156 protein-coding genes, 1 other RNA gene, 4 pseudogenes and 1 riboswitch (1 of these 162 cut by a window edge) are annotated in these 172684 nt (G+C 63.0%); of the genes and pseudogenes, 82 read left to right on the plus strand and 79 right to left on the minus strand.

Going from position 1 to position 172684, the window contains the following annotated elements; genetic code table 11:
* Both metH and metF read right to left on the minus strand, forming a co-directional pair.
* Positions 1-2238, minus strand: the 5' portion of a protein-coding gene (metH, locus tag F758_RS0109395) for a methionine synthase (protein WP_024507628.1). The gene continues 1632 nt to the left of window position 1, outside the view; the window shows 2238 of its 3870 coding nt (coding positions 1-2238); the start codon lies at positions 2236-2238; the stop codon falls past the left edge of the window.
* Complete coding sequence (metF, locus tag F758_RS0109400) at positions 2238-3164, minus strand: methylenetetrahydrofolate reductase [NAD(P)H] (protein ID WP_024507629.1); 927 nt, start codon at positions 3162-3164, stop codon at positions 2238-2240. Before metF ends, metH begins: the two co-directional genes overlap by 1 nt.
* Positions 3165-3528: 364 nt before the next feature.
* Between metF and F758_RS0109405 the strand changes: the two genes are divergently transcribed.
* A complete protein-coding gene (locus tag F758_RS0109405) occupies positions 3529-4557 on the plus strand; it encodes an LLM class flavin-dependent oxidoreductase (protein ID WP_024507630.1) in 1029 nt (342 codons plus the stop codon).
* Between the two features lie 128 nt (positions 4558-4685).
* On the opposite strand, the gene F758_RS0109410 is transcribed toward F758_RS0109405, so the two are convergent.
* Together F758_RS0109410 and F758_RS0109415 are read right to left on the minus strand one after the other, a co-directional pair.
* A complete protein-coding gene (locus F758_RS0109410; RefSeq protein ID WP_024507631.1) occupies positions 4686-5549 on the minus strand; it encodes a prephenate dehydratase in 864 nt (287 codons plus the stop codon).
* 116 nt (positions 5550-5665) lie between these two features.
* Positions 5666-6406, minus strand: coding sequence for a 3-deoxy-manno-octulosonate cytidylyltransferase (locus F758_RS0109415; protein WP_024507632.1), 741 nt, complete (start codon positions 6404-6406; stop codon positions 5666-5668).
* 205 nt (positions 6407-6611) lie between these two features.
* On the opposite strand from F758_RS0109415, the gene F758_RS0109420 reads away from it, so the two are divergent.
* The 6 genes from F758_RS0109420 (at position 6612) to F758_RS0109445 (ending at position 15229) form a co-directional block, all read left to right on the plus strand.
* Positions 6612-7160 (plus strand): c-type cytochrome, encoded by a 549-nt coding sequence (locus F758_RS0109420; RefSeq protein ID WP_024507633.1) that lies wholly within the window; start codon positions 6612-6614, stop codon positions 7158-7160.
* 351 nt (positions 7161-7511) lie between these two features.
* On the plus strand, positions 7512-9407 hold the full coding sequence (locus F758_RS0109425) for an extracellular solute-binding protein (protein ID WP_024507634.1): 1896 nt from the start codon (positions 7512-7514) through the stop codon (positions 9405-9407).
* Positions 9359-11290 carry an extracellular solute-binding protein gene (locus F758_RS0109430; RefSeq protein ID WP_084305195.1) on the plus strand — a complete coding sequence of 644 codons (1932 nt, stop codon included), beginning with the start codon at positions 9359-9361 and terminating at the stop codon, positions 11288-11290. The genes F758_RS0109425 and F758_RS0109430 overlap by 49 nt, the downstream gene beginning before the upstream one ends.
* Before the next feature lie 3 nt (positions 11291-11293).
* Positions 11294-12406, plus strand: a complete 1113-nt coding sequence (locus F758_RS0109435) for a microcin C ABC transporter permease YejB (RefSeq protein WP_024507636.1) — start codon at positions 11294-11296, stop codon at positions 12404-12406.
* The gene (locus F758_RS0109440; protein WP_024507637.1) at positions 12406-13584 is read left to right on the plus strand and encodes an ABC transporter permease; all 1179 of its coding nucleotides are present in this window, start codon (positions 12406-12408) and stop codon (positions 13582-13584) included. Before F758_RS0109435 ends, F758_RS0109440 begins: the two co-directional genes overlap by 1 nt.
* Before the next feature lie 7 nt (positions 13585-13591).
* Positions 13592-15229: an ABC transporter ATP-binding protein gene (locus F758_RS0109445; protein WP_024507638.1), complete on the plus strand. Its 1638-nt coding sequence runs from the start codon at positions 13592-13594 to the stop codon at positions 15227-15229.
* Here F758_RS0109445 and F758_RS0109450 read toward each other — a convergent pair.
* Together F758_RS0109450 and F758_RS0109455 are read right to left on the minus strand one after the other, a co-directional pair.
* Complete coding sequence (locus tag F758_RS0109450) at positions 15226-16068, minus strand: C40 family peptidase (protein WP_024507639.1); 843 nt, start codon at positions 16066-16068, stop codon at positions 15226-15228. The genes F758_RS0109445 and F758_RS0109450 overlap by 4 nt on opposite strands.
* A complete protein-coding gene (locus F758_RS0109455) occupies positions 16061-17446 on the minus strand; it encodes a leucyl aminopeptidase family protein (RefSeq protein ID WP_024507640.1) in 1386 nt (461 codons plus the stop codon). Before F758_RS0109455 ends, F758_RS0109450 begins: the two co-directional genes overlap by 8 nt.
* Positions 17447-17684: 238 nt before the next feature.
* On the opposite strand from F758_RS0109455, the gene F758_RS0109460 reads away from it, so the two are divergent.
* The 4 genes from F758_RS0109460 to F758_RS0109475 all read left to right on the plus strand — a co-directional run bounded on the left by F758_RS0109460 (position 17685) and on the right by F758_RS0109475 (position 22699).
* Complete coding sequence (locus F758_RS0109460) at positions 17685-17888, plus strand: hypothetical protein (RefSeq protein ID WP_024507641.1); 204 nt, start codon at positions 17685-17687, stop codon at positions 17886-17888.
* Between the two features lie 163 nt (positions 17889-18051).
* A complete protein-coding gene (locus F758_RS0109465) occupies positions 18052-18864 on the plus strand; it encodes a tetratricopeptide repeat protein (protein ID WP_024507642.1) in 813 nt (270 codons plus the stop codon).
* A 489-nt stretch (positions 18865-19353) separates the two neighbouring features.
* Entirely contained in the window at positions 19354-22047 is a 2694-nt protein-coding gene (locus F758_RS0109470; RefSeq protein ID WP_024507643.1) for a flavin-containing monooxygenase, read from the plus strand.
* Between the two features lie 166 nt (positions 22048-22213).
* Entirely contained in the window at positions 22214-22699 is a 486-nt protein-coding gene (locus F758_RS0109475; protein ID WP_024507644.1) for an ester cyclase, read from the plus strand.
* Positions 22700-22773: 74 nt separating this feature from the next.
* On the opposite strand, the gene F758_RS0109480 is transcribed toward F758_RS0109475, so the two are convergent.
* Positions 22774-23712, minus strand: a complete 939-nt coding sequence (locus tag F758_RS0109480; protein ID WP_024507645.1) for a hydrogen peroxide-inducible genes activator — start codon at positions 23710-23712, stop codon at positions 22774-22776.
* Positions 23713-23816: 104 nt separating this feature from the next.
* Here F758_RS0109480 and katG point away from each other — a divergent pair, with 104 nt between their 5' ends.
* Complete coding sequence (katG, locus tag F758_RS0109485) at positions 23817-25985, plus strand: catalase/peroxidase HPI (RefSeq protein ID WP_024507646.1); 2169 nt, start codon at positions 23817-23819, stop codon at positions 25983-25985.
* A 234-nt stretch (positions 25986-26219) separates the two neighbouring features.
* On the opposite strand, the gene F758_RS0109490 is transcribed toward katG, so the two are convergent.
* The gene (locus F758_RS0109490) at positions 26220-27125 is read right to left on the minus strand and encodes a LysR family transcriptional regulator (RefSeq protein WP_024507647.1); all 906 of its coding nucleotides are present in this window, start codon (positions 27123-27125) and stop codon (positions 26220-26222) included.
* Positions 27126-27276: 151 nt separating this feature from the next.
* On the opposite strand from F758_RS0109490, the gene F758_RS0109495 reads away from it, so the two are divergent.
* On the plus strand, positions 27277-28527 hold the full coding sequence (locus F758_RS0109495) for an MFS transporter (RefSeq protein ID WP_063614889.1): 1251 nt from the start codon (positions 27277-27279) through the stop codon (positions 28525-28527).
* Between the two features lie 48 nt (positions 28528-28575).
* Positions 28576-29811 carry an FAD-dependent monooxygenase gene (locus F758_RS0109500; protein WP_245286446.1) on the plus strand — a complete coding sequence of 412 codons (1236 nt, stop codon included), beginning with the start codon at positions 28576-28578 and terminating at the stop codon, positions 29809-29811.
* Here the strand turns inward: F758_RS0109500 and F758_RS0109505 are convergent.
* From F758_RS0109505 to F758_RS47075, 9 genes are all read right to left on the minus strand, one after another.
* Complete coding sequence (locus F758_RS0109505; protein WP_024507650.1) at positions 29783-30763, minus strand: type II secretion system F family protein; 981 nt, start codon at positions 30761-30763, stop codon at positions 29783-29785. The genes F758_RS0109500 and F758_RS0109505 overlap by 29 nt on opposite strands.
* A gap of 99 nt (positions 30764-30862) precedes the next feature.
* Complete coding sequence (locus F758_RS0109510) at positions 30863-31843, minus strand: type II secretion system F family protein (protein WP_024507651.1); 981 nt, start codon at positions 31841-31843, stop codon at positions 30863-30865.
* Positions 31840-33312, minus strand: coding sequence for a TadA family conjugal transfer-associated ATPase (locus F758_RS0109515; RefSeq protein WP_024507652.1), 1473 nt, complete (start codon positions 33310-33312; stop codon positions 31840-31842). Before F758_RS0109515 ends, F758_RS0109510 begins: the two co-directional genes overlap by 4 nt.
* A 21-nt stretch (positions 33313-33333) precedes the next feature.
* Positions 33334-34602, minus strand: coding sequence for an AAA family ATPase (locus F758_RS0109520; protein ID WP_024507653.1), 1269 nt, complete (start codon positions 34600-34602; stop codon positions 33334-33336).
* A complete protein-coding gene (locus F758_RS0109525; RefSeq protein WP_024507654.1) occupies positions 34599-35339 on the minus strand; it encodes a CpaD family pilus assembly protein in 741 nt (246 codons plus the stop codon). Before F758_RS0109525 ends, F758_RS0109520 begins: the two co-directional genes overlap by 4 nt.
* 20 nt (positions 35340-35359) lie before the next feature.
* Positions 35360-36835 carry a type II and III secretion system protein family protein gene (locus F758_RS0109530; protein ID WP_035721535.1) on the minus strand — a complete coding sequence of 492 codons (1476 nt, stop codon included), beginning with the start codon at positions 36833-36835 and terminating at the stop codon, positions 35360-35362.
* 17 nt (positions 36836-36852) lie between these two features.
* Positions 36853-37653, minus strand: a complete 801-nt coding sequence (gene cpaB, locus F758_RS0109535) for a Flp pilus assembly protein CpaB (RefSeq protein WP_024507656.1) — start codon at positions 37651-37653, stop codon at positions 36853-36855.
* A 128-nt stretch (positions 37654-37781) separates the two neighbouring features.
* On the minus strand, positions 37782-38306 hold the full coding sequence (locus F758_RS0109540; protein ID WP_024507657.1) for an A24 family peptidase: 525 nt from the start codon (positions 38304-38306) through the stop codon (positions 37782-37784).
* Between the two features lie 219 nt (positions 38307-38525).
* Positions 38526-38690 carry a Flp family type IVb pilin gene (locus F758_RS47075; RefSeq protein WP_063614891.1) on the minus strand — a complete coding sequence of 55 codons (165 nt, stop codon included), beginning with the start codon at positions 38688-38690 and terminating at the stop codon, positions 38526-38528.
* 319 nt (positions 38691-39009) lie between these two features.
* On the opposite strand from F758_RS47075, the gene F758_RS0109550 reads away from it, so the two are divergent.
* Positions 39010-39837: a sterol desaturase family protein gene (locus F758_RS0109550; RefSeq protein WP_024507658.1), complete on the plus strand. Its 828-nt coding sequence runs from the start codon at positions 39010-39012 to the stop codon at positions 39835-39837.
* Between the two features lie 108 nt (positions 39838-39945).
* Positions 39946-40458, plus strand: a complete 513-nt coding sequence (locus F758_RS0109555; RefSeq protein WP_024507659.1) for a pilus assembly protein N-terminal domain-containing protein — start codon at positions 39946-39948, stop codon at positions 40456-40458.
* A gap of 159 nt (positions 40459-40617) precedes the next feature.
* Here the strand turns inward: F758_RS0109555 and F758_RS0109560 are convergent, their stop codons facing one another.
* The 3 genes from F758_RS0109560 to F758_RS0109570 all read right to left on the minus strand — a co-directional run bounded on the left by F758_RS0109560 (position 40618) and on the right by F758_RS0109570 (position 42853).
* Positions 40618-40830 (minus strand): cold-shock protein, encoded by a 213-nt coding sequence (locus tag F758_RS0109560; protein ID WP_024507660.1) that lies wholly within the window; start codon positions 40828-40830, stop codon positions 40618-40620.
* 280 nt (positions 40831-41110) lie between these two features.
* Positions 41111-41401 (minus strand): translation initiation factor IF-1, encoded by a 291-nt coding sequence (gene infA, locus F758_RS0109565; RefSeq protein ID WP_024507661.1) that lies wholly within the window; start codon positions 41399-41401, stop codon positions 41111-41113.
* Positions 41402-41425: 24 nt separating this feature from the next.
* Complete coding sequence (locus F758_RS0109570; protein ID WP_035721538.1) at positions 41426-42853, minus strand: DEAD/DEAH box helicase; 1428 nt, start codon at positions 42851-42853, stop codon at positions 41426-41428.
* A 543-nt stretch (positions 42854-43396) separates the two neighbouring features.
* Here F758_RS0109570 and urtA point away from each other — a divergent pair.
* From urtA to F758_RS0109645, 15 genes are all read left to right on the plus strand, one after another.
* Positions 43397-44713 carry an urea ABC transporter substrate-binding protein gene (urtA, locus tag F758_RS0109575; RefSeq protein WP_024507663.1) on the plus strand — a complete coding sequence of 439 codons (1317 nt, stop codon included), beginning with the start codon at positions 43397-43399 and terminating at the stop codon, positions 44711-44713.
* A gap of 123 nt (positions 44714-44836) precedes the next feature.
* Complete coding sequence (gene urtB / locus F758_RS0109580) at positions 44837-46405, plus strand: urea ABC transporter permease subunit UrtB (protein WP_198026451.1); 1569 nt, start codon at positions 44837-44839, stop codon at positions 46403-46405.
* Positions 46402-47574 (plus strand): urea ABC transporter permease subunit UrtC, encoded by a 1173-nt coding sequence (gene urtC / locus F758_RS0109585; RefSeq protein WP_024507665.1) that lies wholly within the window; start codon positions 46402-46404, stop codon positions 47572-47574. The genes urtB and urtC overlap by 4 nt, the downstream gene beginning before the upstream one ends.
* A gap of 3 nt (positions 47575-47577) precedes the next feature.
* Positions 47578-48339, plus strand: coding sequence for an urea ABC transporter ATP-binding protein UrtD (gene urtD / locus F758_RS0109590; protein WP_024507666.1), 762 nt, complete (start codon positions 47578-47580; stop codon positions 48337-48339).
* Positions 48340-48343: 4 nt separating this feature from the next.
* On the plus strand, positions 48344-49039 hold the full coding sequence (urtE, locus tag F758_RS0109595) for an urea ABC transporter ATP-binding subunit UrtE (RefSeq protein WP_024507667.1): 696 nt from the start codon (positions 48344-48346) through the stop codon (positions 49037-49039).
* A gap of 80 nt (positions 49040-49119) precedes the next feature.
* Entirely contained in the window at positions 49120-49956 is an 837-nt protein-coding gene (locus tag F758_RS0109600) for an urease accessory protein UreD (RefSeq protein ID WP_024507668.1), read from the plus strand.
* Between the two features lie 83 nt (positions 49957-50039).
* Positions 50040-50342 (plus strand): urease subunit gamma, encoded by a 303-nt coding sequence (locus tag F758_RS0109605; RefSeq protein ID WP_024507669.1) that lies wholly within the window; start codon positions 50040-50042, stop codon positions 50340-50342.
* Between the two features lie 116 nt (positions 50343-50458).
* Positions 50459-50764 carry an urease subunit beta gene (locus F758_RS0109610; RefSeq protein WP_024507670.1) on the plus strand — a complete coding sequence of 102 codons (306 nt, stop codon included), beginning with the start codon at positions 50459-50461 and terminating at the stop codon, positions 50762-50764.
* Positions 50765-50887: 123 nt separating this feature from the next.
* Positions 50888-51427: an HD domain-containing protein gene (locus F758_RS0109615; RefSeq protein WP_024507671.1), complete on the plus strand. Its 540-nt coding sequence runs from the start codon at positions 50888-50890 to the stop codon at positions 51425-51427.
* Between the two features lie 51 nt (positions 51428-51478).
* Positions 51479-53194: an urease subunit alpha gene (gene ureC, locus F758_RS0109620; protein ID WP_024507672.1), complete on the plus strand. Its 1716-nt coding sequence runs from the start codon at positions 51479-51481 to the stop codon at positions 53192-53194.
* A 38-nt stretch (positions 53195-53232) separates the two neighbouring features.
* Positions 53233-53529 (plus strand): putative quinol monooxygenase, encoded by a 297-nt coding sequence (locus tag F758_RS0109625; RefSeq protein ID WP_024507673.1) that lies wholly within the window; start codon positions 53233-53235, stop codon positions 53527-53529.
* A gap of 13 nt (positions 53530-53542) precedes the next feature.
* Positions 53543-54121, plus strand: a complete 579-nt coding sequence (locus F758_RS0109630; RefSeq protein ID WP_024507674.1) for an urease accessory protein UreE — start codon at positions 53543-53545, stop codon at positions 54119-54121.
* The gene (locus F758_RS0109635) at positions 54102-54836 is read left to right on the plus strand and encodes an urease accessory protein UreF (RefSeq protein WP_024507675.1); all 735 of its coding nucleotides are present in this window, start codon (positions 54102-54104) and stop codon (positions 54834-54836) included. The genes F758_RS0109630 and F758_RS0109635 overlap by 20 nt, the downstream gene beginning before the upstream one ends.
* A 186-nt stretch (positions 54837-55022) precedes the next feature.
* Positions 55023-55661 carry an urease accessory protein UreG gene (gene ureG, locus F758_RS0109640; protein ID WP_024507676.1) on the plus strand — a complete coding sequence of 213 codons (639 nt, stop codon included), beginning with the start codon at positions 55023-55025 and terminating at the stop codon, positions 55659-55661.
* Between the two features lie 335 nt (positions 55662-55996).
* Positions 55997-57649, plus strand: a complete 1653-nt coding sequence (locus tag F758_RS0109645; protein WP_024507677.1) for a CHASE domain-containing protein — start codon at positions 55997-55999, stop codon at positions 57647-57649.
* Positions 57650-57816: 167 nt separating this feature from the next.
* On the opposite strand, the gene F758_RS0109650 is transcribed toward F758_RS0109645, so the two are convergent.
* Together F758_RS0109650 and F758_RS0109655 are read right to left on the minus strand one after the other, a co-directional pair.
* On the minus strand, positions 57817-58362 hold the full coding sequence (locus F758_RS0109650; protein ID WP_024507678.1) for a sigma-70 family RNA polymerase sigma factor: 546 nt from the start codon (positions 58360-58362) through the stop codon (positions 57817-57819).
* A complete protein-coding gene (locus F758_RS0109655) occupies positions 58362-58610 on the minus strand; it encodes a NepR family anti-sigma factor (RefSeq protein ID WP_024507679.1) in 249 nt (82 codons plus the stop codon). The genes F758_RS0109650 and F758_RS0109655 overlap by 1 nt, the downstream gene beginning before the upstream one ends.
* Before the next feature lie 211 nt (positions 58611-58821).
* Between F758_RS0109655 and F758_RS0109660 the strand changes: the two genes are divergently transcribed.
* Both F758_RS0109660 and F758_RS0109665 read left to right on the plus strand, forming a co-directional pair.
* Entirely contained in the window at positions 58822-59628 is an 807-nt protein-coding gene (locus F758_RS0109660) for a response regulator (protein ID WP_024507680.1), read from the plus strand.
* A 458-nt stretch (positions 59629-60086) separates the two neighbouring features.
* Positions 60087-60482: a hypothetical protein gene (locus F758_RS0109665; protein WP_024507681.1), complete on the plus strand. Its 396-nt coding sequence runs from the start codon at positions 60087-60089 to the stop codon at positions 60480-60482.
* Between the two features lie 166 nt (positions 60483-60648).
* Here F758_RS0109665 and F758_RS0109670 read toward each other — a convergent pair whose 3' ends face one another.
* From F758_RS0109670 to F758_RS0109685, 3 genes are all read right to left on the minus strand, one after another.
* The gene (locus F758_RS0109670; RefSeq protein ID WP_024507682.1) at positions 60649-61101 is read right to left on the minus strand and encodes a hypothetical protein; all 453 of its coding nucleotides are present in this window, start codon (positions 61099-61101) and stop codon (positions 60649-60651) included.
* A 255-nt stretch (positions 61102-61356) separates the two neighbouring features.
* Complete coding sequence (locus tag F758_RS0109680) at positions 61357-61722, minus strand: ElaB/YgaM/YqjD family protein (RefSeq protein WP_024507683.1); 366 nt, start codon at positions 61720-61722, stop codon at positions 61357-61359.
* A gap of 75 nt (positions 61723-61797) precedes the next feature.
* Complete coding sequence (locus F758_RS0109685) at positions 61798-62910, minus strand: AI-2E family transporter (RefSeq protein ID WP_024507684.1); 1113 nt, start codon at positions 62908-62910, stop codon at positions 61798-61800.
* 238 nt (positions 62911-63148) lie between these two features.
* Here F758_RS0109685 and F758_RS0109690 point away from each other — a divergent pair, with 238 nt between their 5' ends.
* Positions 63149-63928 (plus strand): L,D-transpeptidase, encoded by a 780-nt coding sequence (locus F758_RS0109690; RefSeq protein WP_024507685.1) that lies wholly within the window; start codon positions 63149-63151, stop codon positions 63926-63928.
* A 7-nt stretch (positions 63929-63935) separates the two neighbouring features.
* On the plus strand, positions 63936-64592 hold the full coding sequence (locus tag F758_RS0109695) for a DUF2865 domain-containing protein (protein WP_024507686.1): 657 nt from the start codon (positions 63936-63938) through the stop codon (positions 64590-64592).
* 182 nt (positions 64593-64774) lie between these two features.
* Here F758_RS0109695 and F758_RS0109700 read toward each other — a convergent pair whose 3' ends face one another.
* The gene (locus F758_RS0109700) at positions 64775-66868 is read right to left on the minus strand and encodes a methyl-accepting chemotaxis protein (RefSeq protein ID WP_024507687.1); all 2094 of its coding nucleotides are present in this window, start codon (positions 66866-66868) and stop codon (positions 64775-64777) included.
* Between the two features lie 219 nt (positions 66869-67087).
* Entirely contained in the window at positions 67088-69181 is a 2094-nt protein-coding gene (locus F758_RS0109705; protein ID WP_024507688.1) for a methyl-accepting chemotaxis protein, read from the minus strand.
* Positions 69182-69396: 215 nt separating this feature from the next.
* Here F758_RS0109705 and F758_RS49380 point away from each other — a divergent pair, with 215 nt between their 5' ends.
* Positions 69397-69552: a Thivi_2564 family membrane protein gene (locus F758_RS49380; RefSeq protein WP_157449927.1), complete on the plus strand. Its 156-nt coding sequence runs from the start codon at positions 69397-69399 to the stop codon at positions 69550-69552.
* Positions 69553-69825: 273 nt separating this feature from the next.
* Here the strand turns inward: F758_RS49380 and F758_RS0109715 are convergent, their stop codons facing one another.
* Entirely contained in the window at positions 69826-71988 is a 2163-nt protein-coding gene (locus F758_RS0109715) for a malate synthase G (protein ID WP_024507689.1), read from the minus strand.
* Positions 71989-72224: 236 nt separating this feature from the next.
* Here F758_RS0109715 and F758_RS49385 point away from each other — a divergent pair, with 236 nt between their 5' ends.
* The 13 genes and pseudogenes from F758_RS49385 to F758_RS0109785 all read left to right on the plus strand — a co-directional run bounded on the left by F758_RS49385 (position 72225) and on the right by F758_RS0109785 (position 83464).
* The gene (locus F758_RS49385) at positions 72225-72410 is read left to right on the plus strand and encodes a hypothetical protein (RefSeq protein WP_157449928.1); all 186 of its coding nucleotides are present in this window, start codon (positions 72225-72227) and stop codon (positions 72408-72410) included.
* A gap of 46 nt (positions 72411-72456) precedes the next feature.
* Positions 72457-73482: pseudogene (locus F758_RS0109730) on the plus strand (SAM-dependent methyltransferase); the annotation flags it as partial.
* Positions 73483-73570: 88 nt separating this feature from the next.
* The gene (locus F758_RS0109735; protein ID WP_024507691.1) at positions 73571-73888 is read left to right on the plus strand and encodes a DUF2849 domain-containing protein; all 318 of its coding nucleotides are present in this window, start codon (positions 73571-73573) and stop codon (positions 73886-73888) included.
* Between the two features lie 10 nt (positions 73889-73898).
* Positions 73899-75554: a nitrite/sulfite reductase gene (locus F758_RS0109740; RefSeq protein WP_024507692.1), complete on the plus strand. Its 1656-nt coding sequence runs from the start codon at positions 73899-73901 to the stop codon at positions 75552-75554.
* A complete protein-coding gene (locus F758_RS0109745) occupies positions 75541-76056 on the plus strand; it encodes a DUF934 domain-containing protein (protein ID WP_024507693.1) in 516 nt (171 codons plus the stop codon). The genes F758_RS0109740 and F758_RS0109745 overlap by 14 nt, the downstream gene beginning before the upstream one ends.
* On the plus strand, positions 76053-76787 hold the full coding sequence (locus tag F758_RS0109750; RefSeq protein ID WP_024507694.1) for a phosphoadenylyl-sulfate reductase: 735 nt from the start codon (positions 76053-76055) through the stop codon (positions 76785-76787). Before F758_RS0109745 ends, F758_RS0109750 begins: the two co-directional genes overlap by 4 nt.
* A 122-nt stretch (positions 76788-76909) precedes the next feature.
* Positions 76910-77899, plus strand: a complete 990-nt coding sequence (locus F758_RS0109755) for a sulfate ABC transporter substrate-binding protein (RefSeq protein ID WP_024507695.1) — start codon at positions 76910-76912, stop codon at positions 77897-77899.
* 51 nt (positions 77900-77950) lie between these two features.
* Positions 77951-78754: a sulfate ABC transporter permease subunit CysT gene (gene cysT / locus F758_RS0109760; protein WP_084305205.1), complete on the plus strand. Its 804-nt coding sequence runs from the start codon at positions 77951-77953 to the stop codon at positions 78752-78754.
* An 8-nt stretch (positions 78755-78762) separates the two neighbouring features.
* Positions 78763-79680: a sulfate ABC transporter permease subunit CysW gene (gene cysW / locus F758_RS0109765; RefSeq protein ID WP_024507697.1), complete on the plus strand. Its 918-nt coding sequence runs from the start codon at positions 78763-78765 to the stop codon at positions 79678-79680.
* Positions 79677-80714 carry a sulfate/molybdate ABC transporter ATP-binding protein gene (locus tag F758_RS0109770; RefSeq protein WP_024507698.1) on the plus strand — a complete coding sequence of 346 codons (1038 nt, stop codon included), beginning with the start codon at positions 79677-79679 and terminating at the stop codon, positions 80712-80714. The genes cysW and F758_RS0109770 overlap by 4 nt, the downstream gene beginning before the upstream one ends.
* A 183-nt stretch (positions 80715-80897) precedes the next feature.
* The gene (locus F758_RS0109775) at positions 80898-81398 is read left to right on the plus strand and encodes a CAP domain-containing protein (protein ID WP_024507699.1); all 501 of its coding nucleotides are present in this window, start codon (positions 80898-80900) and stop codon (positions 81396-81398) included.
* Between the two features lie 96 nt (positions 81399-81494).
* Positions 81495-82670, plus strand: a complete 1176-nt coding sequence (locus tag F758_RS0109780; RefSeq protein ID WP_024507700.1) for a DUF3734 domain-containing protein — start codon at positions 81495-81497, stop codon at positions 82668-82670.
* Between the two features lie 5 nt (positions 82671-82675).
* Positions 82676-83464 carry a 3-hydroxybutyrate dehydrogenase gene (locus F758_RS0109785; protein ID WP_024507701.1) on the plus strand — a complete coding sequence of 263 codons (789 nt, stop codon included), beginning with the start codon at positions 82676-82678 and terminating at the stop codon, positions 83462-83464.
* A gap of 129 nt (positions 83465-83593) precedes the next feature.
* Here the strand turns inward: F758_RS0109785 and F758_RS0109790 are convergent, their stop codons facing one another.
* A complete protein-coding gene (locus F758_RS0109790) occupies positions 83594-84961 on the minus strand; it encodes a lipopolysaccharide biosynthesis protein (protein WP_024507702.1) in 1368 nt (455 codons plus the stop codon).
* Positions 84962-85128: 167 nt separating this feature from the next.
* Entirely contained in the window at positions 85129-85968 is an 840-nt protein-coding gene (locus F758_RS0109795; protein WP_024507703.1) for a protein-disulfide reductase DsbD domain-containing protein, read from the minus strand.
* Positions 85969-86158: 190 nt separating this feature from the next.
* Here F758_RS0109795 and F758_RS0109800 point away from each other — a divergent pair, with 190 nt between their 5' ends.
* Positions 86159-86809 carry a YqgE/AlgH family protein gene (locus tag F758_RS0109800; RefSeq protein ID WP_024507704.1) on the plus strand — a complete coding sequence of 217 codons (651 nt, stop codon included), beginning with the start codon at positions 86159-86161 and terminating at the stop codon, positions 86807-86809.
* Positions 86810-87002: 193 nt separating this feature from the next.
* Here the strand turns inward: F758_RS0109800 and F758_RS0109805 are convergent, their stop codons facing one another.
* The gene (locus F758_RS0109805; protein WP_024507705.1) at positions 87003-87896 is read right to left on the minus strand and encodes a TauD/TfdA dioxygenase family protein; all 894 of its coding nucleotides are present in this window, start codon (positions 87894-87896) and stop codon (positions 87003-87005) included.
* Positions 87897-88086: 190 nt separating this feature from the next.
* On the opposite strand from F758_RS0109805, the gene F758_RS0109810 reads away from it, so the two are divergent.
* Complete coding sequence (locus tag F758_RS0109810; RefSeq protein ID WP_024507706.1) at positions 88087-88821, plus strand: SDR family NAD(P)-dependent oxidoreductase; 735 nt, start codon at positions 88087-88089, stop codon at positions 88819-88821.
* Positions 88822-88908: 87 nt separating this feature from the next.
* On the opposite strand, the gene F758_RS0109815 is transcribed toward F758_RS0109810, so the two are convergent.
* Positions 88909-90645, minus strand: coding sequence for a DUF459 domain-containing protein (locus F758_RS0109815; RefSeq protein WP_024507707.1), 1737 nt, complete (start codon positions 90643-90645; stop codon positions 88909-88911).
* A gap of 166 nt (positions 90646-90811) precedes the next feature.
* Positions 90812-92191, minus strand: coding sequence for a lytic murein transglycosylase (locus F758_RS0109820; RefSeq protein WP_024507708.1), 1380 nt, complete (start codon positions 92189-92191; stop codon positions 90812-90814).
* Between the two features lie 181 nt (positions 92192-92372).
* On the opposite strand from F758_RS0109820, the gene galU reads away from it, so the two are divergent.
* Positions 92373-93248: a UTP--glucose-1-phosphate uridylyltransferase GalU gene (galU, locus tag F758_RS0109825; protein ID WP_024507709.1), complete on the plus strand. Its 876-nt coding sequence runs from the start codon at positions 92373-92375 to the stop codon at positions 93246-93248.
* A 106-nt stretch (positions 93249-93354) separates the two neighbouring features.
* Here the strand turns inward: galU and F758_RS0109830 are convergent, their stop codons facing one another.
* Positions 93355-94827, minus strand: a complete 1473-nt coding sequence (locus F758_RS0109830) for a sensor domain-containing diguanylate cyclase (RefSeq protein ID WP_024507710.1) — start codon at positions 94825-94827, stop codon at positions 93355-93357.
* 173 nt (positions 94828-95000) lie between these two features.
* On the opposite strand from F758_RS0109830, the gene F758_RS0109835 reads away from it, so the two are divergent.
* Positions 95001-95255: a DUF7662 domain-containing protein gene (locus tag F758_RS0109835; RefSeq protein WP_024507711.1), complete on the plus strand. Its 255-nt coding sequence runs from the start codon at positions 95001-95003 to the stop codon at positions 95253-95255.
* Between the two features lie 304 nt (positions 95256-95559).
* Here the strand turns inward: F758_RS0109835 and F758_RS0109840 are convergent, their stop codons facing one another.
* Positions 95560-96870, minus strand: coding sequence for an MFS transporter (locus tag F758_RS0109840; RefSeq protein WP_024507712.1), 1311 nt, complete (start codon positions 96868-96870; stop codon positions 95560-95562).
* A 35-nt stretch (positions 96871-96905) separates the two neighbouring features.
* Positions 96906-98585 carry an FAD-dependent oxidoreductase gene (locus tag F758_RS0109845; RefSeq protein ID WP_024507713.1) on the minus strand — a complete coding sequence of 560 codons (1680 nt, stop codon included), beginning with the start codon at positions 98583-98585 and terminating at the stop codon, positions 96906-96908.
* A gap of 101 nt (positions 98586-98686) precedes the next feature.
* Here F758_RS0109845 and F758_RS0109850 point away from each other — a divergent pair, with 101 nt between their 5' ends.
* The 3 genes from F758_RS0109850 to F758_RS0109860 all read left to right on the plus strand — a co-directional run bounded on the left by F758_RS0109850 (position 98687) and on the right by F758_RS0109860 (position 101262).
* A complete protein-coding gene (locus F758_RS0109850) occupies positions 98687-99655 on the plus strand; it encodes a LysR family transcriptional regulator (RefSeq protein ID WP_051386777.1) in 969 nt (322 codons plus the stop codon).
* Between the two features lie 101 nt (positions 99656-99756).
* The gene (locus F758_RS0109855) at positions 99757-100845 is read left to right on the plus strand and encodes a mandelate racemase/muconate lactonizing enzyme family protein (RefSeq protein ID WP_024507715.1); all 1089 of its coding nucleotides are present in this window, start codon (positions 99757-99759) and stop codon (positions 100843-100845) included.
* A 258-nt stretch (positions 100846-101103) separates the two neighbouring features.
* A complete protein-coding gene (locus F758_RS0109860) occupies positions 101104-101262 on the plus strand; it encodes a hypothetical protein (RefSeq protein ID WP_245286447.1) in 159 nt (52 codons plus the stop codon).
* A gap of 100 nt (positions 101263-101362) precedes the next feature.
* Here F758_RS0109860 and F758_RS0109865 read toward each other — a convergent pair whose 3' ends face one another.
* The 8 genes from F758_RS0109865 to F758_RS0109900 form a co-directional block, all read right to left on the minus strand.
* Complete coding sequence (locus F758_RS0109865; protein WP_024507717.1) at positions 101363-101686, minus strand: hypothetical protein; 324 nt, start codon at positions 101684-101686, stop codon at positions 101363-101365.
* 32 nt (positions 101687-101718) lie between these two features.
* Complete coding sequence (locus F758_RS0109870) at positions 101719-102960, minus strand: DUF1501 domain-containing protein (protein WP_024507718.1); 1242 nt, start codon at positions 102958-102960, stop codon at positions 101719-101721.
* A gap of 2 nt (positions 102961-102962) precedes the next feature.
* Positions 102963-104408: a DUF1800 domain-containing protein gene (locus F758_RS0109875; protein ID WP_024507719.1), complete on the minus strand. Its 1446-nt coding sequence runs from the start codon at positions 104406-104408 to the stop codon at positions 102963-102965.
* 182 nt (positions 104409-104590) lie between these two features.
* Positions 104591-107128, minus strand: coding sequence for a M56 family metallopeptidase (locus F758_RS0109880; protein WP_024507720.1), 2538 nt, complete (start codon positions 107126-107128; stop codon positions 104591-104593).
* The gene (locus F758_RS0109885) at positions 107128-107514 is read right to left on the minus strand and encodes a BlaI/MecI/CopY family transcriptional regulator (RefSeq protein WP_024507721.1); all 387 of its coding nucleotides are present in this window, start codon (positions 107512-107514) and stop codon (positions 107128-107130) included. The genes F758_RS0109880 and F758_RS0109885 overlap by 1 nt, the downstream gene beginning before the upstream one ends.
* 210 nt (positions 107515-107724) lie before the next feature.
* Positions 107725-108654 (minus strand): AEC family transporter, encoded by a 930-nt coding sequence (locus tag F758_RS0109890; RefSeq protein ID WP_024507722.1) that lies wholly within the window; start codon positions 108652-108654, stop codon positions 107725-107727.
* Positions 108651-109229: a DUF1097 domain-containing protein gene (locus F758_RS0109895; protein WP_198026448.1), complete on the minus strand. Its 579-nt coding sequence runs from the start codon at positions 109227-109229 to the stop codon at positions 108651-108653. Before F758_RS0109895 ends, F758_RS0109890 begins: the two co-directional genes overlap by 4 nt.
* Positions 109230-109322: 93 nt before the next feature.
* Positions 109323-110495: an alpha/beta hydrolase family protein gene (locus tag F758_RS0109900; protein ID WP_024507724.1), complete on the minus strand. Its 1173-nt coding sequence runs from the start codon at positions 110493-110495 to the stop codon at positions 109323-109325.
* Between the two features lie 150 nt (positions 110496-110645).
* Between F758_RS0109900 and F758_RS0109905 the strand changes: the two genes are divergently transcribed.
* Together F758_RS0109905 and F758_RS0109910 are read left to right on the plus strand one after the other, a co-directional pair.
* Complete coding sequence (locus tag F758_RS0109905; protein ID WP_035721503.1) at positions 110646-111545, plus strand: LysR family transcriptional regulator; 900 nt, start codon at positions 110646-110648, stop codon at positions 111543-111545.
* A 98-nt stretch (positions 111546-111643) separates the two neighbouring features.
* Positions 111644-112618 (plus strand): tripartite tricarboxylate transporter substrate binding protein, encoded by a 975-nt coding sequence (locus F758_RS0109910; protein WP_024507726.1) that lies wholly within the window; start codon positions 111644-111646, stop codon positions 112616-112618.
* A gap of 231 nt (positions 112619-112849) precedes the next feature.
* On the opposite strand, the gene F758_RS0109920 is transcribed toward F758_RS0109910, so the two are convergent.
* The 3 genes from F758_RS0109920 to F758_RS0109930 form a co-directional block, all read right to left on the minus strand.
* Positions 112850-113047, minus strand: coding sequence for a hypothetical protein (locus tag F758_RS0109920; RefSeq protein ID WP_024507727.1), 198 nt, complete (start codon positions 113045-113047; stop codon positions 112850-112852).
* A 461-nt stretch (positions 113048-113508) separates the two neighbouring features.
* Entirely contained in the window at positions 113509-116385 is a 2877-nt protein-coding gene (locus F758_RS0109925) for an EAL domain-containing protein (RefSeq protein ID WP_024507728.1), read from the minus strand.
* Between the two features lie 156 nt (positions 116386-116541).
* Positions 116542-117540, minus strand: coding sequence for an NAD(P)H-quinone oxidoreductase (locus F758_RS0109930; protein WP_024507729.1), 999 nt, complete (start codon positions 117538-117540; stop codon positions 116542-116544).
* 110 nt (positions 117541-117650) lie between these two features.
* Here F758_RS0109930 and F758_RS0109935 point away from each other — a divergent pair, with 110 nt between their 5' ends.
* Positions 117651-117842 (plus strand): DUF1192 domain-containing protein, encoded by a 192-nt coding sequence (locus F758_RS0109935; protein WP_024507730.1) that lies wholly within the window; start codon positions 117651-117653, stop codon positions 117840-117842.
* A gap of 425 nt (positions 117843-118267) precedes the next feature.
* The gene (rcdA, locus tag F758_RS0109940) at positions 118268-118780 is read left to right on the plus strand and encodes a protease adaptor protein RcdA (protein ID WP_024507731.1); all 513 of its coding nucleotides are present in this window, start codon (positions 118268-118270) and stop codon (positions 118778-118780) included.
* Positions 118781-118977: 197 nt separating this feature from the next.
* On the opposite strand, the gene rpmE is transcribed toward rcdA, so the two are convergent.
* The gene (gene rpmE, locus F758_RS0109945; protein ID WP_024507732.1) at positions 118978-119205 is read right to left on the minus strand and encodes a 50S ribosomal protein L31; all 228 of its coding nucleotides are present in this window, start codon (positions 119203-119205) and stop codon (positions 118978-118980) included.
* 178 nt (positions 119206-119383) lie between these two features.
* Between rpmE and F758_RS0109950 the strand changes: the two genes are divergently transcribed.
* Entirely contained in the window at positions 119384-121231 is a 1848-nt protein-coding gene (locus F758_RS0109950) for an ABC transporter ATP-binding protein/permease (RefSeq protein WP_024507733.1), read from the plus strand.
* Positions 121232-121370: 139 nt separating this feature from the next.
* Here F758_RS0109950 and F758_RS0109955 read toward each other — a convergent pair whose 3' ends face one another.
* The 3 genes from F758_RS0109955 to F758_RS0109965 all read right to left on the minus strand — a co-directional run bounded on the left by F758_RS0109955 (position 121371) and on the right by F758_RS0109965 (position 123927).
* The gene (locus F758_RS0109955) at positions 121371-121820 is read right to left on the minus strand and encodes a GNAT family N-acetyltransferase (protein ID WP_024507734.1); all 450 of its coding nucleotides are present in this window, start codon (positions 121818-121820) and stop codon (positions 121371-121373) included.
* The gene (locus tag F758_RS0109960; protein WP_024507735.1) at positions 121817-122842 is read right to left on the minus strand and encodes a peptidoglycan -binding protein; all 1026 of its coding nucleotides are present in this window, start codon (positions 122840-122842) and stop codon (positions 121817-121819) included. The genes F758_RS0109955 and F758_RS0109960 overlap by 4 nt, the downstream gene beginning before the upstream one ends.
* An 86-nt stretch (positions 122843-122928) precedes the next feature.
* A complete protein-coding gene (locus F758_RS0109965; protein WP_024507736.1) occupies positions 122929-123927 on the minus strand; it encodes a hypothetical protein in 999 nt (332 codons plus the stop codon).
* Positions 123928-124474: 547 nt separating this feature from the next.
* Here F758_RS0109965 and F758_RS0109975 point away from each other — a divergent pair.
* Positions 124475-125671: an efflux RND transporter periplasmic adaptor subunit gene (locus F758_RS0109975; protein ID WP_024507738.1), complete on the plus strand. Its 1197-nt coding sequence runs from the start codon at positions 124475-124477 to the stop codon at positions 125669-125671.
* 6 nt (positions 125672-125677) lie between these two features.
* Positions 125678-128839, plus strand: a complete 3162-nt coding sequence (locus F758_RS0109980) for a multidrug efflux RND transporter permease subunit (RefSeq protein ID WP_024507739.1) — start codon at positions 125678-125680, stop codon at positions 128837-128839.
* 489 nt (positions 128840-129328) lie between these two features.
* On the opposite strand, the gene F758_RS0109990 is transcribed toward F758_RS0109980, so the two are convergent.
* From F758_RS0109990 to tkt, 8 genes are all read right to left on the minus strand, one after another.
* Entirely contained in the window at positions 129329-130123 is a 795-nt protein-coding gene (locus tag F758_RS0109990; RefSeq protein WP_024507740.1) for an inositol monophosphatase family protein, read from the minus strand.
* 92 nt (positions 130124-130215) lie between these two features.
* Positions 130216-131286, minus strand: a complete 1071-nt coding sequence (locus F758_RS0109995; protein WP_024507741.1) for a tetratricopeptide repeat protein — start codon at positions 131284-131286, stop codon at positions 130216-130218.
* A gap of 13 nt (positions 131287-131299) precedes the next feature.
* A complete protein-coding gene (locus F758_RS0110000) occupies positions 131300-131977 on the minus strand; it encodes a thiamine phosphate synthase (protein ID WP_035721507.1) in 678 nt (225 codons plus the stop codon).
* A gap of 2 nt (positions 131978-131979) precedes the next feature.
* On the minus strand, positions 131980-133008 hold the full coding sequence (locus tag F758_RS0110005; protein WP_024507743.1) for a class I fructose-bisphosphate aldolase: 1029 nt from the start codon (positions 133006-133008) through the stop codon (positions 131980-131982).
* Positions 133009-133275: 267 nt separating this feature from the next.
* Positions 133276-134343, minus strand: a complete 1068-nt coding sequence (fba, locus tag F758_RS0110010) for a class II fructose-bisphosphate aldolase (protein WP_024507744.1) — start codon at positions 134341-134343, stop codon at positions 133276-133278.
* Between the two features lie 51 nt (positions 134344-134394).
* Positions 134395-135588 carry a phosphoglycerate kinase gene (locus F758_RS0110015; RefSeq protein WP_024507745.1) on the minus strand — a complete coding sequence of 398 codons (1194 nt, stop codon included), beginning with the start codon at positions 135586-135588 and terminating at the stop codon, positions 134395-134397.
* Positions 135589-135782: 194 nt separating this feature from the next.
* The gene (gene gap, locus F758_RS0110020; RefSeq protein WP_024507746.1) at positions 135783-136790 is read right to left on the minus strand and encodes a type I glyceraldehyde-3-phosphate dehydrogenase; all 1008 of its coding nucleotides are present in this window, start codon (positions 136788-136790) and stop codon (positions 135783-135785) included.
* A gap of 314 nt (positions 136791-137104) precedes the next feature.
* Entirely contained in the window at positions 137105-139087 is a 1983-nt protein-coding gene (gene tkt / locus F758_RS0110030; protein WP_024507747.1) for a transketolase, read from the minus strand.
* Between the two features lie 253 nt (positions 139088-139340).
* Between tkt and F758_RS0110035 the strand changes: the two genes are divergently transcribed.
* From F758_RS0110035 to F758_RS0110050, 5 genes are all read left to right on the plus strand, one after another.
* A complete protein-coding gene (locus F758_RS0110035; protein WP_024507748.1) occupies positions 139341-139703 on the plus strand; it encodes a DUF4164 domain-containing protein in 363 nt (120 codons plus the stop codon).
* Positions 139700-140083 carry a cell division protein ZapA gene (locus F758_RS0110040; RefSeq protein ID WP_024507749.1) on the plus strand — a complete coding sequence of 128 codons (384 nt, stop codon included), beginning with the start codon at positions 139700-139702 and terminating at the stop codon, positions 140081-140083. Before F758_RS0110035 ends, F758_RS0110040 begins: the two co-directional genes overlap by 4 nt.
* 69 nt (positions 140084-140152) lie before the next feature.
* Positions 140153-140314: non-coding RNA, 6S RNA (gene ssrS / locus F758_RS47080), on the plus strand.
* Positions 140315-140462: 148 nt separating this feature from the next.
* Complete coding sequence (locus F758_RS0110045) at positions 140463-141050, plus strand: 5-formyltetrahydrofolate cyclo-ligase (protein ID WP_035721510.1); 588 nt, start codon at positions 140463-140465, stop codon at positions 141048-141050.
* Between the two features lies 1 nt (position 141051).
* On the plus strand, positions 141052-141876 hold the full coding sequence (locus F758_RS0110050; RefSeq protein ID WP_024507751.1) for a TIGR00282 family metallophosphoesterase: 825 nt from the start codon (positions 141052-141054) through the stop codon (positions 141874-141876).
* 177 nt (positions 141877-142053) lie between these two features.
* Here the strand turns inward: F758_RS0110050 and F758_RS0110055 are convergent, their stop codons facing one another.
* From F758_RS0110055 to F758_RS0110085, 6 genes are all read right to left on the minus strand, one after another.
* The gene (locus tag F758_RS0110055; RefSeq protein ID WP_024507752.1) at positions 142054-142284 is read right to left on the minus strand and encodes a hypothetical protein; all 231 of its coding nucleotides are present in this window, start codon (positions 142282-142284) and stop codon (positions 142054-142056) included.
* A 68-nt stretch (positions 142285-142352) separates the two neighbouring features.
* Entirely contained in the window at positions 142353-143699 is a 1347-nt protein-coding gene (locus tag F758_RS0110060; protein WP_024507753.1) for a c-type cytochrome, read from the minus strand.
* Complete coding sequence (locus F758_RS0110065; RefSeq protein WP_035721513.1) at positions 143696-145867, minus strand: xanthine dehydrogenase family protein molybdopterin-binding subunit; 2172 nt, start codon at positions 145865-145867, stop codon at positions 143696-143698. Before F758_RS0110065 ends, F758_RS0110060 begins: the two co-directional genes overlap by 4 nt.
* 10 nt (positions 145868-145877) lie before the next feature.
* Positions 145878-146342 carry a (2Fe-2S)-binding protein gene (locus F758_RS0110070; RefSeq protein WP_024507755.1) on the minus strand — a complete coding sequence of 155 codons (465 nt, stop codon included), beginning with the start codon at positions 146340-146342 and terminating at the stop codon, positions 145878-145880.
* A 268-nt stretch (positions 146343-146610) separates the two neighbouring features.
* Complete coding sequence (locus F758_RS0110080; protein ID WP_024507756.1) at positions 146611-148038, minus strand: methyl-accepting chemotaxis protein; 1428 nt, start codon at positions 148036-148038, stop codon at positions 146611-146613.
* A 71-nt stretch (positions 148039-148109) separates the two neighbouring features.
* Positions 148110-149864 carry a methyl-accepting chemotaxis protein gene (locus F758_RS0110085; protein WP_024507757.1) on the minus strand — a complete coding sequence of 585 codons (1755 nt, stop codon included), beginning with the start codon at positions 149862-149864 and terminating at the stop codon, positions 148110-148112.
* A gap of 220 nt (positions 149865-150084) precedes the next feature.
* Between F758_RS0110085 and F758_RS0110090 the strand changes: the two genes are divergently transcribed.
* From F758_RS0110090 to F758_RS0110110, 5 genes are all read left to right on the plus strand, one after another.
* Entirely contained in the window at positions 150085-150831 is a 747-nt protein-coding gene (locus F758_RS0110090) for a YebC/PmpR family DNA-binding transcriptional regulator (protein ID WP_024507758.1), read from the plus strand.
* A gap of 121 nt (positions 150832-150952) precedes the next feature.
* Entirely contained in the window at positions 150953-151480 is a 528-nt protein-coding gene (ruvC, locus tag F758_RS0110095; RefSeq protein ID WP_024507759.1) for a crossover junction endodeoxyribonuclease RuvC, read from the plus strand.
* On the plus strand, positions 151477-152094 hold the full coding sequence (ruvA, locus tag F758_RS0110100) for a Holliday junction branch migration protein RuvA (protein ID WP_024507760.1): 618 nt from the start codon (positions 151477-151479) through the stop codon (positions 152092-152094). Before ruvC ends, ruvA begins: the two co-directional genes overlap by 4 nt.
* A 219-nt stretch (positions 152095-152313) precedes the next feature.
* Positions 152314-153357 (plus strand): Holliday junction branch migration DNA helicase RuvB, encoded by a 1044-nt coding sequence (gene ruvB, locus F758_RS0110105; protein WP_024507761.1) that lies wholly within the window; start codon positions 152314-152316, stop codon positions 153355-153357.
* 222 nt (positions 153358-153579) lie between these two features.
* A complete protein-coding gene (locus F758_RS0110110) occupies positions 153580-154497 on the plus strand; it encodes a metallophosphoesterase (RefSeq protein ID WP_024507762.1) in 918 nt (305 codons plus the stop codon).
* 94 nt (positions 154498-154591) lie between these two features.
* Here the strand turns inward: F758_RS0110110 and F758_RS0110115 are convergent, their stop codons facing one another.
* The 8 genes and pseudogenes from F758_RS0110115 to F758_RS0110150 all read right to left on the minus strand — a co-directional run.
* Positions 154592-156037 carry an MATE family efflux transporter gene (locus F758_RS0110115; RefSeq protein WP_051386778.1) on the minus strand — a complete coding sequence of 482 codons (1446 nt, stop codon included), beginning with the start codon at positions 156035-156037 and terminating at the stop codon, positions 154592-154594.
* 10 nt (positions 156038-156047) lie between these two features.
* Entirely contained in the window at positions 156048-157064 is a 1017-nt protein-coding gene (locus tag F758_RS0110120) for a PLP-dependent cysteine synthase family protein (RefSeq protein WP_035721519.1), read from the minus strand.
* 52 nt (positions 157065-157116) lie between these two features.
* Positions 157117-158451: an alanine racemase gene (locus F758_RS0110125; protein ID WP_024507765.1), complete on the minus strand. Its 1335-nt coding sequence runs from the start codon at positions 158449-158451 to the stop codon at positions 157117-157119.
* Entirely contained in the window at positions 158442-159437 is a 996-nt protein-coding gene (locus tag F758_RS0110130) for an ornithine cyclodeaminase (RefSeq protein ID WP_198026449.1), read from the minus strand. The genes F758_RS0110125 and F758_RS0110130 overlap by 10 nt, the downstream gene beginning before the upstream one ends.
* Positions 159438-159687: 250 nt before the next feature.
* Positions 159688-161691, minus strand: coding sequence for a TonB-dependent receptor (locus tag F758_RS0110135; protein ID WP_024507767.1), 2004 nt, complete (start codon positions 161689-161691; stop codon positions 159688-159690).
* Positions 161692-162304: 613 nt separating this feature from the next.
* Positions 162305-162553, minus strand: a complete 249-nt coding sequence (locus F758_RS0110140) for a hypothetical protein (RefSeq protein ID WP_024507768.1) — start codon at positions 162551-162553, stop codon at positions 162305-162307.
* Between the two features lie 149 nt (positions 162554-162702).
* Complete coding sequence (locus F758_RS0110145; RefSeq protein WP_024507769.1) at positions 162703-163095, minus strand: VOC family protein; 393 nt, start codon at positions 163093-163095, stop codon at positions 162703-162705.
* Positions 163096-163436: 341 nt separating this feature from the next.
* A pseudogene (locus F758_RS0110150) lies at positions 163437-163823 on the minus strand (TonB-dependent receptor); the annotation flags it as partial.
* 111 nt (positions 163824-163934) lie between these two features.
* Here F758_RS0110150 and F758_RS51650 point away from each other — a divergent pair.
* The gene (locus tag F758_RS51650; RefSeq protein ID WP_349542516.1) at positions 163935-164210 is read left to right on the plus strand and encodes a hypothetical protein; all 276 of its coding nucleotides are present in this window, start codon (positions 163935-163937) and stop codon (positions 164208-164210) included.
* Positions 164211-164224: 14 nt separating this feature from the next.
* Here F758_RS51650 and F758_RS53185 read toward each other — a convergent pair.
* Together F758_RS53185 and F758_RS0110160 are read right to left on the minus strand one after the other, a co-directional pair.
* Positions 164225-164383, minus strand: a pseudogene (locus F758_RS53185) (hypothetical protein); the annotation flags it as partial.
* Between the two features lie 21 nt (positions 164384-164404).
* Positions 164405-165130, minus strand: a complete 726-nt coding sequence (locus F758_RS0110160; RefSeq protein ID WP_024507772.1) for a helix-turn-helix transcriptional regulator — start codon at positions 165128-165130, stop codon at positions 164405-164407.
* A gap of 395 nt (positions 165131-165525) precedes the next feature.
* Here F758_RS0110160 and F758_RS0110165 point away from each other — a divergent pair, with 395 nt between their 5' ends.
* Complete coding sequence (locus F758_RS0110165; RefSeq protein ID WP_024507773.1) at positions 165526-166914, plus strand: amidase; 1389 nt, start codon at positions 165526-165528, stop codon at positions 166912-166914.
* A gap of 196 nt (positions 166915-167110) precedes the next feature.
* Here the strand turns inward: F758_RS0110165 and F758_RS0110170 are convergent, their stop codons facing one another.
* Together F758_RS0110170 and F758_RS0110175 are read right to left on the minus strand one after the other, a co-directional pair.
* On the minus strand, positions 167111-167437 hold the full coding sequence (locus F758_RS0110170) for a hypothetical protein (protein ID WP_157449932.1): 327 nt from the start codon (positions 167435-167437) through the stop codon (positions 167111-167113).
* A 26-nt stretch (positions 167438-167463) separates the two neighbouring features.
* Positions 167464-168225, minus strand: a complete 762-nt coding sequence (locus F758_RS0110175; protein ID WP_024507775.1) for a sulfite exporter TauE/SafE family protein — start codon at positions 168223-168225, stop codon at positions 167464-167466.
* 188 nt (positions 168226-168413) lie between these two features.
* Between F758_RS0110175 and F758_RS0110180 the strand changes: the two genes are divergently transcribed.
* On the plus strand, positions 168414-168770 hold the full coding sequence (locus tag F758_RS0110180) for a citrate/2-methylcitrate synthase (RefSeq protein WP_157449933.1): 357 nt from the start codon (positions 168414-168416) through the stop codon (positions 168768-168770).
* Between the two features lie 5 nt (positions 168771-168775).
* On the opposite strand, the gene F758_RS43520 is transcribed toward F758_RS0110180, so the two are convergent.
* Complete coding sequence (locus tag F758_RS43520) at positions 168776-169681, minus strand: LysR substrate-binding domain-containing protein (protein WP_024507777.1); 906 nt, start codon at positions 169679-169681, stop codon at positions 168776-168778.
* A gap of 47 nt (positions 169682-169728) precedes the next feature.
* Positions 169729-169965: a hypothetical protein gene (locus F758_RS49400; RefSeq protein ID WP_157449934.1), complete on the minus strand. Its 237-nt coding sequence runs from the start codon at positions 169963-169965 to the stop codon at positions 169729-169731.
* 115 nt (positions 169966-170080) lie between these two features.
* On the opposite strand from F758_RS49400, the gene F758_RS49405 reads away from it, so the two are divergent.
* The 6 genes and pseudogenes from F758_RS49405 to F758_RS51410 all read left to right on the plus strand — a co-directional run.
* Complete coding sequence (locus F758_RS49405) at positions 170081-170251, plus strand: hypothetical protein (RefSeq protein ID WP_157449935.1); 171 nt, start codon at positions 170081-170083, stop codon at positions 170249-170251.
* A 61-nt stretch (positions 170252-170312) separates the two neighbouring features.
* Positions 170313-170401: riboswitch (glycine riboswitch) on the plus strand.
* 109 nt (positions 170402-170510) lie between these two features.
* A pseudogene (locus tag F758_RS47445) lies at positions 170511-170660 on the plus strand (serine dehydratase beta chain); the annotation flags it as partial.
* 259 nt (positions 170661-170919) lie between these two features.
* Positions 170920-171363 carry a tol-pal system-associated acyl-CoA thioesterase gene (gene ybgC, locus F758_RS0110200; protein ID WP_024507779.1) on the plus strand — a complete coding sequence of 148 codons (444 nt, stop codon included), beginning with the start codon at positions 170920-170922 and terminating at the stop codon, positions 171361-171363.
* Between the two features lie 21 nt (positions 171364-171384).
* The gene (locus F758_RS0110205) at positions 171385-171660 is read left to right on the plus strand and encodes a hotdog domain-containing protein (protein ID WP_024507780.1); all 276 of its coding nucleotides are present in this window, start codon (positions 171385-171387) and stop codon (positions 171658-171660) included.
* An 84-nt stretch (positions 171661-171744) separates the two neighbouring features.
* Positions 171745-172212 carry a nuclear transport factor 2 family protein gene (locus tag F758_RS0110210; protein WP_024507781.1) on the plus strand — a complete coding sequence of 156 codons (468 nt, stop codon included), beginning with the start codon at positions 171745-171747 and terminating at the stop codon, positions 172210-172212.
* A gap of 262 nt (positions 172213-172474) precedes the next feature.
* On the plus strand, positions 172475-172684 hold a 210-nt coding region (locus F758_RS51410), incomplete at its 3' end, for a DUF4372 domain-containing protein (RefSeq protein WP_024507782.1).

Here is a 172684-nt window from a genome sequence, read left to right on the forward strand (position 1 = left end):
GGCGAGGTTCTTCGCCTTCTCCGCCTCCATGAAGGGCATCAGATAGGCGACTGCCTGCTTCATCACGCGTGCGGACTTCACCACCTGCGGCAGGAACATCTTGCCGTCGCCGAAGAGGTCGCCGACCACGTTCATGCCGGCCATCAACGGTCCCTCGATCACGTCGAGAGGCTTCGCCGCGGCCTGGCGCGCTTCTTCAGTGTCCTGCTCGATGAACTGGGTGATCCCATGCACCAGCGCGTGCGAGAGGCGCTTATCGACCGGCCATTCGCGCCAGCCGAGATCGGCTTCTTTCGCCTGCTTCTCCTTGCCGCGGAATTTTTCCGCGAGCGCCAGCAGCCGCTCGGCTGCACCCGCATCGCGGTTGAGGACAACGTCCTCGCAAGTTTGCCGCAGCTCCGGATCAATATCGTCATAGACGATCATCTGCCCGGCATTGACGATGCCCATGTCCATGCCGGCCTTGATGGCATGATACAGGAACACCGAATGCATCGCTTCGCGCACCGGTTCGTTGCCGCGGAACGAGAAGGAGAGATTGGAGACGCCGCCCGAGACATGCGCGCCGGGCAGGTTCTGACGGATCCAGCGCGCGGCCTCGATGAAATCGACGCCGTAATTGTTGTGCTCCTCGATGCCGGTCGCAATGGCGAAGATGTTGGGATCGAAGATGATGTCTTCCGGCGGCAAGCCGACGCGGTTCACCAGGATGTCGTAGGCGCGTTTGCAGATATCGGTCTTCCGCGCAAAGGTGTCGGCCTGGCCCTTCTCGTCGAAGGCCATCACGACGACAGCCGCACCATGGCGCCGCGCGATCTTGGCCTCGTGGATGAACTTCTCTTCGCCTTCCTTCAGCGAAATCGAGTTCACGATCGACTTGCCCTGCACGCATTTCAGGCCGGCCTCGATCACATGAAATTTCGAGGAGTCGATCATGACCGGAACGCGGGCGATGTCGGGCTCGGCGGCGATGAGGTTGAGGAAGGTCCGCATCGCGGCTTCCGAATCGAGGAGCCCCTCGTCCATGTTGACGTCGATCACCTGCGCGCCGTTCGCGACCTGATCGCGCGCCACCTGCAGCGCAGCGGTGTAGTCGCCTGCCGTGATCAACTTGCGGAAGCGAGCCGAGCCCGTGACGTTGGTGCGCTCGCCGACATTGACGAAGGGGATCGCGGGCGTGAGCTCGAACGGCTCCAGGCCAGAGAGCCGCAGCCGCTGCTCGATCGTCGGCACCGCACGCGGCTTATACGGCGCAACGGCGGCGGCGATTGCCTTGATGTGATCGGGCGTGGTGCCGCAGCAGCCGCCGACGATGTTGACGAGCCCGTCACGCGCGAACTCGCCGATCAGGCGGGCCATATATTCGGGGGTCTCGTCGTACTGCCCGAATTCGTTCGGCAGGCCGGCGTTGGGGTAGGCGCAGACTAGCGTATCGGCGATGCGGCTGATATCGGCGATATGGGCGCGCAAATCCTCCGCGCCCAGCGCGCAGTTGAAGCCGATGGTGATCGGGCGCGCGTGCCGCACCGAATTCCAGAACGCTTCCGGCATCTGGCCTGAGAGCAGGCGGCCGGATTTGTCGGTAATGGTGCCCGAGATCATCACGGGCACGTCGATGCCGCGCTCCTCGCAGATCTCGGCGATCGCATACAGCGCCGCCTTGGCGTTGAGCGTGTCGAAGATGGTCTCGACCAGCAACAGATCCACGCCGCCATCGAGCAGACCCCGGACCTGCTCACCATAGGCCTTGCGCAGGTCGTCGAAGGTCACCGCGCGATAACCGGGATTGGCGACGTCGGGCGAGATAGAGGCGGTGCGATTGGTCGGGCCGATGGCGCCGGCAACGAAACGCGGCCTGCCGTCCTCGGCGGAAACGCGCGCGGCGGCGGCGCGCGCAAGCTTCGCGCCCTCGCAGTTCATCTCATAGACGATATCGGTCAGCTCGTAGTCGGCTTGCGCGATGGAAGTCGAGGAGAAGGTATTGGTGGCGACGATGTCGGCGCCGGCGCGCAAGTAAGCGGCATGGATGTCCTCGATCGCTTTGGGCTGCGTGAGGATCAGAAGATCATTGTTGCCGCGGAGGTCGCGGTGAAAGTCGGCAAAGCGCTCGCCGCGGAAGGCGGCCTCGTCGAATTGCAGGCCCTGGATCATGGTGCCCATGGCGCCGTCGAGCACCAGGATGCGCTCGCGCGCGGCGGCAAGCAGGGCAACACGCTTGGGGGAGACGGTTACGGACATCAGGCAGCCTCTTGCGCGCCGTTCTTCGTGCCCTTGGGGCGAATGCCGAGCAGATGGCTGATGGCAAATACGAGATCGGCGCGGTTCATAGTGTAGAAATGGAAGGTCTCGACGCCATGCTTGGCCAGCTTCTGCACCTGGCCGGCGGCAACAGCGGCGGCGACGAGCTTGCGCGTTTCAGGGTCATCGTCGAGGCCCTCGAATTTCTGCGCAAGCCAGGCGGGCACGCTGGCGCCGGCGCGTCTGGCGAAATTGGCGGCCTGCTTGAAATTCTGCACCGGCAGGATGCCCGGTACGATGGGAATGTTGATGCCGCGGGAGCGCACGCGGTCGAGATAGCGGAAATAGAGATCGTTATCGAAGAAGAACTGCGTGATCGCCCGCGTGGCACCCGCATCGACCTTGGCCTTGAGCATATCGATGTCGGCATCGAAGCTTGCGCTTTCCGGGTGCTTTTCCGGATAGGCCGAGACCGTCACCTCGATGTCGCCATGGCGATGCTTGATCGAGGCCACGAGATCGGCAGAGCTACGATAACCGTCAGGATGCGGCGTGTAGGCCGCGCCGATTCCGCCGGCCGGATCGCCGCGCAGGGCCACGATATGGCGGACGCCGACTTCGTAGTAGCGGGCCACCACGTCGTCTACATCGGCGCAGCGCGCGTCCACGCAGGTGAGGTGGGCGGCGGGGACGAGCGCGGTTTCGGAAAGGATCCGGGCGATGGTGGCATGCGTCCGCTCCCGCGTGGAGCCGCCCGCGCCATAGGTGACCGAGACGAAATTGGGCGCAAGCGGCGCCAGCCGCTTGATGGTCTCCCACAGGCTCTTCTCCATCTCCTCGGTCTTCGGTGGGAAGAACTCGAACGAGATCGCAGGTGCTGGCAGTGCTCGGGCCCCATTGGAGGCGGGGGGCGTCGGCTCGGTCATGGGACCATAAACTCCAGTGGTTCGCAGCTCGGGCTTGCGAGGGGCTAAGATAGGCCAAATGGGAGGTCTCAAACAGCCCATCAGAGATGGGAAATTGCCCAATATGCTCTAATGTTTGCATACAAATTTACCCGAGCGGGCCGTGCAGTGGGCAAGAAAAGGGAGGAAATTCTGGTCATTTGACACCATTTCAGGCGATCTTCTCGGAATGGTCAGGTGGGCGATTCAGGCTGAATTCTCAAGCCTCGCTCAAGTGTCCCACTCTGTGCTGCGCCGCCGACGAGTGAGATCCCGCAAGTCCGCGGGAGGGGGCTTCCTGGAACGCTCATTGCCCGGTTGCCGCCATGCACTAGGTTAGTACGGCATGATCCCGCTCTCTGTCCTCGATCTGTCCGTCGTCACCACGGAAACCCGCCCGGCGGCGGCGCTGCGCAACAGCATCGACCTCGCCCGCCACGTCGATGGGCTCGGCTATGTCCGCTACTGGCTCGCCGAGCACCACAATCTGGCGTCCGTCGCCAGCCCCGCCCCCGACGTGATGATCGGGCAGATCGCGGCGGCGACGCGCCACCTCCGCGTCGGCTCCGGCGGGGTGATGCTGCCCAATCACGCGCCGTTGGTGGTGGCCGAGCGCTTCAAGATGCTGGAAGCGCTGTTTCCTGGCCGAATCGACCTGGGCTTGGGCCGTGCGCCCGGCACGGATGGCGCCACGGCCTACGCGCTGCGCAGCCGCCTCGATCGCCGCGAGGGCGACGATTTCCTGGAACGACTGCATGAGCTGATTCTGTGGGAGACGCGCGATTTCCCACCGGGGCATCCCTACAACAATGTCGTGGCGATGCCCGACGACACGCCACTGCCGCCGATCTGGCTGCTCGGCTCCAGCGACTACAGTTCGGAACTTGCCGCGCAAGTCGGAATGGGTTTCGCCTTCGCGCATCACTTCGCGTCCCATGACGCGGTCGCGGCGCTGACGACCTACCGCGCCCATTTCAAGCCGTCCGGCTGGCGCGCGACGCCACATGCGATCCTGGCGGTGGCGGTGGTCGCGGCGGAAACGGATGCGGAAGCCGAACGACTGGCTTCGTCAATGGATCTCAATCGATTGCTGCGCGACCGCGGCAAGTATTCACCGCTGCCGAGCCCGGAAGAGGCTCTGGCCTATCCCTACACCGAGGCCGACCGCGCCTCGATCGCGCGCAACCGCTCGCGCCTGTTCGTCGGCAGCCCAGCCACCGTCATGCAGAAGCTCCAGCCGTTGATCACGGCGTGCCAGGCGGATGAACTGATGGTCATCACCGCCGTCTACGACCATGAGGCGCGGAAGAAGTCCTATAACCTGCTCGCCGAGACATTTGGGCTGACCAAGAGGAACGCGGCTTGGACTAAATGACCGTCTGCACCGGCCAAATAGGCCGTGATTTCCGGGGCAGCCCGCAGGGCTGAACTCCGAATCCGGAGGTTATGTGCGGCTCAAGATTCCGGGTTCGCGCTCCGCGGGCCATGGAATGACGGCATAAATCACTCCTCGTTCTCCCGAAACGTCGCGCGGAAGGGGTGGCCGGGATAGACGCCGACGATGCGGAACTCGCGGGAGAAGAATTTCAGTTCCTCGATCGCGAAGGCTAGCCCGCGGTCGTGTGGATGGCCTTCGACGTCGGCGTAGAACTGGGTGGCGAAGAAATTGCCGTCGACCATGTAGCTCTCGAGCTTGGTCATGTTGACGCCGTTGGTGGCAAAGCCGCCGAGCGCCTTGTAGAGCGCTGCCGGCAGGTTGCGCACCCGGAACACGAACGTCGTGATGATTAGCGGCGCCGAGTCTGGCTCGGCCCACTTCTCCTCGCGCGCCAGCACCACGAAACGCGTGGTGTTGTGGGCCTCGTCCTCAATATCCTGCGCCAGAATGTCCAGGCCGTAGATCTCGGCCGCAAGGCGCGAGGCAATGGCCGCGACGCTTCTGTTGCCGCGCTCGGCGATGTCGCGCGCGCTACCGGCGGTATCAGCGGCGACGATCGGCTTGATGCCGAGCTTGCGGATGATGCGGCGGCACTGGCCGAGCGCATGGACGTGGCTCTCGACCGTCTTGATGTCGGCGAGCTTGGCTCCGCGAGGGGCCATCAATTGATGGCGAACCGGCAGGAACCATTCGCGGACGATGTAGAGGCCCGAGGTCGGCAGAAGATGGTGGATGTCGGCGACGCGCCCCGCAACCGAGTTCTCGATCGGGATCATGCCGAGATCGGCTTCTCCGGAAGCGATCGCGGACAGCGCGTCCTCGAAGGTCGCGCAGGGCAAGGGCTCGGCGTCGGGATAGGCTTCGACGATGGCGATGTGGGAGTTGGCGCCCGGCTCGCCCTGGAAAGCGATTTTCAGCTTTTTGGTCATGGCGGCCTTCTACAGCATGATCCGGAGAAATGGATAGCCGTTTTCCGAAAAGATCATGCTCAAACAAAAGGATAGAGCGGGATCACGCTTCGGGGAAACGGCATCCCCGCTCGCGCTCAGGATTTCGCCAGGATGCGGCGGGCGGTTTCGAGGTCGGCGGGGGTATCGACCCCGCGCGGCACGGTGTCGACGATGGTGATGTCGATGCGCATGCCCGCTTCCAGCGCGCGGAGCTGCTCGAGCTTCTCCTGCTGTTCCAGCGGCGAGGGTGGCAGGCGGACAAAACGTTCCAGCGCGGCACGGCGATAGGCGTAGAGGCCGATATGATGGTAACGCGGCCCTTCGCCGTGCGGGGCGGTCGCGCGGGTGAAGTAGAGCGCCCGCAGGCGTCCTCCACCGAGCGGACTGCCGACCGCCTTCACGACATTCGGATTGGTGCTCTCTTCCCCGGTGTGGATCTCGGCCGCAAGGGTCGCGATATCGACCGCCGGGTCGCGGAGCGGGGCCAGCACGTCGCGAATATTGCCGGGCGCAATGGTTGGAAAATCGCCCTGCACATTGATCACGATCTCGGCCTCCCCCCTGGGATCGAGCGTGCCGAGTGCCTCGAACACCCGGTCCGAGCCGGAAGCGTGGTCGGCACGAGTCATGACCGCCTCGCCGCCATGGGCGCGCACTGCTTGCGCGATCTCGATCGTGTCGGTCGCAACCGCCACGCGTCCTATCGCCGCCGCTTCCGCGCGGCGAAATACATGGACGATCATGGGCAGTCCCGCGATGTCGAGCAGCGGCTTGCCGGGCAAGCGGGTCGACGCCATGCGCGCGGGAATCACCACTAAAGTGCGTTTGTCCGACATCCGGGCTGGGTCTCGCTTCAAGGCTTGCGAATGGTGGGGATGGGGCGAAGGCCGGCGCGTTTATACGGGTTGCCAGAGCACGGGCAAACCGATATCTGATCGCTGTTCCCGGGGGAGGATGCGAAAGCGCGATTCCGGGGTTCAATTCCGCGGGCCGGCCCAACCGGCCCCATCATAGACGTTTCGGCTTGGGGCCTGATTCGACATGGACTCCTTCGAACTGAATAAGATCCTCGGTGCGGTTCTCGCCACCTGCCTGGTCCTCTTGATCACCAATTTCACCGCCAACGCGCTGTTTGCGCCGAAGATGCCGGAGAAGCCGGGCTTCGAGATCGCCGTGAAGGAAGAGGCGGCCGGCGGCGCCAAGGAAGCCGCCCCGGCCAAGGAAGAGCCGATCGAGAAGCTGCTGCAGACCGCTTCGGTGCAGAAGGGCGAGGCCGCCGCCAAGAAGTGCCAGGCCTGCCATACCTTCGCAAAGGGTGAGCCCAACCGCGTCGGTCCGAATCTCTGGGGCGTCGTCGGCGACAAGAAGGGCGAAGGGCGCGGGTTCAACTTCTCGGCCGCCATGAAGGCCAAGGGCGGCACCTGGACCGACGACGATCTGAACCAGTTCCTGACCAATCCGAAGGCATTTGTTCCCGGCACCGCGATGGGGTTCGCCGGTATTCCGAAGGAAAGCGAGCGCGCGGACGTCATCGCCTATCTGCATACGCTTGCCGATGCGCCGGTTCCGCTGCCGACTGCCTCGAAATAGCCAGCCAGCCAACGCCAACTGTTCCCGATAGCGGCCAGGCCTAGCCTGGCCGCTATTGCTTTGAGTGCTCGCGTTGTTGTTATAGGGACGTTTCGCCGCACGAAGCCGTGCTATCATGAGGAAAAAGCAACGTTAACCAGTCGAATCCTTGCCTTATATTGCCCCCGAATTGGAGCGTAACCCGGCCCGAAAGGCAGCCTTGAAGGCAGGCTCGAAGGGCAGGCACGGAAGGCAGTCTTGGCGAAGGCGGGGGATTCCCGGAGAGATTTCGCTCGAGCAAGAGAGCGCGCCGACGAACCAAACGGCGCTCAACTCGCTTCAAGTTATGCGATAGCGAAAGGACGTGTTGATTTGGCTATTAACCGACGACAGCTTCTGCAAAGTGGCGCCATCGCGGCGCTCGCCCCGGCCTTCGGCAATGTTGCTGGCTTCTCTGCGATCCAGCCGGCAGGCGCACAAACAGCACCTGACCTGCCCTGGCGCCACGCGCTCTCGCTCTTCGGCGACATCAAATATCCCGCCGACTTCAAGCGTTTCGACTACGTCAATCCGGATGCGCCGAAAACCGGCGTGGTGCGGCTGATTTCGATCGGCACTTACGACAACTTCAACATTGCCGTGATGGGCGTGAAGGGCAACATCGCGCCGGCTGCCACCATGATCTATCAGACGCTGATGGAGCGGTCTCAGGACGAAGTGGCCACCGAGTACGGGCTGCTCGCCGAAGCGGTCGCGCATCCCGATGACTTCGCGTGGGTTGTCTATCGTCTTCGAAAAGAGGCACGCTGGCACGACGGCAATCCGGTCACGCCCGACGACGTGATCTTCTCGATCGAGACGCTGAAGAAGCAAAGTCCGTTCTATGCATCCTACTACCGTCACGTCGTCAAGGCCGAGAAGTCGGGGGAGCGTGACATACGCTTTACCTTCGAACGTCCGGGAAACCGTGAATTGCCGAGCATCGTGGGCGAGTTGCCGGTATTGCCGAAACACTGGTGGGAGGGTACGGACAGCGAGGGACGCAAACGGGACATCTCGGCGACCACACTGGAGAAGCCGCTGGGTTCCGGTCCCTACCGCATCAAGGAGTTCGTCGCCGGCCGTTCGATCGGCCTGGAGCGTGTGAAGGACTATTGGGGCGCCAATCTCCCGGTCCATGTCGGCCAGAATAATTTCGACGAACTGCGCTTCGAGTTCTTCCGCGACAACCTGGTCGCGCTGGAGGCCTTCAAGGCCGATCAGGTGGATTGGATCAGCGAGAACTCCGCCAAGCAATGGGCGACGGCTTACGATTTTCCCGCAGTCGCGGAAAAGCGGGTCATCAAGGAAGAGTTTCCGATCAACGATTCCGGCCGCATGCAGGCGTTTGCATTCAATCTGCGCCGCGATCAGTTCAAGGACGCCCGGCTACGCCGCGCCTTCAACTACGCCTTTGATTTCGAGGAGATGAACAAGCAGCTCTTCTACGGGCAATATAAGCGCATCGACAGTTACTTTTTTGGAACCGAACTGGCCAGCTCCGGGATCCCGCAGGGCCGCGAACTGGAGATTCTCGAAGCCGTGCGCGACAAGGTTCCGGCCGAGGTGTTTACGACTCCTTACGTCAATCCGGTCGGCGGCAACCCCGAAGCTGTACGAGCCAATCTGCGCGAAAGCATGAAGCTGTTGAAGGAGGCAGGGTTCGAGATACGTAACCAGAAACTGGTGGATGCAGCGGGGAAGGCGGTTTCGGTCGAGATCCTGGTTCAGGATCCCGCGGCTGAGCGGATCGCGTTGTTCTACAAGCCTTCGCTCGAACGGATCGGCGTTACCACGTCCATCCGCGTTGTTGACGATGCCCAGTATCAGAACCGGCTGCGCAGCTTCGATTTCGACATGATCATCGATCAATGGGTCGAGTCGCTGTCGCCCGGCAATGAACAGCGCGAATTTTGGGGGTCGCAGGCCGCCGACCTGCCCGGTTCGAGGAATACGATCGGGATCAAGAACCCGGCGGTCGACACGTTGATCGACAAGATCATTTACGCCAAGGATCGCGCGGACCTCGTCGCCGCGACCCATGCGCTCGACCGCGTGCTGCTATGGAATTTCTACGTCGTGCCGCAGTTCAGCTATCCCTATTCACGCTATGCTCGCTGGGATCGCTTTAGCCATGCTGAGCCGTTGCCCAAATACGGTCGATCAGGTCTGCCTTCGCTATGGTGGTACGATGCGGAGAAAGCAGCCAAGATAGGCAAACGCGCTTGAACAAATTGATCCGTCTACCCGCTTTGTCGCGCCGACATGTGCTCGGCCTCGGCATCGCTACGCTCGCTGCGCCGTGGCTGCGCGTCGCGCAGGCCGAAGACGGCGGCCCGCAGATGCACGGCATGTCCGTCTTCGGCGATCTCAAATACCCGGCCGACTTTGCGCATTTCGACTATGTCAATCCGGCGGCGCCGAAGGGCGGCCTGTTTTCGCTGATCCCTTCGGTGAGGGCCTACAACCAGTCCTACTTCACCTTCAATTCGCTGAACGCCTACATTCTCAAGGGCGAGGGCGCGCAAGGCATGGACATGACCTTTGCCTCGCTGATGGTGCGCGCCAACGACGAGCCTGATGCGATGTACGGGCTGGTGGCCAAATCGGTGCAGATTTCGTCCGACAAGCTGACTTACCGCTTTACGCTGCGCCCCGAGGCGCGCTTTCACGATGGCACCAAGCTTACCGCGCAGGACGCCGCCTTCTCGCTCAATGTGCTCAAGCAGAAGGGCCATCCGCTGATCCTGGTCCAGATGCGTGATTTCCTGAAGGCGGAAGCGCTGGACGATGCGACGCTGGTCGTCACCTTCGCCGAAAAGCGCGCCCGGGACGTTCCGCTCTTTGTCGCGGGCCTGCCAATTTTCTCAAAAGCCTATTACTCCAAGCAGCCGTTCGAGGAATCCACACTCGACACTCCCCTGGGCTGCGGGCCGTATAAGGTGGGTAAGTTCGAGGTCAATCGCTTCATCGAGTTCGAGCGCGTCAAGGACTGGTGGGCTGCCGATCTTCCCGTCAACCGCGGCAGCTACAATTTTGATACCGTGCGCTACGAATTCTATCGCGACCGCGACGTCGCCTTCGAGGGCTTCACCGGAAAGAGCTATCTGTATCGCGAGGAATTCACCGCGCGCATCTGGGCGACACGATACGATTTTGCCGCCGTCAAGGACGGTCGCGTCAAGCTGGAAACCTTGCCCGATGAAACGCCATCGGGTGGACAGGGCTGGTTCATCAACACCCGGCGCGAGAAGTTCAGGGATCCGCGCGTGCGCGAGGCGTTGAACTACGCCTTCGATTTCGAATGGACCAATAAGACCATCATGTACGGCGCCTATGCGCGCACGCGTTCGCCTTTCCAGAACTCGGACATGGTGGCGGAGGGGTCTCCCTCGCCGGAAGAGCTGAAACTGCTGGAACCGTTCCGCGGCCAAGTCCCGGATGAGGTGTTCGGGCAGCCCTTTGTCCCGCCCGTCTCGGACGGATCGGGTCAGGATCGGGCCTTGTTGCGCAAGGCGCAGCAACTGCTCAACGACGCGGGGCTCACCGTCAAGGACGGCAAGCGCTACTTGCCGGGCGGCGAGCTTTTCACCGTCGAGTTCCTGATCGACGAGCCCTCGTTCCAGCCGCATCACGCTCCGTTCATCAAAAACCTCAACACGCTCGGCGTCGAGGCAAGCTTGCGTCTGGTCGATGCCGTACAATATCGTGCGCGCGTGGAGGATTTCGATTTCGACATCACCATCGAGCGCTTGAGCATGTCGGCAACGCCGGGCGACAGCCTGCGGCCGTACTTCTCCTCGCAAGCCGCCAAGACCAAAGGATCGTACAATCTCGCCGGCATCGCCAGTCCCGCGATCGACGCGCTGATCGAGAGGGCGATCGGCGCGGAGACGCGCGCCGATCTGACTTTTGCGTGCCGGGCGCTCGATCGCGTGTTTCGGGCCGGACGCTATTGGGTTCCGCAATGGTATCGCAGCACGCACCCCATCGCCTATTGGGACGAGTTCAGCCATCCGCCCAAGCCGCCGCGCTACGCACAAGGCGTCGGCGCGCCGGAGAACTGGTGGTATGACGCGGTCAACGCCGCCAAGATCGAGCAGGCGAAGTAGCTCATGAGCGCCTATATCGCCCGCCGCATATTCTTGATGGTCCCGACGCTGCTCGGGATCTTGTTCGTCTCCTTCGTTGTGGTGCAGTTCGCGCCGGGTGGCCCGATCGAGCGCGTCATCGCTCAGCTCCAGGGCGCCGATACAGGCGGCACGTCACGCATCTCCGGAGGCGGCGGCGATTTCGGCGCGCGCGGTCCGGGCCAGGTCGGCGCCGCCGCGGATGCCGTAAATTCCAAATATCGCGGCGCGCAGGGGCTTGATCCCGCTTTCATCAAGAGCCTGGAAAAGCAGTTCGGCTTCGACAAGCCGGCGCCGGAGCGTTTTGCGCTCATGGTGTGGAATTTCGCACGCTTCGATTTCGGCAAGAGCTATTTCCGCGACATCAGCGTGCTGCAGCTGATCAAGGAAAAGCTGCCGGTCTCGATATCGCTCGGGATCTGGATGACGCTGCTGACCTACCTGATCTCGATCCCGCTCGGGATCCGCAAGGCGGTCAGGGATGGCTCGAAGTTCGACACCTGGACCTCCGCCGTCATCATCGTCGGCTTCGCCATCCCGGGATTCCTGTTCGCCATCCTCTTGATCGTCCTGTTTGCCGGCGGCTCCTTCTTCAACATCTTCCCGCTGCGGGGACTGACGTCCGACGGCTGGTCGCAGTTTCCCTGGTATTGGAAGATCATCGACTATTTCTGGCACTTGACGCTGCCGCTGATCTCGATGGCGCTGAGCGCGTTTGCGACCATGACGCTCTTGACCAAGAACTCGTTTCTTGACGAGATCCGCAAGCAGTACGTGATGACTGCCCGCGCCAAGGGCTGCAGCGAAAGACAGGTGCTCTACGGTCACGTCTTCCGCAACGCGATGCTGATCGTGATCGCCGGCTTTCCCGGCGCCTTCATTCACGCCTTCTTTTCCGGCTCGCTTCTCATCGAGACCATCTTCTCGCTCGACGGATTGGGGCTGCTCTCTTTCGAAAGCGTGCTCAACCGCGACTACCCGGTCGTGTTCGGGACGCTTTACATCTTTTCGCTGGTCGGCCTGGTCGTGAACCTGATCTCCGACCTCACCTATATGTGGATCGATCCGCGGATCGATTTCGAGGCGAGGGAGGTCTGATGACGATCACCGCGCCGCCTCCTGTCGAGACCACCACGCGTTCGCCGCTGGGCGAGGCCGTGCCGGTTACACGGCATGCGTTCCAGCCGTCGCCGCTCAACCGCCGCCGCTGGCAGAATTTCAAGGCGAACAAGCGCGGTTTCTGGTCGTTCTGGATCTTCTCCGTTCTGTTCGTCGTCTCGCTGTTCGCCGAACTGATCGCCAATGACCGGCCGTTTATGATCAAGTTCGATGGCCATTTGTACTGGCCGGCCTTCGTCACCTATTCGGAAACCACCTTCGGCGGCGATTTCGAAACCGCGGCCGACTATCGCGATCCATATTTGCAGAAGCTGATCAAGGACAAGGGCGGCTTCATCGTCTGGCCACTGATCCGCTATTCCTATGACACGCACAATCTGGATCTGCCGACGCCTGCGCCATCGCCGCCGACCTGGATGCTGACGGAGGCGCAATGCAAGCCGGTGGTGGAGCGGAAGGGCCTGAAGAGCTGCCGCGACCTTGAGTATAACTGGCTCGGCACCGACGATCAGGGACGCGACGTGCTGGCCCGGCTGATTTACGGTTTCCGCATCTCGGTGCTGTTCGGCTTGAGCCTCACCGTCATCTCTTCCATCATCGGTGTCGCCGCCGGCGCCGTGCAGGGGTATTTCGGCGGATGGATCGATCTCGGCTTCCAGCGCTTCATCGAAATCTGGAACGCCATCCCCTCACTCTATTTGCTCCTGATCATATCGGCGGTGATGCCGCCTGGCTTTTTCGTCCTGCTCGGCATCATGTGCCTGTTTTCATGGGTTTCGCTCGTTGGCCTGGTCCGCGCCGAATTCCTGCGCGGGCGGAATTTCGAATATGTTCAGGCGGCGCGCGCGCTCGGCGTTTCCAACCCGGTGATCATGTTCCGCCACCTGCTGCCGAACGCGATGGTCGCGACCATGACCTTCCTGCCCTTCATCGTCTCCTCTTCCGTGATGACGCTGACGGCGCTGGATTTCCTTGGGTTCGGCCTGCCGCCGGGCTCGCCATCGCTCGGCGAATTGCTGTCGCAGGCGAAGGCCAACGTGCAGGCGCCGTGGCTCGGCTTCACCGGCTTCTTCTCGGTAGCGATCATGCTCTCGCTGCTGATCTTCATCGGCGAAGCCGTGCGCGACGCCTTCGATCCGCGCAAGACGTTCAGGTGAGATGCGCATGGACGCCACCAGCCAACCGCTGCTCTCGATCCGTGATCTCTCGGTGGCCTTCCACCAGCAGGGCGGTACCACTCTAGCGGTCGACAAGATCTCTTACGACATCAAGCGCGGCGAGTGCGTGGCGCTGGTCGGCGAATCCGGCTCCGGTAAGTCGGTCAGCGCGCTGTCGATTCTGAAGCTGCTGCCCTATCCGAACGTCTCACATCCTTCGGGCAGCATCCGTTTCAAGGGGCGCGAGCTGCTCGGCCTCTCGGAGAACAATATTCGCGAGATCCGCGGCAACGACATCTCGATCATCTTTCAGGAGCCGATGACCTCGCTCAACCCGCTCCATACGATCGAGTCGCAGATCGGCGAGACGCTTCACCTGCACAAGAACATCAGCTCGGCGATGGTGCGCGCGCGCACGCTGGAACTGCTGCGACAGGTCGGCATTCCCGACCCGGAAACGCGGCTCGGCAGCTATCCGCATCAATTGTCGGGCGGTCAGCGCCAGCGCGTCATGATCGCGATGGCGCTCGCCAACGAGCCTGACCTCTTGATTGCGGATGAGCCGACCACCGCGCTCGACGTCACCGTGCAGGCGCAGATTTTGGCGCTGCTCGCGGATATTCGGGCCCGTCTTGGCATGAGCCTTCTGTTCATCACTCACGATCTCGGCATCGTTCGCCGCATCGCCGATCGCGTCTGCGTCATGAACGGCGGCAAGATCGTCGAGCAGGGCCCGGTCGAACAGGTCTTTACCGCGCCCAAGCATCCCTACACCCGCGCGTTGCTCGCCGCCGAACCGAAGCCGGACCCGGCACCGCCGCGACCGCATTCGCCGGTGGTGATTTCCGCTGATGATTTGAAGGTGTGGTTTCCGATCAAGCGCGGCCTGTTGCGCTCCACCGTCGGCCATATCAAGGCCGTGGATGGCGTCAGCGTTGCCGTTCGCAAGGGCGAGACGCTCGGCGTCGTCGGCGAATCCGGCTCGGGCAAGACGACGCTCGGCCTCGCGCTCTTGCGCCTGATCTCCTCCAATGGGCCGATCGTATTTCTCGGGCGGAACATCCAGGGCCTGCGCTTCAAGGCGATGCGGCCGTTCCGCCGCGACATGCAGATCGTCTTTCAGGATCCGTTCGGTTCCTTGAGCCCGCGCATGTCGGTCGGCGATATCGTCGCCGAAGGTTTGACTGTGCATCAACCCTCGCTGTCCAGGGCCGAGCGCGAGGAGCGCGTGATCCAGGCGCTGGAGGACGTCGGGCTCGATCCGGAGACACGCTACCGCTATCCGCATGAATTCTCGGGCGGGCAGCGCCAGCGTATCTCGATCGCGCGCGCGGTGGTGCTGGAGCCGAATTTCATCGTGCTGGACGAGCCGACCAGCGCGCTCGACATGCTGTTCCAGGCGCAGATGGTCGATCTGTTGCGCGAGCTGCAGCGCAGGCACGATCTCACCTACATGTTCATCTCGCATGACCTGCGCGTGGTCGCCTCGCTGGCCAGCCATTTGATCGTGATGCGCCAGGGCAAGGTGGTGGAGGAGGGGCCGGCGACTACATTGTTCAAGAGCCCGAAGACCGATTACACCCGCGCTCTGTTCGCCGCCGCCTTCCGTCACGAAGCCGCCGCGAACGGAGCGGTCGCGAGCTAAAGCCGCTTGATCGTCACGATGTCGCTGCCGGCCGCCTTGATGCGGGCGATCGCTTGCCGCGTGTTCTCGATCGCAGTCGCCATGTGAAATGCATTGGCGTGCACGATCGTCTCCCCATCGCGGACGATCGCGACATGGCCCGTCCAGAAGATCAGGTCACCACGCTGCAATTGCTTAGCTGCTGCGGCATCGAGTGCGCGGCCGATGGTGGCCTGCTGCATGTCGCTATCGCGCGGGCATTCGAGGCCCACGGCTTGAAGCGATAGCTGCACGAGGCCTGAGCAATCGATGCCGAGACTGCTCTTGCCGCCCCACAAATAGGGGGTGCCGACAAAGCGTTCGGCGACCGCAACGAAGTCGGGCGCATGGCTGTCGAGGCCTGCAAGATGCGATTTCGGCAGGTACCAGCCATCGCGCGTGATCGCGAAGACGCCGTCTTCGCGCGTGATCGCCAGGCGCGTGCCCATCACCAGCGTCTCCGTCGGCGGCAGCTTGATCGACGGGCCGGGAAAGGCGAAGGTCCGCAGCGCGATGACCTTGTGCGTCGGCGCGACGACCGGTGTTGCGAGCGCGGCGTCCGGAAGCCAGCCGACATAGCCATCGGTTTCGAGCTGACCCCAGGCCCAGCCCTCGCCGTTGCGATCGTAGATCGTGACACGCTCGCCCTTGAGCGCCTGCGTCGACAGCATGGCCTCAGAGGAAGGCGCCTCGCGCAGCGGCGCGAGCGCGTCGCAGATCTCGAAGGTCTCACCTTCGACAAAACGCTCCGCCGTCACCTTGCCTTCGAGAAATTTGGCAGCGATGTCGCCGCGAGCGGGCGTCAGGCGCGGGTCAAGCATAGCGTTCCCCGAGCAGCCGGAAGACTGCGCGCGCCGCCTGACACTCGCCGCCCTCGGGCCGGGCAGGCTTCGCCTGTGGCGTCCAGGCGAAGATGTCGAAATGCAGCCAATGCTTGGCGTGCTCGACAAAGCGCTGCAGGAACAGCGCGCAGGTGATCGAGCCGGCAAAGCTGCCCGATGGCGCATTGGTGATGTCGGCGACCTTCGCATCGAGCCAGCTATCGTACGGCCCCCACAGCGGCATGCGCCAGAGCGGATCGTTCTCCTCGCGCGCCCAGCGCGCCACGTCCTCGGCGAGCGCGTCGTCCTGGGTATAGAACGGCGGCAGATCCGGCCCCAGCGCCACCCGGGCGGCGCCGGTGAGTGTGCCCATGTCGATCAGGAGATCCGGCTTCTCCTCGTCCGCATAGGCCAGGGCGTCGGCGAGGATCAGCCGGCCCTCGGCATCGGTATTGCCGATTTCGACCGACAGCCCCTTGCGCGAGCGGAAGATATCGAGCGGCCGGAAGGCATTGCCGGCCACCGCGTTCTCGACCGCCGGGATCAGCACGCGCAGCCGGACCTTCAGCTTCGCATCCATCACCATCTGCGCCAGCGCCAGCACGTTGGCGGCGCCACCCATGTCCTTCTTCATCAGCAGCATGCCCGAGGAGGGTTTCAGGTCGAGTCCGCCGGTATCGAAGCAGACGCCCTTGCCGACCAGCGTCACCTTCGGGTACGCGGGATCGCCCCAGGAAAATTCGATCAGTCGCGGCGCGCGTATCGAGGCTTGGCCGACCGCATGAATGAGCGGAAAGCCTTGTTTGAGTTCATCGCCGGTGATGCAGCTGAAGTGCGCACCAAAGCGCGCGGCGACCTCGCTCGCGGCAACGGCCAGTTCCTCCGGTCCCATCTCGTTGGAGGGCGTATTGATGAGGTCGCGGGCGAGCATCGCCGCCTCGGCAATCCCGGTGATCTCGGCGACATCGATGCCGTCAGGCGGCACCAGTTTGACCGCTGGCGCCTCCGCCTTGCGATACCGGCTGAAGCGGTAGCCGCCGAGAGCAAAGGCAAGCGTTGCCAGACGCGCATCATGCGGCGCGTTCGCGAAACGATAGGTGCCTGCCGGCAACAGGCCCGGCAGCGCCCCAGACCTGAACGGATCGCGCGACTTGGCGGTTGCATCCTCCAATCCGAACACGACCTGCGCGATTCCGCCGTCGGCGTCCGGCAGCGTCAGGCAGGCGCCGGGCTTGGCCGCAAAGCCGTTCGCCGCAGCAAATTGCTGCGCGGAAGAGGACAGCGTGGCGCGGGTCGCCTCCCATGTGGATTTGCTGACGAAGATGACGGGAACCGCCGAAGCGGCAGCAGTTGGCGCGGTTTCGAACGGAATCGGCATGCATGGCTCGTCTACAAAGGCGCTTCTTCTTTAAGGAGCGGATCAAGGCCCGCTTTCCGGATGAGGAAGACTTCGCAAAGTTTTGTCGCGCCCGCAATCGCTGAGATCTCACGGCTGTCAGCGGCAGCACGCCGATGTGCTATGTTCCGGTCCCAATCGGTTCAGCGGAATGGTCGCGCCTCGGTACAGATGTTCAGGACCGCGCGACCATTGTCGCAGAGATATCGGGGGAAATGCGATGGATGCTGTGCTGGGTGTGCTCTCCTTCATCGGTCACGCGATCGAGGCGGTGCTGAACTATGTCGAAAGCCATCATTGGGTTTTCGGGCTGCTGGCACTCGGCTACGTCTTCTACCTGCACGACCGCGCCCTGCATGCGCGTTTCGATGAGCTGGACAAGCGGCTCGACGAGGTCAGGAAGCGGCTCGCGCTCGAATATTGAGCGGTGCGTCCGAGCCTCGAGACGCTGATCCTCGAGATCTCTCCGCGGCTTCGGCGCGAACTGTTAGCCGTAACTCGCGGAGCGTCATTAACCGGGCGTTAGGGTTAACGGTTTATTGCTGGCGCATTCGGATCGATCCCTTGCCGCGAAGAATCACCTGTCCATGCGTCAGCAGTTTAGTCCCGCCCGGCTTCTCGCATCCGCGGCCCTGACGGCGGTGTTGGCCGCTGGCCTTGGCGGCTGTCAGACCATGTCCGACATCACGGGATCGATCACCGCCAAGTCGGAGCCGCCGCCTGCAGCCGATCCGCAGCGCGCGATGGAAGCCTATGGCGACCGCTACCGCGCAAATCCCCGGGATGCCGATGCAGCGTTGGCCTATGGCCAGACGTTGCGCGCCAATGGGCAGCGCGCGCAGGCCGCGGCCGTGCTCGAACAGGCGACCATCGCCAATCCCGGCAACAAGCAACTGCTTGCCGCTTGGGGGCGCGCGCTCGCCGACAACGGCAATTTCCAACAGGCCTTCGACGTGCTCTCGCGCGCCCACACGCCTGACAATCCCGATTGGCGCATCCTGTCGGTGCAGGGCACCACGCTCGACCAGATGGGGCGGCACGAGGAGGCGCGGCGCTATTACGAGAGCGCGCTCAAGATCGTGCCGGGCGAGCCGTCGGTGCTGTCCAATCTCGGCCTGTCCTACATGCTTTCGAAGGATCTGCCCAAAGCGGAGCAGATGCTGCGCCAGGCCTATGCCAGTCCGAAAGCCGACGCGCGGGTGCGGCAGAATCTCGGCCTCGTCGTTGGCCTGCAGGGACGCTTCGCCGAGGCCGAAAGCATCGTCAAGAGCGACCTGCCGCCGGACGAGGCGGCTGCGAACGTCGCTTACTTGCGCGAAATGCTGAAGGGCAAGGACAACACCCGCGCGGCGGCTGCCCGCAACACCGCGCCGCTCGCGGATCTCAACCGTCCGGACTAGCTCGCAGGCACAGCCCGCGCCGCGGCCGACGAAGCATTGGATTCGGCGTTGCTCCACCGTCGTCCTGGCGAAAGCCAGGATCCAAAACCACAGGCCGGTGTTGTGTAAGGCAACCGCGGCGCGCAGCCTATTGAGAGATTCCGCGGTACCGCAATGAGCGCAAATGCTCAGGCGAAGGTCCCGGCTTTCGCAGGACGACGGCGCTGAGGCATCCCGATCCAATTGTCAAACAGCCACTCACTCCGCTCTCGTTGTCCGGCTTGACCGGACGATCCAGTATTCCAGAGACGGCAGGGCCTTAACTGAGAAGCCGCGGCGTACTGGATGCCCCGCATGCGCGGGGCATGACGAGGGAGAGGACGAGCGTCCATACTGGATCGCCGCGTTCGCGGGCGGTCCGTAGGAAATCGCGTATCGAATAGTCCGCGTGACAAAGCGCGCGCGGGGCGATAGCCTGCGACAAAACAAAATTTGCACGGGAGGAATGGCATGCCAGATGCAATGGTTGCTGCACGTGCTTCAGAGGCCGAAAGCGGCAGTGCGACGCAACAGGTCGACGTCGCGGTGGTGGGTGCCGGCTTTGCCGGCCTGTATCTTCTGCATCGCCTGCGCAAGGCCGGCTTCACGACGACAGCGTTGGAGGAAGCAGATGAGGTCGGCGGCACCTGGTACTGGAACCGATATCCCGGTGCACGCTGTGACATTCAGACCATCGACTACAGCTACACCTTCGATCCCGAACTCGAGCGCGCGTGGACATGGTCGGAGAAATACGCGACCCAGCCCGAAATTCTGCGCTATCTCGGCTTCGTCGCCGATCGTTATGATCTGCGGCGCGACATCCGCTTCAAGACCAAAGTCACGGCAGCAACGTGGGATGAGGCGAGGCAACGATGGCTGCTGACGACCGATGAGGGCGCTTCCGTCTCCTGCCGCCACTACATCATGGCTACGGGGTGTCTTTCCGCGCCCAAGCCCCCGGAGATCGATGGCGTCAAGGACTTCAGAGGCGAGGTCTATTTCACCGGCCGCTGGCCGCATGAAGAGGTTAAGCTGACCGGCAAGCGCGTCGCGGTGATCGGGACAGGATCCTCAGGCATCCAGTCGATCCCGATGATCGCCGAGCAGGCGGCGCAGCTCACGGTTTTCCAGCGCACGCCTAACTTTGCCATGCCGGCACACAACGGTCCTGTGCCGACGGATCGCCTTGCTCTATTGGAAAGCAATCGCGCCGGCTATCGTGAGCAGGCGCGCTGGTCACTGACGGGCGTTCCTTACCCGCAGCAAACAGCTGTGAGCTGGCAACTCAGCGAGGCCGAGCGCCGCGAACGCTTCGAGAAGGCGTGGGCCACCGGCGATCTCGTCTATATCCTGACTCAGCTTTGGGCCGACCAGGGCGTCGATACCGAGGGCAACGCGGTGGTCGCGGAGCTGATCCGCGAGAAGATCCGCGAGATCGTGAAGGATCCCGAGACGGCCGAAGCGCTGACCCCGCACGATCATCCGTTCGGGGCCAAGCGTCCTTGTCTCGATACGAATTACTACGCCACCTACAACCGGCCTAACGTCACGCTCGTGAACCTGCGGCAGGAGCCGATCGAGAAGATCACGACCGGAGGCATCAAGACCGACAAGCGCATGTTCGATGTGGACGTCATCGTGTTCGCGACCGGCTTCGATGCCATGACCGGAGCGATTACGGCCATTCACCCGATCACTGGCCGCGGCGGACGATCGCTATCCGAGGTCTGGGCGCATGGACCGCAAACCTATCTCGGGCTTACGGTATCAGGTTTCCCCAATCTATTCATGATCACCGGGCCAGGCAGTCCGTCGGTGCTGTCGAACATGGCGGTGTCGATCGAGCAGCACGTCGACTGGGTCGTTGATCGCCTGACTGCGATGCGCGATGCCGGTTTCACCACGATTGAGGCGACTGATACGGCGCAGGCGGGTTGGGCACGGCATATGGCCGATTGTTCGATGCTGACGCTGCATCGGCTGGCCAACACCTGGTACACGGGCGCGAACGTGCCGGGAAAGCCGCAGGGCGTGATGCCTTATACCGGCGGTGTCGGTCCCTATCGCAGTATCTGCAACGAGATTGTCAGCCGCGGCATGTTGGGCTTCAGACTGACCGGCCCCGACGTCGCGGAGCAATGCAATGATGGCGAAATCGTTCGCCTGCAGCCGGATGTCCGGCTGGTTCTGAACATGCTGGCAGAGATGAAACTGCCGCCCTTGGAATCATTCGGAGCGCAAGGCTTGCGCGACTTCGTCGCTCAATTCAATGCCGCGCGTCCCGCCGGCCGGCCGGTCGGCGAGGTCGTCGATGGCACGCTGCCGAGCGCCGATGGCCCGTTGCGCTATCGGTTGTATCGGCCGGCAACGCCTGGGCCGCATCCGATCGTGGTTTATTTCCATGGCGGCGGCTGGGTGTTGGGTGACGAACAATCCGACGATCCGTTCTGCCGCGATATGTGCCGGCGCAGCGGCATGATCTTTGTCAGCGTCGGCTATCGCCATGCGCCCGAGCATCGCTTTCCGGCTGCGGCGGAGGACGGCTATGCAGCGACGCGCTGGATCGCCGAGCACGCGGCGGACCTCGGCGGTACACCGGGGCCCGTGCTGGTGGCGGGCTGGAGCGCCGGCGGCAACATCGCTGCCGTCTCCTGTCAGCTCGCGCGCGATCGCGGTGGGCCGGCGATATCGGGACAGCTTCTGGTCTGCCCGGTCACTGATTGCACGTTCGATCGTCCATCCTATAACGAAAACGCGGCGGGCTATTTTCTCACGCGCTCGTTGATGTACTGGTTCTGGGACCTGTACTGCTCGCCGGCCGATCGCACCGATCCGCGCGTCTCGCCGCTGCGCGGCGACTTGGGAGGCCTGCCGCCGGCCTATGTGGTGACCTGCGAGTTCGATCCGTTGCGGGACGAGGGGATCGCCTACGCGGAGGCTCTGGCTGCCGCTGGTGTCCCGGTCGAGCAATTCAAGGCGCGCGGGCATTTCCATTCCTCCTTCACCATGGTCGACGTGGTCATTACCGGCGTCAGCGGCCGCGTGCAGATGGCGGAAGCCTTGCGCCGCTTCGCCGGACTGCCGCTCGAGGCGAGACGAGAGGACGAAAGCATGCGAGACCGGGCTGTCCCGCTGCACAAGATCGCCGCGGCCGCATCATAGCGCGGAGTGTCAGGCGAATTTGAACTGCTGGGTGGCGCGGACAAATCGGTCCCGTCTCAGTCCCGTCCGCGCCTGGCTCGCGTGCGATCGCCATGGCCGCTCGCGCGCGTGACTTCGAGCGGCAGAAACGCTAGCTGTCCGGCGTTTTCCGAAAAGGGAGAAGACGATGGATCGCAGAACCATCTTGGCAGTGCTCGGCGCGGCGACATTGGTCCCCAGCCTCGCGCGAGCCGAGACGACCACGCCACGCCAGGTCGCGGACGCCTTTGCCGCGACATTGTCGGCCCACGACATGGACGCTTTTGCCGCGCTGTTCGCCGACGACTATGTCAACCATCAAGTCAGCGCCGCGGCACCGCCCCCGCCGCCGGGAATGTCCGCCAAGCAGGCGAGCGTCGGCTTCTTCGCGGCGCGGCTGAAAGGCCTTCCGGATCTCAAGGTCTCGATCGAGGCGATGGTGGCGGCGGACGACAAGGTCGCCGCGAGTTTTGTTTACGAGGGCACGCATCAGGGTGTGCTGCTCGGCGTCGCGCCGACCGGCAAGCGCCTGCGCTTCACGTCCTGCGACATCTTCCGGACCGCCAGCGGCAAGATTGCCGAGCATTGGGGCATGGGCGACATCGCCGGCCAGCTTGCCCAGATGAAGAGCTGACCCCGCGGCCAGCTCAGTTTGTGCTGGTCGTTGCGGCGGCTCGTGAGAGAGCCCTCCACCAGGAGGGCGGTTAGCTAGGTTCGTCGATTGCCCTTTGCCGATCTCGTACCGTACTGCTCACGCAAGGCGTCGGCCGACAAGGACACCACCTCGGAAATTTGCAGGAGCTGTCGCGCCAGCGGACTTGTCTTGCGCCAGACCATGCCAACGGTTCGCGAAGGCTGCGGGTCGTCGAAGCGGGCGACAGACACGGGTGCCGAGCGCGTCTCCACCGCCACGGCCATTTCCGGGATCAAGGTGACGCCGAGGCCCGCGCTCACCATCTGAACAAGCGTGGACAAGGAGCTCGCGTCCAGCACCTCCCGCGGCGTGGACGACTGCATCTTGCAGAACGACAGGGCCTGATCGCGGAAGCAGTGTCCCTCTTCGAGCAGGAGCAGCCGCATCTCGCGCAGTGCTTCGGCGCTGAGCACCGGCGCCGCCTCATCTTCACGCGGGCGGACCAGCAGGAAATTCTCCGAGAACAAGGCGACCTCGGTCAGCGAGGGTTCGGACACCGGCAGCGCAACGATCGCCGCGTCAAGCCGACCCTCGCTGAGTTCCTGGATCAGCTTCGGCGTCACCGTCTCGCGAACGTGAACGTCAAGTTCCGGGTGCATGCGCGTGAGATTAGCGATGACCTTGGGCAGCAGGTAGGGCGCAACGGTCGGGATCATGCCGACCCGCAGCCGGCCCACGAGCTGGTCACGCGAGGCTCGCGCGAAATCTCCGAGTTCATCGATCGATCGCAGGATCTCGCGGACGCGCTCGGCGAGTTCTTGGCCGAACTTCGTCAGCACGACCTGGCGCGCATTTCGCTCGAGCAGCACGCCGCCCAAGGCTTCTTCGAGTTCCTTGATCTGCATCGACATCGCCGGTTGCGTGATTGCACACGCTTCAGCCGCGCGTCCGAAATGGCCGTGACGTGCCAGGGCATCGAAATAACGAAGCTGCCGGAGGGTAAATTGGATCATCAGGAAAGCTTATCGTAACAATCACGAAAGTCAATTTCCCCTGATGGAATGCGAGGCCTAGATTGGACACACGCGGTGCAGAGAACTACCACAGGAGGCGATTTATGGATGATACAACCAAGTGCCCGTTTTCGGGCACAACGCGCGCGCGCACCAACCGCGATTGGTGGCCGAAGCAGCTCAATCTTCAGGTTCTCCACCAGCACTCCAGCCTCTCCGATCCGATGGGCGAGGCATTCGACTATGCCAAGGAGTTTAGGAGCCTCGACCTGAATGCCGTGATCAAGGACCTGCATGCCCTGATGACGGACTCGCAGGAGTGGTGGCCGGCCGACTTCGGCCACTATGGCGGACTCATGATCCGCATGGCCTGGCACAGCGCGGGCACCTACCGCATCACCGACGGCCGCGGCGGCGCCGGTGCCGGCCAGCAGCGTTTCGCGCCGCTCAACAGTTGGCCCGATAACGCGAACCTCGACAAGGCGCGCCGGCTCTTGTGGCCGATCAAGCAGAAATACGGCCGCAAGATCTCCTGGGCCGACCTGATGGTGCTGGCCGGCAACGTCGCGCTGGAGTCGATGGGCTTCAAGACGTTCGGTTTTGCCGGCGGCCGCGCCGATGTGTGGGAGCCGGAAGAACTGTACTGGGGTCCCGAGGGCACCTGGCTGGGCGATGAACGCTACAGCGGCGAGCGTCAGCTTGCCGAGCCGCTCGGCGCGGTGCAGATGGGGCTGATCTACGTCAATCCGGAAGGGCCGAACGGCAAGCCGGACCCGATCGCGGCGGCCAAGGACATTCGCGAGACGTTCTTCCGCATGGCGATGAACGATGAGGAGACCGTCGCCCTGATTGCCGGCGGCCACACCTTCGGCAAAACCCATGGCGCCGGCGATCCGTCGCTGATCGGCCCGGAGCCGGAAGGCGGCGCCATCGAGGACCAGGGCCTCGGGTGGAAGAGCAAGTTCGGCACGGGCGTCGGCGCTGACGCGATCACCGGTGGTCCGGAAGTGATCTGGTCGCAGACGCCGACCAAGTGGAGCAACTACTTCTTCGACAACCTGTTCAAGTACGAGTGGGAGCTGACCAAGAGCCCCGCTGGTGCGTGGCAGTGGCAAGCGAAGGGAGTCGAGCCGTCCATTCCGGACCCGTTCGACAAGTCGAAGAAGCGCGTGCCGACCATGCTGACGACCGATCTCTCGCTGCGCATGGACCCGGCCTACGAGAAGATCTCGCGGCGCTTCTACGAGCATCCCGACCAGTTCGCGGACGCGTTTGCCCGCGCCTGGTTCAAGCTCACCCACCGCGACATGGGGCCGATCGCGCGTTACCTCGGGCCGCTGGTGCCGAAGGAGACGCTGATCTGGCAGGATCCGATTCCGGCCGTCGATCATCCGCTGGTCGACGAGAAGGACGTCGAAGCGCTGAAGGCGAAGATCCTCGCGTCAGGCCTCACCGTGTCTCAGCTTGTTGCAACGGCCTGGGCATCGGCATCGACCTTCCGCGGCTCGGACAAACGCGGCGGAGCGAACGGCGCACGCATTCGCCTTGCCCCTCAGAAGGACTGGGAAGTCAACGAGCCGGCGCAGCTCCAGACCGTGCTGCAAAAGCTCGAAGCGATCCAGAAGGAGTTCAATGCCTCCGCAACCGGTGGCAAGAAGATCTCGCTCGCCGATCTGATCGTTCTCGCCGGCTGCGCCGGCGTCGAGAAGGCGGCGAAGGACGGCGGCACCGCCGTGAAGGTCCCCTTCACGCCGGGGCGCATGGATGCCTCGCAGGAGCAGACCGACGCGCCTTCTTTCGCGCCGCTCGAACCGCGGGCCGACGGCTTCCGCAACTATATCGGCAACAGGCACCAGTACATGATGCCTGAGGAAGCCCTGGTCGATCGGGCACAACTCCTGACGCTGACCGCGCCCGAGCTGACGGCGCTCGTCGGCGGCCTGCGTGTGCTCGGTGCCAACGTCGGCAAGTCCAAGCACGGCGTCTTTACCAATAAGCCCGAGACGCTGACGAACGACTTCTTCGTCAACCTGCTCGACATGCGCACGCAGTGGGCGCCCGCCGGGGCCGACGGCGTGTACGAGGGCCGCGACCGCAAGACGAACGAGCTCAAGTGGACCGGCACCCGCGTCGACCTGATCTTCGGCTCGCACTCGCAATTGCGGGCGTTCGCCGAGGTCTATGCCTGCACGGATTCGAAGGAGAAGTTCGTGAACGACTTCGTGGCGGCCTGGAACAAGGTGATGAACCTCGACCGCTTCGAGCTCGCCTGATTTCAGGCGCCGGCGAAGGCTATCAAGGACACAGGGCGGCGTTTCAAGGCAACTTGGAACGCCGCCCTAGGCGTCATTGCGAGCGGAAGCAAAGCAATCCAGACTTTCTCTGCGGATGCAATCTGGATTGCTGCGTCGCTTTCGCTCCTCGCAATGACGGTGGTTGAAGGCGCTCGTTCGGCGGATGCGCTGGCTCCAGCTTCGATTCCTGCGCGGCTCGCGCGCCGCCGATCATCATCTCGGCGATTGCAGCTCGGTCGCGTTGAGCCGTAACAGCCGCACGAAATCGAGGGCGGCGGGCGATAGCGAGCGGTCTTCGCGATGGGCGACGTCGATCTCGCGCGTGACCATGGGGTCGATCAGTTCGCGCGCGACGAGGGATTTTGTCGGTAGAGCCGAGAGGGCATAGAGCGGCAACACCGTGATGCCGAAGCCGGCCTCGACCATCGCGAGGATCGTGGTGAGTTGATCGAGCTCGAAGGCCGGCTCCGCGTTCAGACCGGCCGCGGCGTAGCCCTGCTCGATCTGTTCACGGATGCCGTTGCCGCGACGAAGCGCAATCAGCGGCACGCCGGCAAGATCACGCCAGCGCGGGCGCGCGATGGCCGCGAGCCGATGGTCGGCACGGCAGAGCAGCGCGATCAGGTACGGCACCAGCGGGATGCGCGCGATGCCGTCCTCGTTGCGGCGGAAAGTCCCGACCGCAAGATCGATATCGCCGGACGTCAGAAGCTCGTGGACTGCCGCCAGCGAGCGGTCCACAACGCTGACCGCCACGCCGGGCGATGATTGCGCAAACTCTCGGATCGCCTTCGGCAGCAGTGCCGCGGCGAGCAGCGGCGGCGCGCCGACCTTGATGTGGCCGCGCCGGCGCGCGCCGACGTCGCGGGCGCGGCGCAGCGCGCCGTCCATGTCGCTCGTGAGGCGCCGCGCGTCGTTCAAGAATTCAACCGCGGCGGCGGTGAGCTGCACCCTCCTTGTGGTGCGGTCAAACAGGCGAAAGCCAAGCTCGGCTTCAAGTTCCCGGATGAGGCTAGATACCATCGGCTGCGCCATACGCAACCGCTCCGCGGCGCGGGTGAAATTGTGGGTCTCGGCAACCGCGATGAACGCCTCGAGCTGGCGAAAGGTAACGGCCATTGCTTGGCTGCGAAGCCTCCTCATTTATATGGATTTCGTATTACTCTATAATTGAACAGCGTGTTGTAAAATAATTCCTATCTCCCTACGGTCCGGCTAAGCGCTGCACGCCGAAACAGCCGCGAAATGGCAGCAGACCCGGGGAGGATGAATGGGAGAGCCCGCGTTTCCAGGAGAACTCGCAGTGCCGCTCGGCGGCGAGAGGATCTCCACCGGCTGGCTTGTGGTGTTCGGCTCGACGCTGGCGCTGATCGTCGGCAATGGTCCCATCATCCTCTTCACCTTCGGCGTGCTGCTGCAGCCGATCAGCGCCGAGTTCGGCTGGCAGCGCAGCGTGCTTGCCTCTGCTGTCGTGACCGCCCACGTCACCGGCGCGCTGGCGATGCCGTTCGTCGGCACCGTCGTGGATCGCGTCGGCGTCCGCGGCATCGCGCTGCCCGCGATCGTGATCTTCGCGCTCGCCACCGCCTCGGGCGGCTTGCTCGGCGCAAGCCCGATCGCGTTCATCCTGCTCTACGGCTTTCTCGGCATCGTCGGCGCCGGCCATTCCACGCTGACTTACGGACGCGTGGTCTCGACCTGGTTCGACGGGCGGCGCGGGATCGCGCTCGGCGTCACGCTTGCGGGCATCGGCATCGGGGCCGCCCTGATGCCGAAATACACGCACTATTTCGTCGCCGCATATGATTGGCGCCACGCCTATTTCGCGCTGGGCGCGCTTCTGCTTCTGGTCGCCTTTCCTTCCGTCGCGCTGTTCGTCCGCGAGCGGCCGCAACAGGACCGTTTGGAAATAGTGATCGCCGAGGGGCTGACGCTTGGGCAGGCGCTGCGCGGTTATCGTTTCTGGTTCGCGGCCGCGGCGATGATGTTCGCCGCCGCGGCGATCAACGGCACCATCGCCCACATCGTGCCGATCCTCGTCGACCGCGGCATCGCCGCGGGCACCGCCACCACGGCGGTGGCGGCCGCCGGGCTGTCCTTGATCGTCGGGCGCATCCTGTCCGGGCTCGCGCTCGATCGCTTCTACGGTCCCTATGTCGCTGCGTTCTTCTTTCTTGTCCCCCTCGTCGGCATGATGATGCTCGGCATCGGGGCTACCGGACCGGTCGCAGTCGTCGCGGCCGTGTTGCTCGGGCTGGGCATCGGCGCCGAGGGCGACATCATGGCCTATCTCACCAGCCGTTATTTCGGCATGGCCCATTATGGCGTCGTCTATGGCTGCATCCTGGCCTTTTTCACGCTCGGGTCCGGCCTCGGTCCATGGATCATGGCGCATGCCTTCGATGCCAATCGCAGCTATGCGACAGGGCTGATCGGCCTCGGTCTCACACTGCTCGCGGCCGTGATGCTGGTCATCTCGCTTGGTGCCTATCGTTATCCGCCACGAGAGCGATCGCGCTGATCCGCGCGGTAGCACTAGCCATCAACAGCCTGCAAGAGATCGGAACACATGACCATGATGACATCGACCAGACGCCTTCGCGCCGCGGTTGTCGGCGGTGGCATCGGCGGCCTCTCCGCGGCCAATGCCCTGCACCGGCGCGGCATCGAGGTCACGGTCTACGAGCAGGCGAAGGCGCTCGGTGAGGTCGGCGCCGGCGTCTTCATCTATCCCAACAGCCTGCGCCAGCTCGAGCGGATGGGATTTGCCGACGCGCTCGCCGCAGTCGGCGCCAAGGTCGGCTCGGGGTCGGAATATTGCCGGATGGACGGCACGGTGGTCGGGCCGATCCTGACCACGGATTCAACCGGCTGGAACGGCCTCTACGGCATGCATCGCGCCGATCTGCTCGACGTGCTCGCCCGCGGGCTGCCGGCAGGCGTGGTGCGTGCGGATCATCGCTGTACCGGCTTTGCGCAGGACGGCGCGGTCGCGCGGCTCAGCTTCGCCAATGGCGAGCGCGCGGAGGCCGACGTGGTCATCGCGGCCGACGGCATCCACTCGGTGCTGCAACGTTATGTCGTCGCGCCCCAGCCGCCAGAATATTCAGGGGTGCGCGCCTATCGCGGCCTGATCGCACGCGAGAAACTGCCGGGCTGGCGCAAGGAGGCGCACCAGGTGTGGATGGGTGATGGCAAGCACTTCATGGTGTTTCCGGTGCGCAGCGGCGCCTTGCTCAATTATGTCGGCTTCGTCCCGACCTCGACCGAGACGATCGAGTCCTGGTCCGCAGCGGGCGATCGCGACGAACTGGCGGCTTCGTTCCAGGGCTGGGACCCCTGCGTCACCGACCTGCTTCAGAAAGTCGAAACTTGCTTCTGGTGGGGCCTCTACGATCGCCGGCCGCTGGCGTCCTGGACCAACGGCCGCCTCGCGCTATTGGGAGATGCGGCGCACGCGATGCTCCCGCATCTCGGTCAAGGCGCCAATCAGGCGATCGAGGACGCAGTCGCGCTGGCGGTGCTGCTCGAAGGACGCGAGGCCGCCGATGTCCCCGCCATCCTGACGCGCTACGAGCGGCTGCGCCGGGCGCGCACCGACGTAGTCCAGGCCGAAGCACGGCAGAACGGCCTGCGCTACGATTCGAAATATGCGAGCCTCGAGCAGCGCGATCGCGAGATAGCCAACGCCGCCGAATTTCGCAAATGGCTGTATGACTACGATGTCGAGAAGGCCGCCATCGCCGCGCGCGATCACGGCGAAGCCTTGCGGGGCGTCACTGCAGATTCATGGCGACGACCTTGATGTAGGTCGGCCCCAGAATGACGATGAACAGCACCGGCAGGAAGAACAGGATCATCGGCACGGTCAGCTTGGGCGGCAGTGACGCGGCCTTCTTCTCCGCTTCGTTCATGCGCATATCGCGGTTCTCTTGCGCCATCACGCGCAGGGATTGGCCGAGCGGCGTACCGTAGCGCTCCGCCTGCTGCAGTGCCAAGCAGACTGATTTGACGCCCTCGAGCCCCGTGCGCCTGGCGAGGTTTTCATAGGCGACCTTGCGGTCCTGCAGATAGGACAGCTCGGCCGTGGTAAGGGTGAATTCTTCCGACAGCGCGATCGACTGGGTGACGATCTCGCTGGCGACCTTGCGAAAGGCGGCCTCGATCGACATGCCGGACTCGATGCAGATCAAGAGCAGGTCGAGCGCGTCGGGAAAGGCGCGCTTGATCTGGAGCTGACGCTTGCTGATCGCGTTCTTCAGGAACAGCATCGGCGCCTGCAGGCCGAGATAGGCCGCGCCGACGCAGATGCCGATCTTGATCGGCAACGGCTTCTCAAGATGCGCGAGCAGGAACACGTAGATGATAGACAGCACCAGCAACACGATGGGCGCCACCATGCGCGCGAACAGGAAGGTGACATAAGGCGCCTGGCCGCGATAGCCGGCCTGAATCAGCTTTTCGCGCGCGGACTCCTGCGCCAGCCATTTGGTGAGGTTGAAATCGTCGACCACCTTCGACACGAGCTGCCGCGGTGTCTGTCGCAGCGTGACCTTCTCGCCCTTGTTGAGCCGCTCGCGCTCGCGCTGGCGGATGCGTTCGCGCTCGTTGGCCACCGCCTTCATGCGCTTGGCCAGGCCTTCGCCCGCAAACAGCGGCATGATCAGCGTATAGGCGGTCAAGCTCGCCGCGATCGCGGCGAGCAGCATGGTCATGAAGCGGACGTCGTGGAGTTTTTCGGCCAGTAACTGGAACATGCGGTATCCTCTGGAGCATGATCCGGAAAAGTGTGCAGCAGTCTTCCGAAAGGATCATGCTTAAACAAAATCTAGAGTGCGATCTGATCTCATCGCGCTCTAGAAGTCGAAATTGATCATCTTCTTCATCACAAAGACGCCGATGGACATCCAGAGCAGGCACCCGACCAGCATCACCTGGCCGGTCGGCGTGGTCCACAGCAGCGAGATGTAGTCGGGGGTCGTCAGGTAGACGAGCACCATTTCGATCGGCGGCAGCGAGCCGATGATCGACGCGGACGCCTTGGCTTCCATCGACATCGCCTGAATCTTCTCGGCCATCTTCTTGCGGTCGCGCAGCACCTTGGAAAGGTTGCCGAGCGCCTCCGACAAATTGCCGCCAGACTTCTGCTGGATCGAGACCACGATGCCGAAGAAGTTCGCCTCCGGGACCGGCATACGGTCATAGAGCCGCGCGCAAGCCTCTCCCAGCGGCATGCCGATGGTCTGGGTTTCGATGATTGCCCTGAACTCGCTCCTCAGCGGCTCCGGCGCGTCGGCGGCAACGACCTTGATCGATTCGAACAGGGGCAGGCCGGCCTTGATGCCGCGCACGATAACGTCGACCGCATCGGGCAGCGCCGCCAGGAACTTCTTCAGGCGACGCTTCTTAAGGAAGCTCAAGCCCCAACGCGGCAGGCCGAAACCGGCCGCGAATGCCAGTCCGCAAGCCCCGAGCAGGCCGCCGCCGCCGACCAAGGTCGCCAGGAAAGCCACAGCGGCCAAAGCCGCCGACACCACCATGAACTTCTGGGTCGACCAATCCTCGAGCCCCGCCTGCTGGAGGCGAACGCTGAGCGAGACCTTGCTTTCCTTCTGATGGCGCGCCTCGAGATCCTTTAATGTGCTCTCGACCTGTTCGCGACGCGAGCGCTGGGTTTTGTCGGCCTGGCGCTTGGCGGCCGGCTCGGGCTTGGCAATCGAGGCGCGGCGGTTTTCCGCCTGCTTCTCGCCCGACAGCACCGGATAGACGAAGACCCAGGCGATGCCGCCGATCGCGGTCGCCGCGAGAAAGCCGAGGGCTAGAGTTTGCGTGTTCATGGCGTGCTCCGGCTGCGGTCTTCCGCGGCGTCGAGGGCCGCGGCCAGCCGCTTCTCCTCGCCGTAATAGCGCGCACGTTCCCAAAAGCGCGGCCGGCCGATGCCGGTCGAGCGATGCCGACCGATGATCTTGCCGTTGGCGTCCTCGCCGATCAGGTCGAAGACGAAGATGTCCTGGGTGATAATGGTGTCGCCCTCCATCCCCATCACCTCCGTGACGTGAGTGATCCGGCGCGAGCCGTCGCGCAGGCGGGCGGCCTGGATGATGACGTCGATCGAGGCGCAGATCATTTCGCGAATGGTGCGTGATGGCAGCGAGAAGCCGCCCATCGTGATCATCGATTCGCAGCGCGACAGCGCCTCGCGCGGATTGTTGGCGTGCAGCGTGCCCATCGATCCGTCGTGGCCGGTGTTCATGGCCTGCAACAGGTCGAAGGCCTCCGGTCCGCGGACCTCGCCGACGATGATGCGCTCGGGCCGCATGCGCAGGCAGTTTCGCACCAACTCGCGCATCGTGACCTGGCCCTCGCCCTCGATGTTGGGCGGACGGGTTTCCAGGCGCACCACATGCGGCTGTTGGAGCTGGAGCTCGGCGGCGTCCTCGCAGGTGATGATGCGTTCGTCGTGTTCGATATAGTTGGTGAGGCAGTTGAGCAGCGTGGTCTTGCCGGAGCCCGTGCCGCCGGAGATCAGCACGTTGCAGCGGGAGCGGCCGATGATCTGCAGGATCTCCGCGCCCTCGGGCGTGATCGCGCCGAACTTGACGAGCTGGTCGAGCGTCAGCTTGTCCTTCTTGAATTTGCGGATGGTGAGCGCCGGGCCGTCGATCGCCAGCGGCGGAACGATGGCGTTGACGCGCGAGCCGTCGGCGAGGCGTGCGTCGCAGATCGGCGAGGCTTCGTCGACGCGCCGGCCGACCTGGCTCACGATGCGCTGGCAGATGTTGAGGAGTTGCTGGTTGTCGCGGAAGCGGATGCCGGTGCGCTGAATCTTGCCACCGACCTCGATGTAGACCGTATTGGCGCCGTTGACCATGATGTCGGCGATGTCGTCGCGCGACAGCAGCGGCTCGAGCGGGCCGTAGCCGAGCACGTCGTTGCAGATATCGTCGAGCAGTTCCTCCTGCTCGGCGATCGACATCACGATGTTCTTGATCGCGATGATCTCGTTGACGATGTCGCGGATTTCCTCGCGCGCGGATTCGCCGTCGAGCTTGGCGAGCTGGGCGAGATCGATCGCCTCGATCAGCGCGCCGAAGATCGTCGCCTTGACCTGGTAGTAATTGTCGGAGCGTCGGGTCTCGACCACGGGCGGAGGAGCCGGCGGTTTGGTCGGCGCGAGCGGCGGCGACGCCACGGCAGGGGGAGCGGAGGGGCGCGGCGCGACCGGCGCGGCCGCAGGCTCCGGCGCGCTCACCGCCGGCCGCAGGCTCCGGCTCTCGGTGTCTGTTCCGCTACGCTTACCAAACACGATACGACTCCACGCGCTTGACTACTTCTTCAGGAGCTTGTCGATCAGGGGCGACAGGAAAGAACTCTTCGGCTTCTTACTCTCGCTGCGGCCGGTGAGCCGCTGCGCGATCTGCAGGAACATCTCGGTGGCACGATGATTTGCCGAAATCTCCGCGATCATCTGGCCGTTATTGGCAGCCGCGCCGAACATCTGCGGATCGAACGGAATGGAGGCAATCGGCTCGCTCTCGATCGCCTTGGCGAATTCGGCTGCGTTGATCTCGGGGCGCTTGGGCACGCCGACTTGGTTCAGGCAGTAAAGCGGGGGCCGGTCGTTCGGGCGGGCGGCCTTCAACAAGTCGAAGATGTTCTTGCTGTTGCGCAAATTGGCAAGGTCGGGTGCCGCGACGATCAGGATGTCGTCGGCGCCGACCAGCGCCCGTTTGCTCCATCCCGACCATTGATGCGGAACGTCCAGCACGATGCATGGCATGGTGGTGCGCAGCGTGTCGAATATGGCATCGAACGCTTCGGTGCCGAAGTCGTAGACGCGGTCCAGCGTCGCGGGCGCCGCGAGCAGGCTGAGGTGGTCGGTGCATTTCGACAGCAGGCGGTCGATGAAGGCGGTATCGACGCGGTCCGGCGAGAACACCGCATCGGCGATGCCTTGCGGCGGGTCCTGGTTATAGTCGAGCCCGGCGGTGCCGAAGGCAAGGTCGAGGTCGGCGATGACCGAATCCATCGCGAGGTCGCGGGCAATGGCCCAGGCCACATTGTGAGCAATGGTGGACGCACCGACGCCGCCCTTCGCTCCTACCACAGCAATGATGCGGCCGACCGCCTTCGCTTCTGGCGCCGAGAACAGATTGCAGATCGAGCGGACCACGTCGATCGCGGTCACCGGCGCGATCAGATAGTCGCTGACGCCGCGGCGGACCAGTTCGCGGTACAGGGCGACGTCGTTGATGCGTCCGATCACGATCACCCTCGTGCCGGCGTCGCAGACCGTCGCGAGCTGGTCGAGGCCGGCGAGAATGTCGGAGCGCGCGTCGGTCTCCAGCACGATCACGTTGGGCGTCGGCGCCGAGCGATAGGCTTCGATGGCCGCGGCCATGCCGCCCATCTGAATCTTCAGGTGCGCCTTGCCGAGCCGGCGGTCTTCGCCGGCGGCCTGCACGGCAGCAGCAGTTTCCACCGTCTCGCAAAACGCCTGCACCGACACCCGCGGCGCGGGTGCGATATGCTCTTCCACAGGCGGCGCGGCGGCTTGAGGCTGTTGCTCGGAAGTCTGGCGGGCGTAACTGATCATTTGCCGGTGTCGCTGAGTTTGGCCCTATCGGCCTCAGGATAGGTGGTCGCCGTGGTCGTACCCTTGCGGTATTTCTCGAAGCCTTCGCTCCGGCGAGTGGTGTAGGGCGGCGTCTCGGATCGTGGCTGTTCGAGATCGGCGGGGTTCGCGACCATGGCCGCCATGTTGCGCTGATAGGCGCAGCCGAAATTGTAGTAGGACCTGTTCTCGTAATAGCTCTTGTTCTTGATCGACGGGCCGAGATCCTCGGGCCAAAGGCCGCAAGGCCCGGCCACCGCCTTTAGCTTCGGATAGGTCAGACGGATCGGGGGCATGAATTTGGGATCGTCGGGGCGATAGTGGTGCACCGTCAGCCCCTGTGGCGGTACGCCGGCCGCAGCGAGCAGCGATTGAATTTCGTGAAGCGAATCCGCGGCGGCGCGCGCGTTCGGCGTGTCGACCGGGACGTCGGCGGTGATTGCGCCGGTGCCCTCGTGCAGCCAGCTTTGCGCCAGTCCCGTCACATCGGCGCGCTGCTCGGCTGAAAGCCCGCCGCGGCCGCGGCCGACCAGGACGACCATCGATTGGCTGCCTTCCTCGATCGCGATCGGATGGCGAGCGCGATAATCGTCCGGAATGCTGGCAGTGACCGCGGCGTCGTCGGCATGGGTGCAGGCACCGAGCGCGACGGTCAGGCCGGCCAGCGCGCCGACTACTCGCAGGATGCGGGTGCGACCGAGGAATGTTTGCCTTGTCATCGTTTTGATCCTCGTTCGCCTCAATCGGTGATGAAGCCGTATTGGCCGCGATAATTCCGCGTCGGCTCGATGCGACCGGGCACGCCATAGATGCGATTGATCGAGCCCAACAGGTCGGCCTGCGGGTCCGAGACCACCGCAAATCCGTCGTCAGGACGCGACAGGTCCTTCTGCGCCACCGCGCGGACCACATAGGGCGTGACCAGCACCATGAGTTCGGTCTGATTGTTGACGTAGTCGCGGCTGCGGAACAGCGAGCCGAGAACCGGGAGCTGCATCAGGCCGGGCATGCCGTTGATGGCCTGCTTGGTCTGGTCCTGGATCAGGCCGGCCATGGCCATGGCGCCGCCGGAGGGAATTTCCAGCGTGGTTTCGGCGCGGCGCGTCTTGATGGATGGAATGGTGATCGAGTTGACCGTCGAGGACGTCACCGCCTGCGACAGCGTGACAGAGTTTTCATTGGACAGCTCCGACACTTCCGTCATCACGTGCAGGCTGATCCGTCCCTCGGTCAGCACCACCGGCGTGAAGTTCAGGGAGACACCGAATTTCTTATAGGAGATCTGCGTGGTGCAGACATGAGTGGTGGGATCGCAGGAATAGCCGGCCGGAATCGGAAATTCACCGCCGGCCACGAAGGTCGCAGACTCGCCCGAGATCGCCGTCAGGTTCGGTTCGGCCAGCGTTCGGATCACGCCGGCACTCTCCATCGCCCGCAGCGTCGCCGTGACCGACGGCGTGGCGCCGAAGGAGGTCGTCACCGAGTTGCCGCTGACCAGCGGACCGCCACGGGCGGTGAACGGGTTGGAATTGGAGAAATTCACGACCGCGGTGCCGTAGTTGAGGCTGGCGTTGAGGTCGATGCCGAGCTGCTTGATTACTGAGCGGGCGACTTCGGCCACCGTGACCTTGAGCATCACCTGGTCGCGGCCGCGCACCACGATCGAGTTGACGACCTTGTCGGTGCCGCCCGCAAGGCGGCCCGCGAGATCGGCGGCCTGCTGCGCCTCGATCGGCGTGGCGGCGGTGCCGGTCAGCATGACGCCGTCGCCGACACCCTCGATCTGGATATCGGCGTTCGGCAGAAGCTGCTTGAGCGCAGCGCGCACGCCGTTGAGGTCTCGCTTGACCGCGATGTCATAGGCGGCAATCTGCTGGCCCGCGGAATCGAAAAAAACGATGTTGGTCTGACCGACCGCGGCACCAATGATGTAGGCACGCTGTGCGGAGCGTATCACGGCGTTGGCGATCTTTGGATCGGCGACCAGCACGTCCTTGATGTCGCGCGGCAGGTCGATCACCACCGATTTGCCGACGCCGAGCGAGAGGAAGCGCGCATTCATCTGGCCGTCGGCCGCAATGGGAGGCGGGAGCCGATAGTCGCTCGCCACAACCGGTGCCAGCACTGGGTTGAGCGCGAGCGCAGCGACCGCCGAAAACGACAGGGCGCGGACCATCGCGGTCCGCATCTTCGTGAAGCTCGCCCCGGATTGCATCTCGTTCGTCCTCATCGTCACTGCTGCGTCGGTGCTGTCGTCGTCGTGCTGGGGATACCGAAGCGGACAACGTTGATGTTCTGGGTGACCTTCTCTTCCTTGATGACGTTCTCGACGGCATTGGCATCGGCAATGCTGCGCAATGCGAGCGACAGCGAGCCGGCTTGCCGCGCGGCGGCGAGCGTGACGGTCTGCTCGGGCTTCAATTCCAGCGTAACGGTCTTGCCGATCACCGCATTCTGGCCGTCCTTTTCCTTGGGCGCCTGGTCGATCGCGAGCACGCGGACATTGGACAGGACGACTTCGGACTTCACCACGTCCTGCTCGTCGCCCTTGGCATCGGGATTCTTGAGATGCCTGGTGAGGAGAACGTCGACACGATCATTGGGCAGGATGAAGCCGCCGGCCCCGGTCTCCGGGGCGATTTCGGTCGATACCGCGCGCATGCCGGTCGGCAGGATGGCCGCCATGAAACCGGAGTCGCTTTTCACCAGCTTCTGCTCGCGGATCGGCTCGCCCGCGATGAAGGGACCGCGCGCGATCGAGCCGGCGAGCTGGGTGGTGGCGTCGGGCCGCTCATTGCGGCGGATAAAGCTGTTGCTGGCGGATGCCGCCGGCCAGGTCTGCCACTGGAGGTCTTCCGCCTTGACGGTCTGGCCAAGGCCGATGTCCGATTTGGCGATCAGCACGTCGACGGTCGGGAGTTGCGCCACCGGCGCGGGGGGAGGCGGCTTGTTGTCGAATCCGCTCGCAAGATAAGCAGCAACGCCGCCGGCGCCGAGGGCGATGGCCAGAACTACGATGCGTGCGGTATTCATACGCCTCAACTTTCCACATAACGCCGCGACGCGTCGGTCGCCGTGATGGGAGTTGACCAGCTATTCGTCAAAGCATGGTTAATGAGGCGTATCTAAATCGCCTTAACGCCGAGTTTACCGGCTAGGCGTCAGCGCAATGCGATATGCGCGAGGTCGATCGCCTTCACCCAATCGGTGTCGGGGTAGATCATGAGCGCTCCGATCGCGAGCGCGATGCCGTAGGGAATGCCGCTTTCCTTGGCGTGCAGCCTCAAGAGCCAGGTCTGGGTGGTCAGCGGATAAGGCAGCGGCCATTGCCGAAGCTGCAGCAGCGCGATGGTCAGGACACCGCCGAACACGGACGCGTAAAGCAGATAATTGAGCAGATGCGCGAAACCGAACCACAGGGCTGTCGCCGCAGCGAGCTTGGCATCGCCGCCGCCAACCCAGCCGCGCGCAAAACAGGCGAACGCGAAGACGAGCACGAGCGCGCCGGCGCCGAAATGGAGCAGAATGTCGTTGATTCCCATGCCGGTGAGCGGGGCGAGCACCAAGAAGCACGCGACGAGCGCCAGCGAGACCCGGTTCGAGATCGTCATGGTGAAGAGGTCGCTCGCCGCGGCGAACGCCATCAGCGCGGGAAATGCGGAAAGCCGTGCGAGGTCAAGCATCATCGGGGCACACTACACGGCATCGTATGGGTTGGACCGGCGAAGGTTAGGGGAGAGAGATGAACAATCGGCAAACGCAAATCCGCGGCTGCCGGACGCCGGAATGCGCGAGAGTGGGTTGATAGGCGCAGGCATCAGCTTGCACATCGATCGCGCCGGCGCTCACGAAAAAGACAAGGGCCCCGATTGCCGGGGCCCCTGCTGTTCGACGGCGAGAATTGCTTACTTCAGCGAGTTGTTGATCGAGCTGAAGGCGCCGTTCAGCTTGGAGCCGATGCCGTTGACGACGGCGATGATGGCGAGAGAGATGCCGGCGGCAATCAGGCCGTACTCGATCGCGGTGGCGCCGGACTCGTCCTTCACGAAGCGCGCAATCAGGTTCTTCATTCGTCTAAACTCCATGTACACGTGGCTGATCGAAACTGTGGATCTGGTCGCGCCGGCGTTCTCAGCACCGTGACCATGGGCCGCACCCTAAGGTCCGACAAATTGCGGCGCAGTTAATTCGATCGCGTAAACATGCTTCCAATTGGCTGTTCTTTGCCAGAGTAAACGGCCCATTAAGTGATTCACTCTGATTCGATTTTCGCGCGAGCCGCCGATTGGCACGCACATAACGGAGTCTCGCCCAGAAGAGCGACTCAACTTCACGCCTCCTTAAGCCCGGCGGGAGTACGTCTGCAGCATCCCATTTTGCGAGGCGACGATGTCGAACCCGACCATGGAAGCGATGATGATGCTCGGCCAGACCATTGAGAAGGTGGTGCCGATCACGATCGTCCTGGCACTGGTGTTTACGGTGCTCAGCCATTACTGGGCCTGCAATCCCGGCAAGTCGTGGTGGCAAAGGCGCGAGCTCGTCACCGACGTCGTCTACTGGTTCTTCGTGCCGGTGTTTGCGCGCGTGGTGCGCATCGGCCTGCTCGTGGTCGGCGCCGCCGTGGTCTTCAACATTCACGATGCCGATGCGCTGATCGCCTTCTACGACAACGGCCATGGGCCGTTGTCGTATCTGCCGCTATGGGTGCAGGGACTTTTGTTCCTGGTGGCGTCCGATTTCATGCTGTATTGGCTGCATCGGCTGTTTCATCGCGGCGAGTTCTGGAAGTACCACGCCGTGCATCATTCCTCCGAAGAGCTTGATTGGATTTCGGCCGCGCGCTTTCATCCCGTCAATCTCGTGATCGGCACCATCTCGGTCGATGTCATTTTGCTGATGGCCGGCATCTCGCCGAACGTCATGCTCTGGGTCGGCCCGTTCACCACCTTCCATTCGGCCTTCGTGCACGCGAATTTGAGCTGGACCCTTGGGCCGCTCAAATATGTGCTGGCGACGCCGGTCTTTCATCGCTGGCATCACACGCCGCTGGAAGAGGGCGGCGACACCAACTTTGCGGGCACCTTTCCGATCTGGGACATTCTGTTCGGCACATTCCGCATGCCGGAGGGACGGCTGCCCGAGAACTACGGCAAGGACGAAGCCGATATGCCCGCCGAGATCGTCGGGCAGCTCGCCTTCCCGTTCCGGCGCTAAAGCGCGATTTGCCGTTCGTTCATCAATTCTTGGCAGACTTCTCTTGTCGGGCGCCGGCGCGGCTCCCTTATCGCCTTTCGCCGGCTCGTCGACGTCCCGGGGTACAGTATGTCGTCTGAGTTGCTATGTAACCTTGCCCGCCCGCTTGCTCGCTCATTGCTGGCGATAGCCGTCGGTCTGCTGCTGCGGCCCGGCGCCGCGCTCGCCGAGTCCCCCGCCGATACCATCTCGGTCAATGTCGATCAGGCCAAGCTCCTCAAGCTGCCCTCGCGCGTTGCGACCATCGTGGTCGGAAACCCGCTGATTGCCGACGTGACGCTGCAGAACGGCGGCATTCTCGTGGTGACCGGCAAAGGTTATGGCGCGACGAATTTCATTGCCATGGACCGCAACGGCGAGATCCTGGTCGACCGGATGATCCAGGTCGAGGGGCCGAGCGATCAGTTGGTCACGGTCTATCGCGGGGTCGAACGCCAGACGTATAGCTGCATGCCGATCTGTCAGCGCCGGGCCACGCTCGGCGACGACGAGAAGTATTTCAGCTCGGTGCTGCAGCAGTCGAGTTCATTGACCAACCAGGCCAGCAGCAGCGCGTCGGCGACGACCGGCAAGGCCAATTGAGCGCTGTCCATGCCTCGGAGTAGCTCCGCGCCGCCTGTGGGCGCGTGCAAAACAACATTCAGAACATGAAAAGGGCCGCGCTTGGACGCGGCCCTTTTCGTTAATCTGGGCAGCTATCCGATAGGATGCTTCGAAAGGGCTTAACCCCTCCGAAGACGATTAGTTCGCGGCGCGGAGATTATCGGCCGAAGACTTGCCCGAACGGCGATCCGCCACGATCTCGTAGGAGATCTTCTGGCCTTCACGCAGCGTGCCGAGCCCGGCGCGCTCGACGGCGCTGATGTGCACGAACACATCCTTGCCGCCGTCATCCGGTTGGATGAAGCCATAGCCTTTGGTGGCGTTAAACCATTTCACGGTTCCCATGCTCACGGGGTGTAGTCCCTTCTCAGAGTAACAAAGTCAGAAACCCACTTATGGTGGGCTGGTGAGATCGAATTTTTGGAAGGGTCGTCAGCGTCTGAACCGGCTGTACCGGTATTAGCTAATGTCGTCCGGCCGAAAATCGATAACTGCATCTTATGAGAAGCAGCGCGTCAAAACAATCCTGACGTGCACGAATTTTTAATGTACGGGCCAGCCGTTCCGCGACCATGACATCATCCTGTCATGTGCGGCCGGCTCAAGACCATCCTGAACGCATTTCCGACGCTTATCGGCGACGAAACTGGCCACCCCGCTGCGGGCCCCCCCTCGGCGCGCCACCGGGCGCGCTCGGACGTTCGTCCTTGTGGCGGAAAATCAGCCGGCCCTTTTCCAGGTCATAGGGCGACATTTCGACCGTCACGCGGTCGCCCGCAAGCGTCTTGATGCGATTCTTTTTCATCTTGCCTGCCGTATAGGCAACGATCTCGTGCCCGGTGTCGAGCTGCACGCGGTAACGTGCATCCGGAAGGATTTCGGTGACCAGTCCTTCGAACTGGATCAACTCTTCTTTGGCCATGCTTAGCTCCAGATCGATCGATGGTTAACGGGTCCGCTGGTCGCGGCTGCGTTGGTCGCGGGGACGGCTTTCGCGATGCAAAAAGGCAATAGCATTCCCATCCGTGTTGCCGCCATGCTGCGCACGGTGCGGTGCATGCTGCGCTGCATGATGCGGTTCTTGGCGATTGATTTGCAGGGCGCCACTCTTACCACCGCGACGGCGTCGGCGGCGAGGGCCTTTTGAGGGTTGGGCAGCGTCATTTGCTCTTGTCCCATGTGGGTGTGGGGCTGCACGGCTTCCGCGATGTTGCAGGCTTGACGGGGCGGGATCGCGCTGGCCCGCCGTGCGACGGTCCTCGCGCGGCAACGCTATCCGGATCAACCGTTCGATGTCGCGCAAATAGGCCATTTCCTCGCCGCCGGCGACTAGAGAGATGGCCGTACCCTCGCGGCCCGCGCGGGCGGTGCGGCCGATGCGATGCACGTAAGTCTCCGGCACGTTGGGCAGGTCGAAATTCACGACATGGCTGATGCCGTCGACGTCGATGCCGCGGGCGGCGATATCGGTGGCGACCAGCGTGCGGACCTCGCCGGAACGGAACGCCGAAAGCACGCGTTCCCGATGATTCTGCGACTTGTTGCCATGGATCGCGTGGGCGGCAATCCCGCACTTGGCCAGGCTCTTCACCACCTTGTCGGCGCCGTGCTTGGTTCGGGTGAAAACCAGCGCGCGATCGATCGGTTCCTGGGTCAGAAGCTGCGCGAGCATGTCACCCTTGGCCGTATGGTCGACCTGGATGATACGCTGGCTGATGCGCTCGGCCGTCGAGGAGACGGGTGTCACCGCGACACGCGCTGGATCCCGCAGCATCGCCTCCGCAAGCTCGGCGATGGCCTTCGGCATCGTCGCCGAGAAGAACAGCGTCTGTCGCTGCTGCGGCAGCTTGGCGACGATTTTCCTGATGTCGTTGATGAAGCCCATGTCCAGCATGCGGTCCGCTTCGTCAAGGACCAGAAACTCGACGCCGTTCAGCCGCAAGGCATTGCCGTGCACGAGATCGAGCAGGCGGCCCGGCGTCGCCACCAGGATATCCACGCCGCCCATCAGGGCGCGCACCTGGCGGCCCATCGGCACGCCGCCGATCGCGAGCGCCGAACTCAGTCGCATGTGACGGCCATAGGCGTTGAAGCTGTCGAGAATCTGGCCCGACAGTTCGCGGGTCGGGCTCAGCACCAGGGCGCGGCAGCTCTTCGGCTGCGGCTTACTGCGCTGCGCGAGAATGCGATGCAGGATGGGAAGCGCGAAGGACGCGGTCTTGCCGGTACCGGTTTGCGCGATACCGATGACGTCGCGGCCTTCGAGCGCAAGCGGGATGGTCTGAGCCTGGATGGGAGTGGGCGTGACGTAATTCTCTTCCTTGAGCGCACGCGAGATGGGATCGGCGAGGCCGAAATCCGAAAAGGAGGTCAAAAGCTTTGTTCTTTCCACATGAACCACAGGCACGCCGGCAAAGCGCCGCGCGCGTGCGGACGATCTTCAAGACACCCGCGTGTTGGCGGCGTCGATTCTGTTAGGCTGAAAGGCAAGCCAAAAGCCCGTTGCGGAGGGCTTAAGAACACGCGGCTTGCGATGCCCCGATGATTCTCTGGGGTCCTGTACCCGATATGGAACGGGAACGCGGCACTTTCAAGGATGAAGTCGCACCAGGAGCGTGGAGCGTGGCGAAATATGCGGAGGTCTGCGCGTCCTGATCGCAATCGCATGCCGGAAAATTAGACATTTACCAAGAGCTGCTCGCAAATTAAGCGGATTGCCGAGAAGGCAGCCATCTTGGACGGCTAAAAGATAGGCAGAAAATCGCGGTATTTTTGTGCGTTCTTCGAATTTCATTTGGTCAATCATTGGCTTAGGCCTGCCGCAGGCCATGGCACAGTTCTTGCGATTCTCCCTACGCGCGGCCGGTCTGGCCGTCGCAGCGTTTTTTCACGCCTGCGTCAGGGAGAGGATATCTCAATGCTTAGAAAACTTACTCAGGACATCGCGACGATGACTCGGCGTCGCTGGCTGGCGGCGACCGCCGGCCTGGCGCTCGGTTTCGCGCTGTCGCCGGCATTCGCCGCGGACGATACGATTAAGGTTGGCATTCTTCATTCGTTGTCCGGCACCATGGCGATCAGTGAGACGACGCTGAAGGACGTGATGCTGATGCTCATCGACGAGCAGAACAAGAAGGGCGGCGTGCTCGGCAAGAAGCTGGAAGCGGTCGTCGTCGATCCCGCCTCGAATTGGCCGCTGTTCGCCGAAAAGGCCCGTGAGCTGATCACCAAGGACAAGGTCGCGGTCGTGTTCGGCTGCTGGACCTCGGTGTCGCGCAAATCCGTGTTGCCGGTGTTCAAGGAGCTGAACAACATCCTGTTCTATCCGGTGCAGTACGAGGGCGAGGAAAGCGAGCGCAACGTCTTCTATACCGGGGCAGCGCCAAATCAGCAGGCGATCCCGGCCGTCGACTACCTGATGAAGGAAGAGAAGGTGAAGCGCTGGGTGCTTGAGGGCACCGACTATGTCTATCCGCGCACCACGAACAAGATCCTCGAGGCTTACCTCAAGTCGAAGGGTGTCGCCGCCGACGACATCATGATCAACTACACGCCGTTCGGCTTCTCCGACTGGCAGACCGAGGTCTCCAAGATCAAGGCCTTCGGTTCGGCCGGCAAGAAGACCGCCGTGGTCTCCACCATCAACGGCGACGCCAACGTGCCCTTCTACAAGGAGCTCGGCAACCAGGGCATCAAGGCGACCGACATTCCGGTGGTCGCGTTCTCGGTGGGTGAGGAAGAACTCGCCGGCATCGACACCAAGCCGCTGGTCGGCCATCTCGCCGCCTGGAATTACTTCGAGTCGATCAAGACGCCGGCAAACGAGAAGTTCATCAAGGAATGGCATGCGTTCACCAAGAACGACAAGCGCACCACCAACGACCCGATGGAAGCGCACTACATCGGCTTCAATATGTGGGTGAAGGCGGTCGAGAAGGTGAAGTCGACCGATCCGGACAAAGTGATCGATGCGCTGCCCGGCATCGAGGTGCCGAACCTGACCGGCGGCACCGCCAAGATGCTGCCCAACCATCACATCACCAAGCCCGTGTTCATCGGCGAGATCAAGGCCAACGGCCAGTTCGACGTGGTGTTCAAGACCAAGGACCTCGTCCCAGGCGATGCCTGGTCGAAGGAGCTCGAAGGCTCCAAGGATCTGATCGGCGACTGGGTCGGCAAGAAGTGCGGCAACTACAACGTCAAGACCAACAAGTGCCTGGGTTCGGGCACCTGATCCGCACCTGATCTGACTTCACGACGCGGGGAAGGCGGCGACGTCGTCGCCTTCCCCTTACCTCTTGCCGGGGTTTTGCCAGTGCTTGCCAAGTTCGCCGCTCTGCTTCGCACGCTTGCGTTGATGCTTCTGCTGATCGCCGTCGCGGGCCCTGCCTTCGCCGGTCCGTTCGAGGATGCGGTCGCCAAATTCACCACCGACGATTTCTCTGATACCGAAGAGGCGGTCGCGGCGATCGCCGCATCGGGAAATCCGCTGGCTTATCCGATCATCAGCGCGTTGCAGGACGAGCGGCTGATGTTTGATGCCGATACCAAGAAGGTCTACATCAAGCAGACCGACGGCAAGGCGATGGATGCCGCGACCGGGGCTCCCGTCGATGCCATTCCCGACAGCGCCAGCGAAGTCCGCCTCAACAACAAGCTGCGCCGTCACGTTCAGGCCGCGCTGGGGGGATTGACGCTGTTGTCTCCGAAGCTTGAAACGCGCATTTCGGCTGCCCGGTCCGTCTTCAAGTCCCATGAGGAGCAGGCGCTGCCCGCTGTCGAAAGCGCATTGGCAAAAGAGACGGACGGCACCGCGAAAGCCGCGCTGCAGCAGGCGCGCGCCGCGATCCTGCTGTTCAAGGCGGACGTATCGGAAAAAGAGAAGCTCGATGCGATCGCGATCATCCGGTCGCGTGGCGACCAGGAAGCGCTCGCGATGCTCAACGACATCGGCGCCGACCAGCCGCCCAGCGTCGCCAAGGCCGCGGCGAGCGCGATCTCGTCGATCCAGAGCTCGCTTGCGATGTGGTCCGGCGTGCAGAATGCGTGGTACGGCCTCTCGCTCGGCTCGGTGCTGCTGCTCGCGGCGATCGGGCTTGCCATTACCTTCGGCGTGATGGGCGTCATCAACATGGCCCATGGCGAAATGGTGATGCTCGGGGCCTACACCACGTTCGTGGTGCAAGAGCTGATCCGCACCCGCTATCCCGCTCTGTTCGACTATTCGCTTCTGATCGCGGTGCCGCTGGCCTTTCTGGTTTCAGGCGCGATCGGCGTCGTGATCGAGCGCAGCATCATCCGCTTCCTTTACGGCCGGCCGCTGGAGACCTTGCTCGCGACCTGGGGCCTGTCACTGGTGTTGCAACAGGCCGTGCGCACCGCCTTCGGCCCGACCAACCGCGAGGTCGGCAATCCCTCATGGATGAGCGGCGCATTCGAGCTCGGCCAGATCACCATCACCTATAACCGGCTGTGGATCCTCTGCTTCACGCTTGCCGTATTCGCGATCCTGCTGGCGATGCTGCGCTTCACGTCGCTCGGCTTGCAGATGCGCGCGGTGACGCAGAACCGCCGCATGGCGGCCTCGATGGGGATTGCCACCTCGCGCGTCGATGCGCTGACCTTCGGCCTGGGCTCGGGGATCGCGGGCATCGCAGGCGTGGCGCTGTCGCAGATCGACAATGTTAGCCCCAATCTCGGCCAGGGCTACATCATCGACTCCTTCATGGTGGTGGTGTTCGGCGGCGTCGGCAATCTCTGGGGCACGCTGGTCGGCGCCTTCACCCTCGGCATCGCCAACAAGTTCCTGGAGCCGGTAGCCGGTGCGGTGCTCGGCAAGATCGCCATTCTCGTGCTGATCATCCTGTTCATTCAGAAACGGCCGCGCGGCCTGTTCGCGCTCAAGGGGCGGGCGGTGGAAGCATGATGAGCCATATGCTGACGCGTTCGCTGGATCGGGCCGCGACCACCTTCATCCTGGTGGTCGCCGCCTGCGGCATCCTGATCCCGCTTTCCAACCTGCTGCTGCCGTCAGGCTCGTTCTTGCAGGTGCCGACCTATCTGGTGGCGCTGTGGGGCAAATATGTCTGCTACGCCATCCTGGCGCTCGCGATCGACCTGATCTGGGGCTATTGCGGCATTCTCTCGCTCGGCCATGGCGCATTCTTCGCGCTGGGCGGCTACGCCATGGGCATGTATCTGATGCGCCAGATCGGCACCCGCGGCGTCTACGGCAACCCGATCCTGCCCGACTTCATGGTGTTCCTGAACTGGCAGAAGCTGCCCTGGTACTGGTATGGCTTCGACATGTTCCCCTTTGCCGCGCTGATGGTGATCCTGGTCCCCGGCCTGCTCGCCTTCTGCTTCGGCTGGTTCGCCTTCCGCTCCCGCGTCACCGGCGTTTATCTCTCCATCATCACGCAGGCGATGACCTATGCGCTCTTGCTCGGCTTTTTCCGAAATGATTTCGGCTTCGGCGGCAACAACGGCCTGACCGACTTCAAGGACGTTCTCGGCTTCAACGTCCAGGCCGAGGGCACCCGCGCCGCGCTGTTTGCACTGAGCTGCCTGTTCCTGATCATTGCTTTCCTGATCTGCCGCGCGATCGTGACCTCCAAGCTCGGCAAGGTGTTGATCGCGATCCGCGACGCGGAATCGCGCACGCGTTTCATCGGCTACCGCGTCGAATCCTACAAGCTGTTCGTCTTCACGCTCTCGGCCTGCATGGCGGGCGTTGCCGGCGCGCTATACGTGCCGCAGGTGGGCATCATCAATCCGTCCGAATTCGCGCCGGGCAATTCCATCGAGGCGGTGATCTGGGTTGCCGTCGGCGGGCGCGGCACGCTGGTCGGAGCGGCTTTGGGGGCCATCGTCGTCAACTACGCCAAGACGTTTTTCACCTCCGGTGCGCTCGCCCCATACTGGCTGTTCATGCTGGGCGCGCTGTTCATTCTGGTGACGCTGCTGTTGCCGAAGGGCATCGTCGGCACCATCAATAGCTGGTGGCTGCCCTGGAAGGAGCGGCGGCTTGCGGCGGAGGCCGCCACCAGTGCCGCACGCGAAAACGGCGTCAGCGAACCCAAGATGGCGGAGTGAGGCATGAACACGGTCGACGGTCGCACCACATCCGCGCTGCTCTATCTCGACGGCGTGCACGTCTCCTTCGATGGCTTCAAGGCCATCAACAATTTGTCGCTGACGCTCGCGCCGGGCGAGATGCGCGCCATCATCGGTCCGAACGGTGCCGGCAAGACCACCATGATGGACATCATCACCGGCAAGACCAGGCCGGACGAGGGCATCGTGCTGTTCGACGGCACCACCGATCTGACCCGGTTAGATGAGACGCATATCGCCGAGCTCGGCATCGGGCGCAAGTTCCAGAAGCCGACCGTGTTCGAGAGTCAGACGGTCGAGGACAATCTCCTGCTCGCGCTCAATGTCGATCACAGCGTCAGGGGCACGCTGTTCTGGCGCCAGAACAGATCAGACACTGAGCGCATCGATCGCGTGCTCGAGACCATCCGCCTGACGGACGCGCGCAAGCGGCTCGCGGGCAGTCTCTCGCACGGCCAGAAGCAATGGCTGGAGATCGGCATGCTGCTGGCGCAGGACCCGAAGCTGCTCCTGGTCGACGAGCCCGTGGCCGGCATGACCGACGTCGAGACGCAGCAGACCGCCGAGCTGCTCAAGCAGATCAATCGCGATCACACCGTGATGGTGGTCGAGCACGACATGAGCTTTGTGCGCGAGCTTGGCGTCAAGGTCACGTGCCTGCATGAAGGCACGGTGCTGGCCGAGGGTACGATCGACCAGGTCTCGTCGAACGAGCGGGTCATTGAAGTCTACCTGGGGCGCTGAGGCGATGCTCGAAGTCAAGGATATCAACCTCTATTATGGCGCGGCGCAGGCGTTGCGCGGGGTGTCGATCAACGCGCAGCCGGGCAAGGTGACCTGCGTGCTCGGGCGCAACGGCGTCGGCAAGACCTCGCTCTTGCGCGCCCTCGTCGGCCAATATCCGATCGCCTCCGGCTCCATCACTTTCGAAGGCGCCGACATCACCACCCTGAGGCCTTACGAGCGGGCGCGCCGCGGCATCGGATTCGTGCCGCAGGGGCGCGAGATATTTCCACTGCTGACCGTGGAAGAAAATCTGCGCACCGGCTTTGCGCCGCTCAAGCGCGATGACCGCAACATTCCCGACGACGTATTCTCGCTGTTTCCCGTGCTGCAATCCATGCTCGGGCGGCGTGGCGGCGACCTCTCCGGCGGCCAGCAGCAGCAACTCGCCATCGGGCGTGCGCTGGTGATGCGGCCCAAGCTGCTTCTGCTCGACGAGCCCACGGAGGGCATCCAGCCCTCGATCATCAAGGATATCGGCCGGGCGATCTCCTATCTTCGCAATCTCGGCAATATCGCCATCGTGCTGGTCGAACAATATCTCGACTTCGCCTGCGAGCTCGGCGACTATTTTGCCGTGATGGACCGCGGCGCAGTGAAGTTTTCCTGCGATCGCTCCAACCTCGACGCGACCGAGATCAGCCGCCAGATGGCGCTTTGAGCGGCGGAACGGGTCGAGCCGTTGCGGCCGGCGAAGGTGCACCTCGCCCGGAAGGAGAGGTGGATCGAATGAGGGGGCGGATGCGGACTGAGACACCCAGCACGTCGTCGGCGGTGTTCGCCGCCAACCGCGCCCGCGGCGCGGTTGCGTTTGACGTGCACGTGCGCGATGGCGTCACCAGGCGCGGCTCTCTGCATGAGTCCGGTTCTTTGCGCGTCCGCTTTCCGTCGCCGGAGGGCGAGGGGCTCTCGGCGGTGTTTGTCAACACTGCGGGAGGCGTGGCCGGCGGCGACCGCTTTGAGGTTCGGATCACGGCAGGCGAAGAGGCGCGCCTGACGCTGACCACGGCGGCCGCGGAAAAGGTCTACCGCGCCACGGACGAGCCGGCCGAGCTTGCGATCTCCTTGAGCGTCGGCGCAGGCGCGCAGCTCGCCTGGCTGCCACAGGAAACTATTCTGTTCGATCGTGCCAAAGTCTCGCGCCGGATCGACATTGACCTGGCCGAGGGCGCCTCGCTGCTCCTTTGCGAGATCGTGGTGTTCGGCCGCGCCGCGATGGGGGAGCGGATGCAAAGTGGCAGCTTCGTCGATCGCTGGCGGCTACGGTACGGCGGCAAGCTCGTTTTCGCCGAGACCGTACGGCTTGACGGCGATATCGGCGGAAAGCTCGCGCGACCTGCGATCAGCAAGGGTGCGGCGGCAATCGCAACCGCGCTTGTCGTGCCAGGCGATCAGGCACTGGTGGAGCGGATCGGGCAGGCTGCGGACAGCTTTGGCGGCGAGGTCGGCATCTCCGCCTGGAATGGGTTTGCAATGGCGCGCTTCTGTGCCCAAGATGCGGCGCGGCTTCGCGCCGACATGATCGCGGTACTGCGTCGCGCAAGCGACCTTCCGCTGCCGCGGCTCTGGATCAACTAGGGCATGATCGGGAAAGTGGATGCCGGTTTTCGACGCGCTCATGCGCAAGCCGTAGGTTTGTTCAAAATCGTTAGAGATCACGCATGAATCTGTCTCCCCGCGAAAAAGATAAGCTTCTGATTTCGATGGCGGCCATGGTGGCACGTCGAAGGCTGGAGCGCGGCGTCAAGCTCAACCACCCAGAGGCTGTCGCCATCATCTCGGACTTCATCGTCGAGGGCGCACGCGACGGCCGCACCGTGGCCGAACTGATGCGGGCCGGTGCGCAGGTCTTGACCCGCGAGCAGGTGATGCCCGGCATCCCCGAGATGATCCACGACATCCAGGTCGAAGCGACCTTCCCCGACGGCACCAAGCTCGTCACCGTGCACGAACCAATCCGCTGACCCGGAATTGTCAATCTGGGCGGCGCAACGCGCCGAACCCGGAATCCAGAAGTTTTTCTTGAGATTCCGGGTTCGATGCTTCGCATCGCCCCGGAATGACGAAGGAGAATAGAGAGATGATCCCCGGCGAACTCTTCATCAAGGACGGCGAGATCGAGCTCAATGCCGGCCGCAAGACGGTGACGCTCACGGTCTCCAACACCGGCGACCGCCCGATCCAGGTCGGCTCGCATTACCACTTCTTCGAGACCAACCCCGCCTTGAAGTTCGATCGCAAAAAGGCGCGCGGCATGCGGCTCGACATCGCCGCCGGCACCGCGGTCCGCTTCGAGCCAGGCCAGACCCGCGACGTTCAACTCGTCGCGCTCGCGGGCAAGCGTACGATCTACGGTTTTCGTGGCGATGTGATGGGCAAGCTGTGAAAGTATAGGACCGTGATCTTCCGTGAAGTGAGTACAATTGACCGGCTCCGTCCCTCCCCACTTGCGGGGGGAGGGAGCACTGAGAGCGGCGTCCGGGGCAAGTTACAAGAGGAACTGTAGGCCATGCTCACCGGAATCCGCCTCATCTCCGAAGCCGCCGAGCTTGCGGCGCGGCGCCATACGGGGCAGCAGCGAAAAGCACGCGCCGACGAGCCTTACATCAATCATCTCGCCGAAGTCGCGAGCCTGCTGTCGGCTGCGAGCAATGGCGAGGATGCCGAATTGGTCGCTGCGGGGTGGCTGCATGACACGCTTGAAGACACCGAGACGACGCACGACGAGCTTGCGCAGCGCTTCGGCCTGCGTGTCGCCGGGCTCGTGGAGGAGTGCACTGACGACATGAGCCTGTCGAAAAGCGAGCGCCGGCAGAAGCAGGTGGAAGACGCGTCGAAGAAATCGCCGGGCGCGAAACTGATCAAGATCGCCGACAAGATCAGCAATGTGCGGGCCCGGATTTTTCCGAATCCAACTCAGGCGCAGCGCGATGAGCTGGCCGATTACGTCGACTGGGCGGAGAAAGTCGTCGCGGGTTGCCGTGGCGCGAACGCCACGCTCGATGACTTGTTCGATGAAGCCGTCGCCAATGCCAGGAGCGCGATGTGACGCGACCATCCGCTTGCCGGCGTCATTAATTCTTCAGTTGGGGGGCATCTGATGTCTGTGAAAATCAAGCGTTCGGTCTATGCCGATATGTTCGGCCCGACCACCGGCGACAAGGTGCGGCTTGCCGACACCGATCTCATCATCGAGGTGGAGAAGGACTTCACCACCTATGGCGAAGAGGTGAAGTTCGGTGGCGGCAAGGTGATCCGTGACGGCATGGGCCAGTCGCAGATCACGAACCGGCAGGGCGCGGCCGACACTGTGATCACCAATGCGCTGATCGTGGATCACTGGGGCATCGTCAAAGCAGACGTCGCGATCAAAGACGGCTTGATCAGCGCCATCGGCAAGGCCGGCAATCCGGACATCCAGGGCGGCGTCACCATCGTGATCGGCCCGGGCACCGACGTGATCGCGGGCGAAGGCAAGATCCTCACCGCCGGCGGCTTTGACAGCCACATCCATTTCATCTGCCCGCAGCAGATCGAACATGCGCTGATGAGCGGCGTCACCTCGATGCTGGGCGGCGGCACCGGACCCTCGCACGGCACGTTTGCGACGACCTGCACGCCAGGGCCGTGGCACATGGCGCGGATGATCCGGTCGTTCGATGCTTTCCCGGTCAATCTCGGCATTTCCGGCAAGGGCAATGCGTCGCGCCCGGGTGCACTGGAGGAAATGATCAAGGCAGGCGCCTGCGCGCTGAAACTGCACGAGGATTGGGGGACGACGCCGGCGGCGATCGACAACTGCCTGTCGGTCGCGGACGACTACGACATCCAGGTGATGATCCATACCGACACGCTGAACGAGTCGGGCTTTGTCGAGGATACCGTGAAGGCCTTCAAGGGCCGCACCATCCATGCCTTCCACACCGAAGGTGCCGGCGGCGGCCATGCGCCCGACATCATCAAGGTCGCGGGGCTGAAGAACGTGCTGCCGTCCTCGACCAACCCAACCCGTCCCTTCACCCGCAACACCATCGACGAGCATCTGGACATGCTGATGGTGTGCCACCACCTCGATCCCTCGATCGCGGAGGACCTGGCCTTTGCCGAAAGCCGCATCCGCAAGGAGACGATCGCGGCGGAGGATATTCTGCACGACCTGGGGGCGCTCTCGATGATGTCGTCAGACTCCCAGGCGATGGGCCGGTTGGGGGAAGTCATCATCCGCACCTGGCAGACCGCGGACAAGATGAAGAAGCAGCGCGGCGCGCTGCCGCAGGACAAGGGCAACGACAACGATAATTTCCGCGTCAAGCGCTACATCGCCAAATACACCATCAATCCGGCGATCGCGCACGGCGTCTCGAAGCTGATCGGCTCGGTGGAAGAACGAAAGCTCGCCGACCTTGTGCTGTGGTCGCCGGCGTTCTTTGGCGTCAAGCCGGATTGCATCATCAAGGGCGGCTCGATCGTGGCGGCGCCCATGGGCGATCCCAATGCCTCGATCCCGACCCCGCAGCCGGTGCATTACCAGCCGATGTTTGCCGCTTTCGGCAAGTCGCTCACCGCCTCTTCGGTGGTGTTCACCTCGAAAGCCGCGGTCGCGGGAGGACTGGCGCGCAAGCTTGGGATCGACAAGAAGCTTTATGCGGTGCAGAACACCCGCGGCAAGATCTCGAAGAAGAGTATGATCCACAACGACGCCACGCCCAAGATCGAGGTCGATCCGGAGACCTATGAGGTGCGCGCAGACGGCGATCTCCTGACCTGCGAACCTGCGGAGGTGCTGCCCTTGGCGCAACGCTACTTCATGTTCTAAGGTCGGCGCCGCATCTCAAGGAAACCGGGAGGAATTTTGTGATCTACGTCATCGCCACCACGCAAATGAAGCCGGAAGGCCGTGATGCCTTCATCGCGGGCCACAAGGAATGCATCGCCGAGACGCGGAAGGAAAAAGGATGTCTGTCCTATGAAGGCCATATCAGCATCCATGACCCGAATGTCTACGTGGTGGTCGAGCGCTGGGAGACCCGCGATGACCTCAACGCCCATGCGCGGGCCCCGCACATGAAGAAATGGCGCGACTATTCTACGCCGCTGAAGAACTCGACGGTGATCGAGATCATCAGTGACGGCAAGGTTGAGAAGTTCTAGGAGGCGTTTGGAGATGATCCGCGCGACGCAGGTCAAGCCGCAGCATCGCTGGACGGAGGCGCCTGCCGATGCGGTCGTGCTCGATTTCGACGACCGCCACCGGCGGCGCATGGCGATGCAAGGGACGCGCGGACTGGCGTTTCTGCTTGATCTGGAAAACGCGGTGGCGCTGCGCGGCGGCGATGCGCTGGTGCTAGAGGACGGCCGGCTGGTCGAAGTGGTCGCTGCGCCCGAGCCGCTGCTCGAGATCAAGGGGGCCGATCCCTATCATCTGATCCGCCTCGCCTGGCATCTCGGTAATCGCCATTTGCCGACGCAGATCATGCCCAAGGGCTTGCGCATCCGGCGCGACCATGTGATCGAGGCGATGGTCAGGGGCTTGGGCGCGCGCGTGATTGAGATCGAGGCGCCGTTCGATCCCGAGGGAGGCGCCTATGCCGGAGCCACCCACGGCCATGCGCACGAGCCGGTCGCGCATTACGATCATGCGCATGATCACGGCCATGGCCGCGATCACGAGCACCATCATCACGATGGGCATGGCCATCATGGGCACCACCACGGTCACTCCCATGCTCATGACCACGACTAGCCGCGAGGTGCCGGAGCCGGGGGCGCTCATGGGCGGCGATGCGGCCGCGCTATACCGGCTCCTGACCTGGCTGTCGCCGGCCTTTCCGGTCGGCGGGTTTTCCTACTCCAGCGGCATCGAATGGGCGGTGGAGGCGGGCGACATTCATGATGCGCAAACGCTGCGTGATTGGCTCGCGGCGATGCTCGCCGACGGATCCGGCTTCTGCGACGGCGTGTTTCTTTTGCATGCCCATCGCGCCGTGGAGGCGGGCGATCACGCCGCGTTGCGCGAGGTTGCCGAGCTCGCGGCTGCCTTCGTGCCCTCCCGCGAGCGACAACTCGAGACCGTGAGTCAGGGGCGTGCCTTCGTCGAAACCGCGCGCGCGGCGTGGAACTGTCCCGGCCTGGAGCAGGCGCTCGCGCGTTGCGAGAGCCCTATCGTCTATCCGGTCGCGGTCGGAATCGTAAGCGCGGCGCACGCGATTCCGCTTGATCCGACGCTGCACGCCTTTCTGCATGCGCTGGTCTCGAACTGGATTTCAGCCGGCAGCCGGCTGATCCCGCTCGGGCAGACCGACAGCCAGCATGTGCTGTCATCGCTCGAGGGCGTGGTCGCGGCCACGGCGGAGCGGGCCCGGCTCGCCTCGCTCGACGACATCGGCAGCGCGACGTTTCGCGCCGATCTCGCCAGCCTGCGCCACGAGACGCAGTATACGCGCCTGTTCAGGTCATGATGGTCAAAACTCTTCACCCGCCGTCCCGGCGAACGCCGGGACCCGTAACCACAGGCCTTCGTTGTTGCGAAGAGCATCTGTCACCGTGCCCTGCTGATGCGCCGCGCGGTATCGCGACGAGCGCGAGCGCTCACGCCGGGGGTCCCGGCTTTCGCCGGGACGACGAGAACCAAAGGACTACTTGCCATGCCTAGCTCTCACGGTCCGCTTCGTATCGGTGTCGGAGGTCCGGTCGGATCGGGCAAGACGGCGCTGATGGACCTGTTATGCAAATCGATGCGCGAGCGCTATGACATCGCCGCCATCACCAACGACATCTACACCAAATGGGACGCCGAATTCCTGGTGCGATCGGGTTCGCTCACGCCCGATCGCATCGCCGGCGTCGAGACCGGCGGCTGCCCGCACACCGCGATTCGCGAGGATGCCTCGATGAATCTCGCGGCGGTTGCCGATATGCGCGCGAAATTTCCCAATCTCGATTTGGTGCTGATCGAGTCCGGCGGCGACAATCTCGCGGCGACCTTCTCCCCGGAGCTCGCGGATCTCACCATCTATGTCATTGATGTCGCAGCCGGGGACAAGATTCCCTCCAAGGGCGGTCCCGGGATCACCCGTTCCGACCTTCTTGTCATCAACAAGATCGATCTTGCGCCTTACGTCGGGGCCTCGCTGGAGAAAATGCAGACCGACGCGAAGAGAATGCGGGGCGAACGGCCTTTCGTCATGACCAATCTGAAGAAAAGCGAAGGGCTCGACCGCATCATCGGCTTCATCGAGGCCAAAGGCGGGCTGAGCGTCGCCTCGCAGCCCAGGCGGCCCTGACGTCGCCTAGGGCGGCCGCTCATACGTTAATATTGTTAAGGTTTGTGACGGGGCGCTGCCGCGAAACTTGGGCCGGCAATGGAAATTCAGCGCGCTGGCGGGAACCAAATTCGCACGTCACAGTTATCATAATTCGGGTTCTGCGGGGCAGCCATCAGCCGTCTCTCAAGAAGCGCGAGCGTTAAGCTTCACAGCCGAGCGCAGTTGCGTAGCGATCATGACTGCATCATCATATCAGCCGGTTGGCCCCTGTCCTCCTCCGCGTCGTTGCCGCGCCGGCGAATTCCCGATGAACGTCATGTCTGTCCGCCAACCGCGCATTGTCGAGTAGGCGAGTGGTTCGGCTGGGTTTCATCATCGGCTTTATCGCGCTGATCGGGGTCCTGCTCTCCGGCCTCGCGGCCTATCGCGTGCACCAGCAGGAACTGACCATCGACGGCATTGCGTTGGCGCGCGCCATCGATGTGCATGCCAGTCTGGTCCAGGATCGTCTGACCGAGCGCGAGCTGCTTGCCCGGGTCGCGTCCGGCCTGTTCCGCCTGCCCTCGGGAATCAAGGCCAACATGCTGGAGCCGCTGCGCTCGTCCATCTACGCCTTCAAGACCGATTTCGTCGTGGCGGGCTGGGTTGCGCGGCTCAAGCCGAGCGAGTTGGATGCCGCCCGCAACGAATTGGCGCGCGCCGGATTTCCCGATCCGACCATCCGCAGTCTCGACGGCAAGCCTTTGGACACGCGTTCGCTGCAACAGCCCGTTGATGTCCTGATGGATGTCGAGCCGCGCAATGCCCAGACCGCCCCGTTCGTCGGGCGCGCGCTGAACGACAATGCCGTCCTCAGCGTCACACTCTCCCTCGCGATGGGTGAGGGCAAGCCCTATGCGTCCGATCCATTGCCCCTTCTGGGTCCGAATGGGCCGGTCGGCGTGGTGCTCGCCGCGCCGGTGGTACAGCCCGACGCCAATACGCCGGCCGGCTTTGTCATCTTCTCCTACGAGCTGGCGTCGCTGATGCTGACCAATGACGACCTGTCGTTGTTTTCGGTGGCGCTGAAGGATCCGCGCAACGCCGAGGGAGAATTGGTCGCCAACGACCAAGGCGTCGTCAGCGCCCGCAAGGCGCCGAGTGAGGCACCATCGGCGACACGCACCGTGACCTTCGGCAACCGCGACTGGTCGCTTGCCTATTACGCGAAGACCAATGCGGCGAAACGCGCCGAGCAGACCGCGGCGATCGTCGGCGCGATCGGCCTCGCCCTGACCGGCGTGGTCTGCGGCCTCTTCGGCTATGTGGCCTACAACAATTTGCGCTTGAGCCGCGAAATCCAGGTGCGGATCGGTTTCGAGCGCAGGCTGACCGCCGTCATCGATGAGCTCAATCACCGCGTGAAGAACATTCTGGCAGTGATCCAGTCGATCATCACCCGGACACTACGCCACGGCTCCGACATCGATGTCGCGCGCGAGCTTCTGATCGGCCGTATCCATGCGATGTCCAACGTCGTGTCGCTGCTCAGCGACAGCCAGTGGCAGGGGGTCAAGCTGAAGGGGCTGTTCGAGGCGCGCGCCATTCCGCACGCCGAGCGCATCGCCGTGAGCGGCCCGGATATCGCGGTCAGCGCGCGTGCGGCCCAAAGCTTGTCGCTGTTGTTCTTCGAACTTGCCTCGCATTCCGACGAGGGATTGTCGCTGGTCGGCAAGCATCCTCATATCGTTGCCAACTGGGAGGTCACCGGCGAAGACGCCGACGCGATCTTTCATTTCCGCTGGGAGGAGTTCAACACCAGCGAAGCGACGCGCCGTCCCGATAGCGATTTCGGCTTGATCCTGCTCGACCGCGTCGCGCCCGAAGCGCTGGGTGGCACGTCGAAGCGCTATTTCACCGACGTCAGCTATGTCTATGAACTGACCGCGCCGATGGTCACCGTGATCGACATGGTCGAGCGCGACCGCACCGAGCAGTTCTCTGCGCCGGTGCGGCCGGCGAAGTAAAGGCGGGAAAGCCTGCTGCACACTTCCTCACCTCGCCCCGCTTGCGGAGAGAGATAGGATCGCATCCAGGGATGCGATCCGGGTGAGGGGGACTCTCCGCGAGTTCAGTGCGTGGACAAAGCCCCTCACCCCGCGAAGTGCGGGGAGAGGGAGAAGAAAAGACGAGGTCACCCATTCCCGCCGATCACGGCGCGCACGGTCTCGTCAGGGCCAAAATCCTCGGCGCCCTCGACATAGAGCAGGGCGGCCAGCTTCGAGCGCGCGCGATTGACGCGGCTCTTGATCGTGCCGACCGCGCAGCCGCAGATGGTCGCAGCATCCTCATAAGAGAATCCGGAGGCACCGACCAGGATCAGCGCCTCGCGCTGGTCCTGCGGCAGCTTGTCGAGCGCCGCCCGAAACTCCTCGAACTCCAGATGCGCACCCTGCGACGGCTGTGTCTTCAGCGTCTTGGCATAGTTGCCCTCTGCGTCCTCGACCTCGCGCCTGCGCTTGCGATAGTCGGAACGGAACAGGTTCCGCAAGATCGTGAACAGCCATGCCGGCAGGTTCGAGCCGGGCTGGAAAGAGTCGATGTTGGCGAGCGCGCGCAACAGCGTCTCCTGCACCAGATCGTCGGCACGATCGCCGTTGCCTGAAAGCGAAATCGCGAACGCGCGGAGGCTTGGCACCGCCGCTAAAATATCGTCGCGAAGGGAGTCTGTGAGAGGCATTAATCCCTCCCGTTTTCTTGATCGTTCGCCCCCCCGCCCGATTCCTCTTCGCTTCTCACTTGGTGAGCCGCGGTCGGTGCATCAAGCTTGCGGATCAACTCCGCGAATCGCTCCGGAACCCCTTGGCGCACCACATCGTCATACATGGCGCGCAGTTGATGGCCGATTCTCGACTGGATCTCGGCATTAAGGCCACCCTGCCGGCCAGGTGGCGCATTTTTGCTGGCCTGAGATTTCACATCCTTCATGACCTGTTCCACGTTTCCCCGGGGTTAAGTCCCTGTCGTTCAAAGAATTTCTGGTGCGCGAGGCCTTTGCGTAAGAATGCTAATTCAAACTCGCGCCGAAAGTTCCCGCTGCGCTGGAACTTTTCTTCGTGTGGTGCGTAATTAGCTATCAGGGGGAACCCCGGGCCGCCCCTTTTTTGAAGTCTCTGGCCCAATAGCGGATGGAGTGGGGATGTCCCGATCACAGCTTGTTGCTGAACATTTGCCGTTGCTGCGGCGCTATGCCCGCGCGCTAACGGGAAGCCAGGCATCCGGCGACGCCTATGTCGGTGCCATGCTCGAGGCCCTGCTTCAGGATCCCTCGTTGCTTGACGAGCAGCACGGGGCCAAGGCCGGGTTGTTCAAATTGTTTACCCAGATCTGGAATTCGGTGTCGTTGAACGACGATTCCGAGGTCACGACCTTGCCGATGCCGCCCGAACGGCGGTTGTCCAATATCACGCCGCTGCCGCGCCAGGCGTTCCTCTTGTTGTCGCTGGAAGGCTTCTCAGAGCAGGAGGTGGCGTTCATCCTCGGCACCGACGTGGGCGAGACGCGGCGTCTGGCCGATGCCGCCGGCCGCGAGATGGCCGCCGAGATCGCGACCGACGTGCTGATCATCGAGGACGAGACGTTCATTGCGATGGACCTCGAAAGCCTGGTGCGTAATCTCGGCCACAACGTGATCGGGGTGGCGCGCACCCATGCCGACGCGGTCGCGATTGCCAAGAACCGGAAGCCGGGTCTGATCCTCGCGGACATTCAGCTCGCCGACGGCTCGTCGGGCCTGGATGCCGTGAACGAGCTGTTGCGCAGCTTCGAGGTGCCGGTGGTGTTCATCACCGCCTATCCCGAGCGCTTCCTCACCGGCGAGCGGCCGGAGCCGGCGTTCTTGATCTCAAAGCCATTCCAGCCGGCGATGGTATCGGCCGTGGCAAGCCAGGCGCTGTTCTTCCAGCGCAATTCGCGCAACCGCATGCCAAGGGCTGCGGCATCCTGAGTTTGTCAATTGAGTGAATGGCGTTTGTCTATTTCGCCCGGCGCGCCTGACCAGTGCGCCGGGTTTTTCTTTGCGTACTGCGGTGTAGCCGAAGGATGGGTAGAGCGAAGCGAAACCCATCGCTTTCGCCCCAACGATCGATGCGTGGCGGTTCGCTCTCCCGATCCGACGAACTCCTACGCACTACGTACCGTGCTACCGAATATCGCGTACGAATATCGCGTACGCACAGCGCACAAAAAAGTAGGGCACGGCTGGCATCACCACAGCCGCGCCCTACGTCGCCGGTCAATGGGGCAGGGGGGAATAACCGGCTGCCGTGATGACGCGCGGGCGCGAAAGTCGTTCCGGACGGTCGAAAAAATTTTTGCACACGGTTAAGTGATCCACCCGTCCGCGAACCCTGTTCCCGTGACTAACGTTGTGAGCCTGATCGTCATGGGACAGGGATTACCGCCATGTCTTATCTGGTTAAGGGAATTTTCGGTGCCGCCGCTATTTCGCTGACTCTGGGTGCGGTGCAGTTTGCTTCAGGTCATGATCTCTCCGCCCCGCTGCAGGCGCTGTCGGGTAATGCCGGCGATGGCGTTAATCGTGCCGCCAAGGCCGACCGCGCCAGCGTGCTTGTGCCGTCGTTGCCGACCACACGGACGATCGCGTTCCGGCCTGCAGGGCTCTCCGCCACCTCGGTGTTGGTCCGCATCCCGGTGACGGTGGAAGCCCGTGAGGCGCCACGGAAGCCGACGACGCTGTTCAGGTCGACGCAGCAGAAGCCGATGTTGGCTTGTGAGCCGATGGTGAGCGTGCTGACCGAGGTCGCAAAACGATTGCAGCCGGGCCGCTGCGTCACGTGAGGCGCGCGGAACCGTTGCTGGCGTAGACTGCGGCGGTGTGTGCAAGGCTCCTGTTGTGCGCCTCGTACTGCGTGCATCCTGTCTCGATGCAGCTTGGTTCAAGCTTCTTGCTTACCGTTATGATGTTTCGCCTTTGCGAGACGGTGCGCGTCGGTTGAGGTTCCGACTATTCGGCCGGCGTCGCCTGATCCTCTGCCGCTTGGTCTTGCGCCGCGCTCCGGCTCATCAAGAATCCCAGTGCCAGCCCTCCGACAGCGAGCAGTGGAATCAGCCGTTTCACGCCGACCGCGCGAACGATGTTCAGGCTTGCCGCGAGAACGGCCGGATCGGCAAGGACGTTGCGCGCCATGGCCCTGGCGCGCTCCCGGGCCCGCGCCTCGCTCTGGCGCTTGCGGGCCGCGTACCAAATGCCGACGATCATCGCGATGATGAAGAAGAGGGCGGCGCCGGCGAGGCAGGCGACGATTCCGCCGTAGGTCTGAGCCACGAAGATGAGAGCTGCGGCAAGGAGAAAGGCGACGGCAACAAGCAACATAAACGCGAGAATTCCCATCAGCACCCCCTGCTGAAGCCGGGAAGAGGCTGCGTCCTTCACGTCATCGATGATGCGTTGAAACATGTTTGCGCCTCGACTGGTAGAGCGCGTCAACGAAGGCGAGCGTTCTCCACCAGCGCCGCCATTCACTCAGGAGGCTTGCGGCTTTGGTGACAACCATCACGGGCTCCGCGGATCGCCATAACTCCAATAGTGGCTGGAGCGCGATGAGATCGGATTGAATCGCCATCGCTCCAGGTTTTTTGCTTTGAGCATGATCGGTTCGGAAAACCGCCGCGCACTTTGCGCTGACGCCGCCCTGCGGGTACCGATCATGCTCTACCGGCGCCAAGTGACGCCGATCAAAAAGCCGAGGCCGAGCGCAAGCCCGACGGTCGCCAGCGGCCGCTGCGCGATCATGTCTTCGAACGTCTCCTCGACCGAGGCGGCGGCATCCTGCGCCGCATCCATCATCGCGCCGCTCCGTTCGGAGAGATCGCTCACCGTGGAATCGACATTGCTCCGGGCCTGCCTGTAGCCCTGTCGGGCCTGCCGCTTGGCCGTGCCTGCGAGATTGTTGAGTGCGTCGGTGATCTGCGCGGTCAAAGCTGCGATGTCGTCCTTCACGTTGATCAGATCCTTCTTGAGACGCTCGTAGCTTGCCTGATCGCTGGTTTCACGCGTCAAGCTGTCGGTGCTTACCATCGGAAGCTCCCAGGAATTGCATTGGTCGAGCCGAGAACGCCGCGGCTTGCAGGAAGTTCCCGACGCGGAAACCCCTTAGTCGGGCGGTAGCTGCGGCGAATCGCCCGGCAGCAGATGCTCCTTGAGGATCAAGCCGACGATCAAAAGCGGCGATGACAGGAATGCGCCCATCGGCCCCCATAGCCAGGTCCAAAATGCAATACCGAGGAAGACGGCCAGCGCATTGAGCGCCAGGCGCCGACCGATGATTGTGGGGGTGATGAAATGGCCTTCCAAGAAGGCGATGCCGCAAAACGCCAGTGGGGCGATCAGCGCCGCGCCAAGGCTCGGCAAGGCGATGATCCCGACGACGCAGAGGATCGCGAAGGTGGCGATCGGCCCGATGATCGGAATGAAATTGAGCGTCGCGGCCAGCGCGCCAAGTCCGGCCGGACGGGGCATCTGCGCGATCGCGCAGACGACGCCGGTGGCGAGCCCGACGCCGATGTTGATGGCGGTCACCGTGAGCAGATAATTGCCGAGATGGACCTCGATCTCGTTGAGGATGCGCAGCGTCCTCAGTCGCGCCCGGTGATCGCCAAAGATCATGATCAGGGTCCGCCGCAGGTCGCGCCAGCTCGCGATGAACAGGACGAGAGTGGCGAAGAACAGCAGAAACTCGGTGAAGGTCGGCGAGAGAAACTGGATGGTCGGTTGCACCCAGTCGAATTTTGGGACTTCGAAATTCGACAGCGCGCCGGAGCCGCCGAACAGGCCCTGCAACTGCTGCCAGAACGGGAGCAGCCGGTCGAACACTTGCAGCTTGTCCTTCAGCCGCGCCGCAAATTCGGGGAGGTGCGTGCTCCACTCCATCAAGGGCGAGGAGAAGAGCCCGATGATGAACGCGGCTGCCGCGGCAACGGCGGCCACGATCAGAACCGCCGCCACGGGGCGCGGAACACGGTACCGCTCCAGAAGGTTCGCCGCCGGCGACAGCATGGTGCCGACGACGAAAGCCATCACCACGGGAAGAAAGAAGGCTTTTGCCACATAGAGCGCGGCAACGACGCTGATGAGAAGCAGACCGGTGAGCGCGAACGCGACGACTTCGGTGCGACGAATGACCGGCGGCAGTTCGCCGTGGCCCTCGGGCGGCGGCGCGCCTTCGGGTACATGAGAAAGGAGGCGTTCACTGGGGAGCACTCGCACGATGGTTCACAATCCCGCACAGCGCGCAGCAATCGCAGTGGCGAAGTCGCGCCTTCGCACCAGAGGCTTTCGGTAACAAGCTGCCCGACGCGTTGAAGGTTCCGTCGCAGAAACGTGAAATTCGGTGAACTTGACAGTGTCGTGTTCGCAACGGCGCGCGGCGGAACCCGGCGCGCATCAGCGGCGTTTGTAGAAGCGGAGCATCAACGTGATGCGCGTCCACTTCATGGGGCAGCACATGATCAGGCTTTTCTCCGCTACGCCCAAATCGTATTCGCGCGCCTGCCGCGCAATCATCCTCGCCGGTGCTTCGTTGCTCGCGTGCGGCTTGTTTGCCGGCACGGTGAATGCTCAGGCGCTCGGCTATGCGCCGAGCGAACCGCGTGCACTCCCGGACGGCTACATGACGAATGCACCGGCGGCTCAGGATGTCGCGAGAGGCGAAGACAGCGCCTTGCCGGACCGGCTGCGCCGCGCCGTCGTCAACCTCGACACCAAGGAAGCGCCCGGCACCATCATCATCGATACGGCCGATACCGTGCTCTATTACGTGCTCGGTGGCGGCAAGGCGATCCGCTATGGCGTCGGCGTCGGCCGGCAAGGCTTTACCTGGTCGGGCGTTGAAACCATCAGCCGCAAGTCCGAATGGCCAGACTGGTATCCGCCCTCGGAGATGATTGCTCGCCAGCCTTATCTGCCGCGTTTCGTGGCAGGTGGTCCCGGCAATCCTCTCGGGGCCCGCGCAATGTATCTCGGCTCGAGCGAATACCGCATCCACGGCACCAACGATCCGACCACCATCGGCAAGTTCGTTTCCTCAGGCTGCATCCGCCTGACCAATGAAGACGTGATCGATCTGTTCAACCGCGTCAGTATCGGAGCCAAGGTGGTGGTGCTGCCGAAGAACGTGCCGCTGCAGGCGCGCCGACTGACGCCAACCCCGGTCACGACGCGGCCTGTCATGACGTTGCCGGCGGGCCGCCAGGCTATGACGGTCCCGGTCTCTCGCGTCGACTGAGCCGGGGATGGCGATGCGCACAGCAATCGGCATCAGAACAGCGCTCGCCGTCGTGCTTGGCTTGGGCGCGGCGGGTCTGCCGTTCGCGGCTCATGCGGAGGATTTCCTTTCCGCATTGTTCCGCGCCTTCGGTGCCCGACCACCGGCTCCGGCACAAGCGTCGCCCTTTGCCTTTCCGTTCGACCGTGACGACGTACCAGTCGAACCGCCGCGTCATCGCCTCGCCTATGATAGCGGCCAGGCCTGGTGCGTGCGCACGTGCGATGGGCGTTATTTCCCGGTGACCGGCCCCGACAACAAGAGCCGCGCGGAAAGCTGCAACAGCTTTTGTCCCGCGAGCGACACCACGCTGGTCTATGGCAGTGATATCAACGAGGCCGTGACCGAGAATGGCAAACCTTATTCGGAGCTGCCCAACGCATTCCGCTACCGTGATCAGTTCGTGGCGGGGTGCACCTGCAACGGCAAGAATCCGGCCGGCCTCGCGCGCGTCTCGATCGAGAACGATCCGACGCTGCGCAAGGGTGATATCGTCGCCGGCGCCAAGGGGCTCGAGGTGGCCACCCGCGATGCCGATCGGCGCGGCAGCGCGAATTTCGCGCCACTGCCGCGATCGGCGCAGGCGCGCTATCGCCATTTGCCCGTGGTCGCGTCGGGTCCGTAGGGCCTTGCTTCCGCATCCCCGCGCAAGCGGCTTCGCCGTTTGTCGCTGGAAGCGCTCGCGAGAGCGAGCCTCGAAGGGATGAACGGCCCCGCTGCGAGAGTCGAGCCGTCGCCCTTCGAGACCGCGCTGACGCGCCTCCTCAGGGTGACGGTGACAGATGTGCGTACGCGTCGAAATCGATACTATGCCGCGCGGATGTTGCCGAGGAATTTGCTCACCTGGTTGCTCAGGGCCTGGCTCTGCGCCTCCAACGTCTCAGAGGCGAGTCGGACGTGTTCGGCGGCGGCCGCTGACGCATCCGCATCGGCTTTGACGCCGGTGATGTTGTCGGAGACGTTCTTGGTCCCGTGCGCGGCCTGCTGGGTGCTGCGCGAAATCTCCTCCGTCGCGGCGCCCTGTTGTTGAACGGCGGCCGCAATGGCAGTCGCGACCTCGCTGACTTCACCGATGATGCCGCCGATGCCCTTGATGGCGTCGATGGCCTCGCCCGCGACCTTCTGGATGTCCGCGATCTGCTCGGAAATCTCGTCCGTCGCCTTCGCGGTCTGGCTCGCCAGCGATTTGACCTCGGAAGCGACCACGGCGAAGCCGCGGCCGGCCTCGCCGGCACGCGCCGCCTCGATGGTGGCGTTCAGCGCCAAGAGGTTGGTCTGCGCGGCGATGGTGTTGATCAGCCCGATCACCTCGCCGATCCGGCCGGCCGATTTGGCGAGGCCCTGCACCGTGCCGTCGGTTTCCCGCGCCTGGTTGACGGCGCGGCTGGCGATGCCTGCGGCATGCGCCGCCTGCTGGCTGATATCGTTGATGGAGGTGCTCAGCTCTTCCGAGGCGGAGGCGACGCTCTCGACATTCATCGAGGCTTCGCCGGAGGCCTTCTGCGCGATCTCGACGCGCTCGTTGGTCTGGCGCGAGACCGTCGACAGGCTGGAAGAGGAGGCCCGCATCTGGTTGGAGGCATCGCCGAGCTGCTGCAGCGTCTGGCGCACCTGGCTTTCGAATTCGCGGACATGGGCCTCGATCGCCTGCTGGCGTGCCGTCGCGCCGGCGTTGCGCTCGCGCTCCTGAGCCTCGATCTTCAGTTTGTCCTCGGCCTGCTGCTTGAAGATTTCCAGTGCGCCGGCCAGCGCGCCGATCTCGTCATGTCGGTCGGCATAGCCGATTTCGACCGCGAGATCGCCGGACGCCACTTTCAGCATGGTGTCCCGAATCGCGTGCAGCGGCTTGATGACGCGACGGCTGACCGCGGCCATGCCGGCATACGCCACGCCCAGAGCCGCCGCCAGCAGCACCAATTCCAGGATCAACGATTGCCGCGCGGCGGCGATCTGCGTCGCCGTGTAGATCTTGGCTTCGTCGAGCGCTTTTTCGGCGAGCCTCACCGCGCTGCCCATGCGTCCGACGATCAGAGGCGTGAAGCTGGTCGCCGTCATTTCCGGTTTCTCTCCCGTGACCAGCGCATTCACGAGCCGGTCGCAGAGCGAGAGAAACGGCGGATCGAAATAGGCCAACTTGACTTCGGCAAACGCCGCAGTGAGGCTCGGCGGCAACTGCATGCCCGAGGCCGAGAGCTGCAATGCGGACCACGCCGTCTCGGTCCCGCCGCCGAGCTTCAGATAGTCCTTCTGCTGTTCCGCCGTCAGCTTGCCGCTGTTGAGCGCATTGGACAGCATGATCGCGATGTCGCCCTTGGTATAGCGCAACAACCATCCCGTCTGCTTGATCGCCAGAAGCTGGTCGACCACCGCGTCGCGGTGGTTCACCGCGGCCGCGAGTGCGGCCGAGATCTTTTCCAGATTGGCGATCAGGGCGTCGTTGTTGTCGAAATATTCCCTGGCGAGGGAGGGTCGCCGCGACGCCTTCGGCTGATGGATCTGATCCCAGGATTCGGTCTGCAATCTGAACAGATCCTGAGACAGCCGCTGCAACTCGGGAAGCAGCGTAGCCTTGCCCTCGAACTCCGTCTGCGGCAGGACTTCGAGCGCAGCCCGCAGTGCCGGACTCTCGGCCTCCCGGAGGCCGCGAAGATACTGTTCGGTTTCGGCCGCTATCGGAACGTCGGCGTTCAGCGAGCGGAATGTCGTGGACCGGTCGGTCCGCAGATTATGCATGGCGCGGAAGGCGTCCGCCGAAGCATCCGCGATCACGGAGATGCGCTCGGCGGCCCGAAGCCGCTCCCATGAATCCCACGCGCCCAGGGCCAAAAGCATGGCGACGCTGGCCGCCATGATGGTCATAACGAATTTCAGCAGTGCAGAAACGGTGATGCGGTTCAGCATGACAGCCCCCAGTTTGGGCCGTCATAAGGCGCCAAAAAGGTAAATATTCACCCCATTGTCAGGGTTGGGCGGCTCCCCGCCTGCAACCGCGCCGGGAATCCGGGCGTCGAGCGAGACCCCGAGCGCCACGCCGGTGAGCCGGCGTGCTTCGAGTCGAGCCGCGGCGTTTGTGGCTCGTTGGGCGACAAACGGGGTGATGGCGGCGCGGGCCGGCCGCAATCAAGCCGCGCGGATCTTGCCGAGGAAACCGGACACCTGATCGCCGAGGTGCTGGCTTTGGGTTTCCAGCGTCTCGGAGGCCAGCCTCACATTCTCGGCGGCTGCCGCTGCCGCGTCGGCGTCGGTTTTGACGCCGGTCATGTTTTCCGAGACGTTCTTGGTGCCTTGCGCGGCATATTGCGTGGAGCGTGTGATCTCTTGTGTCGCGGCGCCCTGCTCCTGCACCGCGGCCGCGATTGCGGTTGCCACCTCGTTGACCTCGCCGATGATGCCGCCGATCCGCTTGATGGCGTCGATCGCCTCGCCCGCCACCTTCTGAATGTCGGCGATCTGTTCGGAGATCTCGTCGGTCGCCTTGGCGGTTTGGCTGGCCAGCGACTTGACCTCGGAGGCGACCACCGCAAACCCCCGTCCGGCTTCGCCTGCGCGCGCGGCCTCGATGGTCGCGTTCAAGGCGAGCAGGTTGGTCTGGGCCGCAATGGTGTTGATCAGCCCGATCACCTCGCCGATGCGTCCAGCCGATTTGGCAAGGCCCTGCACGGTGCCGTCGGTCTGGCGCGCCTCTTCGACGGCCCGGCTGGCGATCCCTGCGGCATGCGCCGCCTGCTGGCTGATGTCGTTGATGGAAGCGCTCAACTCCTCGGAGGCGGAGGCGACGCTCTCGACGCTGAGCGAGGCCTCAGTCGAGGCCTTCCGGGCGACTTCGACCCGCTCATTGGTCTTGCGCGAGACCGTCGAGAGATCGGCCGACGTGCTTCGCATGCCGCCGGAGGCTTCGCTCAATTGCATGAGGCTCTGACGCACCGCGCCCTCGAACTCCGCGACATAGGCTTCGATTGCGCGCTGGCGTGCCGCTGCGCCGGCATTGCGCTCGCGCTCCTGCGCTTCGATCTTCAGCTTGTCCTTCGCCTGCTGCTTGAAGATTTCCAGGGCGCCGGCGAGCGCGCCGATCTCGTCCTTGCGTGCGACATAGCCGGTCTCGACCGCGAGATCACCGGCGGAGACCTTCAGCATGGCGTCGCGGATGTTGTGCAGCGGCCTGATCACGCGCCGGCTCACCATCAGCATCGCGCCGCAGGACAGTACGATCGCCGCCAACAGGAAACAGACTTGTATGACGAGCGAACGCAGCGCCGCCGAATGCTGGTCGGCGATATAGGCCTTGGCGGCGTCGAGCGCGGCGTCGGCGACGGCGACCGCGGCGGAAAGGCGACCGACCGTGTACGGGCTCCACCGGTTGGCCACCATTTCCGGCTTCTCGCCGCTCGCCAGCGCGTTGACGAGGCGGTCCCGCAACGCAGTGTAGTCCGGTTCGAAATAGGCGGCCTTGTTGGCCTCCATCGCCGCAGACATCGCCGGAGGAAGCTGCATGCCGCCGATCGCCAGTTGCAGTGCCTTCCAGGCGATCTCGATGCCGCCGACCCACTTTGTATAAGCGCGGCTGGTTTCGGGCGTGATTTTGCCCGCAGCGAGGCCCGTCGAAACGATGAGCGAGGCTTCGCCCGCCGTATTGCGAAGCAGCCACGCGCTCTGCTTGATTAGCAGCAACTGGTCGACCGTGGCGTCCTGATGGTTCACCTCGGCGGCGAGAATGCCCGAAAGCTTGTCGAGCGTCTCAAGCAGCGCGGTTTCCGTGTCCATGTACTCCTTGCCGAGTGCAGTCCGGCGCGACGCCTTCGGCTTGCTCATTTCGTCCCAAAATTCCTTCTGCTTCGCGGTCAGCGTCTTGAAGAGCCGGTCGAACTCCGGGATCAGCGTCTGCTGTTGCGCAAATCCGATTTGTGGGAGCACCTCGAGCGCGCGGCTCATGGCCGGCATCTCGATATCGCGCAGGTCGCGGATATATTTATCGATCGCGCTGTCGAGTTGCTCGTCCTGGGTGAGGACCCGATTGCTCGTCGAACGGTCGCTGCGCAGGCGATCCATCGCCTTGAACATGCTTGCCGATGCGTCCGCGACCAGCGCGATCCGGTTCGTCACCTGCAGGCGTTGCCAGGAGTCCCACGCGGTCAGCGAAAACATGGCGATAATGACGAGCGCTGTCGTCAGGATCACTGCCTGGAGCAGCGTGGATACGGTTAGACGGTTCAGCATGGCGGGCCCCCCAAAATTCCCCCACGCATTTGGCCTGACATGCGTAAATACTTAGCCAGTGTGGCTGCCGTAGAATTACGGGGTTCGGGAGGATTCTAAATTCCGGATGTCGTGCCGCTTGAGGTAAGGATTGCTTAAGAAGTTCCGTGGCGGGAACTCGAACCGGCCGACCTGCGTTAAAGGCGCGTCAACCATTTCGGCTTGAGGGGCTGCCAATGATCGTAGGCGTTCTCGTCACATTTCTTGTCGTTATTCTTGTCCTCTATTTGATCAACATGCTGCCGCTGGACGGCCGCGCCAAGCAGATCGCGCGGGTGGTGGTCATCATCATCGGCATCGTTTCGCTATTGAAATATCTCGCGGTGTTCTAGCGGGCTGGCCTGACCTCCGCATCACGCCTCCGCATCACATGGCCTTCGTATTCTTCCGGCCACGCGGTTAACGGTCCAACAGCACCTTCATGGTAACTGGCGCGCTGGCGCAGCGCGGTCTCGCCGAACGAGGATGCCAGAGGCTGGATTGTCCGGCCGCTTTGTCCGAGTTCGGGGCGATGGGAAGCATCGAACCCGGAATCTCGAGATTCCGGGTTCGCCTCTTCGAGGCGCCCCGGAATGACGTTGCGGAGAGATTCTCCCTCGCTCGCCTTACCCCGCCGCCTTTGCCTCGCGACGGCGCGCGGTGAGAATATACTCGGTATAGCCGTTCGGCTGCGTGCGGCCCTTGAAGATGAGATCGCAGGCCGCCTTGAACGCGACACCATCGAACGATGGCGCCATCGGCCTGTACAGGGGATCGCCGGCATTCTGCTTGTCGACCACTGCCGCCATCCGCTTCAGCGATTCCATCACCTGATCCTCGGTGACGACGCCCTGATGCAGCCAGTTCGCCAGATGCTGGCTGGAGATGCGTAAAGTGGCGCGGTCTTCCATCAGGCCGACATCGTGGATGTCGGGCACCTTGGAACAGCCGACGCCCTGGTCGATCCAGCGCACGACATAACCCAGAATGCCTTGGCAGTTGTTGTCGATCTCCTGCCTGACATCATCGGGCGCCCAGTTCGATTTCGACACCGGGATGGTGAGAATGTCCGAGAGCTTGGCGCGCGACCCGCCCTTGGCGAGTTCCTGCTGGCGCGCCAGCACATTGACCTCGTGATAATGCAGTGCATGCAGGGTCGCCGCGGTCGGCGAAGGCACCCAGGCGGTGGTGGCGCCGGCCTGCGGATGAGCCAGCTTCTGCGCCAGCATATCCGCCATTTTGTCGGGCGCGGCCCACATGCCCTTGCCGATCTGGGCGTGTCCGGGCAGGCCGTCGATCAGGCCGATATCGACGTTCCAGTCCTCATAGGCCTTGATCCAGGGCTGCGCCTTCATCTCGTTCTTGCGGATCATCGGACCCGCTTCCATCGAGGTGTGAATCTCGTCTCCAGTGCGGTCGAGGAAGCCGGTGTTGATGAAGACGATGCGCTTCAGCGCCTGCTGGATGCAGGCCTTGAGGTTGACGGTGGTGCGGCGTTCCTCGTCCATGATGCCGACCTTCATGGTGTTGGCCGGCAACGACAGCATCTTCTCGACGCGCTCGAAGATGTCGCAGGTCAGCGCGACCTCGTCGGGGCCATGCATCTTCGGCTTGACGATATAGACCGAGCCGGTGCGGCTGTTCTTCACCTTGGAGAGGCCCTTCAGGTCGTGGATGGCGAGCAGGCCGGACACGGCGGCATCCAGCATGCCTTCCGGAATCTCCTCGCCCTTCTCGTCCAGCACCGCATCGGTGAACATGTGATGGCCGACGTTGCGGATCAGGAGCAGGCTGCGGCCATGCAGCGTGAGCTCCTTGCCGTCGGGCGTCTTGTAGACCCGGTCGCCATGGAGCGAGCGGGTCATGGTCTTGCCGCCTTTCTCGAAATCGGCCGACAACGTGCCGTTCATCAGGCCGAGCGTGTTGCGATAGACCAGCACCTTGTCCTCGGCGTCGACAGCGGCAACGCTGTCTTCCATGTCGAGGATGGTGGAGACCGCCGCCTCGATGATGATGTCGGCGACGCCGGCGGGATCGTCCTTGCCGATGACGTGGCTGCGATCGATCTTGATCTCGATATGCAGGCCGTTGTTGACGAGCAGGACAGCCGAGGGCGCGGCGGGATCACCCTGGTAGCCGGCGAACTGTTCCTTCGATTTCAGTGCGGTGGCGTTGCCGCTCTTCAGCTTCACTGCGAGCTGTCCGGCAATCACGCTATAGGCGCTGACGTCGGTGTGGCTGCCGGTTGCGAGCGGCACGGCGGCATCCAGGAAGGCCTTGGCCTTGGCAATCACCTTGTCGCCGCGTGCCTTGCTGTAGCCTTTCCCGGTTTCGCTCGGATCATGCGGGATCGCATCGGTGCCGTAGAAGGCGTCGTAAAGCGAACCCCAGCGCGCGTTCGCCGCGTTCAGCGCGTAACGCGCATTGGTCAAGGGGACGACGAGCTGCGGTCCGCAGATCTTGCCGATCTCCTCGTCGACATCGGCCGTTTCCACCTTTTGCGTCGCGGGCTCGGGCAGGAGATAGCCGATCTCCTTCAGGAAGGCGGTATAGGCATTGATGTCGAACGGCTTGCCCTTGTTGGCGCGGTGCCAGTCGTCGATCTTGGCCTGCAGCCTGTCGCGGAAGGCGAGCAGCTCGCGGTTCCTGGTTGCGAGATCGCGAACGATCGCGGCGAGCCCCTTCCAGAACGCGTCGGGGTCGATCCCGGTCTTGGGTGCCGCCTCCTTGGCAATGAAATCGAACAGGACCGGGGCGATCTTCAATCCGTGAGCTTCGATACGCGTCATGATGGTCTTTTCTCGCGAGCAAACAGCGCTTTCGGGGATAACGGCAAAAGCGCCGCGAAGGGGCGGCGGGGACGCCCTTTTAGCCCCAAAGCCCGGGCCAGCGGAAGGGCCTGGCGCCGATCTTCATCCTCACCAGACGATCACGGAATCGCGGGCTTCCGCCGGTTGCAGAAAGCTCGCTTGCGAATGGCCGGACCGAAGCGCCGTGGCGGCTGCGACGCGCCGGATTTCGCGGCATGGAAGCTGCTTGCCTGAGCCTTGCCCCTCAACTGGGCGCGGCTTCATCTCTTGCCTGGATGCGCTTTTCTCGTTTCGAGAAAATGCATGTCGCCGCGCTTGGCCTCGAGAGGCCAAAATTCCAAGGTTGCAGCGCAATGTGGAAGAAAAATTTTCTCTTTGCGCGGCTTGAAACCGACATATAAGGAAAACAATTCTAAACGACCCCAAGATTGGGGAAGCGAGTGTCGCATGCGATTTTTGCCGGTGTTTCTCGACCTGCAATCCGGACCGGTGCTTCTCATCGGTTCCGGCGAGCTTGCGCAGGCCAAGCTCCGGGTGCTGGCAGCCGCCGGCGCGCAGGTGCGCTGGTACGCGATGTCCGGCGACCATGATGTGAGCGGCCTGGAGGGCGCGCAAGCGGCAAAGATCGAGCGCGCCACCGGCGATCCGCTCACGGCCGATCTTCACGGGGTCGTCGCTGTCTTTTGCGCGGGCGCGGGCGACGTCGGCGTTGCAGTGGCGGCCCGGGCGAAATCGCTGGGCCTGCCGGTCAATGTCATGGACGACCTGGCGCATTCCAGCTTTATCTTTCCTGCCATCGTCGATCGCGGCGACGTGGTGATCGCGATCGGGACCGGCGGTGCCTCGCCCGTGGTCGCACGGCGCGTGCGCGAGCGCATCGAGGCGGCGCTGCCGTCGCGGATCGGCGAGCTCGCCAATTTCATCGGTCGTTTTCGCAAATCGATCCACGAGCGGATCCCCGAATTCCTGCTGCGCCGCCGTTTCTGGGAGAAGGTGATCGACGGCAAGATCGGCGCGCTCGTTCTTTCGGGCCGCGATAGCGAGGCGGAGGCCGCGCTCAACGAGATCGACGACCCCTCCGCTTTTGCCGGCGCCCTTTCCTCCGGCGCGGCGGAAGGCAGCGTGACGCTGGCTGGCGCAGGCCCCGGTGATCCCGACCTCTTGACGGTGAAAGCGCTGCGCGCGCTGCAGGATGCAGACATCGTCTTCCACGACGAAGACGTCGCGTCGGACATCCTGGATCGCATTCGCCGCGACGCGGCGCGCGTGGCGGTGAGCCGCGGAGACCAGGATGCTGCCATCGCGCAGATCGTAGCTGCCGCGAAAGCGGGACGGCGGGTGGTGTTGCTGAGGGCCGGCGACGTTTACGGGCCGGGCCGCGGCGGCAAGGCCATCGCGGCACTGCGCGAGGCCGGTGTCACTCATTTCGTCATACCGGGCGTCGTCGCCGATTTCGGCGAGGTGCGGCCGTTCTCGCCTTCCGCGCTTTCGCGCCCGCCGCGCAGTGGCACGGCAAAAGCCTCCAACAACTGACTTTCAAGGAAATCCGGGAAGCTCTGGAATGACCTCTCCGCTCGAACAGAAAATCAGGATCACCGGTCCGTCCGTGGTCACCGCCAACCGGACCTGGGATGGCACGGTCGTCTACCGCACGGCGACCAAGGGGTGGTCCACCGATCTTGCCGATGCCGCAGTAGTGCGTGCGGTCCCGGAAGCGCGCGCGCTGCTCGCCGAAGCCGTCGCCGACGATCTGGGCGCGGTCGGCGCCTATATCGCGCCGGTCGAGATCGGCGAGAGCGGCAAGATTGCGCCCGGCAATTTGCGCGAACGGATCCGCGCGAGCGGCGTCACCATCGATCTGCTTCCGGTTCCGGCGTGAGAGCCTCATCATGTATGCCTATGACGAAATCGACCGCACGTTGATCGACGAGCGTGTCTCCGAATTCCGCGACCAGGTGAAGCGGCGCCTCTCCGGCGAACTCACTGAGGACGAATTCAAGATGCTGCGGCTGCAGAACGGCGTCTATCTGCAGTTGCACGCCTATATGTTCCGCGTCGCCATCCCCTACGGCACGCTGTCTTCAAAGCAGCTCCGGCGGCTTGCTCATGTGGCGCGGCGCTACGATCGTGGCTATGGGCACTTCACCACGCGCCAGAACATCCAGTTCAATTGGATCAAGCTTGCCGATCTGCCGGATGCGCTCGCCGACCTTGCCGAAGTGGGCATCCATTCGATGCAGACCTCCGGCAACAACACGCGCAACGTGACGTCGGACCAGTGGGCGGGCGTTGCGCCCGGCGAGGTTGAGGATCCTCGCATCTGGTCGGAAATCTTGCGGCAATACACCACGCTGCATCCGGAATTCTCCTTCCTGCCGCGCAAGTTCAAGTTCGCGATCACCGCGTCCGAGCATGACCGTGCCGCGATCAAGATTCACGACATCGGGCTGCGGCTGCACAAGAACGAGCAAGGCGAAACCGGCTTCGAGGTCCTGGTCGGCGGCGGCCTTGGCCGCACGCCGCTCATCGCCAAGACGATCCGTCCCTTCGTTCATGGGCGCGACCTGCTGTCCTATGTCGAGGCGATCATGCGCGTCTACAACCAGTATGGCCGGCGCGACAACATCTACAAGGCACGCATCAAGATCCTGGTGCATGAGCTCGGCATCGAGAAATTCGCTGAAGAAGTCGAGGAAGAGTGGCAGCATATCCGCAACAGTGATTTAAAGCTCGAGGCGGCGACCATCGAGGACATCCGCTCGCGCTTCACCTATCCCACTTACGCGAAGCTCCCGCACATGCCGGACGAGCTACGCAAGGCCGCGCATGATCCGCTGTTCGAGCGCTGGCGCAAGAATTCGGTGTCTCCGCACAAGGTGCAGGGCTACTCGATCGTGACGATCTCGCTCAAGCCGGTCGGCGGCCCGCCCGGTGACGCTACCGCCGAGCAGATGGATGCGCTCGCCGACCTCGCCGACAAATATTCCTTTGGCGAAATCCGGGTCGGCCATGAGCAGAACCTGGCGCTGCCGCACGTCGCCAAGCACGACTTGCCGGCGCTGTGGAAGGCGCTGGACAAAATCGGGCTTGCGACGCCCAACGTGAACCTGGTGTCGGACATCATCGCCTGCCCGGGGCTTGACTATTGCTCGCTCGCCAACGCCCGCTCGATCCCGATCGCGCAGGAGCTGACGCGGCGTTTTGCCAACCACGACACCGCCGATCTGATCGGGCGGCTGCACATCAATATCTCCGGGTGCATCAACGCCTGCGGCCATCACCATGTCGGCCATATCGGCATTCTCGGCGTGGAGAAGAACGGCGAGGAGTTCTACCAGATCACCATCGGCGGCCGCGCCGACGAGAAGGCCGAACTCGGCACTTTGATCGGTCCGTCAGTGCCCTACAACGAGGTCGCCGATGTGATCGAGGACGTTGTTGAAGCCTATCTCGCGCTGCGCGCAACGCCGGACGAGCTCTTCATCGACACGGTGAAGCGGCTCGGAGTCGAACCATTCAGGGAGCGGGTCTATGCCACTCGTTAGGGGCGGAAACATCTCTCAAGACGATTTCGTGCAACTCGCGGACGACGCGCCGCTGCCGGAGAAAGGCGCGGTGCTGGTTTCGGCCGCGCGGTTTCTCGCCGATCCGCAAGTGCTGCTGCAGCGCTCCGACAGGCTTGGTGTGATCTGGCCGAACAACCGCGATCTCGACGACCTCGTTCCGCATCTCGAGCGGATCGCGGTGGTGGCGCTGGTGTTCCCGACCTTCCGCGACGGCCGCGCCTACAGCCAGGCACGCTTGTTGCGCGAGCGCTATGCCTTCCGCGGCGAATTGCGCGCCACGGGGCAGGTGCTGCGCGACCAGTTCGTCTTCATGCTGCGTGCCGGCTTCGATGCCTTCGATGTCAAGAAGCAGACTGACGCAGAAGCCTTCGGCCAGACCGTGAAGCGCTACTCGGTCTTTTATCAGCCGACCGGAGACGGCCGGCTTGCGGCACCGTTCCGGCGCCTGCAATTGCGTCATTCCGAGAGTGCCAGCCTATGAACGCGCTCAACCAGCAATTTGCAATCGAGACGGGCGCGGGCGATCTGCCGGCGGCGGAAGAGTTGGCGCGCGCCCTTGCCGATGCCTCCCCGGCGGACGTCATCGCCGCAGCGGTGCGGACAGTGGGGCGGGACAAGCTCGCGCTGGTCTCCTCCTTTGGCACTGAATCCGCGGCGCTGCTCAAGGTGATGGCGGATGTCGATCCTGCCATCCCCGTGATCTTTCTGGATACGGGGTGGATCTTCGAGGAGACGCTCGCCTATCGCGACACGCTGATCCAGACGTTGGGCCTGCGTGATGTCCGCTCCATCAAGCCGTCGGCCGAGGCGCTGTCGCGCGAAGATCCGAATGGCGATCTCTGGTTTTCCAATCCGGACGCGTGCTGCCGCATCCGCAAAGTGGAGCCGCTGGCGCAGGCGCTGAAGCCGTTCGACGCCTGGCTCAACGGACGCAAGCGGTTTCAGGGCGGGCTGCGTGCCGCGATCCCCGTGGTCGAAGACGACGGCGCGCGGCTGAAATTCAATCCGTTCGCCAACATCTCGCGCGCCGATATCGAGGCGATCTACAAGACCGCCAACCTGCCGCAGCATCCGATGCTGGCCGCCGGCTTTCTCTCGGTCGGCTGCATGCCCTGCACCAGCCGTACCGAAGCGGGCGAAGATGCGCGCGCCGGCCGCTGGCGCGGGCGCGCCAAGACGGAGTGCGGCATCCACGTCACGAAATCCACTTAGCGTATGAAAGCTTAGGCCGGCGACCTCGCCGGCCTGTCGACAAGACGTGCAGCTTGTTCATGCAAGGCACGGGGCGCGAACGCTGATCTTCGCGCTTTCGACTCTCGTTATGGAGAATGAGGATGATGCGCCGCGTGTTGTTTGCCGTCGCCGCAGTGTTGTGGGCCGGCTCGGCTTATGCAGCCGATATCACCCTGCTCAACGTCTCCTACGATCCGACGCGCGAGCTTTATACTGAGTTCAACAAGGCGTTTGCGAGCGCCTACCAGAAAGAGACCGGCAAGAGCGTGGAGATCAAGCAGTCCCACGGCGGCTCGGGCGCCCAGGCGCGCGCCGTGATCGACGGCCTTCAGGCCGACGTGGTCACGCTTGCGCTTGCCTATGACATCGACGCGATCGCGGCGAAGGGCTTGGTCGCGGGCGATTGGCAAAAGCGGTTGCCGCAAAATGCCTCGCCCTATACCTCGACCATCGTTTTCCTGGTGCGCAAGGGCAATCCAAAGGGCATCAAGGATTGGGCCGACCTGGTGAAGCCGGGCATCGACGTCATCACCCCGAACCCGAAAACCTCCGGCGGCGCACGCTGGAATTATCTTGCGGCGTGGGGCTTTGCCCTGAAGACATACGGCTCGGCGGACAAGGCAAAGCAGTTCGTGACCGATCTCTATAAGAACGTGCCGGTGCTGGACACCGGCGCGCGAGGCGCGACGGTGACTTTTGTGGAGCGTGGCGTCGGCGATGTGCTGCTCGCCTGGGAGAACGAAGCCTTCCTGGCGCTGCGCGAGTTCGGTGCCGAGAAGTTCGAGATCGTCGCGCCAAAGCTGTCGATCCTGGCCGAGCCGCCGGTCGCAGTGGTGGATGCCGTTGCCGACAAAAAGGGCACGCGCGCCGTGGCCGAAGCCTATTTGAAATATTGGTATACTAGGGAAGGCCAGGAAATCGCCGCACGCAACTCCTACCGTCCACGCGATCCGGAGATCGCAAAGCAATACGAAAAATCGTTCGCCAAGGTTGAGCTCTTCACCATCGATGACGTTTTCGGTGGTTGGACCAAGGCGCAAAAGGACCATTTCGCCGAAGGCGCGATGTTCGATCAGATCTACAAGAATTAATATCTTTGCGCAGGGGCCTTTGTGAGCGCAAGCATCAGACGACGCAACACGCTGCCGGGGTTCGGCCTTTCCATGGGGCTGACGCTGACCTGGCTATCCCTGATCGTGCTGATTCCTTTGGCTGGTTTGTTCGTGAAGACGCTTGAGCTCAGCCCGGATCAGTTCTGGGGCATCGTCAGCAGCCGCCGCACGCTGAGCGCGCTGAAGATCTCCTTTGGCCTCGCCTTCCTCGCCGCGCTCGTCAACCTCGTGATGGGCACGATCGTGGTCTGGGCTCTGGTGCGCTACCGCTTTCCGGGCCGCAAGATCTTCGACGCCATCGTCGATGTACCCTTTGCTTTGCCGACGGCCGTCGCCGGTGTCGCGCTGACCGCGCTGTTTGCGGAGAAGGGCTGGCTGGGTGCGCCGCTGTCGGCGCTCGGCATCAAGGTCGCATTCACGCCGGTCGGCATTTTCGTTGCGATGATCTTCATCGGCATCCCCTTCGTCGTGCGAACGGTGCAGCCGGTGCTGCAGGATCTCGATCCCGAGATCGAGGAGGCCGCCGCCAGCCTGGGCGCCAGCCGCTGGCACACCATGTCGAAGGTGATCCTGCCGGGCCTGACGCCCGCGCTTTTGACCGGGCTTGCGCTGGCCTTCGCGCGCGCGGTCGGCGAATATGGCTCCGTCATCTTCATCGCCGGCAATCTGCCGAACGTCTCCGAAATCGCGCCGCTCCTGATTGTTATCCGCTTGTCGGAATTCCGCTATGCGGATGCCACCGCGATCGCGGTGGTGATGCTGGTGGTTTCGTTTGCGATCATCTTTCTGGTGAACCGCTTGCAACGCTGGGCGCAAATGCGCGCCGGCGGATGAGAGGGTCGATGAGCATCGAAATGACGCTGCAACGGGGCCGCGTCGCCGCTTCCGCTAGGGAAGACGGCGCGGATGCGTCGGCCGCCGCGCTCGGCCACGTCGGCCCGCGCACCGAGCCGAAGCTCGTGCGCATCGCGATCACCGCGATTGCCGTCATGTTCCTGATGCTGTTCGTTGTGCTGCCTCTGGTCGTGGTCTTCGCGCAAGCCTTTGCCCAGGGCGTTGGCGTCTATTTCGCCGCGCTATCGGACCCGGAGGCGCTGTCTGCCATCCGGCTGACGCTGCTGGTGGCCGCGATTTCCGTCAGTCTCAATCTGCTGTTTGGGCTGATCGCGGCCTGGGGAATCGCGAAATTTGAGTTTCCCGGCAAGACGTTCCTGATCTCGCTGATCGATCTGCCGTTCTCGGTGAGCCCGGTCATCTCTGGCCTCGTCTTCGTGTTGTTGTTCGGCGCCCAGGGGTTTTTCGGCCCCTTCCTCGCCCAGCACAATATTCAGGTGCTGTTCGCTCTGCCGGGCATCGCGCTTGCGACCATCTTCGTCACCTTTCCCTTCGTGGCGCGCGCGTTGATTCCGCTGATGCAGGAGCAGGGCACGCAGGAAGAGGAGGCCGCCATCTCGCTCGGCGCCTCCGGTCTGCAGACGTTCTTCCGTGTCACCCTGCCCAACATCAAGTGGGGGCTGCTCTATGGCGTGCTGCTGTGTAACGCCCGCGCCATGGGCGAGTTCGGTGCGGTGTCGGTGGTGTCGGGACACATTCGCGGGCTGACCAACACCATGCCGCTGCTGGTCGAAATTCTCTACAACGAATATCAGTTCGTCGCTTCCTTCGCGGTGGCCTCGCTGCTCGCGATGCTGGCACTGATCACACTGGTCGCAAAGACCATCCTCGAACGACGCCTGGACAATGAGGACATCGAGCCGTGACCATCGAAGTCAGAAACCTCACCAAGCAATTCGGCAGCTTTGTCGCGCTCGACGATGTCGATCTCACGATCGGCGACGGCGAGCTCCTGGCACTGCTCGGCCCCTCCGGCTCCGGCAAGACCACGCTGCTTCGGATTATCGCCGGCCTGGAATGGCCTGATGCCGGCGAGGTCACCATCGACGGCGAGAGTGCGCTTTCGCGCGGCGCTGGCGAGCGCCATGTCGGCTTCGTGTTCCAGCATTATGCGCTGTTCCGCCATATGAGCGTGTTCGAGAATGTCGCCTTCGGCCTGCGCGTGCAGCCGCGCAGGATACGCAAGAGCGAGGCCGCGATCCGCGCTCGTGTCAAGGAATTGCTCGATCTCGTACAGCTCGACTGGCTTGCCGATCGCTACCCGAACCAGCTCTCCGGCGGGCAGCGCCAGCGCATCGCGCTCGCACGCGCGCTCGCCATCGAGCCGCGCATCCTTCTGCTCGATGAGCCCTTCGGCGCGCTCGACGCCAAGGTGCGAAAGGAGCTGCGGCACTGGCTGCGCTCGCTGCACAAGGAAATCCGCGTGACCTCGATCTTCGTCACCCACGACCAGGAGGAGGCGCTCGAGGTCGCCAACCGCGTCGTGGTGATGGACAAGGGGCGGATCGAGCAGACCGGCACGCCGACCGAGGTCTATGATCATCCGGCGAACGCTTTCGTGCATGGTTTTATCGGCGAATCCATCGAATTGCCTGTCGAGGTGACGGATGGCCAGGTGCGGCTTGGCGATAGCCCCCTTGCGATCGCCGCTGATGGCCTCGTTTCAGGTCCCTCAAAACTCTTCGTGCGGCGCCACGACATGCAGGTCGGGCCATCCGGCAGCGGCGTGTTGCAGGGCGCGGTGATTCGTGTGCGCACCTTCGGCCCGGTCCAGCGCGCCGAAGTGGCGCTGACGGGAGGCAACAAAGCCATCGAAATCGATGCGCCGCGAGACCAGGAGCTCCGGCCCGGAGATATCGTCGGCCTGAAGCCGCGCCACTACCGGATTTTCGCGGCGTAGCACTCCGTCATTCCGGGGCGGTGCGTTCAGCATCGAACTATGGTGCGCAATTGCGCGCCTGAGAATCTCGAGATTCCGGGTTCGGTCCTTATGGACCGCCCCGGAATGACGGAAACTGTGACCATCTTCACCTTTCAGCCACTGTTGGCATGCAACAACGCCCCCTCTCACTGGGGGTCTTTCATGCGTGCGTCGGCTGCAATTCTCGTAACTTTATTGCTTGCGGGCTGCGCGGCGGAAGCGCCGGTCGAAACGCCGGCGATGTATATCGACATGGCGACCCCGGGCGCGAAGCTCGATCCGGTGGCCGCGGCCACCATGATCTCGCAATATCGCCAGAATAACGGGCTTGGCCCTGTCGTGGTGGATCCCGCGCTCATGCAGCTTGCGGAGACCCAGGCGAGCGCCATGGCGAACGCCAACAAGCTCGACCATGATGTCAGGGCGCCGCTGGCAAAGCGTCTCAATGGGGCGGGCTATGCCGCGGTCAAGGCGGTCGAAAATGTCTCGGCCGGTTATCACACGCTGGCGGAGGCGTTTTCCGGCTGGCGCGACTCACCGCCGCATCGTGCCAACATGCTGAGTGGCGGTGTCACAAAATTAGGCATTGCGGCGAGCTATGCTCCCAACACCAAGTACAAGGTGTTCTGGACATTGATTCTGGCCGAGCCGGGCGCGGTATAGTGATCTGAGAAGACGGTTGTGCTGGTTGACGCCGCGGCCAAGTGACGCCACGGTGCAAGCCTCGTTCACGTCTGACGGATCAACCGACCGATCAAAATGACGGATTATGCCCATCCAATGCCGGCCGAGACGCCTGCGAAAGCGCAGCGCGTACTGGTCCTGCAGGGCGGGGGTGCGCTCGGCTCATACCAGGCCGGGGCGTATCAGGCGCTCTGCCATTTCGATTTCGAGCCGGATTGGATCGCCGGCATCTCGATTGGCGCGGTGAACGCGGCCATCATTGCGGGCAACGAGCGCGAGAAGCGCATCGCCAAGCTCAAGGAATTCTGGCAGATGGTCTCGTCGCCGGTTCCTTGGCATCCGATCAGCAACGGCGAGCGCAGCCGATCCTTGTTCAACGAGACCAGCGCGGCGCTGATCGCCACTTTCGGCGTTCCCGGCTTTTTCACGCCCCGCATTCCGCCGGCGCCGCTGTGGCCAAAGGGCAGCCTGCAGGCCGTGAGCTATTACGACACGACGCCGCTGAAGAAGACGCTGGAGCGGCTGGTTGATTTCGACCGCATCAACGACCTGAAATGCCGCTTGAGCGTCGGCGCGGTCAGCGTCACCACGGGCAATTTCCGCTATTTCGACAATTTCGAATTCCGCAAAATGGGCAAGAAGATCGGCCCTGAGCACATCATGGCTTCCGGCGCGCTGCCGCCGGGCTTTCCGCCGGTCGAAATCGAGGGCGAGCATTATTGGGACGGCGGCATCGCTTCCAACACGCCGCTCGATTACGTGCTCGATGCGGAAGTCGGCCGCGATCTCCTGATCTTCCAGGTCGATCTGTTCAGCGCGCGCGGGCCGCTGCCGACCACGCTTCTTGAAGCGGCCGAGCGGGAAAAGGACATCCGCTATTCCAGCCGCACCCGCATGAACACCGACAAGAACCGCCAGATCCACAACGCGCGCAAGGCGTTGCGTGACCTGATGGACAAGTTGCCGGACTATCTGAAGAACGATCCCTCGGTCGAGATTCTTTGCAAGGCGGCGCGGGAAAACACCGTCACGGTGGTGCACTTGATCTATCGCAGCAAGAATTACGAGACCAACTCGAAAGATTATGATTTCTCGCACGTCGCCATGGTGGAGCACTGGGAGGCGGGTGTACGCGACGTGCACCTCTCGATGCGCCACAAGGATTGGCTGGAGCGGCCGCAATCCGATGAAACCATGGTGACCTATGATCTCACCGGGGACCTCAGCGGCGTCCCTGTCAAGAAGGAGTAAGCGGAATGGGTATTTTGTCAGGCAAGACCGCAGTTGTGACCGGCTCGACCAGCGGCATCGGGCTCGCTTATGCGCGCAAATTCGCGTCAGAAGGCGCCAACATCGTGCTGAACGGCATGGGCGCGCCGGCCGATATCGAGAAGGAGCGGTCAAGCATCGAGAGCGATTTCAAGGTCAAGGCGGTGCATTCGCCGGCCGACATGACCAAGCCCGCCGAGATCGCCGAGATGATCGCGCTCGGGGAAAAGTCCTTCGGGTCCGTCGATGTCCTCGTCAACAATGCCGGCATCCAGTTCGTCTCGCCGATCGAGGAGTTTCCGCCCGAGAAATGGGAGGCGATCATCGGCATCAACCTGTCCTCGGCCTTCTATGCGATCCGCGCCGCCGTTCCGGGAATGAAGAAGCGCGGCTGGGGCCGCATCATCAACACGGCCTCCGCGCATTCGCTGGTCGCTTCGCCTTTCAAGTCCGCTTACGTCTCGGCCAAGCACGGCATCGCCGGCCTCACCAAGACCGTGGCGCTCGAACTTGCGACCTTCAAGATCACCTGCAACTGCATCAGCCCGGGCTATGTCTGGACGCCGCTGGTCGAAAGGCAGATTCCCGACACCATGAAGGCGCGCAATCTGACCCGCGAGCAGGTCATCAACGACGTGCTGCTCGACGCACAGCCGACCAAGCAGTTCGTCACGGTCGAGCAGGTCGCGGCGCTGGCACTGTTCCTGTGCAGCGACGATGCCGCGCAAATCACTGGCAGCAATCTCTCGATCGATGGCGGCTGGACGGCGGAGTGAGCCATCAGAGTGGTCATGCCCCGCGAAAGCGGGGCATCCAATGCTCTACGGCTTCTCGGCTTCCACAACTGTCTGCTCTGGAATACTGGATCACCCGCCTTCGCAGGTGATGACCGTCGAACAAGGTAGTTATCTTCCGAACGGCAGCACGTGTAGCCCGAGGCGGCGGCGGACGATGGCGAACAGCAGCACGGTCTCAAAGCTCAGCGAGATCGAGGTCGCGGCCGCGGCGCCGTGGCCGCCGTAGCGCGGTACCAGGAGAACGCAGAGCGCGACGTTCATGGCGAAGGCCGCCGCATAGGCGGCCGCGCAGACATGCTGGTGGCCGAGCATGTTGAGCAGCCGCTCGACCGGGCCGATCGCCGCGCGCACCACAAGTCCGATCGCGGCCACGAACATGATGTCGTAGCCAACAACGAATTTCGGCCCGAACAGCCATAGCAGCGGCTTGCCTACGGCCAGCAGCGCAATGGTCGCGCCCAGCGAAGGCCAGAACGTCCAGTTGATCGCATGCGCGACATAGGCCGACAGCCGTTCCTTGTCGCCGAGCGCATTGTATTCGGCAAAACGATGCGCTGTGGTGGCCGACATCGCGTAGTGAATGAAGGAGACCAGCGCCAGCGTCTTCACCACAGCGAAATAGACGCCGACCTCCTCGGGCGTGCGAAACTGCTGCAGCACCAGCACGTCGGTGTAGGACAAGAGCAGATAAAAGCTCTCGACCAGGAGAATCGGCAGCGAGATCGTAAGCCAGGCGCGGACATCGTAAGCGCGTGGCCCTGGCGCCACGTGGCGCGCGAGCCGGCGATTGAGCACGATCATCTGCCCGATCATCGCGATCCACACCGCACCCGCGCTTGCGGCCATGGCGGCGCTGGCGCCGAGATGAAAGCCGAGCACAAGAGTGCCGGCGGTAAGGCCGATAATGAGCGCCTGGCGCAGGATGAATTGCGGCATCAGGCCGAGCCGCATCCAGTCATGCGAGCGCGCGATGCCGTCCTGCGTGTTGGCGACCACGAAGGCCGGCAGCGTCAGGCAGCCGATGTAAAGCGGAATGACCTCGCGCGCCTCGATCCAGGGCGATAGCAGCTTGACCAGGCCCGCCATCGCGGCGGAAAGGAGCGTGGAGACCGCAAAGGTCATCCAGCGGCTGCCGAGGAGAAACCCGCGCAGCAGCGCATTGTCGCCGCTTGTGCGGTATTCCGGAATGATCTTTTGCGCGGACGCGGAAATGCCGAAATCCATCATGCTGCCGAGCAGCAGCACCCAGGTCCATACATAGACATACGTGCCATAGTCGGATCCGCCCATCCAGCGCGCCAGCAGAATTTGCGACAGATAGGCAAGGGCTGCGCTAATGACGCGAATGACGAAAATAGTACCGGCCAATCGTCGCGTCAGCGATGCCTCGCTGGAGCCGCCCGCGAACACGGCGCGCAGCCGCGCAATCAAGCGGGCTTGCGCGCCTGCTGCAGGTTGAGCGTCGATCGAGGCCACGGCGCGGGCATCCGGTTGCAGGACCGCGCGAGGGCGGCGACCGCCTCATCTATCAACGCTTCGTTAAGAAACGGTTGGGGTGGCCGCCGTCATTCCGGCGCGATGCCACCCGGTCCGCGCGAAGCGCGGCCCGTTGGAGGCGCCCCGGAATGACGGGCCGAATCGACTCAATCCAAATTTATGTTGAACTCATACGCCCGGTCGCCGCCGACCAATGTCAGCTTCAGCGCGGCGCCCTCCGGATTGACGCCCGGCGGGACGCCTTCGAGCGCAAAGGCGAAGCGCTTCACGCCGGGCGGGCCGTGCTCCAGCAGCTTCGGAACCGGCAAGCCCCAATCCGGCGTCGGCCCCTCGACAAAGAGATTGAGCGGCCGCGTGTCGGGAGACACCACGTCGACCAGCACCTCCGATCGTCCCTCGCGCTTGACGTCGCGGATCGTCAGCGGGTTGGGGTCGCCGACATTGGCGGGCTTCGGAACCGTGTCGAGCGCGGCGAACAGCGCGCTGTCCTCGGTGCTCGCCACGCTGTTGAAGGTAAGTTCGGCATTGGCCTGCACCGGGATGCAGAGCTTTTCGCAAACCGCATAGTTGATCTCGGCGCGCAGCGTCACCGGCTTCTCGGCATTCTTCGCGACGATCCGCAGCGGCAGCACCACCTGGTCGTGATAGCCGAGTGAGATGCCGCCCGCGCCGTCATCGAATTTTGTCGGTGCCGGCCACAACACAGTCACAGCTTCGACATTGTCGGACTTCGAGAAGTCGAAGCGCGGCGGTACTCCGGAGTCGCCGGGCGTCCGCCAGTAGGTATGCCAGCCTGGCTTGAGCTGAAAGGCGATGCCGCCGAGCAGCACCGCGCCGCTGCGCGATCCCGCCAGCAGCCGCACTGCGGAATGAGCGTCCTCTTGCCAGGGCGATGCATCCTGGGCGCGGGCTCCGACAGCGATGAGCGATGCCAAAATCATGGCGGCGAAGCCGAGTGCAGCGCGGCTAGGAACAATAGCGATCATGGGACGTCTTTACAGGCTGTCTCAGGTGCAAACTATTGAATTGCTTGTGAAGGTGCGCAGGTCTCGCGCAGGCTGGACGAAAGTTAACGGGGTTCTTAAGCGGATTGACGCCCAGGGTTTAACCCGGAAGGTTGATTGACAGAAGAGCGACCCAATATCAGGATACAAGCCACGGAGAGAGTGCTTGCGGATGGACCCTGAAGGCAAAGGACCGGACGACGTTCGCCGCGAAAGTGTCGACATCGGCGATAATTCGTCCAAGCGTGGCTATCTTGACGGGCAGCTCTTGATTGCGATGCCCGTGATGGGTGATCCTCGCTTCGAGCGCTCGGTAATCTATCTGTGCGCGCATTCATCCGAGGGCGCCATGGGCATCATGGTCAATCGCCCCGCTGGCAGCATCGATTTTCCGGAACTCCTGGTCCAGCTCAACATCATCAACAAGGCGGATCAGATCAAGCTTCCCGACAGCGCCGAGAGCATGCAGGTATTACGCGGTGGGCCGGTGGATACCGGCCGCGGCTTCGTGCTGCATTCCAGCGATTTCTTCATCGAGAATGCAACGCTCAAGATCGCCGATGGCATCTGCCTGACCGCGACCGTCGACATCCTCAAGGCAATTGCCAAAGGCCGGGGCCCCAAGCATGCCATTCTCGCGCTTGGTTATGCCGGCTGGGCGCCGGGCCAGCTCGAGAACGAGATCCAGGAGAACGGCTGGCTGCATTGCGACGCCGATCCCGAACTGATCTTCGGCAACGACATCGAGGAAAAATACGCCCGCGCGCTGCGCAAGATCGGCATCGATCCCGGCATGCTCTCGAACGAAGCCGGGCACGCGTAATCTTCTCCCTCGCCCCGCTTGCGGGGTTGCGACAAGTGAAGCTCTCGCTGAAAGCGTCGGGGTGAGGGGCTGTCTCCGCGCAAAAAACGCGCAGTTGAGTATGCGGTTAGTCTCCCTCACCGGATCGCATCTGCCGATGCGATCCGACCTCTCCGCAAGCGGGTCGAGGTAAGGCCGCGACGAATCGTAATCGCTACTCCGCCGCCTGAAGCTGCTGTTTAACGGTCGGCTCGGTGCCGGCGATGGTGGCGCGGCGCATGTCGCGCGGTTGCGACTGGTCGTAGCGGCGGACGCGGTGCATGGTTTGGCGGTTGTCCCACATCACGAGATCATGCAGCGTCCATTTATGGACATAAACGAACTCGGGCTGCGTGGCGTGCTCGGTCAGATCGCGCAACAACAGTCGTCCCTCAGGCACGCTCATGCCGACCACCTTGCCGGCGTGAGATGACAGATAAAGCGACTTGCGGCGATGGGCGGGATGCGTGCGGACCAGGCGCTGCAGCACCGGCTTGAACATCTCCTTCTCTTCCTCGCTGTAATCGGTAAAGCCGAGCGAACCGCGCGAATACATCAGCGAATGTTCGCAAATGAGATCCTCGATCTCCGCCTTGGTCTCGTCGTCGAGCGCATCATAGGCCGCGCGCATGTCGGCGAATTCGGTGTTGCCGCCCTTCGGGTTCACCACGCGCGCCGATAACAGCGAGTATTTGGCGGGGATGGCGCGGAACGAGCTGTCGGAGTGCCACAGGCAATTGCCGAGATTGAACAGGTGGGCGCGATGGTCGCGCGGCAGCGGCTTGCCGTCCTTGCCCAGATTGGAGACGTCGTTGAGCGGCGAGTCGAGGCGGTAGTCTTCCTTCCTGGTGACATTGCCGCCGCGCGGATTCTCCCGCTCGCCGAAATTCAACGCAAACGCCATCTGCTGCTCGTCGGTGATGTCCTGACCGTGAAAGACCAGCACGGCGTATTTGTCCATCGCCGCCTCGATCTCGCGCGCCTGTTCCGCCGTCAAAGGCTGGCGCACATCGAGCCCGGAGACTTCGCCGACAAAATGCTTGTGCAACTGCCGGATCGAGATGGCCATCGCGTTCCTCCTGACCTAGTTTTCGCGGGGTTTCCCGCTTTCGTTGCGCGAAGGCTACTCTGCCGCGGTTCCTTGTCAACGTTCCCCGGCCCGTGCAGCGCACACGGCTGTCATGCCGGGACTTGAGTTGCGCGGCGGCCTTCGCTCAAACTGGCGAAAAGCAGACGACGCCAAGAGGAGGATCAAGGAGATGAACGAGCTCGATTTCAGCGGCAAGCAAGTCTTCGTGGTCGGCGGCTCCAGCGGCATCGGCAATGGCATCGCGCAGGCCTTTCGAAAGAAGGGCGCGCGTGTTGCGGTCTGCGGCACGCGCGCGAAGGCCTCCGACTATGCGGCGGAGGAGGGCTCGCGTCTGGAGGGGCTCGACTATACGCGGCTCGATGTCAGCGATCCCCTGACGATCGAAAGCTTCAATCCCTATTTCGAACGTCTGGACGTGCTGGTGCTGGCGCAAGGCGCGGTGATCTACCAGCGCGGTGAATTCGAGATGGCGGGCTTTCGCAAGGTGCTCGAGACTAATCTGATCAGCTTGATGGCGTGCGCGACCAAATTCAAAGCGATGCTGCAAGCGACCAAAGGCTCCCTGATCATCGTCAGCTCGACCGCGGCCTTTCATGCGACGATGGGCAATCCCGCGTACAACGCTTCCAAGACCGGCGCGGTCGGGTTGACACGGACGCTGGCGCAAGCCTGGGCGGAAGACGGCATTCGCGTCAACGGCATCGCGCCCGGCCTGGTCGACACCAAGATGACCAAGGTCACTACGGATAATCCAAAGCGCCTTGAGGAGGCGCTGTCGCGGATCCCGCTCAAGCGGCTGGGCACGCCGGCCGATATGGCAGGCGCCGCGCTGTTTCTCGCCTCGCCCTTGGCCTCCTACATCATCGGCCAGACGATCGTGGTCGATGGCGGGCTCATTCTGTGAAGGCTCACGAAGCTGGACCAAGCGGACCGGATTTGTGCTGCCTCTCCCCGCGCGCGTGGCGGGGTGAATACCGCGGTCGCGCTTGTCCTACTGCACTGCAGCCGAATGCCCGACATTCGCCGGCGGCCGCGGCGCGCCGGGCGCTGCCGGCGGCTTGGCCGGCGCCTGCTGTTTCGGCGTACCGCCAAAGCCGAAGAAGTCCCCGAAGCTCGGCTCATGCGGCTGGGCAGGTTTTTGCTGCTGCTGAGGTTGCTGCGCGGGCTTGGCTTGCTTCTGCTGCGAATTGGGCGCCGCATGGGGGCTATCCGTGGCGGCACCTGACGGAGCGGCAGGCGAGCCTGCCGGAGCGGTCGGCGTGGTGGCGGCGACCGGCGCGTCGCCCTTTGTCGGCTCCTTTGCAGGTTCGTGACCAACCTCGCGGCGCGGCCAGATGAAGTCATCGGCCCGCCCCGGAGGTGGGGTCAGCGGCTCGCCCTTGACCATGGTTCGCGCGGCAAGCGCATCGACCGCGGCCGGGCGCGATCCCGGACCGCCCAGCAATTGATCGCTGTTCACGGAGGCCGCGACCAACGGCACGATTGGTCCCGCCAGCGGTCGCGGCGCGGGCTGGCCGGGGGCGGCGTTGGTATCCGGCGTCGCCGGCTCGGTCGGCAGCGCGACCGGTCCCGAACGTGCAGCGAGCAGCCGCGTGATTTCGCGCTCGACATAATGGGCGAGCTTGCGCGCACCATATTTGGTGAAATAGACGCCGTCATAAGTGCGGAGCTGGCGGATCTGGCCTTCGAAGTCGGGGCCCTTCTGCAGGTAGCGTCCAGCCTCGTCGACGAAGCCATCCCAGACGTCGACATAGGTGATGCCGGCCTTGCCGGCGGCATCGCGATAGAGCGAATCCAGAAACAGCGTGTCCGCCGTTCCCTTCGGTCCACGCACGGCCGGCAATCCGACCCAGACCACCGGCACGCCCTTCGACTTCAGCACGGCGATCATCTCGTCGATCTTCTTGTTGTAAAGCTCGACCCAGCGTTCGTCGCGAAACTGATAGATCCCGTTCGGCGAACGCGGGGCCTTTTCCGTCGGCGTGTCGGCGTTGGCGGCATCATCCTGCGGTAATTCGCTGTCGGCCGCCTTATCCTCGGGTTTTGCGGCCGTGTCGGCTGCGTCCTTGCTTTGCGACTCCTTGCTTTGCGGCTTCGCATCCGCCGGTTTGTTGTCCGGCTTGCGCGCAGTCTTGTCGTTCTTTTTGTCGGGCTGCTTGTCGGTCTTTTCCGTAGCCGGCTCGCGAAGGGGAATGCGGTCGTTCAGGCCCAGCATCATCACGATGATGTCGGGTTTTTCGGCGGCGAGGATGTCTTTTGCCGCGGCCGCCCAATCGACCGGCGCACCCTTGGGCTGATACTGGATCAGGCCGGATACCGTCTTGATCTTCCTGATGACGCCGATGTCGGGCTGTTCGGCGTAGGCATCCTCCAGGCCGTAGGCGAGCCAGTCGGCCATCGCATCGCCAAGCACAAGCACGTTGCGCTCGGGCACCGTGTCGCGCTTCTCGGGCGGCGGAGCCTTGGAAAAATCCTGGTAAACGCGCTTCGGTGCGGACTCGGGCGCCGGCCGAAACGGCGCAAAGAAGTCGCCGCCACCGCCGCCGAACCAGCCGCCGCCAAACCAGCCGCCACCGCCGCGCGGCGCGGAGCGCTGCGGCGAGCCGCCGAAATTGAAGAACTGGGCGGAGGCCGGCCCCACGATCCCGACCAGAAGCGCCAGCGCCACCGTCAGCGCGATCAGCGGACCGGCCTCGGTCAACAGCTTGAGAAAGGGTTTTTGTCTCATGCGGCTTTCGATCGCGAAACGGCAAAACCAGCCCCGAACATAATAATGCAATAGGGCTGCAAACGGGCGAGTTCCATCTGAGATAAACCGGCCGCGAGCAGGCGCCGTCAAGCCCGGCCGTCAAATGTACCCTTCAGGCACCCGTTTTGCGACGGAACGGCCGGTTTCAGCGTCCGCGCAACCGCTCCAGCATGTCGGCGGAGGCGAAGCCGTCGGCCGGCGCCCCGATCGAGACCTGGAAATTGCGCAGGGCCTCCCGCGTCTGGCCGCCGAACTGCCCGTCCGGGGTCCCGCGATAGAAGCCACGCTCGACCAGGAGCTGCTGCAGTTCCAGCCGTTCGGCCCGCGACAATTCGCGCTCCTGCCGCGGCCAAGGCTGCACGAAGGGCGCGCCCCCGCGCAAACGGTCGGCGAAATGGCCGATCGCGAGCGCGTAGGCCTCGGCAGGGTTGTATTTCATGATGACCCGGAAATTCTGCAGCATCAAAAAGCCAGGGCCCTCGGCGCCGGCGGGCGCCAGCAGATAGGCCTTGTCCGTGGAATGCGGGAGGGATCCACCGGTGGCGCGGGTGATGCCGAGATGTTCCCACTGCGCGATGGTCATGGTCTTGGCGCGGTCGGCCAGCATGTAATTGAAGCCTTGCGGGACCTTGACCTCGTAACCCCAGGTCTGGCCGGTCTGCCAGCCGTCCTTCTTCAGATTGTTGGCGGTGGAGGCGATCAGGTCGGCGGGATCGTCCACCACGTCCTTGTGGCCGTCGCCGTCGGCATCGACGGCATAGCGTTTGAATGCTGTCGGCATGAACTGGGTCGGCCCGAATGCGCCGGCCCAGGAGCCGCGCATCTGTTCGGGCCGCAGATCGCCATTGTGGAGGATTTCCAGTGCCGAGAGAAACTCGTCGCGGAAATAGGCTTGGCGGCGGCCGATACAGGCGAGCGTCGCGGTGGATTGCAGCACGCTGCGCTCGCCGATCTGGGTGGAATAGTTGGATTCGATGCCCCAGATCGCCGCGATCGTGTAGCGATCGACGCCATAGGCCTTTTCGGCGGCATCGAATTGCGCCTTATATTTCGCAAGAATCTCGCGGCCCTTGGCGAGGCGATCCTCGTTCACGAGAATGTCGAGGTAATCCCAGATCGACTTGGTGAATTCCGGCTGCGCGTCCAACAGGTCCATGATGCGCAGGTCGGGGGTGATCCCCGCTGTAAACCGCTCAAAGCTTTCCTGGCTGACACGGCGGCGGGCGGCGTCCGGCCACATCGACGCAACACAATTGTCAAAATTGGCCGCGGCCTGCCGAATTGCTGCCGCCGTCATCAATGGATGGCCGGAAGCGCCGTCCTCGCCGCTCCAAGGTGTGGCACCGTTCGCGCCGGGGGCAGGGGCCGGCGAATCGGCTTTTGGCCCGGAGAACAGGCCCCCAAACAGGCTGGAGAGCCCGCCGCCTCCGGCCTGCGCCTTCGCGCCGGCGATCGGCAGCAGGCTGGCTGCGACCAAAAGCGCACTCGCCAACGTCAGCGCCAAAGGTTCCATGCGTTTCGTCATGTCCTACCCTGCCACGTGAATTTTGGCTTTCAGGAGGCCTCTAGTTGGTTTCTAAGAGTTTAACAAAAACCAAGTTTTGACATTAGGAGGACGACAACCAGCTTTGTTCGCAGCCGCAAACCGGCTACCAAATCAGTAAACCCGCCGTTCCCCGCATTTTTAGGACATCCCGATCATTGCCATGAAAATCCGCAAAGCCGTCTTCCCGGTCGCCGGCCTCGGCACCCGCGTCCTGCCCGCCACCAAGGCGATGCCCAAGGAAATGCTCACCATCGTCGACAAGCCGCTGATTCAGCATGTGTTCGACGAGGCCAAGGAGGCCGGGATCGAGCATTTCATCTTCGTCACCGGCCGCAACAAGGGTTCGATCGAGGATCACTTCGACCGCATGTACGAGCTCGACGCGACCTTGGAGGCGCGCGGCAAGAAGGCCGAGCTTGAAATTCTGGCGCGCGACCAGCCGCAGGCGGGTGCCGTCAGCTTCACCCGTCAGCAGTCGCCGCTGGGCCTTGGCCACGCGGTGTGGTGCGCGCGCGATATCGTCGGCGACGAGCCGTTCGCTGTCGTGCTGCCGGACGAACTTGTGCTGCACAAGCCGGGATGCCTCGCGCAGATGGTCGAAGCCGCGCAACAGCTCGGTGAAAAGTCCAACCTGATCGCGGTGCAGGAAGTGCCTGCCGATCAGACGCATCAATACGGCATTTGCGCCGTCGGCAACCGTCACGGCAAGATGTTCGAGGTTGCCGGCATGGTCGAGAAGCCGGCCAAAGGTACCGCGCCCTCGAATTTCTCCATCACCGGGCGCTACATCCTGCAGCCGGAGATCTTCAAAATCCTGGGTACTCAGGAGCGTGGCGCTGGCGGCGAGATCCAACTCACCGACGCCATGATCGGTCTTGCCAAGGCTCAGAAATTCTACGGCGTCGAGTTCGCCGGCGAGCGCCACGATTGCGGCTCCAAAGCCGGTTTCCTGCGCGCCAACATCGCCTATGCCATGGCGCGTCCCGACCTGCGCGATGGCCTGCGCGAAGAGATGAGGAAATACGTGGAGGGGTGAGGTCCTCGCCACCCGTTCCGTCATTGCGATGAGCGAAGCGACGAAGCAATCCAGAGTCTCACGCGCGGCTCTGGAGTGCTTCGCTTCGCTCGCAATGACGCTTGCGCTAAGCCGCCAGCGACAGTGTCGGGACGGTCGCGAGGATGCAGCAGTTGCGGCCGGAGGCTTTGGCGGCGTAGAGCGCCTTGTCTGCGGCGTGCACCAGCGTCGACCAGTCCATTCCCAAGACAGGCGTCGTGCCGGCAACGCCGATGCTGACCGTTGAGGCGCTTTCCCCGCCCGACCAACTCAGCACTTTCGTGCGGATGGTTTCGGCGACCCGCATCGCCTCGGGGGGCGAAAGTCCCGGCAGCAGCACGGCGAATTCCTCGCCGCCATAGCGCGCCGCGCAATCGGGCGCACGCTTGACCGAATCCGAAATGCAGATGGCGATACCGACCAGCACCTCATCACCGGCCTGGTGCCCATGCGTGTCGTTGTAGGCCTTGAAATGGTCGGCATCGATCATCAGGAGCGATATCGGCGTCTTGTGCCGCATGGCACGCCGCCACTCGCTTTCGATCGTCGCATCGAACTTGCGCCGGTTGCGAAGACCGGTGAGGGAATCCGTCGTCGCGAGCTCCTCGAGCTTGGCTTCGGCTTCGGCGCGGCGCCTGATCTCGCGTGCCAGGAACAGCGTCACCGCGACGACGAACACGATCAACGCCAGCATGATCGCGCCGATCCGCGTTGCCTGGGTCCTCCAGATCTTGAAGATGGCATCGAGCGGCTTGCCGACGATGACGATCAGCGGATGGTCACCGGCGCGCCGCACATAGAGACGCGGCGTCCGGTCGATCGGTCCCGCGCCCTCGTAGGAGCCGCCATCCTTGAGGTTCGCCGGATTCCAGTCGTGCCGTTCGCCAAGATTCCTGCCGATCACGTCGAGGTCGAACGGCCTGCGCATGACGACGGTGCGGTCGCTGCGCAGCACGGTGATGGTGTCGCCCTCGTCGAGGCTCAAGCCGCCGAACAGTTCGTGGAAATAGCTGAAGCGGATCGAGCCCGCGACCACGCCGATGAAGTGCCCGTCGGGACCGTTGATGCGCCGGCTCAGCACGATCGCATAGCGGCCGCGGTGGAGCATGGGGCGGCTGATGAACAGCCCGACATTGGGGTTATCGCGGTGGACGGTAAAATACTCCTCATCGGAGCGGTTTTCGGGGAGTGGATCGAGCGTTGAGGCATCAACGGTCAGTCGGCCGTCGGCGTCGAACACCTGGATCGCGCCGAAGTGCTTGGCGGTCGCAGCATGATCGAACAGGATCAAATGCAGCACCGGCTTGGAGACGTCCTTGGTCTCGGGAACACCGACGTTGTTGGCGACGTTGCGCAGCGAAAGGTCGTAGAGCTCGATATTGCGGCTGATGTCGGCGTCGATGCCGGAGGCGAGATTCTCCAGCGACTGCCGCGCCAATTGCTCCTCGCCGCGCCGCATGTCGAGCATCACGCTGGCGCAGATCGCGGAAAAGCCGATCACCGTCACCAGCGACGAGGCGATCAGAAGCTTTGCCGATAGCCGCCAGGACGGTCTGCCCATATCCACGCACTGCTTTTTTGAAGCGGCTGTATACCCACCGCTTCATTCTGCATGCGCTTTAATCATTGCCGGCGGCTTAAGTGACGACAGCGCCGCATTAATCAGTTAACGCTTGGTTGCCTGATTCGAACAAAGGTCGGTGTGCCGCTCGGCTTTTTGATTTGGGACCTGCCGTGGACGACTATGACGCATTGCGCGACTACCTGAAGCAGCAAAGCTTGCCTGAACTCGTGCTCAGCTTCGAAAAAATCGAAGAGATCGTCGGCCGTCCCTTGCCACGTGCGGCGCAGCGCGCCTCCTGGTGGGACAGTTTGCGCAGCCCGCAAGAAAAGATGCCGCAACGCGAGGCCTGCCTGGCCGCAGGCTATGTCGCGACGCGCATGCCGGATGGCCGAACCGTGCGGTTCAGGCGGATGAAGACGAAGTAGGGCACAGCCCAGGAGAACGCTAAGCCGAATGCCAGGCCTCGAGATCGCACTGAACGTCGGCCGCTCGGGCAGGGATTGCAGCCATGCAATAGTTCAAAACGCAAGAAAATGCGCCAGGGGGGGGGCGCGGCCCTCATCGCGTCAGGGAAACAGTCGAAACGGCAAGAACTTTAGCAGATCAGCTTGTTGCATGCGCCAGGCGCATGATTGGTGGCGCTCTGTTTCACCCGGCTCGGTGACATCCGCTGTTTGCTTGGCTCCCAGCTTTACTGGGTCTTGGCGCGCTTTCGGTCACGTGCTCCGTTCATTGAGGCGTTCGCCGCATCGACACATGGCGTACGAGCACCATGCCCCCGATCGAAATCACGATCAGGCAGACCGCATACCAGAGGCTCGATGCGAAACTTCCACTGAGATCCCTGAGCACGCCGACGACGGAGGGGCTGACGGCGGAGGCCAAAATCCCGGCGGAGCTGATCAAGGCGATGCCGGCGGGCCGTCCTCGTTCCGACAGCACGGAAGCGGGCACAGTCCAGAAAATGACCATGGCCGTGAACGCGCCCGCTGTCGCAAGGATCAAGCCGAGCATGCGCAGCGGCAGTTCGCCGAATGCGATGACCGCGATCCATCCCAGCCCCGTGACCACGGCCGGAGCCACGTAGTGGAAGAAGCGTTCGCCGGCCACGTCGGAGCGCGCACTCCAGATCGGCATGGCGAGCACGGTGATAGCGGCGGGCAGTGCGCTGAGCAGGCCGATGGTCGCATAGTTGCCGTGGCTGAAGACCGCTTCGCGGACGATTTGCGGCGTCCAGGTCGCCATCGTATTCAACGAGGTCACCAGGCCGAAATAGGACAGGCAGAGCAGCAAGACCGGAATACTGGTCATCTCGGCCCAGATGTTCTTCCTCGGCTGGACGGCAGTATCGAGTTGAGCGGCAAGCAGCGCTTTCTCCTCCGCGCTCAGCCAGCGCGCCTGTGCGGGCGAAGGATCGAGATAGAACCAGGCGATCACGCCGAGCAGCACGGCAGGCAGTCCCTCGATGAGAAACAGCCAGCGCCAGCCCGAGAGTCCCAAAATCCCATGCATGTCGAGGATGAAGCCGGACAGCGTCGCGCCGAACGCAATCGTTACGGGCTGCGCCACCATGAAGATGGCGGTGGCACGCGCGCGCCAGGCGGGCGGAAGCCAGTAGGTCATGTAGAGCAGGATTCCCGGAAGGAAACCGGCCTCGGCCACGCCGACGAGGAAGCGGATCCAATAGAGACTATGCGGGCCGGCAGCGAACATCGTCGCCGCGGAGGCGAGCCCCCAGCTCACCATGATCCTCGGAATCCAGCGATGCGCGCCATATCGTACCAGCAAGAGGTTGCTCGGCACCTCGCACAGCACATAGCCGATGTAGAACACGGTGTTGGCGAAGCCGAACGTCGTCGGCGTCAACCCGAGCTCCTTGTTCATCGAGAGCGCGGCGAAGCCGATATTGATGCGGTCGAGGTAGGAAACGACATAGAGCACGAACAGGAACGGCACGAGGTGCCAGAACACGCGTCTGATGACCTGTTCGTGGCGATCGACCGCAACGCCTTGCGCGCCTGCCAACGAGGCTTGGCTCATTTGGTCCTCCCCGGTTCAATTGATTGGCGGCCCTTTCAGGCCGCGCGTTGTTTTTGCCCGCCTTGGGCCGCGCCTCTGATCAGGTCGATCAGGGCGGACGGTTCGGCGGGTAACGCATCGCCGCGCCATGCCACGTGCTGGTCGGGGCGGGATAGCACCAGCTTTTGCGGATAAAGCGCGTTCAGCTCCTCATCGCCGGCTTGTACGTCGAGAACCGCAAAAGGCACCTTGCGCGCCGCGGCGGCCGCGACCAGCGCATCGACGTGGACGGCAGGATCGAAGCGCAGCAGCGTGTATCCGGGGGCGAGCGCGTCATAGAGCGAGCACCCGTCGCGAAGCCAGATGTGAGGCGTGCGGCAGCCGGGCACGGTGGAGGGGGTGAAGTCGTAGAGCGTATAGCCGGGTTGCTTCTCGCCGTCATAGGCGATGATCGGCGAGCGGTCGTAGAAATAGCCGAAGTTCAGCCCGCCGCAGCAATATTGGTTGACGTTGAGGTCATAGAGCTCGCGTCCGAACCGGGCACGAAGCGCGTCGCCTTGCGGGCCAGGAGCTTCGATATCGCCGGGGACCGCGGCGCGCTGTTTGCTCAGGGCGATTGCATGATCCATCGCGAAATAGGAGACCTGCTCGGTGATCGGCAGCCGCTCGGCTTCATAGGCGTCGAGGATGTCGGGGGCGGCCCAGCCCTGCAGCACCGCTGAGATCAGCCAGGTCAGATCGGTGACATCGGCAATGCCCGCGTTCATGCCGTAGCCCGCCATCGGCACCCACAGATGGGCGGCGTCGCCGCCGATGAAGACGCGCCGGTCCCTGAAGCGGTCCGCCACCAGGCGCCGGCCGATCCAGTCTTCCTTGCTGATGATCTCGTAGTCGAAATCCGAACCGACGCCGAGGATCAAGCGAATGCAGGCATCGCGGTCGACAGTGTTGAAGTCGGTCTCATCTGGCCTGAGATAATTGTGGATCAGCCAGGTCTCGCGGCCGTCGATCGCATACATGTTGCCGGAGCGGCGCGGATTGACCGAGAAAGTGGCCCAAGCCGGCTTCTCTTTCATCAGGCGGAGCAGGCGCGGCGCCCTGATGAAGGTCGACTGTACGCGCTGGACCACGGCATCGCCCGCAAGCTTGGCGCCGATCGCCGCGCGAATGGTCGATTTCCCGCCGTCGCAGCCGATGAGATATTGGCAGCTCACCGATCTGGTTTCGCCGCTGTCGAGGTCACGAATAGTGGCGATGACGCCATCCTGGAGCTGGCGGATGCCCGCCACCTCGGCGCGATTGAGAATCGAAACGCCCGGCAATGCGTCCGCATGCCGGAACAGGATCGGCTCGAGATAGATCTGGTTGATGCGATGCGGCGGCTCCGGCGTCGGCCACCATCCGTCCGGTCCGCTTTTGTCGCTGTAGCGCTCGGCCCGGCAGGGAATGGGAATGCGCGCCAGCTCCGTGCCGGTCGCGGTCGTGCGATAGGAGACGTCATTGGGATAGTCGGGCGGAAGCCCGGCGTTCCTTAGCGCACCTGCGACGCCGAGCCGGCGGAATATCTCCATCGAGCGCGCGGAGACGTGGTTGCATTTCACGTTCGGCGGCTCGCCGCGGTGCCGCCGCTCCACCACCATGACCTCGATGCCGCGCCAGGCGAGATCGATGGCTGCGGTCAATCCGACCGGTCCTGCGCCGACAATCAGCACCGGCGCGTCAAAGCGTGCGGACATCCGCGATCCTTCCCCGTCTCAGGCTTGTCGTTCGTTTCGAGCCGTTGAAGGTAGGGAGCGTCGGAAATAAAATACACTTGATAATTTCCATGGCCTCATAAATGAAAATCATAAATCCAACGCTCCATCAGATCGAGGCGTTCGTGCTGGCGTGCCATCTCGGCAGCATCACCGCGGCGGCCGAGCGGATGCGGCTGACCCAATCGGCCGTCAGCATCCTGCTGCGCCAGCTCGAGCGCGGCCTGGGCACGCGGCTGCTCGACCGCACCACGCGGTCATTGCGCCCCACCGCGGCGGGTCTGGAGATGCTTCCGCGGGCCGAGCGGATGCTGCGCGATCGCGATCATCTGGTCAGTTCGGTGCGGGCGATCCGCGATGTGGAACGGGGCAGGCTGAGCTTCGCCGCGACGGCGGCGGCCGCTTCCGCGCTGATGCCGGCGATCCTCGCGCAATTCACGCGCTCGCATCCCGAGGTCGAAATCATGATGCAGGACGTCGCGCCGGATCAATTGGTGCCCAAGGTGCTCGCAGAGGAAGTCGAATTCAGCATCGGAACGGTGAATGCCAGCTCGAACGAGCTCGCGTTGGAGACGCTGGTCAGCGACCGCCTGAGCGCGATCTGCCGGCGCGAGCATCCGATCGCGGCGCGCCGCTCGCTGTCCTGGGAGGAGGCGATCGAGGAGCCCTGTATCAGCGTGGTGCCCGGTAGCGGCATCCGCGAACTGATCGAGCGCACGCTGACGCCGAGGGGCAAGCAATTCAAACCGCGCTGGGAGGTGGCGTTCCTGACGACCGCGCTGTCCATGACGGCGCATGGGCTCGGCATCTCCATCCTGCCTGGCTATCTGGTGCCGCACCTGCAATATCCCGCGCTGGTCGCCGTGCCGCTCCGCAATCCGGTGGTGCGCAGGAATCTGTCGGCCATCTCGCGCACCGGCCGGTCGCTGTCGCCGGCGGCTCGCGCATTCATCGACCTGATCAAGCGGATGAGCGCAAGCACCGAGGCTGATCGGACGGAGGCGCCTGAGCGCTCGCGCGCCGCTGCGAGGGGGCGGCCGCGCCGGCGCTGATCTGGTTCCAATCTCATCGGACTGAGAATTTCGCCGCGCGCGATTGCAGCGCGGCTCACGTCAGCCTAACCTCCGCCAAAAACAAGACGGGTGGAAGCGCAATGGCACGCATCAAGTCGCTTGAGACCGGGCACTACAAAATCCCTCTTTCCGTCACGCTGTCCGACAGCACGCATGGCAAGATCAGTGCCTTTGAGCTGATCACGTTGCGCGTCCGCAGCACCGATAGCGTCGAGGGCGTCGGTTACACCTATACGGTCGGCCGCAACGGCGGCGCGATCGCGGATATTCTTAGGCGCGAAATTCCAGCGCTGGTCGAGGGCCGCGAGGCCGACGATACCGAAGCCATCTGGCAACATGTCTGGTGGGCGCTGCACTATGGCGGGCGCGGCGGGCCGACCGTGCTGGCCCTCTCGGCGCTCGATATTGCGCTGTGGGACCTGAAGGCGAACCGCGCGACCCTGCCGTTGTGGCGCCTGCTCGGCGGCTTCGATCGTCGGGTGCCGTGTTACGCCGGCGGCATCGACCTCGATCTATCGGTCGAGGCGCTGCTGACGCAGACCGACGACAATCTGCGCAAGGGCTTTCGCGCCATCAAGATGAAAGTGGGCCGGCCGGACCTCGGCTCCGATGTCGCGCGTGTGCGTGCGATGCGCGAGCATCTCGGCGACGGCTTTCCGCTGATGGCGGACGCCAACATGAAATGGACGGTTGAGGAAGCCGTTCGCGCCGCGCGCGCCTTGCGGCCCTTCGATCTCACCTGGCTCGAGGAGCCGATCATTCCCGATGATGTCGCGGGACATGCTCGTATCATTGCGGCCGGCGGCGTGCCGATCGCGGCCGGCGAGAACTTGCGCACGCTCTGGGAGTTCAAGAACTACATCGCGAGGGGCGCGGTGTCCTATCCCGAGCCCGATGTCACCAATTGCGGCGGCATCACTGCGTTCATGAAGATCGCGCGGCTTGCGGAAGCATTCAACCTGCCGGTGACCAGCCACGGCGCACACGACATCACGGTGCATCTGCTCGCGGCCTGTCCGAACCGCTCCTATCTGGAAGCGCACGGCTTTGGCCTGGATCGCTATATCGAGCACCCTCTCACGCTCCAAGACGGCATGGCGCTGGCGCCGACGCGCCCCGGCCATGGCCTCAATTTCGACTGGAGCGCACTGGCGCAGCTTGCGGCGTGAGCGGCGGTTGGGAAAGCTTCTAGTTTCAAGTCAACCCCGTCATCCACGATGACGGATCGAGATAGCACCCGGTTTAGTGGCGCGATTATTGGGATTCGAGATCGCGCCGCCTATTCATCACCATGATACCAGGGCTCATGTGCTGGCACGAACCCTGCATAAGCCTGGTTGACCGGGTATCCTTCATCAATGAGACCAATAATGCTTGTTACTCTTGTCGCAGTTCTCTGCAACGCGCAGCTCTGTCTGGAGAAAGTCGTGACCAACAGCGAGCAGTCGGGCATCACCATGTCCGCCTGCGCTTCAACTGCACAAATTGGTATTGCCGATTGGCTTTCAAAAAGTCCGTATCACGAATGGCATTTGGAGAGCTACAAATGCGTGCTCGGCAAATACACGCCCAAGCGCGACGCGTGAAATTGCGCGCGACAGGCTTGATCGAGACAAGTTTCCAACCATCACTGTCCGCCGTGCGGCGCGCGCTGCCCGCGCTGCAGGGATGAGGTAGCCAAGGCCGCTAGATCTTCTGCATCTCCGTGAACCATCTGCCGCTGTAGGGGCCGATATAGGTGCCGCTCTGCATGCACTGCGCTTTCGCGGCCGTGCACATCGGCACCCTGTCGGGTCGCGAGCTGGAGAAGCGGATGCAGGAGGCGGCATAGGCGCTGCAGCTACGAGGGATTTGCGCGCGCAGCACCGACATCCTGTAGCGGTAGGAGCGGCCGCCATCGGAGGACTGGCAGCATTTGCCGTCCATCCTGGTGGCGGATGCGGTCGTGATGTCGATCGACCAGACGGCGCCCGACAGCGCGATCGACAGAATGACGGCGAGTGACTTCATTGCATGCTTCCTTCGTTGTTCACTTCAAGATCTCAGCCGACAAGCCCGGACATCGGTGCAACATCGCTGCTGTCCGGAAACACGCTGCTTGCCAGGGCGCGTTCCTCAACGCGCAGGTGATCCCTCAAAAGCCCCTTGAGCACGGCGCGCAGATCGGTAGTGGGTTTCAGGTCGCGCCCTTCGTAAAGCTGCTCCACCTTGAGGCCGGGCCAGTCGGCGATCACGCGCCCGCCGTTCAGCGCGCCGCCGGCGAGAAGAGCGACGGTGGCCGTGCCGTGATCGGTGCCATAGGTGCCGTTGATGCGCGCGGTACGGCCGAACTCGGTGACGATGGCGACCACGGTCTCGCGCCAGGCGTCTGCCATATTGCTCTCGATCGCGGCAATCGCGCCGTCGAGCGCGCCGAGCAGATTGTGGAGCTGGCCTGCGGCGGCGCCCTCGTTGATATGCGTATCCCATCCGACGAAACCGAGCGCGCCGACGCGCGGACCGTCGGCCTTCGCGAGAAAGCGCGCGGCGGTGCCGGCGGCTTCCGCGAAATAGGCGCGTACGCGCGCGATGGGCGGCAGCGCCGGCGACTCATTGTTCGCCATCGGATCCTCGATGCCGGCACCGCCGAGCGCGGTCAGCCGCATCCGCGCCTGAAGCGCAACGGCGAGCTTGGGATCGGTGTGCTGATAGAGTTCGAGCAGGCGCGCGGCCGTATCGCCGCTCGCGGCAAGCAGCTTCTGCGGCACCCACGACAGCACCGGCGCCTTGCCGCGCACCACCAGAGGCGTCACCGCACCGACTCCGAAGGCGGCGGCCCCGCTCGGATTGACCCGGCCCTCCGGTTGCAGCGCGAGGAGCGCGCGATTGAGCCAGCCGCTGTCGACCGCGCCGGGCCGCACGAATCCGCTCTCCAGAACATCCTGGCCATCGAAATGGGAGCGCTCGCGATAGGGCGTTGCGGTCGCGTGCACGATGGCAGCCTGCTTCGCCTGATAGAGCCGCTGCAGGTTCGGCATCGCCGGATTGAGCGCGAAGAAGTTGTCGAGCGGCAAGGCAGGCGTCTTGCCATCGAGCACCAGCGCGCGCTCGCCGCGCAACGCGATCCAGTCGGGATCGCCGACCGGCGCGACCGTGGCCAGCCCGTCCAGCGCGCCCCGCAACACGATCACCAGCATGCGCGGATCGCGCCCTTCGGCGCGGGCCAGCCTTGGCAATTGCGTCCACGCAAACAAGGCGCCGGAGCCGATCAGCACTTCGCGGCGGCTCACCAGGTGAAAACCCATCGTCACCTCCTCTGAAAATCCGCCGACATGAACAGGAGCGCCAGTGCCTGCTGGCGGCTTTCGGCGCGACCGACCGCCTGCTTCACCTCGGCTGCGACGCAGGATCCGAGGACGTTCTCGATGACATGCTCGGGATCAACCTTGCCCGCGATCCGTTCGGCAAAAGTGTTGGCAATATCGAGCCGCCGTCCCATGCCGTCGATCCAGCTCGCCTCGTCGTCGGGAAAGCCCTTCGGCGAGGACGGGCGCCACAACGGCTCGCCCAGCAGCGCTTGCCCGCCGGTGAACCGCTCGGGATCAGCCTGGGTGAGGCCGGCGGCGCGCACGATCGAGATGAGCCATTCGCTCGGGCGCTTCAACTTGCCGCGTGGCTCCGTCCAAGCTTCTGGTGATGAGACCATCGTCCTGGCGACTTCCTTGAGGTCGCCTGACGTATCGAGAAAGGTCTTGGTCATCGCATCGACCAGTGCCTGCGGCGGCGTGTCGGCGATGAAGTGGCGCGCGAGCTTGCTCGCCACATGCGTCGCGGTCGCGGGATGGATGGCGAGATCGCGCAGCACCGCGCGCCCCTGCTCGACCCCGTCCTGCTCGTAGGACTTGCCCAAGACCCTCTGCGCGCCCGGTTCGTGCAGGCGGGGGTTGAAGCTGAATTCGCCGCCATGCTCCGGATTGTCTCCAGGCGGCACCAGCGTCCAGCCGGTGAGCACATTGGCAAAGCTGATCACGTCGTCCTGGGTGTAGCCGCTGCGTACACCGAGCGTGTGCAGTTCCAACGACTCGCGGGCCAAATTCTCATTCAGGCCGCGGCTGCGGTTGATGCCGGCAACAGAGTTCGCGCCCATCGAGCCGAGATTGTCGAGATAGAACAGCATCGCCGGGTGGCTCTCCGCTGCCAGGAGCAGATCGGTGAAGGAGCCCAGCACGTGAGGGCGGATCGCCTCGCGCTCATAGCCGCCCGACATGCTCCTGATCTTGTCGGCGGAGATGCAGAAATGATTGGACCAGAACCAGACCAGCCGCTCGGTGAATCCGATGTTTGCGTTGAGCGCCGCCTCGGTCCGCAACTTTGCTTCATCCAGATAAATCCGCCGCCCCGGATCCGGCACCGCCTCGGCGGCGGTCTTTTGCGCCGCCTCGCTCATGCCTTGCGCAGCGCCCTCGGCCATCGCGGGGCCGGCTGACATCTGCTGCTTGCCGGCTTCCGTTTCAGCACGCGTGGCGACGATCGCCTTGGCCTGGCGCCTCGCATTGGCGTCGGCGACCGCGCGGAATGCTTTCGCGCTGGTTGGCAAGGAGGATGCTGCCGCGGGGTAGGGCGGTGGATTATCGAGTTCTGCCAGCAGCGCCGCGCGCGGGTCCGCCGCGATTGCGTCGATCGACCCGGGGCGCGGCCCCATGCCGAAGCGTTGAAGCGCGAAAACGGCATCAGCCTTTACGGAACTGCTCATGCGCGGTGCTCACAACATTTCAAGCGATGGCTTGCCGGCAGCCACCGGCTTTGACATTTGGTGACAAGCTGTAGTGCTACATACTGTAGCACTTAAGATCCGATGATGCAAGCTCGGCTCGATTTACGGCGGCGGCCGTATCCTCCGATCTCACCTCGAGCCGGTGCAGCGGTCGAGCGGCTCTAGTAAGAAGGTCCCAGCGTGATTCGTCCGATACTGCCGTCCTTGGCAAGGCCGATCCGCCATTCGACCGAGCCGTTGGCGAAGTGCGCGATGTAGACATCACTGCCGATCAGGGTGACACCGCGGAACGAGAGCGCGCGCAGCTCTCCGAGCTTGGCGAGGATCGCGCGGTCGAAGGGAAGCTGCTGGCGCGTTTCGGCGGCGACTTCGGCGGTCATGCGATCGTAGTTCGGCTGACCGCGGTCCAGTCCCTGGATATAATCGCGCAGCATCTCCTCGCTGCCCGCGAGCGGTGCGGTACGCCGCTCGACATGCTCCGGTTCACCGCGTGATGCCTCGACGACGTGATAGCGCGTGCGCTGTCCCGGCAGCACGATCTCCAGACACTGTCCCGATCGGTCGGTCACGACCCATGTGCTGTCGACGGTGGTCAAGAACGCAGCCGACCTGTCATCGGCGATTGTGCCATGCGTGGTCCGGGCTCCCTTGGCGTCCAGGCTGTAGAGCTGGATGTCGTCGCCGGTGCTGTTGAAGAGCTGGATCTTGATCGGCGCATTGCCGGCTTGCGCTTTCAGGTTCGGTTGTCCGGAGCAGGCGAGGACGTCGCCGGGCTCATCATTGCCGTTGGGGCGGAAGAGGACGTCCTCGGCCTTTCCGTCGGGTCCCAGCAGCACGCGGAATTCCGCGGACCCGTTCGCAAACTTCACGCCATAGATGTCGTAGCCGCCGGGACCGACGCCGCGAAAGAAAATCGATTCGACCGCACCCAGCGATACGAAGACCTCGTGCAGCTGAGCGGCCTGACGACGGATCGCGGCTGCGAGGGTCGCGCTCATCCGGTCATAATTCGGCGTCCCGTTTTGCATGTCGGCGATCCCGCGCAGGATCACCTCCTTCACTCCGGGCGTCGGCGTTTGTGCGCGGAAGCGATCCGGAACCTCCGTCATCCGGCGCGCAAACTCGCCTTCGACGATTCTGGCCCTGGCCTGATCAATGCGCGGCGCAAGGCGCGCTCCGGATATCTGGTCGGACAGCAGGAGCTTGGGCACCTGTCCCTGGTCGTCGCGCAGGAAAACGACGAGATCGCCGTCGCCGCTGAAGAAGGCGTCGGGGCCGTCGGTCGTCAGCTCCACTCGCGTGCGCCCGGTCTCCTGTATGTGCAAGCCGTTGCCGTCCCGGGTCACTGCGAGCGCCCGGTTCGGCGCCAATTCGTACCAGCCGACATATTGATCAAGCAGTGTCGTGCTCATTTCGGCGCTCGCGCGGCGCATGGCGACGATCCGGGCCGCGTGCACATCGTGGCCGTTCTGGTGCAGCGTCAGCTCAGCGGATTGCCCGGCATCGACGGCGAAGGTGATCGGGCCGCCGGTTGCGGGATAGGAATAGTTGCCATCGCTGGTCTGCGTCAGGTGAAGCTTGCGTTGCCCGGTGAGTTGCCCAAAGAGATCATCACCCTCCCGGAAGATGGCGAGCACTGATCGTGGGCCGAACGCGTAGAAATCGGCGCGCTCGGGGTTGTCCGGCACCGTTCCCCGATCGTCGGGCCGGCCGGCGGTGAACGCCGGCGGCTCCGGCGCGCGATCGGCGATGCTGCCGCTGGAGGCGACGGCAACGGGCACGATCGCCACTGCGATCCAGAGCCGCTGCCGCCAGGCCGCTCTCGGCGGCACAGCAACAGCCGCGACAATGCGCTCAATGCGTGTGCGTATGGTGGACGCCCTGGCCATTTCGAGCCCGGCCGGTTTGATGCGGCCGATGTTCTGCACGAGATCGAGCAGGATTTCCGCATAGGAGAGTCGATCCTCGAGGACCTCGATCGCCTCGGCATCGCTGATGATCTCCGCGAGTTCGGCCAGCCGGGTCAGTTGCCACCACGCAAACGGGCTGAACCAGAACAGGGCGCGATTGAGCGAGGCGAGCAGCAGGATGTAGAAATCGCGGTTGGCGATATGGGCGCCCTCGTGTGCGAGCACGGCCTCGCGCTTTCGGAAATCCCAATCGTCGAACTGCGAAGGTACGAGGATGGTCGAACCGAAGGTGACTGGCCCGTCAATGGCAGGACTGATGCGGACGTTCCCGAATCCAGGCTCGTCGATCGGCCTTGCTGCGCGCGCCAGCCGCCAAGTCAAATGCAGGCCGAGCGCCAATCTGAGCAGCAGCAGGCCGGCAACGCCGGCGTAAACCGCCATCGCGATGGCCTGCCAATTGGCGGCCAACCAATCGATGCGTTGGTGTTGCGCGACGGGGACTGCGGCCGGCGGGCTGCTCTCCGACGATAGCGCGCCCTGCAGCAGCTCCGGCGGGGAGGTTTCAATGGGCCAGAAATGCTCCGTCGTGGGCACCGGCAGGGCGCCGACGGTGACGGTCACGACCGTCCAGCGCATCAGAAGCGGCATCGCCAACGATGCAAACAGCACGATCGTCCACGAGGTCATTTGCAGGTGCGGATTCCGCACGCGGAAAAGAGTGAGACAAGTCCAGACGATGCTTCCCAGCAAAAAGGAGCGCAACGCCGCCTCTGCCAGAATTGTCAGCATTATTTTTTTGCTCCCTTCGCCCTGGCCTTTGCCACCTGGTCGGCAAGCTGGCGCAACTGCTTTTGGTCGAGCATCGCGCTGTCGACCATGCCGACCAGGACCTCCTCGATCGAGCCGTTGCAGAACCAGTCGACGATGCGCTTGACGGCTTTCGCCGCAACGCGCCCGCGCGGCTCGGCTGCATGGTAGACGTAAGTGCGTCCATCCACCGTGTGCCGCACATAGCCCTTGTCCTCCAGCCTGCGCAGCACGGTGCGAACCGTGGACTCCTTCAGCTTGCGCGCAAGCTTCTCGCGCACCACCTCGGCCGTGATTGGCGCATGCGCCCAAACCAGTTGCATGACCTCCCGTTCGAGGTCACCGAGTTCGGGCAGGCTGTCATGCATGGTGCGGTCCTTGTCATTTTGCGCGCTGTACCGCTACGGATCGTCGCACATGAGGCGACGTTAGGCAACTCCGATTCGACATGGGTAGCGAGTTCTACCTGGGATGGAGCGCGTCCGACCGGATACCGGACCCATGACTGCCTGTTAGCCAATTGCGCCGGCAGTCGCCTCGCCCGCGGTGCACGGGGCGGGAAACCCCGTGCGCGCGACTCAGGCGGCCGAAATCAGGATAGCGGCTGTCAGGGTGATGACACTGAGAACGGTGCTGGCGATCAGCATCGTTCCGATCGGGCCGGACGCAACATTATAACGAACAGCAAAGAGTACGCCGAATGCGCCGGACGGGACTGCCATGAGCACCACCGCAACACGTGTTTCCGTCCCGTCGAGCAGTGTGAATGCCAAAAACGCTGTCAGCAGCGGCTGAAAAATGTTCTTGATCAGCGCAACCAGGCCCACATTCGCCGTGAATTGAACCCGCTGTGCCGAGAGCACGAGGCCGGTGAGGAACAGCGCCGTTCCGGACGCACCCTGGCCGACCAGGGCGAGGGTGGAGTCGAGGAGCGGTGGAAGCGGCAGGCCGGCAAGCGATGTCAGCACGCCGGCAACCGGCGCGATCACGATCGGCTTCACGAGCGCGCTCTTGATCGTCGCACCAATGCTCTGCGCTCCGCTCTTCTTCGAGGACTCCAGAAGCAGGAGCGAAAGTGGCGTCAGAACGATGGCCGCGACGGCCACCGCGACCGCCACCGAAATCGAAGTCGATCTGTTGAACAGGGCTGCCACGATGGGGAGGCCTGCCGAGCCGACATTCGGACCCGAGGCGGTGAGTGCGGCAAGGGCGGCCTCGCGCCGATCGTTTCTAAGCACGCGGGTTTGCAGAACGTATGTAAACACGAATGGAGCGACCATCGCCGCGAATAGCACGGCAGCCATTCGTGCCTGCAGCATCATGGCTTCACGAGAGGTTTGCGCCATCGCCGTAAAGAGCGCCGCGGGCAATGCGAAGTCCATGACCAGGGCGTTTAGCGAACCGATATTGTGGTTGTCGAACTCTCGGGTTTGGCCCGCTGCATAGCCCAGCGCCATGACCAGGAATATGGGCGCCAGCGACGCGAGTATGGTCGTCACCTCGGTCATTGCATGCCGCGCACCGGAGCGTGCGCGCTCCCCGACGGACTTGAAAGTCTCGAAGTTCCGTTGCGCCATGAAAGAAGGACGGCCAGCGAACCATGCATCGCACCGAGGCCCGTGCCAAACAGCAGTGAGATCGATACGCAGAGCAGGGCATTCTTCCAATTGAACGAGGTCAATGCCGCAACACTGAATGCTCCAGTCGAGAGGCTGAGATATGCAAATGTGGAAGCAAAGCCATAGAAGGCGGCCGGCACGATCCTCAGCGGTTTGATGCATGAAGCGATGACGATCAGGAATGAAGCGATGCCGGCCGCAATCATGGTCGACGCTGTCGGCGCCAGCAGCAGCACGCCGGACGACACCACGAGAGCAACCAGCCACGCCATGGCGACGCCGAACACGAGCGCCGCCGAGGAGCGGATCGCCGCCTGCGCCGTCGCGCCGGAGTGGTCATAGCTTGCCCACCCGATGAACGCCGCCCATACGAAGAGGGCAGGCAATTCCGCGAAGGCGAGCACGGAGGCCGCGGAGACGAGCGCCGCGGCAAGTGCTGCTGCTACCGGATATGGCAGGTTCATGTTGATCACCATGTCGCTAGGGCGCAGCTACCGGCTTTGGATTGCTGACCGAAAGCCTGACGCGGCGCCGCGGCTGTTCGCGATGTCCGCCTGTCAAGCGGCGACGCTGGTCGATTTCGTGCTCTCGCCAACCGGCATGCCGGCGTAGAAGCTCGCAAGCCAATGAACGATTGCGTGGCGAGCGACCGCCGAATTCCCGAGCTGGCAATGCTGCTCCGCTCCCTCGCGCGCCGTGAATATCCGCGTCGTCACGGACCGGGCGCAGACGAGCTCGCGCATGGTCCGGTAGACCCAGTCGACATTGAACAGATGATCCTGCTCGCCTTCAGTGAGCAGAATATCCTGTTTGACGTTGTGCAAGATCCCGTCGAGCGAGTGCTTCGCAATCGCCGTGAGGAAATCGAATGGCGTCTTCGTGCCGGTAATGTGCATGCCCTGCACGATGCACCATTCGAACACGGAGCTCGGCAAGCGCTCCTCGGCCACGACGGCCTCCGTCCCTTTGCGGTCGCCGGCCTTGAACCGCGAGATCAGTTCCTGTGCCTTGCCGGGCCGCATTTGCTTGAGCGTCATGTCGAGACCCGAATACGAGGTGGGCATTGAAATGATGTGCTTGATGCGCGGCTCGAACGCCGCCGCTCGGATGGACATGTACCCGCCGCAAGAAGCGCCCAACCAATCCACGGCATCGAGCCCGAGGTAGTCGATCGCCGCCTTGGCCGGCTTCTCCCACGCATGGTCGAGGTAGATTCCTTGCCGCAGCGCACCGCCTTGGCCCGGACCGTCGAACGCAATCACTGTAATTCCGAGCTCGGTCAGTGGAAGGAGGAAGTTGTAGAATTCTTCGACGAACGAATCGTATCCACCGGTGAAGATGAGGGTGCTGCGTTCCTTGCCTCTTGCCTGCAGTCTAAAGCCCGGCAGATGTCCGCCAGGATACGGAATGGCGATGCGCTCGTAACCGGCGACGCCTTTCATTCCGAGAGCCCAGTTGCGCGCGAAGTCGTCGTAGAGTCCGTTGCGAACGTCGCCGGCTGGCAAATAAAACTCCGCGCCGTGATAGTAGGAGGCAGCATCAAGGTGCCGCTTCTCGGCTTCCGCTTTTTTGGCGACCTCGAGCCAAACGGTGTACCAGGAATCGTAGTCCTTGATGCGTGGTGCGATCGCGCTGAGCTCCTTGAGGCGCGCGGGTGACGTGCCGTCAAGCAGCGGCCGGTTGAACGTGTAGTTCATCCCGGGGTCGGGCAACATATGAATGAAGGGCATGGTGTTCTCCGCTGGGTGGGTTTAGTCGCGGCCGAACAATTGACCCGGACCTGTGTTGATGCCATATCAATCTCGGCACCATTTCGTTGCCCAAAATGCAACGCCTGCCGCGGCCCTGACGGCAAGAGACTGATGGCAAGAGGTGAGCCGATGGATTTCACGGCCCTTCGCTATTTCAGTGCCACTGCCCACGCCCGCTCGATACGCGCCGCGTCCGATCGTCTGCACGTGTCACCGTCGGCCATCAGCCGCCAGATTGCCAAGCTCGAGCATGAGCTCCGCGCGCCGATTTTCGACCGGCGCGCCCAGGGCATGAAGTTGACGCCGGCCGGAGAAATTCTGTTGTCGAAGATCGATGGCGTCATGCGCGAGTTCTCGCGTGTGAAATCTCACATCGCGGCGCTAGCCGACCTCCAGGCCGGTAATGTCGATGTCTACTGTTTCCAGACCGCCATCGAGAGCTTCGTGGCGCCCGTGCTGAACCGGTTTCACACCCAATATCCCGACGTGACTTTCAACGTGAGAATGAGCAGCACCGACGAGGCGATGGAGGCGTTGGTTGCAGGCACCGCGGAAATCGGCCTCATCCTCAATCCACCGGTGCGCGAGACGATCACGCGCTTGGAAGTATTCCGCGACAGAATGGTCGCAGCCTTTTCGCCCGTGCATCCGCTTGCAGGCCGGAAGCTCCTGTCGCTTCGCGAACTCGAAGGTTTTCCCTTTGTGCTCACCGAGCCGTCTTTCGGGTTGCGACAGCAGCTCGAACGTGTCTTCGTCAAGCATCGCTTCGAGCCCGCAACCTTTTGCGTGACGAACTCGCTGGCCCTCGTCAAGGAGGTCGCGAGCATCGGCAATCATTGTACCTTGCTGCCGCGCTTTGCAGTGGAAAAGGAATTGGCGGCCGGACATATCAAAGCGGCAGCGGTCCGGGAGTTTGCTTCGGATCCCCTGATATTCTGCATTTGCTCTGCGACCGACCGCTCGCTGTCGCCGGCGGCCCAGGTCTTCATGAACATCGTCATGGATTATTGCCGCCGCTACCGCCATTGAGATAGACTTAAATCGCCGGATGCCGGCAAAGCTGAAATTCAGGAAAGCGAGGGATCGGCAAGCCCTGCTTGTCTGCTCCCCTACAGGCGAGAGCGATCATGCTCCGGCGCCGGAAATTCCTTCAGCTCGGCGCGGCTGTCGTTGCCGCTTCCGCAAGTCGTGCCGCCGCAGCGCCGCCGACCTATCCGGCGAGACCCGTCATCATGGTTGTCGGGTTCTCGCCCGGCGGCAATACCGACATTGTCGCGCGTCTCATGGCACAGTGGCTGTCGCAGCATTTGGGCAAGCCGTTCATTGTTGAGAACCGCACCGGAGCGGGGACGAACCTCGCAACTGAGTCGGTCGTGCGCGCGGCGCCTGATGGCTACACATTGCTGGTGGCCTCGGCCGCGAATGCGGTCAACGCAACGCTCTACAGGAATCTAAAGTTCAACTTCATTCGGGACACCGAGCCGGTCGCGGGGATCGCCAGCACGCCTCTCGTGATGTGCGTCAATCCCTCCTTTCCCGCACGTTCCGTCCCCGAATTCATCGCGCAAGCGCGTGCCAATCCGGATCGGCTGAACTTCGCCTCCAGCGGCGTGGGCAGCCCACCGCACGTCGCCACCGAACTGTTCAAGGCGATGACCGGCATCCGCATGCAGCATGTCCCGTATCGGGGGGATGCCGAGGCGATCAGCGATCTGATCGGGGCCCGGGTGCACGTCTACTTCGCCACCTTGCCGGGCTCGATCGGGTTCATCAGGACCGGCGCCTTGCGTGCGCTCGCCGTCAGCGCGGCGGAACGGTCTCCAGCGTTGCCGGGGGTGCCGGCCATGGCCGAGTTTCTGCAGGGCTACGATGCGACGATTTGGAATGGTCTCAATGCCCCGAAGGGCACGCCGGCCGAGGTGGTCACGGAGCTCAACAAGCAGGTCAATGCCGGTCTCCGCGATCCCAAGTTGAGCGGCCGCTTCGCCGAGTTGGGGGCGAAGGTGCTTCCCGGATCGGTCCAGGATTATGCGAGGTTTGTCGCAGAGGAGACGGAGAAGTGGGGTCTCATCGTCAAGTCGGCCGGTTCTCAGATCGAATAGCCGGGCGAAGCGATGCTTTCAGATGCCCCCCGCGCGGGTGCACGACGGGCGAATCGGCCGAAGCGAACAATTACACGAGTGCGCGCAGGATGCAGCGTCGAGGCGGTCGACGGCCTGCAAAATCGCTGGCGCGAAAAATCCAATTTCGCAAAGCCACGCAAGACGATCCGGGTTGTCCAGTCCTTCGCGCAAAAATATTCGTCTTTCGTTTTTTCAGAAGTTTATGCATCCTCATGAGCGTCCCGCCTCGATGAAGAGGGGCGGATCGCGATCGTCACGAAACGCGAGGCGGGATGCGGTGGCCGCGATGATGCCGACAGACGAGCGGCTGTCGTCGCGGACGGCGAAGTCGGGTGGTCCTGGCGCGCCCATGCAGGCGTCAAGCCGGCCGCGATGCTTATCCATCGCGCCGGCGACGGTGGCAATCAAGCTGGTTCACCGGGGAGAGCCCGAAGTAAGCCGTAAACCACTGCGCAGGGAAGGCCGGAGTGATTACCGCCTGTACCTGTGGTCAACGCGCACCTCGCGCATTTTTTCGCGCGGGGGCCCGGGTGCAGCGGCCACCCGGCCTTCCCTGCGCCCTCTCATCTCGGAGGGACAAGGGTCGACGCAAAACTCGGGTGCGAGCGCGCCGCGAGAATGCGCTCGTGCATCCGCTCGCTGGTTGCCAACTTGCGCGAAGCCTTCGCTGTCGCATGCTCAAGCCTCTCCCCGTCATCCCTGAGGTGCTCACGAAGCGGGCCTCGAACGAGACGGCTCCAATGCTGCAGCGCGGCCGGGGATCCTTCGAGGCTCGTGGGGCCTGTCGTCGGGCGCGTCGCGCGGACCCGGTGGCTCGCGCCTCCAGCGACAAACGGCGAAGCCGCGGGCATGACGGATCGAACGAGCGTCTAACTCGCCGCTTCCAGCCGCACTTCCGTCAGCAGCCGCATCGCGGCCTCCGCGTCCATCGGCTCGCCGAAAGCGAAGCCTTGCGCGTATTCGCAGCCCAACTGGTAGAGCTCGACGGCATCCGAATCCGTCTCGGCGCCTTCCGCGACCACGTCCATGCCGAGGTCGTGCGCGAGCGCGATGATCGATTTCAAAATCACCGGTCGGGTGCCGCGGGTGGTGGTGCGGACGAAGGACTGGTCGATCTTCAGCGTGTCGAAGGGGAAGCGCTGCAGGTAGGACAGCGAGGAATGGCCGGTGCCGAAATCGTCGATCGAGAGTCCCACGCCGAGTTCGCGGATCCGCGACAGCATCTGCGCGGCGTGCTCGGGATTCTCCATCACCAGCGATTCCGTCAGTTCGAGCTTGAGACTGCCGCGCGCCACGGTCGAGCGCGACAGCACGCTGCGGATGTCGTGCAGCAGATCGTGCCGCAGCAACTGGCGCGAGGAAACATTCACCGAGGCGAAGATCGGCTCGCGGGCGCGCGTCGCGCGCTGCCAGATCGCGAGCTGGCGCGCCGTCTGGTCCATCACGAAGGTGCCGAGATCGACGATCAAGCCGATCTCTTCGGCAATGGTGATGAACTCGATCGGCGACATCCGCCCGAGCTTCGGATGATCCCAGCGCGCCAGCGCTTCGAAACCGGCGATCGAGCGATCCTCCAGGCGCACGATCGGCTGGTAGAGGATACTGATCTCCTGGCGCTCGATGGCACGGCGCAGCTCGCTCTCCAGCGTCAGGCGGTCGGTCTTGCGTGCGCGCATCGCGGGCTTGTAGACGTCGATGCGGTCACCACCGATGCGCTTGGAATGGTACATCGCCAGTTCCGCGTCCTTGATGATCTCCTCGGAGAGCTGAACCTGCGGATCGGAGAGCGCAAGCCCGATCGAAGCGGTGAGAAAAATCTCGCGGTCGTTGAAGGCGATCGGCGCGCGGATGGTCTTGCGGATGGTTTCGGCGAAGGCAGTGATGCGCGGCGGATCCTGTTCGGAGAGCAGGATCAGCCCGAACTGGTCGCCGGCGAGCCGCGCCAGCGTGTCCTGCGGTTTGAGGATGCGGGTGAGGCGACGCGCCAGCGTGAGCAGGATGGAATCGCCGACCGCGATGCCGACGGAATCGTTGACTTGCTTGAAGCGATCGAGGTCGATCACCATCAGCGTCGGCCGCAGGCTCGGCATGGTCTTGGCGAAGTTGGCCACCGCGTTGAGCCGGTCCATGAACAATTTGCGGTTCGGCAGGCCGGTGAGGTTGTCGTGCACGGAGTCGTGCAGCATGCGCTCCTCGGCATTGCGGATCTCGGTGACGTCGGTGAGCGTGCCGACCACGCGGGAGACCTCTCCGTCGGAGCCGACGACGGGGCGCGCCTTGAGCGCGAACCACATGAAATGACCATCGGGCGTGCGCAGGCGGAAATCCTGCACCAGGCGGCCGCGGCGCTGGTCGAGCACGCTGTCGAGCGCGGCACGGAAGCGGTCCTGGTCGAGCGGATGCAGCACTTCCAGCCATTTCGCGGCGGGGCCTTCCAGCGTGCCGCGCTTGAGCCCAAGCAAGTGCTCGGTCTCGGGACTGGTGAAGACCTTGTCTGCCGAGACGTCCCAGTCCCAGATCAAATCGCCGGATCCGGTCAGTGCCAGCGCGCGCCGCTCGACATCGGACACGACGCCGGTCGTGGCACCGCCGCCGGCAAAGGCGTGCTGCATGACGGTAAAGCCGATCAGCATTACGATCAGCACCAGGCCGCCGAGCAAAGCGGGGCCGACGATATCGTTAGTGACGGAGCCGGCAATGGTCATGCCGGCCGCCACCACCCAGACCACCAGCAGGAACCAGGTCGGGATCAAGAGCACGGCGCGATCAAAGCCGTGGGTCGAGAGGTAGACGATCAGGGCAAAGCCGGCGAACGCAATCATCACCAGCGACATGCGCGCAATGCCGGAGGCCACCGCGGGGTCGAACAGCGCGAGCGCAACCAGCGAGCCCAGGAAGACCAGCCAGCCGAGCGTAATGTGGGAATAGCGCACATGCCAGCGGCTGAGGTTGAGATAGGCGAACAGGAACACCAGCAGCGTTGCCGACAGCATCGCTTCGCCGCCTGCGCGCCAGATGCGCTCGGCGTTGTTCGACATGTCGAGCACCTTGCCCCAGAAGCCGAAATCGACGCCGATATAGACCAGCACGGCCCAGGCGAGCGCGGCCGCGGCCGGGAACATGATGCTGCCCTTCACCACGAAGAGGATGGTCAGCACCAGCGCGAGCAGGCCGGAAATACCGATCACGATGCCCTGGTACAGCGTGAAGGAATTGACCTTGTCCTTGTAGGCCTCGGGCTCCCAGAGATAGAGCTGCGGCAGCTTGTCGGTGCGCAGTTCCGCGACAAAGGTGATAACGGCGCCGGGATCGAGCGTGATACGGAAGACGTCCGCGGTCGGGCTTTCCTGGCGGTCGGGGCGGTCGCCCGTCGAGGGCGTGATGGTCGCGATGCGCGACAGGCCGAGGTCGGGCCACAGCAGGCCCGAGCCCACCACGCGGTAATGCGGCGCGACGATGAGGCGATCGAGCTGGTCGTCGGTATTGTTGGCAAGCGCGAACACTACCCAGTTCTGGCCGCCTTCACGGGCGCGCACCTCGATGCGGCGAACGATGCCGTCGGTGCCGGGAGCGGTGGAGACCTGGACACGGTCGGTATCACTGTGCAGATGTTCGAGAACACCGGTGAGGTCGATGGCCGGCGCGTCACCGCGGACGCTGACCGCGTCAAGTGCCCGCGCCGGCGAAGCCGCGACAACAATCATGAGGCCCAGCGCAAACAGCGCAAGGCACCTGATCAGACGCAATGTCAGTTCTCCGCGTTGGACGCTTATGCCGAAGTGCTACTATTCAAAGCGAAAGACACACCCCCCGCCCGGGGCAAATGCGTTCGTTTGTGGAACGATCATTGGCACGAAAGCGAAACAATTCAAAGGGCTTCCGGAGCGGCTGGTCGCTGCGGCTCAGGCAAGCAACACAATTTTGCCAATATGTTCGGAGGTCTCCATACGCCGATGCGCATCGGCCGCGTTTTGCAGCGGAAAGGTGCTGTCGATGATGGGCTTTATGCGCCCCTGATGCAGGAACGTCATCACCTTGGCCTCGATCGCGGCGACCATCGCGGCCTTATCCGCGTTACTACGGGGACGCAGGGTCGAGCCGGTGTGTGTGAGCCGCTTCACCATCAGCCTGGTGAAGTTGACGGTCGCTTTCGGCGAACCGAGGAAGGCGATCTGGACGATGCGGCCGTCGACGGCGGCGGCTTCATAGTTGCGTTCGATGTAGTCGCCGCCGACCATGTCGAGAATGACATTGGCGCCGGTGCCGGACGTCGCCGCTTTCACCGCGGCGACAAAATCCTCCGTCTTGTAATTGATCGCGCGGTCGGCGCCGAGCTTCAGGCAGGCGTCGGCTTTCTCCTGCGAACCGACGGTGACGATGACCTTCGATCCCCATGCCTTGGCGAGCTGGATCGCCATGGTGCCGATGCCGGAGGAGCCGCCATGAACCAGCAGGGTTTCGCCCGGCTTCAGCGCGCCACGCTCGAACACGTTGTGCCAGACCGTCATCAGCGTTTCCGGCGTTGCGCCAGCTTCGGCGATGGAGAACGACGGCGGCACGCTCATCGCCTGAGCGTCCTGCGCGATGCAATATTGTGCGTAGCCGCCGCCGGCGACCAGCGACATCACCTTGTCGCCGAGCTTGTGTTTCTCCGCGTTGCTGCCGATCGCGACCACTTCGCCCGCCACTTCCAGGCCGGGCAGGTCGGATGCGCCGGGCGGCGGCGGATAGGAGCCGGCGCGTTGCGAGACGTCGGGGCGGTTGACGCCGGCGGCCTCGACCTTGATCAGGATCTCGTCGGGCCCGGGCTGCGGCACGGGGCGCGTTTCCGGAACGAGCACCTCCGGACCGCCCGGCTTGGAGATGGCGACAACGGTCATTTGCGCAGGCAGCTTTTCCATGATTTGTCCTAAGGAAGCGCTTCGTAGAATTTGAGGCAACTCTGATTAACCAGCCCCATCTGTGCTGGCAACCGGTTCGGATCGGGCAGCATTATTGAGGGAGGACGTCAATGGCCATCGAGGACGACGATCGACCACGGAAAAAGGTCACCCACGAGATCGGGCAGGACCTGTCGCTCCTGTCGGTCGAGGAACTGACCGAGCGCATCGCGCTGTTGACTGCTGAAATCGAACGGCTGCGCGAGGCGATGAGCAAGAAGCGCGCCTCCCGCGACGCGGCCAACAGCATTTTCAAATCTTAGAGATCGGGCGCCGCGGAAAGGTGCCGGGCAGCTTGGGTCCATCTATGGAGCGGTGCAGCAACTCGGTCATTGGCCGACATGGCTAATGCTCTTTAAAAAAATCCGTTCGTTTACGAACGATTAAGCTTTCGGGTTTATGACTGAGATCGTCCTCGTTTGGACACCGAGTGGCTCCTGTCCACTCTGTTTGACGCCTCCCTGTTATCAACTTCATAAGCCGCCGTTCTCGGCGGCTTTTTTTTGCCTCACACAGTTCCGCCCGAAATCTGTGTCAAATCCGCGCCCCCGTCGCGCCGCCGCGACCGACGGCTTGGAAACCATAAATTCCCTTGCCGCTGGACTCTTCACGGCACCCGAGCAATGATTTGTTCATCATAAGCCGGCGCGTGAAGCTGGCGTGAACTGTTGCGTAAGAGGCGTTAACCATGTCGGAGCGTTCGCAAGGCGATACCCATCTGGTTCAGTTCAGCGAGCGGCTCACCAATTCGGCGGCATTTGGCAGCCTGTTCCGCGAGGGCATGGACTTGGTCGAGGAGACCGCGGCCTATCTCGACGGCGTCGGCCGCGCTGAGGCCAAGGCGCTGGACCGCGCCGTCAGCCTCACCTATGCGACCGAAAGCATGCGGCTGACCACACGCCTGATGCAACTCGCCTCCTGGCTGCTGCTGCATCGCGCGGTGAAGGAAGGCGAAATGACGCTGAGCCAGGCCAACCGCGAGAAGACCAAGGTCAAGCTGTCCGCCGCAGATCCCGGCCCGGCCGAGATGATCGAAAAACTGCCGGCGCAATTGCAGGACTTGATCGCACGTTCGATGGACCTGCAGGCGCGCGTACGGCGGCTCGACAGCAGCATTCACGCACCGCCGCCCGATCGCACCGCGATCGGTAATCCCTTGGTGCCCCAGCTCAACGCGCTCAAGGCGGCGTTCGAGCGGTAAGCTTCTCAACCACGCGCCATCATTCCGGGGCGGTCCGAAGGACGGGACCTGGGATCTCGAAACTCTCAGATGTGCGATTGCACATCAGAGTTCGATGCTGTCGCACCGCCCCGGAATGACGGAGTACAACAAACAAAAACGCCCCCGACGATGCGGAGGCGTTTCTTTGGCGCGATCCAGCCGGCTCGAGCGACCGATCAATCCTTTTTGAGAAAGCCCGAAAATTTCTTCTGGAACCGGGAGACACGGCCGCCGCGATCGAGAATCTGCTGGGCGCCGCCGACCCAGGCGGGATGCGACTTGGGGTCGATGTCGAGATGCAGCTTGTCGCCTTCCTTGCCCCAGGTGGAACGGGTCTGGTACTCGGTGCCATCGGTCATAACGACCGTAATTGTATGATAATTCGGATGAATTTCGGCTTTCATGGCATGTCCTAACGGCGCCGTGGCGCCAGTCTTTGGGCTTGAGATTTCGCGGAATTGGCTGGGTCTATAGCCCATGAAACCCGTCAAAACAAGTCAGCGCTTCGTATCTTCCCGGATTTGCCAGCCCGCGCCGCGGGGCCTATGTGGGCGGGATAAGAAGTCTCAACGGGTTGATCTCATGAGCGTAGCGGAGCGGCTGGACGAGGGGCGGGAGGGGGTTGCGCCTCAGCCGGGGCAGACGGTTGTGGAAGCGCTGAGCATCGATGATGCGTCACCTGGACGCCGCTCGAAGCTTCGCCCGCTGCTGGCGCTTTCGCCCTATGTCGCACGTTACCGCGGCCGTGCCGTTCTCGCCTTGATCGCACTGACCATTGCCGCCATCACCACCCTGATTGTGCCGGTCGCGGTGCGTCGCCTGATCGATTTCGGCTTCACGCCGAAGGGCATCGCGCTGATCAACAGCTATTTCAGCGTGATGATCGCCGTGGTCGCGGTGCTCGCGCTTGCCAGCGCCGCGCGCTACTACCTTGTAATGACCATCGGCGAACGCATCGTCGCCGATTTGCGGCGCGACGTGTTCGCGCATCTCATTTCGCTCTCACCGTCCTTCTTCGATTCCGCGCGGTCCGGCGAACTGATCTCGCGCCTCACCGCCGACACCACACAAATCAAATCCGCGGCCGGCGCGTCCGTCTCGATCGCGCTGCGCAATCTCCTGCTGTTCCTCGGCGCAGCCACCATGATGGTGGTGACGAGCCCCCGGCTGTCAGGCTTCGTGCTGCTGGCGATCCCGTTGATCGTCCTGCCGCTGGTCGCGTTCGGACGCTGGGTGCGGCGGCTGTCGCGCAACGCCCAGGATACGCTTGCCGAGGCCAGCGCCTACGCTTCGGAGCTGGTTGGCGCAGTTCGCACCGTACAGGCCTATACCGGCGAGAAACTGGCGACGACGCGCTTCGGCAAGGAGGTGGAGCAGGCCTATGAGGCCGCGCGCGTCTCGACTCAGGCCCGCGCGGTGTTGACCGCAATCATCATCTTCATTGTCTTCACCAGCGTCGTGGCGATCCTCTGGGTCGGATCGCACGACGTTTTGACCGGCGCGATCACGCCCGGAAGGCTGAGCCAGTTCGTGCTGTACGCGGCGTTCGCGGCGGCAGGTCTCGGCCAGCTCAGCGAAGTCTGGGGCGAGGTTTCCGCTGCATCCGGTGCCGCGGAACGACTGTTCGAAATCCTGCGCGTGAGGCCCGAGATTGCCGCGCCCAGCGCCCCGCGCGCGCTGCCGGCGCCCTCGCGCGGCGATGTCGGCTTCGACAATGTCAGCTTTGCCTATCCGGCGCGGCCGAACCTGCCCGCGGTGGATCACGTCTCCTTCTCGGTGCGTGCCGGCGAGAAAGTCGCGATCGTCGGCCCCTCCGGCGCCGGCAAGAGCACGTTGTTTCATCTGTTGCTGCGGTTCTACGATCCCGCTTCCGGCACGATTTCCTTCGACGGCGTGCCGATCAAATCAGCCGATCCGCAAGCCTTCCGCAGCCATGTTGCGCTGGTGCCGCAGGAGTCGATAGTGTTCGCGGCGAGCGCACGTGAAAATATCCGCTTCGGCCGCCCCGAGGCGAGCGATGCCGAGGTCGAACGCGCCGCTGACCTTGCGCATGCGACCGAGTTCATTCGCCGCTTGCCGGCGGGCTTTGACACCCAGCTTGGCGAGCGCGGCGTGACGCTGTCAGGCGGTCAGCGCCAACGCATCGCGATCGCACGAGCGATCCTGCGCGATGCCCCGCTGTTATTATTGGACGAGGCGACATCGTCCCTCGATGCCGAAAGCGAGACGCTGGTGCAGACGGCTTTGGAAGAACTGATGCGCCACCGCACCACACTGGTGATCGCGCACCGTTTGGCCACGGTGCTGTCCTGCGACCGTATTCTGGTGATGGAGCACGGCCGTATCGTCGAGCAGGGCACCCATGCCTCGCTGGTCGCGGCGAACGGACTCTATGCACGGCTCGCGCGGCTGCAGTTCGAGGGGGCGTAGTCGTTCCACATGACGCTGTCGTTACCCGCGAAGGCGGGTGATCCAGTATTCCAGAGACCGCGGTGATAGAGCCGAGAGGCCGCGGCGTGCTGGATGCCGCCGCCTTCGCGGCGCATGACCATCGCGTGCGGGACAGCCGTTACGCCTTCCACGCCATCTTCAGCACCGGCCGGCCCGAGGTCGGATTCACGTCATCGCCGGCATGCACAAAGCCGTTGCGCTCGTAGAAGCGGATGGCGCGCGCATTGTCCTTGTTCACGAGCAACGTGATGCCGCTCGGCGACAGCCGCTTGGCTTCATCCAGCAATCGCCGCGCGACATCGGAGCCCCAGCGTTCGGGCGCTGCCACGAGCTGATCCAGATAGCCGCCCTTGTCGACGGTCACGAAGCCGACCAACGTGCCCGCCTCGTCCGCGACAATGATCGTCGCTTGCTGCACCAGCTCAGTGCGCCAGCGTTTGCGCCACCACGCGACCCGCGCGGCAAAGTCGATTGAAGGATAGGCCTGCTGCCACGTCCGCTCCCACAACGCGATCGCGGCCTCTTCATCGTCGGCGCGATAGTGGCGAAGGTGAACAGTCGTGCTCACCGTTCCGTCAGCTTCAGCTCGATGCGGCGATTGCGGCGATAGGCATCCTCGTTGTTGCCGGGATCGAGCGGCTGATACTCGGCAAAACCGGCCGCAACCAGATGCTGCGGCGAAACGCCCAGCGAGATCAGGTACTGCACCACCGAAATGGCGCGCGCCGACGACAACTCCCAGTTCGATTTGAAGATGGGGCTGTTGATCGGCCGCACGTCGGTATGGCCGTCGACGCGCAGCACCCAGGCGATCTCGCTCGGAATCTGCTTATCGAGATCCTTCAGCGCATCGGCGACCTTGTCGAGCTCGGCTCGGCCTTCAGGCAAGAGCGTCGCCTGTCCGGTATCGAAGAAGACTTCCGACTGGAACACGAAGCGGTCGCCGACGACGCGAATGTCGGGACGATTACCGAGAATCGCCCGCAGCCGTCCGAAGAATTCCGAGCGGTAGCGCGAGAGCTCCTGCACCCGCTGCGCCAGCGCCACGTTCAGCCGCTGGCCGAGATCGGCGATCTTGGTCTGGGATTCCTTGTCGCGCTTCTCGGAGGCGTCGAGCGCGTCTTCGAGTGCCGCCAGTTGCCGGCGCAGCGCGCTGATCTGCTGGTTCAACACCTCGATCTGCGCCATCGCACGCGCCGAGACCTGCTTCTCCGATTCCAGTGCCTTGTTCAGCTCCGTCGCCCGGCCCTCGGCGCTGTTGCCGGCATTGGCCAGGCCCTCATAGAGGCCTTTGACGCGGTCGCGCTCGGCCTCCGCCGACGCAAGGCCCGCCTTGAGCTGCGTGATCTCGTCACTGAGATTGAGCTTGCCGAGCTTCTCCAACGACAACGCTTCGCTCAATTGCGCGATCTTGGCATTGAGCTCGTCCAGCGCCTTGTCCTTGCCGGTGACTTCCTGCGAGAGGAAGAACTGCACGACCAGGAACACCGACAGCAGGAAAACCACCGATAGCACCAGCGTCGACAGCGCATCGACAAAGCCGGGCCAGTAATTGAATCCGCTTTCGCGTCGGGCACGTGCAAGTGCCATTGGTCTCTCTCCGGTCTCTCCGCGATCTCGCAGGACCTCTCCCTATGCAAGGGAGAGGGCGCGCGCTCCCGCGTTTATAGCGGGTACTAACTCTTCTCGGGCTGACGGGCGAGCCGTTCCAGCAGCCGTTTGATCTCGCGGTTCTGTTCGCCCTGGCCGTCCGCCCATTCGCGGATCATCTGTTGTTCAGTCCGCATATGCGCAACCAGCCCCTGAATGGCTTCCGCCAGATTCGCCATCGCCGCCGTGGTATGGCGGGCGCCGCCTTCCTCGACGGCGCTGCGCAGCCGGTCCAGCGCGCCCGCGATGTCGCCGCCGGGCGCCGCCCCATCGCTGCCATATTGGCGCACGGTGGTGGCAAGCCAATCCTCGAGATCAGTGTAGAACCGGTTTTGCGCCTGGCTCGATTGCAGGTCGAGAAAGCCGAGGATGAGCGAGCCGGCAAGGCCGAACAGCGAGGACGAGAACGAAATTCCCATGCCGCCGAGCGGCGCGGCCAGGCCCTGTTTCAGGGTGTCGAACAGCGCGCCGGCCTCACCGCCGACTTTCAGCCCGTCGATCACCTTGCCGACCGAGGTGACGGTCTCGATGAGGCCCCAGAACGTGCCGAGCAGGCCCAGGAATATCAGCAACCCCGTCATGTAGCGGGAAATGTCACGCGCCTCGTCGAGCCGGGTGGCGATGGAGTCGAGCAGATGCCGCATGGTCTGCTGCGAGATGGTGATCCGTCCCGTGCGCTCACCGCCGCCGCCTAGAATCGCCGCCATCGGCGCGAGCAGGGTCGGATGGCGGTCCATCGCCAGCCCAGGGTCGGCGATCCGGAAATTATTGACCCAGGCGACCTCCGGATAGAGCCGGATCACCTGGCGGAACGACAGGATGATGCCGATCAGAAGGACGATGCAGATCAGCGCGTTCAGGCTCGGATTGGCAAAAAATGCGTCCTTGATCTGCCGGTAGAGCACAACCGCGATCAGCGCGCACAGCACCAGGAACACCAGCATGCGCACTAAGAAGATCCGCGGCGACGACAATTTGTTCAGGTCGATCTCCATGGCGGAGCGGGAGGAGGAGCCGGCAGGCATTCTGGTATCCGTGACAGGGATCGCGTTTGGGTCTCACTATGGCACAGCGGCAGCGGGAAGAAAGCTGCGATCGCCTGATTTCCAGTGCACGCCGGCCAGCGTGGCCAAGCGGACACGCGGCTTCTCTTTGCTGGCCCTCGTTCTGCGCACCGAGCGCTCATCGGCGCAGACCGACTATGCGGTGGCCTTGGCTGGCGGTCGCCCTCTTGCCTCGCAGAAGGCACCCCCACCCCGGCGGAAGCAATTCGGCATCCTCTGAGGATGGCAAGCGAACCATGCGGCGGTGCTGAGCATGGCTCGATCTCGTAACCGGAGTTCCGCCTGGACGGAACTTTCCTCACAATCCGGTGAGGTCGCGAAAAGTTTCGATAGTTCAGGGCACTAGTGGACGTGTGACATCGCGTCCGTGTGGCAATGGGCCGCCGCCGCGGAGCATTGCGGCGCAATAAGCGATTTTCCTATTTTGTGACAATCAAATCGAAGGGCGCACCGTCAGGTCCGCATTCTTTCGCCACTCATCATGTCACAATTGGGGGCAAACGTTTTAATGTCGTCTTTTCGCGTGCCATCGCTTGGCATCGTCCTGATACTGGCCGCTCTCGCGCCGTCTCTTGCCGGATGTGACGAGTCCAATTCCGCGACGGCGGCGGCCGAACCGCCCGAACCGGAGGTCAGCATCGTCACCGTCAAGCCGCAGGCGCGCGCCATCATCAGCGAACTGCCGGGACGTATCGCGCCGATGCGCGTGGCCGAGGTGCGTCCGCGCGTCTCCGGCATCGTGGTCGAGCGGCTGTTCCATCAGGGCAGCGAGGTCAACGCCGGCGATCCGCTCTACCGCATCGATCCGAAACCTTTTGAAATCGAAGTGCAGTCGAACGAGGCGGCGCTCGCCAAAGCCGAGGCCGTGCTGCGTCAGGCCACGCAGCAGGCGCGGCGCATCAGCCTTCTGACCAGCCAGCGCGCAGCGCCCGAAGTGGAGAACGAGAAGGCGATCGCTGCCGAGCGCCAGGCCCAGGCCGACGTGGAAGCCCGCAAGGCCGATCTCGCCCGCGCCAAGCTTAATCTCGACTATGCGACCGTGCGCGCACCCATCCGCGGCGTGGTCGGCGCCGCGCTGGTCACCGAGGGCGCGCTGGTCATTCAGAACGAGACCAATCTGGTCACCGTCCAGCAGCTCGATCCGATCTACGCCGATTTCACGCAATCGGTGACGCAACTGCAGCAGTTGCGACGGGCCTTTGAGGCCGGCGATCTCGAGCGGATCGCGCCGGATGCCGCCAGGGTTCGCCTCGCGTTCGATGACGATACGCTCTATCCGGCTGACGGCAAATTGCTGTTTTCGGATGCCCGGGTCGATATCCATACCGGCCAGGTAACGCTGCGCGGCGAGTTTCCCAACCCGAAGCGCGAATTGCTGCCGGGCATGTATGTCCGTGTCCGCATCGAGCAGGGCATCGACAGCGACGCCATCGCCGTCCCTGAACAGGCCGTCCAGCGCAATGGCGGGGGTGGAAGCGAGGTGTTCGTGGTCAAGGATGACAACCGCGTGGCCGTGCAACCCGTCCGCACCGGCTCGGTGCAGGACGGCCAATGGTTCGTCACCGAGGGTCTGAAGGCCGGCGACCGCGTCGTGGTCGAAGGGTTTCAGAAATTCGCGGCCGGCGACAAAGTCAATCCGCAGACCTGGACCGAGGCGGCCGATGCGGATACGTCTCGCCAGCAGACGATGAACGTGCTCAGGTAACGTCGGATGCCGAGCTTCTTTATCGATCGACCCATCTTCGCCTGGGTCGTTGCGCTGTTCATCTGCCTCATCGGCGCGATCGCGATCCCGCTGTTGCCGGTGGCGCAATATCCGATCATTGCGCCGCCTTCGATCTCGATCTCGACCAGCTATCCCGGCGCATCGCCGGAGAATCTCTACAACAGCGTGACGCGGCTGATCGAGGAGGAGCTCAACGGCGCCTCTGGCATCATGAATTTCGAATCGACCAGCGATTCGCTCGGGCAGGTCGAGATCACCGCCAATTTCGTGCCCGGCACGGATCCCAGCGCCGCGTCGGTCGAGGTGCAGAACCGGATCAAGCGCGTCGAGGCGCGGCTTCCCCGGGCGGTGATGCAGCAGGGCATCCTCATCGAAGAGGCGTCGAGCGCGGTGCTGCAGATCATTACTCTGTCGTCGACCGACGGCAGCCTGGATGAGGTCGGACTCGGCGACTTCATGATCCGCAACGTCCTCGGTGAAATCCGTCGCATTCCGGGCGTTGGTCGCGCCACGCTTTATTCGACCGAGCGCTCGCTCCGCATCTGGCTCGATCCCGACAAGCTCGTGGGCTATGGCCTGACCGCCGACGATGTGACCAAGGCAATCAGCGCGCAGAACGCCCAGGTCGCCTCCGGCAGTATCGGAGCCGAGCCGAGTACATCCGGGCAGCGGATATCGGTTCTGGTGCTGGTCAAGGGTCAGCTCTCCTCGCCAGACGAGTTCGGCGCGATCACGCTGCGCGTCAATCCGGATGGCTCATCCGTGCGGCTGCGTGATGTGGCGCGGATCGAGATTGGCGGCTTGAGCTATCAGTTCAATACCCGCCTCAACGGCAAGCCCACGGCCGGCCTTTCGGTGCTGCTCTCGCCGACCGGCAACGCACTCGCGACGGCCAGCGCGGTCGAGGCGAAGATGAAGGAGCTTTCGCGCTTCTTCCCCGCCAATATCACCTATGAAATCCCTTATAACATCACCCCCGTCGTAAAGGCCTCGATCGAGAAGGTGATTTCGACGCTGGTCGAAGCCGTGGTCCTGGTGTTCATCGTGATGTTCTTGTTCCTGCAGAACATCCGTTACACCATCATCCCGACCATCGTCGTGCCGGTTGCGCTGCTCGGGGCCTCGGCGACGCTGCTGCTCGCGGGCTACTCCATCAACATGCTGACCATGTTCGCCATGGTGCTCGCGGTCGGCATCCTGGTCGACGATGCCATCGTCGTCGTGGAAAACGTCGAACGCATCATGGCCGAGGAGGGATTGCCGCCGAAGGAGGCCACGCGCAAGGCGATGTCGCAGATCACGGGAGCCATCATCGGCATTACGCTGGTACTGATGGCGGTGTTCGTGCCGATGGCGTTCTTCGGCGGCTCGGTTGGCATCATCTATCGCCAGTTCTCTGTGACCATGGTCGCTGCGATCGGCTTTTCCGCGCTGCTCGCGATGTCACTGACGCCCGCGCTCTGCGCAACGCTATTAAAGCCCGTCAAGGCGGGCCATGGACACGTTCCCAGGAAGGGCGTGTTTGGCTGGTTCAATCGCTTGTTGGACGGGAGCAGGGCTGGTTATACGGGCGCGGTTCGCGGGACTTTGAAGCGAACCGGGCGGTTGATGCTTATCTATGCCGCGCTGCTCGTCGGTCTCGGCTTCGCCTTCGTGCGCATGCCCGGCGGCTTCCTTCCGGTCGACGATCAGGGGTTCATCACGACCGACGTGCAGACGCCATCCGATTCCTCTTACGCGCGGACCGAAGCTGTCATCGAGAAGGTCGAAAAATACCTGGCGCAGCGTCCGGGCGTGGAGAACGTGACTTTTCTGACCGGCTTCAGCTTCTCCGGCCAGGGCATGAACACGGCGCAGGCCTTCATCTCGCTGAAGGATTGGTCGGAACGCCCGGAGAAGGACTCCGCTGCCGCGATCGTCGCTGATATCAACCGCGACCTGGCGTCGGTCCGCGATGCGAAAATCTCCGCGCTGCAGCCGCCGCCGATCGACAATCTCGGCAACTCCTCGGGTTTCAGCTTCCGCCTGCAGGACCGTGGACAAAAGGGGATTCCGGCGCTGATGAGCGCCGCTGATCAACTGGTTGCGCAAGCCAACGCCAGTCCCGTCCTGCAGAAGGTCTATATCGAGGGCCTGCCATCGGCGCCTCAGGTCAATCTCGTCATCGATCGCGAAAAGGCCGGTGCGTTCGGCGTCAGCTTCGAGGAAATCAACAACACCATTTCGACCAATCTCGGCTCAACCTATGTCAATGATTTTCCCAATCGCGGGCGAATGCAGCGCGTCGTGGTGCAGGCCGATCGCGACAGCCGCATGAATCCAGAGGAGATCCTGACCTACAACGTCAGGAACGATCGCGGACAGCTCGTGCCCTTCTCGGCCTTCGCCTCCATCGAGTGGACGAAAGGCCCGACGCAGATTGCGGGCTTCAACTACTATCCCGCGATCCGCATCAGCGGCGAGGCAAGGCCTGGATATACCTCGGGCGATGCGATCGCCGAAATGGAGCGGCTGGCCGACAGGCTGCCGCGCGGTTTCGGCTATGAATGGACGGGGCAATCGCTGCAGGAAAAACTGTCGGGCTCGCAGGCGCCGCTGCTGCTGGGGCTGTCGGTCGTGGTCGTGTTCCTGTGTCTGGCCGCGCTCTACGAAAGCTGGACCATTCCGCTCGCAGTGCTGTTGACCGTGCCGCTCGGCGTCTGCGGCGCGGTGGTGGCGGCGACGATGCGTGGGCTGCCTAACGACGTCTATTTCACCGTCGGATTGATCACGATCATTGGTCTGGCGGCCAAGGATGCCATCCTGATCATCGAGTTCGCCAAGGATTTGCGCGCGCAAGGCAAGCCGCTGATCGAGGCGACGGTGGAGGCCGCGAGCTTGCGCTTCCGCCCCATTCTGATGACCGGCTTTGCTTTCGTGTTCGGCGTGCTGCCGATGGTGATCGCACATGGCGCAGGCGGCGCCAGCCAGCAGGCGCTCGGCACCAGTGTCATGGGCGGCATGATCGCGGTGGTGATCCTCGCGCTCCTGATGGTGCCGGTGTTCTTCGTCTCGGTCCAACGCGTGCTCGGGCGCGACCGGGAGGATGTAAAGGAAGCCACGGTGAAGCAGGTCGGCTACAGCGTGGCGGAGCCGCAGAAGCCGTGAGCTCGTGGTTCGAAGCGAGCAATTACCTGCTCGAAGACAGGCACGTGCAGTTCTTCATCGCGACCCGAGGCTTCAGCGCGCTCCTAATCTCCGATCGTCGGCAAAAACAGAAGGCCCCCGGTTGATTGCCGAGGGCCTCAATTGCACTTGCGGGAACCTTATTGCGACCGCCTCGCTTCTCTGACGTGTTCGATGAACATGAAGTATGTGGGCACTGCGACCATCAGCAAACCCACAGCGAACGCGACTCCTTCAACCAACATCTACGATCTTTTCCTTTCACTCATCGGGCTAGGGACCCTCTGAGCGTTCCTCTGGTCTGGATATAGGGCGCGGTGCGAGATTTGCGAATTCTGCGGTCACCTTCGCCCGGCTTAAATTCGCGTAAGGCGGAACAGCGAACAACTGGGGAACGTTCGCAAGGTGGCAGATCAAGCAACGGAGGTTGGGCACTGTAGCTTTGGTTGGAAGAGGCGCTTTTCGAAGGCCTTATTTCGCCGTCGCCTTCAGGATCTTCAATAGCTCGCCGTGCACATATTCGTTGCCGCAAACGACATGCCCGGTCGTCACCGCGTTGTCATGGCCGTCGATGCCTGAAATCGTGCCGCCGGCCTCGCGGATGAGGATCTGACCCGCGGCGATGTCCCAAGGCGAGAGGTCGCGCTCCCAGAACCCGTCGAGGCGGCCGGCGGCGACGAAGGCGAGATCAAGCGAGGCGGCGCCGAAACGGCGCAGCCCCGCCACCTTGTTCTGGATCGCCTCCATCTCGGCGCGGAACAGCGCGTGGTCGCCGCGTCCGATATGCGGCAGGCCGCAGCCGATCACGCATTCGTTGAGCTTGCGGCGGCCGGCGACGCGCAGCCGCTGGTCGTTGAGAAAGGCGCCCTTGCCGCGTTCGGCGATGTAGAGCTCGTCATTGGCGGGATTGTAGACCACGCCCGCGATGATGGTGTCATCGCGCTTCAATCCGATCGAGATGGCGAACTGCGGAATGCCGTGCAGGAAATTGGTGGTGCCGTCGAGCGGGTCGACAATCCAGGTGTGGGTCTTGTCGGTGCCCTCGCGCGTGCCGCCCTCCTCGCCGAGGAAGCCGTAACCGGGCCGCGCCTTGGAAAGGTCGGCGTAGAGCGTCTCTTCGGCGCGCTTGTCGGCGAGCGAGACGAAATTGGCGGGGCCCTTCAGCGACACCTGCAAATGTTCGATCTCGCCAAGATCGCGCTTGAGGCCGCGGCCGGCGCGGAGCGCGGCTTTCACCATGACGTTGATGAGGGCTGAATGCTGCATGAGGCGAGACTTGATTTCTGCGCGCGGAAGGCGTTTGCGGGAAAATAAGACGGAATGTGGGTGCCCTGCTCAGAGCATAACGTCAAGGTGGCTCATTTGGTGCCGAGCCAGCGCTTGGCCACATTGTCCACCTTGGCGCGATCCTCCGGGCTGAGCTGTGCGTATGCCTCGTCCAGATAAAGGTCGCCTTTACCGGCGGTTTTCGCGATCAGGTGCCATTTCAGCCCCTCGATCTTGTCCATTGGCGTGCCACCCATACCGTCGACCAGCACCCGCGCAAGGCGATTTTGCGCGATCGGGCTGCCTTGACGGGCCGCCTTCTTGAGCAGCGCCACGGCCGCTGTGGGGTTCTTCGGCGTGCCGGTGCCGTTGAACAGCGCGATGGCATATTCGACCTCTGCATCGACATTGTCGGCGAGCGAGGCGGCCTGCAAGAGCCGCACCGCCTTGTCCATGTCCTTCGGGACCCCGGTGCCCTCCTTGTAGAAGGTGGCCAGCGCGTATTGCGCCTCCGGATTGCCGGCATCCGCCGCCATCCTGAGCAGCTCCGCGGAGCGCTTGACGTCCTGCGGCAATGTCTGCCCGTCCAGATACAAGAGCGCCAGATTATAGGCCGCCTTCGGCTCACCGAGCTTGGCCGAGGAAGCCAGCAGCCTCACCGCTTCCTGCTTGTCGACAGGGCCGCCGCGCCCGGCGATCCGCATCATGGCGAGCGCGAACATCGCTTCGCGATCGCCGAGGTCGCTTGCTCGCTTGTACCATCCGACTGCCTTGGCATCATCGTGCTTGATGCCCAGAGCGTTGGCATAGAGCTCGCCCAGCATGGTCATCGCCTTGGCGTCGCCGGCCTGGGCGCGCGTGGTCGCAAGATCGAAGGCGGTCTTGTACATGCCGCGCTGATAGGCGCCGTAGACCAGATCGACATTGGGATCATCAGGCACCGGTGTGGGGTTTGCCGCTGCTGGAGCCGTCGGCGTTCCGGGCTTGTCTTGCGTGGTGGCTCCGGCCGGCTTGTTGATCGCATGCGGCTTGGTCTTCGGCTGCGCCGCGGGCTTGGTGGCGGGGGGCTGGGCTGCAGGCGGGGGCGGCGAAACCTGCGCCGCGGCGCTCGTTGCCAAGAGCAGCGAGGTTGCGAGGATCAATATCGAATGCGGCGTGTTCATTTTTTCGCGAGAGCTACCCCTGCGCCGCCTTGGCATTTTTCGTGGCCGCCGCATAGGCCTGTTGCATGCTCTCCGCAACATCGGCGAGCGCCGTCGCCGGGCCGCGCCGATCGGCCCAGATGAGATCATCGACCAGCACGAAATCGGCGCCGGCTGTCACGAATTCGGAGACTTCCTCGCGGCTCGCCGCATAGCCGACGCAAGGCGGCTCGAACAGCTCGGCCCACCATGCAAGGCGCTCGGCGATCGCCTGCGGTGACGGCCGCCGGCCCTCCGCATCCGGCTCGCCGAACAGTACGTAATCGGCGCCGAGCTCGCCTGCGGTCATGGAGTCGTGTCGTGTGGCAAGCCCGCCCACGCCCGCGATCCGGTCGGGCTTCAGACTCGGGAGGGCTTCCTCCAGCGCGGCGATGCCGGGCAGATGCGCGCCGTCGGCGCCGCCGCGGGCGACCAGTTCGACCATGCCGTCAAGCAACAGCGCCGCGCCGGCCCCTTGCACCACCGGCGCGATTGCCTTGATGCGCGAAATCATGCCGCGCTGGTCGGTCTGTTTGAGCCGTAGCAGCACCGCCGCGATGTCGGCAGCCGCAAGTAGCGCCGGCAGGCCTGCGATCAGGCTTGCCGGATCGTCGACGACCGGCGTCGCGAGATAGAGCCGCGGCGCCGGTCGGGGCGGAACGGGTTTGGCCAACTCTACGCCGCCTTCTTTTCCAGCTCGGTGGCCCACTCGCCCTTGCTCGCCAGCGCATTCATGTGCGCGCGATGGGTGAAGGCCCGCTGGCCTGCGGGCACATTCTCCGGCCTACCCGACCACGCCTTTTGCGGCGCCGCCTGCAGCGCCCTGCCATAGGAGAAGGTCAGCGGCCACGGCAGATGGCCGAGCCGGTTCATGGCATTCAAATGCGCCGTCGCTTCCTCGTCGGATTGCCCGCCCGACAGGAAGGCGATGCCGGGCACGGCCGCCGGCACGCAGGCCTTGAGCAGCCGCACGGTCTTTTCGGCGACTTCCTCGACAGAGGCCTGTTTGGGGCACTTCTTGCCAGAGACGGCCATATTGGGCTTCAGCACCATGCCTTCCAGCTCCACGCGCTGCAGGCGCAACTCGCGGAAGACTTCGTTGAGCACGCGCTCGGTGACGTCATAACAGCGATTGATGTCGTGATCGCCATCCATCAGCACTTCGGGCTCGACGATCGGAACGATCTGCGCGGCCTGGCACAGCGCCGCATAGCGCGCCAGCGCATGCGCGTTAACGTGGATCGCGGTAGCCGAGGGGATGTCGCGGCCAGCGATGTCGATTACGGCACGCCATTTGGCGAAGCGCGCGCCGCGCTCGTAATATTTCTTCAGCCGCTCGGCAAGCTTGTCGAGGCCCACCGTGACCAGTTCGCCGGGGCAGGCTGGCAAGCCTTGCGTGCCCTCGTCGACCTTGATGCCGGGGACGGCGCCGGCCTGCTCGATCAGCTTGATCAGCGGCGTCCCGTCCTTGGCATTTTGCCAGATCGTCTCGTCGTAGAGGATGACGGCCGAGATGTATTTGCTCATCGCCTCCGTCGAGCGGAACAGCATTTCGCGGTAGTCGCGGCGGGTTTCCTCGGTCGAGTCGACCTTGATGGCGTCGAAACGCTTCTTGATCGTTCCCGAGGACTCGTCGGCGGCCAGTATGCCCTTGCCCGGCGTGACCATGGCAAGCGCGACCTTGTTGAGTTCGCTGAGGTTCATTGGACTCCTCCGGGGCACGGAGCTTTGAGAGCAAAACTCCGTCTTTTCACGCGTTTTCCTCGCGCAAGCCCTACAACCGACCCGGCTAGCGCAAAGCCGGGCTGGTTCCAAGCGGCCTGCACTTGCCCGCCAAAATAGACGGTTCTCGGGCAGAGGCGGAAGAGAATGTTGGTCGCAGGGAGGGCGGATAGGCCCGGAGTTCCCCCGGGGCGCTGAGGCAGCCCGTCATCCCGGCCGCAGGGCCGGGGACGACATTGTGGCGGCAGATCAGGCCACCTTCGGGTTGAGTTCGCCCTTGGCGTAGCGCTTGGCCATCTCGGCCGGCGTCAGCACCTTCTTGATCTTGCTAGCCTGGCCCGCGGTGTTGAACTCCTGCAGCCGCTGCTTGCAGAGTTTGGTCATCGCCTCCATCGCCGGCTTCAAATATTTGCGCGGATCGAACTCCTCCGGGTGCTCCTTCAGCACCTTGCGGATCTGGCCGGTCATGGCCATGCGGTTGTCGGTATCGATATTGATCTTGCGCACGCCGTTCTTGATGCCGCGCTGAATCTCGGCCACCGGCACGCCCCAGGTCGGCTTCATCTTGCCGCCATTGGCATTGATGATCTCCTGCAGGTCCTGCGGCACCGAGGACGAGCCGTGCATCACCAGATGCGTGTTCGGCAGCTTGCGGTGGATCTCCTCGATCACATGCATCGCAAGAATGTCGCCGTCGGGCTTGCGCGTGAACTTGTAGGCGCCGTGCGAGGTGCCCATCGCGATCGCCAGCGCGTCGACTTTGGTCTCGGTGACGAATTTGACGGCCTCGTCCGGATTGGTGAGCAACTGATCGTGCGACAGCTTGCCCTCCGCGCCGTGGCCGTCTTCCTTATCGCCCATGCCGGTTTCAAGCGAGCCGAGCACGCCCAACTCGCCTTCGACGGAAATGCCGCCGAGATGGGCCATGTCGGTGACCTTCTTGGTGACGCCGACATTGTAGTCCCAGTCACCCGGCGTCTTGCCGTCGGCTTTCAGCGAGCCGTCCATCATGACCGAGGTGAAGCCGGCCTGGATCGCGGTCATGCACGTCGCGGGCTCGTTGCCGTGATCAAGATGGACGCAGACCGGGATCTGCGGATAGATCTCGGTGAGGGCATCCATCATGTGACGCAGCATCACGTCATTGGCGTAAGCGCGTGCGCCGCGCGAGGCCTGGATGATGACAGCCGCATCCAGCGAGGAAGCAGCCTCCATGATGGCCAGCGCCTGCTCCATATTGTTGATGTTGAAGGCCGGCACGCCGTAGTCGTGTTCCGCCGCGTGATCGAGCAATTGACGCAACGTAATGCGTGCCATGTGTCTTCTTCCTCCGCTGTCTGGATCTAAAACGACCGCTGATGCCTGAATCTAGCGTACCCTTAAAACCTCGACGCCCGGCAGCGGTTTCCCTTCCATCCATTCAAGAAACGCGCCGCCTGCGGTCGAGACATAGCTGAAATCGCCGGCCACGCCGGCCTGGTTCAGGGCCGCCACCGTGTCGCCGCCGCCGGCGACCGACAGTAATTTCTTGGCCTTGGTCCGCTCCGCCGCGTGTCTGGCCGCGGCCACGGTACCGCGGTCGAACGGCGCAAGCTCGAAGGCCCCGAGCGGGCCGTTCCAGACGAGCGTGGCGGCATCGTCGATCGCCGCATGGATGCGGGCGCTCGATTGCGGCCCGACGTCGAGGATCATGCCTTCGGCCGGGATCGCATCCAGCCCATAAGCATGGGAGGGTGCATTGGCGGCGAAATGGAAGGCGACAATCGCGTCGACGGGCAGGATGATGGCGCAGTTCGATGCGGTCGCCTTCTCGATGATGCGCAGCGCGGTCGGCGCCAGCTCTTTCTCGGCGAGCGACTTGCCGATCGAAACCCCCTGCGCATGCAGGAAGGTGTTGGCCATGCCGCCGCCGATCACCAGCGCGTCGACCTTGGTGACCAGGTTCTCCAACAACTCGATCTTCGTCGACACCTTGGCGCCGCCGATGATCGCGATCACAGGCTTGGTCGGCGCCTCCAGCGCTTTCGTGAGCGCATCCAGTTCGGCCTGCATGGCGCGTCCCGCATAGGCCGGAAGCTTGTGGCCGAGGCCCTCGGTCGAAGCATGCGCGCGATGCGCCGCGGAGAAGGCGTCATTGACCCAGATGTCGCCGAGCTTTGCCAGCTCCGCGACGAAAGCGGGATCGTTCTTCTCTTCCGCCTTGTGGAAGCGCGTGTTCTCCAGACAAAGGATATCGCCATCCTGCATGGTGCCAACCGCTTTGGCCGCTGCCTCGCCGATGCAATCATCGGCGAACGCAACGGGCTTGCCGATCACGCGCGACAGCGCCGCGGCCACCGGTTTGAGCGATTCCTTCTCATCGCGTCCTTTCGGCCGGCCGAGATGCGAGAGCAGGATGACCTTGCCGCCTTTTTGCGAGATTTCGGCAATCGTCGGTGCGACGCGCTCCAGGCGGGTGGCGTCGGTGACGCGCCCGTTCTCCATGGGCACATTGAGATCGACGCGCAGCAGCACGCGCTTGCCCTTCACGTCGATGTCGTCGAGGGTTCGGAATTGCTTCATGAGACACTTCCTGACGTCATTCCGGGGCGATGCGACAGCATCGAACTATGGTGCGCAATTGCGCACAACAATCTCGCGATTCCGGGTTCGGTCCTACGGACCGCCCCGGAATGACGGGGCTACCAATAAACATGCCCGGGGGCCTTTGGCGAAGACGCGCTCCGCGCTTTTGCCCCAGGCAAGACGAAAATCCCTTAAAGCAGCTTGCCCATGGCGACGGCGGTGTCGGCCATGCGGTTCGAAAAACCCCATTCATTATCGTACCACGACATCACCCGCACCAGATTGCCGTTCATCACCTTGGTCTGGTCCATGTGGAAAGTGGAGGAGTGCGGATCGTGGTTGAAGTCGATCGAGACGTTGGGCGAGGTGGTGTAGCCCAGGATGCCCTTGAGCTGCTGCTCGCTGGCGCGCTTCATCGCCTCGTTGATTTCCTTTGCGTCGGTGGCGCGCTTGGCGACGATCTTCAGATCGACGACCGAGACGTTCGGCGTCGGTACGCGGATCGCGACGCCGTCGAGCTTGCCTTTCAGCTCTGGCAGCACGAGGCCGATCGCTTTCGCGGCACCGGTGGAGGTCGGGATCATCGACATCGCCGCGGCGCGGGCGCGGTAGAGATCCTTGTGCAGCGTGTCCAGCGTCGGCTGGTCGCCGGTATAGGCGTGGATCGTGGTCATGAAGCCGGTCTCGATGCCGACCGTATCGTTCAGGACCTTGGCGACCGGCGCCAGGCAATTGGTGGTGCAGGAGCCGTTGGAGACGACCTTGTGGTCGGGAGTCAGCGTCTCATGATTGACGCCGAACACGATGGTCGCATCCGCATTCTCGGCCGGCGCGGAGACCAGCACGCGCTTGGCGCCGGCGGTCAGATGCGCGGAGGCCTTGTCCTTGCTGGTGAAGATACCCGTGCATTCGAGCGCGATGTCGACACCGAGCTCCTTCCAGGGCAGCTTGGTGGGGTCGCGTTCGGCGGAAACCTTGATCTTGCCGTTGCCGAGGCTGATCGAGTCGCCCTCGACGGTCACGGTGCCAGGGAAGCGGCCGTGCACCGAGTCAAAGCGGAGCAGATGGGCATTGGTCTCGACCGGGCCAAGATCGTTGATACCGACCACTTCGATATCCCTGCGGCCGGATTCGGCGATCGCCCGCAGAATGTTGCGGCCGATGCGGCCAAACCCGTTGATCGCGACACGCACTGCCATCTCTCGTCTCCTCTAATGACTTTTGTCATCCCCGCGACACATCGGCGTCACGAGGGTTTTCGGGCGGACGCCCGGTTCTGCCGGGCGGGAGCGGATCGTATGGCTTTCTAGCTAGACCTTTTTCCGGGCAAGCTCAACCGCCAGCCGACCCCGGGGCTATGATGTTCCTGCAATGGTTTCCGCGCGTTTTTCGCTGGAACTTCAAGCCGAAAGCGATCTCCAAAACAATTTCTTTGGGCCGACCAAAGAATAATTTTGGTCGGCCGCTTTCCTTCCACGCTTGGCAACCGGGCGTTAGCGAGGCAACGCGAGCGTCACAGCCGCTTCAGGGCGGCGTTAACGGCGGCCTCAGCGGTAATGCCGAAATGCTTGAAAAGGTCCTTGGCCGGCGCGCTCGCCCCGAAGGAGTGCATGCCGACAAACTCGCCATCCCTGCCGATGACCGCGTCCCAGCCCCAGCGTACGGCGGCCTCGATCGCGATCTTGACCGGCGCATTGCCGATGATCGCCTGCTTTTTCTCCTCCGGCTGCGCCAAGAGGAGCTCGAGCGAGGGCACCGAGACGACGCGCGCCGGGATGCCGCGCTCGGCAAGCTGCTTTTGGGCGTCGACTGCGATCTGCACCTCTGATCCTGAGGCGAACAGCGACACCTTGGCCTCGCCCTGCGCCGGCACCAGTTCATAGCCGCCATGGCTGCAGGGATTGTCCGCGGGCGCCGAGGTGCGGAGCTGCGGCACGTTCTGCCGCGTCAGCGCCAGCACGGTCGGGCCGGTGGTGCGGTTGAGCGCAAGCTCCCAGCATTCGGCGACCTCGACGGCGTCGCAGGGACGGAAGACGCGCATGTTGGGCATCGCGCGCAAGGCGGCGAGATGCTCGACCGGCTGATGCGTCGGTCCGTCCTCGCCGAGGCCGATGGAATCGTGGGTCATCACATAGACGACGCCCGCGCCCATCAGCGCCGCGATCCGCATCGCCGGCCGCGCGTAGTCGGTAAACACCAGGAAGGTGGCGCCGTTCGGCGCAAAGCCGCCATGCAGGAAGATGCCGTTCATGCATGCGGCCATGCCGTGCTCGCGGATGCCGTAATGGATGAAGCGGCCCTTCGGCGTCTTGGCCGAGAAGGCCACGGCCGATTTCGGCTTGTTGTTGTTGGAGCCGGTGAGGTCGGCGGAGCCGCCCACGAACTCCATCGGCATCGCAGCCGCAATGGCTTCGATCGCGGCTTCCGAGGATTTGCGGGTCGCGACGTTGAGCGGGGTCTCCAGAAGCTGTTTCTTGTGCTCCTTGAGCGCTTTCGCAAGCGAGGCGGGCCGCTCATGGCGCAGCCGCCGCTCGAACTCGGCGCGCTTGCGGCTGCCGAGCTCGGCAAAGCGCGCTTCCCATTCGGCCCGCGCAGCCGCGCCACGGCTGCCGATGTCGCGCCAGGCCTTCAGCACGTCCTCCGGCACAGAGAACGGCTCAAGCGAGATGCCGAGCTTTTCCTTGGCGGCTTTCAGCTCGTCCGCGCCAAGCGCCTCGCCATGCACCTTGGCGGTGCCGGCCTTGGTCGGCGCGCCGTAACCGATAGTGGTGCGGCAGGCGATCAGCGAAGGCTTGTTGGCCTTTTGCGCGCGTTCGATCGCGGCTGCGATCGCCTTTTGGTCCTGGCCGTCGATCAGCTCGGCGGCCCAGCCGGCGGATTTGAAGCGCTTGACCTGATCGACGGAGTCGGACAGCGAGGTCGGCCCATCGATCGAAATGCCATTGTCGTCATAGAGCACGATCAGCTTGTTGAGCTTCCAGTGCCCAGCCAGGGCGATCGCTTCCTGCGAGACGCCTTCCATCAGATCGCCATCGGAGGCGAGCACATAGGTGCGATGATCGACGATCTTCTTGCCGAACTCGGCCGCGAGCATCTTCTCCGCAAGCGCCATGCCGACAGCGGTCGAAATGCCCTGGCCGAGCGGCCCCGTGGTGGTCTCCACGCCCTTGGTATGGAAGTTCTCGGGGTGCCCCGGGGTGAGCGAGCCGAGCTGCCGGAAATGCTGGAGCTGGTCGAGCGTCATATCCGGATTGGCGGTCAGATAAAGCAGCGAATAGAGCAGCATCGATCCGTGGCCAGCCGAGAGCACGAAGCGGTCGCGATCCGGCCAGGCCGGCTGGCTGGCATCGAATTTCAGAAACTGCGAGAACAGCACTGTGGCGATGTCGGCGGCGCCCATCGGCAACCCGGGGTGGCCGGATTTCGCTTTTTCCACCGCGTCCATCGCGAGGCCGCGAATCGCATTGGCCATACGGAAGGGTTCGACCTGCGTCATGTTGAAAATCCGTCTGAAATGGGGTGCTCGGCGGAAGGAGCACCGCGGGCGAGGGGGCTAACCCCGGTGAATTCGGGGGCTGGATAGCACCTGAGTTCCCGGAGTCCAACGCCTTGACGCCAGGAAAAGTTGCTTTGCGGTGCATAGCTTCGCGGCGGCGTTGCACGGCAGCCCCCGGCCACGTAAATTTCCTCCCTTAAGCGCTTGCCGAAGCGCGGGTTTTGCCGCCCGAGCGGCGTTTGGGATCGCTGGCATGAACGATCGTCCCGCGAATTTTCCGCCCCATGAGCCGCCGTCCGCTGACATCGAGGCTGCGACGCGGCGACTGATGACGGCGCTGGACGCCCTGGAGAGCGCGGTCGAGCGGCGCCGCGAGGCTGACCGCGACGAGGATGAACTCGCAACCCGGATTCAGGCGCTGGGCGCGGACCGCTCGCGCCTCGCTGATGAGCTGGACGGCTCGCTGGTGCGATCGCGCAAACTCGAACGCGCCAATCGCGAGATCGCCGAACGGCTGGATGCGGCCATCGGCACCATCCGCGAGGTCCTCGGTGTTACGGAAGCCGAAGGGGCCGACGAGGCCGAAGAGCCAGAAGAGGCCGGAGACGACGAATGAACCACATCAACGTCACCATCAACGGCCGGCAATATCGCATGGCCTGCGAGGAAGGGCAGGAGATCAGGCTGCTCAAACTCGCCGAGAGCCTGGAGCAACGCATCGAGACGTTGCGCGGAAAATTCGGTGAGATCGGCGACGCGCGCCTGACCGTGATGGCAGCCCTGACCGTGTGCGACGAACTGGTCGATGCCAACGCGCGTATCCGCGGCCTCGAAGAAGAGCTGGTGAAGCTCCGCGACGTGCGCACGGCGGCTGCCGACCGCGCCAAGGCGACGCAGACGGCGGTCGCCAATGCGCTCAATGCCGCGGCGGAGCGAATCGAGCGGACCACCCAGGTCCTCAACCGCACCATCGGCGGTGGCGTCGCAATCGGGTGAATCGCCCTTTTCTCAGGGGGACAGGGTGAGAGCTGGCGATCCGCCCGCGTCGTTGCTACATTAGGTCCCGCGAAGCTGCGTCGCGCGTCAGGAACCAACATATCCCCGGGGCCTTATCGATCCTTAAGGGAACTGTCCCTGGCCGGGTCCGTGGATCCGGACATATGGTGCCCACCTACTTTCGTAGGGAACTCCGGGATCGAGCGTTTCAACGGCGACCGCGGCCTCGCACTTGTCTCTTGTTTCTATTCTTTCTCCAGGCCGTCATACCCCGCGCATGCGGGTATCCAGTACGCCGAGACGTCTCGGTTGATCACGAGCGCCGCTGGAATACCGGATCACCCGCCTTCGTGGGTGATGACAGGGGCAGTAAGGTGGCATGGCCAAATTGGCTGCGACCCCATCGAAAGGGACTCTCCGCGCTGCCGCGCTTGCGGCTCGCGATGCCTTGAGCGGCGAGCAACGTAGCGCTGCGGCGGAAGCGATCGCCGCGCGCGGACTGCCGTTCGAGGTTGCTCCCGGCGCGGTCGTGGCCGGCTATTCGCCAATTCGCAGCGAGATCGATCCGCTGCCGCTGATGCGGACGCTTGCCGCGCGCAGCGCGAAGCTTGCATTGCCGACCGTGACGGCGCGCGGTCACGCGCTGATTTTTCGCGCCTGGTCGCCCGGTGACCGCTTGACGCTGGGCGCGCTCGGCATTCTCGAGCCGTCACCGGCCGCCGCCGAGGTCGTCCCCGACATCATGCTGGTGCCGCTCGCCGCATTCGACCGCCTGGGCCACCGCATCGGCTATGGCGCGGGGCATTATGACTTTACATTCGCGCACTTACGCAAAATGAAGCCGGTTATCGGCGTCGGGCTTGCCTTCGCGGTGCAGGAAATCGAAACGATTCCAGCGTTGTCGCACGACGTTGCACTCGATTATGTGCTAACCGAAACGAAAGCTTTCGATTTCCGGAGCAGATAGATTGCGCATTCTTTTCGTGGGCGACGTTGTGGGGCGGACAGGGCGAAACGCCGTCGCCGAGCATTTACCGGGTCTGGTCCGCGACTGGGAGCTCGACCTCGTCATCGTCAACGGTGAAAATGCGGCCGGCGGGTTCGGCATCACCGAAACGATCTACCAGGAGCTGATCGATGCCGGCGCCGATGCCATCACGCTCGGCAATCATGCCTGGGACCAGCGCGAGGCGCTGGTGTTCATTGATCGCGCCCCGAAGCTCATTCGGCCCGTGAATTTTCCGCGCGGCACCCCCGGCCGCGGCGCGGCGCTGATCGATACCAAGAACGGCAAGCGCGCGCTCGTCATCAATGCGATGGGCCGCGTGTTCATGACGCCATTCGACGACCCGTTCGCCGCACTCGAGCGCGAGCTCGAAGCCTGTCCGCTGCGTAGGGCCGCCGACGCCATCGTGGTCGATTTCCATTGCGAGGCCACCAGCGAGAAACAGGGCATCGGCTTTTTCTGTGATGGCCGCGCCAGTCTCGTGGTCGGCACGCACACGCATGTCCCGACCGCCGATCACCAGATTCTTCCCGGCGGCACAGCCTACATGACCGACGCCGGCATGACCGGCGACTATGATTCCATCATCGGAATGCAGAAGGACGAGCCGCTGCGCCGTTTCACGTCAGGCATTCCCTCCGGCCGTTTCGAGCCGGCGATGGGTATTGCGACGTTATCCGGCGTCGCGGTCGAGACCGATGATGCAACCGGTCTTGCGCAAAAGATCGCGCCGGTGCGGATCGGCGGCCGCCTCGAGCCGGCGCTGCCGGGGTTTTGGAACGAATAGCTTTGTCACCGTCAATCCGGGGGCGCTCGCGCAGCGAAGTCAGGCTTGCCTGACTTCGCTCTTCTTGGGTTGTCCAAGTCGGCAACAGCCGACTTGGATGCGAACACGGAATCCAGGGGTTGCGGCGCGAGAGATTCCGGGTTCGCGCTCACGCGCGCCCCGGAATGACGGGGGATCTCAAAACCCGAAAAACTCCTCGCGCAGGGCGTCCTCGTATTTCGCCTTGGCGTCCTTCGCCGCGCTGCGCATCTCGTCTTCGTCGAAATGCGCCTGCTCCCATTTGTCGACTTCGGCGAGGGTGTGGTTGACGGAGGCGAGCGCCTCCTCGCGTCGGATCGCGGCGATCCAGGCTTCGACGGCGTTCCTGTAATTGGTCTGCAGCTCGTCCAACACCGGATACTCGCTCATCGGACCCCCGCGCATAGATCGCACGGGGATCCTTATAGAGCGCGCCAATGAACAAACGACGACAGCTTCTATTGCGCGGTCTGCTTGCGCAATTCCGCCACGTCCTTTGCGGTGAGGCTGGAGCCCCTGGCGCCGAAGCGCGCGGTCACGTAATTGGCGACGGCGGCGATCTCATCGTCAGAATAGGCGTTGCCGAAGCCGGGCATCGAGAGCGCGCCCTCAGGCGCATGCCGCTTGGTACCGGAGATCACGATCTGCGCGACATTGATCGCGGTGGGATCGTTGACGGCCTGCGCGCCCGTGAGCGTCGCCAGCGGCGAGACCAAGCTCTCGCCGCTCCAGCCGTGACAACTGACGCAGGCGCCTTCGAACACCATCTTGCCGCGCGCATTGTCCGCACCGCCGCCATCCCTGTGCGAGTTGGGGGCGGGACGTGCCAGGATCGCGGGCAGATCGGGCGAGGCGATCGGCGGCACGGTGCGCAAGTAAGCGACCACCGCCTTGATGTCGTCCTCCGTCAATTGGCTGAAGCTGCGGTCGACCGCTTCGCCCATCGGGCCCGAAGCGGTGCCATGGCCGCTCGCATGACCGACCGCGAGATAATTCGCGAGATCGCCATTGCTCCAGCCGCCGACGCCGGTGGCCCTGTCCGAGGTGATGTTGAAGGCACGCCAGCCCGCAGTCACCGCGCCGGAGAACTTCTTGCGGTTGTCGAGCGCGAACGCGAGATTCCGCGGCGTATGACACTCGCCGCAATGGGCGAGCGCTTCCGCAAGATAAGCGCCCCTGTTCCATTCCGGCGATTTCGATGTATCCGGCTCGAACCGGGTATCGGGATTGAACACAGCCGACCAGAACGTCATCGCCCAGCGCTGGTTGAATGGAAAAGACAGCGTATTGGCCGGCGTCGGCCTGCGCACCGGCGGCAGGCTGAACAGATAGGCCTTGATCGCCAGCGCGTCATCATCGGTCATATAGGTGTATGAGGTGTAAGGCATCGCCGGATAGAGCCGCGCGCCGTCGCGACGGATGCCGCGACGGATGGCGTTGAGGAAATCCTGGTCGCTGTAGTTGCCGATGCCGGTTTCCTTGTCCGGGGTGATGTTGGTCGAATAGAGCGTGCCGAAGGGCAGGCTGAAGGCCAGCCCGCCGGCAAAGTCCTTGTCCCCGGGCTTGGTGTGGCAGGCCATGCAGTCGGCGGCTCTCGCCAGATATTCGCCGCGCTCGACGAGGCTTGCTTTCGCAAGCGAGGCGGGCACGCCGGCGGGATTGCCGGCCCGATAGTCGGCGAGCGCAACCTTCGGTCCATCCGCAAAGGCTAGCGGACCAGGCCCGCGCACGACCCAGACGCTGATCGCCAGCGCGGCCACGACAATCGCGGCGACGCTGAGCAGGATACGCGCGGCGGCACTCATGCCTTTTTCCTCGCGATCAGGCTGCGATCGATGGGCAGGCGTCGCAGGGCGACGGCGGTGGCGGCATAGATGGCGTTGCGCAACGCGGGCGCGGCGGCCGTGACGCCGGCCTCGCCGATGCCGCCGGGCGGCTCGCCGCTTTTGACGACATGAACCTCGATCTTCGGCGCCTGATTGATGCGCAGCATGCGGTAGTCGTTGAAGTTCGACTGCTGCACCCGGCCCTTGTCGATGGTCACTTCGCCATAAAGTGCCGCTGTGAGGCCGAAGATCAGCCCGCCCTCGATCTGCGCCTTGACCGTGTCGGGGTTGACCGCAATGCCGGTATCGACCGCGGAGGTGACGCGGCGCAGATGCACCTCGCCCTGTTCGTCGACTTCGGCTTCCACCACCGTGGCGATGAAGCTGCCAAAGGAGGGCTGCACGCTGACGCCGCGGCCGACGCGCGGGGCCAACGGCTGGCCCCAGCCGGATTTCTCCGCAGCCAGATTCAGGGCCGCGAGCGGGCGCGGATTGTTGGCGAGCATGGTGCGGCGGAAGTCGATCGGGTCCTTGCCGGCCTTGCGCGCGAGCTCGTCCATGAAGCATTCGATCGCGAACACATTGTTGTTTGGACCGACGCCGCGCCAGAACCCGGTCGGCACCGCCGGCGGTTCGGCCCGCACATATTCGACATGGAAGTTGGGGACGTCGTAGGGCATATCGACGGCGCTATCGACCGCGTCGATGTCGATGCCGTTCTGGAATGCCGGCGGCAACCACCGCGCAAGGACTGCGGAGCCCGCGACCTTGTATTTCCAGGCGACGATCTTGCCGTCCGCGAGCGTCGCCGCAATGGTGTCGCGGTAGGCCGGGCGGTAGACATCGTGCTGCATGTCTTCCTCGCGGGTCCACACCACCTTCACCGGTCCGTCCACCTGTTTTGCGATGCGCACCGCCGCGACGACCATATCCGGCTCGAGCTTGCGCCCGAAACCACCCCCGAGCAGGTGGTTATAGACGGAGACCTTCTCCACCGGCAGTCCGGCGGCTTTGGCGGCTTCCGACTGACAGCGGGTCATGATCTGCGTGCCGGTCCACACCTCGCAGGAGTCTCCTTTGAAGTGCACGGTGGCATTGATCGGCTCCATGGTGGCATGCGCCAGGAACGGCAGCTCGTAGGAGGCTTCGAGCTGGTCGCCGCTTGCCAGCCCCTTGCCGATGTCGCCGACGGATTTTGCCACGGCGCCGTCCTTTTCGCTGGCCCTGCGCAGATCACGCCAGATGTCGTCCGTGCTGATCCTCGCGTTCGGACCCTCATCCCACTCGATCTTCAGCGCATCCAGGCCCTTCTTCGCGGCCCACATGTGATCGCCGACCACGGCGACCATGTCATCGAGCACGACGATCTTATGTACGCCGGGGACCTTCCGCGCGGCGATGTCATCGACCTTGCCGACCTTGCCGCCGAACACGGGGCAGGCGGCAACGGTTGCGAACTTCATGCCCGGCAGCATCGCATCGATGCCATAGACGGCCTTGCCGTTCACCTTCTCGGGCGTGTCGAAGCGCTTGAGCGGCTGACCGATATAGACGAAATCTTTGGGGTCCTTCAGCGGGACGTCCTTGGGCGCGATCTCGCTACGCGCGGCCGTGGCCAGCTCGCCATAGGACAGCTTGCGCCCACTGTCCTTGTGCGTCACTTCACCTTTCGACGTGCTGCAGCTTGCGGGCTCGACCTGCCACTGCTTTGCAGCGGCCTGCACAAGCTGCGCACGCGCGCCGGCGCCCGCTTTTCGCAGCGCCATCCACCAGGCGCGGATCGAATTGGAATTGCCGGTGACCTGAAGCCCGAAAACAGGATTGCCGTAGAGCTTGTCGTCTGGCGGCGCATGTTCCAGCGTGACTTGCGCGATGTCTGCGTCGAGCTCTTCGGCGAGGATCATCGCGATCGATGTGTAGACGCCTTGTCCCATCTCGACCTGCGGCATGACCAGCGTGGTGTGGCCCTTCTCGTCGATGCGGATGAAGGCGTTGGGCGCGAACTTGCCATCGGTTACATCGGGCGGCTGATTCGGCTCGTTGAAGGCGCGGACGGGGAGGTGGAAGGCGAGCAGGAAGCCGCTGGCCAATCCGCCCGTCAGCAAGCCGCGGCGCGAAACCTCAGGTAGCTTTGCTGCGATCGTCATGGTGTGCTCCTCACGACTTCACGCCTGATGCTGCCTGCTTGATGGCGGCGCGGATTCGCACATAGGTGCCGCAGCGGCAGATGTTTCCCGCCATAGCGGCATCGATATCGGAATCGTCGGGGTTGGGCGTCGCCGCCAGCAGTGCTGCGGCCGACATGATCTGGCCGGACTGGCAATAACCGCACTGCACGACCTCGAGGTCGAGCCAGGCCTTCTGTACCTTCGCGCCCGCTTGCGTTGCTCCGATGCCTTCGATGGTGGTCACCGCTCGATTCTGCAGCGCGCCGACCGGCAGCACGCAGGAGCGGACCGGCTTGCCGTCGACATGCACGGTGCAGGCCCCGCATTGCGCGAGTCCGCAGCCGAATTTCGTGCCTGTCATGCCGAGAATGTCGCGCAGCACCCAGAGCAGCGGCATGTCGGGCGGCGCTTCGATGGATTTCTGTTCGCCATTGATGGTGAGGGTCGTCGCCATAAGCATCCCTTTGAGTATTCGACGGCTGCGGGCAGCAGGCACCGAAGTCATGCAAGCAATCTCGCGCAGCTATATCACGACAATCTCTTTAGCAATGCCGGTCCGACGCATCGCAAACGCGATCCTGCTCACGATATCGTGCATTTTGACAAACTGGTATGATGATCATCATTAAATCGAACGATTCCGCTGAACATCTCGCGGTCGAGCGCCGACAGAGGAAATTTTTCCTCGATCGGCGGCCGCTATTTTTTCAATAAGGCGCGGATCAGGACTGCCGGAAGCCCATGCGGAAGGCGCCCCAGTGCCGGCCGCGAACGAAGATCGGCGAGGACAGGTCCTTCATCAGCACGAAATTGCCGCCGCCCATGTCGCGCCGATAGGTCTGCAGCAAAAACGGCCTGGTGTTCGCCGCGACCTTCTTCACCGCGCGATCGTTGAACAGGCGGCGGTTGCGGCAATTGGCGTTGTTCCAGACCGGGTCCTTGCCTTGCGGCAGCCGATAGTTCGGATTGTGCGTCGGCAGATAGCCGCCTTTGGCCCAGGCGACGCAGAACACGATGCGCGGATCGGATTTCTGGATCGGATCCTGGATCGATGGCAGCACGCGGTCGGTGAAGGCGACATAATCGGTCAGGTATTGCTTGGGGTCGGTGCCGGGAATCTCGCGGTAGGTCTCGTCCATCAATTGCGCGAGCGTGATCTCGCCGCGCTCGATCGCCGCCTCGAAGGTCTCCGAGATGCGCTTTGCCGTCGCAACCACCAGACGGATCAGCGGCGCGTCCGAGGTCTCGACGCCGGACTCGGCGATCATGGCGATCAGGCCTTCGGAGACCTCGAGCAGCTTTGCGATCCGCTCGTCGGCATGCTTGAGGTCGGTCGAGGAGAGATCGACGCCCCTGGCGAGATTGGCCAGTTCGTCGATCACCATGTCGCACTGGGCGAGGTTGGAGGTGGCGGCTTTCGCGACAGCGTCGATCTCCCGGCCGACCCTGGTGAAGCCGTCCTGCACGCGGGCGATGATGCCCTGGATCTGCTGGGCGCCGTCGCCCGCATTCTTGGCGCGCGCGGATGCCTCGCTGCTTTCGCCGATCAGATGGCCGAGTTCGCCGTCGAGCCCGCGTACGGTATCGCCGATCTGCTGTGTCGCCTGGCGCGTCGCCTCCGCGAGGCTCTTGACTTCGCTCGCCACCACAGCAAAACCGCGCCCCGCGCTGCCTGCGCGCGCGGCCTCGATGGTTGCGTTCAATGCCAGCAGGTTGGTCTGTTTCGCGATCGCCTCGATCGAGGTCGATACTTTGGCGACCTGCGCGAGCGCGGAGGAGACCGCGCCGAGTCTGCTCTCGATACGGCCGACGGCAGCGACCAGCTCGGCGATATGATTGACCGCGGTTTCCACGGCCTGCCGGGACTGGGTGATCTCACCGACAGCATCCGATGTGGCCGACTGCACCGCCTTGGAGGCGTCTGCGATCTCGTGGTTGGCGGTAACCATCGTCTCGGCCGCCTGCTGCAGATGCCGAAACCGCTCGGATTGGTTGGAAACCCGCCCCGCCACCTCCTGAACGTTGCCGGCTACGTCCGCGAGTTCGACCCCGAGAACGCCGACGCGACTGGCGAGCTGATCGACCAGCCGCTCGCTTTCGGAAGCAACAGAAGAGGCACTTTCCACTCTAGCGGCGGCAGCCGGCGACATCGCTGCGTCTCTCCAAGTCGGTTGACTAAGCCAATTCCCTATTCCTGCTCATTCACATTCCAAGCGCAGCGTCAAAGCTTGTAGGCGGTGCGCAAGCCGCCCCAGTGCCGTCCGCGCACGCGGATCGGCACGTCGATCTCCCGCATCATCACCGTGTTGCCGTTCCCCATGTCGCGCGCGTAGCTCTGGATCAGATAGGCGCGCTCATTGTGGGCGGCGGCGAGGCCGGCCGGATCGTTGAAGATGCGGCGGTTGCGGCAGTTGGCGGTGTTCCAGGCGACGTCACCGGGGCGTTGCGGATGGGAGTAGATCTTGTTGTGCACCGGCAGATAGCCGTTGCGGTCGACCGCGGCGCAGAACGCGATGCGCGCGTCCTTGGCGAGAAACGGTTCCTGGAAAGGCGGCAATGCGCGATCGGCCCAGTCGAGGAATTTGGTGCGGTACTGCACCGGATTGGTGCCGGCGATTTCGACATAGTCCCTGTCGAACAGATCCTGCAGCGAAATGGCGCCGCGTGCGACCGCGTCCTCGAAAATCTTGTTCAGCGCAACACCTGCTTCCATCGCGCGGGTCACGAACTCGATGTTTTCCTCGCGGATCGCCCACAATTGGTCTTCGATCTTGTCGGCAAGGGCGGCGCTCGCGGCCTCGAAGCGGGCCTGCGCGCCGGCCTTGGAGTGCTCGCTGATGCGAATCCGGCAGGCGCCGATACCCTCAAGCCTGGCGTTGAAGCTTTGATGCAGCGGCAGTTTGGCGGCCTCCGCGCCGGAGATCAGAACGCCCTGCCTGGAAATCTCGTAGACTGGCGCTGCGGCCACGCCACGCGCGGCTTCGATCTCGATCTTCAAATGGCATGGCAGCCGCTCATGCCTGCGGCGTTCTTCGTTGTCCTTCTGATTCAGCAGCACGGCGCTGCGTGTCTTCAGTTTTTGCGCAAACTGGGTCACGGCCTTGCCGGCGGAGGCCACGCTCTCGCCGTGGGCTTCCGCCGCCTTGGCGGCGCCGTCGATCGCGGCCGCGCCTTCGCCGACCGAGGCAATGAAATGCGAGGCCGAGGCGGCGTTGTCGGACATTTCGCCCGTGGTGCGGTTCTGCTCGGCCAGCGCGCCGTTGACGTTCTCGAACACGGGGCGGATCGCATCGATCGCCTGCGAGATGCGGTGCACGGCATCGGCCGAGCCGGCCGCATCCTTCTGCAGCGCTTCGATCTTCTTGCTGATCTCTTCGGTCGCGCTCTGGGTTTGCACGGCCAGTGCCTTGACCTCAGTTGCCACCACGGCAAAGCCGCGTCCGGCCTCGCCCGCCCGCGCCGCTTCGATGGTGGAGTTCAGTGCGAGCAGCGTGGTCTGGCGCGCGATCTGCGCGATCAGGTTGACCACATTGCCGATGGCTGCGGAGGATTCGCGCAAGCGGTCGACATTGGCGCGCGCTTCCCTAGCGGCGGCGGTGGCGAGATCGGCGAGCTTGCCGGCATCGCGCAGCTGCGCGCCGATGCCTTCCGCGGAGCGGGTGAACTTCTCGGCGGCCTGTGTGAAGGTGGTCGCAGTGCCCTGGGCGGTGCTGCTGCGACCGGTCAGCGCGTCGGTGCGTTCGCGGATGGTAGCGAGCGTCGCGGCAGTGGCCTCGGCGCCCGCCGCAACCGAGTGCGCTGCCCGCTCGAGCTGGCGGATGGTGCCGCCAAGTTCGAGTTCCAGGAGCTCAAGGAGTTCGCTCGTTGAATCCGACTTTCGGCCGGCATCGGTCGCAAGCGCCGGCTCCGGCGCTTTCGCCGGCGGCGCAGGCGCGACCGGCTCGGGCACGCGTTTGCGAAGAAAACCGAACGCCATGGCTGCTCTAGGGGCGGGCTTCTCGGGAAAGCAAGTTGAGGTTCCCCATTCTTCCACCGACGCGTGAAGTCGTGGTTAACGCTTGCCTGTTTCGTGGGCAGAACCCAATACCTACATGCTTAGAGGCAGTGCCAAATCTTTGATTTTGGCGGTCCCGCGGCCTATAACGCCGCGCCTTCCACCCCCGGGCGATTCCGGGGTCGATTCCAAGAGACGTCGCATGGCCGGACATTCCCAATTCAAGAACATTATGCACCGCAAGGGCCGGCAGGATGCCCAGAAGTCGAAGCTGTTCGGCAAGCTGGCCCGCGAAATCACAGTTGCCGCGAAGCTCGGCACGCCGGATCCCGCCATGAATCCGCGGCTGCGTGCGGCGGTGGTCGCCGCGCGGCAGGAGAACATGCCGAAGGACAACATCGAGCGTGCAATCAAAAAGGCGATCGGCGGCGAGGGCGAGAACTATGACGAGATCCGCTACGAAGGCTATGGCCCCGGCGGGGTTGCCATCATCGTCGAGGCGCTGACCGACAACCGCAACCGCGCCGCCTCCGACATCCGCTCCTATTTCACCAAATCAGGCGGCAATCTCGGCGAAACCGGCTCGGTCGCCTTCATGTTCGACCGCGTCGGGCTGATTGAGTATGACGCCAGCGTTGCCTCGGACGATGCGATGCTGGACGCGGCGATCGAGGCGGGCGCCGACGACGTGAGCTCGAGCGAGAGCGGCCACGAGATCTATACGTCTCCGGAAAGCTTCCGCGAGGTCGCAAAAGCGCTCGAAGCCAAGTTCGGCGAGCCGCGCAAGGCGGCGCTGACCTGGAAACCGCAGAACACGGTTGCCGTCGATGACGAGACCGGCGAGAAGCTGTTGAAGTTGATGGACATGCTGAACGAGCACGACGACGTGCAGAACGTGTTCGCCAATTTCGAGATCTCCGACGCGCTGATGGCGAAGGTGGGGGGTTAGGTCTCCGACATTCCGGGTTCGCCTCTTCGAGGCGCCCCGGAATGACGGCCGCGCCGCGCTTTCCCCGGGTATGTCGACCGTTCCTGTTTCGTTGCTTCTCGCCAGAGGCTATCACTAGCCGATGGCACCCGCACCGATTCGCGTCCCCGTCCGCATCCTTGGTATCGATCCGGGCCTGCGCCGTACCGGCTGGGGCGTGGTCGAGAGTGATGGCAACCGCCTGACCTTTGTCGGCTGCGGCTCGGTCGAGCCGCCGGACCATCTGCCGCTCGCGAGCCGCTTGCTCGCGATTCATGATGGCCTGGCCGCGGTGCTGCGCGATTTCAGCCCAGCGGAAGCCGCGGTCGAGCAGACCTTCGTGAACAAGGATGGCGTCGCCACCCTCAAATTGGGTCAGGCGCGCGGCGTCGCCATGCTGGTGCCGGCAAGTTTCGGCATCTCGGTGTCCGAATATGCGCCGAACCAGGTGAAGAAGACCGTGGTCGGCGCGGGCCATGCCGACAAGAACCAGATCGCGGTGATGCTGAAAATCCTGTTGCCCAAAGCCGAACCGAAATCGCCAGATGCCGCGGACGCGCTGGCGATCGCGATCACCCATGCGCACCACCGCCAGAGCGCGAGCCTGCGGCTCAAGGTGGTCAGCATATGATCGGCAAGCTGAAGGGCCTGATCGATTCCTACGGCGAGGATTTTGTCATCCTCGACGTCGGCGGCGTCGGTTATCAGGTGCATTGTTCGGCGCGCACGCTGCAGGCGCTGCCCGCGCCGGGTGAGGCCGCGGTGCTGTCGATCGAAACTTACGTCCGCGAGGACCAGATCAAACTGTTCGGTTTCAAGAGCGACATCGAACGCGAGTGGTTTCGCTTGCTGCAGACGGTGCAGGGCGTCGGCGCCAAGGTTGCGCTCGCCGTGCTCGGCACGCTGCCGCCGGCCGAGCTTGCCAATGCGATTGCACTGCGCGACAAGGCGGCCGTGACACGCACCCCCGGCGTCGGCCCCAAGGTCGCCGAGCGCATCGTCACGGAACTGAAGGACAAGGCACCCGGCTTTGCCGATGTCGATCCGGCGGTGGTGCATCTGGCCGGCGCGGTCGACGAGGCCCGCGCGCCGCGCCCGGTCGCGGATGCGATCTCGGCGCTGGTCAATCTCGGCTATGGTCAGCCCCAGGCCGCAGCCGCGATTGCCTCGGCCGCGCGTAATGCCGGGGAGAACGCGGAGACGGCGCAATTGATCAGGCTTGGCCTGAAGGAATTGGCGAAGTGATGGTGCGTGAGCTGTTTGAAACCGCGCGAGCTCTCTTCACCTCTCCCCGCCTTCGGGGAGAGGTCGGATCGCCCTCGGCGATCCGGGTGAGGGGGATTTTCCGCGAGTCCGAATGCGCGGTGAGAGCCCCTCACCCCAACCCTCTCAGCGCGAGCTTTGCTCGTCGCGTCCCCGTAAGAACGGGAGAGGGGGAACATCCAGCCTCGTGCGTTGAGAAGCATGGCTGAGCCCTCCCGCATCGTCACGCCCGAGCGCCGCAACGAGGATGCGGCGGATGGCGCGCTGCGTCCGCAGAACCTGTCGGAGTTCGTCGGTCAGCAGCAGGCGCGCGCCAATCTCTCGATCTTCATCGAGGCCGCGCGCAAGCGCGGCGAGGCGCTGGATCACGTGCTGTTCGTCGGCCCTCCCGGTCTTGGCAAGACGACGCTGGCGCAGATCGTCTCCCGCGAGCTCGGCGTCGGCTTTCGCGCCACTTCCGGACCCGTAATCGCCAAGGCCGGCGATCTCGCCGCGCTGCTGACCAATCTCGAAGAGCGCGACGTGCTCTTCATCGACGAGATCCATCGCTTGAGTCCCGCGGTGGAAGAGGTGCTCTATCCCGCGATGGAGGACTTTCAACTCGACCTGATCATCGGCGAGGGACCGGCGGCGCGCTCGGTGAAGATCGAGCTGGCGAAATTCACGCTGGTCGGCGCCACCACGCGTGCAGGGCTTTTGACCAATCCGCTGCGCGACCGCTTCGGCATTCCGATCCGGCTCAATTTCTACACCATCGAAGAGCTGGAAAAGATCGTCACTCGCGGCGCGCGCGTGCTCAAGGTCGGCATGACGCCTGATGGCGCCAACGAAATCGCGCGCCGCGCCCGCGGCACGCCGCGCATTGCGGGTCGGCTGCTGCGGCGCGTGCGCGATTTCGCATCCGCCGCCAATGCGGATTCCATCGACCGTGCGATCGCCGATCATGCGCTGAGCGCGCTGGAGGTCGACGCCGCCGGCCTGGACGCCATGGACCGGCGCTATCTCACCACGATCGCCATGAACTACGGCGGCGGGCCGGTCGGCGTGGAGACGCTGGCGGCGGCCTTGTCGGAGCCGCGCGATGCGATCGAGGACATTATCGAGCCTTATCTCATCCAGTGCGGCTATCTGCAGCGCACCCCGCGCGGACGTGTGTTGACCTCGCATGCCTTCCGCCATCTCGGTCTCGCCGAGCCCTCGCGCGATCCCGCGCAGTTCGGGCTGTTCGGGAGTGAGGAGGACTGATGTCGGCGCTGCCGACGTCGCCTTCGCCTGTCATTGATCCTCGCAAGGATATCGAGCGAGACATGCTGCGATGATTTGCGCGACGCCGATTGCGCAATCCATTTGGGCCTATGCTACGTTCAGCATGACTGGATATTAACCTTTTGCCCGCCATCGCGACGGGCTATCCAATTTCCGCTTCAATTGCGCAATACGGCAAGCGCGCATCACCGCTGAGCCCGCATGTTTTCACGTCGCCGCTTCCTGAAATTTCTCGCCGGATTCGGCGCTTTTGGCACCTCGACTGCAGCCTATGGCTTCGGCGAGCCGGTCTTTCGCCTGAGCCTTGCGCGCTATGATCTGGCGCCGGCACGATGGCCGGCGGATTTCCCGCTGAAGATCGCCGTTGTGGCGGACCTGCACGCCTGCGATCCCTGGATGTCGCTCGATCACATCGACGCGATCGTTAATCATACCAACGCTCTTAACGCAGATGTGATCGTGATGCTCGGCGACTATGTCGCCGGTTGCCGCCACATGACGCGCCGGATTCCGGCGGAATCATGGGCTGCGGTACTGGCGCAATTGAAGGCGCCGCTCGGGGTGCATGCGATCCTCGGCAATCACGATTATTGGGACGACCGGGAAGTTCAGCGCGAGGGGCAGGGGACCACGGCCGCGCGGCGCGCGCTGGAGGCAGTCGGCATTCCCGTCTACGAGAACGACGCCGTGCGTTTGAAAAAATCCGGCCGGCCGTTCTGGCTCGCCGGGCTCGGCGATCAGCTCGCCTATGTGCCGGCGGCGCGTTTCAGGCGTATCAGGCGCATCGGCATCGATGATCTCGGCGCAACGCTTGCGAAAGTCACCGACGATGCGCCAGTCATTCTGCTGGCGCATGAACCGGACGTCGCCTCTCGCGTGCCGGATCGGGTGGCATTGCAGCTCTCCGGGCACACCCATGGCGGCCAGGTGCGGCTGCTGGGCTGGTCGCCGGTGGTGCCCTCGCGCTACGGCAACCGCCTGGCCTATGGCCACGCCCGGTTCAATTGCGACGTGGTCGTCTCGGGCGGGCTCGGCTGCAGCATTATGCCCTTCCGCTTAGGCGTGCCGCCGGAGCTCGTGCTGGTGACGTTGGGCGGATCCGGTCCGGCGGTGTCCTAGTTCCCCTGGGGCCTTTTCGATCGCTTGCGCATCAAACGGATCTGCGCAAAACGATCTGCTTTCCAGGCAATGAGGCCCCGCAAGTGACGTCACCTCATCTCGACGGCGAGATCCGCGACGGACGCCGGTCGGCCAGGTCCGCAGTCTTGCCGACATCCATGTTCTGTGAGGGAGATTGAGCCACTCGCAGATCCGCGATGAAGCGCCACCATAACAACAGACTGGTCACGCCGAAGCCAAGGCAAAGACCAAACCAGATCCCGTGGCTTCCCCAGCCGATGCAGTATCCGCAGATCGCCATCGCCGGGATACCGACCAGCCAATAGCCGATGAGGGTGTTGGTGAGCCCGGCTCGGGTGTTCCCCAAGCCACGCAATAACCCGATGCAGATGTTTTGCGACCCTTTGAAGAATTGGTGGGCTATCGCGAACCATAGCAGGGTCGTCGCCGCGGCCAGCAGGGCCGGGTCAGCCTCATCGCCAAGGAACGGGCGCAGGACGGCTCGTGGAACGATGACGTAAAGTAGCCCAACGAGCGTCATGATGGAGAAGCTGATTACGAAGGTATGTCTTGCAATCGCTCCGATTTCACCGGCCTGATCCTTGCCGGCGGTGCGGCTCACCAATATCGATGTTCCGTGAGAGAGTCCGATATTGATCTGATAGACGATATAGGTGAGCTGGTTGACGATGTTGGAGGCTGCGAGCGGGATTGGCCCAAACATGCCCATGAAGACGGTCGCAATGGACGTAATTGCCGCTTCCGAACCGTAGGTCAATGCGATCGGCATGCCCATTTTTGCAATTGTCTTCATAGTCGAAGCCTGTGCTCGCCATCCGTTTGGTGCGAGCAATGAATTCAGTTTTTGATCGTGCCGGACGGTCCGCAGATACACCATGAAGGTCCACAATTGGACGAGCGTGGTTGCCAATCCAATGCCCGCGAGTCCGAGCTGCGGCATCCCAATCCATCCATAGATGAATACCGCGTTCAGCAATGCGTTAACGCCGATCGAGATCACGGTGACGCGCAGGAGGGAGCCTGCGCGCCGCATTCCCACGGCGAACTGACGTAGAACGTTGAGCCACAGCATGGGCAACAATCCCGGAGCCAAGGCCAGCATTATCGGTCTTGCGAGAGCGACAATCTCGCGGTCTTGTCCGAGGAAGACCAAGATATGACTGAAAACGACGAGTGTGATCCCGGCGACGATGGCGACAATGGTTGCAAGAACCATTGATGTCCCGAGCAGATCGCGGACTTCGTCGACAGCGGTGCTGTCCGTCAACGAGGTTCCGGTCCTTTTCTCACCGCGTCCCACCGAGGCTGCAACCAGATTTCCAACGCTCGTCACCATTCCGACGCACATCGTGCGAAGCTGATTATAGAGCAAAAGGGCGAGACCACCTGCTGCAAGCGCCTGAACGCTGATGAACCCCATCATGAGGAGGTCGGTGCTCGTGAGAGCAACCTGGGCAAACTGAATGCCCGCAATGGGGGCTGAGAGTTTTATAATTTCTTGATAGTGGCGAACCCGCATTGTCAACACGTCATTGCGCGAAGACGGCCGCCTTGGCTTGGGACGCGAGTTGGACGGAGTCCCGATAGGCGTCGAATAGCCGGTGCAGGCGTTGATGCGCCGCTTCGTTGAGCAAATGGCGTTCGCGAAGCCAGTCGTCATTGTAGATGCTGTCGAGATATTTTTCGCCTGCGTCGCAGACCAAGACCACCATTGTGCTATTCGGCTCGATCAGAGCGAGTTGCTTGAGCGCCACATGAATCGCAGCACCGGCGGTACCACCAACAAGGATCCCAGTACGGCGAGCGACAATACGGGCAGCCGTGAATGCGTCGATGTCGTCGACGGTAACTCCTTCATCAATCAGGGAGTGATCTACGTTGGATCCTACCGTGAACCCGCCTGGAGCGCCGGATCCCGTCTGCCAGTACTTCCCCGGGGGGCCGCCGAAGATGATAGATCCTGTGGGTTCGACGCCGATGCTTGTTACCCGCGAACCGAGACGGCGCAGTTCTTTGATAGTTCCGCAGACGGTGCCCCCGGTGCCAACTGCGCCAACCAGATAGTCGATGTCCGTGCCAAGATCACGGAGCAGCTCGGCGGCGAGGCCAACATAGCCCAGGTTGTTGTTAGGGTTATGGTGCTGATCCGGCCAGAACGCGCCGCTCGCCCTGGCAATTTCGCCGGCCACTCGACGTCGCTCGAGGGTGCTCGGTCCCTCGCCCTTGCTCTCCACAAAGACGAGATCGACGCCCATAGCACGCATCGCGCGAAGCTTATCACGCGACGCATGGTCGTCGACCACAGCGGTAAATCTATAGCCTCGCTCGATCGCCATCAGCGCGAGCCCTGTCCCGGTATTTCCCGAAGTGGGCTCGACGATATGCCCGCCGGGTCTAAGCTTACCCTCACGTTCGGCTGCCAAGATCATTTCCCGGGCCATTCGGACTTTGCAGGAGCCGGTCGGGTTGTACTGTTCCAGCTTCAGCAGCAATCGGCTGCCCGATCCGGTACGCGCCAGTTCGAACAAGGGCGTGCCACCAATCAGTTCGGAGCATGTCGTTGCGACTCGTTAACAGGCTGGCCGATACGTACCGTTGTCATTGGTCCATTCTCCAGATGAAATGTCCGTCATGCTCGGTCACAACGATTTTCGGCGGTAGAGCAAGCTGATGAAATTCGCTCTCGTTCTTGTCCATCTGATAGCCCGCCGTATTGGGATAGACGATCAGATCGCCATAGCGAGGCCTTGCTGAGAATTCGATCTTCCGCCAAGTCAAGACATCGTATTCCATGCAGCTGGAGCCGCCGACCGCCGCGCGAACGGACTCCCGGGGACGTGTCGGCCCGTGTTCCACAAGGATAGGTGTGGGAAGAAACTCGCTATTCTTCCACTGTTCCGATAGGCTCATGCTGAGGCCTGCAACGGTGACAATGCCGTGCTCTGCATTCCGCTTGAAGCCTTGAACCGGAAAGACCGTCATCCCCGCGCCATCGAGAAGAGCACGCCCCGGCTCTAGGTATAGCTGAAGCCCCGCAGCAATGAACTTCGAAGCCAGCGTACCGCCCTCCACTGGAGTTTGCAGGATCGCCTCCAGCATTGCAGCTCCTGTGGGCGACTGATGGTAAGGGTAGAAGTGGCTAAAACTCTTTTCTGCATGGAATTGAGTTGGATCAAGTCTCTCTTTGAATGCATGCCAATCACCCTCTTCGACATAGCTGCACGCAAAGCCGCCCCCGATGGAAATCGCCGTACACGGAAAGCCGTAGCTTCGCGCCTCGAGGCAATGATTGATTAAGGTGGAGGCTAATTCGGCACGCGGCTCCACTGCATAACCGTCGAGATGAAAGGAAAAGCCATCCATGACGAGCCGCTGCCGAGCGCTAGCGCAGCGTTGCAGTGCTGCACGAAGATCGGCCGGGTTCAATCCGAAGCGGCTGTTAGGACTGCTCGGAGGGAGTACACGAAGCAGCACTCGCAAGGGCGACGGGTCTGCAGCGACAACTATAGCGCGCTCGAGTTCATCTAGAGCGTCGATGGCAACGGTCGCGCCATGGCGGCCCGCCAACCACAAGAGTTCGTTGCTCTTTGCAGCACCCGTAACGCCGATGTTCTCGCCGCGAAGGCCATTGGCGAGCGCATGGACGAACTCGGGTATGCTGGCCACATCCACCGAGCCGCGAAGTCTAGCGACCTCGCGCAGCCATGCCCCGGCCTTGTTAGCCTTCTTCCCGAAATAGACGTGACCCCGCACATTATTCCGCTGCAGAGCTTGCTGGAAAGCGGCCAGATTGTCCGCAAAGCTGGCCGGATGGATGATGTGAAAGGGTCCGTTTGTTGCGCGGCTAATTTGATCGAGAAGAGCGAGATCTCGTCTGACGGCGATGGCCCAGGCCCTCTCACGCGCGCGCATCGAGGAGGCCGCTAATTCCATAGCTCTACCCGCCTGCCGCGGCCTGCAGCGATCGCTCTCGTGGCAAGGGCATGAGCGACCGGAATATCCGTAATGATCATCCCGCTGCTGAAGGCGAACACCTGATCCTGCTGCGAGCGTCGACCAGGTTTCCGGCCAGCCACGATGTCAGGCAATTCCGCATCAATTCTGACAACACCGTCGGGACCTGCGAGCCTCTTTCCCGTAACGCCCAGCTGGCCTTCATTCGTCGTTATCGCGTAGTCGGCCTCCTGTAGCGCACCGGCCTCGACTCCCTTGCTGGCGACCGAAATCAATAGGCCACCTGGTTTCAACCAACTAGTGTGGACCTTGGGATGGGCGGCGCGACCCGAGGCGACCACGACGATATCGGAATCGGAGACGGCCGCGGGAACATCCTCCACCAATTCGATGTTGCGATCGGGAAAATGCCGGGAAAAGGTTGAGATGGTTGCGGCGATACCGTCAGGGTGGGTACCGAAGAGACGCGCTCTCTGCAGCGAGGGGAGCGCGGTCAATAAATATGGTAATGTATTGAGACCCTGCGCCCCGGTTCCGATCATCAATACCGATTGTGCATTCTCTTTGGCGCAATGTTTGGCAATGATCGCCGTCGTCGCCGGCGTGCGCAACCCACCCACGCGGTGGCAATCCATGAATACAAATGGCAATCCGGTCGCGTCATCGTACAGGCTGATCGTAGTGTAGTATTTCTCGGCGACTTCACTGCCTTGCCGATACGAGGTCTTGAAGCCAAGCTGCTGTAGGGCGCCGTCATAGCCCAGCATAGAGTACGATACCGCATCTCTCTGTTCGTCCGGCAGAGCCATCATAAGCTTCGTCGGACAACGGGATGCGCCGTTGGCGTAGAATAAATAGGCATCCTCCACCATCTGAATGACGTCGGCTGTCGGAAGTTCGACATCAGATAACTCCGAGCGGGTGAGGATATGAACAACTGGGGTATGCATGTACGACTTGATCATGCTCGATGCCTTTCGACATTTTCGATGGAAGTGTCACGGTCGACCAAAAGTCGGCGGAAAAGCGCGAGACTCTGACCGATGCTTCGACGTCTTCGTTCCTCGTACATAGGCATAGTCTCTGCGATCACGCCGGTTTCTCTCGGGAAGAGCTGTGGCGGGCAGGCCGCACGCTCAGATCTCTGAGCGCAGAGCCTGACGGCTGGGCTACCCGATCCGCGACCATTTCGATCGCAACTGCCAATCATGGGGATCAAAAATCCATAGACATCGAAAGCCAAAGCGTGCGCGGCATGCCGCTGATGACGTAGCCGGTCGGATTGGCGATCCAGTAGCGCTTGTCCAGCACGTTCGTGATGCTGGCCCGGAAGGTGGTTGGCCGTCCGGCAAGCTTGGTCGCGTAGCGCGCGCCGATATCAAATGTGGTCCAGCTTGGGACGTCCTGTAGGTTGTCGGCGCTGACGTAGCTCTTGCTTGTGTAGATGGCGCGCGCGGTCGCCGTCAGTCCGGGCAGGAAGGGCGTGTCCCATTCGACCCCGAGGTTGCCCTGCAGGTCGGGGGCGCCGATCGCATAGTGGCCGTCGTTGAGATGCCCAGCGGTTTTAGTGAGTCTGGCATCGAGCAACGTTACGCCACCAAGGATTCGGACGCCGGATGCCACCTCGCCAAACGTGTTCAATTCGATACCGCGATTCCTCTGCTCGCCGTCGAGGCTGAAAATCTTGGTGACAGGGTCGATCACCCCGCTCGGCAGGCTGATCTGGAAAACGGCGAGACTGGCACCGAAACGACCCAGATCAAGCTTGGTGCCAACTTCATATTGTTGGGTCTTGAATGGCGCGAACACCTGATTCGGGTTGGCGGCGCCAGAGGGCGGCGTCGGGCCGGGTGTCAGGCCCTCGATATAGTTGGCGTAGACCGACAGTTGCTGGATCGGCCTCACCACCAGGCCCACGGAGGGCGAGGTCGCGCTTTCGTCGTAATGGGTGGTTGTGAGACCGCTAACCGGATCGAAGCTGCTCGACACCACCTGCTGCTGCCGCGCACCAACAATCAATTGCACGAGGCCACTCGCCATCGAAAGCGTGTCCGCCACCCCGACGCTTCGCAGGTCGAGCGTGCTGGCTTTTGCTTCTGGATAGGAAGATACCGGAGGCCCCGGCCACGCGAGCAAAGTCGGGGCGTAAATATTGGTCAAGTAGCTTCCATAATTGGTCTGCCCGAGCCAGTTCGTCCGCTGCAGCGAGCTGCCGCTGACGACGACCTCATGTTCGATCGGGCCGGTGTCGAAGCGGGACCGCACTCCCGCTTCGCCGGAAACCGCCTCCGATTTGCCGATCTGGAACTGTGAGGTCGACCGCGCATCGCCCGCGGAATCGAGAAGCGTCGCGCCCGGCGCTTCCTGCTTGTCAAAGCTGAACCGATTGGCGCCAATGGCGCCGAACAGAGTGACATTGGAGCTCAGGTCGTATTCGGCGCGGGTCAGACCAGTGACGCTTTGCGCCTTGGCATAGTCGAACGGCTGGGCCAGGTTGATTCTGGGATCCGGAGCATTAGGTATCGCAATCCCAGGCAATGGCGTGTAACCGCGCGCTGCAGCCCGCATCCAGTCATCCTGGTAAATGACGTCGGCCGACCACCTGAACCTGTCGCCACGATAGTCGACGCCCAGCGAACCCACCCCGTCGCGGACCGATTGCCGATCGATCGTTGTATTCCCACCATCGATGGCGCCATTGAAGCGAACGCCCCACTCTTTCTGCTCGCCATACCGGCGAGCCACGTCGAGCTCGGTCCCGAAGCGGGCGTTGGACAGATAGCCCGCGGTAAGGCGCGTCAGAGGATCGTCACCAGCGCGTTTCGTCACGACATTCACGGCGCCGCCGATGCTACCCTGCGGTGCCATTCCATAGAGGAATGCAGCCGGCCCCTTGAGTAACTCGATACGCTCGATCGGCACTGGGTTGATCCGGTAATTCGGAACCAGACCGTAGAGCCCGTTCAACGCAGCCTCGCTATTCTCCACCCGAAACCCTCGAATGGTCAGCGCATCGTATCGGTTGCTGCTGCCGATGGCGGCGCGGACCGACGGGTCGCTGTTGGTCAGGACCTCGGCGACGCTCGTGGCCTGTTGGTCCCGGATTGTCTGCTCCGTGTAGCTCGTGAGGCTGAACGGCGTCGCCATATAGTCCTTGTTGCCAAGGAAGCCTAACCTCGCCCCGCGCGCGACCTGGCCGCCGGCGTAGGTGGGCGGCAACGCCGCCCGCTCCGCGCCTACAGACGGAACAATGCGCGGCTTTGCCACGTTCTCGCGGTTCGTTGCCTGCCGTGACGATCCGACTCGCGATCCCGGCGACGGTTTGCGTTGCTGGAGCGCGGTCGCTCGCTGGCGCGGCGCGGTTACGACGACGGCAGGAAGCGCTTGCTGAGAGCCTGGCGACGAACGCTCGGGTATGGCGGGCGACCCTACGTTTTCAGAACCCGACGCTGCAGGAATTGATGGCGAAGGGCCTGCCTGTTGCGCCAGAGAGGGATCAGCATTCGGCAGAAGCGATACAAATGCAATGGTCATCTTCGCAGTCCGTAACAAGGTAAGATCGCTCAACATGCACTCCCGGAGGCGACACCATCTCGTTCAACACGAGACGGAAAAATTCGCCGGCAGTGTAGGTGTGGCGTGATACATCTTCGAGTAGAACGCATCTAAACGAGAGCGATTCGAAATTTGACAGTCCTGTCGAGCATGCTCTGACGTGCGCTCGCCGTCGGATAGAGATCAAGGGCTTCGCATCCACCACAGTGGCAGCCCGCGCTGCTCTCGATATCGCCCGCGACGCTGCCGCTGGAGATGCCTTGCAGGCGATACTCACTCAGCGCGCGGAAGATGCCGGAATTTGAAAGCGATCGCGTTGTCGTCTTGGCTCGGTGACTCCGACGAAGATCTGCAACTTCTTCAGCTTGCAGGGACCATTGTTGTCGACCTGCACGGACCAGCTCAAGTTGTAATGCTGTGGTAATCTTCGATCTTTCGTGGCCGTCAAACGCGATGTTTGCGCATCGCACGCATTTTGAGCGCCGCCTTCACGAAAAATCAAAGCGATGCAAGCACCCTCTTTCATTGCCAGATTGTCTGGTGCGCTGAAGCTTCGCCTCAATAAAGCTTTCGAGCATCTCGGAAGAAGGGGCTCGGCATCCCGGTTTGGAGGCTCGGCACAAGCGGTGCGTGAGCGCCGCTATGCACTTCGGCGGCGCAGGTAACCGACCCATTCTAGTCGTCAAAATCTGACACTTGGTTCCCGGATTGCCCTTGCCGGGAATGCTCCAGAATGTTGACCGAGCGCCCGAACGGATCACGGACATAGAAGCGTGTTACGCCCCAAGGCTCGGTTACCGGACCATATTGGATGCTGAAACCTGCGGCCTGCATCCTCTGGTGAACCTCGGCGAGGTCATCCACCTCAATGGAGATGTCGGGCACCGGCGTTCCAGAGCCACCTTCACTCGCCACACTGATCTGCGGTGCGGCGCTGCCATCGGACGCGAAGGTCAAAATCCATCCCAGGTCCATGACAACCGTCATCCCGAGGGCATCGCCATAGAATGCCTTCGCAGCGTCGATTCTGTCGGCGGCCACGTTGGCAACAATCCGCTTTACTGCCATGGGACATCTCCGTGCGGCCCTTCAAGGTGATATCAAGCGTCAGATTTTGACCACTGGGTGCGCTAGCGGACGTCACACAAACACAAAACCTCGCCGCAGGCCACCCGGGGGCTGGAGACATTCCCCGAACGGCCTGTTCGCCGTGCAAGCGGCGTGAGCAGGTTGCGGCGCAGCCCGAGCAACTTGGCGCTGAGCCAAATGGACGCCAACGTCTTCATACGAACGTCTTGTCGATAGCTACTATTCGAGCTTGTCGACCGACATCACCGACAGATTGCGGACGTAGGCTGATGAACCTCTCTTCCATTCCAATGGTGGTTAGTCTCCTGTGCTAGATCGATCTAAAATTTGAAGTTGGCAAATGCCCGCACACCGATCCCGGGTAACAACACTTCGTCCTTTGTGTACGATACGGAGTTGCGGATGTTCTCGTTCAAGAGATTGGTGCCGACGAGGCCAACGAGCATTTCGCGGGCGCCGAACCAGGACGGATCGAGCTTGCTCCTGTAGCTGACCTCTGCCCTTAGGAGGTTATAGCCTGCAGTAGGCATCTCACCGATAACCGCAATGTCGTTTTGCGCAAAAGCGTGCAGCAGATTGATGCGCGCGAACCAGTTGTCATCACGCCAAAACAAGCCCCCACCCACGCGAACCGGTGGAATGCGGGGCACGTTGGTCCCGTCCGTAAAAGTTGCGCGAACCACATCGAACTGGTTCTCGATGGGCCACCTTGCAGGCACGCGCGATCATGTAGAGGAAGTGGCCATATGCTGGCGAGACGTTGAGGAAATTGTCGGCGTAGCCACGCGCGCCTGCCGCTGGTCTGCTGCGCAGTGTCGGTGAAGCCGCTGCTGCGCGAGCTTCTGGTCCGCTCGGCGAGCCTGCCTGCGCTCTATGAGGAAGGCGGTACGAACTCGCGTCTAGTGGCGGTGCTTCTCGACGAACTCGCGGCGGCACAGGTCGAGGATCTTCATTTGCCGATGCCGACCGATATCCGCCTCCGCAGAATCGTCGACCTAATGATGACCTCGTCCGCGGATCGGGGAAGATTGGACATCTGGGCGAAGAGGGGAGGATGGGCAGCATATCCGGCGATACATCGTTGGAGTGACTGAATCCCATCGACTTTCGCATCGAGCCCGCACCCTCCCTTGTGCGTCAGGGCGATGACGCCATCGATGTTCGGATAGTCGGACAAGCGGCCTCTGACTTGATATCGGGGGCACAAGTTTCGGCAGCAGCGGTTCCTCAGAGCCACCCGTCTGCTGTTCGTCCTGCTTGCGCGCATTCATGAGTGAAAAAGCTCTGCTCAAGTGGCTTTGATAAAGGCTGCCGCCAATTCTGCGCGATTCGCGCAGCCGAATTTGTCGAGCGCTCGACTGATGTGGGTTCGTACGGTCCCAAAGCTAATGCCCAATATGCGAGCGATATCCCGGTCCGTGCATCCTCGCGCTACAAGTTCAGTGATTTCGCGTTCTCGTGCAGTTAGGCCCTCGCTATGAGAGTGATCCCGCAACAAGGCAGACCGGACGAACGGTTCTATGACGTCCAGCAACACTTTCTCTCGGTCGTCGAAGTTTGTCTTTCCGCGTCGCCGCCAAATTCGAAAATCGCCCAGATCGCTTTCACGTTGATCGAACATGAAGATATTGATGCCCCATTCGAGCGCGTCGCGTTGCAGGAAGTCGTTATAAAATTCGGTCTTGGTTAGCTCGCGTCGGTCCAAGACTTCATCGACTATCGTGGCTCGCCGCGCCGCTCGCAAACGCGAGGTTATAGGATCATGGAATTGGTACCAATCATCGTAGAGCGATGGGATTTCCGGTGCGGCGCCCACATAGATTGATCCGCAAAATCGCTGATCTTTCTCTTGCCAGGTGCAAGAGGAGCCGCCGTCGGCACGAAGGAGCTTGACGAGGTCACCGAGGACAGCCCGTCGAACGTCATCCTGCGCTCTCAGGCGTTGCAGGCGGTGGACGATGGTCGCAAAGAGCTTCAGCTCGCTCGATGTAATGTCCCGGATGTGCGGTGTCATACCCCAATCCTCCCTGGTATAGTTTGTCTTTATGCAAGCTGCGCGCCAAGTATGGCTCGGCTGTCGACACCCAATTCCTCGGCTGACGATCGCATGGCCTCCGCTGGGTGCGGGTCATGCGGACGGGCCACCATCGGCAATATTGCCGATGCCCCCCGAAGCCCAAATCGCTACAAGATCAACATTAAATAGGAACGCGGGGACGAGCCGCTCGAAGGTAGCATGCGCCAATCGGTAGTCAATTGAGGTACTTGCTCGATCTGACTACAGGTTGTCCTTGCCCTGCGGACAGATGATCTCAGGCGCCTAAGAGATACCGCGACATCGTTCTCAAAAACTCCTGGGGAGTTTCTTGGGGTGGAGCGGCTATTGGTCGCCTGAGAACGGAGAATGAGATGCACTATCTAACGCTTTCAGAGTTATCCGTGTCACTTCGGACGAAAACCATCTCCCCGGTTGAACTCGTCAAACATATGCTCAATCGGATCGACGCCCTGGAACCGCTGTTGGAGTCATATGTAACGATAACCGCGCAGCGCGCACTAGAGCGGGCCGAACATGCAGAGCGGGAAATCGGATCTGGACAGTGGCGTGGTCCTCTCCACGGTGTACCGCTGGCTTACAAGGATATCTTCTACACGGATTTTGCCCTGACGACCGCTGGTACGGCGATACACAAGTCCTTTCAGCCGACTTACAGCGCGACTGCAGTGCGACGGCTAGAGGCGGCGGGCGCTATTTCGCTCGGAAAGCTGAAAACGACGGAGCAGGCCTGGACAGAGCACCACCCTACAGTCGCAGCTCCTAAAAACCCTTGGGGTGCGGAGCTATATGCCGGCGCATCCTCAAGTGGATCGGGCGTTGCCACGGCTGCCGGTTTGACGTTTGGCGCGCTCGGTTCTGACACCGGTGGTTCGATCCGCTTTCCCAGCGCGGCCAACGGCGTGACAGGGCTTAAGCCGACGTGGGGGCGTGTTAGCCGCCACGGCGTCTTCGAATTAGCTCCTTCTCTTGATCACGTCGGGCCAATGGCGCGATCGGCTGTCGATTGTGCTATCATGCTCGGAGCTATTGCCGGCGCAGATCCCGCCGATCTGACCGCTGTGCACGATCCAGCCGAAAATTACGAAGCCGCAGCTTTGCGCAGCGTTGCGGGGATGCGGATTGGACTGCCGCGAGCCTACGCGACCGACGGCGTCGACCCTGGCATCGTGTCGGTCTGGCAGGCAGCTGCCAAAGTCTTCGAGGACCTTGGCGCGGTTGTCGAAGAAATGTCATTTCCCGAATGGCGCAATGCGGCGTCGACTTGGCCGATTCTATGCTCTTCCGAGACGGCGTTGGCGCATGCGGCAACATACCCGTCGAAATCCGAAAGTTACGGACCGGCACTATCGGCACTTATTGATTTAGGACGCAGCAGCACAGCGATGGATCTTGCTGCCGCTCACCAAGCGCGCTTGGAATTCTCGAATCGTCTTCGCACCCAGTTCAATAAAGTCGACATCATTCTCGTGCCCGTGACCATCTGGCCGACGCCGGCCACCGCCGCTTTAGCCGACATTCTTCAAGAGTCTCCCCTTGGGGATTTGCTCCGCTTCACTTGCGTCTTCGACAGCACCGGAAGTCCAACGCTGACTCTTCCAGGGGGGTTCGATGACCGAGGCGCTCCCATCGCAATTCAACTCATCGGCGCGCACTTTGATGAGGCGGCCATTTTGCAAGCTGGCGCTGCCTTCCAACGAGCAACCGACTGGCATTCAAAACACCCGAGACACTTTCCTTAGGCGCCTGGGGAATATCCAGCGACTCAGGCGGTCGTGTTCTGTCGGCGCGCATTTTCACATAGCCGTAGGCATCATTGTCTGCGCGCCTATCTGACAAAATGCAGCAACGGGTTCTCCAGAGTTGGGTTGCGACACATGGCTAGTATGCTCGTTCCGGCGTTCAAGTTGGAGTTGATGGCCGGCTGCCGAGTTACGATTAGATCTCCAACTCGGATGGGGGCGGCGTCGCGAGGTCGTTGGTAGCGCTCGGCAAGGCAGTCGACGAATGGCATTCGCCATCACCGGAAATCAATATAAGAATATCGGTATGACCAGACTGGTCGACAACGTTGCCGTCAAACAAATTCAGCTGGCAAGTCGGCGTCATGACGCCCCACCCCAAAAGGGAGTTGATAGCGCCTGGATCTAACCGACGTACTGCAGCTATCATGCATAGTTGCAAGAGAAAATATATGACCAATAGCTGTGCGACAATCCTTGTCTCGCAAGGTATTTTTGCATTGGCTTTTCTATCCTTGGTCATCGTAGAGTCTCCATAAGTCCCGTAGCTTATCTTCCGTCACAACAGGCTTGAATCACCAGCAATGCTCCTCCAAGCATTACTACGCCGTCTAGAATGCTGGTGTGTATGTGGATCGGCAAATCGGCGGTAAGCCTTTTTGCGAGGAAAGCGCCTGGTGTGGCGCAACCCCCAATCAGAATCGCCATGATCCAGGCGGACGCAGGAAGGGCGCCGGCGGTCTGAAAGACCGCTGTCTTCGCTAGCCCGAGAAACAATGAAATGCCAGCATCGGTTGCAATGACCGCTGAGCCTCGAAGACCGGCAGCGAGAAGGATCGAAAGCAGGACCACGCCGGATCCTGACGTCGCTCCAACGAGAAGCCCGTATCCACTCCCTGCCACTGCAACTCCCGACGTAGCGAGCGTCCATTCAGCCTTGTTCACTAACCGCCGTAAAGGAACCAAGATGATAAGCGCTAGACCGATGATAATCGTTACGACCTTTCCGCTCAGTACTGTGTAGACGAAAGCGCCCGCAACACAGGTTGGTAGCGCACAGGCTGCCAACATAATGGCATTGCGCACGTCAAATTTGTCCCTGAAAGCGATCAGCCGACTTGCATTCGTCATAAGCGCAGAAAGGCTGATGATGGGCACTACCGCTTCTGGACCCACGATCGGCAGGAGAACGGGCGGAAGGATTAACCCTGTGCCATATCCCGTAACACCCCCGAGAACGGCTGCGATGAATGAGATCACGGCCACAAGGCAGTATTGTTCGAACGTTACGAGATGAACGGCATCATGCATCAGTCCGGCCTCCAACGTTGCTTCTGTCGTTGGTAGGGCTTTCTTGATGTCATCTCCAACAGAAGAGACTGATGGCCCTATCGGCAATCTTTGTGTGCCGGTGGCTAGGACAAGGACGTCCTTGCGCAGTCAAATGAGTTGGCGCCTGAAACGAATTAAAAGCGTTTTGCTGTCTACAACATCGGCTTGTGAAAGAGAAAAAACAATGTGTTTGCGCTGACTACTCCCGCATCGATCCGAGAGCGATCTTGCTGCGAGCGATGGCTGAGAGCGTGTCGGAGAGAAAGGGCGGGAGTGACATTCTCCCGATATTGCTCGCCATGAATAGGGCGGTTCAGGCACAGAGAGAGCTATGGCCTAACGTGGATTTCTATTCCGCCGCTGTCCTTCATGACCTCGGAATCGACACTGAATTGTTCACTCCCATGTTCGCCTGCAGCCGCGTCATTGGCTGGAGCGCGCATATTGCCGAACAAATCAAGGACAACCGGCTTATCCGCCCGAAAGCAAAATATGTGGGGCCTCAATATCGCCGCCTCGGGTAGCGCCGTTAGGCCATAGCTCCCTGGACGATCGATACGAACTCATTAAGCATAGGGGCCGCGGACCCATTCTGCGGCCTCACAACATAAAAGTCGCGAGTCAGATCAAAGCCATCGATTCTCTTCAGCACCAGGTCGTGTGAGGAGATGCTATGGCGAGCGCGCAGCGTGGACAGTATGCCAACTCCCACGCCAGCTTGAGCCGCTTTCTTTACGGCCTCCGGGCTTCCGACGATGAGCGCGATTTTTAAGTGGTTGAACGACAAACTCACAGCAGAAAGCTGGCGTTCGAGGATCGCTCGTGTTCCGGACCCCTTCTCCCGCATGATGATTGGGGTAGCCAATAGGTCATCTATCGAAAGCTCCTCCCGAGAAGCCCAGGGATGTTCATGTGAGACTACGAATGCGATCTGCTCCCGCCAAAGTGGCGTTACGCGGCAATTCGAGGAAATTGGGACACCATCGCTAACAAGTGCGGCGTCGACCACACCTTGATTAAGATATTCAATGACGCGCGTGCTATTCCCGACCTCAAGCACAATCTGAATTTTTGGATGTCTGCTTTGAAAGGTCCTTATTGCAGCCGGCATTGCATATTTTGCAATGGAATTTGTCGCGGCTATTCGCAAGCGCAGTGTGCTCTCTTCCCGGAGCTCCGCCAGCGAGCGGGAGGCTTCTCCATAAAGGGCGACAATTTTTTCCGCATGTGCAAATAGGATTATTCCTGCTTTTGTTAATTGCACTGAATGATGGTTGCGGTTGAAAAGCGGAACGCCAAGCTCCTGTTCAAGGGAGCGAATGTGGAAAGAGATCGCTTGTTGGGTGAGATGGAGATCGTGACCAGCATCGGTAAAGCTCTTTCTCAAAGCTACCGCGTGAAACACCCGCAACCTCTGGTCACGTATCAAGGTCATTATTCAATCAGGTTGTGGGGTGACACTAACAACGTCATGAATTGTTGTCAAACAACAACAATCGGATGGATCGAAGCAACAAGCCCTTGTGGCGTCGCTTTCTCCGATGTCGATGAATCTTCTCGCATAGTCGCAGACATCTGCCCCTCGTTGCCGGCGACGAGATCGCGCCTGACCTGATCATGAACATCCTTTCCGGACTCGGCTTCATCCAAAAAAGAAGACGGGATCGCGTAGATGGCCGCAATACTAGTTCCTGAGCAAAGGATGATCGGCTTGGCCAATGGGCGTGAGGTTATCCACTCACTCTGGCTAAGTTGCCGCTTCGGGGGCATTCGCGGAGCTTCGCCTCAGCCGGAGGCTAAACTCCCAACAAAGAAGAGCATATCGAGCATCAGCATGGTCCACCAACTGCTGGACATCGAAGACGTGCGCCTGACTACCGTGTCCCACCTCGTTCGGGGCACGGACTGCAACCGGATCCGGATCGTCAGGTTCTATGGCGATCCTGTCGTCAACGCCGCTCCCACTGCGTTCGCCGATATTGCATGCCAGTTAGCCGAATACTAGAATACTGGAGGAGCAGGGCGACGAATTTAAATTCGCGTGCTCAGGAGTTCGGTTATCGAAGAGGTCGTTTGCGGAGGAGATCGGCTCAGGCCGACGCCGAAGGAGCAACCGCCCCGGAAACTCTCAGGCAACAAGGACCGTAGCGACGGACTAACATCTGGAAAGAGGTGCCCTTGGCACCCGCCGACGGGATAATACTCTCAGGCAAATCGACAGATGGGGTGCATTCGAAATCAATCACTTGATGAGGTGCGCGCTTATGCCCAAGACCAGCGAACAAGCCGTCACTTCTAACGCGTCGCGCCGACCTCCAAATAGCCCAATCAGCGTACTCGATCTATTTACGATCGGGATTGGTCCGTCTAGCTCGCATACGGTTGGACCGATGCGCGCGGCTCGCCGCTACCAACTTCCCCACACTTTTGCTTATCCAGACGTTGGGCTCTTTGTCGGGTGTCAAACCGGCTGGCGTCGAGTTCGGATGACGTCTGCGCGAGAGCCGCGCTTGGCGACGTATTGATGCCGGCGTAATGCTTATGATGCACTCACGCGGCGTGGTGCTGGAGCTTCCGGCCGCAGGCGCCAAGCTCAAGATTTTTGGCGCTTGCTCAGAAAAGCACGTGTGTGCAAGACAATCGGTTCCCGGAACCTTTAAGGGAAACCGCACCGTGACAGCCTCTCTTGACGGCGAAATTCGCGACGGACGCCATCACATGCAGGTCCGCGTCTATTTTGAGGATACGGACGCCGGTCAGATTGTTTATCACGCGAATTTTCTGCGCTTCATGGAACGCGGCAGAACGAATTACTTGCGCCTGCTCGGAACCAATCAGCAAGCGCTGCTCAAAGAAGCGAACAACGATGCGCCCGGCTTCGCATTCGTTGTTCGTTCGATGACAATCGATTTTCTAAAACCGGCGTTATTGGACGACCTGCTGGACGTCGTCACGGTCCCGCAAGAGGTGAGGGGTGCGTCGATCGCCTTGCTGCAGGAATGCAGGCGGGGGGACGATCTCCTGGTCACGGCACGTGTACGCGTGGCGTTTATCTCAGGCGGAAAGGCCCAGCGCATTCCTAAGTCGCTGCGGCTCGCTATGGAAGGGCAAAGATAAAGAGCCCATTTTGTTCATGTTATGATCTTCCATCGCCCTAATGAGGCGCCCGGTTTTGCCTTTGTCGTGCGCTCGATGCGGATCGACTATCTCAGGCCGGCGCGGATGGACGACGTGCTCGACGTCCTCACCTGGCCGGTCGCGGTGAAGGGCGCCTCCATCACCCTGGCGCAAGAGGTACGGCGCGGTGAGGATTTGCTGGTGAAAGCCGAGGTGCGCGTCGCCTTCATCAGCGAGGGGCGGGCACATCCCACACCGAAGGCACTCCGTGCAGTTCTGAAAGCCGATATGGCTTAGCTATGGCACGATAGAGAACGAGCCATCGACTTCTCAAATCCTGCCGATACGTTAGGGCATCCCGATCCGCTTTCCGAGGTCATCATGTCACGCCCGCCGCTGCCGCCCTTTACTGAACAAACCGCCGTGCAAAAGGTGCGCATGGCGGAAGATGCCTGGAATTCCCGGGATCCCGAACGCGTCGCGCTCGCCTATACGGAAGGAAGCCGCTGGCGCAATCGCTCGGAGTTTCTCGAAGGCCGCGCCGCAATCGTCGCTTTCCTGACGCGCAAATGGGCGAAGGAGCTGGACTATCGCCTGATCAAGGATCTCTGGGCCTTCCACGGCAATCGTATCGCGGTGCGCTTTCAATATGAGTGGCACGACGCGAGCGGCCAGTGGCATCGTTCCTACGGCAACGAGCAATGGGAATTCGACGAACACGGCCTGATGCGGCGCAGAGAGGCAAGCATCAACGACATCGAGATTGCCGAGAAGGATCGGCGTTTCCATTGGCCCGCGCCCGGCCCTCGGCCCGCCGATGTGCCGGGATTGAGCGAGAGTCCGTTTTAAGATCGTTTAAGATCGCGCGGCGGTCCTGACGCCAGGTCTCATGACCACAGGCATACGTTGTTACGAAAGCTGCTAGACCTTGCTCGTCATGGCCGGGCTTGTCCCAGGCATCCACGCCTTCTGCGCCCACCACAAGATCGTGGATGGCCGGGACAAGCCCACGGCTGTCCGGTTTAAATTTGGTGGACAGGGCGCATGGCGTGGATTCTTCTGCGGTCTTGAGCATCGCCAAATGTTCGAGACACGGAGAGNAAGTCCCGCCATGCGCCACCACAATACAGTATTTCACGGCATTCTGAACCTTGTGCCGTGGCGCGTGCTGGACCGACTTGTGGAGAGATTTCAGGCCAACAAGCGGGTGCGGCGGCTCAGCACGCAAAATCAGTTTGTGGCGATGCTCTATGCACAGCTTTCGGATGCACAGAGCCTGCGCGCCATCGAAGCCTCTCTTGAGAGCCATGCCAGCCGGCTC

The organism is Bradyrhizobium sp. ARR65, assembly GCF_000472385.1.
Lineage (GTDB): Bacteria > Pseudomonadota > Alphaproteobacteria > Rhizobiales > Xanthobacteraceae > Bradyrhizobium.

Bases quoted from the DNA above. Each gene is read 5' to 3' on its own strand.
- F758_RS0110115 (WP_051386778.1), bottom strand. From the start codon at position 156,037: ATGCGGGTTCGCCACTATCAAGAAATTATAAAACTCTCAGCCCCCATT.
- F758_RS0109965 (WP_024507736.1), bottom strand. From the start codon at position 123,927: ATGCCTGCCGGCTCCTCCTCCCGCTCCGCCATGGAGATCGACCTGAAC.
- F758_RS0109750 (WP_024507694.1), top strand. From the start codon at position 76,053: ATGAACGCGCTCAACCAGCAATTTGCAATCGAGACGGGCGCGGGCGAT.
- F758_RS0110055 (WP_024507752.1), bottom strand. From the start codon at position 142,284: ATGAGCGAGTATCCGGTGTTGGACGAGCTGCAGACCAATTACAGGAAC.
- F758_RS0109605 (WP_024507669.1), top strand. From the start codon at position 50,040: ATGAATCTGTCTCCCCGCGAAAAAGATAAGCTTCTGATTTCGATGGCG.
- F758_RS0109600 (WP_024507668.1), top strand. From the start codon at position 49,120: ATGCGGACTGAGACACCCAGCACGTCGTCGGCGGTGTTCGCCGCCAAC.
- F758_RS0110145 (WP_024507769.1), bottom strand. From the start codon at position 163,095: ATGGCAGTAAAGCGGATTGTTGCCAACGTGGCCGCCGACAGAATCGAC.
- F758_RS0109690 (WP_024507685.1), top strand. From the start codon at position 63,149: ATGATCAGGCTTTTCTCCGCTACGCCCAAATCGTATTCGCGCGCCTGC.
- F758_RS0109950 (WP_024507733.1), top strand. From the start codon at position 119,384: ATGAGCGTAGCGGAGCGGCTGGACGAGGGGCGGGAGGGGGTTGCGCCT.
- fba (WP_024507744.1), bottom strand. From the start codon at position 134,343: ATGGCACGCATTACGTTGCGTCAATTGCTCGATCACGCGGCGGAACAC.
- F758_RS49385 (WP_157449928.1), top strand. From the start codon at position 72,225: ATGGAAGCTGCTTGCCTGAGCCTTGCCCCTCAACTGGGCGCGGCTTCA.
- urtB (WP_198026451.1), top strand. From the start codon at position 44,837: ATGCTTCTGCTGATCGCCGTCGCGGGCCCTGCCTTCGCCGGTCCGTTC.
- F758_RS0109700 (WP_024507687.1), bottom strand. From the start codon at position 66,868: ATGCTGAACCGCATCACCGTTTCTGCACTGCTGAAATTCGTTATGACC.
- F758_RS0109405 (WP_024507630.1), top strand. From the start codon at position 3,529: ATGATCCCGCTCTCTGTCCTCGATCTGTCCGTCGTCACCACGGAAACC.
- F758_RS0109840 (WP_024507712.1), bottom strand. From the start codon at position 96,870: ATGAGCCAAGCCTCGTTGGCAGGCGCGCAAGGCGTTGCGGTCGATCGC.
- galU (WP_024507709.1), top strand. From the start codon at position 92,373: ATGAAAATCCGCAAAGCCGTCTTCCCGGTCGCCGGCCTCGGCACCCGC.
- F758_RS0109780 (WP_024507700.1), top strand. From the start codon at position 81,495: ATGACGGATTATGCCCATCCAATGCCGGCCGAGACGCCTGCGAAAGCG.
- F758_RS0109935 (WP_024507730.1), top strand. From the start codon at position 117,651: ATGGCCATCGAGGACGACGATCGACCACGGAAAAAGGTCACCCACGAG.
- F758_RS0110140 (WP_024507768.1), bottom strand. From the start codon at position 162,553: ATGAAAGAGGGTGCTTGCATCGCTTTGATTTTTCGTGAAGGCGGCGCT.
- F758_RS0109445 (WP_024507638.1), top strand. From the start codon at position 13,592: ATGGACGCCACCAGCCAACCGCTGCTCTCGATCCGTGATCTCTCGGTG.
- F758_RS0109905 (WP_035721503.1), top strand. From the start codon at position 110,646: ATGGATTTCACGGCCCTTCGCTATTTCAGTGCCACTGCCCACGCCCGC.
- F758_RS0110080 (WP_024507756.1), bottom strand. From the start codon at position 148,038: ATGTCGCCGGCTGCCGCCGCTAGAGTGGAAAGTGCCTCTTCTGTTGCT.
- F758_RS0109870 (WP_024507718.1), bottom strand. From the start codon at position 102,960: ATGGGTTTTCACCTGGTGAGCCGCCGCGAAGTGCTGATCGGCTCCGGC.
- F758_RS0109755 (WP_024507695.1), top strand. From the start codon at position 76,910: ATGATGCGCCGCGTGTTGTTTGCCGTCGCCGCAGTGTTGTGGGCCGGC.
- F758_RS0109670 (WP_024507682.1), bottom strand. From the start codon at position 61,101: ATGTTTCAACGCATCATCGATGACGTGAAGGACGCAGCCTCTTCCCGG.
- F758_RS0109880 (WP_024507720.1), bottom strand. From the start codon at position 107,128: ATGCTGACAATTCTGGCAGAGGCGGCGTTGCGCTCCTTTTTGCTGGGA.
- F758_RS0109960 (WP_024507735.1), bottom strand. From the start codon at position 122,842: ATGGCACTTGCACGTGCCCGACGCGAAAGCGGATTCAATTACTGGCCC.
- F758_RS49405 (WP_157449935.1), top strand. From the start codon at position 170,081: ATGGTCCACCAACTGCTGGACATCGAAGACGTGCGCCTGACTACCGTG.
- F758_RS0109815 (WP_024507707.1), bottom strand. From the start codon at position 90,645: ATGAGACAAAAACCCTTTCTCAAGCTGTTGACCGAGGCCGGTCCGCTG.
- F758_RS0109995 (WP_024507741.1), bottom strand. From the start codon at position 131,286: ATGAACACGCCGCATTCGATATTGATCCTCGCAACCTCGCTGCTCTTG.
- F758_RS0109695 (WP_024507686.1), top strand. From the start codon at position 63,936: ATGGCGATGCGCACAGCAATCGGCATCAGAACAGCGCTCGCCGTCGTG.
- F758_RS0109665 (WP_024507681.1), top strand. From the start codon at position 60,087: ATGTCTTATCTGGTTAAGGGAATTTTCGGTGCCGCCGCTATTTCGCTG.
- F758_RS0110210 (WP_024507781.1), top strand. From the start codon at position 171,745: ATGTCACGCCCGCCGCTGCCGCCCTTTACTGAACAAACCGCCGTGCAA.
- F758_RS0110205 (WP_024507780.1), top strand. From the start codon at position 171,385: ATGATCTTCCATCGCCCTAATGAGGCGCCCGGTTTTGCCTTTGTCGTG.
- F758_RS0109680 (WP_024507683.1), bottom strand. From the start codon at position 61,722: ATGGTAAGCACCGACAGCTTGACGCGTGAAACCAGCGATCAGGCAAGC.
- ruvA (WP_024507760.1), top strand. From the start codon at position 151,477: ATGATCGGCAAGCTGAAGGGCCTGATCGATTCCTACGGCGAGGATTTT.
- F758_RS0109740 (WP_024507692.1), top strand. From the start codon at position 73,899: ATGTATGCCTATGACGAAATCGACCGCACGTTGATCGACGAGCGTGTC.
- F758_RS0110060 (WP_024507753.1), bottom strand. From the start codon at position 143,699: ATGAGTGCCGCCGCGCGTATCCTGCTCAGCGTCGCCGCGATTGTCGTG.
- rcdA (WP_024507731.1), top strand. From the start codon at position 118,268: ATGTCGGAGCGTTCGCAAGGCGATACCCATCTGGTTCAGTTCAGCGAG.
- F758_RS0109415 (WP_024507632.1), bottom strand. From the start codon at position 6,406: ATGTCGGACAAACGCACTTTAGTGGTGATTCCCGCGCGCATGGCGTCG.
- F758_RS0109480 (WP_024507645.1), bottom strand. From the start codon at position 23,712: ATGATCCAATTTACCCTCCGGCAGCTTCGTTATTTCGATGCCCTGGCA.
- F758_RS0110065 (WP_035721513.1), bottom strand. From the start codon at position 145,867: ATGACGATCGCAGCAAAGCTACCTGAGGTTTCGCGCCGCGGCTTGCTG.
- F758_RS0109900 (WP_024507724.1), bottom strand. From the start codon at position 110,495: ATGCCCTTCATTCATATGTTGCCCGACCCCGGGATGAACTACACGTTC.
- F758_RS0109735 (WP_024507691.1), top strand. From the start codon at position 73,571: ATGACCTCTCCGCTCGAACAGAAAATCAGGATCACCGGTCCGTCCGTG.
- F758_RS0109615 (WP_024507671.1), top strand. From the start codon at position 50,888: ATGCTCACCGGAATCCGCCTCATCTCCGAAGCCGCCGAGCTTGCGGCG.
- F758_RS0109875 (WP_024507719.1), bottom strand. From the start codon at position 104,408: ATGAGCAGTTCCGTAAAGGCTGATGCCGTTTTCGCGCTTCAACGCTTC.
- F758_RS0109455 (WP_024507640.1), bottom strand. From the start codon at position 17,446: ATGCCGATTCCGTTCGAAACCGCGCCAACTGCTGCCGCTTCGGCGGTT.
- F758_RS0109500 (WP_245286446.1), top strand. From the start codon at position 28,576: ATGACCATGATGACATCGACCAGACGCCTTCGCGCCGCGGTTGTCGGC.
- F758_RS0109820 (WP_024507708.1), bottom strand. From the start codon at position 92,191: ATGACGAAACGCATGGAACCTTTGGCGCTGACGTTGGCGAGTGCGCTT.
- F758_RS0109885 (WP_024507721.1), bottom strand. From the start codon at position 107,514: ATGCATGACAGCCTGCCCGAACTCGGTGACCTCGAACGGGAGGTCATG.
- F758_RS0110035 (WP_024507748.1), top strand. From the start codon at position 139,341: ATGAACGATCGTCCCGCGAATTTTCCGCCCCATGAGCCGCCGTCCGCT.
- F758_RS0109460 (WP_024507641.1), top strand. From the start codon at position 17,685: ATGGATGCTGTGCTGGGTGTGCTCTCCTTCATCGGTCACGCGATCGAG.
- F758_RS0110015 (WP_024507745.1), bottom strand. From the start codon at position 135,588: ATGAAGCAATTCCGAACCCTCGACGACATCGACGTGAAGGGCAAGCGC.
- ruvB (WP_024507761.1), top strand. From the start codon at position 152,314: ATGGCTGAGCCCTCCCGCATCGTCACGCCCGAGCGCCGCAACGAGGAT.
- F758_RS0109705 (WP_024507688.1), bottom strand. From the start codon at position 69,181: ATGCTGAACCGTCTAACCGTATCCACGCTGCTCCAGGCAGTGATCCTG.
- F758_RS0109470 (WP_024507643.1), top strand. From the start codon at position 19,354: ATGCCAGATGCAATGGTTGCTGCACGTGCTTCAGAGGCCGAAAGCGGC.
- urtD (WP_024507666.1), top strand. From the start codon at position 47,578: ATGAACACGGTCGACGGTCGCACCACATCCGCGCTGCTCTATCTCGAC.
- F758_RS47075 (WP_063614891.1), bottom strand. From the start codon at position 38,690: ATGAAGAACCTGATTGCGCGCTTCGTGAAGGACGAGTCCGGCGCCACC.
- F758_RS0109910 (WP_024507726.1), top strand. From the start codon at position 111,644: ATGCTCCGGCGCCGGAAATTCCTTCAGCTCGGCGCGGCTGTCGTTGCC.
- F758_RS0109465 (WP_024507642.1), top strand. From the start codon at position 18,052: ATGCGTCAGCAGTTTAGTCCCGCCCGGCTTCTCGCATCCGCGGCCCTG.
- gap (WP_024507746.1), bottom strand. From the start codon at position 136,790: ATGGCAGTGCGTGTCGCGATCAACGGGTTTGGCCGCATCGGCCGCAAC.
- F758_RS0109830 (WP_024507710.1), bottom strand. From the start codon at position 94,827: ATGGGCAGACCGTCCTGGCGGCTATCGGCAAAGCTTCTGATCGCCTCG.
- F758_RS43520 (WP_024507777.1), bottom strand. From the start codon at position 169,681: ATGACCTTGATACGTGACCAGAGGTTGCGGGTGTTTCACGCGGTAGCT.
- F758_RS0109775 (WP_024507699.1), top strand. From the start codon at position 80,898: ATGCGTGCGTCGGCTGCAATTCTCGTAACTTTATTGCTTGCGGGCTGC.
- F758_RS0109555 (WP_024507659.1), top strand. From the start codon at position 39,946: ATGTCGTCTGAGTTGCTATGTAACCTTGCCCGCCCGCTTGCTCGCTCA.
- F758_RS0109475 (WP_024507644.1), top strand. From the start codon at position 22,214: ATGGATCGCAGAACCATCTTGGCAGTGCTCGGCGCGGCGACATTGGTC.
- F758_RS0109505 (WP_024507650.1), bottom strand. From the start codon at position 30,763: ATGTTCCAGTTACTGGCCGAAAAACTCCACGACGTCCGCTTCATGACC.
- F758_RS0109975 (WP_024507738.1), top strand. From the start codon at position 124,475: ATGTCGTCTTTTCGCGTGCCATCGCTTGGCATCGTCCTGATACTGGCC.
- F758_RS0109795 (WP_024507703.1), bottom strand. From the start codon at position 85,968: ATGATCGCTATTGTTCCTAGCCGCGCTGCACTCGGCTTCGCCGCCATG.
- F758_RS0109805 (WP_024507705.1), bottom strand. From the start codon at position 87,896: ATGGCCATCTCGATCCGGCAGTTGCACAAGCATTTTGTCGGCGAAGTC.
- F758_RS0109810 (WP_024507706.1), top strand. From the start codon at position 88,087: ATGAACGAGCTCGATTTCAGCGGCAAGCAAGTCTTCGTGGTCGGCGGC.
- F758_RS0110110 (WP_024507762.1), top strand. From the start codon at position 153,580: ATGTTTTCACGTCGCCGCTTCCTGAAATTTCTCGCCGGATTCGGCGCT.
- F758_RS0110160 (WP_024507772.1), bottom strand. From the start codon at position 165,130: ATGACACCGCACATCCGGGACATTACATCGAGCGAGCTGAAGCTCTTT.
- F758_RS0109745 (WP_024507693.1), top strand. From the start codon at position 75,541: ATGCCACTCGTTAGGGGCGGAAACATCTCTCAAGACGATTTCGTGCAA.
- F758_RS0109845 (WP_024507713.1), bottom strand. From the start codon at position 98,585: ATGTCCGCACGCTTTGACGCGCCGGTGCTGATTGTCGGCGCAGGACCG.
- F758_RS0109550 (WP_024507658.1), top strand. From the start codon at position 39,010: ATGTCGAACCCGACCATGGAAGCGATGATGATGCTCGGCCAGACCATT.
- F758_RS0109980 (WP_024507739.1), top strand. From the start codon at position 125,678: ATGCCGAGCTTCTTTATCGATCGACCCATCTTCGCCTGGGTCGTTGCG.
- F758_RS0109430 (WP_084305195.1), top strand. From the start codon at position 9,359: ATGGTGGTACGATGCGGAGAAAGCAGCCAAGATAGGCAAACGCGCTTG.
- ruvC (WP_024507759.1), top strand. From the start codon at position 150,953: ATGGCACCCGCACCGATTCGCGTCCCCGTCCGCATCCTTGGTATCGAT.
- F758_RS0109785 (WP_024507701.1), top strand. From the start codon at position 82,676: ATGGGTATTTTGTCAGGCAAGACCGCAGTTGTGACCGGCTCGACCAGC.
- F758_RS0109895 (WP_198026448.1), bottom strand. From the start codon at position 109,229: ATGAACCTGCCATATCCGGTAGCAGCAGCACTTGCCGCGGCGCTCGTC.
- F758_RS0109635 (WP_024507675.1), top strand. From the start codon at position 54,102: ATGCTCATGACCACGACTAGCCGCGAGGTGCCGGAGCCGGGGGCGCTC.
- F758_RS0109990 (WP_024507740.1), bottom strand. From the start codon at position 130,123: ATGCAGCATTCAGCCCTCATCAACGTCATGGTGAAAGCCGCGCTCCGC.
- ureC (WP_024507672.1), top strand. From the start codon at position 51,479: ATGTCTGTGAAAATCAAGCGTTCGGTCTATGCCGATATGTTCGGCCCG.
- F758_RS0110045 (WP_035721510.1), top strand. From the start codon at position 140,463: ATGGCCAAATTGGCTGCGACCCCATCGAAAGGGACTCTCCGCGCTGCC.
- F758_RS0109630 (WP_024507674.1), top strand. From the start codon at position 53,543: ATGATCCGCGCGACGCAGGTCAAGCCGCAGCATCGCTGGACGGAGGCG.
- F758_RS0109520 (WP_024507653.1), bottom strand. From the start codon at position 34,602: ATGATCAGTTACGCCCGCCAGACTTCCGAGCAACAGCCTCAAGCCGCC.
- F758_RS0110040 (WP_024507749.1), top strand. From the start codon at position 139,700: ATGAACCACATCAACGTCACCATCAACGGCCGGCAATATCGCATGGCC.
- F758_RS0109525 (WP_024507654.1), bottom strand. From the start codon at position 35,339: ATGACAAGGCAAACATTCCTCGGTCGCACCCGCATCCTGCGAGTAGTC.
- F758_RS0110085 (WP_024507757.1), bottom strand. From the start codon at position 149,864: ATGGCGTTCGGTTTTCTTCGCAAACGCGTGCCCGAGCCGGTCGCGCCT.
- F758_RS0109450 (WP_024507639.1), bottom strand. From the start codon at position 16,068: ATGCTTGACCCGCGCCTGACGCCCGCTCGCGGCGACATCGCTGCCAAA.
- F758_RS0110070 (WP_024507755.1), bottom strand. From the start codon at position 146,342: ATGGCGACGACCCTCACCATCAATGGCGAACAGAAATCCATCGAAGCG.
- F758_RS0110175 (WP_024507775.1), bottom strand. From the start codon at position 168,225: ATGCATGATGCCGTTCATCTCGTAACGTTCGAACAATACTGCCTTGTG.
- F758_RS0109510 (WP_024507651.1), bottom strand. From the start codon at position 31,843: ATGAACACGCAAACTCTAGCCCTCGGCTTTCTCGCGGCGACCGCGATC.
- cysW (WP_024507697.1), top strand. From the start codon at position 78,763: ATGAGCATCGAAATGACGCTGCAACGGGGCCGCGTCGCCGCTTCCGCT.
- F758_RS0109800 (WP_024507704.1), top strand. From the start codon at position 86,159: ATGGACCCTGAAGGCAAAGGACCGGACGACGTTCGCCGCGAAAGTGTC.
- F758_RS0109420 (WP_024507633.1), top strand. From the start codon at position 6,612: ATGGACTCCTTCGAACTGAATAAGATCCTCGGTGCGGTTCTCGCCACC.
- F758_RS0109490 (WP_024507647.1), bottom strand. From the start codon at position 27,125: ATGGCCGTTACCTTTCGCCAGCTCGAGGCGTTCATCGCGGTTGCCGAG.
- F758_RS0109655 (WP_024507679.1), bottom strand. From the start codon at position 58,610: ATGAAGGATGTGAAATCTCAGGCCAGCAAAAATGCGCCACCTGGCCGG.
- F758_RS0109890 (WP_024507722.1), bottom strand. From the start codon at position 108,654: ATGACCGAGGTGACGACCATACTCGCGTCGCTGGCGCCCATATTCCTG.
- F758_RS49380 (WP_157449927.1), top strand. From the start codon at position 69,397: ATGATCGTAGGCGTTCTCGTCACATTTCTTGTCGTTATTCTTGTCCTC.
- F758_RS0109650 (WP_024507678.1), bottom strand. From the start codon at position 58,362: ATGCCTCTCACAGACTCCCTTCGCGACGATATTTTAGCGGCGGTGCCA.
- F758_RS0109715 (WP_024507689.1), bottom strand. From the start codon at position 71,988: ATGACGCGTATCGAAGCTCACGGATTGAAGATCGCCCCGGTCCTGTTC.
- F758_RS0109540 (WP_024507657.1), bottom strand. From the start codon at position 38,306: ATGATGCTTGACCTCGCACGGCTTTCCGCATTTCCCGCGCTGATGGCG.
- cpaB (WP_024507656.1), bottom strand. From the start codon at position 37,653: ATGAATACCGCACGCATCGTAGTTCTGGCCATCGCCCTCGGCGCCGGC.
- infA (WP_024507661.1), bottom strand. From the start codon at position 41,401: ATGGCCAAAGAAGAGTTGATCCAGTTCGAAGGACTGGTCACCGAAATC.
- F758_RS0109440 (WP_024507637.1), top strand. From the start codon at position 12,406: ATGACGATCACCGCGCCGCCTCCTGTCGAGACCACCACGCGTTCGCCG.
- F758_RS0109660 (WP_024507680.1), top strand. From the start codon at position 58,822: ATGTCCCGATCACAGCTTGTTGCTGAACATTTGCCGTTGCTGCGGCGC.
- F758_RS0109495 (WP_063614889.1), top strand. From the start codon at position 27,277: ATGGGAGAGCCCGCGTTTCCAGGAGAACTCGCAGTGCCGCTCGGCGGC.
- F758_RS0110125 (WP_024507765.1), bottom strand. From the start codon at position 158,451: ATGGAATTAGCGGCCTCCTCGATGCGCGCGCGTGAGAGGGCCTGGGCC.
- F758_RS0110170 (WP_157449932.1), bottom strand. From the start codon at position 167,437: ATGACCAAGGATAGAAAAGCCAATGCAAAAATACCTTGCGAGACAAGG.
- ureG (WP_024507676.1), top strand. From the start codon at position 55,023: ATGCCTAGCTCTCACGGTCCGCTTCGTATCGGTGTCGGAGGTCCGGTC.
- F758_RS0110165 (WP_024507773.1), top strand. From the start codon at position 165,526: ATGCACTATCTAACGCTTTCAGAGTTATCCGTGTCACTTCGGACGAAA.
- F758_RS0109865 (WP_024507717.1), bottom strand. From the start codon at position 101,686: ATGAAGTCACTCGCCGTCATTCTGTCGATCGCGCTGTCGGGCGCCGTC.
- katG (WP_024507646.1), top strand. From the start codon at position 23,817: ATGGATGATACAACCAAGTGCCCGTTTTCGGGCACAACGCGCGCGCGC.
- urtA (WP_024507663.1), top strand. From the start codon at position 43,397: ATGCTTAGAAAACTTACTCAGGACATCGCGACGATGACTCGGCGTCGC.
- F758_RS0109855 (WP_024507715.1), top strand. From the start codon at position 99,757: ATGGCACGCATCAAGTCGCTTGAGACCGGGCACTACAAAATCCCTCTT.
- urtC (WP_024507665.1), top strand. From the start codon at position 46,402: ATGATGAGCCATATGCTGACGCGTTCGCTGGATCGGGCCGCGACCACC.
- tkt (WP_024507747.1), bottom strand. From the start codon at position 139,087: ATGACGCAGGTCGAACCCTTCCGTATGGCCAATGCGATTCGCGGCCTC.
- metF (WP_024507629.1), bottom strand. From the start codon at position 3,164: ATGACCGAGCCGACGCCCCCCGCCTCCAATGGGGCCCGAGCACTGCCA.
- F758_RS0110090 (WP_024507758.1), top strand. From the start codon at position 150,085: ATGGCCGGACATTCCCAATTCAAGAACATTATGCACCGCAAGGGCCGG.
- F758_RS0110005 (WP_024507743.1), bottom strand. From the start codon at position 133,008: ATGAACCTCAGCGAACTCAACAAGGTCGCGCTTGCCATGGTCACGCCG.
- F758_RS0109410 (WP_024507631.1), bottom strand. From the start codon at position 5,549: ATGACCAAAAAGCTGAAAATCGCTTTCCAGGGCGAGCCGGGCGCCAAC.
- rpmE (WP_024507732.1), bottom strand. From the start codon at position 119,205: ATGAAAGCCGAAATTCATCCGAATTATCATACAATTACGGTCGTTATG.
- F758_RS0109435 (WP_024507636.1), top strand. From the start codon at position 11,294: ATGAGCGCCTATATCGCCCGCCGCATATTCTTGATGGTCCCGACGCTG.
- F758_RS0109610 (WP_024507670.1), top strand. From the start codon at position 50,459: ATGATCCCCGGCGAACTCTTCATCAAGGACGGCGAGATCGAGCTCAAT.
- urtE (WP_024507667.1), top strand. From the start codon at position 48,344: ATGCTCGAAGTCAAGGATATCAACCTCTATTATGGCGCGGCGCAGGCG.
- F758_RS0110130 (WP_198026449.1), bottom strand. From the start codon at position 159,437: ATGATCAAGTCGTACATGCATACCCCAGTTGTTCATATCCTCACCCGC.
- F758_RS0109850 (WP_051386777.1), top strand. From the start codon at position 98,687: ATGAAAATCATAAATCCAACGCTCCATCAGATCGAGGCGTTCGTGCTG.
- F758_RS0109530 (WP_035721535.1), bottom strand. From the start codon at position 36,835: ATGCAATCCGGGGCGAGCTTCACGAAGATGCGGACCGCGATGGTCCGC.
- F758_RS0109930 (WP_024507729.1), bottom strand. From the start codon at position 117,540: ATGGAAAAGCTGCCTGCGCAAATGACCGTTGTCGCCATCTCCAAGCCG.